The sequence below is a fragment of the Maribacter sp. 1_2014MBL_MicDiv genome, assembly GCF_001865655.1.
Lineage (GTDB): Bacteria > Bacteroidota > Bacteroidia > Flavobacteriales > Flavobacteriaceae > Maribacter > Maribacter dokdonensis.
In genome coordinates this window covers 3,921,257-4,151,942 of sequence record NZ_CP011318.1, presented here as the reverse complement: position 1 = coordinate 4,151,942, position 230,686 = coordinate 3,921,257, and the positions used below count along the sequence as shown (strand labels likewise).

The window sequence follows — 230,686 nt, the reverse complement described above, 5'->3', positions numbered from 1 at the left end:
CTTTATATTCAAATGCTAAATGCTCAGCAATAATTTTTTCGTCAATACCTTCATCGGCTAATCGTGGGTCCACTAAAATTTCAAATGGCTGCTCAAATGATTCATTATCAACCGTTAATTTTACAGTATAATTACCTGGTGGTACCATAGGTCCATTTTTGTAACTTCTGGAAGCCTTATCACTCCATGCTCCTTTTTGGCGCATATCCCATTGAAATCTGTTAATGCCTTTTTTAGTATTCAACGTATTATCAAAATAACTGAAAGACATGCTTAAACTCATATTGTCCACTTCTTCTTTTGTGGATTTTGTTTTAGTGGAATCACTGCTAATAGTGGCGATAGTTTGTTTGCTGGCATCCAATATTTCTAATTGTACATTGTTTTTACCATCTTTTGGTAAGTAGTAATCTATAAGTACCCCAGTTGAAGAATAATCAGGAAATCCTTTTGATCTTCTAGGTGTACGGTATCTGATTGTATTATCCGGTTGAAATAATACAGGGGTATCTTTTAACGATGATATTGCATTATTTCTTAAACTGGTGATGTTGTCCAATACCCAAAAGCCGCGGCCCATGGTGCTTAAAACTAAATCACCTCTATAAATTGTAATATCGGTAATTGGTGTTACGGGCAAGTTCTGTTGAAACGGCTTCCAATTTTTACCATCGTTCATGGATACGAACATTCCATATTCAGTACCTGCAAACAATAGCCCTTCTTGAACAGGGTCTTCGCGTAATACTTTGCTGGTATAGTCAGACGGAATTCCGTTGGTCAACAACTCCCAAGTTTTACCATAATCTTCCGTTTTATAGAAATATGGAGTAGTATCCCCCAACAAATGTCTGTCAACGGAGATATACGCTTTCGCGGGATTAAATTGAGATGGCTCAATAGATTCCACTCTACCCCCTATTAGCATTTTCTTAGGCGTTACGTTCGTCCAAGTTTGTCCGCCATCTTGCGTTAAAGAAACTACGCCGTCGTTGGAGCCTGTCCAAATCAATCCTTCTTTTATTTTAGATTCCCTAATAGAATATAAGGTGCTGTAATATTCTTCACCTGTGATATCCCTAGTGATCGGGCTCCCCGAGTTTACTTGTTTGTCGGCCTCAAAAGCGGTTAAATCTGGCGAGATTGTTTCCCAAATAACCCCGTCATTTCTGGTCTTATGTACAAACTGTGAGCCCATATAAACAACATCTGGATCATGTGGTGAGACATGAATTGGTGCTACCCTTTGAAATCTATATTTTAGGTCTTTAGGATTATGCCCATAGATGTTGGATGCTCCAATGGAGTATTCCCTGCCAACTCCCGTAATCTTGTTATAAACACTAAAACGACCTTTACAGTTATTGTAAACAATATTGTGATTACCAGGTTTAGGAATAGTGGGTCCGGTTTCACAACCACCTACATCTATCATGGTCTGTGAGCTTCCTTGTACAGCTGTGGCACTTGGAGCAGAACTAGGTATGGCTATCGTTGTATTATCTTGTTGCGCGCCATAGATCCAATATGGATATTGATCATCCACAGCAACTTGATAGATTTCTGCGGTAGGTTGATTGAATTGAGAAGACCAGGTTTTACCTCCGTTATGAGAAACATTGGCACCGCCGTCATTACATTGAATCAACAAATCTGGATTGTTTGGGTTCAACCAGATATCATGATTGTCACCATGTGGTACGGACATCATTGTCCATGATTTTCCACCATCTGTAGATTTTAAAAGCGGATTGGCATTGGAATAGACAATATCAGGGTTTGTAGGGTCTAGTTCAATATTAGTGTAATAAAAAGGTCTATTTACAAGACCTTTATTGCTTGATGTCTGTACAAAACTTTTACCCTGATCAATAGATTTGTATACTCCGCCCTCATCACCAGGAGCTTCAATTACTGCATAGAGAATACTTGAATCCACGGGGGATACGGCTAAATCTATTTTTCCGATCAAACCCTGTGGTAGTCCCTCTTCCAGTTTTATCCAGTCCTTACCTCCATTGACCGATTTATAAATACCACCTTCTTTATTTTCACCACCAGAGATGATGGTCCACGGAGTTCGTTGTGCTTTCCATGCGGCAGCGTAAACCACATTAGGATTGCCCGGTAACAATTCTAGATCGGCAAATCCTGTAGTATTGGATATATGCAACATTTTTGTCCAAGTAGTTCCACCATCCACTGTTTTGTAAATACCACGTTCTTCATTTGCCTTGAATGCATTACCAATAGCGGCCACCCAAACCACATTACTATTGGTAGGGTCAATTTCTACCGCTCCGATCTGTCCTGCATTTTCAAGTCCTATATGACTCCAGGTTTTACCACCGTCTATAGATTTGTACATGCCTTTTCCACTAATGATATTACTTCGTAATCCATCAGAACCTGTACCAACATATATAATATTAGGGTCGTTTAGCGCAACTTCAATGGCACCTATGGAGGGAGTATCGAAAAATCCATCGGATATATTGTTCCAAGTTGTACCGTAATCATCGGTTTTCCATACACCAGCACCGGATGCACCTAAATAGAAGGTACCTGGTAACATGGGTGTACCTGTAACAGTAGTTACACGACCACCTCTTTGTGGACCAATAGTTCTATATTCCAGTGCAGAAAAGTCTTGGGATAAAAGTGTTGTGGTAAGTAAAATAAACGATACGGAAGTAAGGTAACGAAATAGCGTTTTCATTGTAGTGTACAGATAGGTTGGTTAAAACCTAAAGTTACTTAAACCTAAACGCAAAACATACCGCTAATGTAATTTTTATGATTTTGATAGTATCCAACGGATAAATTGAGATTCATATGGTAAGCAATGGCTATTTTACCTAAAACTATTAAGCGGGTAAAATCAGAAACTTATTGTTTCTTTTCTTTTTTGCCTGAATCTTTAAGTTTATCGTTTTCCCAGATACCACTGATAACGGAGCCTTCTTTTGAATGAAAAATTCCTTTTCCGTTTCGTTTGTCATCTTTCCATTGACCTTTGTATTTATCTCCATTGGGCCAAAAATAGGTACCTTCTCCACTACGCATATCATTTTCATAGCTGCCAATGTAATATTCGCCATCTGGCCAGTAAAATGTACCGTATCCTTCACGAGCATTGTCTTTCCATTGCCCTTCATACCTACTGCCGGTTTCCAAAAGCGCAATACCTGAGCCGTTGGCCTTGTTGTTTTTTACTTGACCTACATAATGCAATGCAGTTCCCTTCTTTGTGCTAAAACTAAGATATTCACCAAAGGATTTATTGTTCAATTGCTTACGCATATTGTTCAATTGTACACGTGCTTTCTCCAGGGCAAAACTTAAGGAGTCAATACTCCTAATTTCCGTTTGACTAATTGGGTTGACGGCAACGGAATCTTTTAAAAGGTCAGTTTGGTTTATTTCAAGTTTTGCTCTGCTATCATTCTGCATAAGTTTTTCTGCAAGTGCAATTCTTAAAGGAATAACAGAATTCAGTTCTTCATGATTTTCTAGGGTAGAATTGTATGAAGCAATAGCCTTGTTATAATCACCTTCAATAAGTACGGAATCAATGGCCATTAACTCTTTATTGCCAGTAACCAATACATCTAGTTCTTCTTTTGCCTTACTACTCTCACCGATTTCATTTTGAAGCGAATTAGATTTTATGCCAAAATAAATTACCAATACAGTAAGTATGGCAAGTAAGCCGTAAAGTGTAATATCCTTTTTCTTCATACTCTTTTAATTGCGGTACCTATCTAGTCCGTTAAATGAATTTCTGGAAGTTTGTTCTTAACCTTTCTAAAATCTGGAGAGAAGTATACATGAAAGCGCATGGCCCAACTATGTTTAAAAAATCCACCATTGGCTAAATCTTGGCCTTGGGAATACATGGCACCCGCAGCCACGGTCAACCTAGGTGTTAGTATATATCCTAAGGTAGTTGTAAGTCGTAAATCTTCCATAGGGCTGGCTACTACCGCTTTTCCACTTTGCATGATCAATTCTGCCTCTGGAGCTACGTACAATGTTTTTGGTTTTAACTTGTGATTGTTCAATGGAATTTTCATTCTGAACATGTAACGCCATCTATTTCTAAAAATATACTCGCTATTCTCGGCAAAACCTTGGGTCCATCTATGCTCTATACGAATACGGTGATAAATCATCATACTTTCCAAAGCCTGTGCAAATTGATACTGATGCCAAATACGCCATTCGGGCACTAAATTACGATCAGTTGAAGATTCATCAGTATTAAAATTCAATCGGAGCACACCACCTAAACGTACATTGAAATATTTAGAATGTATATACCCTATAGCATGTCTGTTATAGACTTGGGCTACCTGACCTACAAAAGGTGTAGCTTCTGTTTCTTCAAGTCTTAAGTGTGTTTGGGCATCCCAAAACAAGCGTTTGCCAATACGTATGTTTCCGTATGTATTGATCCAGGTTTTAGTAGTGAGGTCCTTATACTTAGAATACTCGGGTAACACCTCTGGCTCCTCTTCTTGTGAAATACCATGGAATGCTGTTAGAAAGCAAAACAAAAACAATCCTTTTATTATGTATGCACCAAACGATTTCATAGACTATTGCTTTGTGTTTTGTACATTCAACATTTCTAAAATTACTGAAGGGTCCTTTTCTTTTTTCAGTTTACGTTCCAGCTTTTTGGTATCCTTATCCTTTAGCATTATTACCGTATGGTAAGTGGCGTTAATATGCTCATTTAAATTGAAGGTGTTTTCACATGTGAGCGATTGTTCTATTTGCTTTAAGAAATAGGGTTCCAGAATTTTAGTGTAAGCAGATGTTATTCTCTTTTTAATGTCTTCATCCATTAAGGTTGCCATAAACGGATTCCAAATACGATCGGTATATGAATCTTGTATGGTACTTTTAAATGTGGGCATGTTGGATACTGTAACGGATAATTCATTTAAATTCTTTAAACAGGTAAGCGTACTTCTAGCCGCGGTTAATCTGTTTTGGGCAGATTTTACTTTAGAATAATCGTTCAGCGTAGCGCTCGCAAAAGACTTTAATTGACGTAAGGCGGATAAATAGTTTACAGGAAGGCTGGTTCCCATAGAATCAATGAACATCACTAAAGAATCGTTTTGAACAATAATTTCCTCTTCAAGATTAGCCAGTTCATTCTGTCTTTTTTCCTGAGCAAGGGTTTCTTTTACTTCGTTTGCAATGGCCTGTATACCATCATATCCCATTTTGGTAATGGTTTTAATATAAGAAGTACTAGTAGCATCAGAAGAAGGTACAGTTGAAGTAGGTATTGTATACTCTCTTGTAGAGGTGATACTATCCATCTCAATAGCAATGGTCATTTTAGGTTTAGGTAAATCCTCTGCAAATACGTGATCCAATAATTGTTTACGTGAAGTATATTCTAAAATGGATAAAGAATCATAGCGTACCATTTCTTGAATAGGCGTTAAAAAATCCTTCTTTATTTGAAGTACCGTGTTGTATTGATATGCTGTAGTTTCATCTGACAGCTTTAAAATATTCAATTGTGAGTTATGTAGGATGGATTCACTTAATTCCCTCGCTTTTTTATAATATGCTACCGTACTATCAATTTCATCTCTTTCTAATGAATCTAATGGGTAATAAGGCACCTTTACCTTAAACTCCGGAAGAAAATCAGATTTACCCAACGCTGATAAAATATCGTCTATTTCTTGATAGCGCAAAGCATTTTGTTTTAATAACTTAGGTAGATTGTTTTGATGAAGTGTATTGACATCTTCTTGAGAAAACTGAATATCAAGTGCAGCAATATAAGAGGCATCTAAATTTATAATTTTCGTTTCGCCGGAATAATCTTTAAATGCGGTTATGGTCTTATGTTCATTATCATCATCTACACGTATAGACTGTAATAGACCATCTTTAAAAAACCAGCTTTCAGATTGGTCAATTCCGTTAGTTGGAAATAAAGACCACTCATCATGTGCCACACCATCCCTTAAAAACCTACCAACTAAGGTGTAATCTTCATTATTGATACTGAAATTTTGCTGGGGCACCCCGTCATCAAAAGTAATGACACTTTTAAATAAGGTTTCTGAAATTTCGGAATCTTCGATCTGCTCTTCTAAAATGGTCCACTCACCATTTGGTTTGCCCATCTTTATTTTTCCCGTAGAAGTTTTTTGAACACCACTAACCAATACACGGTATTGATAATCAATAACTTCAGATTGGCTTTTGGAGTTGAATTCCCCAAATTGAAATTTCCATGGACCATTGGCCGTACCATCCACAAAGCTACCTTTAAATTGAAAAGAGTAATCTTGTTTTTGTAAAAGCTCTTGAAGATTGGAGCGTAACACTAAAAAGTCGCCTTCCAGTACTGTGTCGTTATCAACAATTTTATACGTGTAGGTTGCCTTACCGTTGTATTTGCCAATTTGTAACGGTCCGTTGTAATTTTTGACCTCTTGGGCATTCAACAAATTTGTAATACTGAAACAACAGCATACAATAAATAATAGTAATGGGTTGATAGTTAGCCTAATCATGCCGCAAAAAAACGAAAATAGATTCAGACTAGTAAATTAGAACCGTATGATTTTTAACTTTTTATTAAAAGTTTTTGATCTATTCAGAATGAAGCAATAAAAGCTATAAAAATTACGGAAGTCTCAATAATATTATGAAAAAGTATGCAAAAAAAGACCTGTACCATTAATTCCTATCAATGCTAATGTACTGTTTTATCCAAATTTGGATATTAAGTACCCTGAAAAGCCATAATAACGTTATCGAAATTTTTCATTTTTAGATCTTTAGGGCCAATTCCGAAGTAAATAGTAGAACTGCCACCAAACTTATCTAAGTTATTGCCATCAGTTTCAAGTTGTAGAAGTAATTGGTATTTTTTAGATAACTCTAAAATTTCAGACTTTTTAGTATTCCATTCATCTTGTGAAGTAATTTCTAATTCAATTTCCGCAAAACTATATGTTACACTAGATTGAATTGAACGATCATAACCTAATACTTGATGAAAACTATCTATATCTAACTCAGTTAAATGTTGTATATATTCGTAGGTAGAATCATAGAAATCATGAAAATATTCATAACTATCTTGAAAATTTTTCAAGATAATACTCTCATCATCAGGCATGGTATACGATTCAAAATATTCAATCTTGGAGGGTTCAAAAATTCCTTCACTGAAGTAATTCAAGGGAAATTCTGTTCTAATTAATTCGTCTGTGCTTTCTTGAAAAATAACTTTATAAGAATTTTTCTTGTTTAGGAAACCTGGCCATTCTTTATCAATATAAATAAAAACATAAATTATTCCGGTAGCTGGTAATTTGTTAGAGACATCATAAATATTGATTTCCTCTAAGTTGTATTGAGCACAAAAAGTAAGAAACTCATTGTCCATTTTGGGCCAATTGAAGTTAATGGGTAAATCTGGTTTACCTCCAATTTTTGATGAACCTATATTGATATCCTTATCATCTTTAGCTATTGTTTTTACACCCACAGTAGGTTGAATCAATTCACTAAGTTCTATTTTACAGCTATAAGGAACATTAAAATCTGAGTTTAGTATTTCATTTTTGATCTTTGACAAGTTGTCTTGACTGTTACCCATAATGGAATATAAAATAATAACTAAATAAAGGTAGCTATTATTTCTTTTACTCATTTAATGACATTTTTTTCAAAAAGATAAAAGTAGTTGTCTACCAATCAATTGGGAAGTAATCCTTTAAAAATTTGCCACACCAATGCTTACCGGTATTTATACCGTCAAATAATGGATCCATAACTCTGGCTGCACCATCAACAATATCTAGCGGAGGCTGAAAATCGTGTACTTCTTGTTTCTTTTTCGCTAATTCCGCTGGATCCTCATCGGTAACCCAGCCAGTATCCACAGCGTTCATGAAAATACCATCTTTTGCAAGTTCGCCAGCTGCGGTATGCGTTAACATATTCAATGCGGCCTTCGCCATATTGGTATGCGGATGGCGCGATTCCTTAAAGAAACGGTGGAATTTACCTTCCATGGCCGTAACGTTGATAATATGTTTTTGACCGGTATTTTCTTTTTTCATCATTTCAGCCAAACGATTGCACAGTACAAAAGGTGCAACGGAGTTGACCAATTGAACCTCGATCATTTCAGTAGTTTCTATCTCTCCTAATTTTAGTCGCCAACTGTTGGTTTTACGTAAATCTACTTGTTGAAGATCGGCATCTAATTCGCCAGTTGGGAAAACCTCCTGGGTAACCAATGCATTGTCAAAACTATACGGTATTTGTGATAGTTGAGCGGAAGCTCTTAAACCAATACCAGGTTCTGGTCCGTGCCATGTAACCGGCATGTTTTGATTTGGTGATGCTTTTGAGCTGAATGTTTTAAGCTCTTCCAAACAACTTTCATGGTCGCTTAAAACCATTTGGGCAAATTTTGGTAACGATGAGAATTCACGCTCCTCGTTCTCCATTAAGTGATGGTAGAATCCTGCTGGTCTACGCACTGTTTGCGCAGCATTGTTGATCAAGATATCAAGTTTGTCATATTGCTGTTCCACAAAATTGCAGAAGATTTCTACACTGGGTATATGGCGCAAGTCTAGACCATGAATTTTAAGTCGGTGCCCCCACTCCATAAAATCTTCCTCTTTGGAAAAACGTAATGCAGAATCTACAGGAAAACGTGTGGTAGCAATGACCGTTGCGCCTCCACGAAGTAACATTAAGGTAATATGATAACCAATTTTTAAACGTGAACCGGTAATCACCGCTACCTGACCTTTAACATTTGCAGTCTGAAATCTTTTGGCATAGTTGAAATCGCCACAATCTGTACACATGGTATCATAAAAATGGTGAAGCTTTGTAAACTCGGTCTTACAAACATAACAATTGCGAGGGGTAGTAAGCTCCGGCAAATCTTTACTGGCCAATTCGGCTGCAGGTAGTAATTTTGGCGCAACAAAGACATGGGCTTCACGCGCACTACGAATTCCGGTTTCTTTACGGGCATGTTTGTCACGAACAGCCTGCTTTCTTTTTTCATTTCGTTTGGCGTCCTTTACCCGTTTAGCAAATTCTTGTTTGCTAGGGCGAGATAATTGACCGGCAGCTTTAATTAAGGCAATACGTCTATCTTCGGGAATTTCAAAAATCTGGTTGGTGTCGTTTACCAAACGATTTAAAATGTCAATACAACTTTCAATCTCGTTTAAGTCGATTTCTGTTTCTTTATACTGCTGTTCTTCCTTCATGATACTACCTTAATAAGGACAAAAATACTAACAATGCTTAAAGTACGGTAATGCGTACTTTCTTCTTTTTTAATCGGGTGTTGTTCAATTTATTCGCAAGTTCTTTTGATAGACTTTTAGGTACCGCAACAAAAGCGCAATCTTGCTTTAGTTCTATATCTCCCAATTGGTCTCTATTTAAGTCGCCTAGTTTAAAGAAAAGTCCCGCAATATCACCTTTGGATATTTTATCTTTTCTTCCGCCAGAAATAAATAAGGTTTCCCAAAACGGATCACCTAATCTTTTTGAGGTATTTATTTTAATTGGGGTCGATGCTTCCATAAACTCGGGTAATTTTTCCTTATCCCATTTTAAAACATAGGCTGTTCCCAATTCATTTACACGCGCAGTTCTACCATTACGGTGGGTAAACTCTTCTATACGATGTGGTAATTCGTAATGAACAATGAATTTTATTTCGGTAATGTCAATGCCCCTAGCAGCAAGATCAGTTGCCACCAAAATTCTGCTACTGCCATTTCTGAATTTAATAAGCGCACGTTCGCGATCACGTTGTTCCATACCACCAGAAAAGCATTCGTGCAAAATACCTTGTTCGCTTAAAAAAACGCTTACACTTTCAATACTATCCTTGTAATTACAGAAAATAATGCCAGGTTCTTCACCAATAAATTCAAGTAACTGAACCAAAGTGTTCAGTTTGTCTTTTTCTTTGGAAACAACAGTGCTAATGGTTAACTGTGATGGAATTTCTTTTTTTAGAAAATTAATTCTTCTTGGATTTTCCATACCCACAAATTTTGGGATTTTAACGCCCTCGGTCGCAGAGGTAAGAATGCGCTTTTTAAGGTTTGGCAATTCTAGCAAAATTTCTGTCATTTGCTCTTCAAAACCAACTTCGAGCGATTTATCAAACTCATCAAGTACAAGCGTATTAATATGGTCTTTGGTGAAACGATCTGCCATAAAATGATCTAAAATTCTACCAGGTGTACCAATTAAAATGGCAGGTGTATGTTTTAGTTCAATCTTGTCCTTGGACATTGCCCTACCGCCATAAATGGCATTTACCTTAAAACCGGTACCCATATCACGCAGCACTTGCTCTATTTGAATGGCCAGCTCACGAGATGGCACTAAAATGAGCACTTGCACTTCAGGATTGTTTGGGTCTAAAAGGTCTAGGACCGGTAATAGAAACGCCAAGGTTTTACCAGTACCCGTGGGTGAAAGTAATATGGTGTTGTCTGACGAAGAAATGGTTTCCAACGCCAATTCTTGCATAGGGTTTAGCGCATTGATATTCAATTTTGATAAAATATCCTTTTGATTTTTCATGCGTTATAACCCTTTAAAAATATGATATTATGCTTCTTGAAGATCTCGTTTAGATTTTCTGTATAAGTAATTTGGAAAAATACTTCTTTTAGCAAATCTGTTTAATTTGTTGGCATTGATCATCTTTTGGAAGATAGGTTTTGTAACTCCAAAATATTCGTACGTAGCACCATCAACAAAAGTAACTTCTAAAACAAGACCGTTATGTTGAAAATCTGCAATGCCAGAAGTAATGCTTTCTTCGTAAGCTTCTTTATTGGCTTCTTTAGTTTCGGGAGCAATACTTACTAGAAAGTGGTAGCCGTCAATAATTCTACGACTTTGCACTTCTGCCTCTTCCCTCTTTTCATCACCCTCTTGAAATTTATCTGGATGCCATTCTTTAACCAAGTTTCTGTACTTGGTTTTTAAGACTTTAAGTTCAATTTCCTTCTCTACCCCAAAAAGTTTTTTGTATTCGTTGATACGTTTCATAACACAGCTTTTTTGCGGCTGCGAAACTACGTCTTATTTTTATGTGAACACCTATAAGATCTTGAAATAACGAAAAATAGAAGGGTTTTAATTCAGCTAGTCTTTTTTAAGTCCGTTTTGTAAGACCGACTTAATACCGGCAAGATTTTCTGAAAACTCCATCATTTGCGATAAAACCTGAGCCATTTCGTTGGCATTGCCAAAACCTTTGATTTTATTATTCTTTACAAACTGCTCTTTTATGTCAGACCATCTTTCATTTTCATCTATAGAAAGCTGTCCGATTAATTCGTTGTATTTCAATAAATTAGCCTCTGCTGACCCGGTAAGTGTCTGTGCTTCATTTTCATAATGAGATCGTAATAAGGTGTTTAATTCCTTATCGTTCATTATTGGAACAATTTGGGCAACAAGTTTGTTCATATCCCTATAGGAACCTTGTAGTTTAAAAGCAGGTTCGGTTCGGTATTCATCTTGCATAGCTGCACTTTTAATATAGGTGGCATTAACCTTTAAGAGCACATCTCTAACCTTAAGAACCTTTTCCAATACTTTTTTATATTCCTCAACCTCTTGACTGGAATGGTTTCCTTTTAGTTGACCTTCATCCGTTTTAGATTCTATTTGGTTGACCAAGGTATAGACATCTTCAAACTCCTTGCTTGCCAATTGTTGTAAAATGGGGTTTGCAGTGAGCGAGTTTTCAATTAAACTCAATCTGAAAAGATGTTCGGTTTCTCCGATGATATCACCAAGGTTATAGATATCTGCACGATTTGCCAACATATCTGGAATCTTAAATTTCTCTCCACTTTCCGTATAAGGGTTACCCGCCATAATCACACAGAACTTTTTGCCCCTTAAATCATAGGTTTTAGGTTCATTGTCATAAACCCCTTCTATTTTACGGGTACCATCTGATAAAGAAATAAATTTCTGAAGAAATTCTGGGTTACAGTGTTGAATGTCATCTAAATATAACATAACATTGTTTCCCATTTCAAAAGCCAAGTTCAGCTTTTTTAGTTCTTCCCTTGCCGCACTATTATTTGCAGATGCGGGGTCTACGTTGGTGACTTCATGACCAATTGCCGGACCGTTAATTTTTACGAATATTAAGCCCAATCTGTTGGCTATATATTCCATTAACGTGGTTTTTCCGTAACCAGGCGGAGATATTAAAAGCAACATACCCATTCTATCGGTACGTTTATTGACGCCAACCGTACCTAGCTGTTTTGCCAGGTTATTACCGAAAATGGGGAAATACACTTGGTCGATCAACTTATTACGCACAAAAGAAGTAAGCACCCTAGGTTTAAACTCTTCTAGTTTTAAATCATTTTTAAGTTGCTCCGTTATTTCTAATTTGGTCTTTTTAAATTTTTGAAATGCCGGTACCTCACTGGTTACGAACAATCTCATTCTAGAAATAAAATCATGGTAATTAAAGATATACGTACCATTGTTTATGGTGGTATGGGAGCCTCTTAATTCTTTAATGGTTTCGTTAGGTGAAACAGATTTAATTTTTGAGGTGGATTCATCTCTGAACAATAAAGCCCCAACAATTTCAAGCGTATATCTTTTAAGATCTATTCCTTGGCTTTCTTTTTCTTTGGTTTTTAAGAATGCGGCCACCCATTGTTTAGCTAAACGAACTTTGTCCTCTAAACTAACCGTATCTTCAATGCTCTTTTTAAATTTTAAATCTGCCTGTTGTGATTTTAGGAATTTTATAAAGTCTTCTTTCAATTGTATTGCCACACTGCTGTAAACAAACTCAGAATCAGATTTAAGTTCTTCAAATATATAGGAAGCAATATCTTCACTCAGCAATGGGTCATAGAGGGCAGTATTTTCTCCAAATTGAGCTACTAAACCCTGTATTTTTTCAACGACAGAAGAATATTCGTTAGATGTTGGAAAGTACTGTAGAACCTCACCTGCTGTTTTTAGACTTTTATCCAACTCGTTTTTCACCTCTTCATTTAAACTGTTCCAGAAAAATTGGGCATATCCTCTTATTTCTGGTCGGTAAGTAAGCAAACCTAATTCATGATGCTTATGAACCAATAACTTTAATAATCTTGATGCATCTACATCATGAACACCTTTTACATAACCTTCAGAATAGTCATTTCTACTCTGTTCTTGAACAACCTTCAATAATTCTTCATCATTTAGCGATAGTAATTCATCTTCGCTAAAATTAGAAAACAGTTTATAGGCTAAGTAGGCACCTCTATAGATTTCATCGGTTTCAGATACGTACTCTTGGTTCCATAAATGCCTATTGTTTACAAACTCCTCATTATCCAATTGTTTGTAGAAATCGGTCCCCGTTAAATGATAATTTAGTTCATTGTCATGAAAAACAATGGTTAAATCCAATTGCTGCTTGTTAACACCAAATTTGTGCTTTCCTAACCTTATGACACTGTCGCCATCTTCATAAAGGTCAAGTTTATCCTTTAACTTTCTAAGTGCATCCTCTCGGGCAGTTTTAAGTTGGGTCTCTATCTCTTCAGCCTTGCCACTATCATCTAACTCCTGCAGTTGGGTAATGATGTCGCGAAGCTTATTGATCATTAGGTCCGATGCAAAATACCCGTTGATTTCAACCGCAGTATTAAAACTCTGTGCCTTCTTTTGAACTCCTTTTAAAATACGTTTAGAAGCATTGGTCAATGCGCTTGACTTCTTATTTCGTTTTTCAATTAAGGAATTTTTTCGGGCATCAAAAGCGGCGTACACCTCTTCTCTTTTTTCAATGATGATTTCAATAAATTCTTCAAAATCCGTGAATTTGCCCTCAAGCTCCTCGAGTTGAATAGATGTTTTGGTTTGATATTCATCGCACTTCTCAGGAGTGGTTGCCATGTCAATATAATTGATGATACTTTGATCAATCAACTTTAATTGAGCGGCAAATTCTGCCTTTGCTTCAGATATGCCCAAAGAATTTCTTTTGTTCTTTAAAGCCGCCTTTAGCTCATTTATCGTGGAAAAAATCAACGATATATCATCTATTATTTTAGTGGAATGTGCAGTATCCTCTATCTCTAAATTTGAAACAATATCAATCAACATTTCAAGATCGGTACTGATTTCATTGATTTCCTCTTCCTTTTTCTTGGCTTCTATTACCTTTTCAACGGTATCTATAAAACTCTTTTTTTCTTCTAGAGCTTTATGGTAAGGTTGTAAGGCATTCGGATTCAATAAAAACTGTACGCAGCGCTCAGATATTTTTTTAGTTTGAGCTTCAATTTCTTCTTCTAATGATTTAAGAAATTCCAGGTCAATATATCTAACCTCTTTTAGCGAAATGACCTCACCCCTAGTGGATCGTAAACGCGTTAAAAGTGCTACGAATTCATCAATACTTTTAAAAGATGTGCTTTTAATTTTATTGAATAGTTCCGATGAGTTTTTTTGAATTTCCTTAGATTGATTTTGAGCGTTTTTACGAAGCTGTACAACCTTCTCAAATTCATCTATAGCGGCATTGGAAGCTTTGTTGATTTCCTCTATAGGAATATTAAGTTGATGCGTTTCCGGTTCTGGCAACCAGTAATATGCATCTATAATATCTTTTGAAAACTTGGCGATATCACTGTAGAGACCCGCATAGTTGTCATTTTTGTTCAGCAAGGTAATTAAGCTGTTTACTTCAGCCATTGCCCGCACAATGTCCTTATTGCCAATTTTGTACAACAAAGTATCTTCATGTTGCGATGGCATATAATCACCTTTCAAATAAGGAGTTTGCCAAATTTGTACCACGTGGTGTTTCGTCTGCTCCTGCTCCGTCTTAAAATAGCATAGTTCACCATTTTCTAAAATGGTAAATCCGTTACAAATTATTGGTGTTTTTATAACTTGACTAATGATGTTGAAGGACATCAGATTATAAAGTCCTTCATTGGCTGCATAAAATACGTAAAGAAAATCTTCACCGTTAGGCGATACAATGCGTTGCTGAAATTTTACATTCGGTATAGCATTGTCAAAAATGTGATATTCTCCGGTTTGTAAATAATATCCGGTTGGGAAAATGATTCCTTGATCATCGGGAAGAAGAATACAGGCATCTTTTACAGATTCTATTTTCTGTACCTCTTTCATTTTATCGTTAAAGACAAAATAACGAGGCAACTCCTGAAATGGTTTTATTTCTAAAACCAACAAGTTTCCTAAATCTCCAAAACGATACTGACCATCATCTAAAGTCTGGTCTACATACTCAACAGGTTCATCAAAAATACCTTTGCCTTCTTCGGTATTATCTTCAATTTTAATGGTTAGGTCACCACCAATGGTTTCAACAAATACACGATCTTTAATAGAAACATGTGAGTGCACACCATAGCGGTGCATGTCCCTACTTGCCTCTTGCCACTTAAATTCTTGCTGAACAGGAAATTTATATTCATGTTCACTTCTGTTGTCAACATATTTTAAGGTGTTGTTGACCAATAACCATTTAAAGGTTTTTATATCTGTAGGGCTATCGCTTAAACGAAAGACCATATGTAGATAATTACCAATGATGGCAAAATTGGAGAATATCGTATTCCTGTAATATTTGTACAGATTGGTGAAATCTGTTTTAAAAGTATCATCCTCTAAAAGACCAAGGTCTATTGCCTTAAAGCTATTGTCCTCAAAGTGATAACAACTAAAAACATCTTTAATGTTGATGTCCGTCCTTAGCCCAAAATGAACATTATAACCAAACAGACACGTATTGCCAAAAGAAACAATATCCCGTGCAATACAGTTGTTCTCCGTATTGATCCGGTCATTAGCAATAAGCTTGGTCTCCAATGAACCAAAAACTGTTTTTCTGTCATTGTTAAGGTCAATTAACTTGTTCTGTAACAGCTCTTTTTGCTTCTGTAATCTATTTTTGATAACATCATATGTGCCACCGTCCAATACATGCTCTTCCGTAGTGTCTGTTTGGGTATGCTCTGCCATAAAAATTCTTAGGCTTTTAAATTACATTATTAATTTAGTTGAAGTAATAAGCTTTGGTGTTAACGCAATTTCTTATCACTCATTCCTAAACCTTTGGCAAGGTTGAATAAATTGCTGAACAAGGTTTGCTCATCATTATCGCTGGACTTGGATTTTAGGTCCATCAATAAATTTGCAATGGTTAAATTCTTAAGATCATCTGAAGAAATACCATATTTATCAGCAAATTCTTTCACCTTTTCCAAAAGGTTGCCCTTTACGTCATCACTACCTAAAATAGCATCTTTTACATCTTGAATGTTGGTACTGTTAGCTACGAGCCTGTCATAACCTTTACCTTTGGTAATTTGCCCGATAATCTGGTCAAAGAACATTGTTTCACCACCAACAATATCAATTTTGGCAGCTTTTAATGCATCTCCAATAACTTGTGCTTGAGCATCGGCAATATCTTTCTGGATATTAATTTGAGCCAGGTCAATTTGTAATTCTTTGTCTAAACGCAGCTTGAACTCTTCATGCTCTTTACCAACACCATCTAATTTCTTCATGGCATTCGCTTTTTCTTCTATACCGGCAGCATCTGCTAAGGCTTTCTCTTTAATTACATCTGCTTCCGCTAAACCATCTTTACGTTTTGCTTCCGCTTTAGCCTCAATACCTGCAGCCTCTGCTTTTGCCTTTTTCTCAATGATAAGCGCCTGAACAACACCTTCACGCTCATAGGCATCTGCCTTGGCATGCATTACTTGTGCTTCTGACATACCAACGGTAGCTTCTTCTTTAGCTTGTGCTTCAGCCAAAATCTTACGTGCTTCTGCTTCTTTCTCACTAGCTTCTTTATGTGCTAGGGCTTCAATATTGATTTCCTCCGCTTTTTGCTTAGCTGCTTCTTTTTGAGCCTCGGCCGCTTTGATCGTTTTGATCAAATCTTCTTGTGCATTAGCTTCAGCAATGGTGATCTTAACTTGTTTTTCACGATCTGCAGTCTTGAAAGCTTCAATGTCTTTCATGTTCTCCTGCTCTTCCACTACTCCTTTTTCTAGGGTAACACGATCACGAATAACATCTTGAATATTCTTTTTCTCAACTTCTACTACTTTCTCTTTCTCTATTTGAGCCAGGGTAACAACTCGCTCTCTTTCCGTAGCCTCTAATAAACGGTCTTTTTCAACTCTTTCGGTTTCAACAGCATCTGTACGTTGTTTATTTTTCAACGCTACAATAATTTGTCGCTCCATATTCTCTTCGGCAACCTTTACCTTTTCTTGTGTTGCAATACGTGCGGTTTCAGACTTTAAACGCTCTTCTTCGGCTACTTTTAAAGTTTCTGCTTCTTCGCGAGACTTTATGTTAGAGATTTCTCTTTTTTGTTGCTCCTCTTTTTCCGCTAATTGCTTGTCCAGCTCAAGAATAGCCTCACGAGCTTCAACATCTTGTTTACGGATTATTTTCTCCTCATCGCGCTTAATAAGATTCGCTTTAATGTTTTGTGCAGCGGTTAGATCGGTAATTTTTTTGATACCTTCAGCATCTAAAATATTATCGGCCTTTAAATGGGCAACAGCAGTTTGTTCCAAGTAATCAATGGCACAATCCTCTAAAGTATAGCCGTTTAGGTCAATACCAATAATATCTACAATTTCATCTCTAAACTCCCTACGGGCTTCATACAGTTGAATAAAATCGAATTTTTTACCCACGGTCTTTAAAGCTTCAGAGAATTTGGCTTCAAAAAGTTCTTCAAGCGTCTCTTGTCTAGAGGCTCTTTGTACACCAATAGTCTGTGCTACCTTTTTAATAAGGTCAACCTCATTGTTTACCCTAACAAAGAACGCCACTTTAATATCTGCACGCATATTATCCTTACAGATAAGACCTTCTGTAGCCAGTCTTTCTATTTGAATTTTCTTTACCGAGATATCCATTACCTCTACACGGTGAAAAACAGGAACCACATAAAGACCTTTATCGGTGGCTACCTTTGTGCCACCAAAACCAGTTCTTACCAAGGCTTGACCTTGATGAACCTTTTTGTAGAACATGGCAATAATTGCAAAATAAACGATGATAAGGAAAAGGAGAACTCCTAGACCTATACCAATAATTGAAAAGATGGATTCCATAAATGATTTAAGATTTATTGATTATAAGATTGAACTAAAAAGTGTGTGTGATCCGCAGATCTTTTAATAATAAGTACAGAACTGCCATAGGGCAAAGGTTTACGGTCTAACGATTTTACGTAAATAGAATGACTGTTACCATCAGCTTTTACTTCTGCATTACCCAGTTTATCTTCACTAATACTGGATAACATAATTGCTTGTCTCCCCAAAAAATCCACTGGGGCGTCACCATCCTTATTCAATTGCTTAAAAAATCCTTTAAACGGTATAGTAAGAATTTTATTGATAAACAAAGCAGGAATAAGAACCGCAATCATTATGATAAAACCAATGTAGTTTTCATAAGTACCTGTAAGTGTTGTAAGTATGGTAGTAGCAAACCACCAAACGAAAATCCAGAAGGTAAAGGTGAACATGAACGGTAAACCAACAAAGTTGAAATAAATGAGAAAAATTTGCCACTTTTTTAAGGGTTTGCGCTTCTTACCTATTACATCGTCTTTATTGACCTCTGCATTTGAAATGTCCTCAAAATCTAGATTTCCGCCTTCAATACCGGCATCAAAATCTATATCTGCATCTACCTCTATATCTACATCAAGGTCATAATCAAGACCACCGATCATGGTAATGATCCAGTAGACAATTAGAAGTATCAACAGTACGGTCAGCGTAATGTTTACTTCAGAAAATAATATGTCGGTTAGTTGATTCAAATTCTTATTTTTTGGTTTTTGTGAACCCTAATTGTTCTTTTAATTTTTGAAGTTCGTCATCTGCAGCGGCTTCAGTGGTATCTGCAGCTTTATCTAGTTCTTCATCAATAGATTTACTAGCATTGGCAATATCACCATACGCTTCGGCCAAGGCCTCTTCTTGCGCTATTTTTTCTTTCATACGCTCAAGCATAGAAACCGTGCCACTACTGTCTAACTCTGCCATTTGCTTATTTAAATTTTTGGTAGCATTACTCACTTTAACACGTGCTTTTAACGTTTTAAGTTCGTTTTCCCAATTATTTATATTCGCCTTTAGCGCTTCAACGTTGCCTTGCATTTGACTTACATTAGCCTCAAACTTTTCAGTTTCTACCTTGGTAGCCTCTAATTGTTTCTCATTGCTCTCTTTCTGCATTAGAGCTTCTTTTGCCAGTCTGTCCGCTTCGGCAGCATCCAATTCTTTGCTGTTGGCCTTCTTTAGAATGATAATAGCTTTATCTTGATATTCCTTGGCTTTGTTCTTATAAACGTCTTGATCGTTCTTAGAACGTATAGCAAGTGCTTTTACTTGTGCCAGGGCCTCTAAACTTTTTTCTAAGTCTAATTTCATGTCCCTAATGCCTTGCTCCGTCATCTTAATGGGATCTTCCATTTTGTCAATAGCCGAATTGGTTTCAGCCTCTCCTATTTTAAATAGTCTTTTAAATATATTCATGATTTTATTGTTTTTAATATTTAGAAAATTCAATGATTTTGTCCGAGTATTCACTCATAAGTAAGCTTAATGAATTAAGACTGGCTTCAAACTCGTTCAAATCCATATTCTCAATTTGTAAGGTGTCCCTGAATATGACGCGGTTTGCAGTTTCATCTAAAACAAAAGCGCCGTGAATGATATCTCTATTCTTCTGAAGTAAGCTTTTAAAGATTTTTTCAGATTGATTGTGAACGGAGAATATAAACTGTTCCATAATCAAAATTGGAGGCGATACTCCCAAAATCAAATTTTTTATTCCAGAATCTTCTTTCTCAACAACCATAATTCCGTCTGCCCTATTCTCCTTTACAATATTAAAATTCAGTTCAAGCAGGTAATCTCTGGTTATATTAAAGTGGTTTTTCATTTGTGTTGGTTTTTGTAAGTGGATTCTTAAATTCAATAATACAAAATAATATTGGTGCGTAATCCTAAATTGATAATAGGAGCGCTAAAATGTAAATAACTGCGACGAACATGATATTGAGTTTTTAAAATTGGTTAAACAAAAATTAATAGCTCAAAATAATAGCAATTCAAATATTTATTGCTAATTTTGTTAGACAAATATAAATAAATATTTATCATTTGCAAATTTAATTAGCAAAAAAATGTCGTATTTCGGTAAAAATATTAGGAAAATAAGAAGTTTAAAAAGTCTTAGTCAACAAGCATTTGCAGAGCTATTCGACTTAAAAAGAGGTACTTTGGGTGCTTATGAAGAAGGGAGAAGTGAGCCAAAACTAGAAACATTGATAAAAATTGCTAATTATTTTAGCATTCCTATAGATGACTTGCTAACAACCGAATTAACGGTAAATAATTTATTAAAGTTCAAAGGTAATTTAACTGTTGAGCAAGACCTTGGTGAGCAAGAATTCTTTATTAAAGTACCTTGTATTACAGCTGTGAATCAGACCGATTATATAAAGTATCTCAGCAAGGATTCTTACATACAAGACCTCCCTTTTTTATCATTACCTATAAATCCAGATAAAAAATTTAGGGCATACACCGTTCAAAATTTAGAAATGAGTAGAAATGAACTAGGAATGTTCCCTAAGGATATTGCTATTGGGGAATGGGTGCCGCCAACGGTATATTCAAAACTTAATAATGGCACCTTGGTTTTTACGGTAACAGAAAATGAAATCATTTTAAGGAGATTGTTTATTACCAATGATAGTTTTGTGTTACGGGCGGATCATAAAAATGTGGATGATGTAGTACTCCAATTAAAGGAGATTAAGGAAATGTGGCGTGTACGATACGTTTTCTATCATAGACTGCCAGAGACCAATTTTAACATAGAAGAAAAGTTATTTCAATTAGAGAAAGATTTTGATAGACTTAAAAATGAGCGATAATAAAAAATGCCCTCTAATAGTAGAGGGCTTTTTCTTAAACTTGAATGTATATATGTCTTAGATAACTTTAACGTTCACTGCGTTTAAACCTTTGTTACCTTCTTTAAGTTCAAATTCAACTTCATCGCCTTCGCGAATTTCGTCGATCAACCCAGAAATGTGTACAAAGTGATCTTTCTCAACTCCTTCTTCAGTGATAAAACCGAAACCTTTTGTGTCGTTGAAAAATTTTACTGTTCCTTTACTCATTGTAATGTAATTTAATTTATAATACTTATTAGTGAACAAAGATGACGCCAATAGTTGACAATGAGCGGTTATTGATCACTTATATTCTTTTTTTGTGAATACTTTATGAGTTTTGTGCTCAAAATGAATCATTTACTCTCTGGAAAACTAAATTGAGCATCTTTTTTGTTTATGTCTGATGCTGTTTATTTCATGATTTATGAGAAAATCATCAATTACGCTATTATAAATATTGATACATTAGTAGAAACAACAAAAAAAATCAACTCATAGCATTCAACAACATGAAAAACACATTTGACTTTAAGAAAGCCATATCAGGTATTACTTGCATTTTACTATTTAGCTTTTGTTTGACAGCACAAAAACCAAATTATGATATCTCTAAAGATTTATTATTGGTACAGTTAGATTGCAAGACGGATATTGATGATTTACATACAGCTGCGGGATTAGCTACGCTTTTAAATCACCCGGATTATAAGCATTTAAATTACTATGCTGTTGCTGGTTCTTATGGTATTCAAGAAGGACTTTACGTTCCGCCAAACGAATTAATGAAAATGGCATTTAAAAATAATTGGACAGATGCTGATAAAGAATGGGAAGCATCTGTAGCTAGAGTTGCAAAATTAGTGGTAAAGACTATTAAAAATGGTGGCGATGTTTGGGTAGCCGAAGCAGGTCAGTCAGATTTTACGGCAGATTGGGTAAAGCAAATATCAAATCAAAATCCGTCAATTAAAATAAAAGAACATATTCATGTGGTACAGCATAGTGATTGGAACGAATCCGTAACAGAACCTACAAAGCTTAAATACACACAAACGGTTACGGATTTTCACAAAATTGCTGATGGCAATGCTGTTGGTAATGGTACACCTGGTTTAAAATCTGATGGTAAAGTAGCTTGGGAGACTAAAATCAATGATGAAAAATTAACCAACATTTGGAATACGGCAATTCGACTTGGCAATCAGTATAATGGAAAAGATGGCAGATATTTAAATGAAAGCGTAGATGAGGGTGGTCTTGATTTTTCGGATTTAAGTGAGGTATGTTATATACTTGGTTTAATGGAAATAAAGGATACCGATCAGTTCTTCGATTATTTTCAAGTAAAATAATTAGCTACTTAAGTTTTAAAAAGGCCTCCTGCAGTTTTTTTGTAATGGGGCCTTTTTTATTTTCCGAGTATAGTAATTTATCATCAATCTGTTGAATTGAGGCTATTTGGGTGCTGGTTCCTGTTAAGAAGGCTTCATTAATATGTTCAATTTCTTCAACTGCAATAGCTTCTTCTTTTAAAGGTATGCCTAGCGAATTACAAAGTTCAATGACCACTATCCTAGTAATTCCGTTAAGAATATGTTCATTTGCCTTATGTGTATAAACCACGCCTTCTTTAACAAAGAATACATTGCTATGCGAGGCTTCTGTATAAACTCCGTTTCTATGTAAAATAGTTTCGTAGCATTCATGCTGCATAGCTTCTTCATTAAGCATAACATTGCCTAAAAGGGAGGTCATTTTAATATCGCAACGAGACCATCTAAAATCTTTTCTGGTTATTACCTTGGCATTAATTTCATTGATAACAGGTAATACTTTTGGTATAGCATACATTATTACCGTAGGTTGACATTGTTGCGGAAAAGAGTGTTGCCTTGGAGCTACTCCCCTAGTAATCTGTATATACAACATACAGTCAATAGCTGACAACTGAGCAGCATGTAATAATTTGGGTATTTCTTTTTTAAGAATGGCTGTATCAAAATCTATGTTGATTGCTTGTAAACCGTATTGTAGCCGTTCTAAATGTTCTTTCTCGTAGAAGAAAGAGCCATTGATCTGTACCATAACTTCGTACAATCCGTCACCAAAAATAAATCCGCGGTCGAATACAGATATTTTTGCTTCCTCTGCATCTACAATATTTCCGTTTAAATAAACCTTGTTTGGATATGCCATTGATTAAAGGTAGCGTTGCAGATGTTTTTTAAAATATATGGCACTGTCTGTAATACTTTGCATTGAATTTTTTGCAAAATTACCACCTTGCTCAATATAATAGTATTGTAAATCTTTCTGTTCTATGGATGATAATATATTCTTGTAATCAATAGAACCGTTACCCATTTCAGAATAGTCGCGCGTTACTTTGTCCATATCCTTAATATGCCACATGACATATCTACCTTGATTTTCTTTGATCAATTCATGAATGCTTTTATTTGATGAATGTTCTACCCAATACATATCCATTTGTAATTTTACTAAATTTGGGTCTGTACCGGATAGGATAATATCATAGCCCTGTTCACCATTATGGTCCGTAAATTCAAAATCGTGGTTATGATACGCAAATTGTAAACCTGCATTGGTTACTTGTTCACCTATGATGTTTAACTTATCTGTCAGTACTTTAAAATTCTCGATAGTTCTATATTCCGGGGCAAGCCAAGGCCAGGTAATGTATTTGCTGTTTAAATTTTTAGAACCAATAATGCACTGGTCCACATATTTTTTTAAAACATCAATAGGTTCATTAAAGCGACTGGAAAAATCATAATGACCACTAGAAATAGTAAAATCCAAACTATCTAGCTGCTTTTTAAACTCTTTTGATTTTATGCCATAATACGTGTCATTATCACCGTTGTACCCATAAATTTCTCCATCTTCATAACCTAAGGACCTAGCATATTTTATGCTTCCTAACGGATCTTTGGCCATGGCATCTCTAATAGTGAATAATTGTAGTCCCATTTTATACTTAAAATGTACCGGAAGAACGGATAACGGAAGTATGGAGCTAACGGATAAAACCCCTGTTTGCTTTAAAAATGTTCTACGCGAACTTAAACTATTCATTGTATGATGTTTTATTGGTATGGACCTATAATATAAATATAATACATAGGTAGCGAAATAAGGTGTGAGTAAAATTAAAAAGCAGCCGAAAACGACTGCTTTTTATATGAAAACCTCTATAGTATTTAGTTATTGGCCAATGCGGTCTCATTATATGAAACACGATAAATAGCATCTCCGTAATCGTCTGAAATCAACATTGAACCATCTTTTAATAGTAATAAGTCTACCGGTCTGCCTGTTGCTTTTTGTTCAGCTTCATCTAACCAACCATCTATAAACGGCTCACTGTTTACTGCTTCGCCATCTTCAATATCGACCATCATGATTCTATATCCAACTTTTTTGCTTCTGTTCCAAGAACCATGTTCTGCAATAAATGCTTTTCCTTTGTAGTCAGCAGGAAACATATTGCCTGTGTAAAATTTGATTCCTAATGGAGCCACATGTGCATCTAGTTGTAAGGCGGGATCAACAAAATCTGAACAAGGGTGTAAATCTCCGAATTCAGGATCTTTAACAATGCCCCCGTGGCAAAAAGGGTATCCAAAATGTTGCCCGGCTTCGGTAACGGTATTTAATTCGCATGGCGGTATATCATCACCTAGCATATCACGTCCGTTATCTGTAAACCACATTTGTTTTGTATCGGGGTGCCAAGTAAAACCAACTGAATTCCTTACTCCTCTGGCATAAATTTCACGATTGCTTCCATCAGGGTCCATTCTGGTTATTGTCGCAAAACGCTCATCTTCTTCGGTACGATTACAAATATTACAAGGAGCACCAACTGGCACATATAATTTGTCATCTGGACCAAAAGCAATATACTTCCATCCGTGATGAAATTCCGTTGGGTAGTCATCATAGATCAACTCTTTTTCAAGCGTATTTCCTAGTTGATTTTCTATATTGGGATATTTCCACAAACTACCTACCTGTGCTACATATAAGTCTCCATTTCTCATGGCTATACCATTTGGTACTTCCATGGTATCTAAAACCATAATATTGTCAGCTTTAAAATCACCGTTGGTATCTTGTATGGCGTAGACGGTATTTTCTGTTCTGGTACCAACAAACAAAGTGCCATTATCACCCATAGCCATTGACCTTGCACCATCTACTCCCCTAGCATAAACTTCAATTTGAAACCCTTCTGGCAAATTAAGTTCTAACAAGGCTAGATCTGTACTGTCAAGTTCCACCTCATTATTGGTAGTGGTGGTGTTTTCTTTTTTATTTTCTTTACAAGATTGTATGGAAAGCAATATAGCCAGTACTGCTAAACTTTTTAAAAACGTTTTTTTCATGTTCAGAATATTTGGTTTTTATACGAAGATACATAACCTGTTCAAGTTATATAATGTTTGCATGGTTTGTATAAAGGTTATTTAGAGTAAAACACCTCAGGGCAAGCCCATGAGGCACTTAAAGGAATCAAACTTTTAATTTCGAGGCAAGCTTCGGGGTATTATATCCTTTGGCGGTGCAAATAAAAAAGCCAACCTTAAAAGAATTAAGATTGACCTTTACAACCACCTACTTATTTTTTTTATGAATTGGCATCCATTGCTTTAGAAATTAGCGTATCGCCCTCTATAATTTCAAAAGTTCTGTTAATGGCCGCATCGTCATGTAATGATCTTACTAGAGTTTGTGCAACATCATCTCTTGTTATCGATCCTTTTTTGTTCAATTTATCCTGCAATTCAATTTTACCTGTACCAGCATCATTGGTTAATGAACCTGGTCTTACTATGGTATGCATTATATTGGCAGATTTAAGATATTCATCAGCATTGTGTTTCGCTTTTAAATAATCCTTTAGATCTTCGGCCTGTTCAGGATTATCTGCTCCCATAGAACTTAGCATTACAAATTTCTTAATGTTCGCGTTTTTAGAGGCGTCAATTAAATTTTTAGCACCTTCTTGGTCAACTTCAACTACTTTTTTTCCTCCTGAACCTGCAGCAAAAATGACTTTGTCCATATCTTTTACGGTGTGTGATACATCTTTTTCCAAATCACCCAAAACCGTTTTAATATTCTCTTTCTCAAATTGCTCCTGCTGTTCTTTTTTTCTGACCATTGCAATAGGTTCAAAATATTGAGAGTTTTTTAAAAGTGTAACTATTTTCTTTCCAGTAGTACCGTTAGCACCGGCAACTAATACATTTTCCATTTCAATTTGTTTTCTTGCAAGGTGATTAAAATGCCCTATTTGTATTAATTCGTTAACCAAAAATATTGATGCAATACCCACAGTCAATATTAAAATACCTGTTAAATAATAAAGCAAGGATAAAAGGCATTTGTGCTAATAAATAGTGGATGTAAGTAGTAGCTTACCATTTCAATTATTAAAATGTTATATATGAAAACTGAAGATAAAAAGTCAACCTATAATTCAGATGTTACCACGGATGATTTACAGGCTTTGGGAGAAAAAACTAAAAACACAAGAACGGATAATGGCGATGATAGTCAACTCACGGATAGAGACCGAAAAGTCGATTTTGCAGGTAAGGATTTAGATGTGCCAGGCAGGAAACTGCCGCAAAGCAAATCTGAAAATTCTTTAAAAGATGAAGAGAACCAATTGTACAGCCAGGGAGGTGCGGAAAATGAAGATTTAGAACAAAATACGGACCATATAGTTTAAAAAAGAAAAGCAGCCTATACGGCTGCTTTTTTTGTTATGGGGCTAATATGTTTTCTAAACAGTGATGTTACTTTCCTTGTATGTTGGGTAATCAAGATATCCTTCTTTACCCGGTGTGTAAAATGTATCTTCATTCCATTCGGCTAATTCATAATTATTCTTGAATCGCTCTACCAAATCTGGGTTAGATATAAATAGTTTGCCAAAGGCAACCAAATCGGCATTACCGTCCTCAATTATTTTATTGCCAGATTCCCTGTCAAAATTAGAGTTTATCATTAATGTACCGGTGTACAATGGTCTAAAATGCGCGGCAATTTGCTGTACTGCATAGGGTATGCTAGAAACATCTGTAAAGGGCTCGGACAAATGAATGTAGGTTAGATCATAATCATTTAACCTTTTTATGATGTATTCAAAAGTTGGTATGGTTTCCTCGTCCATTGTAATACCAAACAGGCCATCTAAAGAAGGATTAAATCTTGCTCCTATCTTTTGTTGGGGCACCACTTCTTTTATGGCATCCAAAACTTCAAAAAAGAACCGAGTTCTATTTTCCATGCTTCCTCCATATTCATCTGTTCTATGATTAGATGTGCCGTTAAAAAATTGATGAAACAAGTATCCATTAGATGAATGTATTTCTACACCATCAAAACCTGCAACTATTGCATTTTTAGCAGCATTTTTAAAGTCACTGACCGTTTGTTTTATTTCATCAATGCTCATTGCTTTAGGGGTTACGGTATCTTTAAAACCATTAGGGGTGTAGCTTTTTGCATTGGGGTTAATTGCAGAAGGTGCTAAAGGTAAATCGCCATCGTGAAAATCTGGGTGAGACATACGCCCTACATGCCATAACTGAATAAAAATCTTTCCTCCATTATCATGAACTTCTTTAGTGACTTTGCCCCATGCCTCTACCTGCTCTTGAGAGTAGATGCCAGGCGTATTCACATAGCCAACCGCCTGTTTAGAAACTTGTGAGCCTTCTGTAATAATCAATCCGGCAGATGCCCTTTGTTTATAATACGGCACATGTAAATCCTCTGTTGGTTTGTTTTCTTCATTTGTGGCCCTGCTTCTGGTCATAGGAGCCATAACAATTCTATTTTCTAATGCTATATTCTTATTGTATGGTGTTAACAATGCTTGTTTTTTCATAAAACTAATTTCTAGTAGTGTTTAAATCCTCCTCAAAGTTTTGTTTTATTCATAGAAAAAGTTGACTCTTATCGTAAAAAAAATGTCATTAAGCGTAATTAGGTTACAGAGCTTTATATAACCATTATTTTTGCCTTTCTATAATTAACTAAAACCTTCCTTGTTTTTTGTCGTAAGTATCATTGAAAACAATCTTTCTAAAAACAATTTTATGAATTCTAGCAGTAAAAGGGCTTTAAAACTGTTGAGCCTAATTATGATATTTGGTGTAACATCCAGTGCGACAGCACAAAATCTAAAGGGAAAAGTAACGGATAAAGATGGACTTGCATTAGAAAATGTTGGTATTTTTAATCAGACGACCGGGCAACATAGCCATACCAATTTATCAGGATCATTCTCACTTCCTTTAACAACAGTGAATGATTCGGTTTACTTTTCTAACCTAGGATATAAAACTTATATATTGGTCATACAGCCCCAACATGTTAATGAAGGAGTGCAAATTGCTTTAGAGGAGTCTAGCATTAACTTAGATCAGGTGGTAGTAGTATCAAAAGTTGATGCTATGAGCAGAATAGTGAACATTGATGTACAGAACGATCCGGTTAAATCTTCACAAGAGATTTTACGTAAAGTTCCTGGATTATTAATAGGACAGCATGCAGGTGGTGGTAAGGCCGAGCAAATATTTTTAAGAGGATTTGACATAGATCATGGTACGGATGTAGCCATCAGCGTTGATGGTATGCCGGTAAACATGGTTTCGCATGCGCATGGGCAAGGTTATGCCGATCTACACTTCGTTATTCCTGAAACCATTAATAATATAAATTTTGGAAAAGGCTTGTATTATGCCGATAAAGGAAATTTTAATACTGCCGGGTATGTTGATTTAAGTCTGAAGAAAAGTATAGATCAAAGTATGGTTTCTTATGAATCCGGACAGTTCAATACCAATAGATTTGTTGGACTTTTTAAAGTTTTGGAAAGTAGTAAAAGTAATGCTTATTTAGCTTCTGAAGTCTATCTTACGGACGGACCTTTTGATTCTCCTCAAAATTTTAATAGAATAAATATTCTTGGGCGCTATAATTATAAAGATATAGGAAATGAAGAATTGACTTTGACCGCTTCGCATTTTCAAAGTAAATGGGATGCTTCTGGTCAAATACCTCAAAGAGCTGTAGATCAAAACCTAATAGGTAGATTTGGTGCAATTGATGATACTGAAGGTGGTCAAACCAGTAGAACTAACTTAATGTTGAACCATGTTAAATTCTTAGGTGAAGATCAGTTTTTGAAAACAAGGGCTTTTGTAAGTAAATATGATTTTGAGTTGTTTTCGAATTTTACATTCTTTTTGGATGATCCGGTCAACGGAGATCAAATTCGTCAGTTTGAAGATAGAACCATTATGGGTGCCGAAACTATTTTTGAACAGATTAACATTGCTGTAGGTAAAGATGATACTTTTAAGTATTCTGCAGGTGGTGGGTTTAGGTATGACAATGTAGATGATGTAACTCTGTCACATACATTAAACAGAAAAACCACCCTTGAGCAGTTTGCTTTTGGCGATGTAGATGAAACCAATTTTTACGGATTTGTTGACGGGGAATATAAAACAGGTAATTGGACTTTTAATCCTTCTGTACGCTTAGATTATTTCAACTTCGGTTATGAAAACAAACTAAGCGAGCTTTATGACAATAAAAGTGAAAGTAAGGCAAAAGTGAGTCCAAAACTAAATACATTGTATACCGTAAATAGAAATTGGCAAGTTTTTTTGAAAACGGGTCTTGGATTTCATTCTAACGATACTCGAGTAGTCACTGCAAATGAAGGTAGGGATATATTGCCAACCGCTTACGGTGCAGATTTAGGTACTATTATTAAACCTACGGATAAACTTGTGCTGAACGCTACCTTATGGGGGCTTTTATTAGATCAGGAATTTGTTTATGTAGGTGACGCTGGTATTGTTGAGCCAAGTGGCAAGACTCGTAGGTTAGGTGTTGAACTAGGTGCTCGTTACCAGGTGTTAAATTGGCTGTATCTTTATAATGATATCAATTATACCTACGCTAGAAGCACTGAAGAACTTGATGGGGAAGATTATATACCTCTTGCTCCGGATTTTACTTCAGTAGGTGGTATATCGGTAACAGATTTAGGAAAATTCTCTGGTGCTTTAAACTATCGTTATTTAGGAGATAGAGCAGCAAATGAAGACAATAGCATTGTAGCTGAAGGTTACTTTGTAACCGATATGAACCTTAACTATCATATAAAAAACTGGACATTGGGTCTGATAATAGAGAATTTATTTGATACAGAATGGAACGAGACCCAATTTGCTACAGAAAGTAGATTGTTTAATGAAACTGCATCTGTAGAGGAAATTCATTTTACTCCTGGTACTCCGTTTTACCTAAGAGGAAAGGTATCTGTGAGGTTTTAAAGAAGTTTTAGTAGCAAGCTTAAAAGAGCTCTGATTTTATTATCAGAGCTCTTTTGTTAATTCGAAAACTATTCAGGAGAATTTACGGTTATTTCAGAAACCGAAAAACTACCTGTACTATCTTTAGAAATAACTTTAATATAATATTCGGTGCCAGAATTATATTCAATTCCAGATATGCTATTATCCGCTATGTCAGTCTCTTCAATTATTTCTGATTCATTTTCGGTTATAGTTACATCGTAGGTTAAAAGGTCATTATCCTCATCTGTTCCAATCCAACTAATGGTTAACAACTGCGTTAGAGTATTAAAATCAGTACGGATTTCTGCGGCATAAGGTGCATAATTAACTTCGGCTAAACCAGGGGTAGTAAAAGAATACGTATCACTTTCCGTAGTGCCAAATTCATTTTTAGAAGTCACTGTCCAAGTATAGGTTTTGCCTCTATCTAAGCTAACCGTAGTTTCCAGTCCACCAACAGTGGAGCTTACCGCTTGCTGGTTGTTTAATAAAACTTCTAAGGTATAATTTACAGTATTTTGCGCAGCGTTCCACTTAAATAAAATAGAGACTTTGGTATCATTATTAGGTATAAGCTCAAATTCTGAACAAGGCTCCCCATTAACAGGTAAAGTGCCTGTAACTTTAGTAGGAACCTCATTGTCTATCTGTTTTTCCGTCTCTTCAGGAGTGCTTTTATCGCAGGAATTTAAGCATACAAAAAGTAATAAAAGACTAGTAAAATATTTTAAGGTTTTATATATCATTTCTTTATAATCTTAAAGGTTTTTGAATGTTGTTTTGATTTGATTACCGTAGGGTAAATTCCGGTTTCCATAGTTTGTAAGTCGATTGAATTTAAGCCTTGCCCTGAAAATGCTTTACTTAATACGAGCTTACCCGATAAATCATAAACCAACACGGTACTTGATTCTTCGTACCCTTGGATAAACACTTCTCCCGAAGTAATTGTTGGAAACATTATTATACCATCTGAAAAGCCAAATGAATCGGTAACCATCCCTTGGCAGTCACTTTCTCCTGTAATAGAAATAGCATTGAATTCAGATAAATCCGATAATTGAATTTCATTTTTTCCGTTAGATGTAAAGCTGAAGTTTTTTAGTTCTCCGTTTATATCAACAATATAAGTATAGCTGCCCTCCACATTGTAAGTTGCCGTTTTAGCAGAGGTATTTAAACTTTCTCGCTTTCCTGAGATTGAGCCGACTTCGTTGATTTGAATGCCATAGGTTTGAGAATACAAAATATCTGGAATAGAAATAGTGACCATATACAAACCAGTGGTAAGATTAGCTACTTCTATATTCTCATTTAACGATACCTCATTATAGTCTGTTGAAACTGGACCTTCAACAGCTATATTAAAAATATAATCAGTTAACTCACTCGAAATAGAAATACTTCCATTTGCTTCTCCCGGACAAGTTGGTGTAGCGCCATAAACCAAAATGGCATCTGCTGCTATTATTTCGCAACCATTATCGTTCACTATAACATTTGGTCTTGTATCTAAACAAGAATCTTTATGATCTAAAATTCCGTCAAAATCATTGTCTTCGTTGCAAAAAGAAGCTTTTCCGCCATCGGTGATAAGCCAATTATAATTTTCTACTATGTTTTGGCGTGCATCTTCAGATTCGCAAAATTGATTTTGAAGGGCATCAAAAGTTACTCCTCGCTGTAATGAAGGCAATTGACTCCAGCCTTCTAATATGCTGTCATAATTAGCATTTGAGAGACCACTATAATTGAAAATACCAGACATATTGGTTACTTGAGAAACATCCCAAGTAGTCAAATTTTGGTTAAAATTATATGCTCTTGAAAACAACCAGCTCATATCGATGACACTAGAGACATCCCAATTGCTAATGTCATGATTAAATGCCATAGCCCCTGCAAAAACCCTACTCATGTTGGTCACTTTGGAAACATTCCAATTACCAATGTTTTGATTAAAGGAACCTGTACTTGAAAACATACCTGACATGTCGGTAACGTTAGAAACATTCCAATCCCCAATATTTTGATTAAAGTTTGGAGCGAAGTTAAACATGGAACTCATGCTCGCGACATTACTAACGTCCCAACTTGAAATATCTTGATTAAACCCGGAGGATTGAAACATAATTCCCATATAGGTTACATTAGAAACATCCCAACTACCTATAGGCTGGTTAAATTTAGTTGCATGACTAAACATGGAACCCATATTGATAACATTGCTAACATTCCACCCAGAAATATCTTGATTAAATTCTGAACAGTTACTGAATAAATTCCCCATTGTGGTGACATTGCCAACATCCCAATCTGAAATATCTGCATTAAAAGCAGTACAATTAGTAAAAGCTTGACTTAAATTTTCAATTGTACTAATATCCCAATTATTAAAACTAGGATTATCAGTTAAAGAACTACACCCTTCGAACATATAAAATAGTGAATTAAGGTTAGAAAGGTCAGGAGTATCCCCTGCAACTACGTCAAGATTGGTACAACCTTTGAATGCTGATTCCATTGAGTTCCAACTAATATCACCCCATTGATTAATTTCAATAAGTTTAGGGGCATCTCCACCTACATCGTTGCCATCAAAAGTTTGTAAACGCATTGAGAACAAACTACCTGAAATGCTTACGGTGTATATACCTGGATTAGAGTAAGTATGTTGAGTTGCACCCACTACGTCCATGTCAACAACACCGTCTCCCCAGTCGATATTAAAAGGTCCTCCAAATGTTCTAAGAGCAATGGTATTATTGTCTGATGTACCTGGGTTATCGGTTTTCCAAGTCGTTACAAAGGGTCGAAAGGTTGGACAGTTTTCTCCTGAATCATTAATGATCCAATTATAGCCTTCAATGATTGACTGTCTTGCAGATGTTGCATTACAAAATTGGCTAGTACCGGCATCAAATGTAATATTTGGTTGAAGTGTATTTAGATGACTCCAACCAATTAAAGTATTATCATAATTCACGGTGCTCAGCGCTGAACCTTCGAAAATTCCTGATAAAGAATTTACGTTAGAAATATTCCAATCCCCAAGACTATTATTAAAGCCACTTTCGTAGAACATCTGAAACATAGTAGTCATGTTCAACGTGTCCCATGAAGAAAGTATAGTATTGAACAGGGGGGTTCCCGAAAACATCTGAGCAACGTCTTGCAAATTTGAAACATCCCAGTTATTAAAACTTGAATTGCCTTTCAAAGTCTGACAATTATTGAACATTTGTTTTGCTGATGTTACTAAAGACAAATCTGGCACATCATGAGCATTGACGTCAAGATTAACGCAGTTAGAGAATGCTCCTTCCATTGAGCTCCAATTAATATCACCCCATTGATCTACACTTACAATTAAAGCTGAATTTGGTCCCGCTAATTCAAAATATATTCTTGGGAAATCACCAGTTATTGTAACCGTGTAATTGCCCGGGTTATCATATTGATGAGTAATATCATTAGTGATATTTGGTTGAGAATTTCCGTCTCCCCAATCGATACTATAGTCATAAGTCTCTCCAGGAAATGTTGGAATAGTAATACTGTTGTTTGTAGATGCCTCTATTTGCCAAGTAGTAATAAATGGACGTTTTTGATTAGCGGTGCACTCTGGGAAGAGCCCATCATCGTTTATAGTCCAATTATATACTTCAATTATAGCTTGTCTATTTATTCCACTTTTGCAAAATTGGATGTTTGAGTCGAGCTTAACGTCATTTTTAAGAGATGGAAGATTGCTCCATCCGATCAAGGTAGAATCATAATTATTAATGGACATGCCTGTATTTGAAAGCATGAAGCTCATGTTATTGACGTTACCAACATTCCATACTCCCAAATTTTGATTAAAGGATAAAGCAGAAAAGAACATTGAGCCCATTTCTTCAACAGATTCAACGTTCCATGAGCTTAGATCTTGATTAAAAGCAGAAGCTTCGGTAAACATATTTGTCATCCATTTAACGTTACTAACGTCCCAACCAGAAATATCTTGATTAAAAACCTGATTGTTGGAAAACATTGCGTTCATATAAAGTACATTACTTACATTCCAACTTCCAATATTTTTATTGAAAGAGGTCCCAAAAAACATATGTCCCATATTACTTACGCCAGAAACATCCCAATCAGAGATATTCTGATTGAATGATGTAGCCCATTGAAAAAGAGAAAACATACTTTCCACATTCGACACATCCCAGTTGCCTATAGGTTGATTGAATTTGGTTGCCCCAAAATAAAGCAAAGACATTTGAGTAACCGTGCTTAAATCCCAATTTGCCATGGTATCATTACCAATTAGCGAACTACAGTTTTTAAACATTGCCGAAATATCGTTAAGGTTTGAAAAGTTGGGAACATCGGTGGCCTTTACATCAATATTTACGCATCCAGAAAATGCTCCCGACATTGATGTCCATTGATTTGAACCCCATTGATTAATCTCAATTATCTTTCTATTATCTTTGCTGTTTGTTGAATTTTCAAAAAGTATCCTCGGGAAAAGACCGTTAATGGAAACTTGGTAAACCCCACTGGTAGCATAGGTGTGGGTGATATCGCCAGTAACGTTTTCCGAAACATTGCCATCTCCCCAATCTACATTATAATCATAAATAACCTGAGGTAAAAAATCTGGCGCTTTATATGTTGGTATAGTTATTTGGTTATCCTCAGAAACACCAGGATTGTCTGTTTTCCAGGTAGTTATGAATTCGTTTTGTGAATAAGTATTTGTAATGCATAAAAAAAGAATGCAACTGAGTAAAGTTCGCATGTATTTGGTTGTTATAGTTGATTGGTTAAATCTAATACTATAAGTTAGTTTTGAAAGAATTATTCGATTAATTGTAATATTATTCCCTCATGAGGATTTTATAAAATCGGTCGTCTTATTTGAATTTCTACAAGCGGAATAATATAGAGGATTGTAATGTATCAACCTTTTTTAAGACCAAGACTTCATGCAAGAAGTTTTTAAGGATTTTAGTACTGGCGGATTACTAATAATTGGTAACGAAGCTTTGTTGGAGAATTACGTAAAACCAAAACAAGCCGGACTCTATATTTTTATTAGAACTACAAGTAATAAAGCCACTATTGAGGTAGATGGCATACCATATATCATTTCAGAACATAGTCTGCTTGCGTTGACACCAATTCAATTTATTCATTTTGTTGAGGGTAAAGATTTAATTGTTTATCAGTTCAATAGAGAGTTTTATTGCATTAAAGACCATGACCAAGAAGTAAGTTGTGCTGGGTTGTTATTTTTTAGCAATGCACATTTTCCATTAATAGATTTAGGAGAAAATGAACAACGAAAGTTTAATACCCTTCATGAGGTTTTTGTGGACGAATTAAATACGGAAGATACGATACAAGCCGAAATGCTACGCATGCTAATGGCTCGTTTTATGATAATGAGCACAAGGCTGCTTAAGGCAAAAGAAGGATTTGGAAGTGCTGCCAATGATGTAAAGCTAGATTTGCTAAGGTCATTTAATTTGTTGGTAGAAGCCCATTTTAAAGAGGAGCATTCAGTCTCTTTTTACGCGGATAAGTTATTTAAATCCCCTAAGACCCTTTCAAATACCTTTGCAAAATTCAATACTACTCCTTTACAAATAATACATGAACGCATAGTTCTTGAGGCTAAAAGACTACTTATTTATACCGATAAAGCAGCAAAGGAAATTGCTTATGAAATTGGTTTTGAAGATGCATCTCATCTAAGTAGGCTATTTAAAAAATTGACAAGCCTCTCTCCTTCTCAATTTAAGAAACAACTAGCAAAAGCCGTTTAGGGAAAAATTGACAACTACTAGGGTAGAATACCCCGTTTTAAGTTTCACTTAAGGATGATCTTTGTACTGTAGAATTAAAACAGTAAAGACATGAACTTAAAACACAAATCAATTTTTAATTTAATAGAAATATTTACATCTAAAAGGATAGACGAATCTAATGCAATCAATGTGAAAGAGCATTGTAAGCACAATCATTTATCGGACTATTATTGTGATTCTGATAATTCCTCAAAACTGGCCCGAGTATTCAATTCATTGCTTTGAGGGAAAAATTGACATGTCAATGGGAATTTCAAGCATGACCATAACTACTTCACCAATTTACCTTTGTACAAGATTAATAACATAATAAATTCAATTTTTAAAAAAAAATATTATATGAGCACATTTAATGTACCAACAAGAGAAGAAGTAAGCGAGAAAAATCAAGGTATTTTCGATAATTTGGAAAAAGCATTGGGCTTTGTTCCTAATTTATATGCCACATATGCCAATAGTGATACCGCATTAGAAAACTACTTGAATTTTGCAAATGCCAAAACTTCATTATCAGCTAAGGAGAAAGAAGTTGTCAATTTAGCGGTAAGCCAAGTTAACAATTGTATTTACTGTTTATCGGCACATACAGCCATTGGTAAAATGAACGGTTTTACAGATGAACAAATTTTAGAGCTTAGAGCAGGAAAAGCCATTTTTGACACTAAATTAAATGCACTTGCAAAATTAGCGAAGAATATTACTGAAAATAGAGGTCGCACTGATGAGGACGTATTGAACGATTATTTTGCTGCAGGTTATACAAAAGCCAATTTAATAGATACCATATCATTGGTTGGTGATAAAACAATTTCCAACTACATACACAGTACTACACAGGTTCCGGTTGATTTTCCTGTAGCACCATCTTTATAAACAATTACAAATAATAATTATTAATCATTAAAACGGGGAAACCCACACTAAATTTTAAAAACATGAAAAGAGTATTATCAATTTTAGTTATCGTATTGGCATTTTCATTCAACGCAAATGCACAGGACAAAATGATGAAGCAGCCAGTTAAGAAAATTGCCTTAGAGCAAACTACAGGGGAATTCACTCAAAAATCTATCACTGTTAGCGAAGGCACTTATATTTTTGACGTTGCCAACAATAATGTGGGTAAAGATGTAGGTTTGGTTTTAGTAAAAAAAGGAAAAGATGCTTCAAAACCAGAGAACCACATTCAAACTGCATACGTAACTGCAGCGGTTAAGAACAACACGGTTGGTCATTCTAAAGAAACTAAATTAGAAAAAGGGGAATACGTATATTTCTGCCCTTTAAATCCAACACCAAAATATAGTCTTATCGTAGAATAAGGTTAAGTTTTGCAATGAAAAAGGGCTATTCTTACGAATAGCCCTTTTTTTTATAAGTTATTATTTTAATCTTCTGGCGGGTGACCATGTATATCTTCAAAAACAGAATCAAAATTCTCACGTAAATAAGCATTTAGTTTCTTTTGATAATCATCTTTTAGCCAACTTAAAAAGTTATAGGTGCTTTTGCTAATACATTTTCCGTAAACGTGAATTCTATTATCAATATCTTCTTTTAATAGCTTTGCCAATGCTATGGCATCATAGACATCTTCACTATTTTCAATACAAATGTATGCGTGTTGAGCTATAGATCGTTCAAGAACTACTTTAGAAGATTCCCCTGCAAATGTTGCAGTTTCGTAAGTCTCCTTAATATCAAAATAGGTTTCTTTGGAGTTTTTGAACTCAGCTTTGACTTCATCTGAAAGTTCAAGTTTAAAATCACTCTCAATATCTTCATCATCACGTATGCGATCCATGTAGAAATTGGGCGATTTAAAAATTGCACCCCAATCTAAATCTGCGCCCCAAGGTCCAAAACGATATAGGTTGTTACCTAAGTCGATTACGGTGAATTTGGATTTATTGTTCAAGACCCTAGATCCCCTACCGATCATTTGATAGTAAAGCGTAAGAGATTTTGTAGCCCTGTTCAATATAATAGTATCAATTGTAGGTTCATCAAAACCAGTTGTTAAAATACTAACCGAAGTTAATATGGCATCCGGTGTTTCTTTAAACCATTTTAAAATTTGTTTTCGCTGCTTTTTTGTTGCAGTATTATCAAGGTGCATAATATTTAAACCTGCAGCTTGAAAGGTATGGTGAACTTGTATAGAGGTTTCAATACCGTTATTGAAAATTAAGGTCTTTTTACCTTTTGAATGTTTGGTGTAAGCTTCTAAAAGCTTGCTCAACATTGCCGGGCTTGTATAAAGATCTGCAGATGATTTAACGGTATAATCACCGTTAGAACCAATTTCCAATGAAGTTAGTCCCATGTCATAATGAAACACCTCTGCTCTTGCCAAAAAGTCATTGGCAATAAGATTTTCTATGGTTTCACCAGGTATAAGTTCATCATAGTTCTTGTTCATTGGCAAATCCTTGTTAGAACTTAACGGAGTTGCCGTTACTCCAAGTACGAACGAATTTTCAAAGAACTTAAATAGTTTGGTAAAAGAATTATAGTGAGCCTCATCAATAATGACCAAACCAACATCAGAAATATCCAACTGATCATCGTTCAACCTATTGTTAAGTGTTTCAACCATGGCAACATAACAGCTATAACGCTCTTGGTCATCAAGGTTTGCCTTACTGTTCACAACCTTGTTTACAACACCAAAACTTGTAAGCATGGTAGAAGTTTGGTTACATAACTCTATACGGTGTGTCATAACCAAAACCTTCTTGTTATGGTTCTTAAGGTACTGGCGAACAATTTCCGAGAAAATTACGGTTTTACCACCACCCGTTGGTAATTGGTATAGAAGGTGGTAATCATCTCGTTCTGAATCGAACTTGTCAAATATTTGTTGAATTGCTCCTTGTTGGTAGCTGTAAAGTTCTTTATCTGTCTTTCTGTCCTGTAGTTCAAAAACTGTCTCTTGCATAAAATCTTCTCTGGAGTGTGCAAAGGTAACAATCTCGATAGTTTATTACTAATTCATGGGTTAAAAAGGGTATCTTTTGCGACCATTTGTAACTAATATTAATTGTAAGGCAGAAATTTAATGGACCATTTCCATTTTAAGGTTTATAAACCTTTTGGCATGTTAAGTCAATTAACTTCTGGAGAAGACCGTCAACTTCGAAAAAAACGCTTTTTAAGTGAACTTTCCGATTTTCCTGAAGGTATAATGCCTGTGGGTAGGCTTGATGAGAAGTCTGAAGGTTTGTTACTGATGACCACAGATGGAAAATGGAGTGACGACATCAATAGATCAGGAATAGAAAAACAGTATTTGGTGCAATTGGATGGTTTAGTAACAACTGACGCTATAGATAAATTATCTAAAGGTTTGGTCATAGGGTTGTTCGGTAAAAAGTATGAAACTTTACCGTGTGATGTGGATTATTTAAAAGAAGAACCAATATTACCAGAAGCAAGTGCTGCTTTGCGCATTGGTAGACATAGACCAACATCATGGATCAGTATGGTGATCAAGGAAGGTAAATACAGACAAATACGAAAAATGACTGCTGCGGTAGGTTTCCCTACGGTACGTTTGGTGCGCATAAGAATAGGTAATATCTCTTTAGGTCAAATGAAACCGTCCCAAGTTATAAAGATTACCCCTACTCTATTATCTTCTTAGGAATTCGCTTACCTGAAAAGCGAGATAGAATGGTCAAACTTTTTTTGGTGTTTATAAAGTATACTCCCGTTAATAAAACTACAGAGGCTATGGCTGATTGTAAGGTGATATTCTCGTTCAAGAAATACCAACCAAGTATCATTGCAACAATGGGGTTAACATAAGTTGATGTAGCCACCTTGTCTGGGGAAACAATTCTTAACAAGTAATTAAATGCAGTAAATGTAATAATACTACCAAAGATTATTAAAAGTAGCATGGACCAGATTACCGGGGTACTCCAGGTAAGTGGTGAAGACCATTTTTCACCCAGGAATGTACTTATAATCATTAATGAAAGACCACTAGTTAGCATTTGATACCCGGTATTTACAAAGAAATTTTTAGGTAGTACGGCCTTACCAACAAACAAACTACCGTAAGACCAGCTTAGCATACAGATAAAAATTAGTATCATTCCTAATACGGCACCTTCTTGAGCTATGATCTCTTTTTGACCTACCAATAAGAATATACCTATAATGCCCAAAATAACACCAATAATAGACATAGGTTGTATTTTTTTACCCTGTATTATCCGCATCATTAATAATACCACCAAGGGTTGGGCAGAAACTTCTAACGCCGCAAACCCGCTATCTACAAACTTTAATGCCCATACTACTACCCCATTTCCAAAAGTTAGAAATAGAAAACCTGCTATAAAAGTATTTTTGAATTCTTGTTTGGATATTTTTAAGGGTAAACCCAAAAATTTTGAGATGATAAAAATTAAACTACCGGCAGTAACAAATCTAATTCCTGCAAGCATAAATGCAGGTAGTTCAGTTACGGCAATTTTATTCCATAAATAGGTAGAGCCCCAAATAAAATAAATGGCAAAAAATGACAGAATCACCAATAAGGTATTACGCTGCATTTTTGCCATTGAATGTTATTGAGAATGTTAGATTTTTTTAACACGAACGGCGTTCATGCCTTTCATGCCTTTTTCTAACTCGTAAGAAACCTTGTCGTTTTCCATGATTTCATCAATCAATCCGCTAACGTGAACAAAATATTTCTCGTTGTTTTCAGCATCGATAATGAAACCAAACCCTTTAGTGGTATCAAAGAAAGAAACTTTACCGTTTCTTACCGGATCAAATTCTTCAACATCACCTTCTTCTTTCTTTGGTATACCTAATACAATGTCTTCTGCTTCTATTTCAACCTTCATTGCTGGATCTGGCGGAGTGTCTACCAAATTTCCATTGAAATCTACATAAGCAAGAGGAATACCCGAAGTACCATTTTCTTTTGCTGCCGCTTTACGGGCTAGCATTTTTTTCTTCTTCTCTTCACGCTTCTTTAAGCGTTTTTTTTCTTTTTCAGTTTTATTAAATGTTTGTTGCGATTTTGCCATTCGTAATTTTAATGATAATAATAGATTTTACTGTAAAGGGGTTGAAATACGTAGTGACGTTGATAACCGAAGGAAAGCTTATGGGTTAACTACGATGTCATTTGTTGTAAGGTCATTGCAGATATTAGTTGCATCCCTCTAAAGTTCTACAAAGATATGATTTGTATTTCAATTATTTAGCATTCGTAGCTCTCAAACTATCAAAGTTTTGAAAGACTTAAGATTAATTTCAATATTAAGATACATTACGCCTAGTCTTTTTCCATTTTAGAACCTTATAATTCTTAATTCTAATACACCGATATTTTATTTTATTCAATTTTTTGTTAAAATTTAATTTTTAGCAAATAATATAAAATGTTATAAATCAGGATATTAAATAATTTGGAAAGATTTAATTTGTTAAAAATAGTACCTTTTTATGCATAGTACTGTAACAAAATATATTCATGGTCGTCTTGTAAGTATAACAGAATTATTATTCATCAATTAAAAACAATATATCATGAGAACTTTTATTAAAAATACACCAACCGAATCTAGACGAAATGTTTTTTTAACCGCTTTTAGAAATAGTAAGCGCGTACAATGGGTAGCAAGTAGACAGTTTACTCATTAATATTTATCACACATCAAATCAAAAAAACAATCGATCATTAATCAATCTGACTAATCACCAGATCTAAAAACGAACATCATGAGAACTTTTATCAGAAATACACCAACGGAAATAAGGAGAAACACATTCTTTTCAACCTTTAAAGCCAGTAAAAGAGTGCAATGGGTAGCAAGTTGACAGTTTACTCATTAATATTCATAACACATCACATCAAAAAACAATCGATCATTAATCAATCTGACTAATCACCAGATCTAAAAACGAATATCATGAGAACTTTTATCAGAAATACACCAACGGAAACAAGGAGAAACACATTCTTTTCAAGCTTTAAAGCCAGTAAAAGAGTGCAATGGGTAGCAAGTAGACAGTTTACACATTAATATTCATAACACATCACATCAAAAAACAATCGATCATAAATCAATCTGACTAATCACCAGATCTAAAAACGAACATCATGAGAACTTTTATCAGAAATACACCAACGGAAACAAGGAGAAACACATTCTTTTCAAGCTTTAAAGCCAGTAAAAGAGTGCAATGGGTAGCAAGTAGACAGTTTACACATTAACGTTCATCACACATCACATCAAAAAACAATCGATCATAAATCAATCTGACTAATCACCAGATCTAAAAACGAATATCATGAGAACTTTTATCAGAAATACACCAACGGAAACAAGGAGAAACACATTCTTTTCAAGCTTTAAAACCAGTAAAAGAGTGCAATGGGTAGCAAGTAGACAGTTTACACATTAAGAATTTTTTGAGTTAGCTAAAAAAAAAGGGATAAGACCTAAAAGTCTTATCCCTTTTCATTTTCATTATTTTATTTAATCCTCTAATGTAATTTCTTCCTCTACTCCATTAGGGTATGTAAGTGTTGCAATATCATCACAAGTGCCATCACCAAAATGTACATTTACTGAGAGTCCGTTTTTAGAAACATCCATATCTCCGCTAGAAACATAAGCACAAGATAATTCACTTGTTAATGCACTGTTTACGTTTACATTATAGGTATTACCTTCAAAAACTACGGTCCAATTACCTTCAATACTATACGTACTACTATCGTTGAATGCAATAGTGGTAGATTTGGTTCCGCTGTCAGCAATTATAGAACCATCTTCCATTTCTACCGTCATATCGCTAGTAACCTCAAAAGTTATAGCGCTATCATCTGAATTTGTGCTGAACGTTAATGATCTGGTTCCATTTATTTTAATTTCTCCTACATAAAAGTCAACATAACTAGCTGTAAAAGAACCCGTTTCTCCTTGTTGGTCATAAGTGACGCTTAAAGTACCATTAACATTATCAGTTCCGTTCAATACACAATTATTGAATGTTGCAACATAACCCGTGTCTGAATATACTGCACTGTAGCAATCATTATTTGAAGTTTTGCCGGTACTGCTGTCGTTAGAAGATAGCTCAAATAAAGCAAGATCAATATCACCAATAATTTCATCGGTTTCTAGAACTGCTTTAAGTTCTGTTTGGGATAGTGTTACCTCCTGGGCGGTAGTGTCGTCATCACTACAACTATATGCCATGCACAATACTCCCGTAAGTAGAATTCCTTTTTTTAAATAAGATGTTAGATTTTTCATGTTTGTTTATTTGTAGGGTTGTGTGGATAAAACGAAAAAACAGTCTGTATAGTATAGCTATGTTACACATTAGCAGCTAGTAAGTATAATGAATGGCAATAATGAAACTAAACATTAGTTTTAATCGTATACGATATATTATATTTGATACATGATTGTTAGAATGAATTTAAGGGACCAAGTACGAGATTATTTACTTTCCGAAATGATTACAGGTAATCTTAAGACCGGAAAAAACAATCAATTTAGCAGCCTTGTCAAGACATTTAAAAGTGAGTGTAACCCCAATACGTGAAGCACTTACACAATTACAGCAGTCAAGGATAATTAAAGCTGTGCCAAATAGAGGGTTTATTATAGCTGAACTAGATGTAGAGGAAGCTGAAGATCTCTATGAATTGGTAGCCAATTTAGAGGTTATGGCTATTGAAAACTCAGAGTTTAATGAAGAGCATATTGTTAAATTGAAAGCGCAACAAGAAGTTTTTGAAAATGCCACCAATGCCCTTGATAGAATTCAAGCCGATTTGGAATTTCATAGATTACTTACCAAAGGATACAAAAACGAGTTAGCGCTCAAAATACTAAATGACCTCAAAACTCGTCTTTTTTTCTATGAGCATGCTTTCACCAATGACGATTTTTTTTATAATAAATCTGACAATCAGCATGAAGCCATTATTTCTGCCATTGCCGATGATAATGTGCCAACCGCCTCTCTCCTACTAAAAATGAATTGGATGCTGATTTTAAATTATATTCAAAAGAAGCTTACCGAATAATTGGCTTACTCCAAATCCTGTAAAAGCTCTTGTGCAGATCTGGTAATCTTTTTATACCCTTTGTATGCCCAATTACAGAAAAAAGCCATAGCAACTAATGTTATAGTCAAAGTAATAATTTGTTCCGTTTTTAAACTATTTAGAAAAATGTTCTTGTTAGAAATTATTTTTGAGGTTACCGGCACAATGAAAAACAAGCCAATAAAACCAACCACAATTCCAATCTGTTGCAACCTAAGCAATCTATTTTTTGTATGCACGTAAACTTTAAGATTCTCTTTGTAAGATTCATTTAGAATATCGATATTCTTAATTTTTTTAAGGGTTGATAACACCGAAACCGGCAATACAATTAAAAACAAGAGCGTAAATGCCCCACATGCCTGCAAATACCAAGTATCTAATTTATTAAAGTTAAAGATTACAAATAATGCGATTGCGAAACATACCAATGCGCCTAAAGATTCATATTTGGTAATAGTAGTGAATTTGTTCTGATATTTCTGTTTTGTCATGTCCAATATGATTTTGTTCGTTAATTTTTTTTGTTGATCTAATTCATCGCTCATTTTTGTCCAAGCGGATTGTAGTTCTTCTAATTCCATGATTTATTTATTTGTCATGTTCGTTTTTAATTTTTTCTTTACTCGAGATATTTTTGTACCCACATTACTTGCACTCAAGCCCGTAATCTGTGCTATTTCATTATAACTTTTGCCTTCTAGCAATAGAAAAATGAGTCCCTTTTCTAATGTATTCAGGTGTTTTAGATGCTGATAAAGTAACCGTAATCGTTCTTCAAAAACTTCATTATGGGTATCAGATTCGTTAATAAAGACTTCAGCAACTGAAACGGAATCTGGTCGTCTCTTTTTCTTTTTTATAAATGTGATAGATGTATTCATTGCCACGCGATACATCCAAGTTGTTATTTTGGCATCATTACGAAACGAATCAAAATATTTCCAAAGTTGAAATACCACTTCTTGAAAAAGATCTTCTTGGTCTTCCTTATTATCAGTATAAATTGAAGTCACCTTATACAAAAGTCCTTGATGTTCTCGTATTAAATTTGTGAAGACCGCTTCTTTCTGCATCTCTTAAAACTTATTTCCCCATTAGTATGTTGATTTTCCCATTTGTCACACTTTCAGGTAAATTCTTTTTTAAATTAGGGTAAATTAATTCTAACTCATACAACATGAGGTACATATGTACGTTTTATTAAAAAAAACAAGATATGCAGTTTTTAAATCCTGAGATAGAAGCATTGACAAAAAGAAAAAGCACACAAAGCTTGGTCAAGAAACAAGTTTCATGTGGCATTTTTCAAAATGTAGATGATATTCCTGTGGTAGAAGAAACCGTTGAACTCAAAAAGGTGTAGGTTTTACTCTTCGAACAAAGAAGTATCTAAACCAGGAATAAGGTTTAGAGCGTTTTGGTAGTACAATTTCCTTAACACTTCATCGGGTAAATTTAATCCGTACATTGCCCAAAAAGCATGGTATTTCTTGTAGTAGGGAAAATACTCGTCATTGCTTTCAAGCACCCTAAAATACGTCGGAAATTCTTCGGGCTTCCAACTGTCTTTTCCAAATAATACCCTGTCTTGATATTTGATAAAAAAAGCTCTTGCATGTTGTGGCTGTCTTCCTAACTCGGCAATTACAGCAGATATCCCAACATTCATGTTTGGCATTTCATCTAATAATTCACCTAGTTTTTCTAAGTTATTTGCGTGCCAACCCATGTGGGCATTAATAAATTTAGTGTTAGGGTGTTTCTTAAATACATTGTGCTGTTCTTGAATAATCTGTTCAAATGGGGCGGGATCTGTTGCCGTACGTTTTCTTCTAGGATGGGTTTTTAGCTCTAGCCAACGTTCATTATCTGCATCCATATCATCCCAAAAAGATTTGGGATCAGCCGCGTGTATTAATACTGGAACGCCCATTTGGGCACATTTGGCCCAAATGGGATCTAAGCGAGGGTCGTCAATGGCCAATCGGTTGCCATTGGCATCTTTATTTCTCAGTCCTAAGCTTTTAAATATTTTTAGTCCTTTAGCGCCATTCTTTATATCTTGTTCTAATTGAGCTGCAGCTTGTTCGCCCCATGCCATATCTTTTGCTCCTTCAAAATCAACATTGGCAAATACTACAAATCTATTGGGATAACTTTTATTGATATTATCGATTTTTTCTTTTAAGCTTTTGCCCGATCTACCACTTAAGTTTACCATAATGGCTTCGTTCATGGCATCCATGTGGGTAATTAAACCATTTAAGGCTTCTACGGACATATCTCTTTGATGGCTATGAACATCAATGAATGGAAATTTTGCTTTTGTAATCTCTGTTCCCGGTACAACTAATGTAGATGTTGGATTGTATTCTTCAAAGCCCATTTCTTGGGCAAAACTAGGTGATGTAACTACGGCCAAAATAGTAATTAAAATGGTGCTCTTAAGTTGGGTCATTTGCTAAATATGTGTTTTTTTGGCTTTTGCCATTAACTGTTCGTATTCTCTGGTGGTATCAATATCTTTTATTTGCCTTGCTGCATTTAAAGAGATGATGTTGTTGGTATGTTTATTCAAATAGTCTTTTGCTCCAAAATCTCCATCTAGTTGAGACAATGCCTTAAAGTGCAATGTAGGGAACAATACAGGAACACCTGCTTTTGCATTATAATTCGTAGCTATAATTTTAGAGGTGTTTTTTTCAAATTGGTCAATTAAATTATTTAAATGTTGGTGTTCAAGTAAGGGCTGATCTGCCAAACAAATTAAAATACCATTATATGGTTCATGCTGCTTTAGTAATGATTGAACACCGTGTGCTATACTATTACCTAAACCCTTATCCCAATGGGTGTTGGTGAATACATTTATATTCATTTTAGTTAATTGACAGGTAGATGCGATAAGATCCGCATTGGAACCTAGAACAACGTTAACACTTGTGGCATCAGATTTTTGAACAGTTTTTATAGTTTCAACTAGAAAATTAGAGTCTTTCCAGGGCATAAGTTGTTTAATGCCTTCCATTCTTCTTGAGGCACCTGCGGCCATAATCAATACAGCAATCTTCATAGCCATGTTAATGATGAATTTCTTTCAACTTATCTTTTAGCATCATAGGTTCGGTTTTTCTGATTACCGTTAAAATTTCTGCTAAAATCGATATTGCTATTTCCTGTGGTGTTTCGGCACCTATATTCAACCCTGCAGGACCATGAATACGTTCAACAAAACTAATGTCTATATCCACGTCATGTTCCAATAATTCCGATAATAGATTTTCTCTTCGTCTTGCCGGACCCAATACTCCCAAATACGCAGGATTACAGTTTTTTAAAGATATTAGGTATTTCAAATCTTTTACATAGCTATGGGTCATTAGTAATACGGCAGTATTGCTATCTATGATATCTACTGGAAAATCTTCTGGTTCATAGATTAATATGGAATCAATACCTGGAAAATCCTCTATGGTTTTATCTTCTTTAGGGGTAACGGCAACACTTACCTCCCAGCCCATGCCTAAACCAAATTGGGAAAGCTGAACGGCGTCATGTTCACCACCAATTAACAAAAGTCGTTGGCATGGAGCCATAACCTGAGAAAAATGCAGCGCTTTTGTTTGCCTTTCGGTTATCATGTTAAATGCATAATTAGTAGCATTTATGGTGATAAAAGTACCGTATGCTTTAAGTTCCCCATAAGTTCTTTTGTAAGATGTAACTAATTGAAATGATTTTCTATCCTTGATTACCTGGTCAAATGCATGCAAACAAGTTTCGTTTGGCTCAAATGGTTCCAATAACAAATAAAGTATTCCTTCACAGCCTAATCTATACCTGCCATCATACGTCATTAGTTTTGCACAATTGTTTTTAAATACCGATTGTGCCTGAAACAACACTTCTTTCTCAACACAACCACCACTGACCGCACCGATCATAACATGGTCTTCGCATATAAGCATGCGAACACCGGGTCTACGATAAGAAGAACCGTCTAAATCTACTACTGTGGCCAAAACACATTTTAAACCAGAAGCTTTGGCTTGTCTATACTCGTTAAATATCCTTTTGAACTCGTGGGTCATTCATTGCATTTTACATCTTCTAATGTAGTGAAATTATAATTTATATTATGAAGCGTTATGTGCTTAAGCCTAACAAAATATAGGTCTTGTAGAATTAAAAGGCTTTAAGTGGGTAAGCTTTAACAATCTTTAACATTAATTTTATTATTCGCTATAATTTAAATAAACTTTGTGCGTTCTGCTAGTTGAACCCGTAATAATTGAATATGAAAAATTTTTTAAAAACCTTTAGTGTGTTTTTTATGGTTACCCTACTTGTTTCTTGTGGTAACGCAGATGATGATGTAAGCATGATTTTGAACACTGGAGACGGACTGGGAGAAGGAACGGAAGTTGATGAATGCTTAGGTTTGGAAGAAGGTGAGCTCGTATTATCCATACAAGATCAATATACCACATTGCCAGGTAAAGTTTCAGTATTTTTTAAAGTATCCGATACCAATGGAAACCCAGTACCCGGGTTAACGGCTGACCAGTTCACTATTTATGAGCAAGGTAGAAATGATGATTGTTTTAATACCATTTCAACGTCAGAATCATCGGCACGTATTTCTCCAAATTCACAAATTTTCTCGAACAATACCTTATTGGTACTTGATTTAAGTAATAGTGTATTGAGCAGTAGTCTAGAAGAGCTAAAATTAGCTTCAACTAGTTTTGTTGACGCTGTAATGCCTGCTACTACACAAGAATCTGTAAAAATGGCTATCTACTGGTTTGATGGTGAGGATGAATTACATTTATTAAATGAGCTTACTCCGTCAAAAACTGAATTGAAAGATGCTATTGAGGGTATAACAGATGATATCAGTAATGACCCTTCAACAGACTTATATGGAGCCGTTATCAAATCGACCGATATTGCATCAGATTTGGTAAAGGTTTCTACGGCTGATGGTAAAATTGGAGCTGCATCAGTTGTGATATTTACTGATGGTACCGATCAAGCATCACGTTATACAGAAAGTGCGGCCCTGAAAAAAGTAAATGAGGCAAATGCCAATATTTCATTCTTTAGTATTGGGCTTGGTGCTGAAATTGACACTGAAGTTCTAACAGCTGTTGGTAAAACGGCTAGTGTCTTTGCTACCAATAAAGATGAGCTGGAAACAACATTTAGAGATATCTCCGAAAAGGTTTCTGAAAGAGCCAATAGTTTCTATTTATTCGAATATTGTAGCCCTAAAAGAGATGGTAGCGGTGAAAATAACTTAGCTATACAGATCAATACAGGATCTAGACAAGGAGCGGTACAAACCAAGTTTAGTGCAAACGGATTTACCGGAGGTTGCGAATAGATATATCACCTACAAAAAGTAAAAAGAAGCATGTAAATGCTTCTTTTTTTTGCTCATAACCGAAATGAACAACATATTGATAATCATTTTGTTGTAGACGTGTTTTACAGGGAAAAACGGATTGAGTTAAAAATTTAAACATCCGTAATTCTGTTTAAGCCGTATATAAAAACGATTAAACTAATATTAATTAAAAAGAACAAAATGAAAAGATTATCCTTAGTTACTATAGTATCTGTAGCGCTTTTAACTTCATGTGTTTCAAAAAAGAAATATGTTGCATTAGAAGATAACTTATCTCAAACCCAAAGTACCCTACAGAAAACACAAGTAGAAAAAGAAGAGTTGCAAGCTCAAATGACACGTATTGAAGCACGTGTTGAAGAGTACAATAATAAAATAAACTCTTTAAAGGAAATGAACGATAGCCAGTTCACAAGTGTGGACGATGTAGCTGTAATGAGCAACAACACAAAGGCTAAAATGAGAAATACATTGAAAAATGTTGACCCTGCAAAATTAGCTGGTGCTAAAACATTACAAGATTCAATGAACTTAGCTGTTTCTTACAAATTAAAGCAGTCTATCTCTGAAGAGGGAGAAGATATTGATGTTAGTATTGATAAAACTGTGGTTATGATCAATATTTCTGATGAGTTATTGTTCAATACAGCTAGTTATAGAGTAAGTAACAAAGCTGACAATATTCTTAAAAAATTGGCGGATGTTATTAAGTCAGAGCCAAGTATGGAAGTTATGGTAGAAGGTCATACAGATTCTAGAACCATTAACACTCCTATGGTTACAGATAACTGGGATTTAAGTGTAAAGCGTGCTACTTCAATTGTACGTAAATTACAGAAAGAATATGACGTAGATCCTTCTCAATTAATTGCTTCTGGTAGAAGTAGCTACTTACCATTGGTAGAGAACGATACTAAAGAGCACATGGCAATGAACAGAAGAACTAAGATTGTTATTTTGCCAAACTTAGATAAGTTTTTTGCACTTTTAGATGCAGAAGATGCTATGTAAAGCACAAAATCTATATATGTAAAAAAGGGAAGCATTTGCTTCCCTTTTTTTATTCCATTAATGGTATGACCTTTATCTAAAAATCATACTATTGGGTACATTGATATCGGTCTTTTTTAAGTTGACCAAAAATCCGTTTATGACCGCATATTCCTTAACTCCATTTTTTTCCAAAAAGAACGTAGGATTTATTCCGGGTGATAAGTTCAATTCAGGAACATTGTATTTTGCACCAATCAAGTGCACTGGAAACGGCGAATTAATGCGCTTTGCAGGAAACGTTGATAAACGCACATACCCAAATCCCTGCTTTAAAATATCATTGAAATTCAAAGCTTTTACCTCTTCAAAAGAATTTAAAGTCCTTGGATATACTTTTGCTTGTTTTATGGTATACCCAGTGGCATCTAAGGTTTCATAACCATAATATGTAAAAAGATCACCTTGGTCTAATATTCTGCTACTATACCAAAATGAATTGTGATCCGGGTAATCTACTTCAATTTGATTGATACCTAGGTCCAAAACATAGGTATTACCCATTAGGTTATAACTTGCTCCTGTTATTTTAAGATCAAACAACTTTCTGTCATTTTCGGGAATTTCTTCATATTTCTCAATAGCAATGGTTTCGTAAGATTTTTTTGCGATCGTATATATGGCCGATAAAATTGAAGTGTAATTTAGCTTCCTAATTTCCTGTTTTTCAATATCATTGGGGTAACCGCCAGACTCTATTAAAATGGTACTTGTCCCCCATTTTTGAATATTATCTCCAAAAGCACGTGGCTCAAAATCATCATTATATCTGCCTACTTGTCCCGGGGCATACTTTTGAAGAATATTATTCATGAATACAATAATTTTCATGGCATTGCCACGGGTTTCATTAATATCCTTTTCATAATTATAAGCCGGTGCTAAATAAGAAATGGTAGCAGGCTTTTCTGTTCGTTCCGCATTATAGTACGTGCTTTGATCATGTAGGTTGAATCCGAAATCGGCATTTAAACTGTCCCTCACCCTTTTTAAGGTTTTAGATTCGGGCGATTGCAATCGTAGGGCATCTCTATTGATATCTATACCCAAGAGATTACGTCTTTGAAAAAGTTCTGCCCCATCTGGGTTCAGCATGGGTAAAAAATGAATGGTTAAATTAGCTAGGATCTCCTCTTTTTCTTTTTTAAAATTTGCGCTGTTAAAAAAATTCAGAATATCAAATATAGCCTGTGTCGCTGTAGGTTCGTCACCATGCATTTGAGACCAAAGAAATACATTGGTTTCCCCAGAGCCAATACTAATTAAACTTAACTTTTTTCCGCCGATCGACTTTCCTACGGTTTGAACCTTAAATTTATCGTTTACCGTAAAATTGTCTATCAATGGTTGAATATCTGCTCGTTTAATGCGTCTCTTTCCAATAGAACCTTCTTTGTAATTCTCATAGGTATCATACAATTGGGAGGTAATGTTGTCGGTTTGGCAAATGACCGAACAAGAGCATAAAAACAATGCGGCTAATAATAGGTGTTTCATTCTATAATTATATTAATTATGATTAGTAGGTAATTTTTTAAAGTTCAGATCTTTGACCGCTTTTCTAACATCGTTCATGAAAGCTGTACCAGGATCGGTCTTTTTAGTTCTATATCCTTCATCTTTTTCTAACCATAGCGGATGATTTTCAAAGAGCGTATACTCATAATGACCAATTAGATAGTCAATGTCATATTTACCCTTTAAGTATCTAACAAGCCAAATGTTAGACTTTAGTTGTGCTTTGGTCAAGGGCAAATCATCTGTACCACCAACGTTCTCAACTCCAATAGCACAATGGTTTAACCCAATTACATGGCGTGCCATGGTTGTTTCTGGCATTAATTGATATATGGTGCCATCTCTATCTATCATAAACTGGGACGATACATTTAAACCGCTCACATTTTTAATATCAGGTCTCCAATTAGGTAATGATACGGGATCAAAAGCAGCAAAAGACTTTTCAAATGTTGGAATAACCGTCCAATGCAATACGATCATTTTAGGGTCGATCTCAGGGGAATCTTGCTCTAATCCGTATCTGTTTTGCAAGTATTCCAAGGTTAACACCTTCCTTTCCTCATTAAAAGTAATTGGTCGTTCTACAATAGTTTTAGATGAAGAACATGAAAATAAACCTATTAAAACGATGTAAAAAAGATACTTTTTCATTTAATGATGCTTTCCGTGCTGTCCTTTTCAACAGCGTATGATATAGTAATATTTCTTCTTCCCCACTCCTTGGCTTTTTCAATATTTTCACCCATATAAATATCTATACGGTTACGCCATCTAGAATGCATTTTATCTTTTACAATATAAATGCCTTCAAAGGTATCTATCTTTACCAGAGTATTATAAGAAAGCCCTTTTTTTAAAAGATCTCTAGAGACGGCTATCCATTTTTTTCCTGGTTTTATGGAGTCGCCCCATGCCGTAATTGCAGGGTGTTCGTATGATGTTTGGTTGGGTATTGAATTATAGGCTGTTGCCGTAACTTCCATAGGCACCCAATCGTATTTATCTATTACCACTTCTTCTTGACAACTTAGCACCAAAATGGCAAAAAATAAAACGACCCCTCTTTTCAACATAGTTACTAATGTAGCTTATTTTTTAAAATTAGTAGATCCGTATAACTTTCTTTCCATGCTTCTTCTAAGTATTCCGGGGCTGGTGTAAATGAAAAACTAAGGGCACTAAGTACGATGTCAACATCTCCATCATCATCAATATCTTCGGCATCCATTAAAAACCACCTTCCTAATTTGGTGTTGGTTAAATGCTCTTGGGAAAACATATAGGAAGTACTTTCCTTATTTTCCAGATATATGAAATTATAATCAGGGTGATCGTCAAAATCGGGGAAAGTAGCCAACAAAGCGAAATCAATGTCCCCGTCTTGATCAAAATCATTGGCAATAACCCTTGTAGCACCGTTTAATGGATGAAAATATGATTCTTTAAAGTTGTTCTGCCCATCATTTATATGAATTCGCATACCGTGATATGGTTTGTTTACAAAAGATTTGTCTGCATTGTCTCCATTTACGGTGATGATATCCTCAAATCCGTCTTTATTATAATCAATAAGCTCAATCCAGCTAGATCCATAGACCGGACTAAACCGTAGTACCTTTTCAGCTGCGAATTTTAAATTTTCTTGTTGGTATAATATATAGACCGATTCATCACCTTGTGCAAACAACACTACCAAATCCTCTTTGCCATCGTGGTTCATATCTTTAGGTATTACCCTTAACGCACCTGGCAATGCTAGTAGCACTTTTTCTTCGTAAAATGCGAAATCATTTTTCTTTAATAAGGTTAATTTTCCTTTTAAGTCTCCAAACTCGCTAATAACAATTTCCTCACTACCATTTTTATCAAGGTCTAAAAATAGCGTGTGTACCGGTCTATGGAGAGAATCCTGTAATACCGCTGTTTCATTTCCTTTTCTTAAAACAGCTGCGCCACGTGGTATTTCATTGGGGTCCATTTTCCCCATACTAGTGACATACACACTATCGTTTAAAATTCTGGCATTGATTATTGCGGAGTCGAAATCTCCTAAAAGCTCAAAGGTCTTGGTATTTAAATCATATGTATTTAATTCTCCTTGACGGCTACCTGTAATTATTCTGTTTTTTTCACTATCGATATCCAAATATGTAATCATACTGCCCTTTACGCTATCTAAACTTATAGGGAAAGCCGTGAATGTATCTAGTGGTGTACTTTCAGTTTTATGAACATTACTTAGAAGACTATCTGGAGCCAATTCAATTATATATTCCTTTAGTAGTTTCCAGTCTTCTAACGGAATTAAAGGTTTTGAAGGGTAAACGCCAGTTTTGATTACAGCAATTTGTTCATGAAAAGGCAACTTGTAATAGGGGTGTTTTCCTTTGGTAAATATGCCCATTCTGGCTCCCATTTCGGGTAACACTTCATTTTTCCAGATATCTTTAGGTAAAGATTGTATATCTGGAGCAATATGACAACTAGCACAGTAACCAGTAAAAAGGGCTTCCTCCCTTGAAGGTTTCTCTGTATTGCATGAAATAAAGACCATAAATACAATACAGTAAAAACATAATTTTAAATTCATCAATTATAATGATTTCGTATAGTGACTTCAATAGAATATGGAAGATACCTATACCCTTAAAACCTTGCAATATACATGAATGCTTTTCTTTAAATTTGTTGATATGAAAAAAGAAAAAAAACCGGATAATGTCGTCTTTGATGAAGATGCTCAAGAATATCATGGAAAACTACTGCCATTTGCAAGTGGTGTAGCGGCCCCAAGAATTACACCACCCGATGTTACTTCATGGAAAAACACCCATATTGTAGGTGCTAATAACCAGTTTAAAGCACAGTATGAAGCTTTGCAGAAAGCTTATAATAAATTAATGACCGATTTTGAATATAACAATTTGGTCTACAATGCTAAGTTTAGTTTTGAGCCCATTGTAGGTAAGGAGTATCACTTGTACCGTGCTAAAGACCAAAGTACCTTTCTATCATTGATTTTGCCCCAAGAATGCAATTTTGACTATTTAGGAAGTTTTAGGTTATCTGCAGATAAAACTTGGCAAAAATTGTAAGTTGCCATTTAAGAATTCTGATTTTCAATCAGATAAAAACCATCAAACAATAATGAGAAAGTTAAAATTACTTTTAGGAATTGCCTTGGTAGGCATTATTGCCGCTATTTATTTTAATTACCCGAAGCTGAACCTCATTTCCGGTTACGCATCAAAAAGTATGGCATCCAGTGTATTTATTGCGGATAGAGAACCCGTGGATGTAATATTAAACGATCACGAAATGCCTTTGATCAAGTTATCTGATTGTGAGGTTTCCACTGAGGATAATTCCGCTACGGCAAGTGTTTATGGACTTATGCCAAGAAAAGCGGTTTTCAAGGAGGGTTTAGGTGCCGTCTTGACCAATGACGAATATGAGAAGCATAATTTTGATATCATCCCCAACAGGTTTTTCGTAAAAGATACACTACCGTTTCCTTTTGGTAATAACGGTGTAAAAGATACCATTTTAGCGAATGTTGATTATGATAAATTAGAGGTCGCATTTGAAAATGCTTTTAAAGATCCTGAACAGAGAACAAGGTCTCTATTGGTGGTTCATAAAAACCAAATCATAGGTGAACGCTATATAAGAGGATTTACAGAGGATACCAAAATATTGGGGTGGTCTATGACTAAAAGTATATTAGCTACACTTTATGGTATTTTAGAGTATCAAGGGGAAATGAAGATGGATTATAAACCATTTGGCAATGAGATACGTATGAAAAATCTGAAAAGTAATATTACTATAGATCATTTATTACGCATGCAGAGTGGTTTGGCTTGGGAAGAAAATTATTTTAAAATATCAGACGTTACCCGTATGCTTTTTTTAGATGCGGATATGACTTTGGCACAGCGTAATAAAAACGTAATCGCGGCCCCGACCGAAATTTGGAACTACTCTTCCGGTACCACCAATCTTTTGTCAGGGATATTGCGCGAACAATTTGAAACCCACCAAGAATATCTAGATTTTCCTTATCAAGAATTGATCGATAAAATTGGTATGAAGTCAATGTTGTTAGAGACAGATTTAATGGGTAATTACATACTATCATCCTATGCTTGGGCAACTACCAGAGATTGGGCTAAGTTTGGGCTATTATATTTAAATAAAGGAGATTGGAACGGAGAACGTATTTTCTCGGAATCTTGGGTGGATTATGTTTCTACCCCTACTGTAAATTCTGATGGAGTCTACGGCGCACATTTTTGGTTAAATGCAAATGGAAAATATCCAGATATATCAAAAGACCTATATTCCGTAAACGGATTTCAAGGTCAGCGCATATTCATAATACCCTCTAAAGATTTAGTTGTGGTACGTACCGGACTGGAAGAGCAATCTGACGAACAGTTCAATACATTGTTAAAGGAAATCATAAGGTCTATTCAATAATACACTTTAGCTTTAAATAATTTAAGCAACACCACAATTCTCAAGAAACACACAACAGATTGCTCTTACATGACAACAATAGTTTCTATGAACTGAAGAACATATATATCTTTACAGTGTTGTTAAAAACGAAATAAATTTTTTCATTTTCATATAGTGTTCTCGTAAAAGAGTCTGATCTTCAAAGGGTTGGACTCTTTTTAGTTTAGGGTGGTTTTTGTTTTTAGAGTTCAGTTGGCAGTAAGAAGTTAGAAAATAGAGAATAGAGAATAGACTTTTTTCGTTGCATGAAATTTAGCTATGCAAAATTTCATGCAACGGACAACCATCAACGGACAACCATCAACGGACAACCATCAACGGACAACCATCAACGGACAACCATCAACGGACAACCATCAACGGACAACCATCAACGGACAACCATCAACGGACAACCATCAACGGACAATCAACCTACGGTAGCCAATTGTCCTTGCCAAAATCAGGTTTACGCTTTTCTAGAAATGCATTTCTACCTTCTTTTGCTTCTTCGGTCATATAAGCCAATCTTGTTGCTTCACCGGCAAATACTTGCTGGCCTACCATACCGTCATCGGTTAAATTCATGGAGAACTTTAGCATTTTAATGGAAGTTGGAGATTTCTCCAATACTTCTTGTGCCCATTGAAAAGCAGTATCCTCTAACTCCTCATGAGGTATAACGGCATTGACCATACCCATGTCAAACGCATCTTGTGCGGAATAGTTTCTACCTAAAAAGAAAATTTCACGTGCTTTTTTCTGTCCCACCATTTTTGCCAAATATGCAGAACCGTATCCACCATCAAAGCTGGTAACATCAGCATCGGTTTGTTTAAAAATAGCATGTTCCTTACTGGCCAAGGTCATATCACAAACTACGTGAAGGCTATGTCCGCCACCTACGGCCCAACCAGGTACAACACAGATTACCACTTTGGGCATAAAACGAATCATTCGTTGTACTTCAAGAATATTCAAACGGTGCTGTCCATCTTGCCCAACATATCCTTTCTCTCCCCTAGCCTTTTGGTCGCCACCGCTACAAAAAGACCATATTCCGTCTTTAATTGAAGGACCTTCCGCAGAAAGTAGAACCACTCCTATAGAAGTATCTTCCTGTGCATCATAAAATGCTTTTATAAGTTCACTTGTGGTATGTGGTCTAAATGCATTGCGCACATTAGGCCTATTGAAAGCAATACGTGCTACGCCGTCACATTTTTTATAAGTAATATCATCAAATTCTATGGCAGTTTTCCAATCGGGTGATTTCATAATTTCTAACAATTCTATTATCGCATAAAGATAAGGTTTCAGGATATACTCGTCCAAATCTGTATGGCCCCATACCCCTTTAAAAAATGAGTTTAACTCAAACGAGTTATTTATCAATTTGTTTGAAACACTGATATTGACCCATATCGGCTAAGTTTACATCGAATTAAATAGATCGTTTCATGAAACAATCCCTTTTTACATTTATAAAATCGCTACGAGAATTTCTAGAAAATAAGCTCAACCAGTACAATACAACGTTACCTTATGTGATAACTGTAATTATTGCCCTGGTTATAGTCGTAGGCGGTATAAATCTATTTGTAGAATTAACAGAGACATTAAAGACCGAAATGCTTGCCAATTATGATACTGCAATAACGGATTATATTGTTTCTAGACGTACACCTGGCTTAACCAACTACTTTAAATTTATGACTAATGTTGGCGATACTTATGGTTATTTAATTGTATTATCCATTTTTTTGTTAGGCTCCCTTTTGGTCTTTAAACGTTGGAAATATATTGTACAGGCAACTTTGGTGTTAGCATTGGCAACAGTTTCAAATATGATGTTAAAACGATTTATTGATAGAGCTAGACCGGGAATAGAACATTTGGTCTCTGTGGAAACCTTAAGTTATCCTAGCGGACATGCCATGAGTGCAATGGCTTTCTATGGCTTTCTCATTTTTTTGGTGATTAAATTCGACATTCAAAAAGTGTTTAAATACTTATTGGTGATAGTATTGTTAACGGTAATTTTAAGTATTGGTATTAGTCGAATTTATTTAGGGGTGCACTTTCCATCCGATATTGCGGGCGGATTCATCGCTGGTTTTATCTGGGTTGTTTTCTGTGTTTTGGTATTTGATCTAATTCAATTATTTAAACGCGACCCCAAAACATAAGTAAAGTTCAACTTTAATAAAAAAATAACGTAGCTGAAGTACTATTGAAAAAATGGTATCTGTATTTTAGTTACACTAAAAACTTCACAAATTATAGATATTGAACATCATGAAATCATCTTCAAAAATTGCCTTGGTTACAGGTGGTAGCCGTGGAATCGGTAAGAATATTGCATTAAAGATCGCCGAAAAAGGATTAGATATAATTTTGACCTACCACTCCAAAAAAGAGGCTGCTGAACAAGTGGTCAAACAAATTGAAGAACTGGGTCAAAAAGCAGTAGCATTTCAGTTAGATACCAGTGAGATTGCTAGTTTCTCTAGTTTTTTTAAGAGAATTAGCATGTATTTGAATGAAAATTATCGCGTAGCTAAATTTGATTATTTGATAAATAATGCCGGAACGGGAATTTACAAGCCTTTTTTAGAAACCACCGAAGCCGATTTTGATGATATGATGAACATTCACTTAAAAGGCGTTTATTTTCTAACCCAACATGCCGTAGACCAATTAAATGATGGTGGCGGTATTATAAATATATCCTCTGGGTTGGTACGTGTTACCATACCGGGTTCTTCTGCGTATGCAAGTATGAAAGGTGGTATTGATGTATTTACAAGGTTTTTGGCAAAAGAGTTGAGTTCAAAAAAAATAAGGGCAAATGTAGTGGCTCCTGGTGCCGTTGGTACAGACTTTGGTGGTGGCGCAAATAAAGATAATGAGGAAAGACGTCAGAAAATTAGTAGTAATACGGCTTTAGGTCGCGTTGGTGAACCTGAAGACATAGGAGGTGTTGTAGCCTTTTTGTGTACAGAAGATGCAGCTTGGATCAACGGTCAACGTATTGAAGCGACCGGGGGATTGATGTTATAAGAAATATTGATTCTTAGGTAGATACCTAGCGAATAGTCTAGTTTTCATTTTAATTATCATTAAATTTAAATGCTAATCTATTTTTATATACATATAATTATGATGAAAAAAATTACGCTACTTATCGCCTGCCTTAGCTTAATTTCTACAGTTAGTTTTGCCCAAAGTTTTAGGGGCTTAGATAAAAGTCCGTTAGACAGGGCGTATTTACCTGATCATTTTGCCCATGATATAAAATTTGCTCCAGAGCGAAATTTACCTGACAGCCCTATTCTAAAAATAGATTATAGTAGACCCCAAAAGAAAGGTCGCCAAGTTTTTGGTGGTATGGTCAAATACAATGAAATATGGCGACTTGGTGCTAATGAGGCAACTGAGATAAAGGTTTATCAAGACGTTAAAATAGATGGTAAATTACTTAGGGAAGGAACGTATACTATGTATGCTATACCTACCGAAGAGATATGGACCATTATATTTAACAGCGATGTTGATCAATGGGGACACTATAGCTATGATGATAAAAATGATGTTCTAAGAGTTGATGCACATGTCTTACAAAACGATCAACCCGTAGAAGAATTTTCCATTCAATTTGAAGACTCAGAACAAGGTGTTGCTCTAATGTATATTGCTTGGGATATGAACAGGGTTGAGATTCCTATTGGTTATTAATAATCTATAGTATTAGATTTGAAAACCATACCCGACATATCATTTCAAGATGCCGATAATAAGCACAGTTTTGAGTGTTTAAATCTGACCAAGTTCTTTGCTAGAATCCCTGAAATAACAGACCATAACCCTACCCAACCACACAGAATTCATTTTTTTGCGTTATTGATCGTTACAGATGGCAATGGCACACATCAAGTAGATTTAAAAGATTATACCGTACAAAAAGGCTCGGTACTAAAATTGGCAAAAGGTCAAGTTCATGCTTTTCAAAAGAATGCCACTTACAAAGGGTTTTTGGTGTTGTTTACAGAAAATTTCGTGATGAACCACTTCTCAAAATCCTCGATCAATATGATTTCGCATCTGTATAATTATCACATCACATCCCCTATTTCAGAAAATGAAGAGTTAAATCATTCCTTTATACAGGAATTAAATGAAGAGCTTAGGAATTCAAATGATTATGCTAGAAATAATATAGTAGCCTCTTTGATCAATCTTTATTTATTGAGACTTGAACGAGAATTTGATCAGCAATTACCCCATAATAATGCAAAGAATTACACCATTTTCATCGCATTTAAAAACTTAGTAGAACAAAATTATGCTACTACAAGGAATGTGAAAGACTATGCCGAAATGCTTACCATTACTACCAAACACCTAAATGAAATAGTTAAGGAATTTACCTTGGACACAGCTAAAACCTTTATTGACGGTTACGTAATTCTTGAAGCAAAAAGATCAATTGTCAGTACAGATAATGGCTTTAAAGAAATAGCATATGAAATTGGCTTTGATGAGCTTACAAATTTCACCAAATTCTTTAAAAAAAATACTGGTGTTTCTCCTAAAACATTCAGAACCAGTGTAATTTAATTACTCACATTTACCATTCTTAGCCTCATTTTGATAATAGAATACCACTATTGCCATTTTAGTTTTGCAGTGTAGAATTACACTTAAAATCAACTAAAATGAAAATTATGAAATCAAAATTATTCGCAATTAGTCTGTTTACGATGGCAATAGCCAGCTGTAATAGCCCAGAAAAAAAAGTTGAGACTGTTTTAGAAGTAACTAGTTTCAATATCAAGACAACCGTAAGTGAATTGGAATTTAACAAATTAGATGCTGAAGTAGAAGAAACTTTTACAAGTAAGCAACCTGGTTTTATTAGACGTCAAAGCGGTGTTGACGAACAAGGTAGATATGTGGTATTGGTATATTGGAAATCAGTTGCCGATGCAGAAGCTTCAATGAATAAATTTATGTCAGATGAGTCTGTTGCCAGTTATGCAGGTATGATCGATGGTTCTTCAATGAAGATGTCCCGTTTTACAATAACCGATGAATTTACGGCTACGAATAGCACATTTACAGAAGTAATGACCTTTAAATTAAAGGAAGGTGCCAATGTTGAAGCTTTTAATACGGTAAACGACCGGGTTGGACCAGAATTCAGTGAAAAACAAACCGGATTTTTACAACGAATTACTGGGTTTAATAAAAAAGGAGAACAAGTTGCTGTTGCGTATTGGGACACAAAAGCGCATTCAGATGCAGTAATCAATGATTTTATGAATGCCGCGGTTGCTAAAGAATTCATGGGGATGATGGATCAGTCCACCATAGATATGATTAGATTTCAATCGCTTACTTCTTTAAAGAATGTAAAATTATCTAATAAAGACAAAGTTGTTGCGTTATTGAACAGCTTTAATACAGGTGACCAAACACCTATTTCCTACATTAATTCTAATATGTACATTCAGCACAATTTAGAAGTGGCAGATGGCTTACAAGGTTTTAGTGAAGTAATGCAACATGCCCCGGAAGGAGGCTTTAAAGCAAATGTGCTTCGTGCTTTTCAAGATGGGGATTTTGTGTTTGCGCATACTGAATATGACTTTTTTGGACCAAAAGCAGGATTTGATATTTTCCGTTTTGAAGATGGAATGATCGTTGAGCATTGGGACAACCTATTACCTGTTCAAAAGCCGAATCCAAGTGGCAGAACTCAATTTGACGGTGCCACTACTCTGACCGATCTAGATAAGACAGAAGCAAATAAAGCTGTAGTCAAAGGTTTTATAGAAAATGTGCTTTTAAATCATGAAATGGATAAGGTGACCAACTACATCAACACAACAACGTACATTCAACATAATCCCGCTGTGGCAGATGGCTTGGATGGTTTTGGGGCAGCAATGAAATATTTTGCGGATAACGGTCTGGTAATGCAGTATGATGAACTACATATGGTTTTGGGTCAGGGCAACTATGTGCTAAGCGTTAGCGAAGGTAAATTCGGTAAAGGCGACCATACCGCTTATTATGATCTATTTAGATTGGAAAATGGTTTAATTGTAGAACACTGGGATGTTATTGCTACTATACCTGCAAAATCTGAATGGAAAAACGAGAACGGAAAATTCTAATTCCCTCTAGAAAGTAAAACACCTCAGGGCAAGCCCATGAGGCATTCAAAGGAATCAAACTTTTAAATTCAAGACAAGCTTAGGGGTATTATACCCTTTGGCGGTGACAATAAAATTCTTAGCAAAGGAATAGCCGTTAACACGGTTGTTCCTTATAAAAGGTTCAAAATATGATAATTGCAGCACAGCAAAAAATAGCAGCTACATTGGCAAATTTGTATGAAGATGCCAAATACGATGATATAAGAATAATGAGGGCTTTGACGAAAAGCATTCTAGGACCTATACGACCCATACATTTTAAGGATACCTACCTGGCCATCTCAAAAAAACAAGGAGAAGATATAGTACATCTTATTAAAGAAAATCGAATTAAAAATGTGGTTGAATTCGGTTCTTCATTCGGTATATCTACTTTGTATTTAGCCGAGGGTATTCTAGAAACAAATGGCAGTATTGTTACAACCGAACTTATAGATTCTAAAGCAAAAAAAGCCATTGAGAATTTTAAAAATGCTGGTGTTGATCACCTAATAGAAATGAGAATTGGCGATGCTATGGAAACACTTAAAGGATATGCGGAACCTATAGATTTATTATTTCTTGATGGATGGAAAGATTTATACCTATCCCTTTTTCTAATGCTAGAACCTAATTTTCATAGTAAAACAATAGTATACGTGGATAATGCGGAAATGCACGATACAAAACGATTTTTAAAAGCGATACAACAAACAAACAAATACCATTTAACACCAAAGTATGACGGTAAAGTGGTAATAATTAAATCTAAATAGTATGAGTGATATAAAAATTTGCCCAACATGTGGCAGCAAGTCGAAATTCAAAGAAAAAGATGGTGTAAAAACGTACACCGCAGTACAAGATGATGAGGCATTCAAAAAAATTGGTCAAATGAAAAAGGCAATGCAAAAGTTTAAGGACAAAGCAGAAGCTTTGGAAAAAGAATTGAATGAACTAAAAGCCTCTTTATAATATGTCATTTATAAAAAAGAATTATGGTTGGATTATAGTAACCATTCTTGCCATAATACCAATGTTCATTTTAAGTACTATGTTGAAAATTGATACTTCTAATGGATTTGTTTTCACTTTAGTTGAAAATGGAGGTAAAGAAGGCATGTCAACTTTAGAAATGTTATACCATATCACAGGTGAATTTTCAATAAGATGGATGACCGCCGTGTTGACCTGTACTCCGTTTTTTATCCTGTTTGGTATCCATAATCTATTTGTAAGACAAGCTATGGGTATAGCTACGGCTGTATGGAGTCTGTTGCATTTTGTCATATTTATTTGGGCAGAAGGTTTTTCGGAAACCTTTACCCAATTCAATTATATAGCCGGATTCATAGCCGTTTTAATATTGATTCCGTTGTTGTTCACTTCAAGCAGAAAGTGGATGAAAAAATTAAAACGTACATGGAAAAAGCTTCAAAGTTTGGCATATTTGGCTATTATACTTAGCCTTTTACACGTAGCCATTTTAGAAAAAACATGGATTATTTATGCGGTAATCGTGGGTATTGGTTTCATAATCAGAATTCCGTCAGTAAAAGAAAAAATTATGAGCCGAAGAAAGAATAAAACTCAAGCAGCTTAAGAAAATTAAGTAGTATTTTATATAACAAACAGTTGATTCTGAGATAAGGAATAAAATATAATCTCTATTAACGGGTAAAAAATAGAATGAAATGAAAATAGCAGTAACATCGGCAAGTGGAAAATTAGGTGCATCCATTGTAAAGTATCTTATCAATTTAATAGGAAAAGAAAATGTAATCGGCATTGCCAGAACAACTGAAAAAGCTACATATTTAGATGTAGAAATCAGAAAGGGAGACTACAATAGTCGCGAGGATTTTAATGAAGCATTACAAGGTGTAGATGCCGTTCTTTTGGTATCTGGCATGGATGAACCTCAAAAACGAATTCAGCAACACAGAAATGTGATTGAAGCTGCCAAACAAAATGGAGTACAAAAAATAGTGTACACCAGTATTGTGGGAGATGAAATTAATAACGCCTTCAGCCCTATTGTACAAAGCAACCGTCAAACAGAAAAAGATGTACAGAATTCCGGACTCAACTGGGTTATAGGAAGAAACGGAATTTACATAGAACCAGATTTGGAATATATAGATACCTATGTAAAAGAAGGAAGAATAGAAAACTGTGCCGGTCAAGGAAAATGTACCTATACCAGCCGAGAAGAACTAGGTTTTGCCTATGCAAAATTACTCGTAGAAAACAAACATAATGGCAATGTTTATAACCTAATTGGCGAACCCGTTACACAAAGTGAGTTGGCCGAAAACATCAATAAGGTGTATGGTACTAACTTAATCTATAATTCAGTAACAATTGATAGTTATGCAGCAGATAGAAAAGCCGCATTAGGTGATTTTATGGGTACGGTAATTGCAGGCATTTACGAGGGAATTAAAAACGGTGCCAATGATGTACAATCGGATTATGAAAAGGCTGCCGGTAGAGAGCATATATCAAATTTAGAAATGATAAAGAATTTTAATTTAGGAAACTGATGGCTAACGCCAATTAATCTTTATAAAGCGTTGGTTCTTTTCAAATTCTTTAGGAGTTTTATCTAAAATCTCATGTCTAAGTGCATCTAATAACACCTCTTTTGAAAAAGTTTGTTGAACAACTAGACTTACTTCCCTAACCGGTTTTGGTTTTTGAAAATGAAGTACATGGCCATTATCATTAGTGCTAATGGCCATTTCAGGCACTAAGGTAAATCCTCCATAATTATCTACCATTTTCTTTAAAGCTTCAATAGAACCGCTTTGAAACTGAATATTTCCGTTAGTATTGGTGTGCCCACAAATATTTAGAACCTGGTTTCTAAAACAATGTCCTTTCTCCAGTAACCATAAATTAGTTAACCCTTCCATTTCATCAACAGATATTTTGTTCTTATCCTTATCTATAAAACCGGGCTGACCATAAAAGACAAAAGGCTCATTGTATAGTTTTATTTCCCTTAGGTGGGCATCGTTCAATGGTGTTACCAATAGACCTATATCTATTTCCTTATTGTGTAAAGACCTTATAATTTGGTCACTTTCCATTTCTTCAATCATCAATCTTGTGTTGGGATATTTCTTTGAAAATGGTCCGGAAATTAATGGGATCAAATAAGATGAAATTGTGGGCAATACAGCTAAACGGAATTCTCCTTCAATACTGTTCAACTCAATATTCACCATATTTTTAAGTTCACGGGCTTCTTTCAATATCATCTTCGCCTTCAATATGAACATTTCCCCTAAACTGGTAGGCTTTAAGGGAAACTTACTCTTGTCAAAAATTAAAAATCCTATTTCATCCTCTAATTTTTTAACCTGTATGGTTATGGTAGGTTGGGTAACAAAACACTTTTCTGCGGCCGTAACAAAGTGTCTATAAGCGTCTAGTGCAATCACATACTCTAATTGTTGCAAGGTCATTTAGGTGGCATATTAATTTTAGCAATACAAGTATATAGAGTATTAATTTGATTGATAAGCGCTTCTAATTGAATTTTGCTTCATCATTATAACATAAATCTATAAAGAATGAAAAAAAGATTAGTGACGCTTATCACCCTAGCCTTGGTAGGTGTAGGTTTGGCCCAGTCTAACAACACAATAACTACAAATGGTGGTGTTCCAGTTGGCGATAATCAGAATTCCAAAACCGTAGGTGAATATGGACCCGTTTTATTGGAGGATATTTATTTGGTAGAAAAACTGGCAGCGTTTGATAGGGAAAGAATTCCAGAACGAGTGGTACACCCTAGAGGCGCAGGAGCGTCGGGTTATTTTGAAGCTACTAAAGATATGTCCGAGTTCACAAAAGCGGTATTGTTTTCACAAGTTGGCAAAAAGACAGACCTTGCCGTTCGTTTCTCTACCGTAATACATGGAAAAGGTTCTCCTGAAACTGCAAGAGACCCAAGAGGTTTTGCCGTTAAGTTTTATACGGAACAGGGAAATTATGATATCGTAGGTAACAATTTGCCTATTTTCTTTATCAGGGATGCCATTAAATTCCCGGACATGGTACACTCTTTAAAACCTTCGCCGGTAACCAATAAACAGGATCCTAACAGGTTTTTCGATTTCTTTTCGCATGTGCCAGAATCTACACATATGCTTACAAGATTATATACGGATTTAGGTATTCCAAAAGGATACCAATACATGAACGGTAGCAGTGTGCACGGTTATAAATGGATAAATGCCGAAGGAGATGTTACTTATGTAAAGTATTCGTGGGTTTCTAAACAAGGTGAAAAAAACTTGACTATTGAAGAAGCCGCTGAACAACAAGGCAAAGATTGGCAACATGCTACCATGAGCTTAAGAAAGGATATTGACGATAAAAATTATCCTCAATGGGACTTGTATGTGCAGTTAATTAAGCCAGAAGATATGCATTCTTTCAATTTTTGGCCCTTAGATGCAACTAAAGACTGGCCAGCCGATAAAATTGAAAAAATTAAGATTGGTACCATGACTTTAAATGAGAACCCGGTAAACTTTTTTGAGCAGGTAGAAAGTATTGCTTTTTCTCCAGGTGCTTTAATTCCAGGTGTAGAACCTTCTGAGGATAAATTGTTACAAGGTAGATTGTTCTCTTATTTTGATACACAAAGACATCGTCTTGGTCCTAATTTTTTACAATTGGAAGTCAACAAGCCTTTAGAAGAACCTAACAACTATAATTCTGATAGTTGGAACAGTGCAGGAAATAAAAGATTTGAAAATCCGGATGTGAACTACCAACCAAGTTCAAAAGCGGCTTTAGCAGAAGATCCACAATACAAGCAATCAGAAACTACACTTAGCAATGTTACTATTACACAAAAGAAAATCTCTAAAACCAATGATTTTGCCCAAGCTGGAGATTTTTATAGAACGCTATCTAAACAACAGCAAGAAAATTTAATTAAAAACTTAAGTGGCGATTTAAGTGCTGTAACAGATAAAAACATTCAAAAAACCATGATTGGTCATTTCTATCAAGCAGATAGGGATTTTGGAATGGCTTTAGCAAAAGCACTAGGTTTTTCACAGAAAGATTTCATGCATTAAATATTAATACTAAAAAGAGGGTGCTATTATGCATCCTCTTTTCCAATACAGAAAATAATGAAGAATTTACTAATACTAACTATTATGATAAGTACACTTACAGGTAACGCTCAAAACATTTTTGAGGCTTCTAGAACTGGAGATGTAGAAACATTACGCAATCTTTACAATCAAAATAAGGAGTCAATAAATGCCGTTGATAGTAAGGGATTTACCCCTTTAATATTATCAGCATATAACAACCAAAAAGAGGTTGTTTCATTTCTATTGGAGAAAGGTTGCGATGTAAATGCTAAAGATACATCTGGCAATACGGCACTTATGGGTGTTTGCTTTAAAGGTAATTTTGAAATAGCTAAAATGCTTATTGACAGCGGAGCCAAGGTCAATCAGCAAAACTATAATGATGCAACGGCGTTAATTTATGCCAGCACCTTTGGTCATAAAGATATTGTCAATTATTTGCTAAAAAATGGCGCTGACGCAACAATTAAGGATAACCGTGGTAATACGGCCTTATCACATGCAAAAATGCAGGGCAATAATGAAATAGCCGAACTATTAAAATAGATAGTTACAATACCATTATAAAAACTCGTGAAATAGGATTGGATTACTAAACTAGTATAGTTAACTTTAAGATACTATTCATCATCAAAACTATCTTAATGAACATTGCTGTATTCAGTACCAAATCTTATGACCAAGAGTATTTTGAAAAGTATAATGCCGATTATGACTATAATTTTTCATTTTATGAAACCGCTTTAAATCCAGATACTGCCAAACTTTCGGCAGATTGCAATGTGGTATGTGTTTTTGTAAACGATGTAGTCAATGAAGAAACTATTAAAATATTATCCGCCAACGGTATAGAACTAATAGCACTACGCTGCGCTGGCTACAACAATGTAGATTTAGAAGCTGCGGAGAAAGAAGGCATAAAGGTAGTAAGAGTACCTGCCTACTCACCAGAAGCGGTTGCAGAGCATGCCTTGGCTTTGATATTGACCCTTAACCGTAAAACACACAAAGCTTACAACCGGGTCAGGGAAGGCAACTTTTCATTAAAGAACCTTATTGGTTTCAACCTGAGCAATAAAACCATAGGTATTATTGGAACGGGAAAAATTGGAGCAACATTCTGTAAATTATTAAAAGGTTTTGGTAGTAAGTTAATTGCATATGACATTGCTGAAAATGAAGAATTGGTAGCTGCAGGAGTAGAATTTTTACCATTAGAAGAGGTATGTAAACAGTCGGATATTATATCGTTGCACTGTCCTTTAAACAAACATACCAAGCATATCATCAATAAAGCATCTATTGCTAAAATGAAGGATGGTGTTATGATTGTCAATACCAGTAGAGGTGCCCTGATCAAAACGGAAGATGCCATTGCCGGACTAAAAGATAGAAAAATAGGATATTTGGGAATCGATGTTTATGAGCAGGAAGAAAATCTGTTTTTTGAGGATCATTCAGAACATATCATTCAAGATGATATGATATTGAGACTATTAAGTTTCCCTAATGTGTTGATTACATCGCATCAGGCATATTTTACAAAAGAAGCAATGGATCAAATAACTACGATCACCTTAAACAATATTAAATCATTTGAGACAGGTAGCGAGTTAGAGAACGAGGTAAAGTAACTAATTTCAATTTTAGGGGGTATGAAGGCATTTACCAAGTATAAATATGGCGGTCCGGAGATTCTTCAAATGGAAGAAGTTGCTAAACCGGTAGTTAAAACCAATCATATTTTGGTAAAGGTAATGGCGAATTCCGCTAACCCGGCGGATTGGCATATTCTACGGGGAAAGCCCTTTTTTGCTAGATTTTCGTTCGGACTTTTTAAACCCAAGGATGCTATATTAGGTGCTGATTTTGCAGGAATTATAGAAGAAATTGGTTCTGGCGTGCAGCATTTTAAAATCGGAGCCCATGTATTTGGTGAAATGTTAGGTGGTGGTGCTTTTGCAGAATTTGCTTGTGTTCCGGCCAATGTTTGTGCTAAAATGCCAGAGCATGTAAAATTCACTACCATGGCAGGTGTTCCCATTGCCGGTCTAACAGCTTATCAGGCCATAATTACGCATGGTAACATAAAAAATGGAGAATCTGTATTGATTAATGGGGCATCTGGTGGTGTGGGTCATTTTGCGGTACAAATTGCCAAGGCATACGGAGCACATGTAACGGCTGTATGTTCTTCCAGAAATTCGGACTTTGTAAAATCAATTGGTGCAGATTATATCATTGGGTATGATAAGGAAGATATTCACCAGCATAAAGGAGATTATGATGTAGTCATTGATGTTCATGGCAACCTAACGCATTCCGATTATACACGAATGGGCAAAAGAGGTGTTATGGTCGGTTTTACTACTATAGGACATATGTTTGCCGTTTTATTGAAAAAAGCTTTCAGTAAGTTCCCATTGACCCAATTTACGGCTGAAGCGAATACTAAAGATTTGAAAGTTTTGGCTTCTCTTATTAAAGAAGAGCGCATCAAGGTCCACATAGAAAAGTCATATCCGTATACCCAGATACCAGAAGCAATAGCACATATTGAAAAAATGCGTACACGAGGTAAAGTGGTAATGGTTTGGCAAGATATTCATGAATAGAAGGTTATTCTTCATTATCTCAATAGAAAATGTCCTATAATTTATTAATTGTTTAAACTATTCCTATCTTATCGCTTTATATCGAAAGAAAATGAAAAAACATATAATTGCCTTGGCATCGTTAGTAACAATTTTTTGTTTTACTAATTGTAAGAACACAACCAAGAAAACAAATGATGCTCCTATTGAGAATGATCCAGAAGAAATGGTTTACGCAAGTGAAGTAATTCCGTTCTTTGATGATTGGAAATTAATTTTGGGCGATGGTTCAAATGCGGGAGTAGCCAATAACTTTGAAAATAAAGATTTCTTCTACGTTGACAATGATGGCAAAGATGATTGGGTAGTTTTTAAAGCACCCAATGGAGGGAATACGCATGGCTCTTCCAATAATACCAGGACCGAACTGGCGCAAATTAAAAAATGGTACCCAAAAACGGCAAATGACAGATTGACGGCAACTCTTAAAGTAATGAACGTGTCATCTACGGGAGATGCCCGTGTGGCAGCAACCCACGCGGTAGTTGTGGGTCAAATTCATAGCGCAGATGCCTTTGAAAACGAGCCATTGAAAATCTTTTATAAAAAATACCCAGGTCATACCAAAGGCTCTGTATTTTGGCATTATGAAATCAATACCGCTGGCGATGATAATTCTAAGAGGTGGGACTACTCTACTGCTGTTTGGGGCAATGATTTTTCGGTAGTTGGTGAAACTGCGGACACCTATCCTACAGAACCTGAAGATGGCATAGCGCTAGGTGAAGAATTCAGCTATGAGGTTGTTGTAAAAGACGGAATCATGAGCTTAAAGTTTATGAGTGACGGACATGATACCAAAACGTATACCAAAAATTTATTGGAATCGGAATACCCAACACAGGCGGATATACCTGAGCAAACCAAGAAATTGTTCTTCCCTATTGGTCAAGATGGTGTAGAACGAAAAGAAGCATACGCTGGTGAAGGCTGCTTTTTTAAATTGGGCGCTTATAATCAAACCAACGGAAAATCTCCAGATGAAAACATGAACTGGTGTTCTGGTGCAGAAACCCATGGTGGCGATATTCAAAAGCAATATGCCGATGGCAATTATGCAGAAGTTTGGTTCAAAACGGCTAGTATAGAAGTTAGCGATGCTGCAGTATCAAACGAAGGGTATTTCTCTAAAAACGATGATTACAAATCAAAGTAAACCTTTAATACTTATTTCGTTACAATTTTAAATTCAAGTTTTTCAACTTTTGTGGAAATTTCTGACCTACCATTTTTTATGGTAAAACCACCTACTAGATAATGTTCATTGTTATAGGTAACTAATTTAGCACTTCTACGACTTTCATAAAAAGGAGTATCCATAGTGCCAAAAGTATCGGTAAGAACGTTATAGTAATAAAAATTTAAAGTAGACGGATCAGAGATGATATTTCCTTCACTATCAACCGTAGGAACACCACCTAATCCAAAAATGAAATAATCTCCAAATTGACAAGCAACACCATCATCTAAAAATTTTTCGGTTTCTAAACTATTTATTGTTTCAAAAGTTGTAAAATCTTCATTGAAATTAGAAATTTTCATACTTTCCCAACCACTTAGACTAACTATATAATTGGTATTGTTCTTTGTAAAAGCGTTGGATGAAATAGGATACCAACCACCATCATTAGAATAGGTGCTATGTATGTTCAGCTCATTGGTCAATAAATCATAAACAAAGATATTTTCTTTACCGTTTGTTTGATCTACGAAATAAACCGCATTATCCTCTTCAACATAAAAACCTTCCTTAGAAAAGATGCCTAAAGTATTGGTAAGTACTTGTACTCTATCCCAGTTTGCCATCTCAAAATCGTAAGTATATAATCCTTTTCTAACCAGCCTATACCATTTATCATTACGAATAAAATTAATTCCTAATTCATAATCAGGATCCGGTGTGTCATCATCCGTTGCAATTAAACTCCATGAATTCGTTGCAAAATCAAACATATACGTTTCGTCTTCCACGGTGGTATACATTTTGTTCCCATGCACAAAACAATCACCAATACTTTTACCAAACGTATCATCTACCAATGTTGCTCCTACAAAATCAATCCCCTCAACAACATCTTTTTCTTCCTTAGTTTCATCTAAAATTAGAGCATCGTCTTCTGTATCGGAAGAACAGGAAAATATCAAAAATGTCAAAAGCAAAAAGGTACTTTTAATAATCTTATTCATAGTTACTTCATTTATAAATGATAAAAATTGTTCGCGGTTAACAATAACTATTTTTTAACGAAGTAAAATTGTAATTATTTCAAGGCACTTAAAGATGTCGTTAATAACTTTACACAATACTAATACATTATTGTTTTCTATTTTTTTGAATTTAGCGAACTTAGTTGCTCACCAAAATAATCGATTATAATTATTCAATGAGCAGTATTTCCGAGATATTACAAAAAATAAGAAGTAAGAGTCCTTTAGTTCATAACATTACCAATTATGTAGTCATGAACAATACTGCCAATGCTTTATTGGCTATTGGTGCATCTCCTGTAATGGCACATGCTAAAGAAGAGGTCAAGGATATTGTTACTATTTCTTCTTCACTGGTCATCAATATGGGAACACTGAGCGACAAATGGGTAGAAAGTATGCTAATGGCAGCAGCACAAGCCAAGGCGACCAATACCCCTTTTGTTTTCGACCCGGTTGGCGTTGGTGCATCTGCATACAGAACGGAAGTGGCACAGAAGATCATAGAGACAGCAATACCCAATGTAATTCGTGGAAATGCCTCGGAGATAATGGTCTTGGCTAAATTGACCAATTCCACTAAGGGTGTGGATAGTACAATGGATACCCAAGATGCCATTGAAGGTGCTACCCTACTTGCCAAGCAACTTAATAATACCGTAGTGATCAGTGGTGCTATAGATTACATCATCACTGCAGATACTATTAGTAAAATAGAAAATGGAAGCCCGCTTATGGCAAAAATTACTGGTATGGGCTGTACGGCAACCGCTATGGTAGGTGCTTGTTTGGGGGTTGAGGAAAATACACATTTAGCTGCAGTTACTGCAATGGCCATTATGGGTGTTGCAGGTGATATGGCAAATGATAAGAGTACCGGTCCGGGTAGTTTTCAAATGAATTTTTATGATAGTCTATATGAGCTTTCCCCTGAAGTTTTAGCGGTAAAAGTTAAGACGAATGCCTAAAATAGATTACACTTTAATGTATGTTACCGATGATAGTATTAGGGACGATAATTCCTTTTTTGCTATTCTAGAAGCTGCTTTAAAGGGCGGTGTAACTTCGGTACAATTACGTGAGAAGACCTGCGACACGGCTACATTTTACAAACGTGCCGTTCATGCAAAAGAGTTGTGTGTTGTTTATAACATTCCATTGATCATTAACGACCGTATAGACATTGCACTGGCAGTGAATGCAGACGGAGTTCACATTGGGCAAACCGATATGCCATTTAACGTTGCCAGACGTCTACTAGGAAAAAGTTCCATTATCGGACTATCGGTAAGTACTTTGGAACAAGCTATAAAGGATAATGCCCAAGCGGCAGATTATATTGGCATCTCCCCTATTTTTTCAACGGATACGAAGACTACAGATTTAGCAAAACCCTTAGGTCTTTCGGGTCTTAGATCAATACGGAAAGTATATAACAAACCTATGGTCTGTATTGGTGGTATCAACAAAAATAATACAGCGGAGATTATAAGCAACGGTGCCGATGGTATTGCCGTAGTTTCCGCAATTTCAAAAGCAGTTGAACCTCTAACGGCAACAAAAGAATTAAAACAAATAGTATGCAAGACTGGTACACACTAGTAAGACAAGAAACAGATTTTATTCTAGAAGCAATAAAACAACAGCCTTTTATCAAAGAACTGATGAACGGCACGCTGTCATCGGATGTATTTCAATTTTATATCAATCAAGATGCCATGTATTTGGCAGAGTATAAAAAAGTACTTGCTACGGTGGGAGTTAAGTGTCAGCATGAAAACGACACACAATTTTTTCTGGATTCGGCAACCGGCATTATTCATGTTGAAAATGCGCTACATCAAATTTTCTTGAAAGATAATCGGTTAACACACGAGCCCTCGCCTACTTGTGAATTGTACACTAGTTATTTAACGCGTATGGTAGCAAACCATTCTTTAGAAGAAGCGTTGGCAGCCGTGCTCCCCTGCTTTACCATTTACAAAGAAATTGGGGATTACATTCAAGAAAACCAAACCAATAAAGCAGATAATCCATATCAAGAATGGATAGATACCTATGGCGGGGAAGAATTTGCAGCTTCGGTTAATAATGCGGTAGCCATTACTAATAAGTATGCGGAAAATGCTTCAGAAGAAGTTTTACAAAAAATGAAAACAGCTTTTATAAAAGCATCTAAATTGGAATGGATGTTTTGGGATAGCGCCTATAATAAAGAAGCATGGAAGATTTAAATAGAACCTATAATAGTGTGTTAAGTATCGCTGGGAGCGATTCTGGCGGTTGTGCAGGTATACAGGCAGATATTAAAAGTATTAGCGCCTGCGGAGCATTTGCGGCAACGGTAATAACGGCCACCACAGCTCAGAATACGCAAGGTGTAACAGATATACACGCTATACCCATTGCACATTTGGAAAAACAACTGGATGCCGTATTGAGTGATATTTATTTTGGCGCCATTAAAATTGGCATGCTTCATTCTTGCGAGGTAATCAATATGGTAGAAACTAAATTGACCGAGTATAAAGCAACTAATATTGTATTGGACCCTGTTATGGTGAGTACATCCGGTCATAAATTAATTGCGGACGATGCTATTGAATGTTTAAAGGATTTTCTACCAAAGGTGAGCTTGATTACGCCTAACATACCCGAAGCGGAATTATTGATCAATGAAAAAATCAATGTGGACAACATGAAAGCTATGGCACAAAAAATTGGTGAACAGTTTCAAGTCTCCGTTTTGTTGAAAGGTGGTCATGTGGATAATGATTCTTTTATTATGACCGATGTTTTTTATGTTCATGAGACCAAAACAGTAAAAATCATCACCAACCCAAGGGTAAACACTACTAATATACATGGTACCGGTTGTAGTCTTTCTTCAAGCATTGCAGCTTATTTAAGTTTAGGATTTACTATGGATGAAGCAATTACAAAAGGGTGTAATTACGTAAACCAAGCTATTGCCGCGGGTAAAGATAAAATCTTGGGTCATGGCAATGGTCCTATTAATCATTTTGGATTGTAACTCAGAATATAAGACCATCAATGATTTTCGACCCTTTAATAGCGCATGTCAATAAAATTATTCATTTATCAAAAGATGAAGAACAAGAATTTTGCAGCTATTTTCATCTAAAGACTATTGATAAAAAAGATTTCATATTACAACAAGGTGAAATCTGCAAGTTTGAAGGTTTTGTGCTAGAAGGTTGTTTTAGAACGTTTACCCTGGACAAAAAAGGTAATGAAAACACCATGTTCTTCGCCGCAAAAGATTGGTGGCTTATGGACATAGATAGTTTTATGAACAACAAACCTTCAGAATTGAACATTCAGGCTTTAGAGGATAGTCAAGTGCTAATTATTAACAGGAAGAACAAGGAACAACTATACGCGGCAATACCGTCTGCAGAAAAATTGTTTCGCATCATGTTTCAGAAGTCCGTCGTGGCATGGCAGCGCAGGTTGGTGCAAAACCATAGCTTAACGGCAAAAGAAAGATATCTTCTCTTCATATCTACCTACCCGGAAATTGCTTCTAAATTAACGGATCGGCAGACTTCTAGCTATCTCGGCATCACACATGAATTTCTAAGTAAAATAAAAAAGCAGCTTTAAATTTCATTAAATTAACCATAGTTGAACAAGTTCAACTTTATTCTCGGTACTGTTTTCAATTTTTGTAAAGCAAAACAGCATAGAGAGGTATGAAACAATTACTAAAAGTAAACCGACTGATACTTACATTGGTATTTTTAATACTAATGGATGGCGCTTATGCGCAAGTGACCTACAACATTACCCACAATGAAGCTTTGGAAGTGTTACTTGAAGCAAAGTCAAAAGCGGAAGCCGATGGCGTACTTGTAAATATAGCTGTGGTAGATGCCGGTGCTAACCTAAAAGCGTTTATAAGAATGGACCAATCTTTTTTAGGAAGCATTGATGTAGCGATCAAAAAAGCAAAAACGGCAAGGTATTTTAATATGGATACCGGTGAACTGGGCGAACTGACACAACCTGGCGGTATTATTTATAATATTGAACATTCTAATGACGGACTCATGACTTTTCCCGGTGGCTATCCTATTAAAAACAAGCAAGGAGAAATCATTGGGGCAATTGGTGTTAGTGGCGGTACTATAGATCAAGACAGGGAAATTGCCATTGTAGGTGCCAAATACGTTTTAAATTAAGCATACATAATGACGATGAACAACAAGAAAATCATGAATACATTTAAATATGTGCTTGCTGCAATTTTCGCGATAGCGCAGATAGGCAATGCACAGTCTACGGATGATTTAATGCTGTACAGAAAGGATTTTAAAGCCATTTCTGGTGAAAACACTGTTTCTGTTACTAGCTATGAGAAAGGCGGTAAACATTATGTATTTGCCGGCGGTGTGGGCAATATAGATGTGTATGGATTAAATGAAGACGGAATTCTTTCTCCCATAAGCGACCATGAACTGCATATGAAAAAAGGTCCGGCACGGGGTATGGTAGCCACCCGTATTAAAAACAATGACTTTTTATTTGTAGCCAACAAACATGGTAATGTAATTGAAAGCTTTAAAATATTAGGTTCTGGATCTTTAGAACGTACGGCATTGACCGAAGATACAGAAGACACTTATTTGGGCACCGCCATTACCTTACAGGTAGTACATATGAAAAATGGGTCTTATTTATTTGTTGGCGGACTAGAGGAAAATCCCGGTCTAAGTTGTTTTCAAATTCAGGAAAATGGAGCGCTTACCCACGTACAATCAATGAAAGATGATGAAACGGTACATACAGACGGTATTATTGGCATGTATGTGCACCAAGTAAAAGGTAAAACCTATTTATATACCGGTGGTTTTCAAGATAATGGCGTTAGCAGCTTTAGGGTGTATGAAGATGGAACGTTCAAGAATATAAATAATATAAGTGACAACAAAACAGATCGCTACCTCACGGGCACTTACCCAGTTACCGGAGTTACCTTGGAAGATCAGCATTATGTAATTGTAGGTCACAGACATCATAAGTACTACAAAAGGGGCAATTTTATAAAAAGAAAAGATTTTGTGTACCATGGTGACGGTGTAAGTGTTTTCAAGGTCGATAAGAAGGGTGCATTAGTACCACATTTTGTTCTGAAGGATGACGAGAGCACCAAACTATCCGGACAAACAAGAATAGAAGTCATTTCGGTCAATACTGATGAAGCGGTATTGGCGGTAGGCACTAGAGATGATGAGGCTATACAATTGCTAAAGTTGAATAAGGAAGGGGTCCTTAGCCCTATGAACTATTTAGAAACGGGTTATTCCATTTATTACGGTTTAAGGTCGCACTCCATTGGCGAAAAGGATTTTCTCATTGCAGGTTCGTTTCGGTTCGATTTACATAAATTGGTGACCTACAACGTACTGCCCAAAATAAATAGAGATCATAAAAAACTGAGGCACGTGGTCCATTTAAAATATAAATCTGATGCTACCAATGATGAGATTAAAGAAGCGGAACAAGCTTTTGTAGCCCTTAAAGACCAAATTCCACAGATCACTGCATTGGAATGGGGAATAAATGATAGTGAAGAAGGCGCCAGCAAAGGTTTTACACATACCTTCACGCTGACATTTAACGATGAACACGGTAGGGAAATTTACCTTTTTCATAAAGCCCACTTAGATTTGGTAGCCAAAGTAGGACCTATCATTGCCGATGTTTTGGTAATGGATTATTGGACGGAGGAATAGTCCAACATCAAAAACACCGTGAATAACTTGATTATAAGTACGGTAACATGTAATTGCTTTGTTTTTTAATTATATCGACCTTTAGTTCTTAATTAATGGAAGAGAAGTTAAAACAACATATTCAAAAATTAGTGCCTCTTACAGATGATGAATTTGTAGAAGTGCTTTTATACTTCTCATTCGAAAATTATAGTAAAAAGGATTTTCTTATCCGGCAGGGAGAAAAAATAAATCACTGTTATTTTATTGTCTCCGGACTCTTAAAATTGGTGTTGGTAGACCAAGATGGTAAGGAACATATTATTTCATTTGCCATGGAAAATTGGTGGGAAAGTGATTTTGCCGCCTATTTCATGCAAACCAATGCTTCCATGTCATTACAGACAATTGAACCCACCAGTGTATACGCTTTACCCCTTGAAAATTATCATGCCTTGTCATCGGCATTTCCAAAAATGGAGCGTTTCTTTTTAATAAAATCAAATTTAGGTCATATCGCCTCGCAAAATAGAATTGTATCTTTTCTAACATCAGACTCCAAAGGTAGGTATGAACAATTGCTAAAAACATATCCGGCGCTATTTCAACGCGTACCAAAAACCTTGTTAGCTTCATATTTGGGTGTATCACGAGAAACACTTAGCAGATTATCCTCTTAGCCTTTCCTAGTTTTATAATTGTGATGTATGTCACACTTCAACGATGCTTTAATTCAAATATTTGTAGTGTAAAAATGAACAACAAATATAAAATAGCATGGAACGAAGAATAATTAATCCCTGGGAATGGCAGAATGAAAGAAGTTATGTCCAAGCCGTTGAAGTCGTAAAGCCCGAAGCTACGTTGTACATCTCCGGTCAAACAGCTATAGACGCTGCAGGTATATCCAGTACTGGCAATATGAGAAGCCAACTTACGGACACCATAATCAATTTAGAAAAGGTCATTGATGAAGCTGGGTATGCATGCAGGAATATTGTGCGATTAAATATTTACACCACGTCATCAGATGAATTCTTTGCTTCTTTTGATATTTTTCAAGACTGGATAAAAAAGCATGAGATCAAATAGACCAGTACAGTTTTGGAAGTTAAAAGCCTATTTGAAACCTTAAAAGTTGAGTTAGAGGTCACTGTGGTGCGGTAGTTATCGTTATCAAACCAAAAGAAAAGCTTCATTTAATTTTTGATGTATCTGCAACAAAATTGCTTTCGTCATTCTCGTTTTATACTTTTGATTGACTTTAATAGCAGCTATGGAATACGCAGAAAATATATTGGGAACAATTGGTAATACTCCCCTTGTAAAGATCAATACACTTACGGCAGAATTGCCTTGTTTGGTATTGGCTAAATATGAGACGTTTAACCCTGGTAATTCGGTTAAGGATCGTATGGCCTTAAAGATGATCGAGGATGCTGAAGCGGATGGAAGATTGCAACCTGGCGGCACCATTATTGAAGGTACCTCTGGCAATACAGGTATGGGTTTGGCGTTGGCTGCCATTGTAAAAGGCTACAAATGTATTTTTGTATTGGCGGATAAACAGTCCAAAGAAAAGTGCGACATTCTACGTGCCGTAGGTGCAGAAGTGGTCGTGTGCCCTACTGCTGTTGAGCCAGATGATCCACGCTCCTATTATTCGGTTTCTAAAAGATTGGCTAAAGAGACGCCTAATAGTTGGTATGTAAATCAGTATGACAACCCAAGTAATGCCAAAGCCCACTACGAAAGCACCGGACCGGAAATTTGGAAACAGACCGATGGTAAAATCACTCATTTTGTAGTTGGTGTGGGTACGGGCGGAACAATTTCTGGTGTGGGCATGTACTTAAAAGAACAGAATCCCAACATAAAAGTTTGGGGTATAGATACCTATGGTAGCGTATTTAAAAAATACCACGAAACGGGAATTTTTGATGAGAAAGAAATCTACCCTTACGTAACCGAAGGTATTGGCGAAGATATTCTACCCAAAAACGTAAACTTTGATATTATTGACGGATTTACCAAAGTAACCGATAAAGACGGTGCTGTATACACCCAGCGTTTGGCAAAGGAAGAAGGTATGTTCTTGGGCAATTCTGCCGGTTCTGCCATTAAAGGCGTTTTGCAGTTAAAGGAACACTTTACCAAAGATGATGTTGTGGTGGTTTTATTTCATGACCACGGAAGCAGGTATGTCGGTAAAATGTTCAATGATGATTGGATGCGCAAGCAGGGCTATATAGAATAGTCCTACCCTAGCCATTTTTACATTTGTTTCACGAACTTTAAGAAGACCTCTTTATGGCGTCCTAAGTCCATATTAGGGGAAAGCGACACACGTGCGATATAATCTTTATCGTCCTCTTTGGTGGTACCTTGTGTTGACGTTGCCGGTATGGTCCAATAACACCCTTTTAATTGTCCGTAGCTGACGCAATACTTACTTTCATCAGGTATTTCGGTAATCATTAAATCGATCAATAGGGCGTTCATTTTTCTTTTGTATGCCTCCTTTTCTTCTGGAGTATTCCCTTTTGTAGGTAGGTCCAAAGAAAAGACCGATGGCGTAAAACCTTCCTTTGCCAATGCCTCGGAAACAAAATTGATTTTCGCCGTAGGCAATGTTTTTTCTAGAAAGGAAACAAAGTCTCGTGTATTGACATAGGCATCATGAATTCGCTGCATCATAGACGGCATTTGTTTTGCTAAAATTTCATATTGCAAATTCGTAGCTTCATTATCACAAAGGGCTAAGTGCAACTGTATTTTTTCGATCAAAGCTTCCGCTTTCTTATTCGCAATGCAATATCCGGCGGTACACTTACCACCACTTGGAAATTTAGAACCACTGGCAAATGAAATGGTTCTAACAGATGAAAGAACGTCGGAATCCCCTAAAAAATGGACATTTGGGCAAAACGTTTGGTCCAAAATAAATACGGGATCAATAGCCTTGCTCCCAGTATCGGTTTTTCGCTTGGCACTTAATACAGCCCTTAGTTTTTGAAGGTCGGGAACTTCAACTCTGGGGTTCGTTGGTATTTCTGCAATAATATAAGGTATGGCATCTTGGGCAGCTATTTGTTCTAAAACATGATCAATGCTTTGCACCATATCATTGTCACCATCTACCAGTAAATCCACAATTTCTATGGCATCGCTGCAAGCGGCAACGCGCCTTGCTTGATCATTGGTACCACCGTAGCAATTTGGCGGAACCACAATTTTAATGGCTTTGCCCTTATGGTTTTCCAAAGCGTCATGCACCAAGCCCATTAGAATCGCATATTGAACGGATAAGCCGCTAGATGCTACCAATGGTGTGGTCTGGCTGCCACTCACCTCTCGTATCAAATCCAACACGGCAGCTTTATGCTCCGTTGTGTTGGTGATTACCGAATTTTCAGCCGGTAGTTGCACCAAAGCCCGTAAAGCGTTCAAACAATTATAAGGTGTCATGGCAACGGTTTCCCTACGTCTAAAATGCTGAATATCTGAAATGTAATGTATATTTTCTGCACCGTTGATAAGCAAAACACTTCCCAATTCTGCATGCATAGTAACGTAAAAATCAATATGTGATGATACGCTTATTGCTGAACTATCATGTTGCTGTGAGATAAAAATGGTACTGCCATTGAACGATTCCACATCAGCGGGACTAGCTACTTTTTTCAACTCAAAAGAAAAACCGTAAATGGATTTTAGTACATCAATATCAAATGCACTTGGGAGTTCCTTGGTATATGTAATAAGCGTATTTCTCTGGTCTAAAAGATTTTTTCTTAAAATGGCTAAAATAGGTGCCGTCTTAGATTGAAAACTGATCACCTGCTCAGCCGGTAACCCTTTGATATTCCCAATTGCCCATTCTAGAACGCAGGACAACGGGTGCCCTAAACGAATGTAGTCATACGCCGTAGGTAAATTGCTCAATGCTAAAGTACTGGCGTTCTCTTCTCTTGCTAGTTGTATAAACTGGTCTAAAAACTGGACTTTAGCCAGTTCTTCATTGTAAATATCCAACCGATGCGTGGTTAAGTTTAACCAATCTTGTGGCATATGTTCAATGACCTTTGTAATATATGCTAGCATTTTATTTACTTCCATTTTTTAGCAATTTATTGAAAGCTCGAAATTACGTAATTATTGGTTGTTTTCAGTGTTCAGTGGGCAGTATCAGTATGTAGTTACAGTTGGCAGTTTTAGCACTATATTTTCGTTGATAACTCTGCATAACTCATTTTGTAAGTACTTGCGTACAACTATTGAAATATAGAACTTAGCTTTGTCTTCCCCGAAAAATTATTAATGTAAAAGTTAAAAGGATTTTGTGCCGAACTTACTCTAGTATTAAAACACATTTAACGTTAAGTTGGTTACAAACTTAAAATAAATTAACTCACTTAGAATAAACCAATTGCTATTAAAGAAAATAAAAGATATTACTTCTGACAATTTTATAAAAGCAGTAAATCTCGGCGATAAAAACTCAAAGACCTTAGGTTTTTTACCTAAATCGGCTTTTGAGAAGTATGCAAAATTAGGACAGCTTATTGGGGCGTTTAGCTCGAAATCCAATGAATTTTTAGGTTATTTACTTTATCGAATATCATACAATAGAGTTACGATTGTACATTGCTGTATTGATATCAAATACCGTAATAAAAACATTGCCCAAAAATTAGTTGATAATTTAAAACAAACTACCAAACAATACGATGGTATAAAACTTAGCTGTAGGAATGATTATGGCATTGATAAAGTTTGGGAACGTTTCAATTTTGTTCCAATCAAAGAGAAAAAGGGTAGAAGTAAATTAGGATTGCCCTTAACTATTTGGTGGTATCCACATTATCAAAATAATTTATTATCTCAAATATCTGATTTTGAATTAAGTAATAAAATTGTAGCTGTAATTGATATGAATATCTTCCTGGATATAAAAGACGAAAGAGAGGAAGAAAGTCTTGCTTTAAAAAGTGATTGGTTACTCAGTGAAGCTGTTTTATATTATACAAGAGAAATTTACAATGAAATAAATAGATGTAGAACTCAATCTGAAAAAACTAAAAATAGAAATTTATTAAGTTATTATAAAGAACTTCCTTTTAATGAGGATAAATTCACACAAGTTTTAAATGAACTTAAAATCAAATTTTTAAGAAAAAGTGAGAATGATAAATCAGATTTGAATCATTTAGCTTATTCTATATCTGGAGGGGCCCAGTATTTTATTACAAGAGATGAAAACTTACTAAAGAACAAGGAATTCTTCAGTAAATATGATTTAAGAATTTATAGACCAAGTGAATTTATTACTCGCTTAGATGAAAATATTCAAGTTTCGAAATATAAACCTCAAAAATTAATTGGGACGAGCATTATCTCAATTAGCATCGCTAGTGAAAACATTGACTATTTCACAAATCTATTTCGCAAACCATCTGAAAGAAAAAGCAAATTTCAAAAAACTATAAGAGATTGTCTTTCTTCACCTAATCTTTTTGAATTACAAATAATTTCCTTAAAAAATAAAGAGTTAGCATTCATTATTTTAGATAGAACTGCTAATAATTCTCTTAATATTCCAATTTTTAGATTTCTAAATAATAATTTAAAAAGTACATTATCGAAACATATACTTTACAAGGCTATATCATTATCATTAAAAGAAAATAGAAATAAAATTATAATAACAGATCAATTAATAGATACCGATATAGAAAACAGTATTATTGATACTAAATTTTTAAAAGTTGAGAACAATTGGATTAAAATAAACTTAAAAGGAATAACAAATGTAAAAAATATTGATTCTCTAATTACAGAATTACCACAAGCTAAAAATATTATTTCTACAATAAGTAGTAACCATTCTAATCCATTTTTAGTCAATTATAATATTGAAAGACATTTTTATCCTTTAAAGTTAAAAGGATTAAATATCCCAACTTATATTATTCCAATAAAACCTATTTGGTCTGAGAATCTTTTTGATGATAAATCAAACGAAGAACTTCCACTATTTGAATCTAACTATGAATTGTTATTAAATAGGGAAAATGTATATTATCGCTCTGCATTACCTAAAATACTTGAATCTCCATCTCGAATTTTATGGTATGTTAGTGAGAATAAATCTACTAAAAATAGAGGATTTATCAGAGCAACCTCATATATAGATGAAATTTTCATTGACCATCCAAAAAAATTATTTAAACAGTTTGAACATTTAGGTGTATATAAATGGGAACATATATCCAAAACTGCAAAAAACAAGAAAAAAATGATGGCTTTCGTATTTTCTGATACTGAACTATTTAAGAAAAATATATCATTAAAAAATATAGCTGAGGTTTTTAAATGCTACGAAAATAAAAAGTTTATGGCTGTTACTCCTATAAAAATTAAACCGGAAACGTACCTTGCGTTTTATAAATTAGGTAATGAATTATGATATTGGATAGCATAGATGGCAACCTTTTACTTATCTCTATAAAGCCTAAATTCGCTGAAAGTATTTTCAATGGAGAAAAGACGATAGAATTAAGGAAGTCAGCTCCGACAAGAGCTGGCAAAAATAGCTATATGTTAATTTACGTTACAGCTCCTGTAAAAAAAGTTTGGGGAATTTGTAGAATAGAAAGTATAATAAAAGAAACACCAAATAGGCTTTGGGAAAAACACGGACAAAAGACTGGAATTACGAAAAGTGAATTTAATGACTACTATAAAGAAAATAAAAAAGCCTTTGGAATTGAAATTGCTGATGTTATAAATTTCTCAGAGAACTCTGTTGATTTAAAAAATTTAAAGAATTATTTTCCTGGTTTTTCTCCCCCACAAAGTTATGGATATTTAAACAAAGAGCTAATAAGTAATAGCCCTCTTAAAAAATTGATATCATAAAAGTTTTTTTTTATCCTACTTTTCTCACACACTAACTGATAATAAAACTTTACCTAATCACTTCGCCTATTCTTCTCCTCAATCCATTTACTCATAAACTTGGTAGCGGTCATGGTTTGGTGTTGTAGCAAGGTGCCTATAAAATTCTGTTTGCGGTGTGTAGTTATATGCTGTTGAAGCTGTGCTATGTTGTTTGCAAGAATGCTTTCTAGACTTGTTTTATTGTATAAAGTATTGATTAGAGTTTTGGCTTGTTCTTGTGCGGTTTGCCATGCTTCTTTTTTAGTGTATAAGCGAACAGCAGCTGCTACAAAAGCGCTGTGGTCGTTTTCTATATATCCGTTCCAATCCAGAATACCATGCATGCCTTCCGCGCCCAAGGTGGTAGTTACGCTGGGTGTACCGTTTTGCATTGCCGAGAGTAATTTTCCTTTTATACCCGCTCCAAAACGTAGCGGAGCCAAACATACTTTGGCGTTTTGCATGATAGCATCTACATTATCCGCTCTACCGTGTACCAGAAACTTCTCTTTCGGGTTGTGCATTTCCAGTAGCTGCTGAGGCAAATAAGCACCGTAAATATGCATAGTTGCCTCGGGCAATTGTTTGTGCACCAATGGCCAGATAATGGATTTCAAACATTTTACGGCATCTATATTAGGGGCATGTTTGCCTCCGCCTATAAATATAAAATCTTGTCGCTGTTCAAATGTTTTCCAACTGGTGTCATTACCAATTTCATTGACCATAAAAGGGAGTAACAACAATAGACTTTTATCAATTTTGAGTACTTCGGTCAATAGTTCCATTTCATAGCTGGAAATGATCAGGGACAGATCACAGCGATATATACTGGCAATTTCCCGTTTGGTCTTATCATCAGCTAACCAAGCTTCAGTAGTAAATGGAATTTCTTTTTTAAAACACTGCTCGCGCACATGACGAAGGGAATGTAAATCTTCCGTATCTAACACTCTAAGTGCTTGTGGACAGTTTTCCGCTACACGCCACCCAAATTGTTCTTCGGTCAAAAACCGATCGAACAACACCACATCAGGATTTAACTCTTTTACAAAAACATCAAAAGAACCATCGTTCATCTTGATTTCCGCAGTTTCATATCCAAGCGCTACCATATCCGCCGAATACGCTGATTTTGAAGCCGCAGAAGCAATCGTAATGCTGTACCCTTGGTTTTTAAAAACCTGTAACAGTTGCATCATACGAACACCGGCCGCAGTAGAAGCAGGTTCTGGCCATACCAATGCGATTACGAGAAGGGTTTTGGGATGTTTTTTTAAGTACAAAGTCCGAAGTATTAAGTACAAAGTACGGGAAATGCTTGTTGGTTGGCAAGTTTATTACGTCATTGCGAGGAGCTTTTCGCTACGTGGTAATTTGTTGAATGAATGTAACGGATTATCAATAAAGTACTATTGTCAGTTCGAGTGGCTTTTTAGTTGAAGCATAGTGGAAACTAGAAAGGTGTATCGAGAACCTTTGGTACACGAAAGAGTTCTCGATACCCTCCTACTCGGCGGGCAAGCTAATTTCTCGTGCCTCAAAATTCACTCGAATTGACCATACGTTTATAGATTGGTATTGCAGATTAAAACCGCTGTCACTTCGAGTGGCTTTTTAGTTGAAGCATAGAGGAAACTAGAAAGATGCCTGCCTGCCGGCGGGCAGGTATCTAGAACCTTTGGTACTCGAAAGGGTTCTCGATACCCTCCTACTCGGCGGGCAAGCTAATTTCTCGTGCCTCGAAATTCACTCGAACGGACTGAAAGGTGTAAAGTGAGAAGTACGAAGTATTAAGTAGTTTGATTTTACAATGTGTTAAGTAAGAATTGAGAAAATAGAAATTAGAGTATAGACTTTTTGTTCTATGAAATTTAGCAAAGCTTAATTTCCATCAACCAACAACCAACAACCAACAACCAACAACCAACAACCAACAACTAATCCCCCGAAACCCCTATTTCATCTAGTACCACTACCCCATAATCCGTTTGGTCAAAAATAAAACTGATCGTAGTGATCTCATCGATTTTAAGTATTGAATTTGCTGCTGAAAAAGCTTCCAAGGGAATATGAAAGGTCTGTAATTGCACTTCCCAGTCTTCACCGATCATTTCCTTATCCAAGAATCCGAATTTGGTAAAGCGGGTTTTTAAAGGTTTGGTTATGCCTTTGATATCGCTCACTTTTACCATGCTTGTTTGTCCCGCTTTATCGGTAAGCTGTATGGAGAAATCCAACTGTGGCACTTCCCGTTCTTCGGCATCTTCTTTCGCTTCTTTCTGCTCATCGGTCAAATTGAAATCCAACCATTCGTGATTGCCGGCACCAAGGGTAAACTGTAGACTTGTGGTATTTCTTAAAGGGATGGAATCGGCTTCGGAAAGCAAAATTTCATACCTTGCTTTATCGGAACTATTATCGGTATTCTCATAATCCCATCCCAGGATAACGGCATTGTTCTCTTGGCTACCTTCATCACGTGTAGGTAGGTTTTGTTCTTTCCAAAGCGCCATATTCGTAGCTAGTATCTTTGCGCTATCCTTTGCCGTAGTTATATCAATATCGCCCTCAAAATCAGCAATAGTATGAAAACTAGAGGATTCAAAAGAAGTAAGGTAATGCTCTACCGGAAGCCATTGTTTGGCAACGGAAACATTTTTGAATATGGCGTGGTATTCTTCCCTATTCTTCAACGTAGCCTCTGCAAAGGAGCTGATAAACACCTTGGCAGCTTCTTGTTGCTGAACCTCCTTTAAAAGCGGATTTAAATTCAATAACCATTTAGAAGGTGCGCCAAAATCAGAATTGCCCCAAGTGGTATTAAATTGACCGTGATTGGCATGGTGAATGTACACCCCGGCCTTAAATCTGGAAATAGAATCCGTGTACTGTAACCGACGGTAGGGTCTCATACCCCAAAAGCTCACTTCATCCGCATCATAAGAGCCCTGTATACTTAAAAAATTTATATTGTTCAGTATTATCTTACGGTCATATCTATAATCCGTTGGAGCAAGTGCCACTACCCCTTTAATTCCGAAATTGAAATTGAATTTTTCCAATGCCTGATCAGGAAAATAGGGTAACGGATTATACGCTGCGGCAATGGAAACCGCCTCTCCACCACGGGAATGCCCAACGAGCATAATATTGTCCAAATCTACCTTTTGAGATAGCTCATGACCCTCTTGATTGTTCCAAGTTCTCCATTGCTCCAAGTGCTTTAATAACAACCATGCGCGCGCAGGCATTTCTTTTCCCCTAAAATCGCCGGACCAATGACCGTTTAAAAAATTTTCATCTACGGATACCGCTATAATCCCCCTACTCGCTAATAAATTCCCCAAATAACCATAACCATCATCGGAGTAATCTAACATATTATGATTACCATGTACAATTAAGGTAATGGGGAAAGGTCCCTCACCTTCCGGCATATACACCCTACCGTTCAATGGAAAATTCTCTGCACCAAAACCCCAATAGCGTTCGCGCCATTTTTTCTTTTTATCCTTCCAATCGGGAATTAACAGGGAACCATCAACAGTATTCGTCCTAAACTTTACGCCGGTTGAAAATTCCTCTCGTTGTACATCCGTACCGCTACCATAGGTAAACGTTTTAACCTTGAACGTACCAGGTGCAGCAGGGTTCTGTATGGGAACCGGTTCTGGTGGAAAGGAATTTTCATGTGCAAAAGCCAATGGAACTTCTTTCTCATAAGGGTCCGACCCGGAATTTGCCAGGGCGAACAAAGCATAACCGGTGCCGCCTAAAAGTATCAATAAAAAGGCACCATTTAGAAGGTTCCTTTTCAATTGAAATTGATATAGCGCAATACATAAAAGTATGCCTAACGCTATGATGCAAGTATAAAATAAGGTAGGCCAACCAAACCCAATACATTTTAAAATGGTAAAAACAATAACTGCGCTAAGAACAGCGGTTATAGAGTGAAGAGAAATTTGCTTTAAACTTTTACCTAGAACATTTAAGATGCCATATACCAAAATGTTGATCACGAGCCCCAAAATAATGGCAATAAACATCATGACGATAGGATGCCAACCGGTTAAAAAGTGATAGCCTGCAATGCCGTAAAATAAAATGGTTAGAAGTAAGGTGAGTGAAAATAAGCGATTTTTCATTAGTTGAGAGCGTTCTGGTGGTTCTAGCTCTTGAAATTAACCAACTTCTGTGTAAATAGGTAACGAACCCTACATTTTTCAACATCCCGTAAAATACGGCACACCTAAATACAGAATTGGCAACTACGCTTATTCTAAATCATAATGCCTAACCTAGTCTTTACCCCTACATTTTAGCCGCAAAAAGTTTAGAGATTTTAGAACGTAGTTTACGCTCATAATCTTCCTCTAACCATTCTTTGTAATTTTTGGTATTGTTCATAATACAGTACGAATATTGGCGCACACGATATTGAATTTCTTCCTTTAATTTTTTCGCAAGAATACGGGCATCAAAAACGTCTTCTGAGTTTTCTACACATATTTTGGCATGTTGCTCAATACTCTTTTCCAGCACAAGTTTGGATTTTTCACCGTTGGCAAAACTCTTTTTGTATTCCGCCTTAATGTCAAAATCAATGTCGGTCGATTTTGAAAATTCCGCCCTTAGGTCCGGCGGCATTTCATAAACGAATTCACGCTCAATTTCCTCATCGTTCTTAATATTCTCCAAATAGAAATCTGGAAAATGAAAAATTTCCTGCCAATCTATACCAGCGTTCCAAAGTCCAAAACGGGCAACATTGTTACCCATATCAATAACATTGAATTCCTGTTTGTTGGGCAGATATCTAGAACCACGACCGATCATTTGAAAATAAAGGGTCAATGAACGTGTAGCACGATTCAAAATAATGGTCTCCACACTAGGTTCATCAAAACCGGTGGTCAAAATACTTACGGAAGTCAAAATGGCATCAGGGGTTTCTTTAAACCATTTTAGAATCTCTTTTCGCTCCGCAGCATTATTCTTATTATCTAAATGACGAATGTTATACCCAGCTTTTTTAAAGGTTTCGCAAACGTACCTAGAGGTATTTATACCATTGTTGAAAATTAAGGTCTTGGTACCTTTTGCTATTTCATTGTAAGCGGAAACAAGCTTGTTCAACATGCTGTGGTTTCCGTAAAGTTCATCGGACGATTTTACCGTATAATCTCCACTAATACCCAATTTTAGGGTCTGTAGGCTAACGTCATAATTGTACATGTTGGCCTTAGCCAAGAATTTTTTCTGAATCAAGGATTCTATAGACTCGCCCACGATCAACTTTTTATAGTTGTCTTTCATGGGTAGCTTAATATTGGAGCTTAAAGGCGTTGCCGTTACCCCAAGTATAACAGAGTTCTCGAAGTACTTAAAGAGTTTGCGGAAAGAATTGTAATGCGCCTCATCAATAATGACCAAACCAATGTTATTGATCTCTACTTTCTCTTCCTGAAGTCTATTGTTCAGCGTTTCTACCATGGCAACAAAACACATGAACTCATCTTGATCCTGCCACTCCTTGACCTCGCTATTAATTATTTTGTTCTTTACCCCAAACCCTTTCAACATTCTAGAGGTTTGTTGACTAAGTTCTATACGATGGGTAAGTACAATGACTTTTTTATTGGTCTTGGCTATGTAGCGCTTGGCTATTTCAGAAAACACCACGGTCTTTCCACCACCGGTAGGCAGTTGGTAAAGCAGGTTAGAATTATCACCGTTCTCTTCTAGATACTTAAAAATAGTATGTAGATCTTCCTCTTGATAATCGTACAGGGTCTTCTCAGCGGTCTCTTTATGTAACTTCAAAAGGTTTGTAGGCGTTTATTTAGATTAATAATGCAAAAACCTTATAAAATTATAAGAATTTTATGGGTATAGGAAATAAAAAACTTTAAAACACAATATTAATATCCCTTGTTCATATCTACCAGATTCTGCAATTTTTCGCCGGAATCTAACCTTTTGTAGTTTTCTACAATTTGTGGAATAACCGAACCGGTGTCCGATACACTGGCGTAATGAGGGGTCATGTGTATTTTTTTATGGCTCCAAAACGGATGGTATTTAGGTAAGGGTTCAGTGTGGTACACATCTAAACAAGCCCCTGATAAATGATTCTCGTCTAAAAGTGCCAAAAGATCCTCATCTACCAAGTGTCCCCCACGGGCAACATTAATAAGATAAGCATCTTGTGGAAGTTTGGATAACAATTCTTTATTTAAAATAGCTTCGGTTGCCGGAGTTAGCGGTAGCAGGCACACCAAAATATCACTAGTCTTTAAAAACGCATCCTTTTCTTCCGGACCTGCATAAGTTTTTACGCCCTGTATGTCTTTCTTGCTTCTACTCCACCCTTGTACCTTGAACCCAACGGAAGTGAGGTCTTTAGCAGTAAGCGCACCCAATTCGCCAAGACCTAAAATGCCAACGGTAACGTCCTTAATTCTTTTGTAATCCTTAGGTTGCCAAATATGGTCTATCTGATCTAATTTATATGCGTTCAAATTTTTAAGATGCGCCAATAGTACACTCAGAACATGTTCAGACATGTCACTGGCCAAATAAGGATCTACAATACGTGTAATGGGAATATTCTTAGGTCTGGTATCATCTTCAAAAATATAGTCTACCCCTGCCCCTGCAGAGGCAATACATTTTAAGTTCGGGTAATCTGCCAGAGCACCTTTTGGATGTTTCCAAATACAGGCCATGGTAATATCTTCCTTTGGGTGCTCTTCTAAATAGCTGTACACTTTAAGTGAGCTATTCTCTTTAAGCAGTGCATTCTTCCATAGATCTATCTTATTGTCTTGTCTTATGATAACTATTGCCATATGCTAATCAATTATATCCAAGGCTTTAGAGAATTCTTCTTCATAAGGCCATTTTTGGTTTTGGGTTTCCGTATAAATTTTAAGAATACGCTCTTTAAAATCCGTAAAGATTCCTTGAACGCTTGTAAAGTGAACTACCTCGTTAAATGAATTCAACATGCTTTTGAAAAAGGAGTCGGGCACATTTTTCTCCATTGAAAACGTCTGTGCAATTTCAAGATTATAGCACATGACATCAGCAATAAGGTGAGAGTCTACCCCCAATTTAATAAAATGTTTGATGAATTTTTGAGCTACCGAACGTCTTGCCCGTGGCCGCTTTCTTTTTAAAGGGAAGTACTCGTTTGAGATTTTTGCCTTGGCATCTTGCACCAATTTATCCTCTTTAGGGTTAAAGGCAAAGTCATAGTAAGTCTTCACCGCCGGAAATTTCTCGTACAACTCCAATATCTGCTCTTCCAGCGCTTTTTTCGGTGATTTGGATAGGTGTGTTTTTAATGCCCTTTTACTCATAAATATGTGCTGTAAGACATCAAAAATACACTTTACCAATGTAACGTCATAAATCCTTAAATCTTTGTTAAAGCTAATAAATGGTGTAGAACTATGATGTTATTCATTAGGTTATTACGATAAAAAATGCTATACTGTAAACTTGTACAACTTCTAAATTCCATACACACATATGAGGCAACTAAAGATTATCAAGCAGGTAACGAATCGTGAATCGAAATCACTGGATAAATACTTGCAAGATATCAGTAAAATTGATTTGATTACAGCGAATGAAGAGGTAGAACTAGCGCAGAAGATTCGAGAAGGTAGTCAAGCAGCTTTGGAAAAATTGACCACGGCCAACTTAAGATTTGTGGTTTCCGTAGCAAAACAATACCAAAATCAGGGTCTAAAATTACCGGATTTAATTAACGAAGGTAACTTAGGCTTAGTTAAAGCAGCAAAAAGATTTGATGAAACAAGAGGATTTAAGTTTATATCCTATGCCGTTTGGTGGATCAGACAATCCATATTGCAAGCTTTGGCAGAACAATCTAGAGTTGTTCGTTTACCGTTGAACAAAATTGGTTCAATTAACAAGATAAAAAAGACATTTTCTTATTTAGAGCAGGCACATGAGCGCCCACCGTCTCCAGAAGAGATTGCCAAAGAGTTGGAAATGACCGTATCTGAAGTAAAGCAATCATTGAAAAATTCTGGAAGACACGTATCTATGGATGCTCCGTTACGTGAAGGCGAAGATTCCAATCTGTATGATGTATTACGTTCAGGAGAATCTCCAAGACCGGATAACATTTTATTACAGCAATCATTGAACACTGAAATCAATAGAGCTTTAGATACCCTATCTCCAAGAGAAGCAGATGTAGTAAAGCTATATTACGGTATTGGTGACCAACAGTCCATGACCTTGGCAGAGATCGGACAAACCTTTGATTTGACCAGGGAACGTGTTAGACAAATTAGAGAAAAGGCAATTCGTAAATTAAGACATGCCTCTAGAAGCAAGTTACTTAAGACCTATTTAGGCTAAATATAATTTTGTTTTAAAAAAGAAAGCGCCCGTATAAAACGGGCGCTTTCTTTTTGTTTTTTATCATCCTAAGAATAGGATAGTTTATTGATATTAAAATTTACCAGAATACTATTTAGATCCTGGATGAAATTTTGATAGGACGAGAAATCTTGGTTTTGATGTGCCATAGGTTTAAATTTTATTGGTGTTTTGGTTTGGTAGATTTTACATGTAATCCAACTCAGCTAATTCGTTGATACTTAAAATCTCATTTAAATCTTGAAGAAAAATAAGGTATTCTTCACCGTAGGTGTCGTAAAGCATATTGTAGGTTTAAAAGTTAATCTTAATTTGGGTTTTCATATCTTGATAGTAAATATATAATGATGTTAAGGTTGTCACAATAAATTGTGGTGAACCAATTTAAATATGTTGTAAAAACTACCTAAATATGTTGTTAAACATAAAAATACCCTTCAACCCTGTGTTTTATTAGGGGTGCGACCAATGTAGTTCATCCTATTATTAGGTACTTAATCGGTTTTTCCCTCAAATTTGACGCTTTTTAATACCCATCCGGAATACTAACTTTCATATATGCTTTAAGCTATTGTTAAGAAATCTTTTAATTTTTATCAATACAAAAGATTGATTTTCAACCACATAACAGATAACAATACCTTGGTGATATTTGCGTTTTTATAGTAATCCTTTAAATATGGTATAATCTTTTACCTTTAGTAACATAAAACAATACATATAATGATGTGTTTCCCCGGCAGTAAAACAAAAAGTATACTATATACGATATTGGTAACTTTCTTAATAGGTAACCAAGTAAATGCACATGCAGTAAAAGAGTATACTGCTTACGTAGATGATTTCACCAATGTAGAACTTATACTCAACAGCCACAGTTTTAATACACACCAACGTAGTACCTTCACCTATGGTTCACAAACCGAGACCATTGAACGAGGTCTGACCATAGTGCACTTGCAAGGCGATCATAAAATAGAATTTAAGTCTTTTGACACCTATGGTAGTGATCAAGACGTAATAGACTTTATTAAAGTACTTACTGAAATGATGAAAGCCAAAGCTAGCATAGCCATATTGGCACATGATTCCGCAGCCGCAAAATTAGAAGGATACCAGAAGGAACTTAACAATTTAGGGCTACCCCAGTTAAGTACATTAAAAGGAAGACAAGCATATATTATGCATCATATAGATGGGCAAATTTTTGAGCAAATAGATGATAATTCCATTACCAAGCAAATACGTATTGCTTCACTAATATTGGACACAACCATATATTTTCCAAGAGAGGTCTATGAATTTGAAGACAATATTGATCGTTACATTGCCCACGCAGGTGGTGAAATCAATGGTGTAAAGTCTACCAATTCTAAACACGCCCTAGATGAAAACTATAAAAAAGGATTCAGGTTTTTTGAGCTGGATATTATAGAAACTTCTGACGGCAAATTAGTAGCGGCACATGATTGGAACATGTGGGCACGTTTTACGGATTATACAGGTACCTTGCCCCCTACCCATGCCCTATTTATGAAACAGAAAATCTATGGGGATTATACCACCTTGGATATGGAAGGCATAAATACTTGGTTTAAGCAACATCCAGATGCTACTTTAATAACTGATAAAGTAAACGACCCACTAGCCTTTGCCAATGCTTTTATTGATAAGGACCGACTAATTATGGAATTGTTCAGTGTTATGGCCGTAGAAAAAGCATCTGAAAACGGTATACATACCATGATCTCCCAAGAACCCTTATTGGCAATAAAGGGAGACAAAATTAATTTCTTAAAGGTGAACGATGTAAAATATGCTGCGGTATCACGAAGAATAATCTCTAGTCAGAAGAAATTAATGTTAGCGTTAAGAGATGCAGGAATTAAAGTGTTTGTCTTCAACGTAAATTTTGACAGCGGTAAAGATGAACAATATGTATATGATAATGAACTGGGCTTGGTATATGGCATGTATGCCGATAAGTGGATTACCGATATGGGTTCTAAAAATTGAACTCATAGGTGAGCCCCGCTGAAATGGAATAAAAATAACTACCGGGGTCAAAAGATTGTTCTTGTCTCAAAACCCCAACATTGGTTCTATAAGCGCTCAAATTATTCTTACTTGTAAACTGATACTCAAAACTTAAACGTTGAGATTCTATATACAACAATGTTTCTGCCAGTAATTGGTCACCAGAAGTAAATTGACGTAGCTCTGGTGAAAACCCTACACCTACATTTATACCCATAAAGTTTTCGGCATCCTTTAGATACTTGCGGATTAATAGATTCCCCGATACATTGGTTAAATTATCGGCTTCTGGCGTAATGTACGATCGCAATGAAAAATAGTAGTTACCAGTATAATACCCCAATGAATTGGTTATAGATTTTACATCCTTGGTCGCAAAATTTATGAATCTACCACCTGCAGAAAATTCAATACCACTTTTATGATTATAGTAGACATCCCCACCCATTTTATGGTTTGGATACAAATCAGATTCCGAATAACCATAATTTAAATAGGCATAAACGCCCTTGGTAATTTTTGGATAAAGGTCTACATCTAATTGAATTCCGTTTTTGCCTAGCCTATTGCTGTTGTTTATTCTAGGAATGATCACTCCGTAAGGTGTTTGCCTATTGTAAGAAATACTAGAGGTTGTAATAGGATCAAAACGCTTATCGTAAAAAGTAACCGAACTGTTTACCGAAACCGTGTTTTTTAGCTGTTCTTCGGTAACCGGTGTTTTATGTACATTTTGCAAGGTATCCCTCTCGGCAACCTTAGCAGTTTCTTTTTTTGGTTTTGATGAACTCCTTGCTATTTTACTGTTTACATTATACCAAGCTTTATCACTATAAACAATGCCATTTATCCCATCTATGGCAATTGCTCGTAATCTTTGCAGCTCAGGGTCATTAGATTTATGCAGTAAAGCCTTATTGGCAAGACCATGTGCAGTATGATAGTTTTTGGCATAAAGTTCGTTCTTTATAGCCCCTAACCACGCTACTCTGTTATTCTTGTTCTTAGACAATATGGTATTGAACGCAGACCTGGCACCATCATAATCGCCTCGCCAACTTAAGGTTCTTGCCCATAGAATAGAAGTTTCCTCCTCTGTTTCCGGTTCATTGATCAAGGTGTACAATATATTGTGGGCAGTATTTGTTTTGCCCTCATACGCCAAAGCATAAGCACTTTCAAAAGAAGGGTTACTATACGGTGTATCTTGCCCTTTTGCCTGAGTAACAAGCAGTAGCATGATTAAAGATGTAATATGTAGCCAACTCTTATTCATTATTCTATAGATGCCAAAGTGCTATTGGTAGTATCTTTTGAAGTTTGATAATTTTTAATTCCTGCCTTTCTTGCGCTTGTTTTAGCCCTTGCTATTTTATTGGAAACTTCATTGGCACTAGCACTGTTTTCCTGAACGATATCTACCAAGGCCAAACCTTCCGCGTGTTTATCATACCAGAAATACACATCAAAAAGTGCGGCGTAGGAATCTATATAATTTGGGTTCATGGCAATACATTCCTTTAAAATCTTTACCGACTCCTCATAATTACCTTTCCAAATGTGTAACCGTCCCGATAAAATCTTAGTGTCTATATGGCTGGGAGATTCAGACAGAATGTAACGGCATAATAAAAGTGCATCATCCCACTTTTTGTTAAAAGCTAAATCCCGTGCCTTAAAAAAGGAACGGTCAAAATTGCTTCCATCATAAATACTGTTGATCCACGTAATTTCTGCCGGTGTAAATTTTTCCGTTTGAACAGAAAATATGGTCAAACTATCTGGTATGATCTTATTTTCTGTAGTGACATAATGGTTCACGGACTTAAAGCGCTCCAATGATTTTTCTACCCCACTACCGCCAAAGGTAGAACTGATATCCATATTTTCATCTAGCTCCATAATATCACCGTTCGTATATAATTTCTCTTTACTTATATACTCCTTCAGCTCATTTTTGTTACGCATTAGGGGTATGTTCTTAGTGGACCTAAATGCTGTTTCCATATCTAGCGCACCACCCATCCATGCTACTTTCTTAGGCATTTTAATTTCGTATGCATTATCCAACAACGCTAGAATAGACGGAGTGACATCAAAATGTGATGAGATAGAACTCATTTTACGTGTTTTTTTTAACATTGGGCTATACATGATCAATGGCACATGAAAACGACTGATACTGTTTCTCTGCGGAATAGGTATAAGCCTATGGTCACCGGTAATCACAAAAATGGTATTCTCATAATTTGGCTGAGATTTATAGGATTCCATAAACCATTGAATAGCATCGTCTGTATATAACAGTGTGGCAAAAACATTATTGTTTTTTTCAATGATTTTTGTCTCCCTGGAACCAAAATCACCATTCTTTAAAATCTGATCTACTTTGGTTTCAAAAAAATCTTGGTTGGGCGGTATAAATGGCTCATGCGTACTAATGGTCATGTACACTTCTAGTCTTGGTTGATCTTCGTTTCTTTCTAAACTGATACTTTTTTTGAACAATTCCTTGTCCGGATATCCCCATGATGAACCGGCGGCATCTTCAGCCTGTTGCTGGTATTGAATTCCAAATCCCGATTTATCCAGTATAAAATCAACATTCTCACTATTTAGAAATCGGTCTACCTTATCAAAAGAACTATTGGTACCTTGATAAAAAGAAGTATGGTAGCCATTATTTTTTAGAACACTGAACATCGTAAGTTTATTAGGATATTCTTCTAGCTCCATAAATCCGCTTTTACCAAAAGGCAACGAACCCAATAAAGAAGGTAAAACCCCAAATGTTCTCCCGGTATTGCTCAAGAAATTTTCCCAGTACAAGGATTTGGTAGTCAATGAATCTAGAAATGGGGTAAATCCGCCAAACTCGGCACCTTCCCCAACGAAATCCCTACCCAGACCTTCTACCATAATAAATACGATATTTGGTTTCTCTTCTTTTAATTCAAAGTAATCACCAAGAACATTTTCAATGATCGGACCTTGAACCAACGGGTATTCTTCTTTAGAGGTATATGAATTATCTTCTGTACTGGTATTGTATATGTTAACCGCTAAATATTGAACTTTGTTCTGGTTAATGGGCTTTCCATCTGTAAACAAAGAAGCCATGAACAAGCTGAACAACACAATGGTAAAAGGGTACATTCTACTGATCCTATGATAAAATTTAGAAGTAACCTTATATAAAACCCAAAAAAGACCAATTAAAAAAGCAACGGCAAAAAGTAGGTATACCGAAATAATGAATCCGCCAGAATTGGCAAGGGTTATCTTTACATCTGCATAGCTATATCCTAGTAAATCTGACCCTAAAGGCACCAAAGTAGAACAATAGTATGCAATAAGAACTGCCTCAAATATCAGCACTAAGCCCAAAAGAACGAATACTAGGTTAAACCCATATCTGGAGCGCAGATTTTCCCAAAAATTAAAAGGAAAAACCATAACAATACCCATTAAAGCGGTAAAGCCAATTTGATGTACAACAGCTTTAAGAAAACTAACTGAAATAATAGCATCTATAACACCTTTATAGTATAGCATACCATATTGAAAAAGCGTTAATACCAGCAGACATCCAAAAAAGGATATCATAAGCCGCGTATACTGCTTTAAGGTATATCTATCTATTTTACTTGTGTTCATTGCTATTATGTTGCTTTTGCAAAACCTTTTCTAACTTGGGATCCCCAGCCAGATTTAATCTTAAATAATTTTTTATAATTGCCCCTAACCGCAGCATATACCACAATTGGGTGAAAAATGAAAGGTTCTAAAATGGCCAGACCCATGAGAATAAGAATATCTTTTGTTTTTCTATATTGGTTATAGGAATACACATCCCAAAGAATGGCGTAAAAGGAAATCATGATCGAAAACAGAAAAATGGCCAACGTAATCATGAAAAAGAATTCCCAATTTAAAATACCCAAATAGGCAAAAAGGATAATGGTGAAAAAACCAAAAAACTCCAATAATGGAGAAAGCCACTCATAAAAAAACCAGTACGGATAGCTTAACAATCCCAATCTACCATACTTTGAATTGAACAACATATCCTTATGCTTGAACAACGTTTCTAAATTGCCTCTAGCCCAACGATCTCTTTGGTTCACAAGAATGTTGAGATCTTCTGGAACTTCTGTCCAACACAGAGGGTCGGGAATATACTCTATTGTATACGGTTCCCTTCTATCATGCATGTAACGGCGCATTTTAAAGACGATTTCCATATCCTCACCAACGGTATCCGTATCATAACCGCCAACAGCCAAAGCAATTTCACGTTCAAAAAAACCAAATGCACCAGAAATAATAAGTAAACTATCAATTCTACCCCAAGCCATTCTTCCTAAAATAAAAGATCGTGTATATTCCAATAATTGGAATCTTGCCAGCCAATTACTGGGTAATCTTATTTCCTCTAACTGCCCGCCTTGAATAATACATGAATTTGCCACACGTATAACACCACCAACAGCTATGACCCTTTTCTTGGAACGTTGAAAGAATGATTTTACCACGTGCAATAAGGCATCTGGCTGTAAAAGGCAATCAACATCTATACAACCTACGTATTTGCTCGCAGAAAGTGCTACACCGGTATTAAGGGCATCAGACTTGCCACCGTTCATTTTATCTACAACGGTCAGCTTTTCAAAAGCCCTATTCTTAGATTTATATATTCCACGAACCGGTTTTGATTTCCAGTCGGGATCCATTTCTACATCGATCTTTTCAAGGTCGTAAGAATCTATTAATTTCTGTAACGTATCATCTTTACTACCATCATTAACAACCATTACATCATAGTTGACATATTGTAATGATAACAAGGATCGTATATTCTCTACAATGGTAAGACCCTCATTATAAGCAGGTGCTATAATGGTAATTGTTGGCGCCAAAGGAGATGCCATAATTTTTGAAATATCGGTGAAGCTGTTCTTATTTCTATAATGCAATGAATTTCTTGTTGAGAAATACGCCATTAAGGAAAATAGAATAAAGAGTATTAACGTGAATACAAAGAATACAAAATTGATGTACTCCAAAACAACACCAAATAATTCACTATCCATTTTTCTTATTGTATAAAGAGTTGGACATGGAACATAATTGGTCAAATAAGGTAGAACCGCTTTCTTTGTGTGCTACGTTGTTTTTTGCTTTCTCTGTTATTTCCAATTCAAAATTAACATCGAAAATGGAGTTTTTTGCACCTTCTAATTGTATCTCTTCTTTAGGCAATGCTAAGCGGATTTTAATCGCATTCAATGCATCATTTGCCTCTTTGGACAAATCGTTAGACGTAGAATCTATAATACTGTTCAGTAATCGGAATTCTTTTTCATCGCCCACAATTTTGATTTCATGAATCAACATAAGTTTGGTTTCATGATCTGCTTGGTGATAAATATCGGTAAACACGCTCATAGCCAAATTACTGTCCTCGCTTAACAGATCATTTGGTCGTGGGGATTGATAGGAGAATTTTTCAATAAGCTCATTAGCTCTTTCAATAACCAATTCAGAAGTATTTTCCTCAATAATATCATACAATAAACCTAGTTCACGGCAATCTCCGAGTTCCGAAATGTTTTCTAAAATCACCATGGTCTCCAATTCTTCCTCAGGCATAAAATTGGCCGAAAAATTAACGGTACCGTTCTTTATTTCTAAAATAGGTTCAATTGCAGCGTCTTCTAAGTTGTCTTTGTCGTTTTCTGATATGATTGATGTCCAATCAATACTCATTTCCTCATCGAAATCTTCTTCGCTGTCTAAAGTTTCAGTGACCTTACCCACTTGGTTTAACGCTTCATTTTCTAAAACGAACATAGGTTCCAAAGCATCGGGCTCCTCAAGGACAACATCTTCTTGTGCAACAACATCATCTATCACCAACGGTAAAAAGTTAAACGTAAGTTCTTCGTTTTCAATCTCTAAAACCGTGTCCTTCGTCTCTTCATCATCCAATTCAGTTACATCATGATTTATAATACCTACATTAGTTTCATCTTCACCCATAACATGAGGTAAGAAAGAAAGATCCAATTCACCTATTTGCTCCTCAACTTCTGGTTTTGACATTGGTTGATCGGTAACGCTCACTGTAGGTTCTGTAGAAATCTCTGTAGATGCCACAACCGCTATATTCTCTATAGATTCATTTTTTATAACCAGTAAATCATCTTTCCCTTCTATTTCAGCTTCAATTGAATCAGTATTCTCAATAACCTCTTCCGTTTCTATGGACGAGGAAGGTTCTATTAGTGATTCAAGTGTCTCATCTTCAATTACTTCTTCTACCGCTTCAAACTCTGGCTCATAAAAATCTACTTTAGCAATATTTTTTGTAGGCAATACACTTTCAGGATTGATCTTGTTCAAAGTGCCGATAACTTTGCCCTTAATATTGAAATGACGTTCTGTAGCTTTTAACTTTTCTAGAAAGGGCACCTCTGAAGCAGACCCCAATTCACCTATGGCATCTAATATTGCAATTTTTATATCATGGCTTGCCTTAGGGTACACCATAATTAATGTGGGTAAGGCGCTAACAAAATGAAACTCTTTAATGCACTCTATTGCCTCTGCCTGTATTTCTTTCTTTTTATGTTTTAACAGTGTTATGATTGACTGTTCAGCATCGTTTTGACTATAATATTTTATAAGTCGTAAAGAGAACAACACTACATGTGTATTGGTAGAGGTTAACCAAAGCCCAAATTGTGGTGGTGTGTAATTTGGTTTGTGCCTAAGTACATCTAACAATTTTAACTGTTGCCATTCTGCAATTTTATATTTTGTATTGTCAAGAAAGTATTTAATACCTTCTTCTTTTAGGTTGACCACGGCAATTTCTGCCTGTTTACGTACAGTACTTTGTCTATGGTTAATGAATTTAATGATCAAGCCATAGGCTTCATCCACTTCCATGGTCGTCAGTTCCAAAATTCCGCTTGAAACCACTTGCCACTTGCTACTGCCCAATTTTTCATAAGCATCATGATGCAGTCCTAAATCTTTGTATAAATGGATTAGAACATCTTGTGATTGTCCAGATAAGTCTTTGCGCAAATCAAGTAAAACTTCGGTCAATACATGTCTATCGAATTTATTCTTGATCAATTCCCGTATCTGTACTTTTAGATTTAGATAGTTCATTTTTTCCTCTTTAGAATTAGAATCATCATAGAATAAAAATTCATTGATCATAGGGGAAAATTCTACCTTCTTTTCTTTGGTACGCTTGTTATTGGCAGTAATGTTATTTCTGATTAGAAATACCCCAACAAAGTAAATTACCGATAACACCAAAAACAATATGGTGAGCCACCAGAGATATTCTAAATTGAATTCCGGGGCTGTAATCAGCGAAATTTTTATTTGTCTTGGGGGAATTAACAAATGTTATTATTTAAAATTATTTATTTATCTCTCTAGCTATGCGTACTAATAATTCTGTTGGACTAACTGGTTTTGTAATAAAATCATTTGCTCCTAATTCAAAAGCAGTAAGAACGTTCTGTTCATTGCCTGCTGATGAAATAATGATGATAGGCGTATTTGATTTAAGGTCGTTTCTGACATAATCTATAAGCTCAATACCTGAAAAATAAGGCATCATAATATCGCTCACGATAATATCGGGCATATCATTTTTTAGATATTCCTTCACCTCTTTTCCATTGACGGAATGATGAACCGCATAACCGCCTTTTTTTAGCCTAAAATTTAAAAGCGAGGCCAACAGTTGATCATCATCTGCCAAGAGTACACGTTTACCCATATTATTTTTTGTTTAGGGCCTTTAAATCCATATCTAAATTCTCCTCTAACAAAGGATAATCGGTTAAGAATAGTTCATATAACTCTTTTACCTTTTCAGGTTGATGTGCTTTACAGCTTGCCTCTAGGTCTACAATAAGCTTTCTCATACCATCAGCTTTAACCATGGCAAAACCAGCCTTTAATTTATGTGCGGATAACGCTATCTCTTTTAAATTTTCGGTTTTTAAATGAATTTTTACGTTACCTATAAATTCTATGGCGTTTAATTTGAACAACTTCACCAGTTCATTTAGCATATCTATCTCTCCAAAACACTCTTTTAAAAGATGGTTAAGGTCTACAACAGTTGTTTCTTTAGGTTCTATCATTGGCTTTTGAAGTAATGCAGAATACTCTGCTTGTTCAAGTTTACTATTTTTATTGTCTAGTATGGTCTTCATTAATTGTTCTAATGTGTACGGTTTCAGCAAAAAATCATTTATGCCAATTGCTTTACAGTCTTTACTGTCCTGCTCAGTGAAATCTGCACTAAATGCAACTATAGGAATAGTATTCACCTTGGTATTGCTATGCTCTCTAATGATTTTAGACACTTCAAAGCCGTTTTGTCCGGGCATTTTAAGATCCATTAAAATGAGGTCTATATCTTTGGATTCTAAAGTTTTCAATGATTTTGGCAAGCTTAGATTGGAATATACCTTACAGCCCCATTTGGTCAGCTGCTCTACAATTAAGCGCTGATTCATTTGGTTGTCTTCAAAAACCATAATTTTGGTTCCTGCCAACACCTTTCTGCCTTCTAATGTGCTGTCATTATTGGTGTTTTTGCTGGTATGGACATTATTGCCTAAAGGATAAGGAACCCTAAAAGTTACCGTTGTACCGCTATCTACAGTACTATCTATTTCAATATTGCCCTGTAGTTTTTCAATAATCTCTTTTGTAATCGTTAAACCAAGTCCCGTACCACCATATTTACTAGAGGTGTCATTTTCAGCTTGAGTGTAGCTATTGAAAATGGTCTTTATTTTCTCCTGAGAAATACCAATACCGGTATCTGCTACGGAAAATTCAAGTTCACAACCACCATTGAAAGTCTTAGATGCAAAAACTTCAAGCTTAATAAAGCCTTTATGTACAAATTTTACCGAGTTCCCTAAAAGGTTAAGAAGCACCTGAGATAGTTTAGAAGGGTCTCCTTTAATTATCTTAGGTACGTTTTCGTCAATTTCTACCAATAACTCTATATCACGATCAACAATTAAGGTTTCGCACAAGAACATAACATCATTCAACAAGCTATGCAGATTGAAATCTACAGACTCGAAATTGGTATTACCTGAAGATATTTTAGAATAATCCAGCACCTCATTGATCAACTTTAAAAGTGTATTGGAGGCAAATTGTATAGCATCTACTTTTTTGTGTTGGCTTTTGGTCAACTTTTCTTCGTTCAGCAAATTTGTAAACCCGATGATGCTGTTTAAAGGTGTTCTAATCTCATGGCTTATATGAGCAATAAATTGCTTTTGATCAATCTTTTGCTCTCTCATATCACTAGCCTTGGTTTCTTCAACCATAGGGGAAGTAGTATTGGGAGAATAAATATGATTTTCTAAACTAGATCTAAACGTGTTAAAAGAGTTTTTTAACACCTTAGCTTCATTGGCATTTAGCTCCTCAAAAGAAAATTCACTTACTGTTTTTTCCAGTTGTGCTAATTGACCAAGTAAATCCTTAGTTTTTGAAATTGCCATAAATAGGTTTTCTTTAATTGGTTTGGGTTGTAACTTATAATTCCCTAAAAATGCGCTATAACCATTATGCAGACAATAAAATGTTCTCTAAGGCTGGTTATTTGTTGTGAATACACTTAAATTGTAGGTCATAAACCAACCCTATGAAACAGTTTATCTATTTAATGTGCGTTTTATCGATAGTATCCTGCGCAGAAAAAAAGGAGAAAAAAGAAGAAACCACGCTTGAAAAAGCCCAACGAATTCATGAAGAAGTCATTACTATTGATACCCATAATGACATCAACATCAAAAACTTCACAGACAGTGTAAATTACAGTCAGAGGCTAGATACCCAAATCAATTTACCCAAGATGGAAGAAGGCGGTTTGGATGTTACTTGGCTTATTGTTTACACAGGTCAAGATACGCTTACAGATGAAGGTTATGCCAAGGCCAAAGAAAATGCCATGTCAAAATTTGAGGCTATCCATAAATTGTGCGAAGAAATTGCACCGGATCAAATTGAATTGGCATTAAATTCTGCAGATGTAAAAAGAATTGTAGAAAGTGGTAAAAAGGTTGCCATGATCGGTGTTGAAAATGCATACCCGATCGGACTAGATATGGACCAATTTAAAGTTTACCATGATTTGGGCGCACGTTATATTTCATTGGCACATAATGGTCATAGTCAGTTTTCTGACTCCAATACAGGTGAAGCTGATGATGAATGGTTGCATAATGGTTTAAGTGATTTGGGGAAAGAGGCCGTTGCCGAAATGAACAGGTTAGGTATAATGATAGATGTATCTCACCCATCAAAAGAAGCTATAAAGCAAATGATTTCCTTGTCAAAAGCTCCTATAATAGCCTCGCATTCATCGGCAAGAGCCTTATGTGGACATAGCAGAAATTTGGATGACGAGCAATTGCTTATGATGAAAGAAAATGGTGGTGTAGTACAAACGGTTGCCTTTAGTTCATATCTAAATACGGAAAAGCATGAAGCAAGGGCAGCATTCATGAAATCAATTTACCAGCAAGTAGCAGATTCTTTGGATATAGCTTGGTATGAGCGTTCTCAATTTTCCAGTTTATCCGATGTTGAAAAGGCGGCATTCATGGACAACTACCCTAAGGTTTTAAAAATAGGCAAAGAAATAGCAGAAACTAAAAGCGATGCGCCAGAAGCGGTAAATGTTAGTGATTTTGTAGACCATATAGATTATATGGTAAAATTAATAGGAATTGACCATGTGGGTATTAGCTCTGACTTTGATGGCGGCGGTGGAATTGAAGGCTGGAACGATGCTTCTGAAACATTCAACGTAACCCTAGAACTTGTAAATAGAGGCTATACCCAAGAAGAAATAGAAAAATTATGGGGAGGAAACCTATTGCGAGTACTTGATGACGTACAGCGAATAGCAAAAGAATTGGGTGAAAGTTAATCAACTTCACCCAATGCCGCTAAGCGATCTTTTACAAACTCTATTTTGGTCTTACCATGTGGTGTAGGTTTTCCGTTTTCACCTAGGTTGACCATAATGATATTATCTACGGTAACAATAGTTTCATGATTCATCTTATTACGTACCTCACAGTTTAAGGTCAATGATGTTTTACCGAACTTTACCACCTCTATACCTATTTCAATAACGTCACCTTTAACGGCAGCGCTCATGAAATTGATTTCTGACATATACTTGGTAACCACTTTACCGTTTTCCAATTGAATAATGGCGTAAAGGGCTGCTTCTTCATCTATCCAAGCTAATAATCTACCACCAAATAAAGTGCCGTTAGAATTTAAATCGCCTGGTTTAACTAATTTTCTTGTATGAAATCTCATAGTCTATTTTTTAGCAAAATTTACACTGCAAAGTTAGTTGTTAATTTAGTAAAACTACAATTTGACCCATTTTAGAGGTACGATTTATCAATTGTAAATAGAGAGCAATTAATAAGTTTCATATTAATAATTGTTGCTTGACAGAATTATGATAAACAAAATTTTAGGGGTACATATTTAATACTGTGGTTATTGTTCATAAGAGGTTAAAAACTTATTATACCCCTTGTATATGGATTTTATCTTATACGTACCTTTAAGTAAAATCTATACATAATGGACAGGACACAGAAATTGCAGTCAATTCGACCTTTAATTCCATCTGCCAGAATAGTACCAAATATGAGTGATGATGAACGATTTCAAAATCTTACATTACGCCCCATATTAAAATTACAGAATGATTTATTCCTAGCCTCTTTTCAGAATTATATCAAGAAAATGAAAAATACGTTTTACGAGCTAAAACTTGAAAAACGTTTGGACTATGTTACCAAGGCCATTCAAAAAGACATTAAGTTTAGAAATTCTTTAAAAGGCATGATCATTGGTCAATTTACGGTCGATGAATATGAAATTTATATTCAAAACTCATCTGCCTTGAACAAACGAATGATGAATATGGTGATTAAAAGAATACAGGATCAAATTCAATATTTTGAAAAGTTAGAGCTCGTCCAATAGTGATTCCCCATTTAAATTGGTGGTCAATATACTGCTCATAAGGTCAAAATAAGGTCTTATAGTTTCAAACGCTTGGTCTATTTGCTTGGCAAAATCGTCTGACAGTACCTCTGCATCGGTAAAGCTTTTGGTAAAAATGAATTGTTTTTTACGAATAAATGCAATGTTAGGGTCTTCTTTATCAAATCCCTTAGGTGCTGTCTTAAGCTCATCACCTACCAATGGACCCCATATGTTTTTAAACGAATTGTCTTCGATAATGGAGACCAATTCAGAAATATCTAACTCCCATTCCTTTCTTATGCGTAAAAGGTCATTCTTCTCTGGTGCCCAAAATCCGGTAGCTATAAAACTATTGCCCGGCGCAACTTGTACATAGTAGCCACCACGCCTATGCTTACCGGCTCTAGCAAATGAGGCAGAAAAATGCGTTTTATAAGGAGTCTTGTTCTTGGAAAAACGAACATCCCTATAAATTCTAAATATTTTTAATTTTTCAATTTCATCGTGGGCATTCAATAATTGTAGTACATGATTAAAAAAGCTTTTTACCTGTTCTTGTTCTTTTTTAAAGGTGGGTTTATGTTCCGTAAACCACTCTCTATTATTGTTTTCTTTAAGTGCATTTAAATATTGTAAAGTGTTTTTTGTAATATTCGTTTCTAACATACGACCTAACTCTTGTGATTTTAAGCTAAAGTTAACCATTAGATGAGAAGTACTTTTAGTTATTTGGTTAATTTTGATGAACTAATGCAAACTCATGGACCATCGATCTATTATCGAAAAGATTAATACCCACAAGAAGCAACCAAACTTAAGATTTCGATTAAAAAGAAATACTGAAAAGTTTACCGACTTACTTTTTTATACCCTGTTCGATATTGAAACACCAGTAGCGGACAGCTTGGATGAATTGGAGAAACAATTTGATGAACTAGTTGATCTAGCTTGCTGGGAAAGCGAAAAACCCTGTAAAAAGGTTTGGGAGAACTATGTAGAAAAATTACCCTTAGTGTTAGAAAGTTTAAATTTAGACGCAGAGGCTACCGTTAATTGTGACCCTGCTTCATTATCCATTGAAGAGGTGTACATGGCATATCCTGGCTTCTATGCCATATCCGTATATAGGTTGGCACACGAACTGTATAAAACAGGATTTCCATTGGTACCAAGATTAATGACGGAATATGCCCATAGACAAACGGGCGTAGATATTAACCCTGGTGCACAAATAGGAAAGTCGTTCCATATAGATCACGGCACAGGTGTGGTCATAGGCGAAACTGCAATAATTAAGAACGATGTTAAAATATACCAAGGGGTTACCTTGGGCGGTCTTTTCGTGGCTAAAAATTTACAGAAGACCAAACGGCATCCAACAATAGAAAATAATGTCACAATATATGCCAATGCCACTATTTTAGGCGGAGATACCGTAATAGGTGCCAACAGTATTATTGGTGGTAACGCATGGATAACGGCGTCTGTACCCGCACATTCCACTGTTTTCCACACCCCAGAAATTAAAATAAAAACAATACCCCATGTCTAATTCTTTATTATCGCTCATTGGTAATACGCCTTTGGTAAAATCAAGGGTTTTAAATACCAACCCTAACGTATCCGTGTATTTTAAGATGGAGGGTCATAACCCTGGTGGAAGCGTTAAGGACCGTGCCGCGTATAACATGATCAAAACAGGTTATGATAATGGTGATTTTACAGCAAATGATAAGCTGATTGAAGCTACTAGCGGTAACACCGGTATTGCCTTGGCTATGATCGCCGGAGTATACGGATTGGATATAGAATTGGTAATGCCCGAGAATTCTACGAAAGAACGTGTGCAGACCATGAGAGCTTATGGCGCAAAAGTGACCCTAACTTCTTCTGATGTAGGAATTGAAGGTGCTCGCGATTATGCTGAAAATAAAGTAGCCAATGAAGGTTATAAAATGATGAACCAATTTGGCAACCCTGATAACTGGAAAGCACATTATAAAACAACGGGACCTGAAATATGGAACGATACTCAAGGTAAAATCACCCACTTTGTATCTGCCATGGGTACAACGGGTACCATCATGGGAACTTCTACGTACTTAAAAGAACAAAATAAGGATATACAAATTGTAGGAGTACAACCAAGTGATAACGCCAGTATACCTGGTATTAGAAAATGGCCTACGGAATATTTACCTAAGATTTTTGATGCTAAAAAAGTAGATCGTATTATGGAGGTCAATGAGATAGAAGCTAAGGAAATGGCAAGAAAATTAGCCAAGGAAGAAGGTATTTTTTCTGGGATGAGTAGTGGTGGCGCAGCAACCGTTGCCCTAAGATTAGCTCAAGAAATAGAAGAAGGTATTATTGTATCTATCGTTTGTGATCGTGGTGATCGGTATTTATCATCTAGCCTTTTTGATTAGTTAAACAATTAAAGATTGATATAAAAAAAGAGCCGCAAATGCGGCTCTTTTTTATTCGTTGTTATAGTGATTTACTTTTCTAACATAGCAGTTTCATTGGGTCTACTATATTCTTCCACCAAAAATTCTAAGTTTTCACCGTGTTCGTTGGTAAAAATATAAGTGGTTTTATCGTTCATCATTTTTTTACTTTTCAAATTGATGTTCTCTACGATTTTTAAATTGTCACCCTCATTCATGGCTACCACCAATTCATTGTTCTTTGAAACCAAAACAAAATCTTCAGGAGTTTTAGCTTCATAACTGAACACTATTTTTTCATCGAAAGCATCATCTTCGTCGTTATCTATTTGAACTGTTTTAATAATTGTGGCTACACTGTCCACTACCCTATCCTGATCAATTTTGCCCTCATCTTCTTTAGCGCTTTCAACAGTGTTCAATCGTTTTGTGGTAATTTCTACAGAATTTTTAACCAACTTTTTTCCGTTGTTCACAGTATAAGATTTAGATATTTTAGTATCTAAAACTTCTTGATTCTTCTCTTGCGCCATTAGCGTTCCTGTCATTAAAAGGATTCCCGCTAAAGACATATAAATATTCTTAGTTTTCATATATACATATTAAATGTTACTACTGCATTTTGATCACTTTAAAAAAAATGTCAAAACCTTATTTGTCCAATACATTGAACAAGGGCAAGATATATGAAACGCTAAGTTACCAATGACCCATAAGCATATTTCTTTAATGGAATACGTATGCTATAGGTAATTCAGTACTTTATAAAGGCAATAGACGTAGGTTTATAACCATTTCTTCTTTTTAAAATAGAACATCATACCTATAAATAGAAGTATCATTACGATCCAAACAACGTAATAACCGTACTTATAATGCAGTTCTGGCATATGGTCAAAGTTCATTCCGTAGATACCGGCAATAAAAGTCAATGGTATAAAGATTGAGGCCATAATGGTCAATACTTTCATTACCTCGTTCATTTTATTACTCATATTACTCATGTACATTTCCATTAAACTCATAGACATTTCTCTATAAATCTGTAAACTTTCGTTTATTTCAATGGCATGGTCCAATACGTCTCGTAAGAACAATTTCGTATCCTTCGTAATCAACGGATTTTCAGAATCTATAAGTCGGCTTATTAGCTCCTTTACTGGAAAAATCCATCTTCTGATCTTAAGCACTTCCTTTTTAAGCAGTTGAATATTCTTTGCCACCACCGGTTCTGGATTAGAATATACTTCTTCCTCTAGAATTTCAATTCTGTTGTTCAGGTTTTCAATAGCTAAAAAATAATTATCCACAATAGCATCTAAAAGTGCAAAAAACAGGTAATCTGCACCTCTGGTCCTAATGCGCCCTAACTTACCGGTTATACGGTCTCTTAGCCCGTTAAACACATCAGCTTTAACCTCTTGGAATACCAATACGGTATTCTCCAATAAGACCAAGGCAATATGTTCCCCTACAATTTCTTCTTCCTCAGAAATATACAACATTCTAAATATGCCAAAAATATAGTCGTCATATTCATCTACCTTGGGTCGTTGTTCGGTATTTACGATATCTTCTAATACCAAAGGGTTTAGGTTAAAATGCTTACCTAATTTTTCAATAAAGGGCTCATCAGAAATACCAACTACATTGATCCAAGAAGTTTGATCTGTTCTTTTTTCCGCAAAAAATGCTTCTAAATCAGTAAACTCTTTGGTCTCATAACCATCGGCATTATAAGTAGTACTATATATAATACTATCTCCACGCTCCTTATCTCCCATGTAACTTATAGTCCCCGGAGCTTTCCCTAGCTTATTCTGCTGGCGCGATTTTTTCTTTTTTCGCTTTGGGAAGTTGAGCTTTTTATTTGTGGCCATATATAGTATTTTTTATAAATATATTAAACTAACAACTAATTCGTAAAGGTCAGTTCATTAAGAATTAAACCGGAACCAGGTGCAATAGTTTTTAAGACCATATCAGCATCTACAAGCAAAGAAGCTCTAATATCATCAAGTGACAGTTCCCCCTTGCCCAATTGTACCAATGCTCCCATGATCATTCTAATTTGATATCGCATAAAACCCTTGCCCTTAATTCTTAAAACATAACTCTGCTCTGGAAAAAAATTAGCGGTCAACATAGTGTTGGGTTCAATATGGCAAGAATCAATTTTTCTTATAGTTTTGGCATTCGCTTTTAATTCTGCAGTATATACAGAGAAATCATGAGTCCCAGTGAATAATGTGGAACCTTCTTTCATTACATCTAAATTAAGGTCGTGCATATAGTTTGTAATGAACGGGGCACTAAATGGGTGATTTTTGGTTCCAAAGGAAAAGAAATAACAATATTCCTTTGTTTTACTATCCTTAATAATATTAAAATTTTGTTCAACTGCTGATATGGAAAGTAATCTAATATCCGGTGGTAGATTTTTATTAAAATCAATAACAAAACTATTTAAGTCTTTAAATTCATCATCCACGAACAATTCAAAAGCACCATCTAATGAAGAGACCTTTGCATCTGTTCTACCGGCACCTAATATTTTAAAATGCTTATCTGGGTATAAGAAAGCATAGGTTTTGTTCAACATGCCTGTAATAGTCCGCATTTTTGGTTGCTCTTGCCAACCGTTATATCGAAAACCTAAATATTGTAATCGTACCAAATAGCAAAACTGCTGTTTTTTCATAGCTACAAAAGTAATTACAATTTAGCATGAACTATACAGTGGTTTGCTGTTAATCATGGAGTTTTTATTAAATTGGTCTAAGTAACAAACACTTAGGTTCCCTCTATGATCAATTCAACAGTAAATCCTCCAAAAGTTTTCTGGGCAGTTGCTGTTATTGCCCTTTTTTATAGCATCATTGGAATTCTATCTTTTTTAAGCGAATGTTTTGTTACAGATGAAATTTATAACGTGTTGACAGATGATGAACGATATATCTATGAGAACCGTCCTTTTTGGTTGCTGATCGTATTTGGTGTTGATGTTTTTGCTGGAACTACAGCATCACTATTTCTTCTTCTTAGAAAAATTATGGCTTTTAAATTAGGTTTGATATCCATTATTGCAACGACTATTCAAATACTATATTTTTATTTCTACAGTAATATAAGTAATGTCATAGGGCCAACTAGCATGCAAATGCCTTTGATAATTTTTGCAATCAGTTTTATGTTGCTTTTATTTATAAAATATAGTATCATAAAGAGGTGGTTAGCTTAAGGTCAGTAACTTAATCAACAAAGTTAACCGTTCATCGAATTGTTTAAAATAAACGAAAAACATACCCGTTCTTGAAACGAAACTATGGTTCCCCTAAGACCATTTAAACTTAGTTTTATGAATTCTATTAAAGGAATATTGACCTGGAAACGTACTCTAATCGTATCGGTTGCCGTATTGTTTCTATTGAACATTTTTAGTTTTTACGGCTTGTACACCAACAAGTTTTATTTCTTTAAGATTGACAACTACATTTTCCCTTTGTTATCCATAATCCATTTGGTCTTTTTGTATGTACTATGGTTTAAGATCAGTGAAAACGAACTAAGTGACCCGCCAATGCGCACTTTAGAATACGTGTTATATCTTATTTCTTTGGTCTATCTCTATAAATTGGTAGAAACCATTATCATATTATTCAGTTATTCGGATTTTGAAAATCATCTTATTCCAAGTACGTTTTTGCCCCTGGGCTTTGTTATATTATTGCTATACGCCGTATTATTATTAGTTACCTTTTTAGCTGTAGTGTACAGAAAAGAAATTGTGGGCACCTATTTGTTCGATGATATGAACCAGCATGTAGATCACTGGAAATAATATTAAATTCTAGATATATTAGCCTCGATTATTTTTATCGAGGCTTTTTTTTTGCTGTCACCTTACATCGCCTTATGTATTCTGTTAATCGGATTTATTCAACTTCTTTGTAATTATTATTGGATTACACGACTCAACACCCAAACCATTACAGTAGAAACGGTACTTTTCTGCGTAATGTGATTTTTCTGTGATACTTTTTATCTTAATTCGTTACTCCATATGAAACGTATACTAATTATAGAGGATGACCCCGAAATCATTAAGTTGTTAGAACTTCATTTGTCTGATGTCAGCTATGAAACAACCATGGCTATGGATGGCGATGAAGGACTTCAACTGGCTTTGCAAAATGATTATGAGCTCATACTTTTAGATTTGACCTTGCCAAGCTTAGATGGTGTTGAAGTTTGTAGAAGACTACGGGCTACCAAAAATACACCCGTAATCATGCTTACCGCAAAGTCAGAGGAAATTGATCGGGTTCTGGGCTTGGAAATAGGTGCAGATGATTATATGACCAAACCTTTTAGTATAAGGGAATTATTGGCACGGATAAAAGCTGTTTTAAGAAGAACTAAAGACACCGGTAAAAAACAAGAAGATACTTCCATAATATCAGCGGAGGGTTTAACCATAGATATTGACAAACGAAAGGTTGTTGTAGATGATTATAAGATCGAACTTTCGCCTAAGGAATTTGAGCTATTGGTCTTAATGGCCTCTAACCCTGGTAGAAACTATACCAGAACAGAATTATTGAATATGATCTGGGGCTATAATTTTGAAGGATACGAGCATACGGTAAACTCCCATATCAACAGATTACGCGCCAAAATAGAATCTGACATGGCAAACCCAACCTATATTTTAACAACATGGGGCGTTGGTTACAAGTTTAATGAAGAGATAATGGCATTATGAATAACGAAAAGACCTTGACCCCTAAACTGGTCAAAAAATTATGGATCGCTTTTATTTTCCTAATTGTTTTAATGGGTGCCTCTTATATTTTTATCACAGGGTATCTTACGCTTAACTACAATGAGGCCATTACCCAGCGCATTAATGCCAACGTTGCAGAACATGTCATCCAGGAAAAATTTCAGAATGATGCCCCTTTTCTTGAAGACGGTAGTGTAAACAAAGCGCTTTTTGGTGATTTAATGCATGACATGATGGCCGTTAATCGGGGTATAGAAATATATCTTTTGAACAATGCCGGTGACATTCTGTATTCCGTAGTATTGGAACATAACGATAACGAACCAATGAAATCGGTTTCCTTAGAACCGATTAATAAATACATAGCATCAAAAGGACAAGAATTTATTTTGGGCGACGATCCTTTGAACCCCAATGAGCAAAACATTTTTTCTGCAGCTCCATTTTCAATAGATGGTCATGAAGGCTATATCTATATTATTGTTGCCGGAAAGCAATTGGCCCTTATAAGTGACAACCTTTTTGGCTCGTATTTTACAAAACTGAGCATTGGTGCCATTCTGCTGACCATGCTTTTTTCAGCTTTAATTGGAGTTCTAAGTATTTGGTTCTTGACCAAAAATTTAAGATTGATTACACAGACCGTTCGTAAGTTTCAAGAAGGCGATCTAGATATTAGAATAGAAAATCCTGAAGAATCCGATATTGAAGTGGTAGCTCTTTCCTTTAATAAAATGGCAGACTCCATAGTAGAGAATATGGAGAAAATAAAATCTGTAGATAATTTACGAAGAGAGTTGATTGCCAATGTATCACATGACTTACGTACTCCGCTTGCTGTTTTAAAAGGATATATAGAAACGTTACAGATCAAGAAAGGTTCATTGACAGAGCATCAAAAAGACGAGTACTTACAAATAACCCATGCTAACATTGATAAGTTATCTGACTTGATTAATCAACTGTTCGAGTATTCTAAATTAGAAGCAGAACAAGTGACCCCAATAAAAGAACCTTTCTCTATCACAGAACTTTCACACGATCTTATTGCAAAGTTCAGGTTATTGGCAGAACAAAAGCAATTGCATTTAGAATTGGACAATCCTGAGGAGAATTATATGGTCTATGCGGATATTGGTTTGGTAGAAAGGGCACTGCAGAATTTAATCGAGAATGCAATTAAGTACACGGAGCCTCATGGGAAAGTCACTTTGAGCCTTGTAAAAATGGGCAAACAGATAGAAATCAATATTACCGATACCGGTAACGGCATACCTATAAATGATCAACCATTTATATTTGATCGATATAAACAGGTAGATAAAACCACCAAAAAACAAGGGTTAGGTTTAGGCCTTGCCATTGTTAAAAAGATTATGGACTTACATGACACCACCATTGTGGTACTCAGTAAACCATATGAAGGCAGTTCCTTTATTTTTAAATTGCCCGCTTATCAATTGCAATGAGTTTAAATTGCTATGATAAAGAAGAAAGCCCTTTCAAAACATGAAAGGGCTTTTTCATTGGGGACTACAATAAAATATTTTAAATAAGGTTATAGGTAAAACTTAAATTTTCTAATATATGAAAGTAAGAAACCTACTTTTTATTTCAATGTCAGCCTTCTTTATTCAATCATGTTCTAATGACGACATGGTCAATGAGCCTGAAGATCCTGTTACTGAAGAACCTACAACAGAAGAACCTGAAGAGACTGAAAATAGTGCTCCAGAAGCGTTTGACTTACTTACTGTTGAAAATGAAGACAGCAATATAGAATTGGCACCTACCCTAACTTGGAATGCCGCTATTGATGCTGACGGAGACAGTATTACTTACAAAATACTTTTAGATACAAATACAACTCCTGAAACCGTTTTAGGCGAAAATATTGAGGATACTTCATTTGTATTGACCACGAATTTGGAAAGAAACACTACATATTATTGGATGGTAGTTGCTATAGATGCAAATGGTGCAGAAACCAACAGCACCTCTATATTTAGCTTTTCTACCAAAGGAATTTCTTTGGCAGAAGTTGCATTACAAGAGAATGCAGCCTTTTCGGCAAGAAGAAATCATACCATAACGGAGTTTAATGGTAAACTATACCTTATTGGTGGGCAAGATGATTCTAACGGCTATAAAGATGTATGGTCTTCTGTTGATGGAAAAGACTGGACCTTGGTTGCCGAAGAACCTTTTGGTTTCTTTCCTAAAAGCAACCATACAGCTATTGTTTTTAAAGATAAACTTTGGGTCATAGGTGGTGGTTTTAGTGATGTTTGGTCAACGAGCGATGGTGAAACTTGGACACGTAATGAAACCTCGCCTGGGTTTGATTCTCGCGAAGGTCACTCCACGGTCGTATACAACGATAAACTATGGGTAATTGGAGGCACTAGTGTATCTGATCAAAAGAACGACATTTGGTCTTCTGAAGACGGACTTGTTTGGGAACAGGTGGCAGAAAGCACGCAATTTTCTCCAAGAGCAGACCACACGACTGTTGTCTTTGAAGATAAAATGTATGTTATAGGTGGTATGTTCATAGAAGATTTTTCATCAAACTTTTTAAACGATATCTATTCTTCAACAGACGGTATCAATTGGGTAGAAGTTGATCCAGCGACCATATTTGGCGTTCGTGCAGAACATACATCTGTAGTATATGATAATAAAATTTGGGTCATTGGCGGATGGCAAGCCGTTGTTAACGAAACCACTTTTGAACAAGATGTTACCACTTTTGCAGATGCCTGGTATTCTGAGAATGGTATTGATTGGGTACAAATAGCAATCAATGAGACTTTTGCCGCTCGTTTAGGACACGCGACCACATTATTTGAAAACAAGATTATTGTTTGCGGCGGTTTAGACCTTAATGCAAGCACTAACAGTAGAACACATTCAAATGATGTTTGGGTAATAGAATAACAAACTCATTTTTAGCATAAAAAAAGCCCGTTCAAGTTTGAACGGGCTTTTCTATTTTATATGGAATTTTAAATTCCTTTTAAAAAACTACTGTACAGATCTTTAAACTCATACCCGTCTGTAAAGCGTTGTTTATTCAGTTTTTTGTAGGAAACCAATCCCCATAATAACAACTCTTTTAAGAAATATGCATCTTTTTCATCAAAATCTGGTTGATGATCTTTCATCAATTGGTTTAATGCGGGAATACTATCTAATGCACGTTTGTATTCCTCATCGGTAAAATCGTCCATCAATTCAAAACCTTCTCCTTGAAAAAACCAGTGCAACAGTTCATCATAAACGGTTTCTTCGTCTTTACGCTCCAGTTTATTAATTTTTGGAAAATACTTGGGAAACAATGTTTTTACCGCATCATCTATCAGGATACCAGCCACAACATCCGCTCCCTCCTGCTCTCCTTCATATACCAATTCTATTTTTCCCGTAATGGCAGGTACAATTCCTAAGAAATCGCTTAAACGTACCATGGTATGGTCACCACCGTTCAATAAAGACCTGCGCTCTGCAGTACTCAATAAGTTTTCAAAAGCCGTTATGCTCGTACGGGCACTCACCCCACTTTTGGCATCTACATACTCACTGTCCCGTGCTTCAAAAATCACTTGCTCCAAAAGGTCTTTTGCAAGATCCGGAACGTAAACAGCATCGGTTTGTCGGGCATCAAGCTTGGCTTCTTGCTCCGTAATCTTTCTGGCTATTTCAATATCATCAGGATAATGCGTTAATATTTGCGACCCGATTCTATCTTTTAGCGGAGTTACAATACTACCTCTATTGGTGTAATCTTCAGGGTTTGCCGTGAATACAAATTGAATATCCAAAGGCAATCTCAGTTTGAATCCCCTGATCTGAATATCCCCTTCCTCCAGAATATTGAATAAAGATACCTGAATACGAGCCTGTAAGTCGGGTAACTCGTTAATTACGAATATACAGCGATTGGCACGTGGTATCATCCCAAAATGAATTACCCTATCATCTGCATAAGATAATTTTAGATTTGCCGCTTTAATAGGATCTACATCACCAATTAAATCCGCCACCGTAACATCTGGCGTTGCCAATTTTTCTGCAAAACGCTCACTTTTATGCAACCACGAAATTGGGGTATCATCACCTTTTTCTTTGATCAGTTCCATGGCAAATCTAGACATGGGCTTCATGGGGTCGTCATTGATTTCAGAACCTGCTACAACGGGAATATATTCATCTAACAGATTTACCATTAAATGCGCCAAACGTGTTTTTGCCTGGCCACGAAGTCCCAATAAATTAATGTTATGTCTAGATAGTATGGCGCGCTCCAATTCTGGAATAACCGAATCTTCATAGCCCCAAACACCGGTAAAGGCATCTTCTCCCTTTTTTATTTTATCAATGAGGTTGTCTCGCAACTCATCTTTTACACTTTTGGTTTGGTATCCGGCAGCTTTTAAGGGGCCCAACGTATGTATATTTTTATAATCTAATTTCATAGTATTCCTTTGGTCTTATTTCAATCTTTTTTTTCTGTTTGCTTCGTAATCTTCAAATATCATTTCACCCAACCCTTTTAATCCCGTGAAAAATGCCTTGCCCTTGTTGGCTTCCGTAAAATGGCGAATAAACTGCATGAGATATGGGTCTTGGGCTATCATAAACGTGGTAATGGGTATATGCAATTTTCTTGCTTGGCGCGCCATATTGTAGCATTTTTCCACAATAAAATCATCCAAACCAACACTATTCTTATAATATGTACCGTCTGGCATGCGCAGACAACTAGGCTTACCATCGGTAATCATAAAAATCTGTTTATTGGTATTACGCTTTCTGCGCAGCATATCCATGGCCAATTGTAATCCGGCAACGGTATTGGTGTGATACGGACCTACTTTTAAATATGGTAAATCTTTAATAGGTATGGGCCAGGCATCATTACCAAAAACCAAAATATCCAATGTGTCTTTTGGGTATCTGGTGGTAATCAATTCTGCCAATGCCATAGCAACTTTTTTTGCGGGCGTAATACGGTCTTCGCCGTACAAGATCATACTATGGCTAATATCGATCATAAGAATGGTGCTCATTTGTGCCTTATGCTGGGTATCTTCTACCACCAGATCATTTTCGCTCAATTGAAAACTACCAACACCGTGATTAATTTGGGCGTTTTTAAGACTCTCGGTCATAGATATGTTTTCTAGACCATCGCCGTAACGGTATACCCTAAGGTCGCCCGTGTGCTCATCACCTTGTCCGGATTTTCCTGTTTTATGGTTACCCGCACCACTACGTTTTAACTTACCAAAAATTTGGTCCAATGCACGCTGACGAATAATACGTTCCATTTTTGCGGTTATGGAAATATCTCCGCCGCCAGAACCTTCTTCACCATCTTCACCGTCGCCACCGCCATCTTTAAACTCTTCGCGTATGTACCCTTTCGCCTTTAAATCTTCAATAAAATCGTCAATGGTGTAGTCTTCGGTAGTCAGTTCATATTCCTTGTCCAGCTCACGTAACCAGTCTATCGCTTCGTCAAAATCGCCAGAAGTATGTGTGATCAGCTCCTGAAAAATATCAAAAAGCTTATCAAAAATCGATTGTTCGGGTGCTTCGTAAGTTTCAAAGCGAAACCCTTTTCTTTCATTCATAGCCATACTATAAAATTAACACTTTTACCTTGGATGCCCACGGCTTTTGGGAAATGTTAACTTATTTGGTTGTTGGTTGTTGGTTGTTGGTTGTTCGTTGTTCGTTGTTGGTTTTATACTTAGCGCTTTGCGAATACCAATGGCGTAGCGAAAAGTGACCGGCGCAAAGCTTATAGCGTTTAGCAAGCAACGTTTTGCGCATAGTGTTTAAAAAAGTAACTTCGGCTACGCTCAGTTACCGGTATTTAGCAACACTATTTACAAACGACCAACAACTAAAAAGATAAACCATCGACCAACTTGCAACCATCAAACAGATACAAGGCTTTTTAAGCACTCCCCCGCTTTGGGAAGGTGTACAGTTTGGCGTTTCCCAGTTTCAGTTTCCTGAGGTGGCGGTAGACAGTTTTGTGGTTAGTGAAATACCGGAAAAATTGCGCTTGGGACATCAAATGGAATTTGTGTGCAAACAGATGTTAGAGGCAAATAATGCGTATGATGTTCTCCTGCACAATATGCCCATACGAGAAGAAAAACGGACTATTGGTGAAATAGATTTCATAATTCAGGAAACCGCTACAAAGCAGTTAATTCACATAGAATTGACCTATAAATTCTATCTGATAGACACCGATATTAAAGAACCCATACACCAACTGGTAGGTCCCAACCGGCGCGATGCCTTTTATGCCAAGCTAGAAAAGATAAAGAACAACCAATTTTCATTGATTCACACGCCTATAGGGCGCTCCGCATTGTTGAAAAAAGGAATTGATACCGAAAACATAACGCAGCAAGTTTGCTATAAAGCCCAGTTATTTCAACCCTATTCTAGTGAGCCATTATTCATTGCACCGTTAAACAAAAATTGTATTATAGGCTATTGGTTACGCTTGGCAGCATTTCATACGGCTGACTTTACACCACATACATTCTATATCCCTACCAAAAGTGAATGGGTTTTACAGCCTACGGACAACGTAGCATGGCGCTCACACAAAGAAATTATTATAGCTATTATAGAACGCTTAAAAAACAACAGTGCACCCATGGTTTGGATGAAGAAAAACAATACGTTTGAGAAGTTCTTTGTGGTATGGTGGTAAACATAGTTCTAAGTTTAAATTTGATAAATGCCTGTTAATAATTGTTGATAGGTCTTTTTTAATGTGAGTGGGAATTAGATTACTTTTATAGGTGATATATGTGCAATTGTGTATATATCGAATTGTTAGGGCTAAATAAAAAAAATATAAAATGAACATACTAGATTGGATTGATATTGGTAAAGTTTCAGCAGAAAGGGATGACCTATTGTCAAAATACTTTTATGATGCTGGGGTTCTAAACAGTGTAATTCAGAATTCTGATTCATTCCTTGTTCTAGGACGAAAAGGAGCTGGAAAAACTGCTGTATTTAAGTATTTATCAGAAAATAAAGCCGAATTTATTCCGGATGAAGACATTTTGATCTCGCTTTCATTTGAAGATTATAATTGGAATATTCACTCCCTTTTGGTAGATCCAGGAAAAGCTGAGTCTTTAGCTTTTAAACAGTCATGGAAGTTTGTAATTTTAGTCGAGTGTATTAAGGCTTACCACAAATGGTACGAAGATTCAAATATTACCATACCAAAAAAACTTTCATCAACAAAAAAATTACTTGAGAAACTATTCGACTCACCAATTCCGTCCATTGGAAAAATCATCGGAAAAAAACTACTCTCTCTCTCCAAATTTTCTCTACCAAAAGCTGGACTTGACCTTGAGAATGGAAATTTCGATTCGGCTGAACTCGGAGGAGGAGAAGTATCTTTCGAAGACGTCAAAAATGATGACAATCTACAAGGAATACTTACTAACAACATTGAAAATGTAATTACTATTCTTGAAGATTCTTTATTTAATTTGGATTCAAGTTGTCCTATTATATACCTTTGCTTTGATAGAGTAGATGAATCTTGGGACGAAGTATCCTACACGGCTTCTAAACCTGTAATCACTGGGTTAATTTCAGCAAGTGATACCATTTCTTCACAGTATAAAAATAAAATAAGACCAGTAGTATTTTTACGTGAAGATATTTTTGAGGTGCTAGAAATTAATGACTCAAATAAACTTAGGGAAGATTGCGGTGAATTACTTCATTGGAATAGAACCTCATTGAACAATCTCATTCTAAGACGACTTAATTTTTACGCCAGCTCAAAAGATGTTAATTCCATTACAGATATAGATGGACTCTTTGACAAAAAAGAGATGAGGCAAAGAACTAGACCAACAAATTATATTTTAAAAAGAACGATGATGAGACCCCGAGATTTTATCGCATACATGGGTAAAATTATTCGGGTAATGAAAGATAAACAGAATGATCCCTTTTCAGACGAAATAAATGAATTTGAAAACCTCGAAATAAGTGCGATTTATGATGCAGAACCTTCATATTCTGATTGGTTGCGTCAGGAAATTCTTGATGAATGGAAGGTTCAAAATCCAATTATTAAAGATTTATTTAATTCTTTGAGAAATAACGGATTCACAAATTTCACAGCCGAGGAATTACAAGAACAAATGAAAAGCCAACACCCCACGATTAGAATAGAGCAAGTCAACGACTATTTAAGATTTTTATTTGACAATTCGATAGTCGGATTTAAACTAGGAGCCTCTAAAGAATGGAGGTTCAAATGTTTTTATCCCTCACAAGGCTTTGTTGTTTCCGATGAATATAGGGTACATGAGGGGCTAGTTAGATCATTGAATTTAAAGGAAACTCGAGAAAAATAACTAGCCCTAACAATGGGTATAAAACATAGGGAGGACAGTGGTTTCCGTAAGTTTCGGTACTTAGCAAGCTTTGTCTCCGTGGACATGTAAGAAGCTCCGAAATGCCCTACGTTTCATACCCGAGTCGTTACATCCCTCATCAACAACATCCTAAAACAATGAACTACCAAACATTTCAACCACATCAAGACCTGGAAGCTTTGGTCAGTTGTTATTGGACTTTGGAAATTCCTGCTGAATATAGTGCTGAAAGACAGCGTATAGTACCAGATGGTTGTATTGAAATGGCATTTATTCTTGGGGATGATATTAAACGCTATACTTCGCAAGATGAGTTTATACTACAACCACGTGCCATGGTACTGGGGCAAACCCTAGCACCCTTTTTTATTGAACCTACGGGTTATGTAAACACTTTTGCCATACGTTTTTACCCTTATGGCTTTGCCAATTTTGTTACTACACCCATTGAGCAATTGGCAAATAAAGAAACCCCGCTAACCTCACTTTTTGAAGCTTCAATTGTCAATGAACTGGAGCGCAACATCATTAATGCGGAAGACACAAAACAACGCATTGCAGTTATTGAAAAATTCCTTTTAGGGAGGTTGCATGAACAATCCACCATTGATACTATTGTAAAGCAAACCGTAGATGCACTTTTAACTTCAAACGGTACTGCGACTATTACCACCATTCTCAAAGAAGATTTGTCCAAAAGAAGACAATTGGAAAGAAATTTTAAAAAGCAGATTGGCGTTAGTCCTAAACAATTGGGCAAGGTCATACGATTACAATCTGCATTAAAAATGCTACTGAACAAAGAAACGGACAGCCTTACCAAAATTGCCTATAAAAGCGACTATTTTGACCAAGCCCATTTTAATAAGGATTTTAAGGAATTTACCGGCATTAGCCCTACAGCATTCTTAAGCAATGAACAAATGGTACTCTCTACCTTGTTCTATAAATAGCCTGCGTGTCGCATTTTTACAATTTTTTAGTTGAATACTATTTCATATTTGTATTTTACCTGTAAACACTACAAATGAAAAAGGCAATACTATTAGGTGCGGTATTATTTACTTTTTGGGGAATTGACTGTATTGCTCAAGACAAAGTAATGGATACGCATACCACTGAAAGCAAAAGCAATATGAAAAGTTTTATTTCCATTTTTGAAATTCCGGCTACGGATATTACTAGGGCGGTAAATTTTTACCAAGCTATTTTGGACATAGAAATTGAAAAAATTGAATTTCCGGAAATGCAAATGGGTATATTCCCCTATGAAAATCAAATGGTCACTGGAGTTATCATGAAAGCGCAAGGTTATACCCCTTCTGCAAACGGAATAACCATTTATTTGAATGGTGGTGATAACTTACAATCCATACTCGACAAAGTCGAAATCAACGGTGGCGAAATTATGGTGCCAAAATCCCTTCATGCAGACGAAAGCGGTTATTACGCTATATTCCTCGACTCTGAAGGCAATAAAATGGGTCTGCATTCACCAAACTAAATGAAAAACCAAGCACTAATTGCTGTAGAACTTGGTTTTTCTATTCTTAAAAAAGACTTCTACTCTACCGTATAACTTACCTTGTTGGTTTCCGTTACCCTAAAATAGCCATGGGCATAATTATCTGGGTTGGTCGTATTTATGCAATTGCCACGAACATCTACCGGTGTAGCTTCAAAAATACCTACGCCGCCCATTTGGTCTATAACAATATCCATATAGTTAAAATACGATCTAGAAATACCGTGCATACTGATATTTACTACATCACCAGGTAATAACGGTTGTATTTCCTCATCCTCATCATCATCGATCTCATACCACCAGTCCACTTCGTTCCCGTTTATAAACTCATCATCACCTGTTTCCAAAGTAGGTAAAAGGTCTTGTGGTCGTTCAAACTTAAAAAGGTAATTATCGCCTTCATCCTCAAAATCTGTAAATACAATATGCAGTTCTATTGCCTCATCATCAAACCCATCTTCCGTATCTTGGTAGATTTCGGTAATATTGGGAACAGGATTCATAGTATCTTCGGCAACATACCGTTCTCCATTATATACAATTTCCAAAGTATAGGTGGCAAACAATTGAGGCTGAAAGGTACTTGTGGTATAGGTGCCATCATTCTGATCGGTAAAACGAAAAACTTCTCCCGTAGCGTTATTGGTCACATTAACTACCGCACCCGTAACATTGGTATTTTGAGTGTCAAAAAAAGGTGTGGACGTACGTAGCGTAATCTCTTGATCATTACCCGTAGTTCCTTTTTCCCAATCTAAGGAAGCCTCTACCACCAAACGTAAGGTATCTGTTTGTACGTCAACATCTATAACATCTGTACAACCCGTAAGAATAATGGTGAACAGGGCTATTATTGATTTTATATAATTTTTCATCGAATTAAAATTTAAAGTTATAGGTAATGGATGGTACAATTCCGAAAATAGCGGTTCTGGTAGCCTCATTTGCCCCCGTTTCTATATTCTGCCCAAAGGATACAGAAGCAGCATTTTTACGGTTATAGGCGTTATAAATACCTAGTACCCACTCCCCTTTTAATTTGGCATTTGGCTTTCTGTTGGGCTTATAATTGACCGACAGATCTAAACGATGATACGCAGGTAGGCGATCGGAATTTCTATCGGAATAACTAGCAATGGAAACGCCCTCATACTCATATTGACCATTAGGATACGTAACTGGCCTACCCGTTTGAAAGACCAAATTGGTGCCAAAGCTCCATTTATCGTTTAATCGATATGACCCGGATATAGAGACATCATGCGTTCTATCATAAGGTGTGTTGTACCAATTACCGTCATTAATACCCAAACCACCGGCATTACCACCGGGAGTTCGCTGCTCTGACTTGGATAGCGTATAGGAGATCCACCCCGTAAATTTACCCTCGTTCTTACGGAATAAAAGCTCTAGTCCGTACGCCCTTGACTCCCCTTTCAATATTTCGGTTTCAATGGTATTCTGTCCAATAAGATCAGAACCATCTATATAATCGATTCTATTATCGGTATTCTTATAATAGATCTCAGCCTCCATGGAATACGCCTTGTTCTTAAAATTACGGAAGTAGCCCAAGGCATATTGATTGGATAATTGCGGATCTATGTACTGACCGCTTGGTGTCCAAACATCTAATGGCGTAGCCGAAGAAGTGTTGGATAATAAATGTATGTATTGTGCCACCCTAGAAAAGCCAGCCTTTAAAGAAGAATTATCATTTATGGTATATGCCAATGACGCCCTAGGCTCCAAATTGCCAAAGGTCTTAATAGCGTCTCCCTTTTCGTATACCGTTTCACCAATGGCTTCACCACGTTCATAAATACCAAGGTCCTCATTATAGACTACTGGTTGATTATTGACATACTCCGTCATGGGTTGACCACCAAGTCTAGAAAATGCACTGTAGCGCAAACCGTATTGTGCAATCAGCTTCTTCGTTAATTTATGTTCCGCATTTACATACACTCCAGTTTCCAACGCCCTTTTCTTATCCAATACCAAAGGATTGACAGATGACGTTTCGGTCGTTGGAATAATTTCCCCCGGATCAAACTCATAGTGTATACCGCTTGCTCCAAAATCTAGTTTAAATGCATCACTGAAGTAATACTTTAAGTCATATTTTAGATTGTAATTGGTAATGGACGACACCCAATCGAACTCCGCAGAGGTAATACCCAGCTCGTAGTCATACTTACTATAAATAGCTGATAGGTTAGAAAAAAGTTTATCGTTAAAAATGTGGTTCCAACGCAGGTTAGCTGTTGAATTCCCATAAGAGCTGCTAAAGTTTTCTCCCAGTTCAAAAGCATCGCGCCCAAAATAACCGGAAAGAAAAAGTCGGTTGTTGGTATTGATCTTATAATTCGTTTTTAAATTTAGATCGTAAAAACTTACGCTATTATCTTCCCCCGCAGCTTTTAATAACAGATCGGCATAAGAACGACGACCAGCAATTAAAAAAGAACCTTTTTCTTTAAACAAAGGCGCTTCCAGTGCCAAACGGCTAGATATGATACCTATGCCGCCCGTTGCAGCAAACCGTTTACTGTTACCGTCTTTCTGCCTAACATCTAACACTGAGGAAACACGCCCACCATACCTTGCCGGTATACCGCCCTTGTACAGTTTCACATCTTTAATGGCATCCGCATTGAAGACCGAGAAAAAACCGAACATGTGAGAAGTATTATAAATGATAGCTTCATCCAACAACACCAGGTTTTGGTCGCCCGCACCACCACGTACGTGAAAACCGCCGGTACCTTCACCGTTATTGGTTACCCCCGGTAGCATTTGTAGCGATTTTAAAATATCCACTTCACCCAGAACCACCGGCATTTGCTTAACCGTTTCAATGTTCATTTTGAGGACGCTCATTTCCGGTTTCTGTAATACGGCAATTTCAGATTCCTCTGCCGTTACCTCTACTTCATCTAACTTGGTAGAAACTTCAGAAATTTCAAAATTGAAGTTTTGGTTTCTGTTCAGGTTTACATCTTGCTTAACATCACCATATCCCATGTAGGTAATGAGCAAACGATAAGATCCTTCTGGTGCGGTCAACGAATAAAATCCGTATTCATTGGTAACCACCCCAATACTGGTACCCTCTAAAAAGACAGATGCCCCAAAAAGAGTTTCTCCGTTGTCAATGTCGGTAATTTTACCACTAATGGTATAATTTTCTTGGGCATGTAATTGAATGCCCGCAAATAGTAACATAAGCACTGCCATACGTTTTAGCTGCCTTATGCATACTTGTTGTTTTTGTTTTTTAATCATGCTATTTGTTTAATTGATTGATGAACATTACTAATTGACAACATAATTTGTAAAAGGTTGCACAGTAGATAAAGTTTTATCACAATGGTAACATTCGCCCCTTTGGATCGTACTAACTTACAAGTCTATTAGTTTCAAATAAATTGTAACAAAATGCAACTATCTAAAAAATTGGTTGTCTTTATCATAGAAACCAATTTTAGAGTACAAATAACCACCTAAATTCATTGGAAACCGAAATTCGTTTTACGCATCGATCCCTTGTTGAGCGCAGCAAGACTGGCGATAGAACCTCGCAGTATCAACTGTACGAGCTCTATGTTGATGCCATGTATAACGTTAGTATGCGGTTTTTGGGAATTAAGGAAGATGCCGAAGATATTGTGCAAGATAGTTTTGTAGATGCTTTCAAAAACCTGGATAGGTTTAAATATGAGTCTTCTTTTGGTGCTTGGTTAAAACGTATTGTCATTAATAAGAGTATTAACCATTTAAAGGTAAAGCGGCTACCGCTTACCTCTATGGATGAGCATGAATTCCACCTAACCGATGAAGTGGAAATTGAAAAAGTGGATGCCATGGATATTTTAAAAGTGAAATCAGGTATTGAAAAACTTCCATTAGGGTATAAGCAAATAATAAACCTATACCTATTGGAAGGATATGATCACAATGAGATTAGTGATGTCTTGGGCATAACCACATCTACCTCTAAATCACAGTATCACAGAGCAAAAAAGAAATTAGTAGAAATTATAAACGGATTGTAATGGATCAATTTGAAAAGCATATACGGGATAATAAAGCGGTCTTTGATGATCACAAGGCAGACCGTGCAAAAATGTGGGCAAATATTGCAGCGCAATTAAACGAAAATCCACCAAAGGTGGTACCACTCTGGAAATCGCCCATGGTACGTATTGCTGCCAGTATAGTAATTCTACTGGGAATTACCGGAATTGTTGGGCTTACCTTCTTTGGCAACCCCACTACACCAACCCATTATGTCACTAAGGAATTACAGGATATAGATATGCATTACAAAGGTTTGGTAACCTACCAAGTACAATTAGTGCAAAACAACAATCAATTAACGGCGGCAGATAAAGAAGAGTTTCTGTCATTTATGGTAGAGCTTGATGCCGAATATGAGCAACTAAAACTTGAAATGCAGAACAATCTAGATAATGAACAGGTTTTGGCAGCCATTGTTTCCAATTATAGAAAGCGCATAGAACTCATTGAAAATCTATTGCAGCAGCTAAACGAATCTAAAATTAAAGAAGACGATTATGGATATACTTTGTAAAAAGCTTAAGCTTTTCGCCTTGGCGATGCTGCTTGGTTTTACAGCCTTGGCACAAGAAAAGGTATCTAAGGATATCTCCAAAACCTACCCTTTCACCAATGCAGGAGAGCTTCATTTAGAAAATAAATACGGTAATATCAATATCTACGGATGGGTCAAGAATGAAGTCTCCATCACCGTCAATATTACGGTGACCGATAAGAAAAGGGAAAACGCCCAAGAGCTCTTGAATAGAATAAAACCTGTAATAAGACATAGCGATAAATTTATATCCGTTAACTATGAAATAGCGGATAAGAACTCCGGATTTTTCTCTAACCTTTTTGAAAAAGCCAATCCGTTCGATTTTGACCGAAGCAATGTGCAAATTGATTATAAGGTTTACGTGCCCCAAAAAGTTGAACTAGAGGTCATCAATAAATTTGGCGATGTTTTTATTGAAGATTGGGTAGGTATATTAATGGCAGATGTACAGCATGGAGATATGTGGATAAGCGATAATTTGAACAAAGCGGATGTAAGTATCAAATATGGAAAGCTTAGGGCAAAAAATATCGATTATGCCAATATAGATATTACCAATGGCGGTTTGGATTTGGACCATGCGAATACCATGAGACTAAATAGTAGCGGTAGCAACATAGAAATACACCAAGTAGAATCCCTTGAATTTTACTCTAATAAAGATGAAGTTGATATACGGGAGATAGGTACTCTTTACGGCAATCTTAAATTTAGTAAACTACGCTTACATCGCCTTAAAAAGGATATTGATTTGAACTTAAAAATTTCAGATTTATGGGTAAAGAATATTCTTTCTGCAACGTCTAAAATAAGCTTGGAGCAAGAATCATCTGAAATACACATCAATGTTATTAACTTTCCACATGTCTTCTCTGCAACTTTAGAAGAAGGTTTGGTCAGATTGCCAAAATCATTTCATGACGTAGATTCCAAAATGTTGGACAAGGGCAAAAAGTTACGTGAAATAAAGGCGAAATATGGTAAAAAAGGACAAGGACATATTTCTATTTCAGGTAAAAAAGGGGTTGTTCTAATAAAAGAAATTTAATACATGTACCGTTACTACATGAGACTGATGAAATGGTAAAACCGTACCATAACAAACCGTTAATTTGCATATTTGCCTTCTGAATAAGCTGATAAAATACTGCTGTTAGGGGTTTTACAGTTTTGTGGAAAGTCAGAAAAATAAATACATTTTGGCAATCCGTTATCAAATGTAATACGAACAGATCCCCTACTGTTTCCACCAAAACCGGAATAGCTGTAATTAGCGCTAAGTTCTCCAGGTCTGCCTTGACTATCCTTAGTGGAAGAATACACATTTGTAATACTACCGGCAGTGTATTTATTAAATGCCCAAGTCTTTGCTTGGTCATATACCAAGTCATCTATTAATTTGTTGAAATTTTGTGCACCAGTTGGTCCGCCAGTTTTTTTCATGGTAGTATACTTGCTGGCTTGTTGCATTCTAATGGATGCCTTATTTCTTGCAAATAATTCTAAATTTTCATCGAACCGTTTTAAGGCTTCACCATTACAAGCGTTCATCTGAAACAGTTTTACCATATCATTATTTAAACCTTTAGTTTTATGAATCATATCTACAGAATTCCCCATACTATTTGGGTTGGTAATCATATCCATCATGGTATTCAATCCTTTTGAACGTTGTATTTGATCCACTACGGCATAAGCATCATATAATTCTGGTTTGGCATACAAACCACTACCAACCCAAGTATACTCTACGCATACCCTACTAACAACATCTCCCCAGCCATTTTTTGTAACCTCCTCGGTCTTACAGACTTCATTCAAAATTTCAACTTTATCAGCTGGCAAATAACGATCGCAATTACCACCATAAGCTCTTAAATATTGATCGAAAATGGTTAAAAACATCATGTCATCTCTTTTGATCTCTAAATTCTCAAAATGACCACGATAAATATTGTCATAAAACTCAGCAAAATAGAGTCCGTCTGTTTTCAGCTCAGCTTCGTCAAGAGCTGCAGAATCAAAATTTTGGGAGTCGTTACTGGAAAGAGAAACAAATATAAGCCAGATAATACTAATAAGAAATAAACGGAAGATTTGAACAGATAATTTCATGGTTGTGAGTTATTTTAAAATGAAACAGTCTGAGGGAAAGGTAAATATATACAAAATGCGATTGACAATCAATAGATTGCAATCGCATTTATCAACATTTAAGAATTACTATTCTGAATACGCACCAGACGAATAGGTTAGTTCATAACTGTGCGTGTATACTTCAAAAACAATCCCAAAAGGGTCTTCAACATAACACATTTTATAGGGTTTGTCATTTGGGTAGTATGAACGTATAGGCATACGCTGTTTGCCTCCATGCGCCACAATTTTAGCGACCAAATCTTCTATATTTGGGTCTTGAATACAAAAATGAAATAATCCTGTATTAAACGGATTGAATTCAGGAGCTTCTTTAATCCCATGAGGAAAAGAGAACAATTCTACACCTATACCATCTGAGGTAGACATATGTGCAATTTCAAACTCTTCCCAGTCATCACCAAACACATCAATACACATTAAACCGATCGCTGTTTCTTTTTCTTTTTTAATTTTTGATGGTTTCATAATAACATACCAACCCATTACTTCTGAGTAAAATTCTACCGCTTTCTTTAAGTCCGGTACTGTAATGCCAATATGCGAAAATGATTTTGGGTATTCTTTATTCTTATCCATAGTTCTAATTTTACTACAAAATAAATCTATATTTGCCTTATGGACAATAACTTACTTAAAAGTGCTATAGTTACCAAAAAGAGTAAAATATTGATTTTCAAATAATTAAAATTTAAATGAATACTAAAAAATATTGCCCGTTAGACCATACGATGAATCTAATTGGTACCAAATGGAAACCTATTGTACTTTTTCATTTATTGGATGGCGCATTACGATCGGGAGTATTACAGAAAAAAGTGCCGGGAATATCCAATAAAATGTTTACACAAACCGTGCGCGAATTGGAAAAAGATGGCTTGGTAGAACGTATAGTGTATCCCGTTGTTCCTCCAAAAGTAGAATATGGTTTGACCGAACGAGGAAAATCCCTTAAAACTATTTTACTTAGTCTTGACTCATGGGGAGCCAATGACACCTCTAATAAGCTCGTTTAAAAGTAATTAGAGGTATGTTTACACAACAAAATGTAGAATTTTGGGTTTTATCTAAAAAATAATGGTTTTTGGTGCAACTATTTGTTGCTTAGGTTGTCTATTAGATAATCAATCAAAAATCGAACAGTAATGAAACCACTTCAATTTAGCCTTCTATTATTTTTATTCCTGTCCGCCATGTGTAGCTACGGACAAGAGGAAACTGATGAATACCTTGAATTTAACGATCGCAACAATGTAGTACATGGCGTCTATGTTGGTATTCATATGGGCTTAGGAGAAGTTGAAAATGAAAGGGCCTATTTGGGGGGATTAAAAATTGCCTATGTTGCCAATCAACAATTTGAAGTTGGATTTGCAGCCAATTTTCTATACTCCGAACAAGATATCTTTAACAATACACTCTCTAGATATGAAGATTTAATTGCTGTTTACGGCGGGTTACATTTAGAACCCATATTGTTCAGTAAAAAAAGAATTAATTTAAGTTTTCCGTTGTTGCTTGGAGCCGGTGCCGTAGGTTACGTGGATGCAAAATATAGACATGATGACAATTTTGAAGAGGAACTTACCGAAGATGATTTTGACGAAGTATTTGTTGCCGAACCGGGAATAAATGCTCTTTTTAATATCTCTAGATACTTACAACTAGAAGCAGGGGTGAAATATCGTTTTTCTAGTAAAATAGAATTACCACCCACCAGAATTTCTAGAATTAATGGCTTTTCAGCCGGTATAGGCATTAAAGTTGGCATATTTAATATGGGACGTAACCGTTATAAGAAAAACGTGCAATGATCAACAGAAGAAAATCAAAAAAGCGTTACGCTAAAAAAGGTATAGACACGCAACACGTATTCACTGAAAACAATCAGGTTTTCGTAAAGAACAAAGCTTCATACAAGGCAAATCCAAAAAGTGAATGGTCACCGATAACTTTTAAATGGGTGTCAATTGAAAAAGTTCAAGATTGTTTAGTACTTGAATAATTTAGAACCTAATTATATTTGAGGTCAAGCATATACCATGTCAATGACCACAAAAATAATTGAGATTTCTGCCGCAGACACACTACCTATAAGACATTTGGTTATGTGGCCAAATCAACCATTGGACTACGTAAAGCTTCCAAAAGACAATGAAGGTCTGCATTTCGGACTATTTATAGACCACAAACTTATATCGGTAATTTCTTTATTTATCGATGGCGATGAAGGTCAATTTCGAAAATTTGCTACGTTAGAAGACTACCAAGGTAAAGGCTATGGAAGCTTGTTATTAGAAGAAATAATGCACGTTGCCAACACAAAAAAATTGACAAAGATTTGGTGTAATGCCAGACAGAACAAAAGCACTTTTTACACCAAATTCCAAATGCACAAAACCAATAAAACCTATGTGAAAGGGGGAATAGATTTCGTAATCATGGAAAGAATTTTTGAATATGAGTAAAGAGTATGACCAAATAACAGCCTTGCATTACGCAGCTTATAGACCTTCCTTACATGAAGATATTCTAAAAACGTATCTTCCTACTACCCCTAAAAGTAATTATGGATTAGACATTGGTTGCGGTACTGGGCAATCTGCCATAGCGCTATCCAAATTTTGCAATACCGTAGTTGGTGTTGACCCAAGTAAGGAGATGATCAAAAAGTCCATTAAACACACTGGCGTTAGCTATGAGTTAATGGAAACCAAAACCCTGAACTTTGACAGTGATAGGTTTGATATCACTACGTTTGCAGGGTCATTATTTTATGCAAAATCTCAAGAACTACTAGATGAATGCATAAGGGTATCAAAAGTTAATTCCCTCATCATAGCTTATGATTTTGAAATTCTTTTGACAGATATATTGAAACTGCTTGGCGTAGGTACAGAAACAGATGTGACTTCTGGCTATGATCATGAAATCAACTTTTCTGGACTACATACCACGAACGTACATTTAAATAGCCAGTATAAACAGTCAATTCGCTTTGATATCACAGTAGCCGATTTAGCACATGTATTGTTGTCCTCTAAAAACGACTACATAACATTGGCAAATACTTTTGGAACAGAAAATTTATTTGAAAAGCTACAACAAGAATTAGAAACCAAGTTGAATACAACCCATACTACAATAAAAGCAAACACATTTTTAAGCGCATATACGGTAAAAAAAATATGAGTTGTAAAGATTATTTTTTACGTTTCATCAATTCAGCCTCAATATCTTTTAGTGTAAAACCTTTTGCTTGTAAGAGCATTAGATAATGAAACAATAGATCGGCACTTTCGTACAAGAAAAGCTCATCATTATTATCCATAGCCTCAATTACAGTTTCAACGGCCTCCTCTCCCACTTTCTGGGCTACCTTATTAATGCCTTTTGCAAATAAGGAAGCTACATAAGATTTTTCTCCATCGGCATTCGTGCGTCTTTGTTCAATTGTTGATTCCAATTCAGAGAAGAACCCGAAGTTTGAATCATTGCTTTCTTTCCAACAAGTATCGGTACCTGTGTGGCATGTAGGACCTATAGGATTTACCATTATCAATAAAGAATCTTGATCGCAATCATTTTTAATGGATACCAAATTTAGAAAATTGCCACTTTCCTCACCTTTGGTCCATAATCGGTTTTTAGATCTACTAAAGAAAGTAACCTTACCCGTTTCGGTGGTTTTACTTAGTGCTTCAGCATTCATGTAGCCCAACATTAATACGTTTTTAGTACGTGCATCTTGTATGATTGCAGGTATTAATCCGTCATTTGTTTTATTCCAATCCGGTGTTTTAAACTCCATATATATTGTATTCTAATTTTATTTTAATTCTTTTCTAAGTCTTTAGTTCTGACTAGGTCACTGAGCGTAGCCGAAGTGAAAAATGGTATCCTAAAGCCCTCTAAAGCTTCTATCTTTGCAGGTAAATTCAGGAGACATTCTGACTACCGAAAACTGTAACTACCTACTAACCAATTATCGACTACTTATTGAAACTAAACCCTCACTGGAATTCCGTTCCCCTGTAATTCAAGTTTCAATTCCTGAATCCCTATTTCCTTAAAATGAAAAACACTTGCCGCCAAAGCTGCATCTGCTTTTCCTTCTATAAAAGTATCTGAAAAATGCTGCATATTACCTGCACCACCAGAAGCGATAATGGGTATGTTCAATTCTGTGGACAATCTAGCCAAAGCTTCATTAGCAAAACCATCTTTAGTACCATCATTATCCATTGATGTAAATAGAATTTCACCAGCACCGCGCTCTTCAACTTCCTTGGCCCATTCAAACAACTTACGCTCTGTAGGTACTTTGCCACCCACTAAATGCACGATCCATTCTCCATCTATCTGTTTGGCATCAATAGCCACCACAATACACTGTGAACCAAATTTAGCCACCAATTCGTTAATCAATTCCGGATTCTTAACTGCCGATGAGTTTATAGACACTTTATCGGCACCATTTTGCAATAGAACATCTACATCTGCTACCGAGGAAATTCCGCCACCAACGGTAAATGGAATATTCACTTTTTCGGCAACTCTGTATACCAAATCAGCCAATGTTTTGCGTTTTTGTTCCGTTGCAGAAATGTCTAAAAAGACCAATTCATCTGCCCCTTCTTTACTGTAAATTTCAGCAAGTTCAACAGGGTCACCAGCATCACGTAAATCAACAAAATTCACGCCTTTAACCGTTCTACCGTCCTTTATATCCAAACAGGGAATTATTCTTTTTGCAAGCATTTTTTTTAAAGTATTAAGCACTAAGTAATTAGTACTAAATTTTTTATAATAAATATTTTATTCTAACATCAAGTTACTTTTTATAGCTATCCAAAACTTATAACTATGTACTACGCACTTTGTACTTGTTACTCTGTACTCTGTACTTTGTACTTGATACTTCATTCTTTGTACTCTGTACTTTTATCTCGTTACTTATTTTTTATATTCAAATCTACACCGTCATAAAAGCCAAGGTCCTTATTCTTCAGCTGTTTTACCCAAAAGGCTATTTGCCCAGTATGATATGAGTAGTGCTCTACCACATGGAGAATAATACCTATTCCAGAAAAAGAAAATCCCTGTACCGAACGTTTTTGAACCAATTGAGCTGTTGAAGCATCAAAAATGATTCTTTTTGCCGAGTCTAGCACATCATCCAACTTTTTTAGCAGCTCTTCTTTAGTGTAACCATTGGTAGCAGCAAATTCTACATCACGATTTCTTGTGTCTTCATTTTCTCCTAAAGACGATATGGCGTATTGTGATATATTACCACACAAATGAAGAATTAAATTTGCAATGCTATTTAAAGAAGCGTTCGGTTTTTGCCATAGTTCTTCTTCAGAAACATCAGTAAGGCTTTTCTTGATCATACGTGTACTTTCATCCATACGATACAAAGCATTTTGCTTTAGCTCTTCAATGATTTGAAATTCCTTATCCATTGCTTAAAATATAAGATTCCAACTGTTTTAAACTAATACGGTTCTCGTAAATAGCCTTACCTATAATTGTCCCTTCACAACCCATTTCGGCTAGTTTAGGCAACTCATCAAAAGTAGATATTCCGCCGCTTGCAATCAGTTTAATTCTAGATTCCGTTGAACTAATAATTTTTGAGTATAAATTAAAAGACGGACCTTCTAACATACCATCTTTACTAATATCCGTACAAATTACGTATTGAATTCCCTTTTCTTGGTACGATTGTATAAAAGGAATCAACTCTTCTTTAGATTCTTCTAACCAGCCCGAAACAGCTACTTTTTCATCCATGGCATCGGCTCCCAATATTATTTTATCGGAACCATGCTTTTCTATCCAACCCATAAATGTTTCAGCATCCTTAACTGCAATACTACCACCCGTAATTTGCTTGGCACCACTTTCAAAAGCGATACGTAAATCTTCATCCGTTTTTAATCCGCCACCAAAATCAATCTTTAGTCCGGTTTTGGTTGCAATTTGCTCTAGTACTTTATGGTTCACAATATGCTTAGATTTTGCACCATCTAAATCCACTAAATGCAAGTGTTTTATTCCGTGTGCTTCAAACTCTTTGGCAACTTCTAACGGGTTTTCATTGTATATCTTCTTGGTATCATAATCCCCTTTGGAAAGGCGTACACACTTACCGTCTATGATATCTATGGCTGGTATTATTCTCATTTTAATAGTTGTATTAAGTCTTTAGTATTAAGTAAAAAGTACAAAGTATTAAGTCCTTAGGAATAAGTTATTACTAAATTTCATACATCTTACTTATGTTAACTATCATTATTTTAAGCTTTTTTGTAAAGCATAATTCATGTTCTTAATTTCTTGGCATAACACCAAGGCATTATTTATATCTGTTTCTAGTAAAAATTTCAAGTTTACAGTTACTATTAATTGTGTTTCAAGTTCTGTGGTTGAGCCATTTGCAATACTAAGAAAATGGGCGAATTCTTTATTCGAATTTCTACCTGCTCCCTCTGCAATGTTTGATGGTATAGAAACACTACATCTTTTAATTTGAGAAGTCAATCCAAATTTTTCATCATCCGGTAATTTTTTTGATAAGAAATAAATTTCCTCAACAAGCAGCATCCCTTTTTTCCAAATATGGAGTTCTCTATAATTATTCATCCACGTAATACTATGTACTTTGCATTTTGCACTCTTTACTTAATACTTAATACTCTGTACTTTTCACTAACTATTCTAAAATTTGTTTATCAACAGACATCCACAATGCTGAATCTCCTATTTTATTAAATCCGTAACGCTCATACATTTTATGGGCATCCTTAGTTTTTAATGCAAGTGTTTTTAGGTTTTTTATGATTGGGTCTTCTAACATAAAGGCTACCAATTTTTTACCGTAACCCTTACCTTGGAATTTATCAAGGATAATGACATCCATAAAATAACCAAAATAGATATAGTCGGTTACTACCCTGGCAAAACCAATTTGTTCATTCTCAGCGGTATAAATACCAAAACAGTACGAATGTTCAATAGTGATCTTTACATCTTCAATAGTCCTATTATTTCCCCAATAAGAATTTGCGATAAACTCCTGTATGGCTTCTACGTTTAATAGACTTTTATCTTTGGAAATAAAGTAATTCGGCTTCATTACATTTTTAAAAAGTTCTCTAAAATTTTCTCACCAACATCACTAGATTTCTCTGGGTGAAACTGCGTACCGTAAAAATTTCCCTTTTGTAATGCTGCGCTATAGTTGAGTCCGTATGAACATTCAGCTATAGTTTCGCTACACAATGGGGCATAAAAGCTATGAACCAAGTAAATATGCTCATCCTCGGTAATGGAGCCAAACAAATCTGATTTTAGGTTCGATATTTGATTCCATCCAATTTGGGGAACTTTTACGCTAGTATCAAATTTTATGACATTAACATCAAAAATGCCCAATCCTTTGGTATTCCCCTCCTCGGATGAATTACACATTAATTGCATGCCTAAACATATACCTAAAACAGGCTGTTTTAAGGTTGGTATTATGCTATCCAGACCACTATTCAACAGCATTTTCATGGCACTACTTGCCTCACCTACTCCCGGAAAAATTACTTTATCGGCATTTTTTATTTCCTCGGCATCGCTACTTAAAACAGCATCAAAACCTAACCTTTTGATGGCAAATTTTATGCTCTGTATATTTCCGGCGCCGTAATTTATGATAACAATTTTCATTAAAACTAGTATTAAGTACTCAGTATGAAGTACAAAGTAAATCTTAGAACGATTTAATACTTTATACTTAATACTTTGTACTATTATAGAACTCCTTTAGTACTTGGTAACACCATCTTTTCTACATCTCTTTTTACCGCCATTTTGATGCTTTTTGCAAAAGCTTTGAATATAGCTTCTATTTTATGATGTTCGTTAGTACCTTCGGCTTTAATGTTCAAATTGGCTTTTGCTCCGTCTGTGAACGACTTAAAGAAATGGTGAAACATTTCCGTTGGCATATCGCCTACCATTTCACGCTTAAAGTCTGCATCCCATACTAGCCAATTTCTGCCACCAAAATCAATAGCGGATTGCGCCAAACAATCGTCCATTGGTAAACAGAATCCGTAACGTTCTATACCTAATTTATTCCCTAAGGCATTATGAAAAACTTCACCTAAGGCAATACCGGTATCTTCAATAGTATGGTGTTCATCAACTTCTAAATCACCATCAACCTTAATGGTTAAATCCATTTGCCCATGACGAGCCAATTGGTCTAGCATATGGTCAAAAAATGCTAATCCGGTATTGATATCGCTTTTACCGGTACCGTCTAAGTTCAATTGTATGGCAATATCTGTTTCATTGGTCTTTCTATGAATTTCAGCCGTTCTATCATTTAGCTTTAAAAACTCATATATCTTTTCCCAATCATTACTTTCAATAGCAATATGGCTATCTAATTCGTCACGTTTTACTGTGATTTCACCAGTGCCAAGATTCGTATCGTCATTAATGAAAATTCCTTTAGAACCTAAGTTTTTAGCCAATTCCATATCCGTTAATCGGTCACCGATCACAAAGGAATTCTCCAGATCATAATCCTCGGAAAAATATTCGGTCAATAATCCGGTGCCAGGTTTTCTTGTGTCTGCATTTTCATGGGGAAAAGTACGGTCAAGAAAAACCTTATCAAAAACAACGCCCTCATTCTCGAATGACTTAAGAATGAAATCATGAACCGGCCAAAAGGTATCCTCTGGAAATACATCTGTACCCAAGCCGTCTTGGTTGGTAATCATGACCAATTCATAATCCAATTCTTTCGCTATTTTACCTAAATATGTAAATACTTTAGGATAGAAAATCATTTTCTCAAATGCATCGATCTGCTCATCTACAGTTTCTTTTATAATAGTACCGTCACGGTCTATAAATAGTACTCTTTTTTTCATATTAGTTTGATAGTGCTCTTAAAGCGGTAATTACAATATTATTTTCTTCTGATGTACCCACGGTAAATCTAAGCGTATTTTCACATAAGGGTTGGGTAGTTCGGTTACGTACAACTATACCTTTTTCTAATAACTGATTATAACGACGTGTAGCATCATCAACCTTGGCCAGAATAAAATTAGCATCGGTAGGATAAATAATAGAAACAAAAGATATGGTTTTTAATGTTTCGATCAGTTTTTCACGCTCTTCAAGAATTGAAGCAACTTCTGTTTGCACGGCTTTTTGGTCAGATACTCTTTCAATAGCCCTATCTTGAGTAAGCTGATTGACATTATATGGCGGTTTAATTTTATTGATTACCGCGATAACCTCTGCAGATGCCAAACATAAACCCAAACGAATACCTGCCATGCCGTAAGCTTTTGATAAGGTCTGAGTAACAATCAAATTAGGGTAATCTGCTAATTTCGATGTCCAGCTTTCTTCAGATGAAAAGTCGATATACGCTTCATCGATAACCACTAGCCCATTAAAAGAATTTAAAAGCTCTTCAATAATTGCAGTAGAGAAACTATTGCCTGTAGGATTATTTGGAGAACATATAAACAACAATTTTGTATGCTCATCAATTGCCTTTGTAATTTCTGCAATATTCGGCTGAAATGCAGTAGTCAGTAATACTTCTCTGTTTTCGACTAAATTGATACCCGAAAGCACCTTGTACATACCGTATGTAGGCGGCAATGTGATAATATTATCCTGTTTAGGCTCACAGAAAGCCCTGAACAATAGATCCAATACTTCATCACTACCATTTCCTAAAAGTATGTTTTCTTCCTTAATACCTTTCTGTGCAGCTAGAATTGTCTTTAAACTACGTTGTTGTGGATCAGGATATCTATTGACACCGTTTTCAAACGGATTTTCATTAGCATCTAAGAAAACCATGGTAGAACCATCCGACACATATTCGTCACGTGCAGAAGAATACGGACTTAAACCCTTAACATTTTCCCTTGTAATATTGTTTAAATTGAAACTCATTAGTTCAACATTGAATTGGCCATTCAGCATAGCCATTATGACATTATTTTAAACTGTTTAATCTTAAGGTTACAGCATTCTTGTGAGCCTGCAAGCCTTCTGCTTCAGCCATAAGCTCAATCGCTTTGCCTATGGTTTGAATACCTTTTTCATTTATCTTTTGAAAGGTCATACTCTTCATAAAACTATCTAAGTTTACACCGCTGTATTGCTTGGCGTAACCATTGGTAGGTAAGGTATGATTGGTACCCGATGCATAATCTCCAGCACTTTCAGGCGTATAGTTTCCTATGAACACTGAACCTGCATTTTGGGTGTTGTCAATGTAGAAATCTTCATTTTCTACACAAACAATGTAATGTTCCGGTCCGTATTCATTTATTAAATCAATAGCATCTTGATCATTATCAACATATATTAATTTACTATTTGCAATTGCCTGCTTTGCGATTTCCTTACGTGGCAATTCTTCTATTTGAAGGGCTACTTCCTTCTCTACAGCATTGATCATCTCTTTAGAAGTAGAAACCAAAATTACCTGACTATCTACCCCATGTTCAGCCTGACTCAGTAAATCTGAAGCAACAAAGGCGGCATTTGCAGAATCATCTGCAACCACCAATAATTCTGAAGGACCTGCCGGCATATCTATGGCTACACCATACTTAGTGGCAATCTGTTTGGCGACGGTTACATATTGGTTACCCGGTCCAAATATTTTATACACCTTAGGAATAGTGGCTGTACCAAAAGTCATTCCTGCAATAGCCTGTATACCACCTACCTTTACTATTTTGGTGACACCGCATAAATTTGCCGTGTAAAGAATAGCTGGGTTTAGTTTACCCTCCTTATCCGGTGGAGAGCACAATACAATTTCTTTGCATCCAGCTATAGCTGCAGGCACGGCCAACATTAAATTTGTTGAAAACAAAGGTGCCGTACCCCCAGGGATATACAATCCTACCTTCTGTATAGGTCTTTTCTCTTGCCAGCAAGAAACTCCCGCAGCAGTTTCTACTTCAACACGCTCGGTTTTTTGAGCCTTATGAAATACCTCTATATTAGCTTTTGCGAGCTTTATAGCTTCTTTCAAATCATCTGAAACCAATTTTTGTGCCTCTTCAATTTCGGTCTTTGACACAAGCATACTTTCCAAGACCACCTTATCAAATTGTTCGGTATACTTTTTAATGGTATCGTCACCATTTGATCGTACTTCTTCAAAAATACCATTCACCAAACCTTCAATATCAGCAACGGTTTGCGTAGGTCGTTTTAAAACGTTGTTCCAATCTACTCTCTTTGGATTATATATTTTGTTCATTATTTATTTAGTTGTTCGTTGATGGTTGTTCGTTGATGGTTGTTCGTTGATAGTTGTTCGTTTTTGGTTTACGAAATGTAAATAGAACAATGAACATTTCCATCTAATATCAATTCCAAATAATACTACTTAATACTATTTTACAATACCATCTTTTCAATTGGGCAAACCAAGATACCTTCTGCACCGGCTTTTTTCAATTCATCGATCACTTCCCAAAAAGTATCTTTATTGATTACGGTATGCACAGAACTCCATCCTGCATCAGCTAAAGGTAAAACTGTAGGACTCCTCATTCCCGGTAATAATTTTAAAATACCTTCCAATTTTTCATTAGGTGCATTCAACAAGACATACTTTGAAGCTCTTGCGCGCAAAACCGATTGAATCCTGAATTGTAGTTTCTCAAGCAATTCTCTTCGCTCGTTAGATATTTTGGGAGAAACCGCCAACACCGCCTCACTAGTAAGCATTACTTCTACTTCTTTCAAGTTATTCTTGAATAAAGTACTACCGCTAGATACAATATCACAAATGGCATCTGCAAGTCCAATATTGGGTGCTATTTCAACAGAACCGTTAATAATGTGCAGGTCTGCCTTAACCCCTTTATCCTTCAAATAGTTAAGTACTGTATTTGGGTAAGAAGTAGCAATACGTTTACCCTCAAAATCCTTTACCGAATTATATTTAACGGATTTTGGTACGGCCAACGAAACTTTACATTTAGAGAAGCCCAATTTTTCTGCAATGGAAATATCTTCTCCTTTTTCAATCAATACATTTTCTCCGATAATAGCAATATCTACTACACCATCTCTTAAGTACTGCGGGATGTCACCATTTCTTAGATAAAAAACCTCAATTGGAAAATTTCTTGAAGATGCTTTTAATTGATCTTTGCCGTTATCAATTGAAATTCCGCAGTCTTTTAAAATTTGAAGGGATTCCTCATTAAGTCTTCCCGATTTCTGAATAGCAATTCTAATTTTAGTCATTGTTTTAATTTAATGCTTGGCAACCAAAAGAGATTTAAATACAAAACCCGTTTGATTGCTCAAACGGGTTTTTAAATATGTTGTTCTACTACAATACATTCCTACCTCGCCTGAGCGTGTGTATGAATATGATGATGTGTAGTTCTATTTTTCATTCTGTTGTAAAAGTAAAAGGTATTTTTCATTTCGCAAAACAAAAGTTTAAAATGAAACAAAAATAATGTTCTACGTGTTTTAGTTATTACCTAAAATTAAAGGAAGACCAGATTCACCGCCACCAACTACAATCACCTTGGTATTGGGAGATTCAGAAAGCTTTAGCGTTGCATCAATACCTTTGTCCTGTAAAATTTTATCTGTCAAGGATGCACTTAAAATTTTATTGGCATCGGCTTTACCTTGTGCCTCAATCGTTACTTTTTCAGCTTCTTTTCTAGCGGTCACTAAACGAAACTCATATTCCAATGACTCCTGTTCTTGCCGTAACTTTCTTTCAATAGCCTCTTTAATTGTTGGCGGTAAGGTTACATCACGTACCAATATTTCGTTTAATTGAATATATTCTCCCTCAACAATTTTTTTGGTCTCATCAAAAATCTCTTGTTGAATAGCATCTCTTTTGCTGGAATATAATTGCTCCGGCGTATAACGACCAACTACAGATCGTGCTGCCGATCTAATGGTAGGCAACAAAACACGTTGAATATAGTCTTCTCCTTTTTCTTGATGCAACTTGCCCAAATCATTTCTAATAGGCTCAAACCAAGCGGAAGCCTCTAATTTGATATCAAGTCCGTTACTAGAAAGCACATTCATTTTTTCTAAAACTTCTTGCTGTCTAACTTCATATATAAAAACTTTATTCCATGGAGCAACAATATGAAATCCTTCACCTAAAGGCGGTTCATCTGTAACTACACCATCTCCAAATGTTTTATACAATACGCCAGCTTCACCAGAACCAATGGTGACCGTAGATTTAGAAAACATTATTACTAGTACTATTAAAACAAATATTGCAGGTAATGCAATTTTAGGTAATTTATCCATTAGTGTTCAATTAAATTAATCCGTTATATTTTCTTATAAACCATTCTGAAGCAAAGGCAAATACAATTATTGCCAGCAGTATTTCGAAATCAATCAAAGATACGATATTTTCAGTGCTTTTCTCCGTGGGAACGTAGGTGTCATTTTCTTCCAAATCACTTATTAGCTCATCTATTTGGGAAGGATAATACAATTTACCGCCAGAGTTAGTTGCCAATTTTTCCAATTTTAAATAATCGCTTGAAACAAATTGATTTTCCAAATTAAATTCATTGATAACAAATGAACCAGTTTCTGATTTTTGGTAGTTTTCAACCGACACCACAAAACTATAACTACCTGCAATTAAGTTGGATAAGTCCGCTTCAAAATACCCGTTTTTTAAAATCATGGGGCTCATTTGAGTATTTTTGGTTTTTGTATCGGTAACCTTTATACTGATTTTGGCATTTGGGTCAAATAAAAAGGCTTCATCAAAATAAGTTGCTGTAATAATAGTGTTATTACTGCCTTCATAAATTTTTTCATAATCTACATTTAACCTGGTCTTGTTTTTAGAACTGGTTAAATAACGGACTAGATTTGCTATAAACTCATCAAAATTGGAAAACGCTCCGGTATTTCTATATGTCTGAACCCTCCATTTCCAAAGGTTTTCTCCAAGTAAAAGTGCTTTTTTGTTTGAGTTTTGTTCCAATACCGTAAGTAACGGCTGTTGAATATCCTTTCCTTTAATCTGCGTTCCTAACAGCGGTTCAAAAGCTGTGGTAATTAATACTGGTCCTGCATCACTAAGCAAAGGAGAAAAATCCGTTAAATCAAAATTTGCAATATCATATTTTGAGAAGCCATTGTTTAATAACCCAAATACTTCTTGCTCAGGATATCCGTTCTCAATTTCAAAACCTAAATTACTCCTGTTCAAAAAGTTATAATCCGTTTGAATACCTGTAATCACAAATGAATTAGAATTTCTATCCCTAACAAAATCGAATAATTTTTTAAATTTGGCGTTGGGCTGATAAAAAATAAACAAATCAATATCATCTAAATTATTAGCCGTATTTGGCTTTAAAAAAGATACCTCTCTTTGCTCATTACTTTCAATAGTTTTTTTTAACGCACCTAAGTCTGGATGTAAAATATCACTGACCAAGGCTATTTTTGTTTTCTCGTCTATGACTTCAATACTAGTACTGCGTACGTTATTATTGACGTTACGTTCATCTTGCAGTTTAGTAACTTCTACACGTATATTTTTTGTACCAACTGAATTGGCATCAACCTGAATAGAAATTGTTTTTAAGTTAACATCTGCATTGAGTTCAACCTTTTCCCTATGCACCACTTTGTTATCCATTCTAACCAAAACTGTTGCAGAAACAGCTACTTTGCCCTGATAAGAAATATAAGTCTCTAATGGGAATTTATTTTTTAGAAATGCATATTTATTGGTCAATATAGGTCCTACCGAAATATCTTTATACAAAGTAGTATCTCCTAATACCACTGTGTTTATGGCATTACTTTCATTAGATTTGAAAAAGCTATAGTCCTCACCAATAGTCTGGTTACCGTCTGACAGCAACAGTGTAATTGTTTGCTCGCGACTATAGATATTTTTTAAGGCTGATAAGGGTTTATGAAAATTGCTATATTTTTCATCAAATGAAAGACTATCCAAAACTTCTAACCCTGTCCCAAATTTATAACTAGCCACATTAAAACGATCTGAGATTTTATCAGAAGCTCCAATTGAACTCATTAGCTCATTTAACTCTGCTCCATTTTCAGAAATGGAAGAAGAATTATCAGCAAGAATAACCAGATTAGGTTTTTCTAAGGAATACGTTTTTTTAGAAAACTTCGGATTTATCAACAATAGAAGCAATCCGAAAACCCCTATAAATCGTAAAAAGGCTAAAAGCAAGTTAATTTTGCTTTTAGCCTTCTGTTTATACAAATACTGAAAAACAACGATACCCAGTGCAGCTATTGCCGCAATAATTATATATAGTACCGTTATGCTCTCCATGAATGCTTCTAAATTTCAATTAATCAAAGGAACTTAAAAAGTAAGCCTAAGAATAAATATTGTGTTAGGTAAGCATACCACCATCAACATTAAGTACTTGACCTGTTACATAACTAGAAAGGTCAGATGCAAAATACAAACATGCATTTGCAATATCCTCGGTAGAACCTCCTCGTTTTAACGGAATACCGTCTCTCCATCCTTGAACCGTTTTTTCATCCAATTTTTCGGTCATTTCTGTTTCAATAAATCCTGGTGCAATAGCGTTACATCTAATATTTCTAGAGCCTAATTCCAATGCTACAGATTTAGTAAAACCGATCATACCTGCCTTAGATGCAGCATAATTGGTTTGACCTGCATTACCTTTTACCCCAACCACACTGCTCATATTAATGATAGAACCTTTACGTTGTTTCAACAAAGTTCTTTGTACGGCTTTGGTCATATTAAAAACAGATTTCAAGTTGATATCTATGACAGCATCAAAATCTGCTTCTGACATACGCATTAAAAGATTATCTTTAGTGATACCTGCGTTGTTGATCAATACATCAATTCTTCCATCAAAATCTTCTAATACTTTAGCAACCAGCTCTTCAGCTTCTTGAAAACTGGCAGCATTACTTTTATAGGCTTTTGCCTTAACGCCTTTCTCTGTTAATTCCTTCTCTAACGCTAATGCAGGAGCTTCACTAGAACTATATGTAAATGCAACATTTGCTCCATGGTCTGCAAAAACTTGGGCTATACCCATACCAATTCCTCTGCTAGCCCCTGTTATAATTACGTTTTTATCTTCTAATAATTTCATAAGTCCGTTGTTTTAAACCGATGTTTATCAAATATACCTTTTGTTTCATTTATAGGCTAAAAAAAATCCCGCTATAAACGGGATTTTATACTATAAAAAGGGAATCTTATCCCATTACTTCTTTAACTTTTAAGCCAATTTCAGCCGGAGAATCCACAACGTGAATTCCACATTCTCTCATAATTCTTTTCTTGGCTTGGGCAGTATCATCGCTACCACCAACAATAGCACCAGCATGACCCATTGTTCTACCGGCCGGAGCAGTTTCACCTGCAATAAATCCAACAACGGGTTTTTTACTTCCACTAGCTTTATACCACTGTGCAGCATCAGCCTCTAATTGTCCACCGATCTCACCGATCATTACCACACACTCTGTAGCAGGATCATTGATCAATAACTCAACTGCTTCTTTAGTAGTAGTTCCAATAATTGGATCACCACCAATACCAATAGCAGTAGTAATTCCTAAACCTTGGCGAACCACCTGGTCAGCAGCTTCGTAAGTTAAAGTTCCTGATTTGGAAACAATACCAACATTACCTTCCTTAAATACAAAACCTGGCATAATACCAACTTTTGCCTCACCTGGTGTTATTACACCCGGACAGTTAGGTCCGATCAAGCGACATTCTTTATTTTTAATATAGTTGGCCACCTTTACCATATCGGCAACGGGTATACCTTCTGTAATTGTAATGATAACTTTAATTCCAGCTTCAGCAGCTTCCATTATAGCATCCGCAGCAAATGCTGGCGGAACGAAAATTATAGTAGTGTCTGCGCCTACCTTTTCAACAGCTTCGGTAACCGTATTGAAAACGGGTTTTCCCAAATGCTCTTGTCCACCTTTACCTGGTGTAACACCACCTACGATATTAGTACCGTACTCAATCATCTGTCCTGCATGGAAAGTACCTTCACTACCGGTGAAACCTTGTACGATTATTTTGGAATCCTTATTTACTAATACGCTCATACTACTGTAGTTTATTTATTTTTTTAATTATGAACAAAAATATAAGTTGTTAATGAATTTTATAGCATTACTTAGCTATTTCTTATCTATTTTTTTAATTATTTCTGGAATCTGCTTTAAATAGGCCAATTGCTTTAGCTTTTCACGAGATTCCTCTATTGGCGTACCAAAGTAGCTCTTACCTCCTTTTACAGATTTTGTTACTCCTGTTTGCCCCATAATTACAGCTTTGGCACCTATGGTAATTCCACTATTGGTACCAACTTGTCCCCACAAAGTCACTTCATCTTCAATAATAACACAACCGGCAATACCCGTTTGAGAGGCAATTAAGCACTTTTTACCAATAACCGTATCATGACCAACATGAACTTGATTGTCCAACTTTGTTCCGTAACCAATTGTCGTATCACCCGAAACGCCTCTATCAATGGTACAAAGCGCACCAATATCAACATTATCCTCAAGTACTACCCTACCGCCCGAAATTAATTTATCAAAACCTTCTGGGCGCTTTTTATAATAAAAGGCATCAGCACCTAAAACAGTGCCTGCATGTATGGTAACATTATCACCAATTAAGCAATTATCATAAATTGTTACGTTTGAGTGAATTATACAATTCTCTCCTATTACAACATTGTTACCAACAAAAGTATTAGGTTGTATAACAGTATCCTTTCCAATTTTTGCAGTTGCAGCAATTGATTGGCTGCTTGGTACAAATGGCTGAAAGAACGTGGTAAGCTTATTGAAGTCCCTAAATGGGTCATCTGAAATCAATAATGCTTTTCCGTTAGGACAATCTACTTGCTTATTGATCAAAATGATAGTAGCCTTGGACTCCAAAGCCTTATCATAATACTTTGGGTGGTCTACGAATACAATATCCCCTGGTTCCACAACATGAATCTCGTTCATGCCCAACACAGGAAAATCATCTTGCCCAACATATTCACTAGAGATTATCTCTGCAATCTGTTTTAACGAAAAAGTAGTAGGAAATTTCAAATGACTTTTTTAGCTCTAAATAAAGAATCTACCTTTGGCAATTATTCCTTTACACGTTCCATGTAAGAACCTGTAGAAGTATCTATTTTAACCTTATCACCTTCATTAATAAAAAGTGGCACATTCACTTCCGCTCCAGTTTCAACCGTTGCAGGTTTTGTAGCATTGGTAGCTGTATTACCTTTTACTCCAGGTTCAGTATACGTAACCTCAAGAACAACACTAGCCGGCATATCAACAGATAAAGGCATGCTATCTTCTGTATTGAACATGATCTTTACAATTTCTCCTTCTTTTAAAAGACCAGGAGCATCTAAAGAGCTTTCTTGAAGTGTAATTTGATTGTAATCATCAGTATTCATGAAGTGATACGTTTCACCTTCTGGATATAAATATTGATAAGAACGTGTTTCTACACGAACATCTTCTATTTTATGTCCCGCAGAAAATGTATTATCCAATACTTTGCCTGTAGAAACACTTTTTAATTTAGTACGTACAAAAGCAGGACCTTTACCTGGTTTTACATGTAAAAATTCTATTATTTTATAGATATCGTTATTATATCTTATGCATAGTCCTTTTCGTATATCTGATGTAGATGCCATTACTATTTAATATTAATGTAGTTAACTTAAGTTTAAAATATATTTAATTATTGCTGAAATAACCTTTCATGATACCACGCTGAGAATCACGAATAAATTGCAATATCTCATCTCTTTCTGGAGTGGCCTCCATTTCAGCTTCTATAATTTGTACCGCTTGGGTATTGTTGTAGTTTTTTTGATAAAGTATACGGTAGATATTCTGTATTTCCCTAATTTTTTCCGAGATGAAACCTCTTCTTCTCAAACCAACAGAATTGATTCCTACGTATGAAAGAGGCTCTCTTGCGGCTTTCACATAAGGTGGCACATCTTTTCTAACCAAGGATCCTCCGGTAACAAAGGCATGTTGACCAACCGACACAAATTGATGCACGGCAACCAAACCAGCCAAAATTACATTATCACCAATTGTAACGTGACCCGCTAGTGTGGAATTATTAGAAAAAATACAATTATCACCAACCAAACAGTCATGGGCAACGTGACAATACGCCATTATCAAACAATTTTTGCCGATTACCGTTTTCATCCTATCCGAAGTACCCTTATGTATAGTGGCACACTCCCTAATGGTAGTATTATCACCAATAACTACCGTGGTATCTTCCCCTTCGTATTTTAAATCTTGTGGAGAAGCGGAAATAACCGCACCAGGAAAAATATTACAGTTTTTCCCAATACGTGCACCTTCCATGATAGTTACATTAGACCCGATCCAGGTACCATCTCCAATAGTAACATTATTGTGAATTGTTGTAAATGGCTCTACAACTACATTCTTTGCTATTTTAGCTCCCGGATGAATATAGGCTAAAGGTTGATTCATACTATGTTCTTTTTACAATTTGAGCCATCATCTCCGCTTCACTAACCAACTTATCATTAGCGTAAGCATAAGCCTGCATATGGCAGATTCCCCTTCTTATCGGGGTAATTAGACTACAATGGAATATTAATGTATCTCCAGGTAGCACTTGTCTTTTAAATTTAACCTTGTCAATTTTCATGAAAAGTGTTAAGTAGTTTTCTGGATCAGGAACTGTACTAAGAACCAAAATACCACCAGTTTGTGCCATTGCCTCTACTTGCAACACACCAGGCATTACAGGAGCTCCAGGAAAATGACCTACAAAAAACGGCTCGTTCATGGTAACGTTTTTCATACCTACAACATGTTGATCGGAAAGCTCTAAAATACGATCGATCAACAAGAATGGCGGTCTATGCGGTAACATATCCATTATTTGATGAATATCCATCAATGGAGGTAAACTTAGATCGTACTTAGGTACGTTGTTACGTTTCTCCAATTTTATTATTTGAGCAATTTTTTTAGCAAATTGAGTATTTACATAGTGCCCAGGCTTATTTGCAATAACCTTACCTCTAATTCTAGTACCTGCCAAGGCTAAATCACCAATAACATCCAGTAATTTATGACGAGCTGCCTCGTTTGGCTGATGCAAGGTCAAGTTGTCAAGAATACCATTTGCCTTAACGGAAAGTTTCTTTTTATTAAAAGCTTTTTCAAGCTTTTTCATGGTTTCATCGGAAATCTCCTTATCCACATAAACAATGGCGTTGTTAAGATCGCCACCTTTTATAAGTCCGTTTTCAAGTAAAGCCTCTAATTCATGTAGAAAACTAAAAGTTCTAGCATCGGCAATTTCTTTTTTGAAATCGGAAATATTTTCTAATGTTGCATTTTGGGTACCCAAAACCTTAGTACCAAAATCCACCATAGTAGTTACTTGGTAGGTTTCACTAGGAATTATGGTAATTTCACTACCCGTTTTTTCGTCTCTATATGAAATAACTTCCTTAACTACATACTCTTCCCTATAGGCATCTTGCTCAACAATACCAGCTTTTTCCAATGCTTCTACAAAAAACTTGGAAGAACCATCCATAATCGGAGGCTCTGCAGCATTAAGCTCTATAAGAACATTGTCAATTTCCAAACCTACCAAAGCAGCCAAAACGTGCTCAGAAGTTTGAATTTTAACACCGTTCTTTTCTAAATTAGTACCTCTTTGTGTATTGTTCACCAAATTAGCATCTGCAGGTATTATAGGAGTACCTTCCAAATCGACTCTTTTAAAAGCGTATCCGTGATTTTTATCTGCGGGTACAAATTTAATGGTTACATCACTACCGGTATGTAAACCTACTCCCGTAAGACTTACCTCTTTACCAATTGTTGTTTGTTTAATAGTTGTTGTGCTCATCGTCAATCTTTCTTTTCTAAGGTGTCGATTCTACTTATTATTTTTGATAAATTCTTAAAATGAACATATGATTTGTTGAAATCACCATAATTTAGTGCTGGTGAACCTTGCAAAACTTCATTGTCTTTCACATTTCTACCGATACCAGATTGTGCCTGTATTTTCACATTGTCGCCAATGACAATATGACCAACGATACCTACCTGTCCGCCAATCATACAATGTTTGCCAATTTTTGTAGAGCCGGCAATGCCTGTTTGAGCGGCAATTACGGTATGCTCTCCAATTTCAACGTTATGCGCTATTTGTATTTGATTATCTAGCTTAACCCCTTTTCTTAAAATAGTAGAGCCTAATGTAGCTCTATCTATGGTGGTACCTGCGCCAATATCAACGTTATCCTCCAAGATTACATTTCCGGTCTGTGGCACTTTAATAAACTCGCCGTTTTCGTTTGGAGCAAAACCAAATCCGTCTGCACCCAAAACTACGCCACTATTTATTACGCAATTGTTTCCAATTATAGTTTCTGAATACACCTTTACTCCGGCGAAAATGATAACGTTGTTCCCAATCTTTACGTTATCACCTATATAAGCATTTGGATAAATTTTCACATTATCACCCAACACCACATTATTTCCTAAATATGCAAATGCGCCTATATATACATCTGATCCATAAGTAACATTATCAGATTTAAAAATAGGTTCTTCAATACCCACCTTATTATTTTTAACCTGATTGTAGTATTCCAACAACTTGGAAAATGACTTGTAAGCATCCTCTACTTTAATCAATGTAGTGTTCAAATCTTGTTCTGGAACAAAACTTTTATTCACTATCGTTACCGATGCTTTTGTTTTATAAATGAATGAAGTATACTTAGGATTGGCTAAAAAAGTAAGGGAACCTTCTTCACCTTCCTCTATTTTAGCAAGTTTATGTACGGCTATTTCTGGATTTCCATGTACTTCTCCTTCTAAGATACCTGCAATCTGACCTGCTGTAAATTTCATGAGCGTAAAAGTAAGAAAAATTGTTAAACCCCTTCTTTAGGATAACACATATAATATTTGGTTACCGTTTTTGAAAGTGCATTTAAATTTAGGTGATCAGACAATTTGGCGACATCGGTTATTTTTCCATTTTTCCTTAAAATGTTGATAGTCTGATGTTGCCTATCGTAAGCTTTATTTCTCAACTCGCCCTTAAACACAAAATACGAAGCCTCTTCATCCGTAATATTATACTCGGCTTTTACTTTATTTAATTGCATTAAAAATTTAGTTTCGCTAATAGGTTCCTTTTTCACCTTTATATGAAGTAGTTTTCTATTAATGATCATTGCACACAATGAACTTAAAACAAAATCATTAGAATATTGCCAATCTTTTAATGCTGCAAGTATGTCTATATCATCTAACTTGGCAAACTTTAATAAGGTATCACCATTAAAGTTATTGATGTCTATATGATGGGTTAAAAAGTAATGTAAGGGAGTACTAGAATTCAATGTTTCACCTTTTTCAATTAGAAAACGTGCCCTTTTAAGTATACTGATAAGTAATCGTTCTGCTACCACTGCTGTTTTATGAAGATAAACTTGCCAGTACATGAACCTACGTGCCATTAAGAATTTTTCAACCGAATAGATACCCTTTTCTTCAATGACCAAGCTACCGTTCACTACATTTAACATGGTAATTAAACGTTCTGCATTGGTATTACCTTCCGCTACACCAGTATAAAAGCTATCTCTTTTTAAATAATCTAAACGGTCCATATCTAATTGACTAGACACTAGCTGGTTCAAGAATTTTTTTTCATGATTTCCAGTAAAGATAGAAATGGCCTCCGTTAAACTTCCGTTAAATCGTTCGTTGAGTTCTTGCATGAATTGAAGTGAAATAAACTCGTGGCTAACACCTTCAACAATGCTATGTTCCATGGCATGTGAAAAAGGTCCGTGACCAATATCATGTAAAAGAATGGCACACAAAAGTCCGTCTTCTTCACTTGTAGAAATCTCAACTCCTTTAAAACGAAGCACTTGTATAGACTTCTGCATTAAATACATACAACCCAATGCATGATGAAATCGAGTATGGTGTGCCCCCGGATAAACTAAATAGGACAACCCCATTTGTGAAATTCTTCTCAACCTTTGAAAATAGGGATCGGCAATAAGGTCAAATATTAGGGCATTGGGAATTCTAATAAATCCGTAAATTGGATCATTAAAGATTTTCAATTTGTTTGATGTCTTCAAGATAACGTTGTCTTTTCTGAAATTAACATTTCAAAGTTATACAAAAGCATTAGCATATAATTTGATTATCGTCAAATAATAATTCAATGAACAAAATAAAAATATTGTGGGTAGATGATGAAATAGATCTACTTAAACCACACATCATCTTTTTAGAATCTAAAAATTATAGTGTAATTACCTGTCAAAGTGGACAAGAGGCCTTAGAAGAACTTGCGCAAACTAGAGTAGATATCGTATTTCTTGATGAAAACATGCCAGGCATCTCCGGTTTGGAAACCTTATCAGAAATTAAAACAATAAACAACTCTTTACCTGTGGTCATGATCACCAAAAGTGAAGAGGAGTTTATAATGGAAGAAGCCATAGGTTCTAAAATTGCAGATTACCTTATTAAACCTGTAAACCCCAATCAAATTTTATTATCCCTTAAAAAGAATTTAGACCACTCTAGATTGGTTTCTGAAAAAACCACTAGTAACTATCAACAGGAATTTAGAAAAATAGCCATGGATCTATCTATGGTTAGCACTTATCAAGAATGGGCCGACCTTTATAAAAAGCTAATTTACTGGGAACTTCAATTAGAAGAAATTGAAGACCGTGGTATGTTCGAAATCTTAGAATCCCAAAAAACCGAAGCCAATCAACAGTTTGGTAAATTTGTAGACCGCAATTATGAGGATTGGTTTATAAATACGGACGCACCTGTAATGTCTCACACCTTATTTAAGAAATGGATCGCACCCGAGATTAAAGATCAAAAAACATTATTGATTGTAGTTGATAATTTAAGATACGATCAATGGTATGCTTTTGAAGATACGGTCAACTCATTTTACAAAAAGAAAAAAGAAGATTCCTACTATAGCATTCTACCTACTGCAACGCAGTATGCTAGAAATGCGATATTTTCTGGGTTAACACCGTTAGATATGGAAAAGAAATATCCGGAATGGTGGAAAAACGATACTGATGAAGGCGGAAAAAACCTTTTTGAAGACAAATTCTTAGATGCTCAACTAAAGAGACTTGGACTTGATTTAAAATGGGAGTACCATAAGATTAGTAGTTTAAAACAAGGTAAACATTTAAGTCAGAATTTTAAGGGGCAGAAGGATAATGATTTGACCGTAATTGTGTACAACTTTGTGGATATGCTTTCTCATTCTAAAACAGAAATGGAAGTTATAAAAGAATTGGCTTCCAATGATAAATCTTACCGTTCATTAACAACCAGTTGGTTTAAGAATTCTCCCATGTTAGAAATTATACAGCAAGCGCAGACCTTGGGAATGAAATTGATTATTACCACGGATCATGGCACCATCAATGTAAAAACTCCTTCCAAAGTTGTTGGCGATAGGGACACAAGCCTGAATTTACGCTATAAAACCGGCAGAAGTCTTACGTATGAAAAAAGTGAGGTTTTAGCAGCCAAAGACCCAAAAACCATTAATTTGCCAAGTATAAATATGAGCAGTTCTTTCATATTTGCTAAAAATGATTATTTCTTTGCCTACCCCAATAATTACAATCACTATGTAAGTTATTATAGAAACACGTATCAACATGGCGGAGTTTCTTTGGAAGAAATGATTATACCTTTTGTAGTTTTGGAACCTAAATAGTTTATTAAAATGGAATTCATTTATAACGAAGGTGAGTTACCTAATGTTGCCAAGCAAATTGTAACACATTCTAAAAGTAAAATATTAGCATTTTATGCCCCAATGGGAGCCGGAAAAACTACTTTAATAAAATCATTGGTCAAAGAATTGGGTAGCAGTGATACTGTAAGTAGCCCAACTTTTGGACTTGTTAATGAGTATGCACTTGAAACTGGTGAACTGTTGGGCTTTCATTTTGATTTTTATCGTCTTAATGATGAATCTGAAGCAATGGATATTGGGCTTGATGATTATTTGTCTTCAAATGGCTGGATATTTATGGAGTGGCCAGAAAAAATACCGAACCTTCTTCCTACGGATATTCAAAATATTACTATTGAAATAATTGACGAAACAACGAGAAAATTAATTCTCTCTAAATAAGGATTTTAACCCTCATATTCATTTGGTGTAAGAATTGTGGAATTTAGCATCGTTTAAACTAAAGATTTATTGTAATTTTTCGATGAAAAACAAGGATTTCGATAAAATGTATAAATAATCGGTTAAAAATCACAATTTTAACGTTTAACAACATTTTGGTTGTATATTTTTTCTTACGTTTGTAGGAGAACTAAATATTTGTATAACCAAAAACCCCTTGAAAATGAAAAACAAAAGAACATTCTTGGCTTCAATCGCTTTAGGCGTATTCCTTTTAGCAATGGCAGCACCAGTAATAGATATTGACAACCAGCAAGTAGGTATCGATAAAAGAAAACTAAAAGAAAAAATTTAACTGAATTTTTTCTTTTAAAAAAGGGTGTATGCAAATACACCTTTTTTTTATACTATTTCTTTTTTACTGTCGTTAGATATTTATATATTTTTTTTAATGACGCGTAAAATAAAAAATAAGAAGGCCCAAAGAAAGATTCTAATGGAATCGATCATGGTTTTTTTTATAGCCATTTCTCCTTTTTTATATAAATTATATGAGTACATACCTGACGCTACAGAAGATTCTGTAACATTTATTGGTATTACCATTACCAGCCATGGTTTTGCTGATGTTTCAACTTTCATTTGGTTTATGATGGGCAAACTTGTGCCATTGTACTTATTAATTTTTTGGTTTTTAACCGTAAAAAATTGGTGGTATCATATTATACTCATTCCAATTGCTATGTACGCTTTCCAAATATTTGAAGTTTTATACAACTATGATAACGATATAGACACTGAAAATTTACTTTGGTTACTTCCAATTTGTATTGTAATTATACCATTCGTATACTTTTTGAGAATTAAATTATATGATAAGTATGTTTTAGGCATAGATCTAGAAGCAATGGAAGCTGAACTTGAAGACTTAAAAGCTAAAGGCTACACCAGTGACAAAAAAGATGATAGTTCCCTAAATGATGTGCCTTCTTTGTCTGATGATTTAAATTCCAAACTATCTACCGGCAGTATTGAGAACTTTTTAAAAAATTTACAAGAACGTGTTCAAGGTTGGTTACACCTTAAGTTTTAACTACACTATATCATTAATTAAGCACAACCCATTCATTTCTTTAAAAATTGTACATTTGAGTTTCAAGTCAGTGATTTGAACCACGCATTTTTGTAGTTATGAATGAACCCACATCACCGTTTAGCAAACACCAATTAATTCCACAAGAGGAAACCTTAGAGGTTTTACGCCAAAAAGGTGAATTGTTTATAGGCATCCCAAAGGAAAATCAGTACCAAGAAAAAAGAATATGTTTAACGCCCGATGCGGTCAATGCCATTACTTCTAACGGTCATCGTGTTCTAATAGAATCTGGAGCAGGTGAAGGAGCCCATTTTTCTGATGCGGATTATGTAACCGCTGGCGGGGAAATTACCAGGGATACTAAAAAGGTTTTTGCGTGCCCGTTAATTTTAAAAGTAGAACCTCCTACCCTTACCGAAATAGAATATATAAATCCGCAGACTACAATAATATCCGCACTTCAGATAAAGACCCAGTACAAGGAATATTTTGAGGAATTGGCAAGAAAACGAATTACGGCTATAGCTTTTGAATATATCCGTGATGAAGAAGGGAAATACCCGGCCGTGCGTTCTCTAAGTGAAATTGCCGGTATTTCTTCAGTACTAATTGCCGCAGAATTAATGGCAGCAAATAATAATGGTAACGGATTAATGTTCGGGAACATAAGCGGTGTACCACCTGTAGAAGTGGTCATCATTGGAGCAGGAACCGTTGGTGAATTTGCAGCACGCTCCGCAATAGGTATAGGAGCAAATGTAAAGGTCTTTGACAATTCTATTACCAAGCTAAGAAACATACAGACCAATCTTAAACAAACGGTATACACATCTACAATACAACCCAAAAATTTATTAAAAGCCTTAAAACGCTGCGATGTTGCTATTGGCGCCACAAGAGGAAAAGATAGGTCACCAGTAGTAGTTACCAGCACCATGGTAGAGCATATGAAAAAGGGAGCCGTAATCATTGATGTAAGTATAGATACAGGCGGATGTTTTGAAACCAGTGAAATTACCGATCACAATAAGCCTACTAGAAAAAAATATGATGTAATACACTACGGAGTCCCCAATATACCCTCTAGATATCCAAAAACAGCCTCAGTAAGTATCAGTAATATTTTCACGCCTTATTTACTTAAAATCGGCGAAGACGGCGGACTAGAAAACTCCCTTCGTTTTGATAAGGGACTACGAAATGGGCTATATATGTACCATGGTATTTTGACCAATAAATCGGTCGGAGAATGGTTTGACCTTCAGTATAGCGATATTAATTTCCTAATATTCTAAAACAAAAAAGCGAAATTTTCTCTATCCATTTAAAAAGACATAATTTCGCGTTCTTAATTATTACAATAAGCAGCTAGAATGGATTTTCTTAAGAGGTTAGGTTATTTTTTGGTGGGGATGTCTATTGGAATCGTTTTTCTAACTTTTTTTCTTAAGAAGAAATCTGAAGAAACCGGTGTATATTTTTGCTACCTACCTAATTGCAGAACCTTAAAAGACATTCGCTCAAAATCTATGTACTATAGTGAGGAAGCCCAACAAAAACTCCAAGAGTTACAGCTGGATTCTACTGCAGTGACCTATATTTTAACCGAGGGTGATGTGGATTTCGGAAATAGTGATACAAAATCCGTTCCCTGTAAAACTTATGTTATTGAGTCCGATTACAAGGAACAAGATTATATTTTCACTGTTAAGAATTGCAGAGAAAAAGCTACGATAGAAAACGTGCAACTACAATAAACTTACATTTTTCTGCGCTTTCTTTCTTTTTTCAAAAGGGTAAGCTCCCTACTGGTTTGTCCTGCTACAGAGGTATTTTCATCCGCTCTTCTAATTAAATAGGGCATTACATCGCGTACTGGTCCAAAGGGCAAATATTTGGCAACGTTATAACCATGAGCAGCCAAATTGTAAGAAATATGATCGCTCATCCCATACAACTGACCAAACCAAATGTGAGTGTTATTTTTTTCAATACCCTTCTCTTCCATTAGCTCCATCAATTTATAACAACTCTCTTCATTGTGTGTTCCTGCAAAAATGGAAAGCACATCAATATTATCGATCATATATGCTATTGTTGCATTGAAATTATCATCAGTTTCTTGTTTGGTTTTGCAAATTGGTGAAGTGTAGCCCATTTCCTTTGCTCGATCATTCTCTTTCTCCATGTATGCACCCCTAACGACTTTCATTCCAACCAAGAAACCATCTTTTATAGCGCGCTCATGCAACGCTTTTAAATAAGGTAAACGATCCCATCTATACGTTTGCAGGGTATTGAATACTATCCTTTTTTTCTTATTATACTTGCGCATCATTTCTTCAGCCAAATCATCAGCAGCATCTTGCATCCAGCTTTCCTCACCATCGATCAGCAAAGACACTTCAAGGTCATGCGCTTTTTTACAGACTTTGTCAAACCTATTGACAACCCTTAGCCATTCTGCTTTTTCTTTATCAGTGAGTTCTTTTTTCTCGCTAATTTTTTGGTATAAGGCAAATCTCCCAAAACCAGTTGGCTTAAAAACAGCATAAGGTATGGCTTCCTTTTCCTTTACAAAATCTAAAATGGTCAAAATAATTTCAGTAGCCGTATCAAAAGGGTCCTCCTCTTCTTTACCTTCTACAGAATAGTCCAATACAGAGCATACACCCTTTTCCCACATACGATCCACCACAGGCAGGCAATCCCTTTCATTAACACCACCACAAAAATGGTCAAAAACAGTAGCACGTATTAAACTTTCTACGGGTAAATGAGCTTTAAAAGCAAAATTGGTAATAACAGAACCCATTTTCACCAAAGGTTCATTTGAAATCATTTTAAAGAGAAAATAAGCTCTTTCTAATTCTGAATCGGTTTTAAGAGCAAATGCAGTTGCAGTATTTTCAAAAATTTGGTCCATTCCTTATAATTTCTATAACGATCAAATATAATCACAGAATTTATAATCTTAAGACTAAAAATTACCTTTATTTTGCGTACAAGTTTCAAACAAATTAAGCTATATTTTTTAATGGATTCCATTATTTCAGATTCTTACGCAGTACATTTCAATGAACAAGCTTTTTCAGCCCTAAATACTCATTTAGCAGAGAAAAAATATTCTACTATTTTTATAATGGTAGATGAAAATACCCATGAACACTGTCTACCAAATTTCATGGCAGAGCTAAATGGAGACTATGCATTTGAAATAATTGAAATTGAATCTGGGGAAATAAATAAAAACATTGAAACCTGCGTTGGTGTTTGGGAGGCACTTTCAGAACTTGGTGCGGACCGTAAAAGTTTACTAATAAATTTAGGAGGAGGAGTATTGACCGATATGGGCGGTTTTATTGCCTCTACATTTAAAAGAGGTATAGATTTCATAAATGTACCCACTACCCTATTATCTATGGTAGATGCTTCGGTAGGCGGTAAAACAGGTATTGACCTTGGCGCGTTAAAGAATCAAATTGGTGTTATTAACCAACCGGTAATGGTATTAGTGGTCCCAGATTTCCTTGACACCTTAGAAGACAGACAGGTCAATAGCGGATTTGCAGAAATGCTAAAACATGGTCTTATTCAAGATAAAGATTACTGGCAATCACTTAAAGAAGCTAAAGACCTTAAGGATATGAAAAATCATATTCTTACTTCAATTCAAATTAAAAATGAAGTGGTCTTGCAAGACCCTACCGAACAACATATACGTAAAATATTAAATTACGGACATACATTGGGTCACGCCATAGAATCGTACTTTCTTGAAAACGAATCTAAAGAAATGTTGCTACATGGAGAAGCAATAGCAATTGGTATGATCTTAGAAGGCTATTTATCACTAAAACTATTAGACCTACCCCAAGAAGCCATGGAGGATATAAAGGAAACTTTTTTGGACAGGTATGACAAAGTAGAATTTTCTGAAACCGACATTGATAATATTCTAAAGTTAATGAAGTATGACAAGAAAAATTCTCATGGAAAAATTAATTTTGTACTCTTAAAATCTATTGGCGAACCTAAGTTTGATGTTGAAATTCCGGTAACATTATTTACTGAAGCTTTCGCTTACTACAAACTTTAAAAACTTCACATACCCAAATCATTACTTTCACAACTCTATAAAGATGTGTGTAATTTTAATGACTAGTTTAGTTATAGTTAAATAATAACCCGCTATAAATAAATTAGTTATGACCAGACGACTTATAGATTATCGTAAATTAGACCACAACTTAGCAGCTCTTTTAATTGAAACTTATCCTTATGGTTATGGTGATGAAGACATTATAACCTTCAAGAATATTAATGGTGATTATGTTGAGGCAGTTGAGCTGAAAACAACAGACACCTTATACTTGGTAAAAATTAGTAAGAGCCTTTCTAATTTTATCGCAAATTTTGAGGAGAATGTTGGAAAAGAGCTAGAATCAAGCACTCCCGAAGAAATAATTTCTTCAGAAGATATGACAAATGCCTTACACCTAAATTTTGAAAACGAACACGAACAAGAGTTGGATTAAACTAAATATCGCTCTTTTATAATATTAAAATGATGCCTTTGATGACCACTAATCACAAGGCCTAGCGCTGCTACAGACCAAGGTAATCCACTTGCGGTACCGGTTCTTTTAAAGACATCATTAGATAAAAGACTGAAAAAGTTAATAGATGCTTCTCTAACTATTAGGAATTCCTGTAAAATATCCTCTTTAGTTCTTTGATTTGCATAACTCTCTAAAACGTAATCATCTTGCTCAAAACCTGGTAAAGGAGTTTTATCGTTTCTAGAAATTCGAAAAGCCCTGTACTGAAAAACGCGTTCAGAATCTATTAAGTGAACTAAGACTTCTGCTATAGTCCATTTACCCTCACCGTAGCTATACATCAACTGATCTTTGGTTAAATTTTCAATTAGCTGTTGAAAGTTCTTCTTGCCATTTTCTAAGGCAGACTTTAAATCTTCTTCTTCATTTAAAGCATTTAAGTAGGTTCCGTAAAAATATTGCAATTCGCTATTCTCTAAATCTTTTACCTTCATAAAATATTTTTTGTTTTACAAAAACAACCAAAAAAGCCCAATTAAAAAATTTAACCGGGCTTTTCTTCAAGTTAGTTGACTATATTATTCTTATAACTCGTTAAAAATAGTATGCATTAAACGCTTTTTGTCATTAAAGCTTTCTTCTAACGAAATCATTGTCTCGGTTCTGCTGATACCATCTATATCATCAATTTTAAAGATAATATTTTTAGCATGCGTAGTATCCTTTGCTCTAATCTTACAGAAAATATTGAATTTCCCGGTTGTAATATGTGCAATGGTAACATTAGGTATTTGATTTAAACGTTCCAATACAAATTTGGTCTGGTGCGTTTTTTCAAGAAAAATACCCACATACGCTATAAATGCATAACCTAGTTTTACGTAATCTAAAGTTAGCGAAGAGCCTTTTATTATACCGGCTTCTTCCATTTTCTTAACCCTTACATGAACAGTACCTGCAGAAATAAGAAGTTTTTTTGCAATATCAGTAAAAGGTGTTCTGGTGTTATCAATTAACATATCCAGAATTTGGTGGTCTATTTCGTCTAATTTGACTTTGCCCATAGTTGTAAAATTTCTGCCAAAAATAAAAAATAATCACATTAAATTCATTGAAACTCGATTTTTTTTATTGAAAATGTAAACAATTTTACTATTTCAAAGAAATAAAACAATGAAATCTAAGAAAGTAGTTTTAAAATATCATTTTCTCTCAACCATTTCACATCGTTTTCATCATTGCAATTCAATGATTTATGTGCAAAAACTTCAGGAGGTTCCTTATCAAAAACATGAACCATAGGAACAAAATCCACTTTACCATTTTTTAGCACCTCCTTATACTGAATTGGTGTAAATTCAGCCGAAGTAAGACCATTATTTTCAAAATCTATATTATACACCTCAATATCAACAAACTGTTTACCATTCTCCGGTATTGATAAATATTGGTCAACGGTATAATCTGTTATTTCATTATCCCTTATAGTTAACAAACTCTTTACTAAAGCTTTAAAAATGTATACCCTTGTTACATCTCTATCATAATCATTATAATAATGACCAGCTTCAAATAATATAGTAGGTGTTCCCTTCATTTGAAAAGCATCGCCTACGCAATTTGCATTAAAGCCATCATCATACCTACCTACCTGTCCAGGTATTTCTTCTTGCAATTTGCTGTTCATTGCCGCTATTAATTGCATACTCAGTTTTCTAGACGGTGAGTTATTACGGTCTTCATCAAAAGCTGGAGCCAAAAAAGAAACCGTAGCCGGTTTATGAGTAGTACCTACATTAAAAATAGTACGCTGATCATGTAGATTATAACAGAAATCTGGTGTAAAATCTTCATAGACCTTTTTTAGCACTTTACTCTCTGGTTGCGATAAGTTTTGTGCGTCTCTATTTAAATCGATTTCATTAGCATTTATTCTAGTAAAGTCTCTAGCTCCATCCGGATTTAAAATTGGAATAATCTTAATGGTACAGGCATTCCATATTTTGAAGGCTTCCATGGATTCTTGACTCATAAAATTAAATAAATCTAAAACAGCCTTCGTTGTCGTTGATTCATTTCCATGCATTTGAGACCACATTAAAATTCGCTTAGGTCCGTTACCAAAAACAACACTTTTGATAGCTTCTCCGCGTACCGATCTACCTACTACCTCAGTTTTAAATGTTACCGGTAATGAATTTAAAAATTCATCTATATGGTCATAAGTAATATATCTACCCGATATACTGGTTACACCATAGTCCTTATAATTTATTTCTTCCATGTATTACTTTTCAAAAAACAAAAATACTACAGGTACAGTTTACAATTGTAAATCAGTTTGTGATAAAAGAACCAAATTAAATGGTATTGAAATTTACAATTCTAATCAAAAAAATAGATAATATTTCATTATATTGAAAATCAGTAATTTAATATTATTTAAATAAACATAAACTTCATAATTTTCTCAGCGGATTTAAGATTTTTACACATAATTTAACTACTATTAAATGGAGGATTAATTAGTTTTGTAAACATGTTAAACAGCAATTCATTCATATTAAGGTTAAAGTCAATTTTAACCCATTACGAACTTTCCTCCTCTGCATTTGCAGATTTAATTGAGGTGCAAAGATCTAGCATATCACATTTGTTGAATGGCAGAAACAAACCTAGCCTAGAGTTTATCATGAAAATTAATGATGCCTTTGCGGAGGTAGATATTCAATGGTTGCTTTACGGCATTGGCAGCTTTCCTAAACTAAACGAAAAAGAACCAACCAAAACTTACAATAAATCTAAACAGACCACCTTACCACCTAGCGAAAAGAATATTGACCGAATAGTTATTTTCTATAATGACGGAACATTTAAAACATACCTAGAAAAATAGTTTTAAAATTCTAAATTCAGCATTCCTAACTTTTACTAGAATCATCATCGGGAATTTGTTTATTTTGCAGTATGATGAAAAAGATATTTTTTACTGCTATTACAAGCCTTTTACTTTTTTCTTGTTACCAACCAGAGCGCGATTGCGATAAGTATAAAACAGGCACTTTTAAATTCACTTATGAAGTTGGAGACACTGTTAAGGAAGGAAAATTTATAAGAACCAAAGATTACAGCATTGACTATTATGAAAATAAAATAGACAGCGCCACCGTCCGCTGGTTCAATGACTGCGAATTTGTGCTACAAGACATTAATAGCAAAACAGCCATACATTATAAAATTATTAGTACAACGGATTCTTCTTACACCTTTCAATACAAAAGCGCTGTAAAAGACCCTAACAAAAAATTAGTAGTAAAAACCGGAACTGCAATTAAAACCAACTAACCATGTTTGAAATTTTCACCAGTCCAGATGCTTGGATTGCCCTACTTACACTAACATTTCTTGAAATAGTTTTAGGTATAGATAATATAATTTTTATCTCCATTGCCGCAGGAAAACTAGAACCTGCACAAAGAAAAAAAGCTACCAATATTGGACTTGTATTGGCCATGGTTATGAGAATTGTATTGTTATTTGGCATCTCATTGCTTACTTCAATGAAAAAACCGTTTTGGGTGTTTGACAGTGAATGGATTACCGGAGGAATTAGCGGACAGGGAATAATACTCTTTCTAGGAGGTTTATTTCTGCTCTACAAAAGTACTAAGGAAATTCATGAAAAGGTCGAAGATAAAGGGCATGACGAACGCGAAGTAAAGAAAGCGAGATCCACATCCCTGACCAATGCCATTTTGCAAATAACCGTAATAAACATAGTATTTTCATTTGACTCTATTTTAACTGCCATAGGAATGACCAACGGCATCTCTCCTAACCCTAACGATGCTTTAATACTTATGATTGTAGCCGTAGTTATCTCAGTAATCATAATGATGTTATTTGCCAATCCTGTTGGTGAATTCGTAAATAGACACCCTTCCATTCAAATTCTAGGGCTTTCTTTTTTAATCTTAATAGGTTTTATGCTAATTGCAGAAGCAGCTCATTTAAGTCATCTAATTGTATTTGGTAATGAAGTGGGCACCATCCCGAAAGGATACCTTTACTTCTCCATTGCATTTTCATTAATGGTTGAATTCTTTGATCTAAGAATGAAAAAGAATAAGAAGCCCGTTACACCAATTGAAGATCAATAGGAAAATTAAATAACGCAAAAAAACCCTAATTAAACATGTGTTTAATTAGGGTTTTATATTTTCTTGCAACTGTATTTTAAACCGCCCGAGGTGTTTAATTTGGTCTATCAAAAGCCATTTCAGGGTTTTGTTCTTTTTGCTGCTTAAAAAGCCTTTGTTGCTGCTTAACAGTCATTGTACTACCATCATGGCTCCATCCTGGAGGACCAAAAATATACATTAATTTGTATTTAAATTTCTTCACCTTCTTCACATCTGCCCATATATCTTTAAATTCATGGGTAAGAATTACAATAGGGTTATTAGAATTAGGCGCATGTATAACGCCGAATTTTACATCAATTTCTTCATCATACTCTTTCCAGGTACCGAACATTTTATCAAAACAATTAAGAAATCCACCGTGATTCTTATCTAAGTACTCTACATTCTGTGCATGGTGAACTTGGTGCATGGTATGAGTGTTGAAGATTTTTTCTATAAAGCCCATTTTAGGCACATATTGGGAATGCAATTGAAACTGCCAGAAAGATTCTATAGCCAAACAAACTACAACCATTTCTACCGGAAAACCAATAATAGGCATCCAAACATAAAAGAAAGGTTTATACAACAAGGTAAACCACCCATTTCTTATAGCGGTACCAAGATTAAAATTATCTGAAGAATGATGTACAATATGTGCAGCCCATAAAATTCGTATTTCATGATTTGCCCTATGAAACCAGTAGTACGTAAAATCATCAGCCAACTGACATAAGAGCCACACGTACCAAGCATACCCAAAGGACTCATACCCCATTATATTAGTTCTCACCCCATCAACCATTGGGTTGAACAATTCATAGGCCCATTCAAAAAGAACTACCAACAAAATAACCTTAAGTAAAGGACCAATAATGGCCGAACCAATACCCATTGCACTACTAGCTGCAAAATCTTTCCAATCATAAAGATCATCATCTCCATGAGTTTTGCTATAGGTCAATTCTAATAAGATAAAGGCAATAAAAGCTGGTGCACCGTATACCAGCGGGTTAGTGAAATCCATTAATTCAAATTTTTGTAAAGGTAGTTATAAAACCAACCGTTCTAAAAAAATGTCTAATCTTAACTTTCTATTTTAAGATAAGACAATTCAATTGTTCAACACAAAACTATTATTTCTTGTTTTTAAGTATCTCATTTTGCTCCTGTAACAATTTTTCCAAACTAGACAATAGCGCAATATTCTTTGGTGTTTCCACCTCTTTATTTGTAGGATCTTCAGATTTTTGCTTGAACCTGTTAATAAACTTCACCATTACGAAAATGGTAAAAGCAATAATTCCAAAATCTATAAGTGACTCTATAAGCTCCCCATAACCAATAGCAACTTCTTCTACACTATCCGTTGGCTGCCTAAGTATCCACTTTTTATTTGAAAGATTAACATCATCTGTCAACAAAGAGAGAGGAGGCATAATAATAGCAGAAACAATTGTACTGACAACTTTATTAAATGCGGTACCAATAATAATACCGACAGCCAAATCTATCATATTGCCCTTGATGGCAAAATTCTTGAATTCTTCAAAAAAATTCTTCATAATCTCAATTAATCAAATAAAGTGGGTTCATCTGCAGAACCACCATCTACATCTTTTGATTTCTTATTTTCGGTACCAGATTCTACTGCCTGCTCATCTACTACTTCAATATCTTCCGTTTTTTCAGGGATAACCGGCTCATAAGGCAAAGGCTCTAAGCTATTAATGTTTTTCACCTTTTCAGTAATCAATTGATTACCTAAAGCTTTAATTCCCTTGATAGCTATAAAATTCTCAATATCAACACTTTCATTTTCCTTAGCCTCTTTACCTCTAGGCTTTGGAAATTCAATTTCAATCATTGGTCTCCAATCTGTAGAAACAAGCTCCAAGTATGATTTTGGATGTTCTGAAATAAATAATTCCTCCTTATTTTCGTTCTCTATTAAAAATCTTTTTACGTAGAATCTTTCTTTCTCACCCTCCCAATAAATGGCTGAGATGGGCTTTTCAGGTATCCATTTTTCAAGTACGATCATATCGTCATCAAAATGCGAAGTAAGCACTGGCAAAAATGTTTTAGCAACACCTTTTTGATTGATTACCAAAAGTAAATCATCACCTTTAAACTCCCCCAACAATTCTCCCCTGCCATCAACATTCAATCTACGCACAACATCATCAAACCAAATCTTTCTTGGCTTTAATGTAGAAACACCTTTTTCTTTAAGTTCTATGCGTTTTACGGAGTATTTGGTCACAATATTTCCTTTAGACGCTCTTCCTTTTATAAGAACATCTGAAAAATCAATATCCCATTTTAATTTTTTAATGCTTCCAACCTGACGTAACAACACGGTAATAACTTCAGCTTCACCGTTAGGGTTTGCGGAAAAATATAGCACTTGTGTTCCAGGTTTACCTGTACCTAGCTCATAAATTCTATCACGTGTTATACTGGTAACATTAAAACGTTTTATATAGGTAGCCCCACCTTTACCGTCCTTATAAATTAAATTATAAGTAGTACGCTTATCTTTCTTCTTAAATACAGCGACATGAATGATTCCCTTACCAACAAAAGTTTTGGAATCTACCTTTGAAACCATCATCTTACCCTCGTTGGTGATAACAATAATATCATCTATATCACTACAATCCGTCACGTATTCATCACGTTTTAACGAAGTACCCACAAAACCTTCTTCCCTGTTTACATAGAGCTTGGTATTCCTAATAACCACTTTGGTAGCTTCTATATCGTCAAAAACACGAATCTCGGTTTTTCTACCTCGATCCTTGCCATAAGTTTCCTTTAGGTTTTTAAAATAATCAATGGCAAACTCTATCAAATTAGCCAAATGGTTTTTAACTTCCGCAATTCGCTCTTGCAGACTCTCTAAATGTTGTTGGGCCTTATCTAAATCAAATTTTGAAATTCTTTTAATACGAATTTCAGTCAACCTGGTAATATCCTCTACGGTAACGGCTCGTTTTAAATGCTTTGTATGTGGAGCAAGCCCTTTATCTATAGCATTTATTACCCCTTCCCAAGTCTCCTCTTCCTCAATATCCCTATAAATACGGTTTTCAATAAAAATTCGCTCTAAAGAGGCAAAATGCCATTGCTCCTCTAGCTCACCAAGTTGAATTTCCAGTTCTTGTTTTAAAAGATCAACCGTAGAATCCGTAGATCTTTTCAACATCTCCGTTACACCAATGAATAAGGGTTTATTATCTTCAATAATACAACCCAATGGTGAAATAGAAGATTCACAAGCCGTAAACGCATAAAGGGCATCTATTGTTTTATCAGGTGAAATTCCACTGGGTAAATGCACCAATATTTCAACTTCCGCAGCAGTGTTATCCTCAATTTTTTTAATTTTTATCTTACCCTTTTCATTGGCCTTTAAAATAGAATCTATTAAACTACCAGTATTAGTACCATAAGGTATCTCATTGATTACCAGTGTATTTTTATCTAACTGGGAAATTTTTGCACGCACACGAATTTTACCACCCCTAAGTCCATCATTGTAATTGGTAACATCAATAATACCAGCCGTTTGAAAATCCGGAAAGATTTTAAATCGTTGTCCTTTTAAGTGCTTAATGGAGGCATCAATCAGCTCCACAAAATTATGCGAAAGTACTTTTGTGGAAAGCCCCACAGCAATACCTTCCGCTCCCTGAGCTAATAACAAAGGAAATTTTACGGGTAAGTTTACAGGTTCTTTTTTTCTTCCATCATAAGAAGCCTGCCACTCGGTAATTTTAGGACTAAAAATAACCTCTAAGGCAAATTTAGATAACCTTGCCTCAATATATCTTGAAGCAGCCGCTCTATCCCCGGTCAAAATATTACCCCAGTTTCCTTGGGTATCTATTAAAAGGTCCTTTTGACCTATTTGAACCATGGCATCGGCAATACTGGCATCACCATGTGGGTGATACTGCATAGTGTGACCTACTACATTCGCCACCTTATTATACCTACCGTCATCCAACTCCTTTAGTGAATGCATGATTCTACGCTGTACAGGTTTAAAACCATCTTCAATTGCAGGTACAGCTCTTTCTAAAATTACGTATGAAGCATAATCCAAGAACCAATCTTTATACATACCGGTTACCCGTGTAAGGGCCTCGGTAGGTTCAGTTGTTTCGTTATTTTCTTCGGAAAGGTTGTCGTTAATTTCCTCGTTCAAATCGTCATTTTCTTCCATTCAGAAGCAATCGTATTAACTTAATTTATACTACTTTATCTTCTATTAAATCAACTTCCACTTTAAGATTGTTGATAATAAATTTTTGTCGGTCGGGTGTGTTTTTTCCCATATAAAAACTTAGCAATTCTTCAATGGACATTGCTTTATCTAACATTATGGGCTCCAATCTAATATCGTCACCAATAAAATGTCTAAACTCATCGGGTGAAATTTCACCCAACCCTTTAAATCGGGTAATTTCTGGTTTACCACTTAACTTATTTATCGCATTTTGACGCTCTTCATCACTGTAACAATAAATAGTCTCCTTTTTATTTCTAACCCTGAATAAAGGAGTCTGTAGAATATACAAATGATTTTCCTTTATCAATTCCGGGAAAAATTGCAAAAAGAAGGTAATCAATAATAATCGTATATGCATACCATCTACATCGGCATCTGTGGCAATAATGATATTATTATATCGTAAATCTTCAATAGATTCCTCAATATTCAATGCTGCCTGCAGAAGATTAAATTCTTCATTTTCATATACAATCTTCTTTGACATTCCGTAAGAGTTCAAAGGCTTTCCTTTTAAACTAAAAACGGCCTGAGTATTCACATCCCTTGACTTTGTTATGGAACCAGATGCGGAATCACCCTCGGTAATAAACAGGGCACTTTCCAATCTACGACCATGCTTCATATCACTTAAGTGCACCCTACAATCCCGCAATTTCTTATTATGAAGACTTGCCTTTTTTGCTCTATCACGGGCTAATTTTCGAATACCAGACAACTCCTTACGTTCCTTCTCCGCCATCATAATCTTACGTTGAAGTTTCTCTGCCGTCTCTGCATTCTTATGCAGATAGTTATCTAAATACTTGCCAACAAAATCATTGATATACGTACGTACGGTAGGAAAGTCTCCACCCATATCCGTAGAACCCAATTTAGTTTTTGTCTGACTTTCAAAAACCGGCTCCATTACTTTGATCGAAATAGCGGATATTATTGATTTCCTAATATCAGATGCATCATAAGACTTTCCATAAAAGTCACGAATAGTTTTTACGATTGCCTCTCTAAATGCTGCTTGATGTGTACCACCATGGGTAGTATGCTGACCATTTACAAAAGAATGGTACTCCTCACTATACTGTGTTTTACTATGGGTAATGGCTACTTCTATATCTTCACCCCTTAAGTGGATAACAGGGTACAACATATCTTCTACATTGTTATTATCCTCTAAAAGATCTTTTAATCCGTTTTCAGAATGAAACTTTTCACCGTTATAAACTATTGTCAACCCTGGGTTCAAGTATACATAGTTTCTGAGCATACGTTCTACATACTCATTCCTGTATTTGTAATTTTTAAAAATGGTCTCATCAGGTATAAAGGTAACTTTGGTACCTTTCCTTTTACTGGTTTCCTCAGGACCTACTTCGCTTTCTAAATTCCCGGAACTGAACTGCGCGGTCTTTAGTTGATTATCCCTAGAAGATTGCACCTCAAAAAAACTGGATAAGGCATTAACCGCCTTGGTACCAACTCCGTTTAGACCCACTGATTTTTTAAAGGCGCGACTATCATATTTACCACCAGTGTTCATTTTAGAGACTACATCTACCACTTTACCTAGCGGTATACCCCTACCGTAATCCCTTACCTTTACAACTTTATCTTTTATGGAGATTTCAATGGTCTTACCAGCGCCCATTACAAATTCATCTATACAGTTATCTATAACCTCTTTTAAAAGAATATAGATTCCGTCATCGGCAGAAGACCCATCCCCTAACTTACCAATATACATACCAGGTCTTAATCGGATATGTTCTTTCCAATCGAGCGAGCGTATGTTATCTTCAGTATATTGAGATTCTTGAGCCATATAAAAAAATTTATGAAAGTTGCGTTAAAGATAGCACCACTCGGCAAAAGATAAAATAGCTAACTGTTAAAGTAATTAACAATTAATTCATGTCTTTTGTTGATAGCCTCAACAAATATGGTAATTCAGTCAAAAACTATTGCATTAAAATTCATAATAATTGAACTAATAATAACTGACCTATGTCATTGTAGTTTTTTCGTCAATTAAATATCTTTAATGAAGAATTTGAATACTTATGGAATTTATTGATTACTATAAAATTCTTGAATTAGACAAAACGGCTACTCAAGCAGATATTAAAAAGGCGTATCGCAAATTGGCCCGCAAACTTCATCCGGATTTAAACCCTAATGATAAATCCGCACAAGAGAAGTTTCAACGCGTTAATGAAGCGAACGAGGTTTTAAGCGATCCTGAAAAAAGAAAAAAGTATGACCAATATGGTAAAGATTGGGAACATGCCGAAGCTTTTGAAGAAGCCAAAAAAAACCAGCGCCGTTCCAATTCTAATACAAATAGAACTTACACCAATTATAGCGGGCAGCAAGAAGATTTTTCAGATTTCTTTGAATCCATGTTCGGTGGTGGCGGCTTTGGAGGCAGTACAAGACAAAGAACCTCCCAATTTAAAGGTCAAGATTTAAATGCTTCGTTAAATTTAAATATGACCGATATTCTACATGAACAAAAGCAGACTTTAGATCTTGGAAACAAAAAAATTAGAATCACTATCCCTGCGGGTGTCGAAGACGGACAAACAATAAAGATTTCAGGTTATGGTGGCGAGGGTGTAAATGGCGGTCCCAAAGGGGATTTATATCTAACATTTGAAATTTACAACAACACAGATTTTCAACGAGTAGGAAACGATTTATATAAAAATGAATCTATTTCTCTTTATGATGCCATTTTAGGTAGCTCAATTGAAATTACAACATTGACCGGAAAGGTAAAATTAAAAGTAAAACCAGAAACACAGAACGATACCAAAATAAAGCTAAAAGGAAAAGGTATGCCTATTTATAAAAAGAAAGGTGCGCATGGAGATTTATATATTACCTACAAGGTCACTATGCCAACCAATCTATCTCAAAAAGAAAAAGAATTGTTTAAACAGCTATCAGAATTAAGATAATTATGGATCAAGAGAACTATATACAAATAGAAGTATATTGCAAACAAACGCAAACTCCCTTAGCGTTCATTGACGACTTGTTAGAGTTTGAGATGATTGAAGTTCAGGAAATTGACAACAAGAGTTATGTGTTACCACATCACATATTAGAAATAGAACGCATTTACAGATTGAGAAATGACCTTGGTATTAACATGGAAGGAATAGACACCATAAATCATATGCTAAAAAAAGTCAACCGACTGGAGCAAGAATTAAAAATGCTACGAGATCGGCTGACTATATATGAACATTAAACGTTAAAACGGAAATGCATTACATCACCATCTTTAACAATGTATTCTTTACCTTCAACTCTCATTTTACCCGCTTCTTTCACTTTTGACTCACTCCCAAAAGTAACATAGTCATCATAAGCAATAACTTCTGCACGAATAAAACCTTTTTCAAAATCGGTATGTATAACTCCAGCTGCTTGTGGCGCAGTTGCACCAACAGGAATTGTCCATGCACGTACCTCCTTTACCCCTGCGGTAAAATAGGTTTCCAAATCTAATAACTTATAAGCTCCACGAATTAATTTTGCCGAACCAGGTTCTTCCAAGCCCAAATCTTCTAAAAACATTTGGCGCTCTTCATATGTTTCCAATTCGGTAATATCAGCCTCAGTACCTACAGCCAAGAATATAACCTCTGCATTTTCTGCCGCAACTGCTTCCTTCACCTTTTCTACATATGCATTTCCATTAACCGCTGCCTCTTCATCCACATTACAAACATACATCACTGGCTTATCGGTTATAAACTGTAACGGTTTCACAAATTCTAGCCTTAACTCCTCTTCAATTTCGATAGCCCTTACAGAGATACCAGCCTCTAGACCTGTCTTAATGGCCAATAGAACAGCTTCTTCTTTTTGAGCTTCCTTATTTCCCGTTCGCGCGGCTCTTTTTACTTTTTCCAATTTCTTATCTACAGTCTCCAAATCTTTCAACTGAAGCTCCATATCTATGGTTTCCTTATCCCGAATAGGATCAACACTACCATCAACATGAACTATATTGTCATTATCAAAGCAACGTAATACATGAAGAATTGCGTCCGTTTCACGAATGTTACCTAAAAATTGATTCCCTAAACCTTCTCCCTTACTAGCACCTTTAACCAAGCCGGCAATATCCACAATTTCTACAGTTGCAGGTAACACTCTTTCTGGGTTTACCAATTCCTCTAACTTCTCTAACCTTGAGTCTGGGACATTAACCACACCAATATTAGGTTCAATTGTACAAAACGGAAAGTTTGCGCTTTGTGCCTTAGCATTGGACAAACAATTAAAAAGTGTTGATTTACCAACATTTGGCAACCCTACAATACCTGCTTTCATAATTTATAATATTTCAAGAGTGCAAATATAGTTTTTACCAACACAATTTTCATTCATTTTTAAATCTAACACATCTGTTAAATTACATACGATTAAATTAAATATAATTCAAATTATTTAGCTAAACGATACTTAAATTGAGCGTATTTAACATTATTTAAGAAATATTTCTTACTTTGTCAGCAGAACATGTGAAAATATATGGAACTTCATTCAGATGAAACAATATGGTATTTCTTTAAAAAGGGCGAAGCAAACGGCTTTAGTCTCCTTTTTAAAAAATACTATCCTCAGTTACACGTGTACGGTTTAAAGCTTAGTAACAACAGAGAAATAACAGAAGATTGTCTGCAAAACTTCTTCATTCAACTATTTGAAGAACGCGAAAAACAAAATGAGATTAAGAATCTTAAAGCCTACCTATTTGTATCTTTCAAAAGAAGGTTGATCAAACAATTACAAAAAAATCAAAAGAACGTTCCAATTTCTGAAGCACAGCTATTTAAATCTAATTTTACTTTTTCTGCCGAAGAAATTTCAATTCACCAAGAGATGCATTTTAAATGCACGTCTACCTTAGCCCAACTGATTAATAATTTATCCCCTAGACAAAAAGAGGTACTCTATTTGAAATACTACAGCGAAATGAAAAGTTCCGATATTGCTGAAGTTATGGATATGAACTACCAAAGTGTTTTAAACGTACTTCAAAAAGCTTTAACAAAGCTAAGAAAAGTATCTGAAAATCAACAGATTAAAAATATTTTGAAAAAAAATTGAATTTAATAGGGTATATTTTTAAGAAGTAAATCTCTTATAAATGGAATACCTTACTAAATGAACAAGAAGCACAAATTCGATCTACATTATTTTCTAAACGATGCGTCTTTTGAAAACTGGGCAAAAGGCTTAAACAATAACGATGTCTCCTATTGGAATTCTTGGATACAAAACAATCCAGAACATCTAGAAACAGTTCATAATGCAAAATCTATAATTACGGGTATTAATTTCAATCAAGACTACCCTAGCAACATCGATGTTGATCATGCGCTATCAAAGGTTTTAGATAAAATTGATATTGACGATTCTTCAACAAAAAAAATGAAGAAAGTTCGCTCATTGAATACGGTATTATTCTCTACAGCCGCCGCAGTACTTTTAATCCTTATAAGCTACAGCAGCATTACATATTTTAATGAACATTCCACCACTGTACACAAAACCAATTACGGAGAAATAATTGATCTAAAGCTACCTGATGGTACATCTGTGGTACTTAATGGCAACTCTGAAATTTCATATGACAATGATAATCCACGCCTGTTGAACTTAAAGGGTGAAGCATATTTTAAAGTTAAACCCATACCAAGTACAAATGCCAAGTTTTGGGTAATTACCAATGACCTTAAGGTTGAAGTATTGGGCACACAGTTTCATGTGAATACCAGAAAACAAAAAACAAACGTAGTTCTTGACGAGGGTTCCATTCATTTAGAATTTAAAAATGGTGAAGTGGCAAAAATGATACCGGGCGAAATGGTTTCATTTTCAAACGAGAGTAAAAAATTACTTCATAAAAGGGTAAATATTGAAACGCCATATGCTTTATGGAGAGGCGGTACATACGCCTTTAATGAAATCCCACTTAAAGATGTTATGACCAATTTAGAACTGACATATGGTCTAGAAGTACAGTATTCAGCTGATCATTTAAAAGAAATACCCATTTCCGGTGGTATTCCCAATCAGAATTTAAATATATGTATAGCTGCCATAGAGAAGGCTACAGGAACAAGAATTATTAACAAAGGAAATATTTTACGCGTACAAGAAAACCCTATTTATTAACTAAACTATTTATTTATGAGAACAAAACAAATAAAGAGATTGCTTTTTGCAACACTACTATGTACTAGTAGCATTAGCATGATGGCGTCTGAAAAACTCAAAGAAAAAATCACTTTAAGTGAGTTTTTAAACGAGATAAGTGAAAAGCACGAAGTGTATTTTACTTACAACCCCACTCTGGTATCTTCTACCAGTTTAAACCCTGAGGAATACAAGTTCCCTGTTTTAGATAAAATCATAAATAAACTAGAACGTAAAACTAGTTTCGATTTTGAATATTTAGGAAACAAATACTATGTAGTTTATCATAAAAAACCACAAAGAGCTAAGGTTTTAAGACTAAACTCTAGTACAAACGGTATATCTGCCATGACATTGAACACTAAGGTTCAAAATAGCATTACAGGTAAGGTAACCGACGATTCAGGAATGCCTTTAGCAGGTGTGAACATCGTAGAAAAAGGAACCACAAACGGAACAACTTCAGATTTTGATGGTAATTATACCATTAATATTGAAAATGACACCAAATTAGTTTTTAGCTATATAGGTTTTGCTTCCCAAGAGGTGTCTACAGCTGGAAAAAGCGTAATTAATGTTCAATTATCTGAAGGTGTAGCCCTAGATGAATTTATTGTAGTTGGGTCTAGAACCGCTCCTAGAAGTAATACAGATACACCTTTACCTGTTGATGTTGTTGGTGTTAAAGAATTGACCTCTACCGGTCAGGCTACTTTTGACAAAGCTTTACAATACAGAATACCATCTTTTAATACCGTACAGACACCTGTAAATGATGCAACTTCATTATTGGATCCTTATGAGATAAGAAATATGGGACCAAGTAGAACGTTAATCTTAATAAACGGAAAGCGTAAAAACTTAAGTGCATTATTATACACTCAAACATCCCCAGGTCGTGGTGAAACCGGTGCTGATATTTCGGCAATACCTACAGATGCGATTAAAAGAGTGGAAATTCTTAGAGATGGAGCATCTGCTCAATATGGTTCTGATGCTATTGCGGGTGTAATGAACATTATTCTAAAAGATTCTCCAAATGAAGGTTCTGCCACGTTGAGAACAGGTATTACTTCTGAAGGTGATGGTGAAATGTTCGGTGTAGCAATCAATAATGGTTCTACCATAGGTGAAGACAAAGGTTTTGTGAATTATACATTGGATTTATCTAAAGTAAATCAAGCAAATAGACCAGGTACCGTTAATGCTGCTGGTGAAGCTGCTGATTTTGGTGCCGATATTGCAGATGTACAAGAATTCTTATCAAGACGTCCAGATGCTGGTAACATCAATGGTTCTCCAGAAACCGCTGCTGCAAAGTTCTCTGTAAATTTAGGTTATGACTTAAGCGAAAACACCACTTTATATGGTAACGCTGCATATGTCTACAAAGCTGTAAATAGTTTTGCCAACTACAGAACACCGTATTGGAGAACAGTTGATGATTTTCCTTATCTAGCTGATTTCTTTCCAGGTGACAACCCAAATACTGCAGGTGGATATGATGGTTACTTACCAACATTTGAAGGTTTATTAAGTGATTATAATGCAACAATAGGATTTAAATCAACTATTAATGATTGGAATGTTGATGCAAGCTTCACAACTGGTGGCAACTTACAAACGTATAAGGTAAACAATACCCACAATAGAAATGTTGTATATTCTCCATCTGTATTTATAGATGCTAATGGCAATGGCTCTGTTGATGACGGTGAAATTACTGAAGGCTCAGAATTATATAGAGAAAATAGCCAGCAGTCTTTTGATCCGGGAGGAACTAGATTTTCCCATAATGTTGGTAACATTGATATCTCAAGGTTACTTTCAGACAAAGTAAGTATTGGTGTTGGTGCTGAGTTTAGAACAGAAACTTTTGAAATTATAGAAGGTGAACTTGCCTCTTATGACGGTGGTGGTGCAGATTCATTTGCAGGTGCATCTCCTCAAAACTCAGGAAAATTCAATCGTTACAACATTGGTGGATATTTAAGTTTAGACTACGATGTATCTGATGCATTTTTACTAAGTGGTACTATCAGAACGGAAAACTATTCTGATTTTGGAAATACGTTCATCTATAAGTTTAGTTCTCGTTACAAGTTTAGCGATGCATTTACATTGAGAGGTTCTATTTCTTCTGGTTTTAGAGCTCCTACCCTACACCAAATTTATACTCAAAAAGCACAGTACAGCTTTGTACCGGGTCAAGGTATTCAAGTTGGTGGTCTGATCAACAACGTGTCTACACAAGCAAAACTTTTGGGTATACCTCAATTAGATGCTGAAACATCTACAAACTTTACTATAGGTTTTGGAGGAAAAATCGCTAATAAATTCAGCTATACTTTAGATTATTACAACATTAAAGTAAAAGATAGAATTGTATTAGGTAATGAAATAGGTCCTAGTGGCGACGCTACTAACGCATTAGACGTTTTATTGGCGAACAACAACTTAAGCGATGTAAGTTTCTTTTCTAACGCAATTGACACCAAAACCTCTGGTGTAGATGTGGTACTTGCCTACAAAGGAATTGAAATTGGAGAAGGCAGCTTAGATTTGAACTTATCTGGTAACTATACAATTCAGAATGAACTAGACGGTCCTGTAAAGGATATCGCCTTAGTAGCAAATTCTGGTCAATCTGTAGTTAACCAAACGCAAGAAGCCTTGTTCTTTACATCAAGACCTAGAACAAAGTGGATTTTAGGAGCTAATTATGACATCAATAAATTCGGTTTTTCATTGAATAACACATTATTCGGTAAAACCAGCTTCTTTCAACAAGGTTTAAGTACTGATGCAAATGGTAACTTTAATTTGGGTACAGAATTCGATCCAAAAGTAGTTACGGACTTAGGAGTTAATTATAGCGCTACAGATAAATTAACTATAGCCTTAAACATTAACAACTTGTTCAACGTATTACCAGAATGGAGTTTTGTTTCTCAAAATGCTGCAGGAGATGCTATCTTGGCAGATCCAGCTCAGACTCAGAACCAATCTAACCTAATTACTTTCAACCAACGTTATTCTCAAATGACGTATGATGGTTACCACTTTAGCCAATTAGGAACCATGTTCAACTTATCTTTAAATTACAAGTTTTGATTTTGATTTAGTTTATTTAATAAAAAAGCTACCTATTGATTTAGGTAGCTTTTTTTTTATTTCATCAAGAAGTAATAATTAAATCCAATTCAGAATATATTTTTCATGATAGGTATATTCTAAAAATTACCCCCTCATTTATTCAGGGTGCATAAAGCGTTGCTTTGCCAATAATACCTCCTCTGTTTCAACATGGTCATCATCTGGCACACAACAATCTACCGGACATACAGCTGCACACTGTGGCTCTTCATGAAAGCCCATACACTCGGTACATTTATCTGGAGCTATGTAATATACTTCATCACTAATAGGTTCCTGTACTTCACCCGCGTCAACTTCTTTTCCATCAGGTAAAACAACATTTCCCTCTAAAGATGTACCATCACTATATCTCCACTCATCTGCTCCTTCATAAATTGCAGTGTTTGGACATTCTGGTTCACAAGCCCCACAATTTATACATTCATCAGTTATTATAATTGCCATAATTTCTTCTACATTAAAATGCCCAAAAAAGAACGGGCATGCTTATTTTTGCACAAAGGTAATTCCTACCTATTTAGTATACAAATATAATGGCCCATAGCAACCTTACGATAACAGCTTTTGTTAAACTTGGAAATTTTCTAAGAACATTTTGTGAATTAATAGACAAAAACACCATTTCTGATCATTTAAATGACAAATGGGTAAGTTCCTTCAAATCAGAAATAGAACGAGCACATCATTATAATGGCTGGTTTACAGAAGAAAACTGCACTCATGCTTTCAAAGAATGGGGAAAAGTACTTTCTAAAGAAAATATTGAAACCTGGCTGAGTAACTACGACCTTAGCATCAACAATGAAAAGGTTGTAGCGTTAATTTTGGCCGGCAATATTCCTTTAGTAGGGTTTCACGATCTTTTATGCGTTTTAATTACCGGCAATAAAGCTTTAGTAAAACTATCAAGCAATGATCAAAAATTAATTCCACTTCTCATTGATTTTTTAATTGACACTGAACCTTCTTTAAAGGATAAAGTAATATTTACCAAAGAAAAACTTGATCATTACGATGCTGTAATTGCGACTGGAAGTAACAATACGGCACGTTATTTTGAGTATTATTTCGGTAAAAAACCAAATATTATTCGCAAAAACAGAAATTCTGTTGCCGTTTTATCAGGAAAGGAATCCCAAGAAGAGCTAACAGCATTAGGAGAGGATATTTTTAGATATTTTGGTTTAGGGTGTAGAAGCGTATCTAAAATATACCTCCCAAGGGAATATAATATTGACACTTTTTTCAAAGCAATGTTTCCGTACAATAACATTATCAATCACCATAAATACGCCAATAACTACGATTACAATAAAGCAGTTTATTTAATGAGCGAGTTTAAAATATTGGATAATGGTTTTTTGATTTTAAAAGAAGAGGAAAGTTTTGGTTCGCCAATAGCTTCATTGTTTTACGAGTACTACGAAGATGAGTCAACATTAAAAGAGAAGCTTAAGGACAATAAAGAAAACTTACAATGTATTGTTTCATCTGGTTTTGTAGAAGATGAAGTTTCTTTTGGAAACACCCAAAAACCAATGCTAAACGACTATGCCGACGGTATAGACACCATAGCATTCTTATTGAACACTTCTAAGAATTAAATAGCGATAGTAAAGAAAAATCTTCAAAAAATTCTGACCTTTGCAACCTTAAATTACACACAAGATGAAAAAACATAATTTTAGTGCCGGTCCCTGTATCTTACCAAAAGAAGTACTTTTAAAAGCTTCTGAATCTGTTATGGACTTTAATGGTTCTGGACTTTCACTTATTGAAATTTCACATAGAAGTAAAGATTTTGTTGCCGTAATGAAAAATGCAAGATCATTGGCATTAGAACTGCTAGATCTTAAAGACAAAGGCTATAAAGCATTATTTCTTCAAGGTGGTGCAAGTATGGAATTTTTAATGGTGGCATACAATTTACTGGAGAAAAAAGCAGGTTATTTAAATACTGGTACTTGGAGCGACAAAGCCATTAAAGAAGCTAAATTATTTGGCGATGTGGTTGAAGTTGGCTCATCTAAAGATGAAAATTTTAAATACATACCTAAAGGATATTCAGTTCCTAGCGGTTTAGATTATCTACATATTACATCTAACAATACAATTTTTGGTACCCAATTCAAGAAGTTTCCAAAAACCGACTGTCCTCTTGTTTGTGATATGAGCTCAGATATATTCTCAAGAAGTTTAGACTTCTCTCAGTTCGATTTAATATATGCCGGTGCACAAAAGAATATGGGTCCTGCAGGGACAACTTTGGTAGTCGTTAAAGAAGAAATTTTAGGTCAAGTATCTAGAAAAATTCCTTCAATGTTAGATTATCAAATACATATTTCAAAAGATAGCATGTTCAATACTCCACCTGTATTTGCAGTTTACACTTCTATGTTAACGTTAGAATGGTTAAAAAATCTTGGTGGTATTGCAGCTATAGAAGAAATCAACGAAAAGAAGGCAAGATTACTTTATTCTGAGATTGATCTAAATCCTGTTTTTGAAGGCTTCGCCAATGTAGAGGACCGTTCTTTAATGAACGCCACTTTCAACCTTACGGATGATGTCTTAAAAACCACTTTTGAAAGTTTGCTAAAAGAAGCCGGAATTAATGGTTTAAACGGTCACCGTTCTGTGGGAGGGTATAGAGCTAGTATGTACAATGCATTATCATTAGAAAGTGTTGGTGTATTGGTGGACGTCATGAGCGAAATGGAAAGAAGAGGATAATTGTTGTAATAGATACCGAACACAACAATAAAATTGTATTAAAACATATGAAGATATTAGCAAATGATGGAATTTCCCAAAATGGAATCACCACTTTGGAGAAAGCTGGATTTAACGTTTTAACGACGACGGTTGCTCAAGAACAATTAAGCAACTATATCAATAAAAATAAAATTGACGCATTATTGGTACGTAGTGCTACCAAAGTCAGAAAAGAATTAATTGATGCCTGTCCTACTCTAAAACTAATTGGTAGAGGTGGTGTTGGTATGGATAATATAGATGTAGATTACGCTAAATCTAAAAATATTCATGTCATAAATACACCAGCTGCTTCATCTGAATCTGTGGCAGAATTGGTTTTTGCACACCTTTATGGTGGCGCACGTTTTTTATATGATGCAAATAGAAATATGCCTTTAGAAGGTGATAGTAACTTTAAAGGATTAAAGAAATCCTACTCAAAGGGTACGGAACTTAGAGGTAAAACCTTAGGTATATTCGGATTTGGTAACATTGGTCAAGCTACCGCTAAACTTGCCATTGGCGCGGGTATGAAGGTTATATACTGTGATCCAGATGTAGCGCAGACAGACATTGAGCTTACTTTTTATAATGGTCAAAATATTACGTTCACACTAAAGAACACTGACAAAGATGATGTCCTAAAGAATGCAGACTATATTTCATTGCATATTCCCGGTCAAGAGAACTATGTTCTGGGAAAAGCTGAATTCTCCAAAATGAAACAGGGTGTTGGTATCATCAATGCCGCAAGGGGTGGTGTTTTAGATGAAGTTGCATTGATCGATGCTTTGGAAAACGGCACTGTTGCTTTTGCCGGTTTAGACGTTTATGAATCTGAACCAAAACCAGAGATTAAAATTCTAATGCACTCTAGCATTTCGCTTTCTCCACACATTGGTGCAGCAACTTTAGAGGCACAAGAAAGAATTGGACAAGAATTGGCCGACCAAATTATTTCTTTACTAAATTAAGAGCTCAATAGCATATTTTATTGACTCTTTTTCGTATTTTACGGCATAAACATTAAATTAACCATTACAATGGCAGGATTATTAGATTTATTAAATAGCCCAATGGGGCAACAATTAATTAGCGGTGTAGCTGGGCAAACAAATCAGCCTGAAGACAAAACCGCTAATGTACTAAGTATGGCAATGCCACTAATTCTTGGTGCAATGAAAAAAAACGTTTCAACACCAGAAGGTGCTCAGGGTTTAATGAGTGCATTATCAAGTAATCATAGTGGCGGAATCTTAGATAACCTAGGAGGTTTGTTTAGTGGCGGTGTAGACGAAAGTGTAATGAATGACGGTGCGGGTATTTTAGGTCATGTATTCGGAAGTAAACAACCACAAGTAGAAAGTGCATTAAGTGCAAAATCTGGTTTAGATTCCGGATCGGTTGCTCAAATATTAAAAATTGCAGCCCCTATAGTCATGGGCTTTTTAGGTAAGCAAACTGCGCAGAGCAATGTAAGTGACGGCACAGGAATGAACGCTCTTTTAGGTAGCATGCTTGGAGGTCAACCTCAAGAAAACCAAAGCCTTATCACTTCATTATTAGATGCTGATGGTGACGGAAGCATACTAGATGATGTTGCCGGTATGGTAATGGGCAGCAATAAAAAACAAGGTGGTCTTGGAGGTCTTTTAGGAGGTCTTTTCGGTAAATAACACCTAGAAATCATATAGTTAAGCCGCTTGTAAATACAAGCGGCTTTTTTTTGTATCTTATTTCTATGAAAAAGAAGATATTTAAAATTATTTACGGTACAATAGCTGCGACCTTTTGTGCATTGCTATTTAATTGTGGTACAAAGAGCGCATCAATAGCTATAAGCGAAGATGAAAAAAATGCCTTTACCCAAGTAGAAGGAGATACCGTTTCTATTTCAAGTGAAGAAACTGAATATGAAATTATTATCATAGAACCTGGTTTTAATATATGGTTGGCCTCAATAGCAAAACCTGAAGGTTATTATTCGCAAAATTTCTTGGAAAATAGAAATCAAATAATGGTTTTAGAATGGAACCAAAGAGTATTACAGCCTGCTAGATACAATCCAAATTTATATGAAATGCAAATAGATTACTCCAGACAAATTGATTATGGCTATGAAGTAAACTATAAGCTGTATAGTTATTTTATTTATTTCCAAAGAAAATACAATCAGCGATTAGGTCCTTTTATACCACGTATATAAAAAGTATATTTGGCGTTTTCAATACATGCCATGCAGAAATTAAAAGAACGCTGGGGAATCTCCAGTAATTTTCAACTTGTAATTATATTTATAGTATTTGCTATCACCGGATCATCATCTGTATATGTAGCAAAGCCTTTTCTAAATTTAATTGGTCTTCAGCAAGAAAATTTTTCGACTGCCTGGTGGGGAAGCCCTCTGTATTGGTTTTTACGAATTTTATTAATTTTCCCTTTCTATCAAGTGTTATTGGTAATTTATGGATGGTTATTTGGTCAATTTAGATTTTTTTGGGCTTTTGAGAAAAAAATGCTGAAAAGAATTGGACTTGGATTTTTATTCTAACACACTTTTGTTGGGTTTTCTTTAACAAACAGTTCTACATCTTTTAGTACTTTAGCGCTGTGAAGAGATCAATATTTACATATTTCTCAGTATTTATTTTGTTCTGCCTTATGCTGATCAAGGTAACTTCTTTTCATGTCTATTCCCATCAAGACAATAAAGTAGATACTATAGAAAATTGTAGTATTTGTGAATTGGCAGTTCAGAATCAAAACGCTGAATACACTTTAGTTGCCACATTTATATTCATATTTGCTTCAGTAATTATTATCACTGAAAAAAAACTGATACCTTTTTCAATTACAGTACCTAAAACGCTTTTCAGGTACACTACTTTTGGTCGCCCCCCACCCTTCCAAGCCTAATACCCCTTCCGAATTTTAAAATTGGTTTTCTTTTTCAACCAATTTATTATAGCGCTAAACTTATATAATGAAGTATTATTTATATGTTTTCGCAATCCTATGTAGCACAATTATTTACGCTCAAGATTGCAATTCAATATTATTAGGAGAAATTGTTGATTTCCATGACAACAGTCCGTTGAGTGGAGCAACTATTAACATAACTGGCAAAGGTTTTTCTACAGTCTCCCAACAAAACGGAAAATTTAGCTTTGAGGAGCTATGTGACGGGGTTATAGAACTTGAAATATCGCATCCAGAATGTACAACAAAGTTTATAACATTGACCATTAATGGGGATACCTATTCAGAAATTAGGCTAGAACATCACCTAGAAGAATTAAAGGAGGTCAAAGTTGTTGGTGATGTACCAAAAAACACAAATTCCGCTCAGGAAAATATTTTATCGGTTAAAGATATCGAACGAAGCAGTGGTAATAGTTTAGGAGATGCATTAAAAAAGATTGCCGGAGTATCAACCTTAAATACCGGAGGAAATATAGTTAAACCGGTCATACAAGGTTTAAACGGTAGTAGAATCTTAATTTTGAACAATAACGTTCGTATGCAAGATATGGAATGGGGAGAAGAGCATGCCCCTAATGTAGACGTAAATGCAAATCAGAATATAAGCGTTATAAAAGGTGCTGCCGCTATAGAATACGGAGGAGATGCTATCGCAGGTGTTATTGTACTTGAACCTTTACCAATAATAAGAACTGACTCCTTGTTTGGCAAAACCCAACTTAATCTTGCCTCAAATGGCCGTGGTGGTAACATAACATCTTCATTGACCAAATCATATAAATCAGGCCTTTACATTAAAGGACAAGGGTCTTTTAAAAGACTTGGGGATCTTGAAGCACCAGATTATATATTATCAAATACAGGTATTAAAGAAAGTGGGGTCTCACTTAATATAGGTAAACGAGACTTTATACAAGGATGGGAAGGTTACTACTCATATTTTAATTCGGAAATTGGCATATTGAGAGCATCACATATTGGCAATATAGATGATTTAATAACAGCCATTAATAGTAACGTACCAAGCGTGGTAAACGATTTTACTTATGATATTTCCCAACCATACCAAAAAGTTAGCCACCATTTAGGAAAGCTAAATTATTATAGAAGATTTGAAGGTTTTGGAAAATGGACCCTGCAATACGATTTTCAAAAAAACAGAAGATTCGAATATGATATACGTGTAGGCGATGATGCAGATAAAGCATCTTTAGATCTAGATTTAACCACACATTCCGTACTGACCAATATAAAATTTGATGCAAAACAAGGTCTAGATCTCAAAGTTGGAGCTTTAGGAAGGTTCCAAACCAATTTTGCCAATCCAGATACCGGTGTCCGAAGATTAATACCTGATTACGATAAATTTGATTTTGGTTTGTATTCAATAGGTAGTTATGAACTTGATACCGATTGGACGCTAGATGCCGGACTACGATATGATTTCAGCAGAATAGATTCTAAAAAATTCTACATAACTTCTCGCTGGGAAGAACGTGGTTATGATATAGATTTTGCCGATATCGTATTGGAAGATTTAGGTACGCAACTACTGACAAACCCAGTCTTTGACTATCATAACGTCTCAGGAACATTAGGTTTCCATTACGAAATATACGGAAAAGATCATTTACGGTTTAACTATGCCCTATCTCAAAGAGCACCTAACCCATCTGAATTATTTAGCGATGGTCTTCACCATTCTGCGGCACGAATAGAATTGGGCGATTTGAGAATGAACAGTGAAACTTCTTCTAAATTTTCAGCTTCACTAGAAAGAAATAGTAACAAATTTGGGTATTCTGTTGCGCCATTTGTTAATAGCATTAAAGACTTTATACTTCTTGAACCAACGGGTGTAGAATTTACTATACGTGGCGCTTTCCCCGTATGGTCTTATCGTCAGACTAATGCAGTTTTGTTTGGTATTGATGCTTCTTTATATAATAATTGGACATCAAATATTAGAACAGATCATAAGTTTGCTTGGGTAAAAGGTACAGATAGTGAAACAGACACACCCTTAATTAATATACCTGCTGCAAATTTTACAAATAGCATTACGTACACCAATACCAAATGGAGCAACTTCCTTATAAGTCTTGAAAGTCAATATGTATTTGAACAATCCAGATATCCAGAAAATATTGAGGTTTTTTCTCCTCAACAACAAGAGAACGTATTATTGGAAATTAATACACCGCCCGAAGCTTATCACCTATTGGCAATAAATACGGAAGCATCTTTTACAATTAAAAATAAAAATGACTTAACCGTAGGTCTAAGTGCAACCAACTTACTAAATACAAACTATCGTGACTACCTAAATAGGCAACGTTATTTTGTAGATGATATGGGCAGAAATATAAGTATGCGCCTAATTTTTAACTATTAATAATAATTATTACTAACAAATGAAAACAAGTAAAACTATGAAAAGAAACAGCACACTAAAAACCGTTCTAGCACTAAGTTTAATGGCAACCGTAATGACTTCATGCTCAAGTGATGACGATACCCCAGAAGTAGTAAACGAAGAAGAAATCATTACTACCATGACAGTAACGTTAACAAGCGCTAATGGTTCTGCAACATTGCAATCTCAAGATTTAGATGGAGATGGACCTAATGCTCCTGTGGTAACAGCTGATAATTTATCCGCAAATACGACCTATACTGGGAGTATTGTATTATTGAACGAAACGGAAACACCTGCAGAGGACATTACCGAAGAAGTAGAAGAAGAAGCAGACGAGCACCAGTTTTTCTTTGGACTATCTGGTTCTTTATCTGAAGTGACTTATTCTGATACCGATGAAGATGGTAATCCTGTGGGTCTAGAATTTGAATTAACAACTGGTGATGCCGGTTCTGGAACAATTACAATTACGTTACGTCATGAGCCTACGAAACCTAACGATGGTACTTTAGCAAATGCAGGCGGAGAAACAGATATTGCTCAGACTTTTTCTGTTACGGTAGAGTAGTAAAAATATAAACCACATGTAAAACTAAAAGCCTTTGATGTTTAATTCAAAGGCTTTTAGTTTTTTTATTCTTCAAATTGATACCATTCAATATCCGTGAGTACAGCCCTCCTACCTAATTTCTTAGGTGGGTAATTGGTAACCAAGTAATTAATAATTACAGCTTCATTCTCTCCCAAGTCCCATAAATTTTGGGTTTCCTGCATCCATTTTATAGTTGATTTCCAGCGTTCTTCGTTCATTCGGTTCTGCATTACCAACTTAGCGGAATGACAGTTGGTACAGTTTTGAACGGTAACCATCATTCCCGGGGCATCTATAAAACCGGTACGTACATGAATTCCATTTTCTATCTTATCGTAATCGTCCTCTTCGGGAATAGTTACCAGCTCGGTTTGTGGTGCATCCGTTTTAAATGTAGAAAAACTTGGATCAATTATTAAATACACTAAAATTATTGCACCAATGCCAATAACAGCGCAAGCTAATATTATCTTTCTGTATAATTCCTGAAAATCGCGTTTTAGCTTATTATGATTCTGATTTTTCATTTATGCGATTTTTACGGCTATCCTGTGACAAGCATTGTTTAAATACCCTTTTGGATTCCACCCAGGCAATAACATGGGTTGATTAACCCCATTGGAATCGGTAGCTTTTGCCCAAACTTCATAATAGCCCTCTTGCGGAAATGAAATATCTGCTGAGAAATGCTGCCACGCTAATCGGTTTGCAGGTTTTTCAATTGTACAATGATGCCAAGTAGCGCCAAAATCTATAGAGTATTCCATTTTGGCAACTTCTAGTTCACCTGCCCATGCATGACCTCTAATACTTAATTTTTTATTCTTTGATAAAACAGCTCCAGATTTTGGATAGGTAATTAAAGATTTTACCGGCATAGATTCAATGATACACATATCTTCATCCGCGACTTTTTCACCAGGAGCAACGGGTTTACAAGGCACTCTATATGCCGTTCCGGTCATTTTGGTACCGTCATGAACTATATTTCTAATACTAATACGTTGTAACCATTTTCCAGAAACCGAGGCAGGCCATCCTCCCGCAATGACCCGTAAAGGATAACCATGTACTAAGGGAATCTCTTCACCGTTCATTTTAAAAGCCAACAATGTTTCATCTTGTAAAGCTTTTGACATGGGCGCTCCTCTAGATATTGGTTCTTTAGTAGGATCTCTACTAAGGTGTGTATCTGCAGAATGATAACCAAAGTAGACAGCATCATCTTTAATACCGACATCTTCTAACACATCACGTAATCTCACACCTGTCCAACTAGCACAATACACCGCACCCACAGTCCACTGATTTCCTTTTGCAGGCGGATCAAATTCGCTTCTACCATTACCACCACACTCTAAGGTCAATTGATAGGTATGATGCTTAAATTTTGACTTTAGCTCAGACAACGTATATGTTTTCTCCTGTTTAACAGATTCTCCGTCTATGGTAAGTGTCCAAGTATCAACATCTATGTCTTCCGGAATCAATCCGTTATTTCGAACAAAAATAGATTTATTTGGAGTTACCCTATCATCTAAAAGATGAGCTTGAGCCTCAATATTCCAAGGCTTATCGTTTAGTACGACCATGCCTTTATCCTTATTGAATAGCTTAAACGGGTCTGATTCTTGTAACGCCACAGGTGTGTAGCCCAAAGGCATAAATTCTTTATAAATAATATCCACTCCTAGTAAAGCGGCAAGACCACTTAGACTAGATTTTGCAACAAAATTTCTTCTCTTCAAAACTCATGTTATTTGAGTTAAAGTTAAGAGTTTCTATAAAAATAAAGGTGGATTTTACACTTCAATTGTACGCCCTTTTTTAGAAGGCTTGAACACATATGTATACAACCACATTAGCGTAAACGAAGGTATGATATCAAAACCAGGAACAATTTCTTCTATAAAAGTGAAAACACCTGCAGCTTGACCTATTTTTCCTTTATACATACGTGTCATTAACCACGCAGAAAGTGGAGCCCATACCACATCTGAAAATTCACCGACGAAAGGTATAGCAAAAGAAAGCATACCTATACCATCAAATAGCAACCCCATGAAAAGTTGCTTGTATTTTTTTTCTTTTAAAATTGACATACTTAAAAATTAGTTATTCTAACTTTAGAATACAACAAAGATGCCAAATTTTACAAAAAAATCTTCTCAACGTGCAGAGATAGTAATTAGGAAAGTTTAGCACTAATTAACTTCAAGAATTCATTTCTAGTCTCAATTTTTTCAAATTGACCTCTAAAACCAGATGTTGTAGTTACAGAATTTTGCTTTTGTACACCTCTCATCATCATACACATATGTGAAGCTTCTATAACAACGGCCACTCCCTTAGGCTTTAAAGTATTATTTATACACTCTAAAATATCATGCGTTAACCTTTCCTGTACTTGTAACCTTCTTGCAAAAACATCTACCACTCTTGGAATTTTACTTAATCCTACGATATGACCATTTGGTATGTAAGCAATATGTGCCTTTCCAAAAAATGGCAACATATGATGCTCACATAGAGAATACAGCTCAATATCTTTTATAATGACCATGTCATCATAATCTTCTTTGAACATTGCCCCTTTCAAAATTTCAACGGCATCTTGCTTATAACCTTGAGTTAAAAATAGCATTGCTTTTGCAGCACGTTCAGGTGTTTTAACTAAACCCTCTCTTGCTACATCCTCACCAATTTCATCAATAATAGATGAGTACCTACTTTTAACTTCATCGGTAATTTCAAGATTATATTCTTCTAAATTTCTATACGGGGACATATTTTATATTTAATGTTTAACCTAATTAAATTTAGGTTGAACAAATTTAATATTTCTTTCATCAACAAACGTAAAAATATCATAAATAGTTCATATTGCTATATAGTCTTAAATAATGGCTCCAGAACATTGGGCTAAATGATCACTAAATGAAAATTACAGTTTTTAACGTGCCCCTTTTTCATTAATTTTGAATTTCAAACTATCACAACTCTAAACTAAACTTAACTCATGATAAAAGCTTCTAACATTCATAAATATTACGGAGAATTAGAAGTATTAAAAGGAGTTGACCTCCATATTAAAAAAGGAGAAATAGTATCTATAGTTGGTGCTTCCGGTGCCGGTAAAACTACCTTATTACAAATTTTAGGAACTTTAGACGTTCAATCAAATAGAAAAGACAGTACGTTACTGATCAATGGTATTGAAACTACGGAACTAAATGATAAAGATTTAGCAAAATTTAGAAATGAACATATAGGATTCATTTTTCAATTTCACCAATTATTACCAGAATTTACGGCCATTGAAAATGTATGCCTACCTGCATTTATAAAAAAGACGCCAAAATCTGAAGCTGAAGATAGAGCCAAAGAACTATTAAACTTCTTGGGCCTGGGTCACAGATATGACCATAAACCTTCAGAATTATCGGGCGGAGAACAACAGCGGGTAGCGGTTGCCCGTGCGTTGATCAATAACCCTTCAATAATTTTTGCTGATGAACCTAGTGGAAATTTAGATTCAGAAAGTGCAGACAACCTGCATAAATTATTTTTTGAGCTTCGTGAAAAGTTTGGACAGACCTTTGTAATTGTGACCCACAATGCTGAATTGGCAGAAATGGCAGATCGTAAATTAACCATGGTAGATGGTAAAATTGTAGACAAGGAAATAATAATAGCATAACCAAGATCCGTATGCTTCAAGAGCTACTTTCATTTATAATAAAACCTGTCTATACACAAGATATTGAAAGTTCTTTATTAGAAAAATTGAGAGTTCTCTTCAAGCTTTTAATTATTGCATTAACGGCAAGTATTCTATTATTAATGGTAGCTGCAGTTTTAGAAAGTATTCTAAAGCTTGAGATGGGCAAACATGCCATGGATGATTTATTCGAAAACTACTCAGTGGCACTTATTTTCTTTTTAGCAGTAATTGTAGCTCCTTTCTTTGAAGAACTGTTATTTAGAGGTCCGCTTGTCTTTTTTAAAAATTCAAAATTTTTTAAACCAATTTTCTATTTGTTTACAATTGCGTTCGGCTTTATGCATATCAGTAATTTTGAAATGAGCACTCAGGTTTTACTTTTTTCTCCATTGTTGGTTGCACCACAAATTAGTGTAGGTTTTCTTTTAGGCTACATACGGGTAAAATTTGGTCTGTTATGGTCCATGGCGCTACACGCCATTTACAATATGGTTTTAGTGGTTCCTGTGCTAATTATGCAATTGTTAGATATTTCTATTGAATGACAAAAAGTGAGCTAAAAATATTTCTTGACGAAAAGGTTTTTGAATACAATAAACCTGAATTCTTAGAAACCGACCCTATACAAATTCCGCATCTTTTCACACAAAAAGAAGATATTGAAATCAGTGCTTTTCTAACGGCAACCATTGCTTGGGGTAACAGAAAGAGCATCATCAATAATGCTCATAAGTTAATGGAAAAAATGGGACAAAGTCCGTATGACTTTGTGCTTAACCATACCGATGATGATTTAGATAATTTATCAGGATTTGTTCATAGAACTTTCAATGAAAATGATTTAAGATATTTTATAAAGAGCTTAAAGAATATTTACCTTCAACACCAAGGTCTTGAAGGTATTTTCACAACTCTTCAAGACAAAAATTCTCTACAGCCCACCATTTCAAAATTCAAGAAAATATTTTTTGAGTTACCATATGAGCAACGCACAACAAAGCACGTATCTGACCCTTTAAAAGGTTCTGCCGCCAAAAGGATAAATATGTTTTTACGTTGGATGGTTAGAGATGCAATCACCAATGTAGATTTTGGCATATGGAAAGGAATACCTACCTCAAAGTTATCTTGTCCATTAGATGTACATTCAGGTAATGTAGCTAGAAAATTAGGTTTGTTAAAAAGAAAACAAAACGATGCGAAAGCATTAGCCGAGCTAGATAAAAGCTTAAGAAAACTGGACCCTTTGGATCCAGTTAAATATGATTTTGCCCTTTTTGGCTTAGGTGTTTTTGAAAAATTCTAGTTTATGGCTTCTTTCTCAAATCTTTTATCGGTCAGTGTTTTCATAAAAGCAATAATCGCCTTTGATTCTGTAGTCGTTAGATGTAAAGAGTCAGGTGGTAATGTTTGGTAAGGTACATCTAGGCCCATGCCCTGACCACCACCAACATTATAAAACTCCACTACTTCCTCTAAAGTTTCATACACCCCGTTGTGCATATATGGTCCGGTTAATTCTACATTACGCACTGTTGAAGTTTTAAAAAAATGCTTCTTCTCCTCTACTTCATAAGGATAATACTGCCCCCAATCATCATCTAAAACAGGGTTTTCAAAACTTGCATTTTTGGGCACGCCCAAATTTTCAAATTCGCTTTCCATATATTTAGGAGGCACCGTACCGTTAAATGCCGGTGGAAAATGACAAGTGGCACACGCCGCTTTACCCATAAAAAGATTAAAACCGGTAATCTCTTCGGTAGTCATGGTTTCTTCTAGCCCATTCATGTTCCGGTCGAATTTAGAATCGAACGGAGCTAAACTTCTTATATATGTTGCAATGGCATTACGCACGTTCATATCGGTAATTTTGCCATCGTAAAGCGAATCAAATTGAACTTTATACACTGATTTATCTTGAATTTTCTCTTCTAATTTTTCCAAATCGATGTGGAACTCATTTTCATTATTGGTGACTCCAACAATTTGATCCTCAAGACCATCTGCCCTACCATCATAAAACAAAGAACGTTGGTAAACGGCATAGGTTAATGTTGGAGAATTACGTTGCAAATCTTGTCCATTTATACCTTTAGCAATTTTATGCCCGTCGGTAAATGCTTTTTCCGCAATATGGCAAGTCGCACAACTAATAGTACCGGAGCCGGATAAATCCGTATCATTGAACAACTGTCTTCCTAACTCAATTCTTTCTTCAGTTATATCTGGTGCTCTTTGTGTGGAGAACATCTTCATATTGAAAAAGTTCTTGTCAAAAAGATTGGTCACCTTAGGGTCTAAAGCCCTTGATTGGCTTAATTCAATTCCCCAATCATTAGCAGTCTTATCCACTAGATCCAATTGCGTATTGGTATGCAATTTTATAAACGAGTATCGATCAAATTCATCAAAATTGGCACTTTGTAAATCATCAATGGTGGAAGAAATTTCTTTTTTCCAATGTACATATAAGGTATTATACCTAAAAGCCTCTTTATAAATATCCAAAACTGTTTGTAGCGTTTCATAATTATAAACAGCTTCGTTCATTGAGTTTGCCAACATTGGAGAATCAAAACCTGTAATACCTTTAGTAGCCACATTTACAATGGCATCTCTTATCATTTTTAAATGATGCCTATCTCTTTGGGTGATGAGAATATGATTTTTTCGTACAAACGGAATTCTAATCTTTAAATACTCTAATACAGTATTCAAATCTTCATTGGAATATCCTTCTTCACTGTAAAGGAGCTCTTCCAATACTTGAAAACTCTTTGGTTTTTGTTTTTTAATATCGGTATGGTCGTCTATTTCTACCTTAAGCAAATTAGGCGCATTCATTGAGATATAATTCTCATAATCATACGCAATAAGCATAGGCTCTACCCTTTTATACCATTCCCTACTTTTTAAAAACAGTTCTTTGTTCTTTGAGAGCGATTGTGCGGTATCTATTTGCTGCATGTAATAAGAAGTACTATCCAATGCCAAAAAATAATGTTCCCTTATAGCATTGTTGAACATAGATTGATCATTAGCATTTATAGCTAACAAAGGTTTTGTTTCTTCATTCTTGCAGGAAAGAAAAAAACAAACAAATACTATCAAAATCCATTTATAATTAAATGCGCTCATGTTTCACTTTGAAATTAATATGAATAGAAAAAGGTTCCCAGTGAAGGGAACCTTTAAACTTGGTACAATTACATCACTTATCTAGGTAAGCCAGTCAATTTGAATAAAACTGAACCTTCTAATGCAGCACTGCCTTCACTAATTGCTGTTGGGTCAACAAATTTTAGTCCGTCTGCCCTTACAGCTGTATCAGGAGTGGTACTAAAATTCCAACCATGTACTTGAGCCCCACCAATAAAGGTTGGTTCAGATGCACCTATGATATCGGTAACATCGATCAAGCCGGTTATTTCCCACATACTATCGGTATTACCAATACCAACACTTGCAGCATATGTTTGGTTACACTCCATAACTTCAACAAAGTTGCCCGTATTTAGGTCTAATTGCCATAACTTGGCAAAACCTGTGATATCTGCATTTAAATCTCCATAACCATTTGGATCTTCTTGAATGTAAGCATAGTTCTCAGTTACCAAAATGTTATCTGGAGAATGCATTCCATCACCTTTTCCACCTTCTAAGTCACCATCAACCACAACAGTTAATTTAGCAGGAGCCGTTGGGTCTTCAGAATCTAAAACTAGTTTGTAAACACGACCAAAACCTGTACCTCTTAAGTTAAGGTCCGGATTATCACCACGTATTCTACCGGTAGCATTAAAATATACTTCTCTTTGAGCATCGGCAGAACCTCTTCTCCAATCGATATCTTCAATTCTTTGAAATCCTATAGCACCCAAATCAATAGCTTCTTGGTTCAACTCATCTATAGTTCTTTCAGTAACTTCTACCCATTCTACATCGTATTCAATGTCTTGAGCCATACCCATTTCAAATAACTGACCGCCTTCTCCAGGAGCTGATTCTACTGGGTTTGTACCTCTAAGTACATAAAGTTTACCTCCATAAAGGTCACCTCTTTGACCAACGTACATTCCAAAATGAGCTTGCGGATAGGTATTATCGCTATGGTCATCACCCATAAAAACTACCGTTTGAGAAAAATATGCATCTTTTCCAATAACAACAGCGTTTTCAGTTGACCACTCACCCAGTGCAGGTAATCTTTCTACTTCTACCCTGTCTTCTTTTGCTCTAAAAGGGTTTACTTTAAATACACCTTTAGCGTTACCGCCCCATTCTCCACCAGAAAGGTATAAAGGACCAAACCCGTGCTCTTCAACAGTAATTGAAGATCCAGAACACATTGCCGTAAAAGCAGTAGCTGTAGAATTTACTATATAATCTCCTTGTATAGGCTGTAGTTCAGAATTCAACATAATTCTTGCAATGGAGTAATCTGCTTCTAGATTATTGATCAAAGCATAGTTGCCATCTTCGGTAGGATATAGTGCAGCACCATCCATATAAGAACCATAAACAAAAGTAGAATCAGATTCTAAGATATCTGCAGAAGACATGATCATATTAAGGTCGGCAGAACCTGCAAAAGCACCTTTTAGTTCAAATAGTTCGTTTGGAGTTACGGAACTAGTTAATGGAATAGATTCTTCTAGAGTCAAATCTTGTCCGTCAGCACCATCGGCACCATCAGCTCCGTCTGCGCCATCAGCTCCGTCTGCGCCATCAGCACCGTCTACACCGTCAATACCATTTGTACCATCTACACCGTCTTCTCCATCACAGCTCATTACAGCTAATCCTAAGCAAGAAAGGAAAAGGGCTTTAAATAGTAAATTTTTCGTTTGTTTCATTATCAATATAGTTTTTAGGTTATGAATTCCAAAACTATATAGATAACCTGTAAGTAAGGTATTCTAAAAATTAGCAATAAATGAACTAAACCTTATGATAATGTTAACATGTAAATTTAACTTGAAATCGAAGTGATCAAATCTTGAACTTAACTTTAAATTAAGATTTAACTACTTGTTTTTCAAGTAATTACACTACAATACCTAAATCACCTAATGACAATAACTGTTCTTGTCCACCTTCTCTTATCGATTTGTAAATAGCCTCTACAATTATCATATCTCTTTTTCCCATTTCACCAGGAGCCAAGTTTTTACTGTCCAACAAAATATGCTTTGCAAAATCATCCATCTGTAAAGCCTGTTGTCTTTTATGTGGAAACTTTAAGACATCTCCATTAGAAGTTCTACCACTTATTGGTCCGTAACTATGGGCTGGATCTAACTCAAACCAACCTTTACTACAATGACATTTTAATCTATTACCATTTGCATTATGCGAAGTCATCATATGTGCAACAGCACCATTCTCAAATTTAAACTGAGCTGTAATGGTCTCATCGGTATCCTTAAAATAATCTGGTCTAGTACTAAATTCTTGTGCAGAAACTGAAATAGGGTTTTGACCTGTACCATAGATACTGGTTTGTATAGCATACACACCCATGTTCATGAGCGCTCCGCCACCAGATAATTTTTTATTTAATCGCCATTGATCTGGATTACCGTTAGAAACATATCCTGCATCAGATGAAACAAACAATACATCACCAAAAATTTTTTCCCTAACGTATTTTTTGACTTCATGGGTATAAGGGTCGCTTTGCATTCTATAACCAACAGAAAGCTTAACCTTATGTTCACTGCACGCATTCATAATTGCATCACATTCCGCAACACTTACGGCCATTGGTTTTTCACAGATCACATGTTTACCTGCCTTTGCCGCACGAATACAAAATTCCGCATGCATACTGTTGGGTAATACTACATAAATAACATCTATACTGTCATTATCCGCAATGGTATCAAAATTCTCATAATTATAAATATTCTCTTTGGGTATATTGTATTTCTCTTGCCAAACAGATTCCTTTTCTTTGGTACCGGTTACAATTCCTGCCAAATAACAATGCTCCGTATCCAATAAAGATGGTGCTAATTGATAAGTACTGTAGCTCCCTAAACCAACCAAGGCTACACCCAACTTTTTACTACTTTTATTAGTTGTAAAGGCATTTGCCAACGGCATATTGGCGATAAAAGCGGATCCTAACAGGCCTTTAGTAGCCAAACCATTAAATGATCGTCTTGTAAGTTGTTTCATGAGTATTAGTTGTATGAATTAGAAAAGTAAATAATTATCAGGTAATTCCATAATTAATTAGGTTGTATTAACATTATGAATAACAGCTAAAAAATTTTAAACATATAATTTTTAAAACCATCATAATTACGGATTTGACATTTAAAACTCAATCGGTCCGAACAACGAATAAAATAGCACAATAATGCTTATTTTCGTTTTACAATAGAACCTTATCAAACCATGAAAAAAATAGTACAATTTACCTTTTGTTTGGTCACTGCATTTGCCTTTGGCCAGTCTAGGGAATTACCCGTAGACACCGTTATCACAACACAACATAACGCTACCATTAATGGCGCTAGTTTTTCGTACACCGCACAGACCGGGACCCAACCTGTGTGGGATGAAAATGCAAAACCCATAGCCTCTTTGCATTATACCTATTATACTAGAAACAACATCAAGGATCGTGCTGCTAGACCGCTATTGATTTCATTTAATGGAGGTCCAGGATCAGGTTCGGTATGGATGCATTTAGCGTATACCGGACCAAAGGTTTTAAAAATTGATGATGAAGGATATCCTGTTCAACCTTATGGTGTAAATGACAATCCACATTCAGTTTTAGATATTGCGGATATCGTTTATGTAAATCCTGTAAACACAGGTTATAGCAGAACTATCCCTGCAAGCGGAAAAGAAGTAGACCGCGACAAATTCTTTGGCATAAATGCCGATATTAAATATTTGGCAGAATGGCTGAACACCTTTGTAACCAGAAACAACAGATGGCGCTCGCCAAAATATATAATCGGGGAAAGTTATGGGGGCACACGTGTAATGGGTCTTTCTTTGGCTTTACAAAATCAGCAATGGATGTATTTAAACGGTGTCATAATGGTTTCACCGGCTGATTATAAAGTGATACGCAATTCCGGACCCGTTGCCGAAGCAATAAACCTACCTTATTATACTGCGGCGGCATGGCATCACAAAGCTTTACCACCAGCCTTACAGAGTAAGGATCTTTTAGAAATTCTACCGGAGTCTGAAGCATATACAATTGATAAGCTTATACCGGCATTGGCTAAAGGAGGATTTTTAGAGGCTTCCGAAAAAGAGGCTGTAGCAGATAAAATGGCTTATTACTCAGGATTGAACAAAAAAGACATTCTTGACCACAACCTTTCCGTACCTACTTCTTTCTTTTGGAAAAATCTTTTAAAAGATAAAAGCGGGCATACCGTAGGACGCTTAGATTCAAGATATTTGGGAATAGATAAACAACTATCTGGAACAAAGCCAGACTATAATTCTGAATTAACATCTTGGCTACATAGCTTTACCCCTGCCATTAACTATTACTTACAGGAAGAGTTAAATTTTAAGACCGATGTAAAATATAATATGTTCGGTCCGGTACACCCTTGGAACAATGACGATGACAACACCAGGGATAATTTAAGACAAGCAATGGCACAAAACCCATATTTAAATGTTTTGGTACAATCTGGCTATTATGATGGAGCTACCACCTACTTCAATGCAAAATATACCATGTGGCAAGTAGACCCAAGCGGACGCATGAAAGATAGATTTAGTTTTAAAGGATATCGTTCAGGTCATATGATGTACCTACGAAGAGAAGATTTAAAAACTGCAAATGATGATATTCGCGATTTCATAAATCGTACTATTGCAACAGGAAAAAGTGCAAAGTATTAGAAAACTACCTTTCTAGAACAGTACTGGACATTCCCAATACAAATAGCGAGTTGATCTCTGTTGTTTTTATTGGGAATTTCATTTGATGACGGTAATCTACAGTTTTTGTAGCATCTTTAAATAATTGCTCCCTTTTACGTTGTTTTCTTTTTTTGAAAATATCAATTGTAGCACCAATTGTTACACCACCCAATACGGTAGCTAACAAATCTTTATTGCTCCATCCTCCATATTGATTTTGATCAATAGCCTCTTTGGCCAAACCAATAAGCAAACTTCCACCAACTGCACCAACAAAAGTCCACGTTCTGTCTCCATCTGAAATTTCATTCGCAACCCCTGCCCCCACAAGACCATATAAATTACCTCCTAAGTAGTGAAGAACCTTATCTTGCTCAATTTGACCGTAAGCTTTAACAGCTAAAAATAGCAGAAGAGAAATAGTTAGTATCTTTTTCATACTGCGCAAAGATAAAAATTCTAATAGATGCCTTAGGTTAAATAATGACAAGTAATAACCCGTCAAATTCATCATAGGCCAATTTTATATTATCTTAGGATTTTAAATTAGAATATGGAAATAAAAAGTTTTATCAAAAGTCTTACAATAATGCACCTATTCCTATTAATAGGCTTAAGCATTTTTACCCTTTGGGTATTTTTACAGATCAATTCTTTTAATACGAGTACTACAGGGCAAGGGGTCTTTTTATACATGGTACCCGTATTTGCAATGTTAGGGTATTTTGGCAGTCAATGGGTCTTCAAAAAAATGACTTCCAATATTAAATCAGAAAGTCGTTTAGAAGAAAAGCTAAAAAAGTATCAATCTGCTTTACATATCAAATATGCCCTTATTGAAATCCCTGCCTTCATAGGATTGTTTGCATATTACAATACTGCCAATGCCCTTCCATTGGTCATTTCTGTGTGCTTATTGGCATATTTGGCAGCGCAAAGACCAAATAAGGCGAATATTATAAACAACATCCCATTAAAAGCAGAAGAAAAAGAACAAATTCAACAATCATAATAAAGATGAATAGAATAAAAACAATAATGTTTACGTGTATGTTATCTATTTTAGGATTAACCTCTGTAAATGCCCAAGATTGGCCTGATCTAAATCATTTTGAAGTTGCTAATGATACAATAGAACAAGCCAAAGAAAACGAAAATCGGGTGGTGTTTATGGGCAATTCCATTACAATAGGTTGGCTAAAAACGCGTCCGGAGTTTTTTAAGGGCAAGCCCTATATTAATCGAGGTATCAGTGGTCAAACTACGCCACAAATGTTAATACGATTTAGACAAGATGTCATTGATCTTAAACCAAAAGTGGTAACAATATTGGCAGGCACCAATGATATAGCAGGTAATACAGGACCATCTACCCTAAAAATGATTATTGACAATATTAAAGGCATGGCAGAAATGGCGCATGCAAATGACATTAAGGTAATTCTTTCCTCTACCCTACCGGCCTACGATTATCCTTGGAAGCCAGGTTTAGAACCTGCTGGAAAAATTATAAAGCTTAATGAGATGATAAAAGAATATGCCAATACGCATGGACATATCTATTTAGATTATTTTTCAAAAATGGTTGATGAGCGTAATGGACTTCCAAAAAAATATGCCAGAGATGAAGTACACCCAACAGCTGAAGGCTATATGGTTATGGAGCCATTAGTTGAAGCGGCTATCTCTGAAGCTTTAAAAAATTAAAGCTTTTAATAAGCAGGTAATCTTATTGTTGATTACAACAATTGAAACCACCTAAGATTTGATTATTTTTGATAAATTTTGATCACTATAAAATGAAAAAAACACTATTCTTATTGGTCGCAACGGCCTTATCCTGTAATTCTTCCCAAAAAACCATTAAAGAAAACGCTACTGAAGAACCACAAATTTCCTCTGAAATTACTTACGCAGAAACAATTACCGAAGCTGAACTAAAAGATCATTTATATATCTATGCATCGGATGAGTTTGAAGGTAGGGAAACCGGACAACCAGGTCAGAAAAAAGCAATAGCCTACTTAAAGGCCGAATATGAAAAGTTAGGTATTCCTGCAGCAAAAGAAGATGGCAACTATTTTCAAGAAGTACCTTTAGAGATAAGTAAACTACCTATAGGTAAACTAAGCTTGAACAATACGGATTTTATCATAGGTGAACACGTACTTACTTTTGCTGCTGCAAATTCTTCAAATGATGAAATTGTTTATATAGGTTATGGTATTGATGATACGGTATACTCTAGTTATGACAATGTAGATGTTACAGATAAAATTGTACTATTAAAATCTGGTGAACCCATAAAAGAAGATGGCACTTACGTTATTTCAGGCACTTCAGAAAAATCTATTTGGAGCAATATGTCAGAGTCATTGACCAAGCGTATACAAATTGCAGTTGACAAAGGTGCCAAGGGAGTATTATATTACGATAAGGACAATTTCAGCAGATTTAAACGCAGATTTGAATCTATGAAGCAAAACAACAGTGGTAGAATGGAAGTTGTAAATAATGACGCCCCTGAGTTTTACAGTTTATTTATAGACCAAACCCTTGCAGAAAGTATTTTACCGACCATAGAAAAAGAAAACGATTCTAAAGTTTTAACTGAAAAATTGACTTTGAGATTTGAAAGTTCTAATGACAAGGTCTCTTCAGAGAATGTTGTTGCCATCATAAAAGGTTCAGAAAAACCAAATGAATTTTTAGTGATATCTTCTCATTTAGACCATATTGGCGTAAGTGGTGATGGTCAAATAAATAATGGAGCAGATGACGACGGATCGGGTACTGTTGCCCTATTGGAAATTGCAGAAGCCTTTAAAAATGCAGTCGATGCAGGCAAGGGACCAAAAAGGTCTATAGTATTTTTACATGTCACCGGCGAAGAAAAAGGATTATTGGGATCTCAATATTACACTGATGTTGACCCTATTGTGCCCCTAGAGCAAACCGTAGCCAATTTAAATATTGACATGATCGGTAGAATTGACCCAAAACGTGAAGGAGACAGAAATTATATTTACTTAATAGGTTCTGATAAGCTTAGTATTGAATTACACAACCTATCAGAAGAAGTGAATAAGAAATTCATGAATATTGAATTGGACTATACCTATAATGACGAAAACGACCCTAATCGTTTTTACTATAGAAGTGACCACTACAATTTTGCTAAAAATAACATTCCGATCATATTTTATTTTAATGGTACGCATGCTGACTATCACAAACCAAGTGATACACCAGATAAAATCAATTATGATCTATTGGAGAACAGAACTAGGTTAGTATTTTACACTGCTTGGGAAATAGCCAATAGAGAGCAAAAATTAAAGGTAGATTAAGCATCAGCCTATTTAAATCCAATAAGCCTGGCACTTTGTGTCAGGCTTATTTTTTACATAAAAACTGACAATCAACACCTTTAAAACAAAAAAGTCTTGGAATAAATCCAAGACTTTCTATCTGCTTTAGGGTGGAAGACCGGGTTCGAACCGGCGACCCTCGGTACCACAAACCGATGCTCTAACCAGCTGAGCTACAACCACCATTTGTAAGCGAGTGCAAAGATAATTTTTTTCTTTAGTTCTAACAAATAATAAATTGAAATTTGAAGAAATAAATAATTTTAATAAACGTTTAATTAATTTATTTATAACTTGAAGTTTTAAATAAAACAACCTACTTAGCCCCTAATGCGTTCTAAATCAAATTATAAATATAATTTTTTACTCATTGCATTAACATGCCTAAGTTATACTACCTGTTTTTCTCAAATTGATAGTGTTCAATTTTATAAATCAAAAATTTCTGAATTAACAGGAGGACCAGACTTTACTGAAGACAATACCGCATATATTGATAACCTAAATTACTTATCCTATTATTCAAGGTTAATTGAGCAAGACTCCATGCTCGTTTATTCTGAAAAGGCACTTGAACTAAGTTTAAAGAACAACTACAAACAAGGAGAGCTAGAAGCTTTGACCAATTTAGCTACTTTATTTCTTTATACTGGGGATACCAATAAATCAATAGAATATGCATTACAGGTCATTGAAAGTCCCTTATTGTCGACTTACCCAAAAACTGAAATGAAGGTCTACAATGTACAAGGACAGGCTAATTTTTTCAAGCAAGATTACCCTGCCACATATGCTAATTTTTTACATGCACTTTCAATTGCAGAAAAACAAAACGATTTGTTTTTTCTGTTTAGAATGAACATGAATTTAGGCACAATTTTCAGCAAATTGGAAAATTATAACGAAGCTTTAGCATATTACGACAAGGCATTAGAAGTGACCCATAATTTAAAGGATCCTACTAAAGATGTAATGCTATTAAGTAATCTAGCATATTTAAATATTAAACTAAACAATTTAGATGAAGCAAAAATTCACCTAGATAAATGTTTAGAGTTATTTGAAAGTCAAACCAATAAAACATGGCTGGCTTGGACACAATATACCCTAGGGTATTATAATCAAGCAAAAAATAACTTTGACATCGCTTTAGATTATTATAAAAAAGCAATGGTGCTGCATGAAAACTTTAACGATGTAAAAAGCAAAGCCGATATTATATACGGTATAGCTGGCACCTATCTAAGCAAGGACAACCTACCCTTGGCAGAAGAAAACATCTTAGAAAGTATAGCATTATATAAAGCATCTAATCACGATAGTGGCTTAGAACAAGCATATCGTATTCTATATCAAATTAAAAAACAGCAAAATGATGTTGCTGAATCTTTGAAGTATTTAGAGATGACCGAAAAATTATCATATGATAATTTCAAGAAAAAGAATACACGAAATTTAACTATGCTTAATGCACGATTAAATTATGAAAAGGAAACTGAAGAACTCAAAGCCCAAAGTGAGCTGGCACTAAGTCAACAACGCAAATACATTAAATGGGCATTAGCTGCACTACTTACATTGATTATTATAGTATTCATTATTTTAAATGCCAATAGACGAGAAAAAATATTAAATAAAAAACTGGCCAAACAGGCAGAAGTATTAAATGAGAATCAAAATGCGCTTAAACAAATAAATCACAATCAGGATCGATTATTCTCAATAGTAGGACACGATTTAAGGAGTCCAATTATATCCTTAAATGAAATATTGGGTCTTTACCTAGAAGACCCGGAAGGAAAAGAATACTTTGAAAAATTTGCTCCACAGTTAAAAGAAGATATTGAACAAGTGCAGTTTACCATGGACAATCTTTTACACTGGGGGAAAACACAAATGCAAGGTAGCACCGTAAATATTAAAAGTATATTAGTTAAAGAAGAACTAGATATAATCCTACAACTATACAGAAATGAAATTAAAAAGAAATCCATAGTTGTTAATAATCAAGTAGCTGCTAACCATAGTGTCTTTGCCGATTTACAACAATTTAATATCATTTTCAGAAACCTAATTAACAATGCCATTAAGTTTACCCCAAATAATGGTATGATTACGATTTCCACCAAAATAAAAAATAAGAACTTAGTTATTGAAGTGTCTGACACAGGCGTTGGCATGACAGAGACCGATGTTCAAAAGCTTTTTAGTTCTTCTGAAAATTTCTCTAGTTATGGCACAAACTCAGAAAAAGGTACCGGCTTAGGTCTAAGGCTTGTAAAAGCTATGGTTATTAAAAATAATGGAGAGATAATGGTGAAAAGCGAACCTAACAAAGGCAGCCAGTTTATTGTTGAGCTTCCCATAGATATCAATTAGAAAGAAACTTCTAAGTTCATTATAATTTGTTTACAAGAACATCACTAACAAAACCATATTTTGGGCTAATAATTCATCCTTGATTTAAGAAATCATCGACCAACTACACGTTTAAGACGTTAAAACACACAATAAAGCGCATTTCACAACATTTATTCTATATCCCTAGCCTACTAACCTAATTTTAAACCAAGTTATAGGGATTACCATGAATTTTAGCAGAATAACCTCAAGTTTAAAATACAACCTACTAAAGGGTTGGCTTGGTGTGTTCTTATTTTCCTGCATTATAGCTCCTAAAGCCTTAGCTCAAAATACTAAAAGAGATACGCTACTGCAAGAAATAAAGGAATTTAGAAATTCTAATGTTTTCGATACCAGAGATACACTATATATTCATAATTTAATAAATCTTGCCACTGAACATCGCTATCATAATCTTGACAGTCTTTTAATTTTAAGTAAACAAAGTCTTGATTTAAGCAAAAAATCCAAATATGTAAATGGTGAGATAAGTTCTCTTCACGCCATTGGAGGTTACTATTCTGATAAAGGCAAAATAGACCAAGCAATTACCTATTTTGAAAAAGCCTATCAGCTTGCCAAAAAAAATAATAACAATTCTATTTTAATCATTAGAACGTTAAATGATTTGGCCAAAGAATATGGTTACAAAGGAGATTATTCAAAAGCTTTAAAATGGTACTTGGCAACCATTGAAATAGCCGAAAAAAACAATGATAAAAATTCCATTTCCATTGTAAATGACAACATTGCGCATTTATACCTTGAACAAAAAGATTATGAACAAGCTATGGTCTTTTTACAAAAATCAAAAGCAATACATGAAGAAGTAGGTAACCCAGTTTTTATGGCCGAGACCTTAAGTAATATCGCATCTACTTACGCTGATATGAATGAGCTTGAATATGCCATGTACAATATCAACATAAGTATTGCAACTTTTGAAAAAGAAAAAATTCTAGAATGGCTTGCGTTCTGTTATGAAATTAAAGGCAAAATCTATTTAAAAAAGAACAAGAATACTTGGGCGCTTTATTGGTATAAACAAAGCGAATTATTACATAAAGAAATAGAGGATGACCGTGCCAAAATAGACCTCTTAATTGGTATGACCGAGGCTTACATGAACCAAAGTAAAGATAGTATTGCCGAGGCTTATGCCTTAAATGCTTTTGATCTATCAAAAAAAATTGGGCTTAGAATCGGAATAAAGAACAGCGCTAAGAAATTAGCACAATTACATAAGAAGAAAAAAGATTTTGAAAAATCATTATGGTATCATGAAATTTATCAGGTAACCTATGAATCATTAACGCAAACCGGAAATGAAAAAGCATTGAATATGCTTAAAACAAAAATGGAATATGATCAACAAAAACAACAGTTGATCGATGATAATGAAAAAGCATTGGCAAAGCAGAAGATATTTGTATACGTAGCCATTATAATACTTATCATTTTTGCCATTATTATGTTCATAATTCATAGAAATGAACAACAGCAGAAAAAATTAAATCTTGAATTAAGAAATAAAAAATCTGATTTAGAAGAGAAACAAGCCTATTTAAATGAGTTAAACCAAACCAAAAATAAATTATTCTCTATAATTGGTCACGACCTTAGAGGACCAATTGGTGCTTTTCAAGGTCTTTTGAAATTATTCAAAGAAGGGGAAATGACCAAGGAAGAATTCTTGAATTTTGTACCCAAGCTAAAGGTAGATATTGATACTATTTCGTTTACTCTAAACAACTTACTTTCTTGGGGCCAAACGCAAATGAACGGTTCTGTCACCAAACATGCTACCACACAATTAGATAGCATAGTAGAAGAAAATGTAGCCTTGTTATCCGAAATTGCCGAATCTAAATCTATTTCAATAGTTAATAGAATTGAACCTAATTGCCAAATTTGGTGTGATCCCAACCAAATAGACATTATTATTAGAAACTTATTGAGCAATGCCCTTAAGTTTACTCCTAACAACGGGCAAATTGTGATAGGCGCCATTCAAAAAATCAAGACCTGTGAAATTTATGTAAAGGATAATGGTATGGGCATGAGCGAAGATATCATCAGTAAATTGTTCGAAAAAGATTCCAACCACACCACTTATGGTACAAATGATGAAAAAGGCACCGGACTTGGACTTTCCCTTTGTAAAGAAATGGTTGAAAAAAATAATGGTAAAATTTGGGTACACAGTGCTTTGGGTAAAGGCTCAAGCTTTTACTTCACCATCCCAAGGGTTCAACAACCGCAAAAACAATATAAAGAGTCTGCTTAAATCAAGTTATCAAGAGAATCTACAGCTACCAATCTTTCTACTGTAAATCCTTCTGCATAATCGACACCGACCAATCTACCTAAGTCTTCTGACCTATACTTAACGCTTTGTATAAAAGTTTTGCTACTTATTGGCGTTTCTGGCTCATTACTATTAGGATCGTGAAATTGAGAGGCATATGCCAGAATTGAATTGGTTTTTTCTTCCATATAGCCACTAATATCCACCACAAAATCTGGTGTAATATTCTTCCATTGTATATAATGGTAAACTTGTTTAGGTCTCCATTCTTTTTGATTTTCCTCCTCTACTGTTGTTTCTATTCTTCTTAACCCACTTAAAAAACAGGCGTCACTGACCAACTTACTTCCTTTACCATGGTCTATATGTCTATCATCAATAGCATTGCATAAAACGGTATTAGGCTGGTATTTACGTATCATTTTTATAACCTCCAGTTGATGCTCCTCATCATTAACGAAAAAACCATCTCTAAACTTTAAATTTTCTCGCACAGCTACACCTAAAACTTTTGCAGCAGCGGCAGATTCCTTATCACGTATCTCAGCAGAACCTCTTGTGCCCAATTCACCACGTGTTAAATCTACAATACCTACTTTCTTTCCAAGTGCTATTTCTTTTGCAATGGTACCTCCTGCCCCAAGTTCAGCATCATCAGGGTGTGCTCCAAAAACCAAAATATCCAATTTCATTTTATATTCTTTCTTAGTACTACTAATTATTAATTTATTTAATGGAATTCAATGCTTGTTGAATGTCGTTCTTTAAGTCTTCTATTTCCTCAATTCCTAACGAAAAACGAATTAATCCGTCAGAAATACCTTGTTCAGCCCTTACTTCTGCACTCATTAAGGCGTGTGATGTTTGTGTTGGGGATAACACAGTACTTTCTACACCTGCCAAACTCATTGATGGTTTTATTAGGCTCAAAGCTTTTTGGAACTTTGAAGAATCTAATTTTTCATTCAATTCAAATGATAACATACCACCATATCCTTTCATTTGTTTTTTGGCAATATCGTGATCTATATGTGTTGGTAAACCAGGATAATATACTTTTTCAACCTCTTCCAATCCGTCTAAAAAAATTGCCATTGCCAAAGCATTTTCATTTTGCGCTTTAACGCGTATGCCCATGGTTTTCATACTTCTTTCTAGCAACCATACCGTATAATCACTTAAACTTCCTCCAAAATTCTTCGCCAATTGAAAAATGCGGTCCATATTTTCTGTTGTTGAGGCGACTGCACCTGCACAAATATCCGAATGCCCACCCATATATTTGGTTGCACTATGAATTACGATATCAATTCCAAAATCAATAGGGTTTTGATTTACCGGACTAGCAAAAGTATTATCTATCATGGTTATTAAACCGTGTTTTTTAGCCAGGGCCCCTATTGCCTTTAAATCTGTTATGGTCAATAAAGGATTAGATGGCGTTTCTATATAAATAACTTTGGTATTTGCTTTTATTTCTGCCTCAAAAGCATCGGCGTTCCATCCTGATGTAAAAGAGTATTCAATACCGTATTTAGAAAACTCCTCGTTAATTAAATTATACGTTCCCCCATAAAGCGTCTGTTGTAGCACTACATGATCACCAGCACCCAAAAACGCTAATAAAGAGGTGCTTACAGCTGCCATTCCACTACCAAATATCAATGCAGATTCTGCATGCTCCAACGCTGCGATCTTTTTACAAAGACCTTCTTGGTTGGGTGTATTAAAATATCTTGGATAGCGTTTTACATCAACATCTTCATAGGCGTAAGAAGTACTCATATATAGTGGAGAAACTGCGCCTTTGTGCTGCTTATCTTCTAATTCACCCACATGGGTACAAATAGTATTTAATCCTTTTATCTTCGAATTCATATGCAAAAATTATAAAAAATAAAGGTAAGGAAATTGAACGTAATGACACCCTTAACTCATACCCTACCTGATTAGATAAAACAAAAAACCAAGCAACATTATTCGCCCGTTACAATCATTCATCAACAACTTATATTCATTAAAATTTAATAGAGTGATGTTAGTATTAAGAATTATTGAAAAGTTGTAATTAAACTGTAATTCATGAGTTCATTTTTCTTTTTTGTTGATAGATTTATAATGAATAATGTAGGTTAGTCTTCAAAATAAATAGACTAGGTTTAAAGAATACCAAAGAATTATGAAAAAAACGATAATTACCGTAGTGATCTGTATGTTGATTTTATCTTGTAAAAATCAAGAACCTATTGCTAGGGGATATCAAGGACAAGGTAAAAGTGCAGTGGTATCTACCCTATCCAAACCAGTACAAAAGCAATGGAAAGGCGTATGGACCTTTGATAATGAAACTGTATTCTTTAGCAATGACTTTGAAAGCGGAAGATTAAACGGAGTTGTTTTTGATGGCAACGATCACTACACCACTTTGATTACTGCGGAGAATACTCCTGTTAATGTGAGCCCGTGGTATGCATTTAAAGTGTGGTCTAACACTCCAAAGACAATAACCATAAAAATGACCTATCAAGATTCACGTAGTAGATACTACCCTAAAATTAGTACAGATGGATTGCATTTTACACCATTGGACAGTACCAATTTTACCAGTATCAACCAAGGTTCTGGCTCATTTGGTATAAAGGCAGTACCGGAAATGGTAGAGATAAAAGTAAATATAGACAAATCCCCTACTTATATCACAGCACAAGAACTTTACGGATCCACTAGGGTAAAAAATTGGATTGATTCATTAGCTACCAAAGACTTTATTTCAACCTACGAAATTGGCAAAAGTAAAGAACAAAGAGCAATGAATTTAATGGAAGTGAGCACTGGGGACCACAAAAAAGCCGTTATGGTCATTTCTAGACAACATCCGCCAGAGGTTACCGGTTTTCTTGCCATGAAATCATTTATTGAAACTTTGAGTGGAGATTCACCAAAGGCTCAAAAATTTAGAGATAACTATGACTTGTTCGTAGTTCCGTTAATGAATCCTGATGGGGTAGACAATGGGCATTGGAGACACAATATGGGCGGAATTGATTTAAACCGAGATTGGCAAGATTTCAATCAACCCGAAACACAAAGCGTAAGGGACTTTCTTGTAAAAAAGGAATCTGAGAGTTATGAATTTGTTTTTGGGGCAGATTTTCATTCCACTTGGGACGATATTTACTATCCAATAGATTCTACGATTACCGGTGATAAAGGCAAAATTGTATTCGACTGGATAAATAATATAACCAATAGACTACCTCAGAAGCATACCAATATAAAACCATCAACAGAAATAAAACCAACGATGGTATCTAGAAATTACTTTTACGTTAACCACCATATGCCGGCCATAGTTTTTGAGTTAGGCGATAATACGCCTAGAGATTTTTTAAAGGAAAAAGGAAAGGTAGCAGCCGAAGAATTAATGGATTTATTGGATAATAAAGATTAAAATTAACGAGTAACTAAAAACAAAAAGCCTCATGGAAATTTCCATGAGGCTTTTTATACTATATTATACTTATTTTTATTTACTATAATTAACTTTATATCTCCAAAAGCTAATTCCGCCCAGTACTAAAACACCAGCAACTAAATAATATATAAATATTGGCGTAATAACCTGTGCTCCACTTGCATAACTATGTAGACCTACCAGGTAAAAATTTACACCAAAATATGTCATCATAATACTACCAAAGGCAACAACGCTCATAAAGTTAAATGTCCATTTACCTCTAAGACCCGGCACTAATCTGGTGTGTATTACAAAGGCGTAGATCATTATGGAAATCAATGCCCAAGTTTCTTTTGGATCCCAACCCCAATAACGCCCCCAACTTTCATTGGCCCATTGACCACCTAAAAAGTTTCCTATGGTAAGCATCACAAGACCTGTGGTTAAGGCAAGTTCATTAATAATGGTCAATTCTTTAATATTGATTGCCATACGTTCTTTATTCTTTTTGGTAGTCAAAATCATTAAGATCAAGGATACCAGACCTAAAATCATACCTACAGTCAAAGGACCATAACTACCCACAATTACCGCAACATGGATCATTAACCAATAACTGTCCAAAACTGGTTGTAAGTTGGCAATAGATGGATCGATCCAACTTTGGTGCGCTATCCACAATAACATTGAAGTAACAAATGCAGATGCTGCAAAAGTCATGTCACTTTTACGACCCAAGGCCCAGCCAATACCCATGGTTGCCCAGGCTACATATAGAATACTTTCATAAGCGTTACTCCAAGGTGCATGCCCAGAGATATACCAACGTAATATTAGACCAGCGGTATGCCAAAGGAACAACAACATGATAGTTCCTTTGAAAAAATAAATTGCCACTCTCCAAATGGAACGATCTTTGAAAATTTGAAATATTAGAACAAAGAACATTAAAAGACCTACTAAGGCATAATATTGGTACAACCTATTAAAAATATTAAGCTTGTTGTAAATTACCTCTGTATCTATCTTCTGTTGAGATGGCAACACCTCACTACCATGGTTTAGCTGATTTTGATGAAATGCAGCCAATAATTTATCAGCAGAAGCATAGTCTCCACTTTGTTGCGCTTTGCCTAGCGTCATTAAATAATAAGGCATTGCATTTTTTACAAAATTCGCGTACAAAGAATCTCTGATCTCATACTGCCCACCCCTATATTCAACAGCGGAAATCCATTTATTATTTTCATCGTCCAACAATGGAAAAATCTTAACAATGTCTTGTCCTAAAGCCTGATTCAATAGACTTAATCGGATATTGGCATCCTTAAAATCTTGTTGAAATTTATTCGGATTGTTGGTAGCGGTAGCTTCTCTTAAAAAAGGTTCTAATTTGTACTGTCCTTTTTTATCAAAGAAATCAGTTGCCTTAACGTATTTCTGACCAGAAGGAATACCTATAATTTTTCTAATACTATCGTTTTGCGATTTCTTATCCAAGGCAATAAATTCGGTATTGTACCAAACCGCCGGATTCATCATCATTGAAAGTAAAATTTGATCGGAAGTATACCCTAAGTAAGAATCTTTTAAGCTTAGCTTACGAAGAAGTTCAGATGAAAATGTATTGATAGGCTTCATACGCCCACCTTCATCTTGTATTACCAATTTACCAAACTTATCGGCATGGGCTTTACTGACCATACTAGCTTCAAGCAAAGAATCGATCTGCATTTTGCTTGGCGCCTGTTGGTGACCCTCTTCTGGTGTATGTTGTTCTTGGGCAAAAGAAGAAAAAGAGAATGCCATTAAAAGGGTAACAACACCAAACATTTTTTTCTTTTTAATTTTAAGCTTATCCAAAGAATCTGCTAAATCTTGAAAACGAGTTTTACCAAAGAACATAATTCCCATTAATCCAATATACAAAAGAAAATAACCAATGTAGGTGATCCAAGTTCCCCAAAAGTCATGATTTACAGATAATGTAGTCCCTTTTTCATCAGGATCAAAACCAGATTGAAAAAAACGATAACCTTCATGGTCCAATACATGGTTCATAAAAATATCGTAATCAAAAGGTCTTTCATCTTCAATAGTCACCCTACTCATAAAAGAGGCATAACCTTTTTCTGTACCAGGATATTTTTCGGCGATAAAATCGTTCAATTTAATACCGAATGGCAACTCATGTACCTTAGATCCATATCTAATGGAAAAATTGAGTCCGCCTACATTAACCTTCTCACTAAAATCAGATGGCCCTTTGCTACCTAGCAATTTTATTTGTTTTGTTTCCCCATTGGCCGATACATCAAAAACAATGGCATCTTGATCCATTTTTGTTTTCTCATCTTCCGGAATTTCAACAATACCATATGAGCCTTGGGTAATAGAATCAGGTATTACAAATTGCATACCTGCCGTATTATACAAAGACCTTAACTGTAAAGGTTGTACACTGTCTTTAACCAAAACCCCTTGAAATTGGTCTGCCATTCGCATAAAATTACCATCAAAAGGAGCATAAATTTGATATAATGAATCGGTCGTCATTATATTGATTGCTCCATCTGTCTTATTATTCAGGGCAAATAACACGTTATGAATACTAGAGACTTTACCATCTTCTAAAAAATGATCATGTCTTTCACCATCGCCAGCTTCAACAATCTTTAAAAACTTAGTTCCTTTTGGGTCCGGTAACAAGCCTTGTTTAGCTCCCTTTATAAATTCAACATAGGAAATTTCAAAATCTTCACCATTGAAATCGGCACTCCATGGTAAGTTAGATTTTATTGCTTCGGGAGTAACGATCAAATCGTCCTCTAAAATTTTTCTTCGAGGTTCACCATCAATTTCACCGTCAACATAAACGGTTAAGTATGTTTTATCTGAGTAGAACACATTCTCTGTATTCCCCTCTCTTATAGGCATCATGCCTTCAAAACTAATGTAACGCGTTACAAAGGCACCAACAATGATCAAGACCCATGACAGGTGCAAAATTAGTACTGGCCACTTTTCCCATCTTAATAAACGGTATCTAGAAATATTACCAATAAAATTGATAACGAAGAACACCATTATAAGCTCAAACCACCAGGTATTATAAATCCAAATTCTAGCAGTTTCTGTACTATACCAGCTTTCAATAAAGGTACCGAACGCCATAGCCGTGGCAAAAACAATAAACAAAATGGACATTAAACGCGTAGAGAAGAATATTTTCTTGAACATTTCCGTCATGGAAGATAGGAGTTGATTTTCAAGTTGCAAAAATAAGGCCTTTTCACCATTTACGAATGACTTTTACCACTTTATAACGCCTTTGAAACTGTTAATTTTAATACAACAATAGATCTATAAACTTTGTACTTTTGCGCCATGATATCCGTAATAATAGTTGGCACCGGTAATGTAGCGCAAAATCTTTATTATGCCCTACAACAAACCGATGGTGTTAATATTAAACAAGTAGTAGGTAGAAACAGCACTCACTTAGAATTTGTAAAAGATAAACTATTGGTGAATACGGACTTTACCAATATACCAAATGCGGATATTTACCTTTTAGCAATTTCCGATGATGCTATTGGTGTAGTAACAAGCTTTTTCAAGGATAAAAACGGACTCGTTGCCCATACCTCTGGAGCCACTTCCATTGCTGTTTTGAACGGGGTAAAAAGACCTGGCATATTTTATCCTTTACAAACCTTCACAAAAGGCAAAATAGTTCCATTCGCTTCTATACCTATCTGCATAGAAGCAGCTATAAAAACCGATATGGAATTATTGACCGATCTTGGCAATACTTTAAGCAATACCGTTGTCGAAATAAATTCTGAACAACGAAAAACACTACACGTTGCTGCCGTTTTCGTAAATAATTTCACCAATTATCTCTATACCTTAGGAGCTGAAATTTGTGAAGAACATCAAATTGATTTTAACCTTCTAAAACCATTAATCACAGAAACTGCCATTAAATTAAAGGATTTATCTCCTTTACAAGCACAGACAGGACCTGCCAAAAGAGGTGATCAAAAAACATTACACAACCATTTACAACTATTAAAAGATAAACACCAAAGGGAATTGTACACCCTTTTAAGCAATGCAATTAAAGAAAAACATGGAAAAGAGCTATAAAGAGTATTTAAAAGATATAACAACATTTATTTTCGATGTCGATGGTGTATTCACGGACGGCAGCCTGATGATTACCAGCAATGGAGAATTATTACGCAATATGAGTGTAAAAGACGGGTATGCTCTTAAAGTTGCCTTGAGCAAAGGCTATAACGTTTGTATTATTACTGGCGGCACCAATGAAGGTGTACGTACTAGACTAAGAGGTTTAGGAGTTACGGATATTTATATGGGCGCACATTATAAAATGGATGCTTTAGATGAGTATATGGACATATACCATATAGAAGCAGAAAATATTTTATATATGGGAGATGACATACCAGATATTCCACCCATGAAAGCTGTTGCACTACCCACCTGCCCGCAAAACGCCGTAGCAGAAGTAAAGAATGTAAGCAAATACATATCTCACAAAAATGGTGGACATGGTTGCGTAAGAGATGTTATTGAGCAAGTTTTAAAAGTACGTGGCGATTGGACCAATCATTTTAGCGCAGCAAACGATTAGATCATGCTGAAACAAAAGTTAAAAGATTATCGCTTAATATTAGCATCAGGCTCCCCAAGAAGACATCAATTTTTCAAGGATATGGAGCTTGATTTTGAAGTACAGATAAAATCTATTGATGAAGTGTATCCATCAGAATTACAGGGCGCAGAAATCTCGGATTATTTGGCTAAATTAAAAGCCAGTGCTTTCAAAGATGAGCTTCAATCTGAAGATATTTTGATAACGTCTGATACGGTGGTTTGGCACAAGAATGAGTCTTTGGCAAAAGCAGCAAATGATACTGAAGCCAAAGAAATGCTAAGCAAGCTCTCCGGAGATTGGCATCAAGTTATTTCTTCTGTATGTTTTACCACAGTTGAACGACAAATTGTACAAAATTCGATTACCGAAGTCAAGTTCAAGCATTTATCCAAATCCGAGATTCATCATTATATTGAAAAATATAAACCATTTGATAAAGCAGGCGCGTACGGAATTCAAGAATGGATAGGGCTAATAGGTATTGAGGAAATCAAAGGCTCATACACTAGTGTCGTTGGCCTGCCCACCCAACTGGTTTATGACACATTATCAAAATTGGTAACATAAAAAACTATCACCATGAAAAGTATAAAGCAATTAAAACCAACCACATTTTTTTACAGTATTTTCGGAGTCCTTTTAATTTTTTCCAGCTGCAAAGAAAAATCGGAAAAGAATAGCGATACTATAGCCATGGCAACAACTACACCCGCTGTAGAAGTAACTAAAAAACAGTTATCCGAAGAATTTAAAAAATACTGGTATAATGGTACGGCTGAAATTACATCTTATAAACTAGAACAGGCAAGATATGGTGAGATCAGGGAAGGTAGCGCAGTAATGATCTATGTAACCGAACCATTTCTACCAGAACAACAAGTTAAAGCTGACAATAGCCATAAAACCAACATTCCGGTTCTTAAGTTAAATTCCACAAAAAATTATATTACCGGAATTTACCCCTACTCTATAATGACCAGTAGTTTCTATCCTGTACATGATAACCAACATGCCATAAAAGTATCTTTCTCATCACAAGAATGGTGCGGACATGTTTATGCACAATTGAACAATAGAGACGATTTTGAAATTACCAGTCATTCTTATTTTGAATCTGAAGGCGACCAAGATTATAGTATAGAAAAAGCCATTCTTGAAAATGAAATTTGGAACAAAGTAAGAATAGACCCAAAAAATTTACCAATTGGTGAAGTTTCTATAGTTCCTTCTCTTGAATTTATAAGGTTAACCCACAAAGAATTAAAAGCGTATAATGCAATTACCTCTTTAGCCACAAAAGGTAATACCAATACATATACTATTAACTATCCAGAACTTGAGCGCACTTTAAAAATCAACTTTGAAAACGAATTTCCATATCTAATAGAAAGTTGGACAGACACCTTTCATGACGGATTTGGTGACAACAAAAAAGTACTGACTTCTAAAGCAACAAGAATTAACAGGATTACAACACCCTATTGGCAACAAAAATCGAATAAGGATTTATCTTTGCGCGATAGTTTAGGGTTATAGCATATGAAAGAATTTATTAATGAGCATTACAATGAACTAATTTATAGTCTCATTGTACTTTTAGTCATCTTAATTTTAAAATTCCTTTTTACTACTGCGGTAAGAAAAGTGAGTAAAATCAGTGATTTTAATCCTGTAAGAACCAACCTGATCATTAAATTCATAAATATTGCATTGACCATCATTGCAATAGTAGCACTTACTTTTGTTTGGAGCGTAAACTATCAAGATCTAGGTGTAATGCTATCTTCAGTATTTGCAGTAATTGGTGTTGCATTATTCGCGCAATGGTCTATACTGAGCAATATAACCGCTGGAGTAATCATTTTCTTCTCCTTTCCATTTAAAATTGGTAACACCATTCGCATTTTAGACAAAGAACTTCTAGACCCTGACAATGCTGATCTAGATAAATTTGTAATAGAGGATATTAGGGCTTTTCACTTACATTTAAGAAGAAGTAACGGTGAGATACTGACCTACCCCAATAACCTGGTACTTCAAAAAGGTGTAATTCTTATTTCTACCTATCAACAGGGAGAGTTTTTGAATATGGAAGAAGAGGAAGGCAGATCAAATGATTTTGTTAAAGAAGTCGTAAAATCATAAGCTTAGGTACTAATCTTATTATATTTGAAATTACTACCAAAACCAACTGAAAATGCGATATTTGTTAGGGTTCGTTACCTGCAGTCTATTAGTACTCGGCACCCTGAAAGCCCAAACCCCTAAAAACAGTTCAGCAACAGATACTTACCACTCCATTGAAAAACTCAATTTTCTTGGTACCGCCCTATTTATTGCTGCTCATCCCGATGATGAAAACACTCGTTTAATAGCTTATTTAGCTAATAACGTAAAAGCTAGAACAGCATATTTGTCATTGACCAGAGGAGATGGCGGTCAAAATCTTATTGGACCAGAACTACGTGAACTTTTGGGAGTATTGAGAACGCAAGAACTACTTGCGGCCAGAAGAGTAGATGGCGGAGAACAGTTTTTTAGTAGAGCAAATGATTTTGGCTATTCAAAACAACCCGGTGAAACATTAGAAATCTGGAACAAAGAAGCTATACTAGGTGATGTCGTTAGAACTATTAGAACGTTTAAGCCAGATGTAATTATCAATAGGTTTGATCATAGAACACCTGGAACCACACATGGACACCATACATCATCTGCCATGTTAAGTTTTGAAGCTTTTGATCTGGCAAATGATGCAAACGCATACCCAGAGCAGTTAAAAATGACCGATACTTGGCAGCCAAAAAGATTATTTTTTAATACATCATGGTGGTTCTACGGTAGTCAAGAAAAATTTAAGGCTGCAGATAAAACCAATTTACTACATATGGATGTTGGCACCTACTACCCAATGTTAGGCAAATCTAATAATGAAATAGCTTCGTTGGCAAGTAGTCAACATCTTTGCCAAGGGTTTGGTAGATTAAGCACAAGAGGTTCAGAAGATGAATACATTGAATTATTGAAAGGTGATTTGCCCAAAGATAAATCCAATTTATTCGATGGCATTGATACCACTTGGAAAAGAGTTGATGGTGGTGAACAAATAGGTGATATCCTTTATAAGGTACAAGAGAATTTCAATTTCAAAGACCCCACTGTTCATATTCCGGAATTACTTAAAGCATACAATTTATTACAAGGAATTTCTGATGTACACTGGAAAGAACTAAAAACCAAAGAATTAACCGCTATAATTTTCGCCATATTAGGATTGCATTTAGAGGCGTTTACCCAGACCGCTTATACCAACCCTGGACAAAAAGTTGAAGTTAATGTGCAGGCACTGAATAGAAGTGATATTGACATAAAATTAAAGTCGGTCTTTATAAGCGATCAAAAAGTAGCTATTGATAACGAAGCTTTAAAGAATAATAACCTTGTTACCAAAAAAGTGGACCTGAACATACCTTCTGCAACAGATTACACCAGCCCTTATTGGTTAATTGAGAAAGGTACTTTAGGTACGTACAAGGTTTCTAATACCGATTTAATTGGCAAACCAGAAACGCCAAGAGCATTTTATGCAAAATTCCTAGTGAACATAAATGGCACTTTAATACCAATAACAAGACCTGTTGTTTATAAATATGCCAAACCCGATAAAGGTGAAATTTATCAACCTTTTGAAATTGTACCGGAAGCCACTGCAAGCTTTGCCGATAAAGTACTGATATTTGCGGATGCGTCAAGTAAAAAGGTTCCGGTTACCATAAAAGCACACCAAGACAGCATTTCAGGAACTATAGCATTGGAATACGGTAGAGGATGGAAACTTGATACTGACACACAACCCTTTTCCATTGCCAAAAAAGGTGATGAACAAACGGTGTATTTCACTTTAAGTCCGCCTTCTACTGAAAACGAAAGTAGTATCTCCCCTATCATTAAAGTAAACGGAAAAGAGATTACAAAGGAATTGGTCACCATTGCATACGACCATGTTCCTACCCAAACGGTTCTTCTACCTTCCGAGGCAAAAGTGGTACGCCTGAACATACAAAAAGCCGGTGAAAATATTGGTTACATTATGGGTGCAGGCGATGAAGTACCTACAAGTTTAGAACAAATTGGCTACAATGTTCAACTTATTGACCCATCAACCATTACAAAAGAATCTTTAAATAAATATGACGCTATAGTACTTGGTATCAGAGCCTATAATGTTGTAGATGAACTTAAATTTAAACAACGGTTTATTTTAGATTATGCCAAGAACGGTGGTACGGTAATTGTGCAGTATAACACAGCAAGTAGATGGGGCGCACAATTTGAAAATATTGCACCGTATGATATTGAAATTTCAAGAGATAGGGTAACCAATGAAAATTCTGAGGTCAACATTATAGCTAAAGATCATTCTTTGGTTCACTTTCCAAATGAGATTGATGAAAACGATTTTAACGGCTGGGTACAAGAAAGAGGTTTATATTTTCCCAATAAATGGAGTAAAGAGTTTACACCAATACTTGAAATGCACGATGAAGGCGAAGAAGCTTCAAAAGGTAGTCTACTGATTTCATCATATGGAAAGGGATATTATATTTATACTGGACTTAGCTTTTTTAGAGAATTACCCGTAGGTGTACCAGGTGCGTATAAATTATTTTCTAATATGCTATCCGTAGGAAAAGAGAAATTAGAAACGAAAGTGAAAATTAAAGGATGAGTAAAGATCGAAATGAAAATACCACCTGGAAAAAAGAATACACTATTGTTTTAGTGTTAAACCTTATTTATGTACTTGTTTTCTATTACGTAATGACGTCATTCAATTAATATGGAAGGATTAGATTGGATAATTCTTGCCGGCACCCTTCTATTCATCGTGATATATGGTGTATGGAAAACCAAAGGAAGCCAGAATGTTAATGATTACGTACGTGGCGGAAACGACTCTAAATGGTGGACCATAGGTTTATCTGTTATGGCAACGCAAGCAAGTGCCATAACATTTCTTTCAACACCAGGTCAAGCCTTTCACGACGGAATGGGGTTTGTGCAATTCTATTTTGGATTGCCCTTTGCCATGATTATTATTTGCTTAGTTTTTGTGCCTCTTTACCATAAGATGAAGGTGTATACCGCCTATGAATTTTTAGAAGGTCGGTTCGATCTAAAGACTAGGTCACTAGCCGCGGTTTTATTCTTAATTCAACGAGGTTTAGCAGCAGGTATTACCATATTTGCACCTTCAATTATTTTATCGGCTGTTTTAGGTTGGGACCTAAGAACCTTGAACATTATTATTGGAACCCTGGTAATTATCTACACCGTATCTGGTGGCACTAATGCCGTTAGTGTTACGCAAAAACAGCAGATGTTCATAATTATGACCGGTATGTTCATCACTTTCTTTTTTATATTGGGCTACTTACCTACCGATATTACATTTAGCAAAGCAATGAAAATTGCAGGTGCCAGCAACAAACTTGAAATTTTGAATTTTGATCTGGATACCTCTAGTAGATATACTTTTTGGAGCGGGATCACAGGCGGACTCTTTCTTTTTCTAGCATATTTTGGCACGGACCAAAGTCAGGTTCAACGATATCTTTCAGGTAAATCCATAAGAGAAAGTCAGTTAGGACTTGTGTTCAATGCCATTTTCAAAATACCCATGCAATTCTTTATTTTATTGGTAGGTGTAATGGTTTTTGTCTTCTACCAATACAATCCGTCTCCTTTAAATTTCAACCCTTCTGCAACCCAAGCGGTTATGGAATCTGAATATGCTGAAGATTACAAACTACTGCAAGAAGGACAAATAGCTTTAGAAGCAGAAAAAAGAATAGCCCAAAACAAGTTTTCCGCTGCATTGGAAATAAAAGAATATTCCGCCGTTGAAGAAGCTAAAAAGCAGATTATTCGCATAAACCAAAAAGACAGTACTAATAGAATAGCCGCAAAATCACTTATAAGTCAAGCTAATGATGTTGTAGAAACCAATGACAAAGATTATGTTTTTATACACTTTATCCTTAACAACCTACCCACTGGTCTTGTGGGGTTATTGCTAGCTGTAATACTGTCTGCCGCAATGTCGTCCACTGCATCGGAATTAAATGCTTTAGGGACCATTACGGCTTTAGATTTATATAAGAGAAATAGAAGTTCGGAACAACTAACCGATGCCCACTACGTCAAAGCTTCTAAATTTTTCACTCTAATTTGGGGTATTGTCGCTATTTTGATTGCATGTATTGCCAATCTTTTCGATAATCTTATACAGTTGGTAAATATTATTGGTAGTATCTTTTATGGAAATGTTTTAGGAATTTTTCTAATTGCATTTTTCTTCAAATTCATTAAAGGTAACGCTGTGTTTTTTGCGGCTGTGGTAACCCAAATTATTATCTGTATTATTTATTATTACCTAATTCATATTTACCCGTCCGGACAAGAAAAATTAGGCTATTTATGGCTAAACTTCTGTGGAGCAGCATTGGTTATTGTAATATCTTTTATATTTGAAGCTTTTGACCGAATGTTAAAGAAGCCATTAACTTAAGAACAATACAACTGCTTAATGATACATAATAAAGTTAAGTCCTATTTTGAAGAAAATTATCTTAAAAATCCCATTCTAATAAAGGCACCTGGGCGCATCAATTTAATTGGTGAGCATACAGATTATAACCAAGGCTTAGTGCTACCCGCCTCTATTGAAAAAGGTATATATTTTGCAGTTTCCGGTAATGAAGAAAACAATATTCAGATAGAATCGTTTTTGACCCAACCGGAGAAAATAGTTTTTCAATTAAATGGTGAGCACAAAGTATTTGAATCTTTTTGGGGAAATTACTTTAAAGCAATCATTGAAATTTTAATAGCCAAAAACTACCCTTTAAAAGGAATGAATTGTGTTTTTGGCGGAGATATACCAATTGGATCAGGTCTGTCCTCCTCTGCTGCACTATGCTGTGGATTTATTTACGCCATTACGCAAGTATCTGACAAAGAAATTTCAAGGGAAGATATTGCACTAATCGCACAAGAAGCAGAACATAAGATTGGATTAAATTGTGGGCTAATGGATCAATATGCCGTGCTTTTCGGTAAAAAAGGAAATGCATTTTTTTTAGATTGCAATGATCTAAGCCATAAGTATATTCCAATTAATTTAGATGGTTATAGTTGGGTCTTGATCAACTCTAACATCAAACATAATTTAGCTGTTGATTCTGAATACAATAAAAGACGCGTATCATGTGAGAACATTGTTAAGCAAGTTCAAGCCTATAGACCCCAAGTAAAATCTTTAAGGGATATAAGCAAGGATGATCTGGTGAAGGTAAAAAATAAGGTAAATGAGATTGATATTCAACGGGCAAAGTATATCATAGAAGAAAATGAACGTGTATTGCAAATGATGCAAGAATTAACTGCTGGTGATGCCATTGCTGTCGGTAATGTTTTAAAAGATGGTCATTGGGCCATGTCAACCGAATATGAAATTACTACCAGCGAATTAGACCACTTGGTAAAAATCGGTGAGGAACTAGATGGGGTACTTGGCTCTAGAATGATGGGTGGCGGTTTTGGTGGCTGTACCATAAACCTTATAGAAACAAAATCTTTAGATGAAAGTATAAAGGATTTGCTTAGGTCTTATAAAAACAAAACTGGTATAGATGCTGAATATTACCATTTGGCCATAGATGATGGTGTTAAGGTATTTGACTAGAACGACAATAATTTCCATAAAAAAAGTCCGTGCTAAACACGGACTTTATACATTTTAGAAATTGTAGTAATTACTTAGAACTCCACTCTTTTATAGAATCATTGTTCATTTTAATGTAATCATTGTTTCCGGCTGCAGTTGCACCCTCCAAAGATTTTTTTGCAGCCTCAATAGCCCCTTTCTTATCTCCTGCCTTAGCCAAAATTAAAGACTGTTGTCTTAGTTGCCAAAATGCAGGTTTCTCTGTCATGGACATTGCTTTGTCCATCCATTCTTTTGCTTTTTTAACATCCTTTCCTTCGCTTGAATAGTAAACAGCGGCAGCATAGTAATCCTCAGCAGTTGGTCCGTTCAAGGCTTTATCAATACTACTCATAACGGCAGCATCGGTAGGAACCGTAAAAGGTATGGCTACATAGGTATTCTCCCAGATTATTCCAATACTAGCACCGTTACTGGTAACATCATCAACGGTGATGGTAAAAGTTTCAACCGGCATTTCAATATTATATACAGGTGTTGTTAATTGTGCAGCAATTTTACTCTCTTCCCATTTACTAGGTGTTCCACCACCAACAATATCAGTATAAATATAAACTTCCCAATTAGAAGCTCCTGGTTTTGTAAAAATTGAATATGTGCCCGCTTTAACCTCTTTACCTCCAATAGTAACATCGGTATCAAAAGAAACTTTGGTGTATGCATTTGCACCTGTACGCCATAATTTGTCAAAAGGCACCAAATTACCATATACCTTTCTACCTCTCATAGATGGTCTTGAATAATCAATGCTTACTTCTGTAAGTCCAACAGTCTGAATTAATTTCGCTGCAGGACTAGGTGCAGGAGTATTTATTTGAGCCTCAACAGTTAAAGAGGCAACAATGGCCAATAAAAAAAGTACTACTTTGTTCATGATTTTTTGTGTGATTAGTTATAATCACAAAACTAGCTATAAAGAAAGGGTAGAAATGTTAACAAATACTTAAATAGTATACCCTATAGTTTAATAAACAGCAAAGGGAGTAGAAACAACACTGTCTTCTAAAAAAATAGCCATGTAATATATTGAAGATTCCAAATGCTGGATAATGATACCCTTTTTTTCTACATTTTCAGAATTCTGCCAAACCTCTTTACCGGTAACATCATAAATTACTTTCCCGTAAACATTTTTATCGGTAGAAATAGAATAGTAATAATGATCAGAAGAATGGTCCTTGTAAATAATCAATTTTTCATCCTCTACATCTCCGTCATTGTCATCTGGCGGATCTGGATTATCCGGCTCACTTGGATTCTCTGGTTCATCGGGAGTTTCCGGTTCCTCAGGTTCTTCAGAATTAACTAATGGTATTTGAAATGAGAACAACCTTGACGGAGATTCAATAGTGGGAGATTGTCTAGAATAATATTCAGAAGAGAAAAAATAGTTACCAGAAGTTGTTTGTGTTATACCTTCCGTCTGCACAAAATTAAGTCCAAGAGATTCTTGGGTAAATCCTTCAAAAGGCATATCAATTTTTAAATCTTCTACCACACCAACAAAAGGGCTTAAAATTGATGAATAACCAATCAATACCAACCTATTAGCTTCAATATTATGGGTAGCATCGGTTACCAAACCAATATTCTCAATGGCTCCCACGCTAATAGCTACATGATTTCCAGGTAATTTGGAAAATTGATAAGCCTCTGATCCTAGACTTTGCCACTGCTTTGTAAAAACTAGTATATTATCTTCAAGCACTACAAACGCTTCTGCATCCCAATCACTGTTGCCATTATTTTCAAAGTTTTGTTGGTTCTCATAAGAGAAATTAATTATCTCGGCCGTTACAGTATTTGAGCTAGTATATTCATCTTTGGAAATTCTATACACTGCCAAATCTGTTCTTGTACCAACATTGTTACCAAAATCACCTATATAGATATAATCCTCATCTTGAGAAATTGCCTCCCAATCTATATTGGTTACGTTATTGACGGTTACTCTTCTTTGAATGGTTAAAGACAAGGTATCCAATTCATACAAAATTGGTTCATTACCAGAATCATTATGGGTAATTAGGTTTCCGTTGTAATGAATTAGACCAGAAGTTTCAAAAACATCACTTGGCAGTTCACCCACGGTTTGAACATTTTGCTGTGCATTACCAATAGCGTTACAAATGATAGTGAAAGTGACAAACAATAGAAGATTTAAGATTTTCATTGATGCAAAATAAGATAGAATAATGATAATCTGCTGTTTTTAGGCAACCTAAATTTATTTTAATCGATAAAGTTAATTTTTGAACCGATAAAAATGTTAATATTAAATTGTTTAACTATTTTTACAATTAATTAAACAAAGTAACATTTGTTTTATTTTCAATATAGGATATGAAATTATATCAGCTACATTCTAAACAGGCTTTACCTATTACAAGGCACGAAGCTTGGCAATTTTTATCAGACCCTGCAAACTTAAAAGTTATTACCCCAAAACATATGGGTTTCAATATACTTACCGGGGCAGACAGGGAAATGTTTCCCGGTCAGATAATTCAATATAAAGTTTCTCCATTTCCTGGGTTTACCACAAAATGGGTAACAGAGATTACGCATGTGGCGCAGGGAAGCTATTTTGTTGATGAACAAAGGTTTGGACCCTATGCACTTTGGCATCATAAACACTTTATAAAAGAAATTGATGAAGGTGTAGAAATGGAAGATATCATTGACTATAAACTACCATTAGGGATATTAGGTCAGATCGCTCATCCTATTTTAGTAAAAAAACAACTGCAAGAGATATTCAGTTTTCGAGAGCAAAAATTACAAGAACTATTCGGTTCCATAGCAGATATTCCAACACAACTTGAATTTAAATCTTTTTAAATGAAAAATATACTATTGATAGGCGGTTCGTACGGTATTGGGCAGTCTATAATTACAACGTTAAAGGACACACACCATTTATTTGTGGCATCAAGAACAAATGAAAACCTACATCACAAAAATATTACTCATATTCCTTTTGATGTTACGGTAGATGAACTTGATGTTGATATTTTACCTGAAAAATTAGATGGCTTTGTGTATTGCCCAGGTAGCATCAATTTAAAGCCGTTTAAAATGATGTCTTTAGAGACGATAAAAGATGATATGGAACTTAATTTCTTTGCCTTAGTAAAAGTTATGAAACACATTGTCGCTAGAATGAACGAACAATCTAGTATCATTTTTTTCAGTACTATTGCTGTTGGCACAGGAATGCCATATCATACAAGCGTTGCAGCATCTAAAGGAGCAATTGAGGGATTTGCCAAGTCCTTGGCTGCAGAATATGCGCCAAAGATAAGAGTGAATGTTATTGCCCCATCATTAGTAGATACACCTTTGGCAAAAAGACTATTGAACAATGATAAGAAAAGAGTATTAATGAACGAGCGTCACCCTTTAAACAGAATTGGTAATGCAGAGGATATTGCAGAAACCGCAATATTTTTATTAAGTGATAAAAGCGCTTGGATGACTGGACAAATAATTGGAGTTGATGGCGGACTCTCAACATTAAACATACACTAAATGTCACAAGAAGTATCATTATTTTGGTTTAGAAGAGATTTAAGGTTAGATGATAATGTTGGTTTTTTAGAAGCTTTGAAAAGTAATCATCAGGTATTGCCCATTTTCATTTTCGATAAAGAAATACTATCCAAATTGCCAAAAAACGATGCTCGGGTATCCTTTATTCATGATACTCTACAGTGCATGCGTAAGCACCTACAAGAAGAATGTGAAAGCTCTATTGCAATGTATCACAGTTCTCCAATTGATGCCTTTAAAACAATCATTGAAGATTTTAATGTGAAAACCGTATTTACCAATAGGGATTATGAACCTTACGCAAAGAACAGAGATAAGAAAATCTCCGATTTCTTAAAGGAAAATGACATTGAATTTAAGACCTTCAAAGATCAGGTGATTTTTGAAAAATCTGAAATTGTAAAAAGTGATGGTGACCCTTACGTTGTTTACACACCATATAAAAATAAGTGGCAAGAACAGTTTAATGCCAATACAGATTTAGACATTCATTACACCAGCCAATATTTATCAAATTTGATAAAGAACACTAGATTACCGAATTTATCATTAAGCGATATCGGTTTTGAAAAATCTAAAATTGAAGTCCCAGATTATGATGTAACCCCTACCCTAATAGATAATTATGAAGACACTCGTAATTTTCCCGCAAAGGATAAAGGAACATCTAGATTAGGACCTCATTTACGTTTTGGTACCGTATCTGTACGTAAAATGATGAAAAAGGCAATAGCCGAACAAAACAAAGTATTTTGGAGCGAGTTAATTTGGAGAGAGTTTTTTATGTCCATTTTATACCATTATCCTAAAACGGTCACCAATGCTTTTAGAGCCAAGTATGACCGAATAGAATGGCGCAATAATGAAAAAGAATTCGACAAATGGAAAAAAGGCAAGACAGGATATTTGTTGGTCGATGCCGGCATGAGGCAGTTAAATGAAACAGGTTACATGCACAATAGGGTAAGAATGTTAGTTGGTAGTTTTCTATGTAAGCATTTATTGATCGATTGGCGTTGGGGAGAAGCCTATTTTGCAGAAAAATTATTAGACTATGAGATGAGCTCCAACATTGGCAATTGGCAATGGGCAGCGGGCAGTGGTGTAGATGCTGCACCCTACTTTAGAATCTTTAACCCCATGACACAGGTAGATAAATTTGATAAGGACAAAAAATACATAAAGGAATGGATTCCTGAATATGGTACTGAAGATTATCCAGAAAAAATGGTAGATCACAAAATGGCAAGGGAACGCTGCTTAGAAACTTACAAAGAAGCAGTATCATAATTACGATTTTCATAATTATTCAGAATACAAAAAATCATCAGAAGAAATTAGGTTAAAGTTGAGTATATTTAAAAGTACTAATCAAAACAACTACTTAATCTAATTGAAAAAATGAAAAAAACAATTCTAATGGCACTCTGTTTTTGCTTGAGTGCAACAGTTTTTGCCCAGAAAATGAGCAA

Annotated in this window: 213 protein-coding genes and 1 tRNA gene (2 of these 214 cut by a window edge); 109 read left to right on the top strand and 105 right to left on the bottom strand. The window is 35.4% G+C overall.

Translation table 11 applies throughout. From position 1 onward, the window contains the following. The 13 genes from YQ22_RS17545 to YQ22_RS17485 all read right to left on the bottom strand — a co-directional run. A protein-coding gene (locus tag YQ22_RS17545; protein ID WP_071342228.1) for a WD40/YVTN/BNR-like repeat-containing protein crosses the window boundary here: on the bottom strand, positions 1 to 2,719 show its 5' portion. Its footprint begins 278 nt before the window's first position; only the first 2,719 of its 2,997 coding nucleotides appear in the window; it begins with the start codon at positions 2,717 to 2,719; its stop codon lies off the left edge, out of view. Positions 2,720 to 2,889: 170 nt separating this feature from the next. Next, entirely contained in the window at positions 2,890 to 3,741 is an 852-nt protein-coding gene (locus YQ22_RS17540; RefSeq protein WP_071342227.1) for an MORN repeat-containing protein, read from the bottom strand. A gap of 23 nt (positions 3,742 to 3,764) precedes the next feature. Then, positions 3,765 to 4,598 (bottom strand): DUF2490 domain-containing protein, encoded by an 834-nt coding sequence (locus YQ22_RS17535; RefSeq protein WP_083414290.1) that lies wholly within the window; start codon positions 4,596 to 4,598, stop codon positions 3,765 to 3,767. 3 nt (positions 4,599 to 4,601) lie between these two features. Further along, positions 4,602 to 6,488 carry a hypothetical protein gene (locus tag YQ22_RS17530; RefSeq protein ID WP_198033495.1) on the bottom strand — a complete coding sequence of 629 codons (1,887 nt, stop codon included), beginning with the start codon at positions 6,486 to 6,488 and terminating at the stop codon, positions 4,602 to 4,604. A 281-nt stretch (positions 6,489 to 6,769) separates the two neighbouring features. Then, positions 6,770 to 7,705: a DUF1963 domain-containing protein gene (locus YQ22_RS17525; protein ID WP_071342225.1), complete on the bottom strand. Its 936-nt coding sequence runs from the start codon at positions 7,703 to 7,705 to the stop codon at positions 6,770 to 6,772. Between the two features lie 37 nt (positions 7,706 to 7,742). Beyond that, a complete protein-coding gene (locus YQ22_RS17520) occupies positions 7,743 to 9,293 on the bottom strand; it encodes an SDR family NAD(P)-dependent oxidoreductase (RefSeq protein ID WP_071342224.1) in 1,551 nt (516 codons plus the stop codon). 37 nt (positions 9,294 to 9,330) lie between these two features. Further along, complete coding sequence (locus YQ22_RS17515) at positions 9,331 to 10,632, bottom strand: DEAD/DEAH box helicase (RefSeq protein ID WP_071342223.1); 1,302 nt, start codon at positions 10,630 to 10,632, stop codon at positions 9,331 to 9,333. A 27-nt stretch (positions 10,633 to 10,659) separates the two neighbouring features. Further along, positions 10,660 to 11,106 (bottom strand): KTSC domain-containing protein, encoded by a 447-nt coding sequence (locus YQ22_RS17510; RefSeq protein ID WP_071342222.1) that lies wholly within the window; start codon positions 11,104 to 11,106, stop codon positions 10,660 to 10,662. Between the two features lie 96 nt (positions 11,107 to 11,202). Further along, positions 11,203 to 16,092: a DNA repair ATPase gene (locus YQ22_RS17505; RefSeq protein WP_071342221.1), complete on the bottom strand. Its 4,890-nt coding sequence runs from the start codon at positions 16,090 to 16,092 to the stop codon at positions 11,203 to 11,205. A 59-nt stretch (positions 16,093 to 16,151) separates the two neighbouring features. Continuing rightward, positions 16,152 to 18,218: a flotillin family protein gene (locus YQ22_RS17500; protein ID WP_058102734.1), complete on the bottom strand. Its 2,067-nt coding sequence runs from the start codon at positions 18,216 to 18,218 to the stop codon at positions 16,152 to 16,154. Positions 18,219 to 18,232: 14 nt separating this feature from the next. Next, entirely contained in the window at positions 18,233 to 18,937 is a 705-nt protein-coding gene (locus YQ22_RS17495; protein ID WP_071342220.1) for an OB-fold-containig protein, read from the bottom strand. 4 nt (positions 18,938 to 18,941) lie between these two features. Next, positions 18,942 to 19,655, bottom strand: a complete 714-nt coding sequence (locus YQ22_RS17490; RefSeq protein WP_071342639.1) for a PspA/IM30 family protein — start codon at positions 19,653 to 19,655, stop codon at positions 18,942 to 18,944. 13 nt (positions 19,656 to 19,668) lie between these two features. After that, positions 19,669 to 20,064, bottom strand: a complete 396-nt coding sequence (locus YQ22_RS17485; RefSeq protein WP_058102732.1) for a molecular chaperone Tir — start codon at positions 20,062 to 20,064, stop codon at positions 19,669 to 19,671. A gap of 244 nt (positions 20,065 to 20,308) precedes the next feature. Between YQ22_RS17485 and YQ22_RS17480 the strand changes: the two genes are divergently transcribed. Next, positions 20,309 to 21,064, top strand: coding sequence for a helix-turn-helix domain-containing protein (locus YQ22_RS17480; protein WP_071342219.1), 756 nt, complete (start codon positions 20,309 to 20,311; stop codon positions 21,062 to 21,064). Between the two features lie 57 nt (positions 21,065 to 21,121). Here the strand turns inward: YQ22_RS17480 and YQ22_RS17475 are convergent, their stop codons facing one another. Beyond that, positions 21,122 to 21,313 (bottom strand): cold-shock protein, encoded by a 192-nt coding sequence (locus YQ22_RS17475; RefSeq protein ID WP_027067037.1) that lies wholly within the window; start codon positions 21,311 to 21,313, stop codon positions 21,122 to 21,124. 284 nt (positions 21,314 to 21,597) lie between these two features. On the opposite strand from YQ22_RS17475, the gene YQ22_RS17470 reads away from it, so the two are divergent. Next, positions 21,598 to 22,440 (top strand): hypothetical protein, encoded by an 843-nt coding sequence (locus YQ22_RS17470; RefSeq protein WP_071342218.1) that lies wholly within the window; start codon positions 21,598 to 21,600, stop codon positions 22,438 to 22,440. 4 nt (positions 22,441 to 22,444) lie between these two features. Here YQ22_RS17470 and YQ22_RS17465 read toward each other — a convergent pair whose 3' ends face one another. The 4 genes from YQ22_RS17465 to YQ22_RS17450 form a co-directional block, all read right to left on the bottom strand. Further along, positions 22,445 to 23,284 carry an aminotransferase class IV gene (locus YQ22_RS17465; RefSeq protein ID WP_071342217.1) on the bottom strand — a complete coding sequence of 280 codons (840 nt, stop codon included), beginning with the start codon at positions 23,282 to 23,284 and terminating at the stop codon, positions 22,445 to 22,447. A gap of 3 nt (positions 23,285 to 23,287) precedes the next feature. Beyond that, on the bottom strand, positions 23,288 to 24,187 hold the full coding sequence (locus YQ22_RS17460; protein WP_198033494.1) for a sugar phosphate isomerase/epimerase family protein: 900 nt from the start codon (positions 24,185 to 24,187) through the stop codon (positions 23,288 to 23,290). Positions 24,188 to 24,312: 125 nt separating this feature from the next. Beyond that, entirely contained in the window at positions 24,313 to 25,500 is a 1,188-nt protein-coding gene (locus YQ22_RS17455; RefSeq protein ID WP_071342216.1) for a PQQ-dependent sugar dehydrogenase, read from the bottom strand. A gap of 242 nt (positions 25,501 to 25,742) precedes the next feature. Beyond that, positions 25,743 to 26,372 carry an SDR family oxidoreductase gene (locus YQ22_RS17450; protein ID WP_058104233.1) on the bottom strand — a complete coding sequence of 210 codons (630 nt, stop codon included), beginning with the start codon at positions 26,370 to 26,372 and terminating at the stop codon, positions 25,743 to 25,745. A gap of 192 nt (positions 26,373 to 26,564) precedes the next feature. Between YQ22_RS17450 and YQ22_RS17445 the strand changes: the two genes are divergently transcribed. Continuing rightward, positions 26,565 to 26,852 carry a hypothetical protein gene (locus YQ22_RS17445; RefSeq protein ID WP_058102727.1) on the top strand — a complete coding sequence of 96 codons (288 nt, stop codon included), beginning with the start codon at positions 26,565 to 26,567 and terminating at the stop codon, positions 26,850 to 26,852. A 54-nt stretch (positions 26,853 to 26,906) separates the two neighbouring features. On the opposite strand, the gene YQ22_RS17440 is transcribed toward YQ22_RS17445, so the two are convergent. Next, entirely contained in the window at positions 26,907 to 28,016 is a 1,110-nt protein-coding gene (locus YQ22_RS17440) for an alkene reductase (RefSeq protein WP_071342215.1), read from the bottom strand. Between the two features lie 211 nt (positions 28,017 to 28,227). Here YQ22_RS17440 and YQ22_RS17435 point away from each other — a divergent pair, with 211 nt between their 5' ends. Next, positions 28,228 to 30,480, top strand: a complete 2,253-nt coding sequence (locus YQ22_RS17435) for a TonB-dependent receptor plug domain-containing protein (RefSeq protein WP_442914837.1) — start codon at positions 28,228 to 28,230, stop codon at positions 30,478 to 30,480. 68 nt (positions 30,481 to 30,548) lie between these two features. Here YQ22_RS17435 and YQ22_RS17430 read toward each other — a convergent pair whose 3' ends face one another. Further along, positions 30,549 to 31,250: a hypothetical protein gene (locus tag YQ22_RS17430; RefSeq protein WP_071342213.1), complete on the bottom strand. Its 702-nt coding sequence runs from the start codon at positions 31,248 to 31,250 to the stop codon at positions 30,549 to 30,551. After that, complete coding sequence (locus YQ22_RS17425; protein ID WP_071342212.1) at positions 31,247 to 35,296, bottom strand: BspA family leucine-rich repeat surface protein; 4,050 nt, start codon at positions 35,294 to 35,296, stop codon at positions 31,247 to 31,249. Before YQ22_RS17425 ends, YQ22_RS17430 begins: the two co-directional genes overlap by 4 nt. Positions 35,297 to 35,483: 187 nt before the next feature. On the opposite strand from YQ22_RS17425, the gene YQ22_RS17420 reads away from it, so the two are divergent. From YQ22_RS17420 to YQ22_RS17410, 3 genes are all read left to right on the top strand, one after another. Then, a complete protein-coding gene (locus tag YQ22_RS17420) occupies positions 35,484 to 36,326 on the top strand; it encodes a helix-turn-helix domain-containing protein (RefSeq protein ID WP_071342211.1) in 843 nt (280 codons plus the stop codon). Positions 36,327 to 36,707: 381 nt separating this feature from the next. Next, positions 36,708 to 37,241 carry a carboxymuconolactone decarboxylase family protein gene (locus YQ22_RS17415; protein WP_071342210.1) on the top strand — a complete coding sequence of 178 codons (534 nt, stop codon included), beginning with the start codon at positions 36,708 to 36,710 and terminating at the stop codon, positions 37,239 to 37,241. A 62-nt stretch (positions 37,242 to 37,303) separates the two neighbouring features. Next, positions 37,304 to 37,690: a hypothetical protein gene (locus YQ22_RS17410; protein WP_071342209.1), complete on the top strand. Its 387-nt coding sequence runs from the start codon at positions 37,304 to 37,306 to the stop codon at positions 37,688 to 37,690. Between the two features lie 65 nt (positions 37,691 to 37,755). On the opposite strand, the gene YQ22_RS17405 is transcribed toward YQ22_RS17410, so the two are convergent. After that, the gene (locus YQ22_RS17405; RefSeq protein WP_071342208.1) at positions 37,756 to 39,309 is read right to left on the bottom strand and encodes a DEAD/DEAH box helicase; all 1,554 of its coding nucleotides are present in this window, start codon (positions 39,307 to 39,309) and stop codon (positions 37,756 to 37,758) included. A 120-nt stretch (positions 39,310 to 39,429) separates the two neighbouring features. Between YQ22_RS17405 and YQ22_RS17400 the strand changes: the two genes are divergently transcribed. After that, positions 39,430 to 40,014: a pseudouridine synthase gene (locus YQ22_RS17400; RefSeq protein ID WP_071342207.1), complete on the top strand. Its 585-nt coding sequence runs from the start codon at positions 39,430 to 39,432 to the stop codon at positions 40,012 to 40,014. On the opposite strand, the gene YQ22_RS17395 is transcribed toward YQ22_RS17400, so the two are convergent. The 3 genes from YQ22_RS17395 to YQ22_RS17385 all read right to left on the bottom strand — a co-directional run bounded on the left by YQ22_RS17395 (position 39,995) and on the right by YQ22_RS17385 (position 43,660). Next, on the bottom strand, positions 39,995 to 40,942 hold the full coding sequence (locus tag YQ22_RS17395; RefSeq protein ID WP_071342206.1) for an EamA family transporter: 948 nt from the start codon (positions 40,940 to 40,942) through the stop codon (positions 39,995 to 39,997). The genes YQ22_RS17400 and YQ22_RS17395 overlap by 20 nt on opposite strands. A gap of 18 nt (positions 40,943 to 40,960) precedes the next feature. Further along, positions 40,961 to 41,419, bottom strand: a complete 459-nt coding sequence (locus YQ22_RS17390) for a cold-shock protein (RefSeq protein ID WP_036154395.1) — start codon at positions 41,417 to 41,419, stop codon at positions 40,961 to 40,963. A 1,458-nt stretch (positions 41,420 to 42,877) separates the two neighbouring features. Continuing rightward, positions 42,878 to 43,660 carry a hypothetical protein gene (locus YQ22_RS17385; protein ID WP_071342205.1) on the bottom strand — a complete coding sequence of 261 codons (783 nt, stop codon included), beginning with the start codon at positions 43,658 to 43,660 and terminating at the stop codon, positions 42,878 to 42,880. A gap of 254 nt (positions 43,661 to 43,914) precedes the next feature. On the opposite strand from YQ22_RS17385, the gene YQ22_RS17380 reads away from it, so the two are divergent. Next, a complete protein-coding gene (locus YQ22_RS17380) occupies positions 43,915 to 44,442 on the top strand; it encodes a GntR family transcriptional regulator (RefSeq protein WP_232231232.1) in 528 nt (175 codons plus the stop codon). A 5-nt stretch (positions 44,443 to 44,447) separates the two neighbouring features. Here YQ22_RS17380 and YQ22_RS17375 read toward each other — a convergent pair whose 3' ends face one another. Together YQ22_RS17375 and YQ22_RS17370 are read right to left on the bottom strand one after the other, a co-directional pair. After that, positions 44,448 to 45,047: a hypothetical protein gene (locus YQ22_RS17375; RefSeq protein ID WP_071342203.1), complete on the bottom strand. Its 600-nt coding sequence runs from the start codon at positions 45,045 to 45,047 to the stop codon at positions 44,448 to 44,450. A 3-nt stretch (positions 45,048 to 45,050) separates the two neighbouring features. Beyond that, a complete protein-coding gene (locus YQ22_RS17370; RefSeq protein WP_058102713.1) occupies positions 45,051 to 45,539 on the bottom strand; it encodes an RNA polymerase sigma factor in 489 nt (162 codons plus the stop codon). Positions 45,540 to 45,682: 143 nt separating this feature from the next. Between YQ22_RS17370 and YQ22_RS19250 the strand changes: the two genes are divergently transcribed. Then, complete coding sequence (locus YQ22_RS19250) at positions 45,683 to 45,829, top strand: hypothetical protein (protein WP_167342504.1); 147 nt, start codon at positions 45,683 to 45,685, stop codon at positions 45,827 to 45,829. A gap of 3 nt (positions 45,830 to 45,832) precedes the next feature. Here the strand turns inward: YQ22_RS19250 and YQ22_RS17365 are convergent, their stop codons facing one another. Genes YQ22_RS17365 through YQ22_RS17355 form a run of 3 tightly spaced genes read right to left on the bottom strand, consistent with a single transcriptional unit; the run spans position 45,833 to position 48,557 of the window. Further along, positions 45,833 to 46,924 carry an amidohydrolase family protein gene (locus YQ22_RS17365; protein WP_058102712.1) on the bottom strand — a complete coding sequence of 364 codons (1,092 nt, stop codon included), beginning with the start codon at positions 46,922 to 46,924 and terminating at the stop codon, positions 45,833 to 45,835. Positions 46,925 to 46,927: 3 nt separating this feature from the next. Then, complete coding sequence (locus YQ22_RS17360; RefSeq protein ID WP_071342638.1) at positions 46,928 to 47,539, bottom strand: nucleotidyltransferase family protein; 612 nt, start codon at positions 47,537 to 47,539, stop codon at positions 46,928 to 46,930. A gap of 7 nt (positions 47,540 to 47,546) precedes the next feature. Then, positions 47,547 to 48,557, bottom strand: a complete 1,011-nt coding sequence (locus tag YQ22_RS17355; RefSeq protein WP_071342202.1) for an XdhC family protein — start codon at positions 48,555 to 48,557, stop codon at positions 47,547 to 47,549. A gap of 206 nt (positions 48,558 to 48,763) precedes the next feature. Here YQ22_RS17355 and YQ22_RS17350 point away from each other — a divergent pair, with 206 nt between their 5' ends. Together YQ22_RS17350 and YQ22_RS17345 are read left to right on the top strand one after the other, a co-directional pair. Continuing rightward, entirely contained in the window at positions 48,764 to 49,855 is a 1,092-nt protein-coding gene (locus YQ22_RS17350) for a vWA domain-containing protein (RefSeq protein WP_058102709.1), read from the top strand. Positions 49,856 to 50,059: 204 nt separating this feature from the next. Then, a complete protein-coding gene (locus YQ22_RS17345; RefSeq protein WP_058102708.1) occupies positions 50,060 to 50,890 on the top strand; it encodes an OmpA/MotB family protein in 831 nt (276 codons plus the stop codon). A 72-nt stretch (positions 50,891 to 50,962) separates the two neighbouring features. Here the strand turns inward: YQ22_RS17345 and YQ22_RS17340 are convergent, their stop codons facing one another. The 4 genes from YQ22_RS17340 to YQ22_RS17325 are packed head-to-tail and all read right to left on the bottom strand — an operon-like array spanning position 50,963 to position 55,040. Further along, complete coding sequence (locus tag YQ22_RS17340; protein ID WP_071342201.1) at positions 50,963 to 52,426, bottom strand: M14 family metallopeptidase; 1,464 nt, start codon at positions 52,424 to 52,426, stop codon at positions 50,963 to 50,965. A 12-nt stretch (positions 52,427 to 52,438) separates the two neighbouring features. Next, positions 52,439 to 53,101 carry an N-acetylmuramoyl-L-alanine amidase gene (locus YQ22_RS17335; RefSeq protein WP_071342200.1) on the bottom strand — a complete coding sequence of 221 codons (663 nt, stop codon included), beginning with the start codon at positions 53,099 to 53,101 and terminating at the stop codon, positions 52,439 to 52,441. Next, the gene (locus YQ22_RS17330) at positions 53,098 to 53,523 is read right to left on the bottom strand and encodes a 3D domain-containing protein (protein ID WP_071342199.1); all 426 of its coding nucleotides are present in this window, start codon (positions 53,521 to 53,523) and stop codon (positions 53,098 to 53,100) included. The genes YQ22_RS17335 and YQ22_RS17330 overlap by 4 nt, the downstream gene beginning before the upstream one ends. 5 nt (positions 53,524 to 53,528) lie before the next feature. Further along, complete coding sequence (locus YQ22_RS17325; protein WP_083414288.1) at positions 53,529 to 55,040, bottom strand: FG-GAP repeat domain-containing protein; 1,512 nt, start codon at positions 55,038 to 55,040, stop codon at positions 53,529 to 53,531. Between the two features lie 103 nt (positions 55,041 to 55,143). On the opposite strand from YQ22_RS17325, the gene YQ22_RS17320 reads away from it, so the two are divergent. Then, positions 55,144 to 55,545, top strand: coding sequence for a DUF2452 domain-containing protein (locus YQ22_RS17320; protein WP_071342637.1), 402 nt, complete (start codon positions 55,144 to 55,146; stop codon positions 55,543 to 55,545). 52 nt (positions 55,546 to 55,597) lie between these two features. Next, positions 55,598 to 56,932, top strand: coding sequence for a serine hydrolase domain-containing protein (locus YQ22_RS17315; protein ID WP_071342197.1), 1,335 nt, complete (start codon positions 55,598 to 55,600; stop codon positions 56,930 to 56,932). Between the two features lie 456 nt (positions 56,933 to 57,388). On the opposite strand, the gene YQ22_RS17310 is transcribed toward YQ22_RS17315, so the two are convergent. Beyond that, complete coding sequence (locus YQ22_RS17310; protein WP_071342196.1) at positions 57,389 to 58,231, bottom strand: 1,4-dihydroxy-2-naphthoyl-CoA synthase; 843 nt, start codon at positions 58,229 to 58,231, stop codon at positions 57,389 to 57,391. 182 nt (positions 58,232 to 58,413) lie between these two features. Here YQ22_RS17310 and YQ22_RS17305 point away from each other — a divergent pair, with 182 nt between their 5' ends. The 9 genes from YQ22_RS17305 (at position 58,414) to YQ22_RS17265 (ending at position 65,702) form a co-directional block, all read left to right on the top strand. Next, positions 58,414 to 59,142, top strand: a complete 729-nt coding sequence (locus YQ22_RS17305; RefSeq protein WP_071342195.1) for a phosphatase PAP2 family protein — start codon at positions 58,414 to 58,416, stop codon at positions 59,140 to 59,142. 109 nt (positions 59,143 to 59,251) lie between these two features. Beyond that, positions 59,252 to 60,016, top strand: a complete 765-nt coding sequence (locus tag YQ22_RS17300) for an SDR family NAD(P)-dependent oxidoreductase (protein ID WP_071342194.1) — start codon at positions 59,252 to 59,254, stop codon at positions 60,014 to 60,016. A gap of 99 nt (positions 60,017 to 60,115) precedes the next feature. Further along, complete coding sequence (locus tag YQ22_RS17295) at positions 60,116 to 60,691, top strand: DUF2911 domain-containing protein (RefSeq protein WP_198033493.1); 576 nt, start codon at positions 60,116 to 60,118, stop codon at positions 60,689 to 60,691. Between the two features lie 18 nt (positions 60,692 to 60,709). After that, complete coding sequence (locus YQ22_RS17290; protein WP_071342193.1) at positions 60,710 to 61,573, top strand: helix-turn-helix transcriptional regulator; 864 nt, start codon at positions 60,710 to 60,712, stop codon at positions 61,571 to 61,573. 107 nt (positions 61,574 to 61,680) lie between these two features. After that, entirely contained in the window at positions 61,681 to 63,135 is a 1,455-nt protein-coding gene (locus YQ22_RS19345; RefSeq protein WP_232231230.1) for a hypothetical protein, read from the top strand. 170 nt (positions 63,136 to 63,305) lie between these two features. Then, entirely contained in the window at positions 63,306 to 63,932 is a 627-nt protein-coding gene (locus YQ22_RS17280; RefSeq protein ID WP_071342192.1) for an O-methyltransferase, read from the top strand. A 1-nt stretch (position 63,933) separates the two neighbouring features. Further along, entirely contained in the window at positions 63,934 to 64,131 is a 198-nt protein-coding gene (locus YQ22_RS17275) for a hypothetical protein (RefSeq protein WP_071342191.1), read from the top strand. Position 64,132: 1 nt separating this feature from the next. After that, positions 64,133 to 64,759, top strand: a complete 627-nt coding sequence (locus YQ22_RS17270) for a ferric reductase-like transmembrane domain-containing protein (protein WP_071342190.1) — start codon at positions 64,133 to 64,135, stop codon at positions 64,757 to 64,759. Positions 64,760 to 64,850: 91 nt separating this feature from the next. Beyond that, the gene (locus YQ22_RS17265) at positions 64,851 to 65,702 is read left to right on the top strand and encodes an SDR family oxidoreductase (RefSeq protein WP_071342189.1); all 852 of its coding nucleotides are present in this window, start codon (positions 64,851 to 64,853) and stop codon (positions 65,700 to 65,702) included. Between the two features lie 3 nt (positions 65,703 to 65,705). Here YQ22_RS17265 and YQ22_RS17260 read toward each other — a convergent pair whose 3' ends face one another. Continuing rightward, complete coding sequence (locus tag YQ22_RS17260; protein ID WP_071342188.1) at positions 65,706 to 66,629, bottom strand: hydrogen peroxide-inducible genes activator; 924 nt, start codon at positions 66,627 to 66,629, stop codon at positions 65,706 to 65,708. 108 nt (positions 66,630 to 66,737) lie between these two features. On the opposite strand from YQ22_RS17260, the gene YQ22_RS17255 reads away from it, so the two are divergent. The 5 genes from YQ22_RS17255 to YQ22_RS17235 all read left to right on the top strand — a co-directional run bounded on the left by YQ22_RS17255 (position 66,738) and on the right by YQ22_RS17235 (position 72,092). Further along, positions 66,738 to 68,258 carry a catalase gene (locus tag YQ22_RS17255; protein WP_071342187.1) on the top strand — a complete coding sequence of 507 codons (1,521 nt, stop codon included), beginning with the start codon at positions 66,738 to 66,740 and terminating at the stop codon, positions 68,256 to 68,258. A 57-nt stretch (positions 68,259 to 68,315) separates the two neighbouring features. Continuing rightward, positions 68,316 to 68,828, top strand: a complete 513-nt coding sequence (locus YQ22_RS17250) for an ankyrin repeat domain-containing protein (RefSeq protein WP_058102697.1) — start codon at positions 68,316 to 68,318, stop codon at positions 68,826 to 68,828. A gap of 98 nt (positions 68,829 to 68,926) precedes the next feature. Then, positions 68,927 to 69,916 carry a 2-hydroxyacid dehydrogenase gene (locus YQ22_RS17245; RefSeq protein ID WP_071342186.1) on the top strand — a complete coding sequence of 330 codons (990 nt, stop codon included), beginning with the start codon at positions 68,927 to 68,929 and terminating at the stop codon, positions 69,914 to 69,916. A 21-nt stretch (positions 69,917 to 69,937) separates the two neighbouring features. Continuing rightward, positions 69,938 to 70,897 (top strand): NAD(P)-dependent alcohol dehydrogenase, encoded by a 960-nt coding sequence (locus tag YQ22_RS17240; RefSeq protein ID WP_071342185.1) that lies wholly within the window; start codon positions 69,938 to 69,940, stop codon positions 70,895 to 70,897. Between the two features lie 91 nt (positions 70,898 to 70,988). After that, positions 70,989 to 72,092 carry a polysaccharide lyase family 7 protein gene (locus tag YQ22_RS17235; protein WP_071342184.1) on the top strand — a complete coding sequence of 368 codons (1,104 nt, stop codon included), beginning with the start codon at positions 70,989 to 70,991 and terminating at the stop codon, positions 72,090 to 72,092. 11 nt (positions 72,093 to 72,103) lie between these two features. On the opposite strand, the gene YQ22_RS17230 is transcribed toward YQ22_RS17235, so the two are convergent. Further along, the gene (locus YQ22_RS17230; RefSeq protein WP_071342183.1) at positions 72,104 to 73,123 is read right to left on the bottom strand and encodes a hypothetical protein; all 1,020 of its coding nucleotides are present in this window, start codon (positions 73,121 to 73,123) and stop codon (positions 72,104 to 72,106) included. Between the two features lie 197 nt (positions 73,124 to 73,320). Between YQ22_RS17230 and thiM the strand changes: the two genes are divergently transcribed. The 10 genes from thiM to YQ22_RS17180 all read left to right on the top strand — a co-directional run bounded on the left by thiM (position 73,321) and on the right by YQ22_RS17180 (position 81,139). After that, entirely contained in the window at positions 73,321 to 74,112 is a 792-nt protein-coding gene (gene thiM, locus YQ22_RS17225; RefSeq protein ID WP_071342182.1) for a hydroxyethylthiazole kinase, read from the top strand. Beyond that, positions 74,105 to 74,746, top strand: coding sequence for a thiamine phosphate synthase (thiE, locus tag YQ22_RS17220; RefSeq protein ID WP_071342181.1), 642 nt, complete (start codon positions 74,105 to 74,107; stop codon positions 74,744 to 74,746). Before thiM ends, thiE begins: the two co-directional genes overlap by 8 nt. Beyond that, the gene (tenA, locus tag YQ22_RS17215; RefSeq protein ID WP_071342180.1) at positions 74,725 to 75,378 is read left to right on the top strand and encodes a thiaminase II; all 654 of its coding nucleotides are present in this window, start codon (positions 74,725 to 74,727) and stop codon (positions 75,376 to 75,378) included. The genes thiE and tenA overlap by 22 nt, the downstream gene beginning before the upstream one ends. Continuing rightward, on the top strand, positions 75,366 to 76,178 hold the full coding sequence (gene thiD / locus YQ22_RS17210) for a bifunctional hydroxymethylpyrimidine kinase/phosphomethylpyrimidine kinase (RefSeq protein ID WP_071342179.1): 813 nt from the start codon (positions 75,366 to 75,368) through the stop codon (positions 76,176 to 76,178). The genes tenA and thiD overlap by 13 nt, the downstream gene beginning before the upstream one ends. A 20-nt stretch (positions 76,179 to 76,198) precedes the next feature. After that, positions 76,199 to 76,771, top strand: coding sequence for a Crp/Fnr family transcriptional regulator (locus YQ22_RS17205; RefSeq protein ID WP_058102690.1), 573 nt, complete (start codon positions 76,199 to 76,201; stop codon positions 76,769 to 76,771). A 146-nt stretch (positions 76,772 to 76,917) separates the two neighbouring features. Then, positions 76,918 to 77,349 (top strand): GlcG/HbpS family heme-binding protein, encoded by a 432-nt coding sequence (locus YQ22_RS17200; protein ID WP_435371077.1) that lies wholly within the window; start codon positions 76,918 to 76,920, stop codon positions 77,347 to 77,349. Between the two features lie 33 nt (positions 77,350 to 77,382). Next, positions 77,383 to 78,903, top strand: coding sequence for a Dabb family protein (locus YQ22_RS17195; RefSeq protein ID WP_071342634.1), 1,521 nt, complete (start codon positions 77,383 to 77,385; stop codon positions 78,901 to 78,903). Positions 78,904 to 78,998: 95 nt separating this feature from the next. Further along, positions 78,999 to 79,562 (top strand): Crp/Fnr family transcriptional regulator, encoded by a 564-nt coding sequence (locus tag YQ22_RS17190; protein WP_071342177.1) that lies wholly within the window; start codon positions 78,999 to 79,001, stop codon positions 79,560 to 79,562. Positions 79,563 to 79,659: 97 nt separating this feature from the next. After that, positions 79,660 to 79,974: a RidA family protein gene (locus YQ22_RS17185; RefSeq protein ID WP_335626239.1), complete on the top strand. Its 315-nt coding sequence runs from the start codon at positions 79,660 to 79,662 to the stop codon at positions 79,972 to 79,974. A gap of 184 nt (positions 79,975 to 80,158) precedes the next feature. Continuing rightward, complete coding sequence (locus YQ22_RS17180) at positions 80,159 to 81,139, top strand: PLP-dependent cysteine synthase family protein (RefSeq protein WP_071342176.1); 981 nt, start codon at positions 80,159 to 80,161, stop codon at positions 81,137 to 81,139. A 17-nt stretch (positions 81,140 to 81,156) separates the two neighbouring features. On the opposite strand, the gene YQ22_RS17175 is transcribed toward YQ22_RS17180, so the two are convergent. Next, positions 81,157 to 83,001 (bottom strand): PLP-dependent transferase, encoded by a 1,845-nt coding sequence (locus tag YQ22_RS17175; protein WP_071342175.1) that lies wholly within the window; start codon positions 82,999 to 83,001, stop codon positions 81,157 to 81,159. A gap of 310 nt (positions 83,002 to 83,311) precedes the next feature. Between YQ22_RS17175 and YQ22_RS17170 the strand changes: the two genes are divergently transcribed. Together YQ22_RS17170 and YQ22_RS17165 are read left to right on the top strand one after the other, a co-directional pair. After that, the gene (locus tag YQ22_RS17170) at positions 83,312 to 85,351 is read left to right on the top strand and encodes a hypothetical protein (RefSeq protein ID WP_071342174.1); all 2,040 of its coding nucleotides are present in this window, start codon (positions 83,312 to 83,314) and stop codon (positions 85,349 to 85,351) included. Between the two features lie 2 nt (positions 85,352 to 85,353). Beyond that, positions 85,354 to 85,803, top strand: a complete 450-nt coding sequence (locus YQ22_RS17165; RefSeq protein WP_198033492.1) for an ASCH domain-containing protein — start codon at positions 85,354 to 85,356, stop codon at positions 85,801 to 85,803. 53 nt (positions 85,804 to 85,856) lie between these two features. Here the strand turns inward: YQ22_RS17165 and YQ22_RS17160 are convergent, their stop codons facing one another. The 5 genes from YQ22_RS17160 to YQ22_RS17140 form a co-directional block, all read right to left on the bottom strand. Continuing rightward, positions 85,857 to 87,110 carry a glycosyltransferase gene (locus YQ22_RS17160; RefSeq protein WP_071342172.1) on the bottom strand — a complete coding sequence of 418 codons (1,254 nt, stop codon included), beginning with the start codon at positions 87,108 to 87,110 and terminating at the stop codon, positions 85,857 to 85,859. Between the two features lie 654 nt (positions 87,111 to 87,764). Next, a complete protein-coding gene (locus YQ22_RS17155) occupies positions 87,765 to 89,975 on the bottom strand; it encodes a hypothetical protein (protein WP_156894594.1) in 2,211 nt (736 codons plus the stop codon). Positions 89,976 to 90,141: 166 nt separating this feature from the next. Beyond that, positions 90,142 to 91,653 carry a DEAD/DEAH box helicase gene (locus YQ22_RS17150; RefSeq protein ID WP_071342170.1) on the bottom strand — a complete coding sequence of 504 codons (1,512 nt, stop codon included), beginning with the start codon at positions 91,651 to 91,653 and terminating at the stop codon, positions 90,142 to 90,144. 98 nt (positions 91,654 to 91,751) lie between these two features. Beyond that, entirely contained in the window at positions 91,752 to 92,681 is a 930-nt protein-coding gene (locus tag YQ22_RS17145) for a 2-hydroxyacid dehydrogenase (protein WP_071342169.1), read from the bottom strand. A 3-nt stretch (positions 92,682 to 92,684) separates the two neighbouring features. After that, entirely contained in the window at positions 92,685 to 93,194 is a 510-nt protein-coding gene (locus YQ22_RS17140) for a DUF6155 family protein (RefSeq protein WP_071342168.1), read from the bottom strand. Positions 93,195 to 93,366: 172 nt separating this feature from the next. Here YQ22_RS17140 and YQ22_RS17135 point away from each other — a divergent pair, with 172 nt between their 5' ends. Together YQ22_RS17135 and YQ22_RS17130 are read left to right on the top strand one after the other, a co-directional pair. Then, positions 93,367 to 94,230 carry a sigma-70 family RNA polymerase sigma factor gene (locus YQ22_RS17135; protein ID WP_036154298.1) on the top strand — a complete coding sequence of 288 codons (864 nt, stop codon included), beginning with the start codon at positions 93,367 to 93,369 and terminating at the stop codon, positions 94,228 to 94,230. Between the two features lie 744 nt (positions 94,231 to 94,974). Then, positions 94,975 to 96,267 (top strand): hypothetical protein, encoded by a 1,293-nt coding sequence (locus tag YQ22_RS17130; RefSeq protein ID WP_156894593.1) that lies wholly within the window; start codon positions 94,975 to 94,977, stop codon positions 96,265 to 96,267. On the opposite strand, the gene YQ22_RS17125 is transcribed toward YQ22_RS17130, so the two are convergent. The 6 genes from YQ22_RS17125 to YQ22_RS17100 are packed head-to-tail and all read right to left on the bottom strand — an operon-like array spanning position 96,257 to position 105,854. Then, positions 96,257 to 97,528, bottom strand: coding sequence for a YaiO family outer membrane beta-barrel protein (locus tag YQ22_RS17125; RefSeq protein ID WP_198033491.1), 1,272 nt, complete (start codon positions 97,526 to 97,528; stop codon positions 96,257 to 96,259). The genes YQ22_RS17130 and YQ22_RS17125 overlap by 11 nt on opposite strands. A gap of 35 nt (positions 97,529 to 97,563) precedes the next feature. Next, positions 97,564 to 99,945: an LTA synthase family protein gene (locus YQ22_RS17120; RefSeq protein WP_071342165.1), complete on the bottom strand. Its 2,382-nt coding sequence runs from the start codon at positions 99,943 to 99,945 to the stop codon at positions 97,564 to 97,566. A gap of 5 nt (positions 99,946 to 99,950) precedes the next feature. After that, positions 99,951 to 101,381 (bottom strand): glycosyltransferase family 2 protein, encoded by a 1,431-nt coding sequence (locus YQ22_RS17115; protein ID WP_071342164.1) that lies wholly within the window; start codon positions 101,379 to 101,381, stop codon positions 99,951 to 99,953. Beyond that, positions 101,374 to 103,713 (bottom strand): HEAT repeat domain-containing protein, encoded by a 2,340-nt coding sequence (locus tag YQ22_RS17110; protein ID WP_156894592.1) that lies wholly within the window; start codon positions 103,711 to 103,713, stop codon positions 101,374 to 101,376. Before YQ22_RS17110 ends, YQ22_RS17115 begins: the two co-directional genes overlap by 8 nt. A gap of 16 nt (positions 103,714 to 103,729) precedes the next feature. Then, entirely contained in the window at positions 103,730 to 104,095 is a 366-nt protein-coding gene (locus YQ22_RS17105) for a response regulator transcription factor (RefSeq protein WP_058102672.1), read from the bottom strand. A 1-nt stretch (position 104,096) separates the two neighbouring features. After that, positions 104,097 to 105,854 carry a sensor histidine kinase gene (locus tag YQ22_RS17100; protein WP_071342162.1) on the bottom strand — a complete coding sequence of 586 codons (1,758 nt, stop codon included), beginning with the start codon at positions 105,852 to 105,854 and terminating at the stop codon, positions 104,097 to 104,099. A gap of 143 nt (positions 105,855 to 105,997) precedes the next feature. On the opposite strand from YQ22_RS17100, the gene YQ22_RS17095 reads away from it, so the two are divergent. Further along, the gene (locus YQ22_RS17095; RefSeq protein WP_071342161.1) at positions 105,998 to 107,287 is read left to right on the top strand and encodes a dipeptidase; all 1,290 of its coding nucleotides are present in this window, start codon (positions 105,998 to 106,000) and stop codon (positions 107,285 to 107,287) included. Here the strand turns inward: YQ22_RS17095 and YQ22_RS17090 are convergent. Beyond that, complete coding sequence (locus YQ22_RS17090) at positions 107,284 to 107,688, bottom strand: acyl-CoA thioesterase (protein WP_058102669.1); 405 nt, start codon at positions 107,686 to 107,688, stop codon at positions 107,284 to 107,286. The two genes, YQ22_RS17095 and YQ22_RS17090, sit on opposite strands and share 4 nt — an antisense overlap. 276 nt (positions 107,689 to 107,964) lie before the next feature. Between YQ22_RS17090 and YQ22_RS17085 the strand changes: the two genes are divergently transcribed. Next, positions 107,965 to 108,372, top strand: a complete 408-nt coding sequence (locus YQ22_RS17085; protein WP_058102668.1) for a hypothetical protein — start codon at positions 107,965 to 107,967, stop codon at positions 108,370 to 108,372. Here the strand turns inward: YQ22_RS17085 and YQ22_RS17080 are convergent. Next, positions 108,355 to 109,080 (bottom strand): DUF2461 domain-containing protein, encoded by a 726-nt coding sequence (locus YQ22_RS17080; protein WP_442914836.1) that lies wholly within the window; start codon positions 109,078 to 109,080, stop codon positions 108,355 to 108,357. The two genes, YQ22_RS17085 and YQ22_RS17080, sit on opposite strands and share 18 nt — an antisense overlap. Before the next feature lie 55 nt (positions 109,081 to 109,135). Between YQ22_RS17080 and epsC the strand changes: the two genes are divergently transcribed. After that, positions 109,136 to 109,927, top strand: a complete 792-nt coding sequence (gene epsC / locus YQ22_RS17075; protein ID WP_058102667.1) for a serine O-acetyltransferase EpsC — start codon at positions 109,136 to 109,138, stop codon at positions 109,925 to 109,927. Further along, entirely contained in the window at positions 109,920 to 110,804 is an 885-nt protein-coding gene (cysM, locus tag YQ22_RS17070) for a cysteine synthase CysM (RefSeq protein WP_071342160.1), read from the top strand. The genes epsC and cysM overlap by 8 nt, the downstream gene beginning before the upstream one ends. Before the next feature lie 71 nt (positions 110,805 to 110,875). Here cysM and YQ22_RS17065 read toward each other — a convergent pair whose 3' ends face one another. The 3 genes from YQ22_RS17065 to YQ22_RS17055 form a co-directional block, all read right to left on the bottom strand. Further along, on the bottom strand, positions 110,876 to 111,418 hold the full coding sequence (locus tag YQ22_RS17065; RefSeq protein WP_156894591.1) for a hypothetical protein: 543 nt from the start codon (positions 111,416 to 111,418) through the stop codon (positions 110,876 to 110,878). A 192-nt stretch (positions 111,419 to 111,610) separates the two neighbouring features. Next, on the bottom strand, positions 111,611 to 112,705 hold the full coding sequence (gene corA / locus YQ22_RS17060) for a magnesium/cobalt transporter CorA (protein ID WP_071342158.1): 1,095 nt from the start codon (positions 112,703 to 112,705) through the stop codon (positions 111,611 to 111,613). A 35-nt stretch (positions 112,706 to 112,740) separates the two neighbouring features. Further along, positions 112,741 to 113,526, bottom strand: a complete 786-nt coding sequence (locus tag YQ22_RS17055; RefSeq protein WP_071342157.1) for a tRNA pseudouridine(38-40) synthase TruA — start codon at positions 113,524 to 113,526, stop codon at positions 112,741 to 112,743. A gap of 105 nt (positions 113,527 to 113,631) precedes the next feature. On the opposite strand from YQ22_RS17055, the gene YQ22_RS17050 reads away from it, so the two are divergent. The 5 genes from YQ22_RS17050 to YQ22_RS17030 all read left to right on the top strand — a co-directional run bounded on the left by YQ22_RS17050 (position 113,632) and on the right by YQ22_RS17030 (position 118,551). Continuing rightward, positions 113,632 to 114,066, top strand: coding sequence for a hypothetical protein (locus tag YQ22_RS17050; RefSeq protein WP_071342156.1), 435 nt, complete (start codon positions 113,632 to 113,634; stop codon positions 114,064 to 114,066). 117 nt (positions 114,067 to 114,183) lie between these two features. Beyond that, positions 114,184 to 114,666: a hypothetical protein gene (locus YQ22_RS17045; RefSeq protein ID WP_071342155.1), complete on the top strand. Its 483-nt coding sequence runs from the start codon at positions 114,184 to 114,186 to the stop codon at positions 114,664 to 114,666. Between the two features lie 222 nt (positions 114,667 to 114,888). Beyond that, positions 114,889 to 115,590, top strand: a complete 702-nt coding sequence (locus tag YQ22_RS17040) for a response regulator transcription factor (protein ID WP_071342154.1) — start codon at positions 114,889 to 114,891, stop codon at positions 115,588 to 115,590. After that, complete coding sequence (locus YQ22_RS17035) at positions 115,587 to 117,080, top strand: sensor histidine kinase (protein WP_071342153.1); 1,494 nt, start codon at positions 115,587 to 115,589, stop codon at positions 117,078 to 117,080. The genes YQ22_RS17040 and YQ22_RS17035 overlap by 4 nt, the downstream gene beginning before the upstream one ends. 118 nt (positions 117,081 to 117,198) lie before the next feature. Further along, positions 117,199 to 118,551 (top strand): Kelch repeat-containing protein, encoded by a 1,353-nt coding sequence (locus YQ22_RS17030; protein WP_071342152.1) that lies wholly within the window; start codon positions 117,199 to 117,201, stop codon positions 118,549 to 118,551. Between the two features lie 68 nt (positions 118,552 to 118,619). Here the strand turns inward: YQ22_RS17030 and YQ22_RS17025 are convergent, their stop codons facing one another. Then, a complete protein-coding gene (locus YQ22_RS17025) occupies positions 118,620 to 120,089 on the bottom strand; it encodes a magnesium chelatase (RefSeq protein ID WP_071342151.1) in 1,470 nt (489 codons plus the stop codon). A 15-nt stretch (positions 120,090 to 120,104) separates the two neighbouring features. Further along, a complete protein-coding gene (locus YQ22_RS17020) occupies positions 120,105 to 121,256 on the bottom strand; it encodes a vWA domain-containing protein (protein WP_071342150.1) in 1,152 nt (383 codons plus the stop codon). A gap of 386 nt (positions 121,257 to 121,642) precedes the next feature. On the opposite strand from YQ22_RS17020, the gene YQ22_RS17015 reads away from it, so the two are divergent. The 4 genes from YQ22_RS17015 to YQ22_RS17000 all read left to right on the top strand — a co-directional run bounded on the left by YQ22_RS17015 (position 121,643) and on the right by YQ22_RS17000 (position 125,565). Then, on the top strand, positions 121,643 to 122,356 hold the full coding sequence (locus tag YQ22_RS17015) for a DUF1853 family protein (protein ID WP_071342149.1): 714 nt from the start codon (positions 121,643 to 121,645) through the stop codon (positions 122,354 to 122,356). 151 nt (positions 122,357 to 122,507) lie between these two features. Continuing rightward, on the top strand, positions 122,508 to 124,040 hold the full coding sequence (locus tag YQ22_RS17010; RefSeq protein ID WP_071342148.1) for a P-loop ATPase, Sll1717 family: 1,533 nt from the start codon (positions 122,508 to 122,510) through the stop codon (positions 124,038 to 124,040). 158 nt (positions 124,041 to 124,198) lie between these two features. Further along, positions 124,199 to 125,014, top strand: coding sequence for an AraC family transcriptional regulator (locus YQ22_RS17005; RefSeq protein WP_071342147.1), 816 nt, complete (start codon positions 124,199 to 124,201; stop codon positions 125,012 to 125,014). A 74-nt stretch (positions 125,015 to 125,088) separates the two neighbouring features. Beyond that, positions 125,089 to 125,565, top strand: coding sequence for a VOC family protein (locus YQ22_RS17000; protein WP_071342146.1), 477 nt, complete (start codon positions 125,089 to 125,091; stop codon positions 125,563 to 125,565). Positions 125,566 to 125,624: 59 nt separating this feature from the next. Here YQ22_RS17000 and YQ22_RS16995 read toward each other — a convergent pair whose 3' ends face one another. Further along, complete coding sequence (locus tag YQ22_RS16995) at positions 125,625 to 126,464, bottom strand: DUF4249 family protein (RefSeq protein WP_071342145.1); 840 nt, start codon at positions 126,462 to 126,464, stop codon at positions 125,625 to 125,627. Positions 126,465 to 126,468: 4 nt separating this feature from the next. Continuing rightward, entirely contained in the window at positions 126,469 to 128,877 is a 2,409-nt protein-coding gene (locus YQ22_RS16990) for a TonB-dependent receptor (protein WP_083414287.1), read from the bottom strand. 227 nt (positions 128,878 to 129,104) lie between these two features. Between YQ22_RS16990 and YQ22_RS16985 the strand changes: the two genes are divergently transcribed. The 3 genes from YQ22_RS16985 to YQ22_RS16975 are packed head-to-tail and all read left to right on the top strand — an operon-like array spanning position 129,105 to position 131,258. Then, positions 129,105 to 129,647: an RNA polymerase sigma factor gene (locus YQ22_RS16985; RefSeq protein WP_071342144.1), complete on the top strand. Its 543-nt coding sequence runs from the start codon at positions 129,105 to 129,107 to the stop codon at positions 129,645 to 129,647. Further along, positions 129,647 to 130,186, top strand: a complete 540-nt coding sequence (locus YQ22_RS16980) for a hypothetical protein (RefSeq protein ID WP_071342143.1) — start codon at positions 129,647 to 129,649, stop codon at positions 130,184 to 130,186. Before YQ22_RS16985 ends, YQ22_RS16980 begins: the two co-directional genes overlap by 1 nt. Further along, positions 130,170 to 131,258 carry a DUF4097 family beta strand repeat protein gene (locus YQ22_RS16975; protein WP_156894590.1) on the top strand — a complete coding sequence of 363 codons (1,089 nt, stop codon included), beginning with the start codon at positions 130,170 to 130,172 and terminating at the stop codon, positions 131,256 to 131,258. The genes YQ22_RS16980 and YQ22_RS16975 overlap by 17 nt, the downstream gene beginning before the upstream one ends. A gap of 59 nt (positions 131,259 to 131,317) precedes the next feature. Here the strand turns inward: YQ22_RS16975 and YQ22_RS16970 are convergent, their stop codons facing one another. Both YQ22_RS16970 and YQ22_RS16965 read right to left on the bottom strand, forming a co-directional pair. After that, positions 131,318 to 132,325, bottom strand: a complete 1,008-nt coding sequence (locus tag YQ22_RS16970) for a hypothetical protein (RefSeq protein WP_071342141.1) — start codon at positions 132,323 to 132,325, stop codon at positions 131,318 to 131,320. Between the two features lie 108 nt (positions 132,326 to 132,433). Next, a complete protein-coding gene (locus tag YQ22_RS16965) occupies positions 132,434 to 132,946 on the bottom strand; it encodes a VOC family protein (protein ID WP_071342140.1) in 513 nt (170 codons plus the stop codon). Between the two features lie 116 nt (positions 132,947 to 133,062). On the opposite strand from YQ22_RS16965, the gene YQ22_RS16960 reads away from it, so the two are divergent. The 5 genes from YQ22_RS16960 (at position 133,063) to YQ22_RS16940 (ending at position 135,559) form a co-directional block, all read left to right on the top strand. Further along, a complete protein-coding gene (locus YQ22_RS16960) occupies positions 133,063 to 133,383 on the top strand; it encodes a winged helix-turn-helix transcriptional regulator (protein ID WP_071342139.1) in 321 nt (106 codons plus the stop codon). 129 nt (positions 133,384 to 133,512) lie between these two features. Beyond that, positions 133,513 to 134,181, top strand: coding sequence for a hypothetical protein (locus YQ22_RS16955; protein ID WP_143751755.1), 669 nt, complete (start codon positions 133,513 to 133,515; stop codon positions 134,179 to 134,181). Next, positions 134,178 to 134,372, top strand: coding sequence for a hypothetical protein (locus tag YQ22_RS16950; protein WP_058102640.1), 195 nt, complete (start codon positions 134,178 to 134,180; stop codon positions 134,370 to 134,372). Before YQ22_RS16955 ends, YQ22_RS16950 begins: the two co-directional genes overlap by 4 nt. 43 nt (positions 134,373 to 134,415) lie before the next feature. Continuing rightward, positions 134,416 to 134,835 (top strand): GNAT family N-acetyltransferase, encoded by a 420-nt coding sequence (locus tag YQ22_RS16945; protein ID WP_071342138.1) that lies wholly within the window; start codon positions 134,416 to 134,418, stop codon positions 134,833 to 134,835. Next, a complete protein-coding gene (locus tag YQ22_RS16940) occupies positions 134,828 to 135,559 on the top strand; it encodes a class I SAM-dependent methyltransferase (RefSeq protein ID WP_071342137.1) in 732 nt (243 codons plus the stop codon). Before YQ22_RS16945 ends, YQ22_RS16940 begins: the two co-directional genes overlap by 8 nt. A 10-nt stretch (positions 135,560 to 135,569) precedes the next feature. On the opposite strand, the gene hisIE is transcribed toward YQ22_RS16940, so the two are convergent. The 21 genes from hisIE to YQ22_RS16835 form a co-directional block, all read right to left on the bottom strand. After that, positions 135,570 to 136,178 (bottom strand): bifunctional phosphoribosyl-AMP cyclohydrolase/phosphoribosyl-ATP diphosphatase HisIE, encoded by a 609-nt coding sequence (gene hisIE / locus YQ22_RS16935; protein WP_071342136.1) that lies wholly within the window; start codon positions 136,176 to 136,178, stop codon positions 135,570 to 135,572. A 194-nt stretch (positions 136,179 to 136,372) separates the two neighbouring features. Next, positions 136,373 to 137,128 (bottom strand): imidazole glycerol phosphate synthase subunit HisF, encoded by a 756-nt coding sequence (hisF, locus tag YQ22_RS16930; protein WP_071342135.1) that lies wholly within the window; start codon positions 137,126 to 137,128, stop codon positions 136,373 to 136,375. A gap of 191 nt (positions 137,129 to 137,319) precedes the next feature. After that, complete coding sequence (locus tag YQ22_RS16925) at positions 137,320 to 137,835, bottom strand: DinB family protein (RefSeq protein WP_071342134.1); 516 nt, start codon at positions 137,833 to 137,835, stop codon at positions 137,320 to 137,322. Continuing rightward, positions 137,828 to 138,559: a 1-(5-phosphoribosyl)-5-[(5-phosphoribosylamino)methylideneamino]imidazole-4-carboxamide isomerase gene (gene hisA, locus YQ22_RS16920; protein WP_071342133.1), complete on the bottom strand. Its 732-nt coding sequence runs from the start codon at positions 138,557 to 138,559 to the stop codon at positions 137,828 to 137,830. Before hisA ends, YQ22_RS16925 begins: the two co-directional genes overlap by 8 nt. Before the next feature lie 108 nt (positions 138,560 to 138,667). Then, positions 138,668 to 139,018 carry a four helix bundle protein gene (locus YQ22_RS16915; RefSeq protein ID WP_071342132.1) on the bottom strand — a complete coding sequence of 117 codons (351 nt, stop codon included), beginning with the start codon at positions 139,016 to 139,018 and terminating at the stop codon, positions 138,668 to 138,670. A gap of 70 nt (positions 139,019 to 139,088) precedes the next feature. Then, a complete protein-coding gene (locus tag YQ22_RS16910; protein ID WP_071342131.1) occupies positions 139,089 to 139,511 on the bottom strand; it encodes a GNAT family N-acetyltransferase in 423 nt (140 codons plus the stop codon). Further along, the gene (gene hisH, locus YQ22_RS16905) at positions 139,511 to 140,092 is read right to left on the bottom strand and encodes an imidazole glycerol phosphate synthase subunit HisH (RefSeq protein ID WP_071342130.1); all 582 of its coding nucleotides are present in this window, start codon (positions 140,090 to 140,092) and stop codon (positions 139,511 to 139,513) included. The genes YQ22_RS16910 and hisH overlap by 1 nt, the downstream gene beginning before the upstream one ends. A gap of 83 nt (positions 140,093 to 140,175) precedes the next feature. Beyond that, positions 140,176 to 141,312 (bottom strand): bifunctional histidinol-phosphatase/imidazoleglycerol-phosphate dehydratase HisB, encoded by a 1,137-nt coding sequence (gene hisB, locus YQ22_RS16900; protein ID WP_071342129.1) that lies wholly within the window; start codon positions 141,310 to 141,312, stop codon positions 140,176 to 140,178. A gap of 1 nt (position 141,313) precedes the next feature. Continuing rightward, positions 141,314 to 142,360 (bottom strand): histidinol-phosphate transaminase, encoded by a 1,047-nt coding sequence (gene hisC / locus YQ22_RS16895; RefSeq protein WP_071342631.1) that lies wholly within the window; start codon positions 142,358 to 142,360, stop codon positions 141,314 to 141,316. Positions 142,361 to 142,403: 43 nt separating this feature from the next. Next, entirely contained in the window at positions 142,404 to 143,687 is a 1,284-nt protein-coding gene (gene hisD / locus YQ22_RS16890; protein ID WP_071342128.1) for a histidinol dehydrogenase, read from the bottom strand. A gap of 140 nt (positions 143,688 to 143,827) precedes the next feature. Then, positions 143,828 to 144,685, bottom strand: coding sequence for an ATP phosphoribosyltransferase (gene hisG, locus YQ22_RS16885; RefSeq protein WP_071342127.1), 858 nt, complete (start codon positions 144,683 to 144,685; stop codon positions 143,828 to 143,830). A 234-nt stretch (positions 144,686 to 144,919) separates the two neighbouring features. After that, entirely contained in the window at positions 144,920 to 145,735 is an 816-nt protein-coding gene (locus YQ22_RS16880; protein WP_058102626.1) for a prohibitin family protein, read from the bottom strand. Between the two features lie 10 nt (positions 145,736 to 145,745). Continuing rightward, positions 145,746 to 147,770: a hypothetical protein gene (locus YQ22_RS16875; protein ID WP_071342126.1), complete on the bottom strand. Its 2,025-nt coding sequence runs from the start codon at positions 147,768 to 147,770 to the stop codon at positions 145,746 to 145,748. 64 nt (positions 147,771 to 147,834) lie between these two features. Beyond that, positions 147,835 to 148,584, bottom strand: coding sequence for a 3-oxoacyl-[acyl-carrier-protein] reductase (gene fabG / locus YQ22_RS16870; protein ID WP_071342125.1), 750 nt, complete (start codon positions 148,582 to 148,584; stop codon positions 147,835 to 147,837). A gap of 106 nt (positions 148,585 to 148,690) precedes the next feature. After that, positions 148,691 to 149,563 carry a succinate--CoA ligase subunit alpha gene (sucD, locus tag YQ22_RS16865; protein WP_058102623.1) on the bottom strand — a complete coding sequence of 291 codons (873 nt, stop codon included), beginning with the start codon at positions 149,561 to 149,563 and terminating at the stop codon, positions 148,691 to 148,693. Between the two features lie 75 nt (positions 149,564 to 149,638). Then, positions 149,639 to 150,574: a UDP-3-O-(3-hydroxymyristoyl)glucosamine N-acyltransferase gene (locus YQ22_RS16860; protein WP_058102622.1), complete on the bottom strand. Its 936-nt coding sequence runs from the start codon at positions 150,572 to 150,574 to the stop codon at positions 149,639 to 149,641. Positions 150,575 to 150,615: 41 nt separating this feature from the next. Next, on the bottom strand, positions 150,616 to 151,182 hold the full coding sequence (gene efp, locus YQ22_RS16855) for an elongation factor P (RefSeq protein WP_058102621.1): 567 nt from the start codon (positions 151,180 to 151,182) through the stop codon (positions 150,616 to 150,618). 43 nt (positions 151,183 to 151,225) lie between these two features. Continuing rightward, positions 151,226 to 152,011, bottom strand: a complete 786-nt coding sequence (gene lpxA, locus YQ22_RS16850; protein WP_058102620.1) for an acyl-ACP--UDP-N-acetylglucosamine O-acyltransferase — start codon at positions 152,009 to 152,011, stop codon at positions 151,226 to 151,228. 1 nt (position 152,012) lies between these two features. Continuing rightward, positions 152,013 to 153,413 (bottom strand): bifunctional UDP-3-O-[3-hydroxymyristoyl] N-acetylglucosamine deacetylase/3-hydroxyacyl-ACP dehydratase, encoded by a 1,401-nt coding sequence (locus YQ22_RS16845; protein WP_071342124.1) that lies wholly within the window; start codon positions 153,411 to 153,413, stop codon positions 152,013 to 152,015. Positions 153,414 to 153,415: 2 nt separating this feature from the next. Beyond that, entirely contained in the window at positions 153,416 to 154,432 is a 1,017-nt protein-coding gene (lpxD, locus tag YQ22_RS16840) for a UDP-3-O-(3-hydroxymyristoyl)glucosamine N-acyltransferase (protein WP_058102618.1), read from the bottom strand. Positions 154,433 to 154,455: 23 nt separating this feature from the next. After that, positions 154,456 to 155,685, bottom strand: a complete 1,230-nt coding sequence (locus tag YQ22_RS16835; protein ID WP_058102617.1) for an HD domain-containing protein — start codon at positions 155,683 to 155,685, stop codon at positions 154,456 to 154,458. A gap of 86 nt (positions 155,686 to 155,771) precedes the next feature. Between YQ22_RS16835 and YQ22_RS16830 the strand changes: the two genes are divergently transcribed. The 6 genes from YQ22_RS16830 (at position 155,772) to YQ22_RS16810 (ending at position 160,592) form a co-directional block, all read left to right on the top strand. After that, entirely contained in the window at positions 155,772 to 157,316 is a 1,545-nt protein-coding gene (locus tag YQ22_RS16830) for a T9SS response regulator signal transducer PorX (RefSeq protein ID WP_071342123.1), read from the top strand. Positions 157,317 to 157,325: 9 nt separating this feature from the next. Beyond that, complete coding sequence (gene tsaE, locus YQ22_RS16825) at positions 157,326 to 157,739, top strand: tRNA (adenosine(37)-N6)-threonylcarbamoyltransferase complex ATPase subunit type 1 TsaE (protein ID WP_071342122.1); 414 nt, start codon at positions 157,326 to 157,328, stop codon at positions 157,737 to 157,739. A 223-nt stretch (positions 157,740 to 157,962) separates the two neighbouring features. Next, positions 157,963 to 158,094 carry a hypothetical protein gene (locus YQ22_RS19400; protein ID WP_257786207.1) on the top strand — a complete coding sequence of 44 codons (132 nt, stop codon included), beginning with the start codon at positions 157,963 to 157,965 and terminating at the stop codon, positions 158,092 to 158,094. A 141-nt stretch (positions 158,095 to 158,235) separates the two neighbouring features. After that, positions 158,236 to 158,832, top strand: a complete 597-nt coding sequence (locus tag YQ22_RS16820) for a hypothetical protein (protein ID WP_232231228.1) — start codon at positions 158,236 to 158,238, stop codon at positions 158,830 to 158,832. A gap of 98 nt (positions 158,833 to 158,930) precedes the next feature. Then, positions 158,931 to 160,130: an alanine dehydrogenase gene (locus YQ22_RS16815; protein ID WP_058102613.1), complete on the top strand. Its 1,200-nt coding sequence runs from the start codon at positions 158,931 to 158,933 to the stop codon at positions 160,128 to 160,130. Positions 160,131 to 160,208: 78 nt separating this feature from the next. Continuing rightward, complete coding sequence (locus YQ22_RS16810) at positions 160,209 to 160,592, top strand: DUF4258 domain-containing protein (protein WP_071342120.1); 384 nt, start codon at positions 160,209 to 160,211, stop codon at positions 160,590 to 160,592. A gap of 2 nt (positions 160,593 to 160,594) precedes the next feature. Here YQ22_RS16810 and YQ22_RS16805 read toward each other — a convergent pair whose 3' ends face one another. After that, positions 160,595 to 161,761: a proline dehydrogenase family protein gene (locus YQ22_RS16805; RefSeq protein WP_071342119.1), complete on the bottom strand. Its 1,167-nt coding sequence runs from the start codon at positions 161,759 to 161,761 to the stop codon at positions 160,595 to 160,597. 111 nt (positions 161,762 to 161,872) lie between these two features. On the opposite strand from YQ22_RS16805, the gene aroB reads away from it, so the two are divergent. Then, a complete protein-coding gene (gene aroB, locus YQ22_RS16800) occupies positions 161,873 to 162,934 on the top strand; it encodes a 3-dehydroquinate synthase (RefSeq protein ID WP_071342118.1) in 1,062 nt (353 codons plus the stop codon). Positions 162,935 to 163,043: 109 nt separating this feature from the next. Beyond that, positions 163,044 to 163,373, top strand: a complete 330-nt coding sequence (locus YQ22_RS16795; protein ID WP_071342117.1) for a hypothetical protein — start codon at positions 163,044 to 163,046, stop codon at positions 163,371 to 163,373. On the opposite strand, the gene YQ22_RS16790 is transcribed toward YQ22_RS16795, so the two are convergent. The 3 genes from YQ22_RS16790 to YQ22_RS16780 form a co-directional block, all read right to left on the bottom strand. After that, positions 163,370 to 163,891 (bottom strand): DinB family protein, encoded by a 522-nt coding sequence (locus YQ22_RS16790; protein ID WP_071342116.1) that lies wholly within the window; start codon positions 163,889 to 163,891, stop codon positions 163,370 to 163,372. The two genes, YQ22_RS16795 and YQ22_RS16790, sit on opposite strands and share 4 nt — an antisense overlap. 90 nt (positions 163,892 to 163,981) lie before the next feature. Continuing rightward, on the bottom strand, positions 163,982 to 164,461 hold the full coding sequence (locus YQ22_RS16785; protein ID WP_027066901.1) for an Lrp/AsnC family transcriptional regulator: 480 nt from the start codon (positions 164,459 to 164,461) through the stop codon (positions 163,982 to 163,984). A gap of 116 nt (positions 164,462 to 164,577) precedes the next feature. Further along, positions 164,578 to 165,681, bottom strand: coding sequence for a M14 family metallopeptidase (locus tag YQ22_RS16780; protein WP_071342115.1), 1,104 nt, complete (start codon positions 165,679 to 165,681; stop codon positions 164,578 to 164,580). Between the two features lie 255 nt (positions 165,682 to 165,936). Here YQ22_RS16780 and YQ22_RS16775 point away from each other — a divergent pair, with 255 nt between their 5' ends. The 3 genes from YQ22_RS16775 to YQ22_RS16765 all read left to right on the top strand — a co-directional run bounded on the left by YQ22_RS16775 (position 165,937) and on the right by YQ22_RS16765 (position 167,557). Next, positions 165,937 to 166,293 (top strand): helix-turn-helix transcriptional regulator, encoded by a 357-nt coding sequence (locus YQ22_RS16775; RefSeq protein ID WP_071342114.1) that lies wholly within the window; start codon positions 165,937 to 165,939, stop codon positions 166,291 to 166,293. 71 nt (positions 166,294 to 166,364) lie between these two features. After that, positions 166,365 to 166,742 (top strand): hypothetical protein, encoded by a 378-nt coding sequence (locus YQ22_RS16770; protein WP_083414286.1) that lies wholly within the window; start codon positions 166,365 to 166,367, stop codon positions 166,740 to 166,742. A 2-nt stretch (positions 166,743 to 166,744) separates the two neighbouring features. After that, positions 166,745 to 167,557, top strand: a complete 813-nt coding sequence (locus YQ22_RS16765) for a TerC family protein (protein WP_071342113.1) — start codon at positions 166,745 to 166,747, stop codon at positions 167,555 to 167,557. Positions 167,558 to 167,651: 94 nt separating this feature from the next. On the opposite strand, the gene YQ22_RS16760 is transcribed toward YQ22_RS16765, so the two are convergent. The 4 genes from YQ22_RS16760 to YQ22_RS16745 form a co-directional block, all read right to left on the bottom strand. Beyond that, the gene (locus YQ22_RS16760) at positions 167,652 to 168,608 is read right to left on the bottom strand and encodes a sterol desaturase family protein (RefSeq protein WP_071342112.1); all 957 of its coding nucleotides are present in this window, start codon (positions 168,606 to 168,608) and stop codon (positions 167,652 to 167,654) included. 109 nt (positions 168,609 to 168,717) lie between these two features. Further along, entirely contained in the window at positions 168,718 to 169,146 is a 429-nt protein-coding gene (mscL, locus tag YQ22_RS16755; RefSeq protein WP_071342111.1) for a large-conductance mechanosensitive channel protein MscL, read from the bottom strand. Between the two features lie 8 nt (positions 169,147 to 169,154). Beyond that, a complete protein-coding gene (locus YQ22_RS16750; protein WP_071342110.1) occupies positions 169,155 to 171,815 on the bottom strand; it encodes a DNA gyrase/topoisomerase IV subunit A in 2,661 nt (886 codons plus the stop codon). Positions 171,816 to 171,840: 25 nt separating this feature from the next. Continuing rightward, a complete protein-coding gene (locus YQ22_RS16745) occupies positions 171,841 to 173,703 on the bottom strand; it encodes a DNA topoisomerase IV subunit B (protein WP_071342109.1) in 1,863 nt (620 codons plus the stop codon). A gap of 238 nt (positions 173,704 to 173,941) precedes the next feature. Here YQ22_RS16745 and YQ22_RS16740 point away from each other — a divergent pair, with 238 nt between their 5' ends. Together YQ22_RS16740 and YQ22_RS16735 are read left to right on the top strand one after the other, a co-directional pair. Further along, on the top strand, positions 173,942 to 174,841 hold the full coding sequence (locus YQ22_RS16740) for a DnaJ C-terminal domain-containing protein (protein ID WP_071342108.1): 900 nt from the start codon (positions 173,942 to 173,944) through the stop codon (positions 174,839 to 174,841). 2 nt (positions 174,842 to 174,843) lie between these two features. Further along, positions 174,844 to 175,137 carry a chaperone modulator CbpM gene (locus tag YQ22_RS16735; RefSeq protein ID WP_071342107.1) on the top strand — a complete coding sequence of 98 codons (294 nt, stop codon included), beginning with the start codon at positions 174,844 to 174,846 and terminating at the stop codon, positions 175,135 to 175,137. On the opposite strand, the gene ychF is transcribed toward YQ22_RS16735, so the two are convergent. Then, complete coding sequence (gene ychF / locus YQ22_RS16730) at positions 175,134 to 176,228, bottom strand: redox-regulated ATPase YchF (protein ID WP_071342106.1); 1,095 nt, start codon at positions 176,226 to 176,228, stop codon at positions 175,134 to 175,136. The genes YQ22_RS16735 and ychF overlap by 4 nt on opposite strands. A gap of 201 nt (positions 176,229 to 176,429) precedes the next feature. Here ychF and YQ22_RS16725 point away from each other — a divergent pair, with 201 nt between their 5' ends. The 3 genes from YQ22_RS16725 (at position 176,430) to YQ22_RS16715 (ending at position 181,214) form a co-directional block, all read left to right on the top strand. Further along, positions 176,430 to 177,008 (top strand): RNA polymerase sigma factor, encoded by a 579-nt coding sequence (locus tag YQ22_RS16725; protein WP_071342105.1) that lies wholly within the window; start codon positions 176,430 to 176,432, stop codon positions 177,006 to 177,008. Between the two features lie 57 nt (positions 177,009 to 177,065). Then, positions 177,066 to 178,079, top strand: coding sequence for a FecR family protein (locus YQ22_RS16720; protein ID WP_058102594.1), 1,014 nt, complete (start codon positions 177,066 to 177,068; stop codon positions 178,077 to 178,079). A gap of 369 nt (positions 178,080 to 178,448) precedes the next feature. Continuing rightward, entirely contained in the window at positions 178,449 to 181,214 is a 2,766-nt protein-coding gene (locus YQ22_RS16715; protein WP_071342629.1) for a TonB-dependent receptor, read from the top strand. 138 nt (positions 181,215 to 181,352) lie between these two features. Here YQ22_RS16715 and YQ22_RS16710 read toward each other — a convergent pair whose 3' ends face one another. Then, positions 181,353 to 181,703 carry a 4Fe-4S dicluster domain-containing protein gene (locus tag YQ22_RS16710; protein WP_058102593.1) on the bottom strand — a complete coding sequence of 117 codons (351 nt, stop codon included), beginning with the start codon at positions 181,701 to 181,703 and terminating at the stop codon, positions 181,353 to 181,355. Between the two features lie 89 nt (positions 181,704 to 181,792). Here YQ22_RS16710 and YQ22_RS16705 point away from each other — a divergent pair, with 89 nt between their 5' ends. The 8 genes from YQ22_RS16705 to YQ22_RS16665 all read left to right on the top strand — a co-directional run bounded on the left by YQ22_RS16705 (position 181,793) and on the right by YQ22_RS16665 (position 189,985). Continuing rightward, positions 181,793 to 182,863 carry an acyl-CoA reductase gene (locus YQ22_RS16705; protein ID WP_071342104.1) on the top strand — a complete coding sequence of 357 codons (1,071 nt, stop codon included), beginning with the start codon at positions 181,793 to 181,795 and terminating at the stop codon, positions 182,861 to 182,863. A 64-nt stretch (positions 182,864 to 182,927) separates the two neighbouring features. Further along, positions 182,928 to 183,992: a 3-phosphoserine/phosphohydroxythreonine transaminase gene (gene serC / locus YQ22_RS16700; RefSeq protein ID WP_071342103.1), complete on the top strand. Its 1,065-nt coding sequence runs from the start codon at positions 182,928 to 182,930 to the stop codon at positions 183,990 to 183,992. Positions 183,993 to 184,039: 47 nt separating this feature from the next. Next, positions 184,040 to 184,990 carry a D-2-hydroxyacid dehydrogenase gene (locus YQ22_RS16695; protein ID WP_071342102.1) on the top strand — a complete coding sequence of 317 codons (951 nt, stop codon included), beginning with the start codon at positions 184,040 to 184,042 and terminating at the stop codon, positions 184,988 to 184,990. Positions 184,991 to 185,059: 69 nt separating this feature from the next. Beyond that, positions 185,060 to 185,692: a DUF937 domain-containing protein gene (locus YQ22_RS16690; protein WP_071342101.1), complete on the top strand. Its 633-nt coding sequence runs from the start codon at positions 185,060 to 185,062 to the stop codon at positions 185,690 to 185,692. Between the two features lie 65 nt (positions 185,693 to 185,757). Continuing rightward, positions 185,758 to 186,222: a DUF6146 family protein gene (locus YQ22_RS16685; protein ID WP_071342100.1), complete on the top strand. Its 465-nt coding sequence runs from the start codon at positions 185,758 to 185,760 to the stop codon at positions 186,220 to 186,222. A gap of 30 nt (positions 186,223 to 186,252) precedes the next feature. After that, a complete protein-coding gene (locus YQ22_RS16680; RefSeq protein WP_071342099.1) occupies positions 186,253 to 186,567 on the top strand; it encodes a DUF6787 family protein in 315 nt (104 codons plus the stop codon). A 432-nt stretch (positions 186,568 to 186,999) separates the two neighbouring features. Then, the gene (locus tag YQ22_RS16670) at positions 187,000 to 189,393 is read left to right on the top strand and encodes a TonB-dependent receptor (protein WP_071342097.1); all 2,394 of its coding nucleotides are present in this window, start codon (positions 187,000 to 187,002) and stop codon (positions 189,391 to 189,393) included. Between the two features lie 37 nt (positions 189,394 to 189,430). Continuing rightward, entirely contained in the window at positions 189,431 to 189,985 is a 555-nt protein-coding gene (locus tag YQ22_RS16665; protein ID WP_071342628.1) for a type 1 periplasmic binding fold superfamily protein, read from the top strand. 65 nt (positions 189,986 to 190,050) lie between these two features. Here the strand turns inward: YQ22_RS16665 and YQ22_RS16660 are convergent, their stop codons facing one another. The 4 genes from YQ22_RS16660 to folE all read right to left on the bottom strand — a co-directional run bounded on the left by YQ22_RS16660 (position 190,051) and on the right by folE (position 192,797). Next, a complete protein-coding gene (locus YQ22_RS16660) occupies positions 190,051 to 190,536 on the bottom strand; it encodes a monoheme cytochrome C (RefSeq protein ID WP_071342096.1) in 486 nt (161 codons plus the stop codon). Further along, complete coding sequence (locus YQ22_RS16655) at positions 190,537 to 191,757, bottom strand: sulfite oxidase (protein WP_071342095.1); 1,221 nt, start codon at positions 191,755 to 191,757, stop codon at positions 190,537 to 190,539. Positions 191,758 to 191,811: 54 nt separating this feature from the next. Then, entirely contained in the window at positions 191,812 to 192,111 is a 300-nt protein-coding gene (locus YQ22_RS16650; RefSeq protein WP_071342094.1) for a hypothetical protein, read from the bottom strand. Positions 192,112 to 192,197: 86 nt separating this feature from the next. Beyond that, complete coding sequence (gene folE, locus YQ22_RS16645) at positions 192,198 to 192,797, bottom strand: GTP cyclohydrolase I FolE (RefSeq protein ID WP_058102580.1); 600 nt, start codon at positions 192,795 to 192,797, stop codon at positions 192,198 to 192,200. Positions 192,798 to 193,028: 231 nt separating this feature from the next. Between folE and YQ22_RS16640 the strand changes: the two genes are divergently transcribed. Genes YQ22_RS16640 through YQ22_RS16630 form a run of 3 tightly spaced genes read left to right on the top strand, consistent with a single transcriptional unit; the run spans position 193,029 to position 195,039 of the window. Further along, positions 193,029 to 193,709 carry an ABC transporter ATP-binding protein gene (locus YQ22_RS16640; RefSeq protein WP_071342093.1) on the top strand — a complete coding sequence of 227 codons (681 nt, stop codon included), beginning with the start codon at positions 193,029 to 193,031 and terminating at the stop codon, positions 193,707 to 193,709. An 11-nt stretch (positions 193,710 to 193,720) separates the two neighbouring features. Further along, positions 193,721 to 194,278 (top strand): CPBP family intramembrane glutamic endopeptidase, encoded by a 558-nt coding sequence (locus YQ22_RS16635; protein ID WP_071342092.1) that lies wholly within the window; start codon positions 193,721 to 193,723, stop codon positions 194,276 to 194,278. Next, the gene (locus YQ22_RS16630) at positions 194,275 to 195,039 is read left to right on the top strand and encodes a TIGR02757 family protein (protein WP_071342091.1); all 765 of its coding nucleotides are present in this window, start codon (positions 194,275 to 194,277) and stop codon (positions 195,037 to 195,039) included. Before YQ22_RS16635 ends, YQ22_RS16630 begins: the two co-directional genes overlap by 4 nt. Here YQ22_RS16630 and YQ22_RS16625 read toward each other — a convergent pair. From YQ22_RS16625 to YQ22_RS16615, 3 genes are all read right to left on the bottom strand, one after another. Next, a complete protein-coding gene (locus tag YQ22_RS16625; protein ID WP_071342090.1) occupies positions 195,036 to 196,874 on the bottom strand; it encodes a cytochrome-c peroxidase in 1,839 nt (612 codons plus the stop codon). The genes YQ22_RS16630 and YQ22_RS16625 overlap by 4 nt on opposite strands. Before the next feature lie 77 nt (positions 196,875 to 196,951). Beyond that, complete coding sequence (locus tag YQ22_RS16620) at positions 196,952 to 198,592, bottom strand: alkaline phosphatase PhoX (RefSeq protein ID WP_071342089.1); 1,641 nt, start codon at positions 198,590 to 198,592, stop codon at positions 196,952 to 196,954. Between the two features lie 190 nt (positions 198,593 to 198,782). After that, positions 198,783 to 199,919, bottom strand: a complete 1,137-nt coding sequence (locus YQ22_RS16615) for a Gfo/Idh/MocA family protein (protein ID WP_071342088.1) — start codon at positions 199,917 to 199,919, stop codon at positions 198,783 to 198,785. Between the two features lie 222 nt (positions 199,920 to 200,141). Here YQ22_RS16615 and YQ22_RS16610 point away from each other — a divergent pair, with 222 nt between their 5' ends. After that, complete coding sequence (locus YQ22_RS16610; RefSeq protein ID WP_071342087.1) at positions 200,142 to 201,626, top strand: S10 family peptidase; 1,485 nt, start codon at positions 200,142 to 200,144, stop codon at positions 201,624 to 201,626. A 4-nt stretch (positions 201,627 to 201,630) separates the two neighbouring features. On the opposite strand, the gene YQ22_RS16605 is transcribed toward YQ22_RS16610, so the two are convergent. Then, positions 201,631 to 202,086 carry a hypothetical protein gene (locus YQ22_RS16605; protein WP_071342086.1) on the bottom strand — a complete coding sequence of 152 codons (456 nt, stop codon included), beginning with the start codon at positions 202,084 to 202,086 and terminating at the stop codon, positions 201,631 to 201,633. Between the two features lie 114 nt (positions 202,087 to 202,200). Here YQ22_RS16605 and YQ22_RS16600 point away from each other — a divergent pair, with 114 nt between their 5' ends. The 3 genes from YQ22_RS16600 (at position 202,201) to YQ22_RS16590 (ending at position 204,997) form a co-directional block, all read left to right on the top strand. Then, a complete protein-coding gene (locus tag YQ22_RS16600; RefSeq protein ID WP_071342085.1) occupies positions 202,201 to 202,659 on the top strand; it encodes a hypothetical protein in 459 nt (152 codons plus the stop codon). A 26-nt stretch (positions 202,660 to 202,685) separates the two neighbouring features. Further along, positions 202,686 to 203,354: an SGNH/GDSL hydrolase family protein gene (locus tag YQ22_RS16595; protein WP_442914842.1), complete on the top strand. Its 669-nt coding sequence runs from the start codon at positions 202,686 to 202,688 to the stop codon at positions 203,352 to 203,354. Positions 203,355 to 203,446: 92 nt separating this feature from the next. Continuing rightward, positions 203,447 to 204,997: a M28 family metallopeptidase gene (locus YQ22_RS16590; RefSeq protein WP_071342083.1), complete on the top strand. Its 1,551-nt coding sequence runs from the start codon at positions 203,447 to 203,449 to the stop codon at positions 204,995 to 204,997. 129 nt (positions 204,998 to 205,126) lie between these two features. Here the strand turns inward: YQ22_RS16590 and YQ22_RS16585 are convergent. Further along, positions 205,127 to 205,202, bottom strand: a tRNA-His gene (locus tag YQ22_RS16585). Between the two features lie 146 nt (positions 205,203 to 205,348). On the opposite strand from YQ22_RS16585, the gene YQ22_RS16580 reads away from it, so the two are divergent. Continuing rightward, the gene (locus YQ22_RS16580; RefSeq protein WP_071342082.1) at positions 205,349 to 207,397 is read left to right on the top strand and encodes a tetratricopeptide repeat-containing sensor histidine kinase; all 2,049 of its coding nucleotides are present in this window, start codon (positions 205,349 to 205,351) and stop codon (positions 207,395 to 207,397) included. 208 nt (positions 207,398 to 207,605) lie between these two features. Next, on the top strand, positions 207,606 to 209,708 hold the full coding sequence (locus tag YQ22_RS16575; RefSeq protein WP_071342081.1) for a tetratricopeptide repeat-containing sensor histidine kinase: 2,103 nt from the start codon (positions 207,606 to 207,608) through the stop codon (positions 209,706 to 209,708). On the opposite strand, the gene bshB1 is transcribed toward YQ22_RS16575, so the two are convergent. Both bshB1 and YQ22_RS16565 read right to left on the bottom strand, forming a co-directional pair. Beyond that, entirely contained in the window at positions 209,705 to 210,421 is a 717-nt protein-coding gene (gene bshB1, locus YQ22_RS16570; protein ID WP_071342080.1) for a bacillithiol biosynthesis deacetylase BshB1, read from the bottom strand. The genes YQ22_RS16575 and bshB1 overlap by 4 nt on opposite strands. A gap of 34 nt (positions 210,422 to 210,455) precedes the next feature. Next, positions 210,456 to 211,607: a trans-sulfuration enzyme family protein gene (locus YQ22_RS16565; RefSeq protein ID WP_071342079.1), complete on the bottom strand. Its 1,152-nt coding sequence runs from the start codon at positions 211,605 to 211,607 to the stop codon at positions 210,456 to 210,458. Positions 211,608 to 211,908: 301 nt separating this feature from the next. Between YQ22_RS16565 and YQ22_RS16560 the strand changes: the two genes are divergently transcribed. After that, entirely contained in the window at positions 211,909 to 213,180 is a 1,272-nt protein-coding gene (locus YQ22_RS16560) for a M14 family metallopeptidase (RefSeq protein WP_071342078.1), read from the top strand. A gap of 75 nt (positions 213,181 to 213,255) precedes the next feature. Here YQ22_RS16560 and ccsA read toward each other — a convergent pair whose 3' ends face one another. Continuing rightward, positions 213,256 to 216,435, bottom strand: a complete 3,180-nt coding sequence (ccsA, locus tag YQ22_RS16555; RefSeq protein WP_071342077.1) for a cytochrome c biogenesis protein — start codon at positions 216,433 to 216,435, stop codon at positions 213,256 to 213,258. 138 nt (positions 216,436 to 216,573) lie between these two features. On the opposite strand from ccsA, the gene YQ22_RS16550 reads away from it, so the two are divergent. The 8 genes from YQ22_RS16550 (at position 216,574) to galK (ending at position 225,620) form a co-directional block, all read left to right on the top strand. Then, positions 216,574 to 217,338 carry a Rossmann-like and DUF2520 domain-containing protein gene (locus tag YQ22_RS16550; RefSeq protein WP_071342076.1) on the top strand — a complete coding sequence of 255 codons (765 nt, stop codon included), beginning with the start codon at positions 216,574 to 216,576 and terminating at the stop codon, positions 217,336 to 217,338. Beyond that, the gene (locus YQ22_RS16545) at positions 217,322 to 217,849 is read left to right on the top strand and encodes a KdsC family phosphatase (protein ID WP_058102563.1); all 528 of its coding nucleotides are present in this window, start codon (positions 217,322 to 217,324) and stop codon (positions 217,847 to 217,849) included. Before YQ22_RS16550 ends, YQ22_RS16545 begins: the two co-directional genes overlap by 17 nt. A gap of 3 nt (positions 217,850 to 217,852) precedes the next feature. Next, positions 217,853 to 218,440: a Maf family nucleotide pyrophosphatase gene (locus YQ22_RS16540; protein ID WP_071342075.1), complete on the top strand. Its 588-nt coding sequence runs from the start codon at positions 217,853 to 217,855 to the stop codon at positions 218,438 to 218,440. Between the two features lie 12 nt (positions 218,441 to 218,452). Further along, entirely contained in the window at positions 218,453 to 219,409 is a 957-nt protein-coding gene (locus tag YQ22_RS16535) for a septum formation inhibitor Maf (protein WP_071342074.1), read from the top strand. Between the two features lie 3 nt (positions 219,410 to 219,412). After that, entirely contained in the window at positions 219,413 to 220,018 is a 606-nt protein-coding gene (locus YQ22_RS16530) for a mechanosensitive ion channel domain-containing protein (protein ID WP_071342073.1), read from the top strand. A 52-nt stretch (positions 220,019 to 220,070) separates the two neighbouring features. Continuing rightward, positions 220,071 to 222,602 (top strand): PIG-L family deacetylase, encoded by a 2,532-nt coding sequence (locus tag YQ22_RS16525; RefSeq protein WP_071342072.1) that lies wholly within the window; start codon positions 220,071 to 220,073, stop codon positions 222,600 to 222,602. A 111-nt stretch (positions 222,603 to 222,713) separates the two neighbouring features. Beyond that, entirely contained in the window at positions 222,714 to 224,444 is a 1,731-nt protein-coding gene (locus YQ22_RS16520) for a sodium:solute symporter (protein ID WP_071342071.1), read from the top strand. 18 nt (positions 224,445 to 224,462) lie between these two features. Next, positions 224,463 to 225,620 carry a galactokinase gene (gene galK / locus YQ22_RS16515; protein WP_071342070.1) on the top strand — a complete coding sequence of 386 codons (1,158 nt, stop codon included), beginning with the start codon at positions 224,463 to 224,465 and terminating at the stop codon, positions 225,618 to 225,620. 70 nt (positions 225,621 to 225,690) lie between these two features. Here the strand turns inward: galK and YQ22_RS16510 are convergent, their stop codons facing one another. Together YQ22_RS16510 and YQ22_RS16505 are read right to left on the bottom strand one after the other, a co-directional pair. Next, entirely contained in the window at positions 225,691 to 226,536 is an 846-nt protein-coding gene (locus YQ22_RS16510; RefSeq protein ID WP_071342069.1) for a DUF2911 domain-containing protein, read from the bottom strand. 90 nt (positions 226,537 to 226,626) lie between these two features. Beyond that, positions 226,627 to 227,835, bottom strand: coding sequence for a hypothetical protein (locus YQ22_RS16505; protein ID WP_071342068.1), 1,209 nt, complete (start codon positions 227,833 to 227,835; stop codon positions 226,627 to 226,629). A gap of 170 nt (positions 227,836 to 228,005) precedes the next feature. On the opposite strand from YQ22_RS16505, the gene YQ22_RS16500 reads away from it, so the two are divergent. The 4 genes from YQ22_RS16500 to YQ22_RS16485 all read left to right on the top strand — a co-directional run. Then, positions 228,006 to 228,503 carry an SRPBCC family protein gene (locus YQ22_RS16500; RefSeq protein ID WP_071342067.1) on the top strand — a complete coding sequence of 166 codons (498 nt, stop codon included), beginning with the start codon at positions 228,006 to 228,008 and terminating at the stop codon, positions 228,501 to 228,503. Further along, positions 228,504 to 229,193, top strand: a complete 690-nt coding sequence (locus YQ22_RS16495; RefSeq protein WP_071342066.1) for an SDR family NAD(P)-dependent oxidoreductase — start codon at positions 228,504 to 228,506, stop codon at positions 229,191 to 229,193. It abuts the gene before it with no gap. Then, positions 229,194 to 230,504, top strand: coding sequence for a cryptochrome/photolyase family protein (locus tag YQ22_RS16490; protein ID WP_071342065.1), 1,311 nt, complete (start codon positions 229,194 to 229,196; stop codon positions 230,502 to 230,504). Between the two features lie 111 nt (positions 230,505 to 230,615). Continuing rightward, positions 230,616 to 230,686: the 5' portion of an amidohydrolase gene (locus tag YQ22_RS16485; protein WP_071342064.1), read on the top strand. 1,357 nt of this gene lie beyond the right edge of the window; 71 of the gene's 1,428 nt are visible here — the first part of the coding sequence; the start codon lies at positions 230,616 to 230,618; its stop codon lies off the right edge, out of view.

What these genes read in the sequence shown, in the direction of transcription:
- YQ22_RS17400 (WP_071342207.1), top strand. Translation starts at nt 39,430, where the DNA reads ATGGACCATTTCCATTTTAAGGTTTATAAACCTTTTGGCATGTTAAGT.
- hisA (WP_071342133.1), bottom strand. Translation starts at nt 138,559, where the DNA reads ATGAGAATAATACCAGCCATAGATATCATAGACGGTAAGTGTGTACGC.
- YQ22_RS16760 (WP_071342112.1), bottom strand. Translation starts at nt 168,608, where the DNA reads ATGGATTTCACTAACCCGCTGGTATACGGTGCACCAGCTTTTATTGCC.
- YQ22_RS16550 (WP_071342076.1), top strand. Translation starts at nt 216,574, where the DNA reads ATGATATCCGTAATAATAGTTGGCACCGGTAATGTAGCGCAAAATCTT.
- YQ22_RS17490 (WP_071342639.1), bottom strand. Translation starts at nt 19,655, where the DNA reads ATGAATATATTTAAAAGACTATTTAAAATAGGAGAGGCTGAAACCAAT.
- YQ22_RS16805 (WP_071342119.1), bottom strand. Translation starts at nt 161,761, where the DNA reads ATGGACCAAATTTTTGAAAATACTGCAACTGCATTTGCTCTTAAAACC.
- YQ22_RS17100 (WP_071342162.1), bottom strand. Translation starts at nt 105,854, where the DNA reads ATGGCAATTTCAAAAACTAAGGATTTACTTGGTCAATTAGCACAACTG.
- YQ22_RS17235 (WP_071342184.1), top strand. Translation starts at nt 70,989, where the DNA reads ATGAAAAAACATATAATTGCCTTGGCATCGTTAGTAACAATTTTTTGT.
- YQ22_RS19345 (WP_232231230.1), top strand. Translation starts at nt 61,681, where the DNA reads ATGAAATCAAAATTATTCGCAATTAGTCTGTTTACGATGGCAATAGCC.
- YQ22_RS16770 (WP_083414286.1), top strand. Translation starts at nt 166,365, where the DNA reads ATGATGAAAAAGATATTTTTTACTGCTATTACAAGCCTTTTACTTTTT.
- YQ22_RS16520 (WP_071342071.1), top strand. Translation starts at nt 222,714, where the DNA reads ATGGAAGGATTAGATTGGATAATTCTTGCCGGCACCCTTCTATTCATC.
- YQ22_RS17175 (WP_071342175.1), bottom strand. Translation starts at nt 83,001, where the DNA reads ATGGAAGTAAATAAAATGCTAGCATATATTACAAAGGTCATTGAACAT.
- YQ22_RS16660 (WP_071342096.1), bottom strand. Translation starts at nt 190,536, where the DNA reads ATGAAAAATCAGAATCATAATAAGCTAAAACGCGATTTTCAGGAATTA.
- YQ22_RS16540 (WP_071342075.1), top strand. Translation starts at nt 217,853, where the DNA reads ATGCTGAAACAAAAGTTAAAAGATTATCGCTTAATATTAGCATCAGGC.
- YQ22_RS16640 (WP_071342093.1), top strand. Translation starts at nt 193,029, where the DNA reads ATGATAAAAGCTTCTAACATTCATAAATATTACGGAGAATTAGAAGTA.
- YQ22_RS16545 (WP_058102563.1), top strand. Translation starts at nt 217,322, where the DNA reads ATGGAAAAGAGCTATAAAGAGTATTTAAAAGATATAACAACATTTATT.
- YQ22_RS17410 (WP_071342209.1), top strand. Translation starts at nt 37,304, where the DNA reads ATGAAAAGAGTATTATCAATTTTAGTTATCGTATTGGCATTTTCATTC.
- YQ22_RS17325 (WP_083414288.1), bottom strand. Translation starts at nt 55,040, where the DNA reads ATGAATTTAAAATTATGTTTTTACTGTATTGTATTTATGGTCTTTATT.
- YQ22_RS16795 (WP_071342117.1), top strand. Translation starts at nt 163,044, where the DNA reads ATGACCAGACGACTTATAGATTATCGTAAATTAGACCACAACTTAGCA.
- YQ22_RS17040 (WP_071342154.1), top strand. Translation starts at nt 114,889, where the DNA reads ATGAAACGTATACTAATTATAGAGGATGACCCCGAAATCATTAAGTTG.
- YQ22_RS17475 (WP_027067037.1), bottom strand. Translation starts at nt 21,313, where the DNA reads ATGAGTAAAGGAACAGTAAAATTTTTCAACGACACAAAAGGTTTCGGT.
- YQ22_RS17200 (WP_435371077.1), top strand. Translation starts at nt 76,918, where the DNA reads ATGGATGGCGCTTATGCGCAAGTGACCTACAACATTACCCACAATGAA.
- YQ22_RS17390 (WP_036154395.1), bottom strand. Translation starts at nt 41,419, where the DNA reads ATGGCAAAATCGCAACAAACATTTAATAAAACTGAAAAAGAAAAAAAA.
- YQ22_RS17425 (WP_071342212.1), bottom strand. Translation starts at nt 35,296, where the DNA reads ATGCGAACTTTACTCAGTTGCATTCTTTTTTTATGCATTACAAATACT.
- YQ22_RS17255 (WP_071342187.1), top strand. Translation starts at nt 66,738, where the DNA reads ATGAAAAAAAGATTAGTGACGCTTATCACCCTAGCCTTGGTAGGTGTA.
- YQ22_RS17430 (WP_071342213.1), bottom strand. Translation starts at nt 31,250, where the DNA reads ATGATATATAAAACCTTAAAATATTTTACTAGTCTTTTATTACTTTTT.
- YQ22_RS17035 (WP_071342153.1), top strand. Translation starts at nt 115,587, where the DNA reads ATGAATAACGAAAAGACCTTGACCCCTAAACTGGTCAAAAAATTATGG.
- YQ22_RS17265 (WP_071342189.1), top strand. Translation starts at nt 64,851, where the DNA reads ATGAAAATAGCAGTAACATCGGCAAGTGGAAAATTAGGTGCATCCATT.
- YQ22_RS16620 (WP_071342089.1), bottom strand. Translation starts at nt 198,592, where the DNA reads ATGAAACAAACGAAAAATTTACTATTTAAAGCCCTTTTCCTTTCTTGC.
- lpxD (WP_058102618.1), bottom strand. Translation starts at nt 154,432, where the DNA reads ATGAAATTTACAGCAGGTCAGATTGCAGGTATCTTAGAAGGAGAAGTA.
- YQ22_RS17180 (WP_071342176.1), top strand. Translation starts at nt 80,159, where the DNA reads ATGGAATACGCAGAAAATATATTGGGAACAATTGGTAATACTCCCCTT.
- YQ22_RS17525 (WP_071342225.1), bottom strand. Translation starts at nt 7,705, where the DNA reads ATGAGTAAAAGAAATAATAGCTACCTTTATTTAGTTATTATTTTATAT.
- YQ22_RS17465 (WP_071342217.1), bottom strand. Translation starts at nt 23,284, where the DNA reads ATGGCATATCCAAACAAGGTTTATTTAAACGGAAATATTGTAGATGCA.
- YQ22_RS16600 (WP_071342085.1), top strand. Translation starts at nt 202,201, where the DNA reads ATGGAAATAAAAAGTTTTATCAAAAGTCTTACAATAATGCACCTATTC.
- YQ22_RS17130 (WP_156894593.1), top strand. Translation starts at nt 94,975, where the DNA reads ATGATGTGTTTCCCCGGCAGTAAAACAAAAAGTATACTATATACGATA.
- hisD (WP_071342128.1), bottom strand. Translation starts at nt 143,687, where the DNA reads ATGAACAAAATATATAATCCAAAGAGAGTAGATTGGAACAACGTTTTA.
- YQ22_RS17155 (WP_156894594.1), bottom strand. Translation starts at nt 89,975, where the DNA reads ATGAAAAATCGCTTATTTTCACTCACCTTACTTCTAACCATTTTATTT.
- aroB (WP_071342118.1), top strand. Translation starts at nt 161,873, where the DNA reads ATGGATTCCATTATTTCAGATTCTTACGCAGTACATTTCAATGAACAA.
- YQ22_RS16955 (WP_143751755.1), top strand. Translation starts at nt 133,513, where the DNA reads ATGAAACCACTTCAATTTAGCCTTCTATTATTTTTATTCCTGTCCGCC.
- YQ22_RS16625 (WP_071342090.1), bottom strand. Translation starts at nt 196,874, where the DNA reads ATGAGCGCATTTAATTATAAATGGATTTTGATAGTATTTGTTTGTTTT.
- YQ22_RS16525 (WP_071342072.1), top strand. Translation starts at nt 220,071, where the DNA reads ATGCGATATTTGTTAGGGTTCGTTACCTGCAGTCTATTAGTACTCGGC.
- hisG (WP_071342127.1), bottom strand. Translation starts at nt 144,685, where the DNA reads ATGACTAAAATTAGAATTGCTATTCAGAAATCGGGAAGACTTAATGAG.
- YQ22_RS17505 (WP_071342221.1), bottom strand. Translation starts at nt 16,092, where the DNA reads ATGGCAGAGCATACCCAAACAGACACTACGGAAGAGCATGTATTGGAC.
- lpxA (WP_058102620.1), bottom strand. Translation starts at nt 152,011, where the DNA reads ATGAATCAACCTTTAGCCTATATTCATCCGGGAGCTAAAATAGCAAAG.
- YQ22_RS16635 (WP_071342092.1), top strand. Translation starts at nt 193,721, where the DNA reads ATGCTTCAAGAGCTACTTTCATTTATAATAAAACCTGTCTATACACAA.
- YQ22_RS16565 (WP_071342079.1), bottom strand. Translation starts at nt 211,607, where the DNA reads ATGAATTCGAAGATAAAAGGATTAAATACTATTTGTACCCATGTGGGT.
- YQ22_RS17025 (WP_071342151.1), bottom strand. Translation starts at nt 120,089, where the DNA reads ATGAAATTAGATTATAAAAATATACATACGTTGGGCCCCTTAAAAGCT.
- YQ22_RS16915 (WP_071342132.1), bottom strand. Translation starts at nt 139,018, where the DNA reads ATGAATAATTATAGAGAACTCCATATTTGGAAAAAAGGGATGCTGCTT.
- fabG (WP_071342125.1), bottom strand. Translation starts at nt 148,584, where the DNA reads ATGAAATTATTAGAAGATAAAAACGTAATTATAACAGGGGCTAGCAGA.
- galK (WP_071342070.1), top strand. Translation starts at nt 224,463, where the DNA reads ATGATACATAATAAAGTTAAGTCCTATTTTGAAGAAAATTATCTTAAA.
- YQ22_RS17275 (WP_071342191.1), top strand. Translation starts at nt 63,934, where the DNA reads ATGAGTGATATAAAAATTTGCCCAACATGTGGCAGCAAGTCGAAATTC.
- YQ22_RS17405 (WP_071342208.1), bottom strand. Translation starts at nt 39,309, where the DNA reads ATGCAAGAGACAGTTTTTGAACTACAGGACAGAAAGACAGATAAAGAA.
- YQ22_RS16940 (WP_071342137.1), top strand. Translation starts at nt 134,828, where the DNA reads ATGAGTAAAGAGTATGACCAAATAACAGCCTTGCATTACGCAGCTTAT.
- YQ22_RS16500 (WP_071342067.1), top strand. Translation starts at nt 228,006, where the DNA reads ATGAAATTATATCAGCTACATTCTAAACAGGCTTTACCTATTACAAGG.
- YQ22_RS17480 (WP_071342219.1), top strand. Translation starts at nt 20,309, where the DNA reads ATGTCGTATTTCGGTAAAAATATTAGGAAAATAAGAAGTTTAAAAAGT.
- YQ22_RS16960 (WP_071342139.1), top strand. Translation starts at nt 133,063, where the DNA reads ATGAATACTAAAAAATATTGCCCGTTAGACCATACGATGAATCTAATT.
- YQ22_RS16950 (WP_058102640.1), top strand. Translation starts at nt 134,178, where the DNA reads ATGATCAACAGAAGAAAATCAAAAAAGCGTTACGCTAAAAAAGGTATA.
- YQ22_RS17395 (WP_071342206.1), bottom strand. Translation starts at nt 40,942, where the DNA reads ATGGCAAAAATGCAGCGTAATACCTTATTGGTGATTCTGTCATTTTTT.
- serC (WP_071342103.1), top strand. Translation starts at nt 182,928, where the DNA reads ATGAAAAAACATAATTTTAGTGCCGGTCCCTGTATCTTACCAAAAGAA.
- YQ22_RS16735 (WP_071342107.1), top strand. Translation starts at nt 174,844, where the DNA reads ATGGATCAAGAGAACTATATACAAATAGAAGTATATTGCAAACAAACG.
- thiE (WP_071342181.1), top strand. Translation starts at nt 74,105, where the DNA reads ATGCCTAAAATAGATTACACTTTAATGTATGTTACCGATGATAGTATT.
- YQ22_RS19400 (WP_257786207.1), top strand. Translation starts at nt 157,963, where the DNA reads ATGAAAAACAAAAGAACATTCTTGGCTTCAATCGCTTTAGGCGTATTC.
- YQ22_RS16830 (WP_071342123.1), top strand. Translation starts at nt 155,772, where the DNA reads ATGAACAAAATAAAAATATTGTGGGTAGATGATGAAATAGATCTACTT.
- YQ22_RS17355 (WP_071342202.1), bottom strand. Translation starts at nt 48,557, where the DNA reads ATGACCCACGAGTTCAAAAGGATATTTAACGAGTATAGACAAGCCAAA.
- YQ22_RS16530 (WP_071342073.1), top strand. Translation starts at nt 219,413, where the DNA reads ATGAAAGAATTTATTAATGAGCATTACAATGAACTAATTTATAGTCTC.
- YQ22_RS16495 (WP_071342066.1), top strand. Translation starts at nt 228,504, where the DNA reads ATGAAAAATATACTATTGATAGGCGGTTCGTACGGTATTGGGCAGTCT.
- YQ22_RS17415 (WP_071342210.1), top strand. Translation starts at nt 36,708, where the DNA reads ATGAGCACATTTAATGTACCAACAAGAGAAGAAGTAAGCGAGAAAAAT.
- hisF (WP_071342135.1), bottom strand. Translation starts at nt 137,128, where the DNA reads ATGCTTGCAAAAAGAATAATTCCCTGTTTGGATATAAAGGACGGTAGA.
- YQ22_RS17280 (WP_071342192.1), top strand. Translation starts at nt 63,306, where the DNA reads ATGATAATTGCAGCACAGCAAAAAATAGCAGCTACATTGGCAAATTTG.
- YQ22_RS16580 (WP_071342082.1), top strand. Translation starts at nt 205,349, where the DNA reads ATGCGTTCTAAATCAAATTATAAATATAATTTTTTACTCATTGCATTA.
- YQ22_RS16690 (WP_071342101.1), top strand. Translation starts at nt 185,060, where the DNA reads ATGGCAGGATTATTAGATTTATTAAATAGCCCAATGGGGCAACAATTA.
- YQ22_RS16965 (WP_071342140.1), bottom strand. Translation starts at nt 132,946, where the DNA reads ATGGATAAGAATAAAGAATACCCAAAATCATTTTCGCATATTGGCATT.
- YQ22_RS16705 (WP_071342104.1), top strand. Translation starts at nt 181,793, where the DNA reads ATGGCCCATAGCAACCTTACGATAACAGCTTTTGTTAAACTTGGAAAT.
- YQ22_RS16630 (WP_071342091.1), top strand. Translation starts at nt 194,275, where the DNA reads ATGACAAAAAGTGAGCTAAAAATATTTCTTGACGAAAAGGTTTTTGAA.
- YQ22_RS17435 (WP_442914837.1), top strand. Translation starts at nt 28,228, where the DNA reads ATGAATTCTAGCAGTAAAAGGGCTTTAAAACTGTTGAGCCTAATTATG.
- YQ22_RS16925 (WP_071342134.1), bottom strand. Translation starts at nt 137,835, where the DNA reads ATGGATAAGGAATTTCAAATCATTGAAGAGCTAAAGCAAAATGCTTTG.
- YQ22_RS17190 (WP_071342177.1), top strand. Translation starts at nt 78,999, where the DNA reads ATGGAAGAGAAGTTAAAACAACATATTCAAAAATTAGTGCCTCTTACA.
- thiM (WP_071342182.1), top strand. Translation starts at nt 73,321, where the DNA reads ATGAGCAGTATTTCCGAGATATTACAAAAAATAAGAAGTAAGAGTCCT.
- YQ22_RS16750 (WP_071342110.1), bottom strand. Translation starts at nt 171,815, where the DNA reads ATGGAAGAAAATGACGATTTGAACGAGGAAATTAACGACAACCTTTCC.
- YQ22_RS17020 (WP_071342150.1), bottom strand. Translation starts at nt 121,256, where the DNA reads ATGGCTATGAATGAAAGAAAAGGGTTTCGCTTTGAAACTTACGAAGCA.
- sucD (WP_058102623.1), bottom strand. Translation starts at nt 149,563, where the DNA reads ATGAGCGTATTAGTAAATAAGGATTCCAAAATAATCGTACAAGGTTTC.
- YQ22_RS17030 (WP_071342152.1), top strand. Translation starts at nt 117,199, where the DNA reads ATGAAAGTAAGAAACCTACTTTTTATTTCAATGTCAGCCTTCTTTATT.
- hisIE (WP_071342136.1), bottom strand. Translation starts at nt 136,178, where the DNA reads ATGGAGTTTAAAACACCGGATTGGAATAAAACAAATGACGGATTAATA.
- YQ22_RS17345 (WP_058102708.1), top strand. Translation starts at nt 50,060, where the DNA reads ATGAAAAGATTATCCTTAGTTACTATAGTATCTGTAGCGCTTTTAACT.
- YQ22_RS16715 (WP_071342629.1), top strand. Translation starts at nt 178,449, where the DNA reads ATGACATTGAACACTAAGGTTCAAAATAGCATTACAGGTAAGGTAACC.
- thiD (WP_071342179.1), top strand. Translation starts at nt 75,366, where the DNA reads ATGGAAGATTTAAATAGAACCTATAATAGTGTGTTAAGTATCGCTGGG.
- YQ22_RS17335 (WP_071342200.1), bottom strand. Translation starts at nt 53,101, where the DNA reads ATGAAAAAGTATCTTTTTTACATCGTTTTAATAGGTTTATTTTCATGT.
- YQ22_RS17065 (WP_156894591.1), bottom strand. Translation starts at nt 111,418, where the DNA reads ATGAAAACTAAGAATATTTATATGTCTTTAGCGGGAATCCTTTTAATG.
- YQ22_RS17195 (WP_071342634.1), top strand. Translation starts at nt 77,383, where the DNA reads ATGAATACATTTAAATATGTGCTTGCTGCAATTTTCGCGATAGCGCAG.
- YQ22_RS17260 (WP_071342188.1), bottom strand. Translation starts at nt 66,629, where the DNA reads ATGACCTTGCAACAATTAGAGTATGTGATTGCACTAGACGCTTATAGA.
- YQ22_RS16975 (WP_156894590.1), top strand. Translation starts at nt 130,170, where the DNA reads ATGGATATACTTTGTAAAAAGCTTAAGCTTTTCGCCTTGGCGATGCTG.
- YQ22_RS17340 (WP_071342201.1), bottom strand. Translation starts at nt 52,426, where the DNA reads ATGAAACACCTATTATTAGCCGCATTGTTTTTATGCTCTTGTTCGGTC.
- YQ22_RS16535 (WP_071342074.1), top strand. Translation starts at nt 218,453, where the DNA reads ATGAAAAGTATAAAGCAATTAAAACCAACCACATTTTTTTACAGTATT.
- YQ22_RS17245 (WP_071342186.1), top strand. Translation starts at nt 68,927, where the DNA reads ATGAACATTGCTGTATTCAGTACCAAATCTTATGACCAAGAGTATTTT.
- YQ22_RS17055 (WP_071342157.1), bottom strand. Translation starts at nt 113,526, where the DNA reads ATGAAAAAACAGCAGTTTTGCTATTTGGTACGATTACAATATTTAGGT.
- YQ22_RS16995 (WP_071342145.1), bottom strand. Translation starts at nt 126,464, where the DNA reads ATGAAAAATTATATAAAATCAATAATAGCCCTGTTCACCATTATTCTT.
- folE (WP_058102580.1), bottom strand. Translation starts at nt 192,797, where the DNA reads ATGTCCCCGTATAGAAATTTAGAAGAATATAATCTTGAAATTACCGAT.
- YQ22_RS16650 (WP_071342094.1), bottom strand. Translation starts at nt 192,111, where the DNA reads ATGTCAATTTTAAAAGAAAAAAAATACAAGCAACTTTTCATGGGGTTG.
- bshB1 (WP_071342080.1), bottom strand. Translation starts at nt 210,421, where the DNA reads ATGAAATTGGATATTTTGGTTTTTGGAGCACACCCTGATGATGCTGAA.
- YQ22_RS17000 (WP_071342146.1), top strand. Translation starts at nt 125,089, where the DNA reads ATGAAAAAGGCAATACTATTAGGTGCGGTATTATTTACTTTTTGGGGA.
- corA (WP_071342158.1), bottom strand. Translation starts at nt 112,705, where the DNA reads ATGGCCACAAATAAAAAGCTCAACTTCCCAAAGCGAAAAAAGAAAAAA.
- YQ22_RS17295 (WP_198033493.1), top strand. Translation starts at nt 60,116, where the DNA reads ATGATGAAAAAAATTACGCTACTTATCGCCTGCCTTAGCTTAATTTCT.
- YQ22_RS16815 (WP_058102613.1), top strand. Translation starts at nt 158,931, where the DNA reads ATGAATGAACCCACATCACCGTTTAGCAAACACCAATTAATTCCACAA.
- YQ22_RS16590 (WP_071342083.1), top strand. Translation starts at nt 203,447, where the DNA reads ATGAAAAAAACACTATTCTTATTGGTCGCAACGGCCTTATCCTGTAAT.
- YQ22_RS16685 (WP_071342100.1), top strand. Translation starts at nt 185,758, where the DNA reads ATGAAAAAGAAGATATTTAAAATTATTTACGGTACAATAGCTGCGACC.
- YQ22_RS16740 (WP_071342108.1), top strand. Translation starts at nt 173,942, where the DNA reads ATGGAATTTATTGATTACTATAAAATTCTTGAATTAGACAAAACGGCT.
- YQ22_RS16785 (WP_027066901.1), bottom strand. Translation starts at nt 164,461, where the DNA reads ATGGGCAAAGTCAAATTAGACGAAATAGACCACCAAATTCTGGATATG.
- YQ22_RS16720 (WP_058102594.1), top strand. Translation starts at nt 177,066, where the DNA reads ATGAACAAGAAGCACAAATTCGATCTACATTATTTTCTAAACGATGCG.
- YQ22_RS17270 (WP_071342190.1), top strand. Translation starts at nt 64,133, where the DNA reads ATGTCATTTATAAAAAAGAATTATGGTTGGATTATAGTAACCATTCTT.
- YQ22_RS16765 (WP_071342113.1), top strand. Translation starts at nt 166,745, where the DNA reads ATGTTTGAAATTTTCACCAGTCCAGATGCTTGGATTGCCCTACTTACA.
- YQ22_RS17500 (WP_058102734.1), bottom strand. Translation starts at nt 18,218, where the DNA reads ATGGAATCCATCTTTTCAATTATTGGTATAGGTCTAGGAGTTCTCCTT.
- YQ22_RS17375 (WP_071342203.1), bottom strand. Translation starts at nt 45,047, where the DNA reads ATGGAATTAGAAGAACTACAATCCGCTTGGACAAAAATGAGCGATGAA.
- YQ22_RS17450 (WP_058104233.1), bottom strand. Translation starts at nt 26,372, where the DNA reads ATGGAAAATGTATTAGTTGCCGGTGCTAACGGTACTACTGGAAAGAAA.
- YQ22_RS17205 (WP_058102690.1), top strand. Translation starts at nt 76,199, where the DNA reads ATGATTTTCGACCCTTTAATAGCGCATGTCAATAAAATTATTCATTTA.
- YQ22_RS17140 (WP_071342168.1), bottom strand. Translation starts at nt 93,194, where the DNA reads ATGAGTAAAAGGGCATTAAAAACACACCTATCCAAATCACCGAAAAAA.
- YQ22_RS16725 (WP_071342105.1), top strand. Translation starts at nt 176,430, where the DNA reads ATGGAACTTCATTCAGATGAAACAATATGGTATTTCTTTAAAAAGGGC.
- YQ22_RS17515 (WP_071342223.1), bottom strand. Translation starts at nt 10,632, where the DNA reads ATGAAAAATCAAAAGGATATTTTATCAAAATTGAATATCAATGCGCTA.
- tenA (WP_071342180.1), top strand. Translation starts at nt 74,725, where the DNA reads ATGCAAGACTGGTACACACTAGTAAGACAAGAAACAGATTTTATTCTA.
- YQ22_RS16810 (WP_071342120.1), top strand. Translation starts at nt 160,209, where the DNA reads ATGGATTTTCTTAAGAGGTTAGGTTATTTTTTGGTGGGGATGTCTATT.
- YQ22_RS17330 (WP_071342199.1), bottom strand. Translation starts at nt 53,523, where the DNA reads ATGTTGAAAAGAGGGGTCGTTTTATTTTTTGCCATTTTGGTGCTAAGT.
- YQ22_RS17145 (WP_071342169.1), bottom strand. Translation starts at nt 92,681, where the DNA reads ATGGCAATAGTTATCATAAGACAAGACAATAAGATAGATCTATGGAAG.
- YQ22_RS16665 (WP_071342628.1), top strand. Translation starts at nt 189,431, where the DNA reads ATGAAAAGAAACAGCACACTAAAAACCGTTCTAGCACTAAGTTTAATG.
- YQ22_RS17445 (WP_058102727.1), top strand. Translation starts at nt 26,565, where the DNA reads ATGAAAACTGAAGATAAAAAGTCAACCTATAATTCAGATGTTACCACG.
- YQ22_RS17320 (WP_071342637.1), top strand. Translation starts at nt 55,144, where the DNA reads ATGAAAAAAGAAAAAAAACCGGATAATGTCGTCTTTGATGAAGATGCT.
- YQ22_RS17385 (WP_071342205.1), bottom strand. Translation starts at nt 43,660, where the DNA reads ATGAAAAATCTAACATCTTATTTAAAAAAAGGAATTCTACTTACGGGA.
- YQ22_RS17470 (WP_071342218.1), top strand. Translation starts at nt 21,598, where the DNA reads ATGAAAAACACATTTGACTTTAAGAAAGCCATATCAGGTATTACTTGC.
- YQ22_RS17125 (WP_198033491.1), bottom strand. Translation starts at nt 97,528, where the DNA reads ATGCTACTGCTTGTTACTCAGGCAAAAGGGCAAGATACACCGTATAGT.
- YQ22_RS16610 (WP_071342087.1), top strand. Translation starts at nt 200,142, where the DNA reads ATGAAAAAAATAGTACAATTTACCTTTTGTTTGGTCACTGCATTTGCC.
- YQ22_RS17365 (WP_058102712.1), bottom strand. Translation starts at nt 46,924, where the DNA reads ATGACCCAACTTAAGAGCACCATTTTAATTACTATTTTGGCCGTAGTT.
- YQ22_RS16615 (WP_071342088.1), bottom strand. Translation starts at nt 199,919, where the DNA reads ATGAAACAACTTACAAGACGATCATTTAATGGTTTGGCTACTAAAGGC.
- YQ22_RS17240 (WP_071342185.1), top strand. Translation starts at nt 69,938, where the DNA reads ATGAAGGCATTTACCAAGTATAAATATGGCGGTCCGGAGATTCTTCAA.
- hisB (WP_071342129.1), bottom strand. Translation starts at nt 141,312, where the DNA reads ATGAAAAAAAGAGTACTATTTATAGACCGTGACGGTACTATTATAAAA.
- efp (WP_058102621.1), bottom strand. Translation starts at nt 151,182, where the DNA reads ATGGCATCTACATCAGATATACGAAAAGGACTATGCATAAGATATAAT.
- YQ22_RS16845 (WP_071342124.1), bottom strand. Translation starts at nt 153,413, where the DNA reads ATGAGCACAACAACTATTAAACAAACAACAATTGGTAAAGAGGTAAGT.
- YQ22_RS16560 (WP_071342078.1), top strand. Translation starts at nt 211,909, where the DNA reads ATGAAAAAAACGATAATTACCGTAGTGATCTGTATGTTGATTTTATCT.
- mscL (WP_071342111.1), bottom strand. Translation starts at nt 169,146, where the DNA reads ATGAAGAATTTTTTTGAAGAATTCAAGAATTTTGCCATCAAGGGCAAT.
- YQ22_RS17510 (WP_071342222.1), bottom strand. Translation starts at nt 11,106, where the DNA reads ATGAAACGTATCAACGAATACAAAAAACTTTTTGGGGTAGAGAAGGAA.
- YQ22_RS17045 (WP_071342155.1), top strand. Translation starts at nt 114,184, where the DNA reads ATGAATTCTATTAAAGGAATATTGACCTGGAAACGTACTCTAATCGTA.
- YQ22_RS16875 (WP_071342126.1), bottom strand. Translation starts at nt 147,770, where the DNA reads ATGGAGAGCATAACGGTACTATATATAATTATTGCGGCAATAGCTGCA.
- YQ22_RS17535 (WP_083414290.1), bottom strand. Translation starts at nt 4,598, where the DNA reads ATGAAATCGTTTGGTGCATACATAATAAAAGGATTGTTTTTGTTTTGC.
- YQ22_RS17455 (WP_071342216.1), bottom strand. Translation starts at nt 25,500, where the DNA reads ATGAAAAAAACGTTTTTAAAAAGTTTAGCAGTACTGGCTATATTGCTT.
- YQ22_RS17085 (WP_058102668.1), top strand. Translation starts at nt 107,965, where the DNA reads ATGGACAGGACACAGAAATTGCAGTCAATTCGACCTTTAATTCCATCT.
- YQ22_RS16595 (WP_442914842.1), top strand. Translation starts at nt 202,686, where the DNA reads ATGTTTACGTGTATGTTATCTATTTTAGGATTAACCTCTGTAAATGCC.
- YQ22_RS16680 (WP_071342099.1), top strand. Translation starts at nt 186,253, where the DNA reads ATGCAGAAATTAAAAGAACGCTGGGGAATCTCCAGTAATTTTCAACTT.
- YQ22_RS16670 (WP_071342097.1), top strand. Translation starts at nt 187,000, where the DNA reads ATGAAGTATTATTTATATGTTTTCGCAATCCTATGTAGCACAATTATT.
- YQ22_RS17010 (WP_071342148.1), top strand. Translation starts at nt 122,508, where the DNA reads ATGAACATACTAGATTGGATTGATATTGGTAAAGTTTCAGCAGAAAGG.
- YQ22_RS17185 (WP_335626239.1), top strand. Translation starts at nt 79,660, where the DNA reads ATGGAACGAAGAATAATTAATCCCTGGGAATGGCAGAATGAAAGAAGT.
- YQ22_RS17090 (WP_058102669.1), bottom strand. Translation starts at nt 107,688, where the DNA reads ATGAGATTTCATACAAGAAAATTAGTTAAACCAGGCGATTTAAATTCT.
- YQ22_RS17135 (WP_036154298.1), top strand. Translation starts at nt 93,367, where the DNA reads ATGAGGCAACTAAAGATTATCAAGCAGGTAACGAATCGTGAATCGAAA.
- YQ22_RS16775 (WP_071342114.1), top strand. Translation starts at nt 165,937, where the DNA reads ATGTTAAACAGCAATTCATTCATATTAAGGTTAAAGTCAATTTTAACC.
- ccsA (WP_071342077.1), bottom strand. Translation starts at nt 216,435, where the DNA reads ATGACGGAAATGTTCAAGAAAATATTCTTCTCTACGCGTTTAATGTCC.
- YQ22_RS17050 (WP_071342156.1), top strand. Translation starts at nt 113,632, where the DNA reads ATGATCAATTCAACAGTAAATCCTCCAAAAGTTTTCTGGGCAGTTGCT.
- YQ22_RS16970 (WP_071342141.1), bottom strand. Translation starts at nt 132,325, where the DNA reads ATGAAATTATCTGTTCAAATCTTCCGTTTATTTCTTATTAGTATTATC.
- YQ22_RS17420 (WP_071342211.1), top strand. Translation starts at nt 35,484, where the DNA reads ATGCAAGAAGTTTTTAAGGATTTTAGTACTGGCGGATTACTAATAATT.
- YQ22_RS17230 (WP_071342183.1), bottom strand. Translation starts at nt 73,123, where the DNA reads ATGAATAAGATTATTAAAAGTACCTTTTTGCTTTTGACATTTTTGATA.
- YQ22_RS17310 (WP_071342196.1), bottom strand. Translation starts at nt 58,231, where the DNA reads ATGAAATCACCCGATTGGAAAACTGCCATAGAATTTGATGATATTACT.
- YQ22_RS17315 (WP_071342197.1), top strand. Translation starts at nt 55,598, where the DNA reads ATGAGAAAGTTAAAATTACTTTTAGGAATTGCCTTGGTAGGCATTATT.
- YQ22_RS17095 (WP_071342161.1), top strand. Translation starts at nt 105,998, where the DNA reads ATGAAACAGTTTATCTATTTAATGTGCGTTTTATCGATAGTATCCTGC.
- YQ22_RS16695 (WP_071342102.1), top strand. Translation starts at nt 184,040, where the DNA reads ATGAAGATATTAGCAAATGATGGAATTTCCCAAAATGGAATCACCACT.
- cysM (WP_071342160.1), top strand. Translation starts at nt 109,920, where the DNA reads ATGTCTAATTCTTTATTATCGCTCATTGGTAATACGCCTTTGGTAAAA.
- YQ22_RS16505 (WP_071342068.1), bottom strand. Translation starts at nt 227,835, where the DNA reads ATGAAAATCTTAAATCTTCTATTGTTTGTCACTTTCACTATCATTTGT.
- tsaE (WP_071342122.1), top strand. Translation starts at nt 157,326, where the DNA reads ATGGAATTCATTTATAACGAAGGTGAGTTACCTAATGTTGCCAAGCAA.
- YQ22_RS17250 (WP_058102697.1), top strand. Translation starts at nt 68,316, where the DNA reads ATGAAGAATTTACTAATACTAACTATTATGATAAGTACACTTACAGGT.
- YQ22_RS16575 (WP_071342081.1), top strand. Translation starts at nt 207,606, where the DNA reads ATGAATTTTAGCAGAATAACCTCAAGTTTAAAATACAACCTACTAAAG.
- YQ22_RS16710 (WP_058102593.1), bottom strand. Translation starts at nt 181,703, where the DNA reads ATGGCAATTATAATAACTGATGAATGTATAAATTGTGGGGCTTGTGAA.
- YQ22_RS17485 (WP_058102732.1), bottom strand. Translation starts at nt 20,064, where the DNA reads ATGAAAAACCACTTTAATATAACCAGAGATTACCTGCTTGAACTGAAT.
- YQ22_RS16880 (WP_058102626.1), bottom strand. Translation starts at nt 145,735, where the DNA reads ATGGATAAATTACCTAAAATTGCATTACCTGCAATATTTGTTTTAATA.
- YQ22_RS16605 (WP_071342086.1), bottom strand. Translation starts at nt 202,086, where the DNA reads ATGAAAAAGATACTAACTATTTCTCTTCTGCTATTTTTAGCTGTTAAA.
- YQ22_RS17305 (WP_071342195.1), top strand. Translation starts at nt 58,414, where the DNA reads ATGAAACAATCCCTTTTTACATTTATAAAATCGCTACGAGAATTTCTA.
- YQ22_RS16990 (WP_083414287.1), bottom strand. Translation starts at nt 128,877, where the DNA reads ATGATTAAAAAACAAAAACAACAAGTATGCATAAGGCAGCTAAAACGT.
- YQ22_RS16490 (WP_071342065.1), top strand. Translation starts at nt 229,194, where the DNA reads ATGTCACAAGAAGTATCATTATTTTGGTTTAGAAGAGATTTAAGGTTA.
- YQ22_RS17120 (WP_071342165.1), bottom strand. Translation starts at nt 99,945, where the DNA reads ATGAACACAAGTAAAATAGATAGATATACCTTAAAGCAGTATACGCGG.
- hisC (WP_071342631.1), bottom strand. Translation starts at nt 142,360, where the DNA reads ATGAGTTTCAATTTAAACAATATTACAAGGGAAAATGTTAAGGGTTTA.
- YQ22_RS16910 (WP_071342131.1), bottom strand. Translation starts at nt 139,511, where the DNA reads ATGAAGCCGAATTACTTTATTTCCAAAGATAAAAGTCTATTAAACGTA.
- YQ22_RS17105 (WP_058102672.1), bottom strand. Translation starts at nt 104,095, where the DNA reads ATGGGTAAACGTGTACTCTTGGCAGATGATGATCAACTGTTGGCCTCG.
- YQ22_RS17360 (WP_071342638.1), bottom strand. Translation starts at nt 47,539, where the DNA reads ATGAAGATTGCTGTATTGATTATGGCCGCAGGTGCCTCAAGAAGAATG.
- YQ22_RS17520 (WP_071342224.1), bottom strand. Translation starts at nt 9,293, where the DNA reads ATGAAGGAAGAACAGCAGTATAAAGAAACAGAAATCGACTTAAACGAG.
- YQ22_RS16820 (WP_232231228.1), top strand. Translation starts at nt 158,236, where the DNA reads ATGGAATCGATCATGGTTTTTTTTATAGCCATTTCTCCTTTTTTATAT.
- YQ22_RS16510 (WP_071342069.1), bottom strand. Translation starts at nt 226,536, where the DNA reads ATGAACAAAGTAGTACTTTTTTTATTGGCCATTGTTGCCTCTTTAACT.
- epsC (WP_058102667.1), top strand. Translation starts at nt 109,136, where the DNA reads ATGGACCATCGATCTATTATCGAAAAGATTAATACCCACAAGAAGCAA.
- YQ22_RS17460 (WP_198033494.1), bottom strand. Translation starts at nt 24,187, where the DNA reads ATGAATAGTTTAAGTTCGCGTAGAACATTTTTAAAGCAAACAGGGGTT.
- YQ22_RS17080 (WP_442914836.1), bottom strand. Translation starts at nt 109,080, where the DNA reads ATGGTTAACTTTAGCTTAAAATCACAAGAGTTAGGTCGTATGTTAGAA.
- YQ22_RS16745 (WP_071342109.1), bottom strand. Translation starts at nt 173,703, where the DNA reads ATGGCTCAAGAATCTCAATATACTGAAGATAACATACGCTCGCTCGAT.
- hisH (WP_071342130.1), bottom strand. Translation starts at nt 140,092, where the DNA reads ATGAAAATTGTTATCATAAATTACGGCGCCGGAAATATACAGAGCATA.
- YQ22_RS17005 (WP_071342147.1), top strand. Translation starts at nt 124,199, where the DNA reads ATGAACTACCAAACATTTCAACCACATCAAGACCTGGAAGCTTTGGTC.
- YQ22_RS16980 (WP_071342143.1), top strand. Translation starts at nt 129,647, where the DNA reads ATGGATCAATTTGAAAAGCATATACGGGATAATAAAGCGGTCTTTGAT.
- YQ22_RS17350 (WP_058102709.1), top strand. Translation starts at nt 48,764, where the DNA reads ATGAAAAATTTTTTAAAAACCTTTAGTGTGTTTTTTATGGTTACCCTA.
- YQ22_RS17300 (WP_071342194.1), top strand. Translation starts at nt 59,252, where the DNA reads ATGAAATCATCTTCAAAAATTGCCTTGGTTACAGGTGGTAGCCGTGGA.
- YQ22_RS16945 (WP_071342138.1), top strand. Translation starts at nt 134,416, where the DNA reads ATGACCACAAAAATAATTGAGATTTCTGCCGCAGACACACTACCTATA.
- YQ22_RS19250 (WP_167342504.1), top strand. Translation starts at nt 45,683, where the DNA reads ATGCAGTTTTTAAATCCTGAGATAGAAGCATTGACAAAAAGAAAAAGC.
- YQ22_RS17370 (WP_058102713.1), bottom strand. Translation starts at nt 45,539, where the DNA reads ATGCAGAAAGAAGCGGTCTTCACAAATTTAATACGAGAACATCAAGGA.
- YQ22_RS16780 (WP_071342115.1), bottom strand. Translation starts at nt 165,681, where the DNA reads ATGGAAGAAATAAATTATAAGGACTATGGTGTAACCAGTATATCGGGT.
- YQ22_RS17540 (WP_071342227.1), bottom strand. Translation starts at nt 3,741, where the DNA reads ATGAAGAAAAAGGATATTACACTTTACGGCTTACTTGCCATACTTACT.
- YQ22_RS17440 (WP_071342215.1), bottom strand. Translation starts at nt 28,016, where the DNA reads ATGAAAAAACAAGCATTGTTAACACCATACAATAAGAATATAGCATTA.
- YQ22_RS17115 (WP_071342164.1), bottom strand. Translation starts at nt 101,381, where the DNA reads ATGGATAGTGAATTATTTGGTGTTGTTTTGGAGTACATCAATTTTGTA.
- ychF (WP_071342106.1), bottom strand. Translation starts at nt 176,228, where the DNA reads ATGAAAGCAGGTATTGTAGGGTTGCCAAATGTTGGTAAATCAACACTT.
- YQ22_RS16790 (WP_071342116.1), bottom strand. Translation starts at nt 163,891, where the DNA reads ATGAAGGTAAAAGATTTAGAGAATAGCGAATTGCAATATTTTTACGGA.